This window comes from Aliivibrio salmonicida LFI1238 (assembly GCF_000196495.1).
Taxonomy (GTDB): domain Bacteria; phylum Pseudomonadota; class Gammaproteobacteria; order Enterobacterales; family Vibrionaceae; genus Aliivibrio; species Aliivibrio salmonicida.
The window spans coordinates 692,058-922,743 of sequence record NC_011313.1 but is presented as its reverse complement, the minus strand read 5'-3'; the positions used below and the strand labels follow the sequence as shown (position 1 = coordinate 922,743).

General features: G+C 38.3%; 193 protein-coding genes, 4 tRNA genes, 3 rRNA genes and 4 pseudogenes (2 of these 204 only partly in view). 111 read left to right on the top strand and 93 right to left on the bottom strand.

Annotated features, from left to right (window positions below; genetic code table 11):
* Positions 1-841: the 5' portion of a glycine C-acetyltransferase gene (locus VSAL_RS20385; RefSeq protein WP_012552111.1), read on the bottom strand. Its footprint begins 356 nt before the window's first position; only the first 841 of its 1,197 coding nucleotides appear in the window; its start codon is at positions 839-841; the stop codon falls past the left edge of the window.
* Positions 842-974: 133 nt separating this feature from the next.
* On the opposite strand from VSAL_RS20385, the gene VSAL_RS20380 reads away from it, so the two are divergent.
* From VSAL_RS20380 to VSAL_RS20340, 9 genes are all read left to right on the top strand, one after another.
* A complete protein-coding gene (locus VSAL_RS20380) occupies positions 975-1,874 on the top strand; it encodes a LysR family transcriptional regulator (RefSeq protein ID WP_044583598.1) in 900 nt (299 codons plus the stop codon).
* 2 nt (positions 1,875-1,876) lie between these two features.
* Positions 1,877-2,254 carry an AAA family ATPase gene (locus tag VSAL_RS20375; RefSeq protein ID WP_012552109.1) on the top strand — a complete coding sequence of 126 codons (378 nt, stop codon included), beginning with the start codon at positions 1,877-1,879 and terminating at the stop codon, positions 2,252-2,254.
* 467 nt (positions 2,255-2,721) lie between these two features.
* Positions 2,722-4,266 (top strand): 16S ribosomal RNA (locus VSAL_RS20370).
* 86 nt (positions 4,267-4,352) lie between these two features.
* Positions 4,353-4,428 (top strand) — tRNA-Glu (locus tag VSAL_RS20365).
* Between the two features lie 19 nt (positions 4,429-4,447).
* A tRNA-Lys gene (locus VSAL_RS20360) sits at positions 4,448-4,523 on the top strand.
* A gap of 61 nt (positions 4,524-4,584) precedes the next feature.
* A tRNA-Val gene (locus tag VSAL_RS20355) sits at positions 4,585-4,660 on the top strand.
* Between the two features lie 425 nt (positions 4,661-5,085).
* Positions 5,086-7,976: ribosomal RNA gene (locus VSAL_RS20350) — 23S ribosomal RNA — on the top strand.
* A 124-nt stretch (positions 7,977-8,100) separates the two neighbouring features.
* Positions 8,101-8,216, top strand: a 5S ribosomal RNA gene (gene rrf / locus VSAL_RS20345).
* Together the 16S, 23S and 5S rRNA genes with 4 tRNA genes alongside form the textbook arrangement of a ribosomal RNA operon.
* Positions 8,217-8,278: 62 nt before the next feature.
* Positions 8,279-8,355 (top strand) — tRNA-Trp (locus tag VSAL_RS20340).
* Between the two features lie 138 nt (positions 8,356-8,493).
* On the opposite strand, the gene VSAL_RS20335 is transcribed toward VSAL_RS20340, so the two are convergent.
* The 4 genes from VSAL_RS20335 to VSAL_RS20325 all read right to left on the bottom strand — a co-directional run bounded on the left by VSAL_RS20335 (position 8,494) and on the right by VSAL_RS20325 (position 11,726).
* The gene (locus VSAL_RS20335; RefSeq protein ID WP_012549008.1) at positions 8,494-9,981 is read right to left on the bottom strand and encodes an IS66-like element ISVsa2 family transposase; all 1,488 of its coding nucleotides are present in this window, start codon (positions 9,979-9,981) and stop codon (positions 8,494-8,496) included.
* Positions 9,982-10,052: 71 nt separating this feature from the next.
* Positions 10,053-10,400: an IS66 family insertion sequence element accessory protein TnpB gene (tnpB, locus tag VSAL_RS20330; protein WP_012551497.1), complete on the bottom strand. Its 348-nt coding sequence runs from the start codon at positions 10,398-10,400 to the stop codon at positions 10,053-10,055.
* Between the two features lie 45 nt (positions 10,401-10,445).
* Positions 10,446-10,613, bottom strand: coding sequence for an IS66 family insertion sequence element accessory protein TnpA (gene tnpA / locus VSAL_RS23060; protein ID WP_231850883.1), 168 nt, complete (start codon positions 10,611-10,613; stop codon positions 10,446-10,448).
* A gap of 48 nt (positions 10,614-10,661) precedes the next feature.
* Positions 10,662-11,726, bottom strand: coding sequence for an aldo/keto reductase (locus tag VSAL_RS20325; protein WP_044583597.1), 1,065 nt, complete (start codon positions 11,724-11,726; stop codon positions 10,662-10,664).
* Positions 11,727-11,958: 232 nt separating this feature from the next.
* On the opposite strand from VSAL_RS20325, the gene VSAL_RS20320 reads away from it, so the two are divergent.
* From VSAL_RS20320 to VSAL_RS20305, 4 genes are all read left to right on the top strand, one after another.
* Entirely contained in the window at positions 11,959-12,414 is a 456-nt protein-coding gene (locus VSAL_RS20320; RefSeq protein WP_231850938.1) for an HlyD family secretion protein, read from the top strand.
* Positions 12,415-12,432: 18 nt separating this feature from the next.
* Positions 12,433-13,626, top strand: a complete 1,194-nt coding sequence (locus tag VSAL_RS20315) for an IS91-like element ISVsa9 family transposase (RefSeq protein ID WP_012548955.1) — start codon at positions 12,433-12,435, stop codon at positions 13,624-13,626.
* Between the two features lie 272 nt (positions 13,627-13,898).
* Positions 13,899-14,444, top strand: a complete 546-nt coding sequence (locus VSAL_RS20310) for an HlyD family secretion protein (protein ID WP_231850937.1) — start codon at positions 13,899-13,901, stop codon at positions 14,442-14,444.
* Positions 14,445-14,459: 15 nt separating this feature from the next.
* Complete coding sequence (locus VSAL_RS20305; protein WP_012552108.1) at positions 14,460-15,440, top strand: DUF2955 domain-containing protein; 981 nt, start codon at positions 14,460-14,462, stop codon at positions 15,438-15,440.
* Positions 15,441-15,470: 30 nt separating this feature from the next.
* Here the strand turns inward: VSAL_RS20305 and VSAL_RS20300 are convergent, their stop codons facing one another.
* The 6 genes from VSAL_RS20300 to VSAL_RS20275 all read right to left on the bottom strand — a co-directional run bounded on the left by VSAL_RS20300 (position 15,471) and on the right by VSAL_RS20275 (position 21,324).
* Positions 15,471-16,262: an ABC transporter permease gene (locus tag VSAL_RS20300; RefSeq protein WP_012552107.1), complete on the bottom strand. Its 792-nt coding sequence runs from the start codon at positions 16,260-16,262 to the stop codon at positions 15,471-15,473.
* Between the two features lie 172 nt (positions 16,263-16,434).
* Positions 16,435-16,884 (bottom strand): PTS sugar transporter subunit IIA, encoded by a 450-nt coding sequence (locus VSAL_RS20295; protein WP_012552106.1) that lies wholly within the window; start codon positions 16,882-16,884, stop codon positions 16,435-16,437.
* Positions 16,881-18,137: a PTS ascorbate transporter subunit IIC gene (locus tag VSAL_RS20290; RefSeq protein WP_012552105.1), complete on the bottom strand. Its 1,257-nt coding sequence runs from the start codon at positions 18,135-18,137 to the stop codon at positions 16,881-16,883. Before VSAL_RS20290 ends, VSAL_RS20295 begins: the two co-directional genes overlap by 4 nt.
* Positions 18,138-18,148: 11 nt before the next feature.
* Positions 18,149-18,418 (bottom strand): PTS sugar transporter subunit IIB, encoded by a 270-nt coding sequence (locus VSAL_RS20285; protein ID WP_012552104.1) that lies wholly within the window; start codon positions 18,416-18,418, stop codon positions 18,149-18,151.
* A gap of 286 nt (positions 18,419-18,704) precedes the next feature.
* Positions 18,705-19,187: a hypothetical protein gene (locus tag VSAL_RS20280; RefSeq protein ID WP_044583596.1), complete on the bottom strand. Its 483-nt coding sequence runs from the start codon at positions 19,185-19,187 to the stop codon at positions 18,705-18,707.
* 289 nt (positions 19,188-19,476) lie between these two features.
* Positions 19,477-21,324: an SUMF1/EgtB/PvdO family nonheme iron enzyme gene (locus VSAL_RS20275; RefSeq protein ID WP_044583595.1), complete on the bottom strand. Its 1,848-nt coding sequence runs from the start codon at positions 21,322-21,324 to the stop codon at positions 19,477-19,479.
* Positions 21,325-21,865: 541 nt separating this feature from the next.
* On the opposite strand from VSAL_RS20275, the gene VSAL_RS20270 reads away from it, so the two are divergent.
* The 5 genes from VSAL_RS20270 to VSAL_RS20250 all read left to right on the top strand — a co-directional run bounded on the left by VSAL_RS20270 (position 21,866) and on the right by VSAL_RS20250 (position 28,888).
* Complete coding sequence (locus VSAL_RS20270; RefSeq protein ID WP_012552101.1) at positions 21,866-22,645, top strand: helix-turn-helix transcriptional regulator; 780 nt, start codon at positions 21,866-21,868, stop codon at positions 22,643-22,645.
* Positions 22,646-22,824: 179 nt separating this feature from the next.
* Positions 22,825-25,983: a bifunctional proline dehydrogenase/L-glutamate gamma-semialdehyde dehydrogenase PutA gene (gene putA / locus VSAL_RS20265; RefSeq protein WP_012552100.1), complete on the top strand. Its 3,159-nt coding sequence runs from the start codon at positions 22,825-22,827 to the stop codon at positions 25,981-25,983.
* Between the two features lie 14 nt (positions 25,984-25,997).
* Positions 25,998-26,705: an aldehyde dehydrogenase family protein gene (locus VSAL_RS20260; protein WP_012552099.1), complete on the top strand. Its 708-nt coding sequence runs from the start codon at positions 25,998-26,000 to the stop codon at positions 26,703-26,705.
* A 119-nt stretch (positions 26,706-26,824) separates the two neighbouring features.
* Positions 26,825-28,321, top strand: a complete 1,497-nt coding sequence (putP, locus tag VSAL_RS20255) for a sodium/proline symporter PutP (RefSeq protein ID WP_012552098.1) — start codon at positions 26,825-26,827, stop codon at positions 28,319-28,321.
* 207 nt (positions 28,322-28,528) lie between these two features.
* Positions 28,529-28,888 carry a glutathione S-transferase N-terminal domain-containing protein gene (locus VSAL_RS20250; protein ID WP_012552097.1) on the top strand — a complete coding sequence of 120 codons (360 nt, stop codon included), beginning with the start codon at positions 28,529-28,531 and terminating at the stop codon, positions 28,886-28,888.
* A 584-nt stretch (positions 28,889-29,472) separates the two neighbouring features.
* On the opposite strand, the gene phnX is transcribed toward VSAL_RS20250, so the two are convergent.
* Genes phnX through phnW form a run of 3 tightly spaced genes read right to left on the bottom strand, consistent with a single transcriptional unit; the run spans position 29,473 to position 32,820 of the window.
* Positions 29,473-30,333, bottom strand: coding sequence for a phosphonoacetaldehyde hydrolase (gene phnX / locus VSAL_RS20240; protein ID WP_017021902.1), 861 nt, complete (start codon positions 30,331-30,333; stop codon positions 29,473-29,475).
* Positions 30,326-31,705 carry an aspartate aminotransferase family protein gene (locus tag VSAL_RS20235; protein ID WP_012552094.1) on the bottom strand — a complete coding sequence of 460 codons (1,380 nt, stop codon included), beginning with the start codon at positions 31,703-31,705 and terminating at the stop codon, positions 30,326-30,328. The genes phnX and VSAL_RS20235 overlap by 8 nt, the downstream gene beginning before the upstream one ends.
* Positions 31,702-32,820 carry a 2-aminoethylphosphonate--pyruvate transaminase gene (phnW, locus tag VSAL_RS20230; RefSeq protein WP_044583594.1) on the bottom strand — a complete coding sequence of 373 codons (1,119 nt, stop codon included), beginning with the start codon at positions 32,818-32,820 and terminating at the stop codon, positions 31,702-31,704. Before phnW ends, VSAL_RS20235 begins: the two co-directional genes overlap by 4 nt.
* Positions 32,821-33,053: 233 nt before the next feature.
* Between phnW and VSAL_RS20225 the strand changes: the two genes are divergently transcribed.
* From VSAL_RS20225 to VSAL_RS20215, 3 genes are all read left to right on the top strand, one after another.
* On the top strand, positions 33,054-34,058 hold the full coding sequence (locus VSAL_RS20225) for a putative 2-aminoethylphosphonate ABC transporter substrate-binding protein (protein ID WP_044583593.1): 1,005 nt from the start codon (positions 33,054-33,056) through the stop codon (positions 34,056-34,058).
* 168 nt (positions 34,059-34,226) lie between these two features.
* A complete protein-coding gene (locus tag VSAL_RS20220) occupies positions 34,227-35,339 on the top strand; it encodes a putative 2-aminoethylphosphonate ABC transporter ATP-binding protein (RefSeq protein WP_012552091.1) in 1,113 nt (370 codons plus the stop codon).
* A gap of 166 nt (positions 35,340-35,505) precedes the next feature.
* A complete protein-coding gene (locus VSAL_RS20215) occupies positions 35,506-36,387 on the top strand; it encodes an IS982-like element ISVsa6 family transposase (RefSeq protein WP_012548944.1) in 882 nt (293 codons plus the stop codon).
* Positions 36,388-36,713: 326 nt separating this feature from the next.
* Here VSAL_RS20215 and VSAL_RS23055 read toward each other — a convergent pair.
* A protein-coding gene (locus tag VSAL_RS23055) for an IS630-like element ISVsa8 family transposase (protein WP_085941784.1) occupies positions 36,714-37,720 on the bottom strand; the annotation gives its coding sequence in 2 pieces (ribosomal slippage) (positions 36,714-37,342 and positions 37,342-37,720; 1,008 coding nt in all).
* Positions 37,721-37,859: 139 nt separating this feature from the next.
* Between VSAL_RS23055 and VSAL_RS20200 the strand changes: the two genes are divergently transcribed.
* The 6 genes from VSAL_RS20200 to VSAL_RS20170 all read left to right on the top strand — a co-directional run bounded on the left by VSAL_RS20200 (position 37,860) and on the right by VSAL_RS20170 (position 47,859).
* Complete coding sequence (locus tag VSAL_RS20200) at positions 37,860-41,183, top strand: LamG-like jellyroll fold domain-containing protein (protein ID WP_012552090.1); 3,324 nt, start codon at positions 37,860-37,862, stop codon at positions 41,181-41,183.
* Between the two features lie 42 nt (positions 41,184-41,225).
* Positions 41,226-41,834 (top strand): LamG domain-containing protein, encoded by a 609-nt coding sequence (locus tag VSAL_RS20195; RefSeq protein ID WP_012552089.1) that lies wholly within the window; start codon positions 41,226-41,228, stop codon positions 41,832-41,834.
* A gap of 61 nt (positions 41,835-41,895) precedes the next feature.
* Positions 41,896-42,702, top strand: coding sequence for a tetratricopeptide repeat protein (locus tag VSAL_RS20190; RefSeq protein ID WP_044583592.1), 807 nt, complete (start codon positions 41,896-41,898; stop codon positions 42,700-42,702).
* Between the two features lie 97 nt (positions 42,703-42,799).
* Positions 42,800-43,806, top strand: a protein-coding gene (locus VSAL_RS23050; RefSeq protein WP_085941784.1) for an IS630-like element ISVsa8 family transposase whose coding sequence is annotated in 2 segments (ribosomal slippage) — positions 42,800-43,178 and positions 43,178-43,806 — 1,008 coding nt in all. Because the reading frame shifts where the segments join, the coding sequence is not laid out codon by codon here.
* Positions 43,799-47,488, top strand: coding sequence for an RHS repeat-associated core domain-containing protein (locus tag VSAL_RS20175; RefSeq protein WP_044583591.1), 3,690 nt, complete (start codon positions 43,799-43,801; stop codon positions 47,486-47,488). Before VSAL_RS23050 ends, VSAL_RS20175 begins: the two co-directional genes overlap by 8 nt.
* A complete protein-coding gene (locus VSAL_RS20170) occupies positions 47,479-47,859 on the top strand; it encodes a hypothetical protein (RefSeq protein ID WP_012552088.1) in 381 nt (126 codons plus the stop codon). Before VSAL_RS20175 ends, VSAL_RS20170 begins: the two co-directional genes overlap by 10 nt.
* A 257-nt stretch (positions 47,860-48,116) precedes the next feature.
* On the opposite strand, the gene VSAL_RS20160 is transcribed toward VSAL_RS20170, so the two are convergent.
* From VSAL_RS20160 to VSAL_RS20145, 4 genes are all read right to left on the bottom strand, one after another.
* Complete coding sequence (locus VSAL_RS20160; RefSeq protein WP_012552086.1) at positions 48,117-49,013, bottom strand: DMT family transporter; 897 nt, start codon at positions 49,011-49,013, stop codon at positions 48,117-48,119.
* A 101-nt stretch (positions 49,014-49,114) separates the two neighbouring features.
* The gene (locus VSAL_RS20155; protein ID WP_012552085.1) at positions 49,115-49,561 is read right to left on the bottom strand and encodes a copper chaperone PCu(A)C; all 447 of its coding nucleotides are present in this window, start codon (positions 49,559-49,561) and stop codon (positions 49,115-49,117) included.
* 53 nt (positions 49,562-49,614) lie between these two features.
* Entirely contained in the window at positions 49,615-50,181 is a 567-nt protein-coding gene (locus tag VSAL_RS20150; protein WP_012552084.1) for an SCO family protein, read from the bottom strand.
* The gene (locus VSAL_RS20145) at positions 50,178-50,618 is read right to left on the bottom strand and encodes a hypothetical protein (protein ID WP_012552083.1); all 441 of its coding nucleotides are present in this window, start codon (positions 50,616-50,618) and stop codon (positions 50,178-50,180) included. Before VSAL_RS20145 ends, VSAL_RS20150 begins: the two co-directional genes overlap by 4 nt.
* Positions 50,619-50,738: 120 nt before the next feature.
* Here VSAL_RS20145 and VSAL_RS20140 point away from each other — a divergent pair, with 120 nt between their 5' ends.
* Positions 50,739-51,299 (top strand): DNA-3-methyladenine glycosylase I, encoded by a 561-nt coding sequence (locus VSAL_RS20140; protein ID WP_012552082.1) that lies wholly within the window; start codon positions 50,739-50,741, stop codon positions 51,297-51,299.
* A gap of 95 nt (positions 51,300-51,394) precedes the next feature.
* Entirely contained in the window at positions 51,395-51,580 is a 186-nt protein-coding gene (locus tag VSAL_RS20135) for a hypothetical protein (protein ID WP_012552081.1), read from the top strand.
* 82 nt (positions 51,581-51,662) lie between these two features.
* Here the strand turns inward: VSAL_RS20135 and VSAL_RS20130 are convergent, their stop codons facing one another.
* Entirely contained in the window at positions 51,663-52,550 is an 888-nt protein-coding gene (locus VSAL_RS20130; RefSeq protein ID WP_231850935.1) for an endonuclease/exonuclease/phosphatase family protein, read from the bottom strand.
* Between the two features lie 240 nt (positions 52,551-52,790).
* Between VSAL_RS20130 and nrdD the strand changes: the two genes are divergently transcribed.
* The 4 genes from nrdD to VSAL_RS20110 all read left to right on the top strand — a co-directional run bounded on the left by nrdD (position 52,791) and on the right by VSAL_RS20110 (position 57,398).
* Positions 52,791-54,911 (top strand): anaerobic ribonucleoside-triphosphate reductase, encoded by a 2,121-nt coding sequence (gene nrdD, locus VSAL_RS20125; RefSeq protein ID WP_012552079.1) that lies wholly within the window; start codon positions 52,791-52,793, stop codon positions 54,909-54,911.
* Positions 54,911-55,381 carry an anaerobic ribonucleoside-triphosphate reductase-activating protein gene (nrdG, locus tag VSAL_RS20120; protein ID WP_012552078.1) on the top strand — a complete coding sequence of 157 codons (471 nt, stop codon included), beginning with the start codon at positions 54,911-54,913 and terminating at the stop codon, positions 55,379-55,381. Before nrdD ends, nrdG begins: the two co-directional genes overlap by 1 nt.
* A 90-nt stretch (positions 55,382-55,471) precedes the next feature.
* Positions 55,472-56,659 carry an amino acid aminotransferase gene (locus VSAL_RS20115; RefSeq protein WP_012552077.1) on the top strand — a complete coding sequence of 396 codons (1,188 nt, stop codon included), beginning with the start codon at positions 55,472-55,474 and terminating at the stop codon, positions 56,657-56,659.
* Between the two features lie 70 nt (positions 56,660-56,729).
* Complete coding sequence (locus VSAL_RS20110; RefSeq protein ID WP_012552076.1) at positions 56,730-57,398, top strand: ATP-dependent zinc protease family protein; 669 nt, start codon at positions 56,730-56,732, stop codon at positions 57,396-57,398.
* Between the two features lie 111 nt (positions 57,399-57,509).
* Here the strand turns inward: VSAL_RS20110 and VSAL_RS20105 are convergent, their stop codons facing one another.
* From VSAL_RS20105 to VSAL_RS20090, 4 genes are all read right to left on the bottom strand, one after another.
* Entirely contained in the window at positions 57,510-58,928 is a 1,419-nt protein-coding gene (locus tag VSAL_RS20105; protein WP_012552075.1) for an MltF family protein, read from the bottom strand.
* Between the two features lie 117 nt (positions 58,929-59,045).
* Positions 59,046-60,275, bottom strand: coding sequence for an MltF family protein (locus tag VSAL_RS20100; protein ID WP_331386586.1), 1,230 nt, complete (start codon positions 60,273-60,275; stop codon positions 59,046-59,048).
* 424 nt (positions 60,276-60,699) lie between these two features.
* The gene (locus tag VSAL_RS20095) at positions 60,700-61,239 is read right to left on the bottom strand and encodes a hypothetical protein (protein ID WP_012552073.1); all 540 of its coding nucleotides are present in this window, start codon (positions 61,237-61,239) and stop codon (positions 60,700-60,702) included.
* 82 nt (positions 61,240-61,321) lie between these two features.
* On the bottom strand, positions 61,322-61,699 hold the full coding sequence (locus VSAL_RS20090) for a YgiW/YdeI family stress tolerance OB fold protein (RefSeq protein ID WP_012552072.1): 378 nt from the start codon (positions 61,697-61,699) through the stop codon (positions 61,322-61,324).
* A gap of 235 nt (positions 61,700-61,934) precedes the next feature.
* On the opposite strand from VSAL_RS20090, the gene VSAL_RS20085 reads away from it, so the two are divergent.
* The 5 genes from VSAL_RS20085 to yjjG are packed head-to-tail and all read left to right on the top strand — an operon-like array spanning position 61,935 to position 66,669.
* A complete protein-coding gene (locus tag VSAL_RS20085; RefSeq protein ID WP_012552071.1) occupies positions 61,935-63,422 on the top strand; it encodes a cobyric acid synthase in 1,488 nt (495 codons plus the stop codon).
* 12 nt (positions 63,423-63,434) lie between these two features.
* Positions 63,435-64,169: a molybdate ABC transporter substrate-binding protein gene (gene modA / locus VSAL_RS20080; RefSeq protein WP_012552070.1), complete on the top strand. Its 735-nt coding sequence runs from the start codon at positions 63,435-63,437 to the stop codon at positions 64,167-64,169.
* Positions 64,169-64,858, top strand: coding sequence for a molybdate ABC transporter permease subunit (modB, locus tag VSAL_RS20075; RefSeq protein WP_012552069.1), 690 nt, complete (start codon positions 64,169-64,171; stop codon positions 64,856-64,858). Before modA ends, modB begins: the two co-directional genes overlap by 1 nt.
* A gap of 1 nt (position 64,859) precedes the next feature.
* The gene (gene modC / locus VSAL_RS20070; RefSeq protein WP_012552068.1) at positions 64,860-65,951 is read left to right on the top strand and encodes a molybdenum ABC transporter ATP-binding protein ModC; all 1,092 of its coding nucleotides are present in this window, start codon (positions 64,860-64,862) and stop codon (positions 65,949-65,951) included.
* A gap of 37 nt (positions 65,952-65,988) precedes the next feature.
* Positions 65,989-66,669, top strand: a complete 681-nt coding sequence (gene yjjG / locus VSAL_RS20065) for a pyrimidine 5'-nucleotidase (RefSeq protein ID WP_044583589.1) — start codon at positions 65,989-65,991, stop codon at positions 66,667-66,669.
* A 33-nt stretch (positions 66,670-66,702) separates the two neighbouring features.
* On the opposite strand, the gene VSAL_RS20060 is transcribed toward yjjG, so the two are convergent.
* The 3 genes from VSAL_RS20060 to VSAL_RS20050 all read right to left on the bottom strand — a co-directional run bounded on the left by VSAL_RS20060 (position 66,703) and on the right by VSAL_RS20050 (position 68,453).
* Positions 66,703-67,584: an IS982-like element ISVsa6 family transposase gene (locus VSAL_RS20060; RefSeq protein WP_012548944.1), complete on the bottom strand. Its 882-nt coding sequence runs from the start codon at positions 67,582-67,584 to the stop codon at positions 66,703-66,705.
* A 157-nt stretch (positions 67,585-67,741) separates the two neighbouring features.
* Complete coding sequence (locus VSAL_RS20055) at positions 67,742-67,930, bottom strand: DUF2986 domain-containing protein (RefSeq protein ID WP_012552066.1); 189 nt, start codon at positions 67,928-67,930, stop codon at positions 67,742-67,744.
* A 4-nt stretch (positions 67,931-67,934) separates the two neighbouring features.
* Positions 67,935-68,453 (bottom strand): DUF2058 domain-containing protein, encoded by a 519-nt coding sequence (locus VSAL_RS20050; protein ID WP_012552065.1) that lies wholly within the window; start codon positions 68,451-68,453, stop codon positions 67,935-67,937.
* A 117-nt stretch (positions 68,454-68,570) separates the two neighbouring features.
* Between VSAL_RS20050 and VSAL_RS20045 the strand changes: the two genes are divergently transcribed.
* The 7 genes from VSAL_RS20045 (at position 68,571) to VSAL_RS20015 (ending at position 79,304) form a co-directional block, all read left to right on the top strand.
* Positions 68,571-68,879, top strand: a complete 309-nt coding sequence (locus tag VSAL_RS20045; RefSeq protein WP_012552064.1) for a cysteine-rich CWC family protein — start codon at positions 68,571-68,573, stop codon at positions 68,877-68,879.
* A 331-nt stretch (positions 68,880-69,210) separates the two neighbouring features.
* Positions 69,211-69,387: a trimethylamine N-oxide reductase system protein TorE gene (gene torE / locus VSAL_RS20040; protein ID WP_012552063.1), complete on the top strand. Its 177-nt coding sequence runs from the start codon at positions 69,211-69,213 to the stop codon at positions 69,385-69,387.
* Between the two features lie 63 nt (positions 69,388-69,450).
* On the top strand, positions 69,451-70,629 hold the full coding sequence (gene torC, locus VSAL_RS20035) for a pentaheme c-type cytochrome TorC (protein WP_012552062.1): 1,179 nt from the start codon (positions 69,451-69,453) through the stop codon (positions 70,627-70,629).
* 23 nt (positions 70,630-70,652) lie between these two features.
* Entirely contained in the window at positions 70,653-73,115 is a 2,463-nt protein-coding gene (gene torA / locus VSAL_RS20030; protein ID WP_012552061.1) for a trimethylamine-N-oxide reductase TorA, read from the top strand.
* A 239-nt stretch (positions 73,116-73,354) separates the two neighbouring features.
* A complete protein-coding gene (locus VSAL_RS20025; protein WP_012552060.1) occupies positions 73,355-75,340 on the top strand; it encodes a methyl-accepting chemotaxis protein in 1,986 nt (661 codons plus the stop codon).
* A gap of 274 nt (positions 75,341-75,614) precedes the next feature.
* Positions 75,615-77,351 carry a glycoside hydrolase family 36 protein gene (locus tag VSAL_RS20020; protein ID WP_044583588.1) on the top strand — a complete coding sequence of 579 codons (1,737 nt, stop codon included), beginning with the start codon at positions 75,615-75,617 and terminating at the stop codon, positions 77,349-77,351.
* A gap of 219 nt (positions 77,352-77,570) precedes the next feature.
* Positions 77,571-79,304 carry a methyl-accepting chemotaxis protein gene (locus VSAL_RS20015; protein ID WP_044583662.1) on the top strand — a complete coding sequence of 578 codons (1,734 nt, stop codon included), beginning with the start codon at positions 77,571-77,573 and terminating at the stop codon, positions 79,302-79,304.
* Between the two features lie 12 nt (positions 79,305-79,316).
* Here VSAL_RS20015 and VSAL_RS20010 read toward each other — a convergent pair.
* The 5 genes and pseudogenes from VSAL_RS20010 to gcvH all read right to left on the bottom strand — a co-directional run bounded on the left by VSAL_RS20010 (position 79,317) and on the right by gcvH (position 84,992).
* Positions 79,317-80,804 (bottom strand): annotated as a pseudogene (locus VSAL_RS20010) (IS66-like element ISVsa2 family transposase).
* Positions 80,805-80,875: 71 nt separating this feature from the next.
* Positions 80,876-81,223, bottom strand: a complete 348-nt coding sequence (tnpB, locus tag VSAL_RS20005; protein WP_012548924.1) for an IS66 family insertion sequence element accessory protein TnpB — start codon at positions 81,221-81,223, stop codon at positions 80,876-80,878.
* A complete protein-coding gene (gene tnpA, locus VSAL_RS20000; protein WP_012548925.1) occupies positions 81,220-81,534 on the bottom strand; it encodes an IS66 family insertion sequence element accessory protein TnpA in 315 nt (104 codons plus the stop codon). The genes tnpB (VSAL_RS20005) and tnpA (VSAL_RS20000) overlap by 4 nt, the downstream gene beginning before the upstream one ends.
* 186 nt (positions 81,535-81,720) lie before the next feature.
* Entirely contained in the window at positions 81,721-84,588 is a 2,868-nt protein-coding gene (gene gcvP, locus VSAL_RS19995; protein ID WP_012552059.1) for an aminomethyl-transferring glycine dehydrogenase, read from the bottom strand.
* Positions 84,589-84,611: 23 nt separating this feature from the next.
* Positions 84,612-84,992 carry a glycine cleavage system protein GcvH gene (gene gcvH / locus VSAL_RS19990; RefSeq protein ID WP_012552058.1) on the bottom strand — a complete coding sequence of 127 codons (381 nt, stop codon included), beginning with the start codon at positions 84,990-84,992 and terminating at the stop codon, positions 84,612-84,614.
* 296 nt (positions 84,993-85,288) lie between these two features.
* Here gcvH and VSAL_RS19985 point away from each other — a divergent pair, with 296 nt between their 5' ends.
* Positions 85,289-85,897 carry a helix-turn-helix domain-containing protein gene (locus tag VSAL_RS19985; RefSeq protein ID WP_085941886.1) on the top strand — a complete coding sequence of 203 codons (609 nt, stop codon included), beginning with the start codon at positions 85,289-85,291 and terminating at the stop codon, positions 85,895-85,897.
* A gap of 54 nt (positions 85,898-85,951) precedes the next feature.
* Here VSAL_RS19985 and VSAL_RS19980 read toward each other — a convergent pair whose 3' ends face one another.
* The gene (locus VSAL_RS19980) at positions 85,952-86,833 is read right to left on the bottom strand and encodes an IS982-like element ISVsa6 family transposase (RefSeq protein ID WP_012550319.1); all 882 of its coding nucleotides are present in this window, start codon (positions 86,831-86,833) and stop codon (positions 85,952-85,954) included.
* Positions 86,834-86,962: 129 nt separating this feature from the next.
* Between VSAL_RS19980 and VSAL_RS19975 the strand changes: the two genes are divergently transcribed.
* On the top strand, positions 86,963-88,591 hold the full coding sequence (locus tag VSAL_RS19975; protein WP_129546105.1) for a putative bifunctional diguanylate cyclase/phosphodiesterase: 1,629 nt from the start codon (positions 86,963-86,965) through the stop codon (positions 88,589-88,591).
* A gap of 42 nt (positions 88,592-88,633) precedes the next feature.
* Here the strand turns inward: VSAL_RS19975 and VSAL_RS24305 are convergent, their stop codons facing one another.
* The 5 genes from VSAL_RS24305 to VSAL_RS19955 are packed head-to-tail and all read right to left on the bottom strand — an operon-like array spanning position 88,634 to position 92,456.
* Positions 88,634-88,732, bottom strand: coding sequence for a hypothetical protein (locus VSAL_RS24305; protein WP_407921291.1), 99 nt, complete (start codon positions 88,730-88,732; stop codon positions 88,634-88,636).
* Positions 88,711-89,361 (bottom strand): thioredoxin domain-containing protein, encoded by a 651-nt coding sequence (locus tag VSAL_RS19970; protein ID WP_012552056.1) that lies wholly within the window; start codon positions 89,359-89,361, stop codon positions 88,711-88,713. Before VSAL_RS19970 ends, VSAL_RS24305 begins: the two co-directional genes overlap by 22 nt.
* Before the next feature lie 10 nt (positions 89,362-89,371).
* Positions 89,372-89,908 (bottom strand): protein disulfide oxidoreductase, encoded by a 537-nt coding sequence (locus VSAL_RS19965; protein WP_012552055.1) that lies wholly within the window; start codon positions 89,906-89,908, stop codon positions 89,372-89,374.
* Positions 89,908-92,016 carry a protein-disulfide reductase DsbD family protein gene (locus VSAL_RS19960; protein WP_012552054.1) on the bottom strand — a complete coding sequence of 703 codons (2,109 nt, stop codon included), beginning with the start codon at positions 92,014-92,016 and terminating at the stop codon, positions 89,908-89,910. The genes VSAL_RS19965 and VSAL_RS19960 overlap by 1 nt, the downstream gene beginning before the upstream one ends.
* Before the next feature lie 53 nt (positions 92,017-92,069).
* A complete protein-coding gene (locus tag VSAL_RS19955; RefSeq protein ID WP_012552053.1) occupies positions 92,070-92,456 on the bottom strand; it encodes a hypothetical protein in 387 nt (128 codons plus the stop codon).
* A 231-nt stretch (positions 92,457-92,687) separates the two neighbouring features.
* Between VSAL_RS19955 and VSAL_RS19950 the strand changes: the two genes are divergently transcribed.
* A complete protein-coding gene (locus tag VSAL_RS19950) occupies positions 92,688-94,364 on the top strand; it encodes a methyl-accepting chemotaxis protein (protein ID WP_012552052.1) in 1,677 nt (558 codons plus the stop codon).
* Positions 94,365-94,441: 77 nt separating this feature from the next.
* On the opposite strand, the gene VSAL_RS19945 is transcribed toward VSAL_RS19950, so the two are convergent.
* A complete protein-coding gene (locus VSAL_RS19945; protein WP_012552051.1) occupies positions 94,442-95,140 on the bottom strand; it encodes a metal-dependent hydrolase in 699 nt (232 codons plus the stop codon).
* A gap of 56 nt (positions 95,141-95,196) precedes the next feature.
* Here VSAL_RS19945 and VSAL_RS23685 point away from each other — a divergent pair, with 56 nt between their 5' ends.
* Complete coding sequence (locus tag VSAL_RS23685) at positions 95,197-95,367, top strand: hypothetical protein (RefSeq protein WP_012552050.1); 171 nt, start codon at positions 95,197-95,199, stop codon at positions 95,365-95,367.
* Between the two features lie 144 nt (positions 95,368-95,511).
* Here the strand turns inward: VSAL_RS23685 and VSAL_RS19940 are convergent, their stop codons facing one another.
* The 5 genes from VSAL_RS19940 to tnpA (VSAL_RS19920) form a co-directional block, all read right to left on the bottom strand.
* Positions 95,512-96,180, bottom strand: a complete 669-nt coding sequence (locus VSAL_RS19940) for an OmpA family protein (RefSeq protein ID WP_012552049.1) — start codon at positions 96,178-96,180, stop codon at positions 95,512-95,514.
* Positions 96,181-96,337: 157 nt separating this feature from the next.
* Entirely contained in the window at positions 96,338-96,895 is a 558-nt protein-coding gene (locus tag VSAL_RS19935; RefSeq protein ID WP_012552048.1) for an Lcl C-terminal domain-containing protein, read from the bottom strand.
* 120 nt (positions 96,896-97,015) lie between these two features.
* Positions 97,016-98,503 carry an IS66-like element ISVsa2 family transposase gene (locus tag VSAL_RS19930; protein ID WP_012549008.1) on the bottom strand — a complete coding sequence of 496 codons (1,488 nt, stop codon included), beginning with the start codon at positions 98,501-98,503 and terminating at the stop codon, positions 97,016-97,018.
* 71 nt (positions 98,504-98,574) lie between these two features.
* A complete protein-coding gene (gene tnpB, locus VSAL_RS19925) occupies positions 98,575-98,922 on the bottom strand; it encodes an IS66 family insertion sequence element accessory protein TnpB (RefSeq protein WP_012548924.1) in 348 nt (115 codons plus the stop codon).
* Positions 98,919-99,233 (bottom strand): IS66 family insertion sequence element accessory protein TnpA, encoded by a 315-nt coding sequence (tnpA, locus tag VSAL_RS19920; protein ID WP_012548925.1) that lies wholly within the window; start codon positions 99,231-99,233, stop codon positions 98,919-98,921. Before tnpA (VSAL_RS19920) ends, tnpB (VSAL_RS19925) begins: the two co-directional genes overlap by 4 nt.
* 301 nt (positions 99,234-99,534) lie before the next feature.
* On the opposite strand from tnpA (VSAL_RS19920), the gene VSAL_RS19915 reads away from it, so the two are divergent.
* Entirely contained in the window at positions 99,535-100,323 is a 789-nt protein-coding gene (locus tag VSAL_RS19915) for a DUF262 domain-containing protein (RefSeq protein WP_049940469.1), read from the top strand.
* On the opposite strand, the gene VSAL_RS23045 is transcribed toward VSAL_RS19915, so the two are convergent.
* Positions 100,324-101,330 (bottom strand): IS630-like element ISVsa8 family transposase gene (locus VSAL_RS23045; RefSeq protein ID WP_085941784.1). Its coding sequence is split into 2 segments (ribosomal slippage): positions 100,324-100,952 and positions 100,952-101,330, totalling 1,008 coding nucleotides; the frame shifts between segments, so codons are not numbered across the junction.
* A gap of 118 nt (positions 101,331-101,448) precedes the next feature.
* Here VSAL_RS23045 and VSAL_RS19900 point away from each other — a divergent pair.
* Positions 101,449-102,315, top strand: coding sequence for an HNH endonuclease family protein (locus tag VSAL_RS19900; protein ID WP_049940468.1), 867 nt, complete (start codon positions 101,449-101,451; stop codon positions 102,313-102,315).
* Between the two features lie 91 nt (positions 102,316-102,406).
* Here the strand turns inward: VSAL_RS19900 and VSAL_RS19895 are convergent, their stop codons facing one another.
* Together VSAL_RS19895 and VSAL_RS24195 are read right to left on the bottom strand one after the other, a co-directional pair.
* Positions 102,407-103,423 carry a P2 family phage major capsid protein gene (locus VSAL_RS19895; RefSeq protein ID WP_012552047.1) on the bottom strand — a complete coding sequence of 339 codons (1,017 nt, stop codon included), beginning with the start codon at positions 103,421-103,423 and terminating at the stop codon, positions 102,407-102,409.
* 66 nt (positions 103,424-103,489) lie between these two features.
* Positions 103,490-103,762: an ogr/Delta-like zinc finger family protein gene (locus VSAL_RS24195; RefSeq protein ID WP_012552046.1), complete on the bottom strand. Its 273-nt coding sequence runs from the start codon at positions 103,760-103,762 to the stop codon at positions 103,490-103,492.
* 536 nt (positions 103,763-104,298) lie between these two features.
* On the opposite strand from VSAL_RS24195, the gene VSAL_RS19880 reads away from it, so the two are divergent.
* The gene (locus tag VSAL_RS19880) at positions 104,299-105,543 is read left to right on the top strand and encodes an AAA family ATPase (protein ID WP_012552045.1); all 1,245 of its coding nucleotides are present in this window, start codon (positions 104,299-104,301) and stop codon (positions 105,541-105,543) included.
* Positions 105,544-105,547: 4 nt separating this feature from the next.
* Positions 105,548-106,213, top strand: coding sequence for an HNH endonuclease (locus VSAL_RS19875; RefSeq protein ID WP_012552044.1), 666 nt, complete (start codon positions 105,548-105,550; stop codon positions 106,211-106,213).
* A gap of 119 nt (positions 106,214-106,332) precedes the next feature.
* On the opposite strand, the gene VSAL_RS19870 is transcribed toward VSAL_RS19875, so the two are convergent.
* From VSAL_RS19870 to VSAL_RS23580, 3 genes are read right to left on the bottom strand one after another with little or no spacing between them, the layout of a single operon-like run.
* A complete protein-coding gene (locus VSAL_RS19870; RefSeq protein WP_044583586.1) occupies positions 106,333-106,560 on the bottom strand; it encodes an ogr/Delta-like zinc finger family protein in 228 nt (75 codons plus the stop codon).
* A 48-nt stretch (positions 106,561-106,608) separates the two neighbouring features.
* Positions 106,609-106,896, bottom strand: coding sequence for a hypothetical protein (locus VSAL_RS23585; RefSeq protein WP_012552042.1), 288 nt, complete (start codon positions 106,894-106,896; stop codon positions 106,609-106,611).
* Positions 106,893-107,201, bottom strand: coding sequence for a hypothetical protein (locus VSAL_RS23580; RefSeq protein ID WP_049940467.1), 309 nt, complete (start codon positions 107,199-107,201; stop codon positions 106,893-106,895). The genes VSAL_RS23585 and VSAL_RS23580 overlap by 4 nt, the downstream gene beginning before the upstream one ends.
* A 424-nt stretch (positions 107,202-107,625) precedes the next feature.
* On the opposite strand from VSAL_RS23580, the gene VSAL_RS19860 reads away from it, so the two are divergent.
* The gene (locus VSAL_RS19860; protein ID WP_012552040.1) at positions 107,626-108,546 is read left to right on the top strand and encodes a manganese-dependent inorganic pyrophosphatase; all 921 of its coding nucleotides are present in this window, start codon (positions 107,626-107,628) and stop codon (positions 108,544-108,546) included.
* A gap of 62 nt (positions 108,547-108,608) precedes the next feature.
* Here the strand turns inward: VSAL_RS19860 and VSAL_RS23680 are convergent, their stop codons facing one another.
* Both VSAL_RS23680 and VSAL_RS19855 read right to left on the bottom strand, forming a co-directional pair.
* Positions 108,609-108,776: a hypothetical protein gene (locus VSAL_RS23680; protein ID WP_164998988.1), complete on the bottom strand. Its 168-nt coding sequence runs from the start codon at positions 108,774-108,776 to the stop codon at positions 108,609-108,611.
* Positions 108,777-109,048: 272 nt separating this feature from the next.
* The gene (locus VSAL_RS19855; protein WP_012552039.1) at positions 109,049-109,573 is read right to left on the bottom strand and encodes a DUF2062 domain-containing protein; all 525 of its coding nucleotides are present in this window, start codon (positions 109,571-109,573) and stop codon (positions 109,049-109,051) included.
* Between the two features lie 6 nt (positions 109,574-109,579).
* On the opposite strand from VSAL_RS19855, the gene VSAL_RS19850 reads away from it, so the two are divergent.
* Genes VSAL_RS19850 through kdsB form a run of 5 tightly spaced genes read left to right on the top strand, consistent with a single transcriptional unit; the run spans position 109,580 to position 115,585 of the window.
* The gene (locus tag VSAL_RS19850) at positions 109,580-111,886 is read left to right on the top strand and encodes a DNA internalization-related competence protein ComEC/Rec2 (protein WP_012552038.1); all 2,307 of its coding nucleotides are present in this window, start codon (positions 109,580-109,582) and stop codon (positions 111,884-111,886) included.
* A gap of 34 nt (positions 111,887-111,920) precedes the next feature.
* Complete coding sequence (msbA, locus tag VSAL_RS19845; protein ID WP_012552037.1) at positions 111,921-113,669, top strand: lipid A ABC transporter ATP-binding protein/permease MsbA; 1,749 nt, start codon at positions 111,921-111,923, stop codon at positions 113,667-113,669.
* The gene (lpxK, locus tag VSAL_RS19840; RefSeq protein WP_012552036.1) at positions 113,669-114,676 is read left to right on the top strand and encodes a tetraacyldisaccharide 4'-kinase; all 1,008 of its coding nucleotides are present in this window, start codon (positions 113,669-113,671) and stop codon (positions 114,674-114,676) included. Before msbA ends, lpxK begins: the two co-directional genes overlap by 1 nt.
* On the top strand, positions 114,657-114,854 hold the full coding sequence (locus tag VSAL_RS19835) for a Trm112 family protein (RefSeq protein WP_017023132.1): 198 nt from the start codon (positions 114,657-114,659) through the stop codon (positions 114,852-114,854). The genes lpxK and VSAL_RS19835 overlap by 20 nt, the downstream gene beginning before the upstream one ends.
* Entirely contained in the window at positions 114,836-115,585 is a 750-nt protein-coding gene (gene kdsB, locus VSAL_RS19830) for a 3-deoxy-manno-octulosonate cytidylyltransferase (RefSeq protein ID WP_012552034.1), read from the top strand. Before VSAL_RS19835 ends, kdsB begins: the two co-directional genes overlap by 19 nt.
* Before the next feature lie 79 nt (positions 115,586-115,664).
* On the opposite strand, the gene elyC is transcribed toward kdsB, so the two are convergent.
* Positions 115,665-116,528 (bottom strand): envelope biogenesis factor ElyC, encoded by an 864-nt coding sequence (gene elyC / locus VSAL_RS19825; RefSeq protein WP_012552033.1) that lies wholly within the window; start codon positions 116,526-116,528, stop codon positions 115,665-115,667.
* Between the two features lie 134 nt (positions 116,529-116,662).
* Between elyC and cmoM the strand changes: the two genes are divergently transcribed.
* From cmoM to VSAL_RS19795, 6 genes are all read left to right on the top strand, one after another.
* Positions 116,663-117,442: a tRNA uridine 5-oxyacetic acid(34) methyltransferase CmoM gene (cmoM, locus tag VSAL_RS19820; RefSeq protein WP_012552032.1), complete on the top strand. Its 780-nt coding sequence runs from the start codon at positions 116,663-116,665 to the stop codon at positions 117,440-117,442.
* A 25-nt stretch (positions 117,443-117,467) separates the two neighbouring features.
* Positions 117,468-118,805: a chromosome partition protein MukF gene (gene mukF, locus VSAL_RS19815; RefSeq protein WP_012552031.1), complete on the top strand. Its 1,338-nt coding sequence runs from the start codon at positions 117,468-117,470 to the stop codon at positions 118,803-118,805.
* On the top strand, positions 118,786-119,529 hold the full coding sequence (gene mukE / locus VSAL_RS19810) for a chromosome partition protein MukE (RefSeq protein ID WP_044583585.1): 744 nt from the start codon (positions 118,786-118,788) through the stop codon (positions 119,527-119,529). Before mukF ends, mukE begins: the two co-directional genes overlap by 20 nt.
* Positions 119,526-123,998 (top strand): chromosome partition protein MukB, encoded by a 4,473-nt coding sequence (gene mukB / locus VSAL_RS19805; protein WP_012552029.1) that lies wholly within the window; start codon positions 119,526-119,528, stop codon positions 123,996-123,998. The genes mukE and mukB overlap by 4 nt, the downstream gene beginning before the upstream one ends.
* A 156-nt stretch (positions 123,999-124,154) precedes the next feature.
* The gene (locus tag VSAL_RS19800) at positions 124,155-124,475 is read left to right on the top strand and encodes a hypothetical protein (protein WP_231850933.1); all 321 of its coding nucleotides are present in this window, start codon (positions 124,155-124,157) and stop codon (positions 124,473-124,475) included.
* 74 nt (positions 124,476-124,549) lie between these two features.
* Positions 124,550-125,167 (top strand): DNA-J related domain-containing protein, encoded by a 618-nt coding sequence (locus VSAL_RS19795; RefSeq protein ID WP_012552027.1) that lies wholly within the window; start codon positions 124,550-124,552, stop codon positions 125,165-125,167.
* Here the strand turns inward: VSAL_RS19795 and VSAL_RS24005 are convergent.
* The 3 genes from VSAL_RS24005 to VSAL_RS19785 are packed head-to-tail and all read right to left on the bottom strand — an operon-like array spanning position 125,164 to position 127,166.
* Entirely contained in the window at positions 125,164-125,685 is a 522-nt protein-coding gene (locus VSAL_RS24005) for a sensor histidine kinase (RefSeq protein ID WP_231850932.1), read from the bottom strand. The genes VSAL_RS19795 and VSAL_RS24005 overlap by 4 nt on opposite strands.
* Before the next feature lie 25 nt (positions 125,686-125,710).
* Positions 125,711-126,508: a sensor histidine kinase gene (locus VSAL_RS24000; RefSeq protein WP_231850931.1), complete on the bottom strand. Its 798-nt coding sequence runs from the start codon at positions 126,506-126,508 to the stop codon at positions 125,711-125,713.
* Positions 126,489-127,166, bottom strand: coding sequence for a response regulator transcription factor (locus VSAL_RS19785; RefSeq protein ID WP_012552026.1), 678 nt, complete (start codon positions 127,164-127,166; stop codon positions 126,489-126,491). The genes VSAL_RS24000 and VSAL_RS19785 overlap by 20 nt, the downstream gene beginning before the upstream one ends.
* 222 nt (positions 127,167-127,388) lie before the next feature.
* Here VSAL_RS19785 and VSAL_RS19780 point away from each other — a divergent pair, with 222 nt between their 5' ends.
* The gene (locus VSAL_RS19780; RefSeq protein WP_012552025.1) at positions 127,389-127,682 is read left to right on the top strand and encodes a hypothetical protein; all 294 of its coding nucleotides are present in this window, start codon (positions 127,389-127,391) and stop codon (positions 127,680-127,682) included.
* 117 nt (positions 127,683-127,799) lie between these two features.
* Here the strand turns inward: VSAL_RS19780 and nagE are convergent, their stop codons facing one another.
* Both nagE and VSAL_RS19770 read right to left on the bottom strand, forming a co-directional pair.
* Positions 127,800-129,260, bottom strand: coding sequence for an N-acetylglucosamine-specific PTS transporter subunit IIBC (nagE, locus tag VSAL_RS19775; protein ID WP_012552024.1), 1,461 nt, complete (start codon positions 129,258-129,260; stop codon positions 127,800-127,802).
* Between the two features lie 155 nt (positions 129,261-129,415).
* Positions 129,416-130,597 carry an NnrS family protein gene (locus tag VSAL_RS19770; RefSeq protein ID WP_012552023.1) on the bottom strand — a complete coding sequence of 394 codons (1,182 nt, stop codon included), beginning with the start codon at positions 130,595-130,597 and terminating at the stop codon, positions 129,416-129,418.
* Positions 130,598-130,808: 211 nt separating this feature from the next.
* On the opposite strand from VSAL_RS19770, the gene VSAL_RS19765 reads away from it, so the two are divergent.
* On the top strand, positions 130,809-131,660 hold the full coding sequence (locus VSAL_RS19765; protein ID WP_012552022.1) for an alpha/beta fold hydrolase: 852 nt from the start codon (positions 130,809-130,811) through the stop codon (positions 131,658-131,660).
* Positions 131,661-131,709: 49 nt separating this feature from the next.
* Here the strand turns inward: VSAL_RS19765 and VSAL_RS19760 are convergent, their stop codons facing one another.
* The gene (locus VSAL_RS19760) at positions 131,710-132,735 is read right to left on the bottom strand and encodes an acyltransferase family protein (protein ID WP_012552021.1); all 1,026 of its coding nucleotides are present in this window, start codon (positions 132,733-132,735) and stop codon (positions 131,710-131,712) included.
* A gap of 261 nt (positions 132,736-132,996) precedes the next feature.
* On the opposite strand from VSAL_RS19760, the gene VSAL_RS19755 reads away from it, so the two are divergent.
* The 5 genes from VSAL_RS19755 to copI all read left to right on the top strand — a co-directional run bounded on the left by VSAL_RS19755 (position 132,997) and on the right by copI (position 140,134).
* Complete coding sequence (locus VSAL_RS19755; RefSeq protein ID WP_012552020.1) at positions 132,997-133,419, top strand: hypothetical protein; 423 nt, start codon at positions 132,997-132,999, stop codon at positions 133,417-133,419.
* Positions 133,420-133,523: 104 nt separating this feature from the next.
* Positions 133,524-134,858, top strand: coding sequence for a TolC family protein (locus tag VSAL_RS19750; RefSeq protein ID WP_012552019.1), 1,335 nt, complete (start codon positions 133,524-133,526; stop codon positions 134,856-134,858).
* Between the two features lie 10 nt (positions 134,859-134,868).
* The gene (locus VSAL_RS19745; RefSeq protein WP_012552018.1) at positions 134,869-136,338 is read left to right on the top strand and encodes an efflux RND transporter periplasmic adaptor subunit; all 1,470 of its coding nucleotides are present in this window, start codon (positions 134,869-134,871) and stop codon (positions 136,336-136,338) included.
* Complete coding sequence (locus VSAL_RS19740; protein ID WP_012552017.1) at positions 136,335-139,460, top strand: efflux RND transporter permease subunit; 3,126 nt, start codon at positions 136,335-136,337, stop codon at positions 139,458-139,460. Before VSAL_RS19745 ends, VSAL_RS19740 begins: the two co-directional genes overlap by 4 nt.
* Positions 139,461-139,567: 107 nt before the next feature.
* Entirely contained in the window at positions 139,568-140,134 is a 567-nt protein-coding gene (gene copI, locus VSAL_RS19735; protein ID WP_023603993.1) for a copper-resistant cuproprotein CopI, read from the top strand.
* A gap of 69 nt (positions 140,135-140,203) precedes the next feature.
* Here copI and VSAL_RS19730 read toward each other — a convergent pair whose 3' ends face one another.
* Entirely contained in the window at positions 140,204-141,844 is a 1,641-nt protein-coding gene (locus VSAL_RS19730; protein WP_012552015.1) for a methyl-accepting chemotaxis protein, read from the bottom strand.
* A 757-nt stretch (positions 141,845-142,601) separates the two neighbouring features.
* Here VSAL_RS19730 and VSAL_RS19725 point away from each other — a divergent pair.
* A complete protein-coding gene (locus VSAL_RS19725; protein WP_012552014.1) occupies positions 142,602-143,633 on the top strand; it encodes a hypothetical protein in 1,032 nt (343 codons plus the stop codon).
* 105 nt (positions 143,634-143,738) lie between these two features.
* Here the strand turns inward: VSAL_RS19725 and VSAL_RS19720 are convergent, their stop codons facing one another.
* The 7 genes and pseudogenes from VSAL_RS19720 to hutC all read right to left on the bottom strand — a co-directional run bounded on the left by VSAL_RS19720 (position 143,739) and on the right by hutC (position 151,968).
* Positions 143,739-143,990, bottom strand: a complete 252-nt coding sequence (locus tag VSAL_RS19720) for a DUF2164 domain-containing protein (protein WP_012552013.1) — start codon at positions 143,988-143,990, stop codon at positions 143,739-143,741.
* A gap of 16 nt (positions 143,991-144,006) precedes the next feature.
* Positions 144,007-145,325, bottom strand: a pseudogene (locus VSAL_RS19715) (MATE family efflux transporter).
* Between the two features lie 149 nt (positions 145,326-145,474).
* Positions 145,475-147,007 (bottom strand): histidine ammonia-lyase, encoded by a 1,533-nt coding sequence (gene hutH, locus VSAL_RS19710; RefSeq protein WP_012552012.1) that lies wholly within the window; start codon positions 147,005-147,007, stop codon positions 145,475-145,477.
* Between the two features lie 89 nt (positions 147,008-147,096).
* Positions 147,097-148,791 carry a urocanate hydratase gene (gene hutU / locus VSAL_RS19705; protein WP_012552011.1) on the bottom strand — a complete coding sequence of 565 codons (1,695 nt, stop codon included), beginning with the start codon at positions 148,789-148,791 and terminating at the stop codon, positions 147,097-147,099.
* Between the two features lie 33 nt (positions 148,792-148,824).
* Positions 148,825-149,859 (bottom strand): formimidoylglutamase, encoded by a 1,035-nt coding sequence (hutG, locus tag VSAL_RS19700; RefSeq protein ID WP_012552010.1) that lies wholly within the window; start codon positions 149,857-149,859, stop codon positions 148,825-148,827.
* A gap of 8 nt (positions 149,860-149,867) precedes the next feature.
* The gene (gene hutI, locus VSAL_RS19695) at positions 149,868-151,091 is read right to left on the bottom strand and encodes an imidazolonepropionase (protein ID WP_012552009.1); all 1,224 of its coding nucleotides are present in this window, start codon (positions 151,089-151,091) and stop codon (positions 149,868-149,870) included.
* Positions 151,092-151,263: 172 nt separating this feature from the next.
* Positions 151,264-151,968 carry a histidine utilization repressor gene (gene hutC, locus VSAL_RS19690; protein ID WP_012552008.1) on the bottom strand — a complete coding sequence of 235 codons (705 nt, stop codon included), beginning with the start codon at positions 151,966-151,968 and terminating at the stop codon, positions 151,264-151,266.
* A 108-nt stretch (positions 151,969-152,076) separates the two neighbouring features.
* On the opposite strand from hutC, the gene VSAL_RS19685 reads away from it, so the two are divergent.
* Positions 152,077-152,742 (top strand): class I SAM-dependent methyltransferase, encoded by a 666-nt coding sequence (locus tag VSAL_RS19685; protein ID WP_012552007.1) that lies wholly within the window; start codon positions 152,077-152,079, stop codon positions 152,740-152,742.
* A 71-nt stretch (positions 152,743-152,813) separates the two neighbouring features.
* On the opposite strand, the gene VSAL_RS19680 is transcribed toward VSAL_RS19685, so the two are convergent.
* The 8 genes and pseudogenes from VSAL_RS19680 to VSAL_RS19650 form a co-directional block, all read right to left on the bottom strand.
* Entirely contained in the window at positions 152,814-153,287 is a 474-nt protein-coding gene (locus tag VSAL_RS19680; protein ID WP_012552006.1) for an FKBP-type peptidyl-prolyl cis-trans isomerase, read from the bottom strand.
* A 24-nt stretch (positions 153,288-153,311) separates the two neighbouring features.
* A complete protein-coding gene (locus VSAL_RS19675) occupies positions 153,312-153,935 on the bottom strand; it encodes a thiol:disulfide interchange protein DsbA/DsbL (RefSeq protein ID WP_012552005.1) in 624 nt (207 codons plus the stop codon).
* Positions 153,936-153,962: 27 nt separating this feature from the next.
* Positions 153,963-155,448, bottom strand: a pseudogene (locus tag VSAL_RS19670) (IS66-like element ISVsa2 family transposase).
* 71 nt (positions 155,449-155,519) lie between these two features.
* Positions 155,520-155,867, bottom strand: a complete 348-nt coding sequence (gene tnpB, locus VSAL_RS19665; RefSeq protein ID WP_012548924.1) for an IS66 family insertion sequence element accessory protein TnpB — start codon at positions 155,865-155,867, stop codon at positions 155,520-155,522.
* 45 nt (positions 155,868-155,912) lie between these two features.
* Positions 155,913-156,080, bottom strand: a complete 168-nt coding sequence (tnpA, locus tag VSAL_RS23035; RefSeq protein WP_231850883.1) for an IS66 family insertion sequence element accessory protein TnpA — start codon at positions 156,078-156,080, stop codon at positions 155,913-155,915.
* A gap of 195 nt (positions 156,081-156,275) precedes the next feature.
* Complete coding sequence (locus VSAL_RS19660) at positions 156,276-157,166, bottom strand: peptidoglycan binding protein CsiV (protein WP_012552004.1); 891 nt, start codon at positions 157,164-157,166, stop codon at positions 156,276-156,278.
* A gap of 86 nt (positions 157,167-157,252) precedes the next feature.
* Positions 157,253-160,708, bottom strand: a complete 3,456-nt coding sequence (mfd, locus tag VSAL_RS19655) for a transcription-repair coupling factor (RefSeq protein ID WP_012552003.1) — start codon at positions 160,706-160,708, stop codon at positions 157,253-157,255.
* 15 nt (positions 160,709-160,723) lie between these two features.
* Positions 160,724-161,293, bottom strand: coding sequence for a hypothetical protein (locus VSAL_RS19650; protein ID WP_012552002.1), 570 nt, complete (start codon positions 161,291-161,293; stop codon positions 160,724-160,726).
* A gap of 183 nt (positions 161,294-161,476) precedes the next feature.
* Here VSAL_RS19650 and lolC point away from each other — a divergent pair, with 183 nt between their 5' ends.
* The 10 genes from lolC to gnd all read left to right on the top strand — a co-directional run bounded on the left by lolC (position 161,477) and on the right by gnd (position 173,351).
* Complete coding sequence (gene lolC, locus VSAL_RS19645; RefSeq protein WP_012552001.1) at positions 161,477-162,685, top strand: lipoprotein-releasing ABC transporter permease subunit LolC; 1,209 nt, start codon at positions 161,477-161,479, stop codon at positions 162,683-162,685.
* Entirely contained in the window at positions 162,678-163,394 is a 717-nt protein-coding gene (lolD, locus tag VSAL_RS19640) for a lipoprotein-releasing ABC transporter ATP-binding protein LolD (RefSeq protein WP_012552000.1), read from the top strand. Before lolC ends, lolD begins: the two co-directional genes overlap by 8 nt.
* Complete coding sequence (gene lolE / locus VSAL_RS19635) at positions 163,394-164,638, top strand: lipoprotein-releasing ABC transporter permease subunit LolE (protein ID WP_012551999.1); 1,245 nt, start codon at positions 163,394-163,396, stop codon at positions 164,636-164,638. The genes lolD and lolE overlap by 1 nt, the downstream gene beginning before the upstream one ends.
* Positions 164,639-164,771: 133 nt before the next feature.
* Positions 164,772-166,130 carry a TackOD1 domain-containing metal-binding protein gene (locus tag VSAL_RS19630; RefSeq protein WP_012551998.1) on the top strand — a complete coding sequence of 453 codons (1,359 nt, stop codon included), beginning with the start codon at positions 164,772-164,774 and terminating at the stop codon, positions 166,128-166,130.
* The gene (locus tag VSAL_RS19625) at positions 166,123-167,436 is read left to right on the top strand and encodes a glycosyltransferase family 2 protein (protein WP_012551997.1); all 1,314 of its coding nucleotides are present in this window, start codon (positions 166,123-166,125) and stop codon (positions 167,434-167,436) included. Before VSAL_RS19630 ends, VSAL_RS19625 begins: the two co-directional genes overlap by 8 nt.
* 97 nt (positions 167,437-167,533) lie before the next feature.
* The gene (locus VSAL_RS19620) at positions 167,534-168,415 is read left to right on the top strand and encodes an IS982-like element ISVsa6 family transposase (RefSeq protein WP_012548944.1); all 882 of its coding nucleotides are present in this window, start codon (positions 167,534-167,536) and stop codon (positions 168,413-168,415) included.
* Positions 168,416-168,448: 33 nt separating this feature from the next.
* The gene (locus tag VSAL_RS19615) at positions 168,449-169,495 is read left to right on the top strand and encodes an HlyD family secretion protein (protein WP_012551996.1); all 1,047 of its coding nucleotides are present in this window, start codon (positions 168,449-168,451) and stop codon (positions 169,493-169,495) included.
* Positions 169,496-169,645: 150 nt separating this feature from the next.
* On the top strand, positions 169,646-171,148 hold the full coding sequence (gene zwf, locus VSAL_RS19610) for a glucose-6-phosphate dehydrogenase (protein ID WP_012551995.1): 1,503 nt from the start codon (positions 169,646-169,648) through the stop codon (positions 171,146-171,148).
* Entirely contained in the window at positions 171,145-171,867 is a 723-nt protein-coding gene (pgl, locus tag VSAL_RS19605) for a 6-phosphogluconolactonase (protein WP_012551994.1), read from the top strand. The genes zwf and pgl overlap by 4 nt, the downstream gene beginning before the upstream one ends.
* 35 nt (positions 171,868-171,902) lie before the next feature.
* Positions 171,903-173,351, top strand: coding sequence for a decarboxylating NADP(+)-dependent phosphogluconate dehydrogenase (gnd, locus tag VSAL_RS19600; RefSeq protein ID WP_012551993.1), 1,449 nt, complete (start codon positions 171,903-171,905; stop codon positions 173,349-173,351).
* A 57-nt stretch (positions 173,352-173,408) separates the two neighbouring features.
* Here the strand turns inward: gnd and VSAL_RS19595 are convergent, their stop codons facing one another.
* Together VSAL_RS19595 and VSAL_RS23030 are read right to left on the bottom strand one after the other, a co-directional pair.
* Complete coding sequence (locus VSAL_RS19595) at positions 173,409-174,071, bottom strand: DedA family protein (protein ID WP_044583584.1); 663 nt, start codon at positions 174,069-174,071, stop codon at positions 173,409-173,411.
* Between the two features lie 501 nt (positions 174,072-174,572).
* Positions 174,573-175,579 (bottom strand): IS630-like element ISVsa8 family transposase gene (locus VSAL_RS23030; RefSeq protein WP_085941784.1). Its coding sequence is split into 2 segments (ribosomal slippage): positions 174,573-175,201 and positions 175,201-175,579, totalling 1,008 coding nucleotides; the frame shifts between segments, so codons are not numbered across the junction.
* Between the two features lie 174 nt (positions 175,580-175,753).
* On the opposite strand from VSAL_RS23030, the gene VSAL_RS19580 reads away from it, so the two are divergent.
* The 7 genes from VSAL_RS19580 to VSAL_RS19550 all read left to right on the top strand — a co-directional run bounded on the left by VSAL_RS19580 (position 175,754) and on the right by VSAL_RS19550 (position 182,573).
* Positions 175,754-175,978 (top strand): hypothetical protein, encoded by a 225-nt coding sequence (locus VSAL_RS19580; RefSeq protein ID WP_012551991.1) that lies wholly within the window; start codon positions 175,754-175,756, stop codon positions 175,976-175,978.
* Positions 175,979-176,124: 146 nt separating this feature from the next.
* Positions 176,125-176,415, top strand: coding sequence for a DUF413 domain-containing protein (locus VSAL_RS19575; protein WP_012551990.1), 291 nt, complete (start codon positions 176,125-176,127; stop codon positions 176,413-176,415).
* A 351-nt stretch (positions 176,416-176,766) separates the two neighbouring features.
* Positions 176,767-177,003, top strand: coding sequence for a hypothetical protein (locus VSAL_RS24135; RefSeq protein ID WP_269447623.1), 237 nt, complete (start codon positions 176,767-176,769; stop codon positions 177,001-177,003).
* 477 nt (positions 177,004-177,480) lie between these two features.
* A complete protein-coding gene (locus VSAL_RS19565) occupies positions 177,481-177,810 on the top strand; it encodes a TcpH protein (RefSeq protein ID WP_269447622.1) in 330 nt (109 codons plus the stop codon).
* Positions 177,811-178,048: 238 nt separating this feature from the next.
* Positions 178,049-179,275: a glycosyltransferase family 2 protein gene (locus tag VSAL_RS19560; RefSeq protein ID WP_231850930.1), complete on the top strand. Its 1,227-nt coding sequence runs from the start codon at positions 178,049-178,051 to the stop codon at positions 179,273-179,275.
* Positions 179,276-179,280: 5 nt separating this feature from the next.
* The gene (locus VSAL_RS19555) at positions 179,281-180,324 is read left to right on the top strand and encodes an HlyD family secretion protein (RefSeq protein WP_012551987.1); all 1,044 of its coding nucleotides are present in this window, start codon (positions 179,281-179,283) and stop codon (positions 180,322-180,324) included.
* A 620-nt stretch (positions 180,325-180,944) separates the two neighbouring features.
* A complete protein-coding gene (locus VSAL_RS19550) occupies positions 180,945-182,573 on the top strand; it encodes a methyl-accepting chemotaxis protein (RefSeq protein ID WP_012551986.1) in 1,629 nt (542 codons plus the stop codon).
* Positions 182,574-182,650: 77 nt separating this feature from the next.
* Here the strand turns inward: VSAL_RS19550 and gltS (VSAL_RS19545) are convergent, their stop codons facing one another.
* The 4 genes from gltS (VSAL_RS19545) to VSAL_RS19530 form a co-directional block, all read right to left on the bottom strand.
* Positions 182,651-183,874 (bottom strand): sodium/glutamate symporter, encoded by a 1,224-nt coding sequence (gltS, locus tag VSAL_RS19545; protein ID WP_012551985.1) that lies wholly within the window; start codon positions 183,872-183,874, stop codon positions 182,651-182,653.
* 269 nt (positions 183,875-184,143) lie between these two features.
* Positions 184,144-185,367: a sodium/glutamate symporter gene (gene gltS / locus VSAL_RS19540; protein WP_012551984.1), complete on the bottom strand. Its 1,224-nt coding sequence runs from the start codon at positions 185,365-185,367 to the stop codon at positions 184,144-184,146.
* Between the two features lie 219 nt (positions 185,368-185,586).
* A complete protein-coding gene (locus tag VSAL_RS19535) occupies positions 185,587-186,498 on the bottom strand; it encodes a Solitary outer membrane autotransporter beta-barrel domain (protein WP_012551983.1) in 912 nt (303 codons plus the stop codon).
* Between the two features lie 252 nt (positions 186,499-186,750).
* On the bottom strand, positions 186,751-188,574 hold the full coding sequence (locus VSAL_RS19530; protein ID WP_012551982.1) for an ABC transporter ATP-binding protein: 1,824 nt from the start codon (positions 188,572-188,574) through the stop codon (positions 186,751-186,753).
* A 225-nt stretch (positions 188,575-188,799) separates the two neighbouring features.
* On the opposite strand from VSAL_RS19530, the gene VSAL_RS19525 reads away from it, so the two are divergent.
* Positions 188,800-189,777 (top strand): CobW family GTP-binding protein, encoded by a 978-nt coding sequence (locus tag VSAL_RS19525; RefSeq protein ID WP_044583656.1) that lies wholly within the window; start codon positions 188,800-188,802, stop codon positions 189,775-189,777.
* 76 nt (positions 189,778-189,853) lie between these two features.
* On the opposite strand, the gene ylqF is transcribed toward VSAL_RS19525, so the two are convergent.
* Positions 189,854-190,789 (bottom strand): ribosome biogenesis GTPase YlqF, encoded by a 936-nt coding sequence (gene ylqF / locus VSAL_RS19520; protein ID WP_012551980.1) that lies wholly within the window; start codon positions 190,787-190,789, stop codon positions 189,854-189,856.
* A 276-nt stretch (positions 190,790-191,065) separates the two neighbouring features.
* On the opposite strand from ylqF, the gene VSAL_RS19515 reads away from it, so the two are divergent.
* Positions 191,066-192,079 (top strand): LacI family DNA-binding transcriptional regulator, encoded by a 1,014-nt coding sequence (locus VSAL_RS19515; RefSeq protein WP_012551979.1) that lies wholly within the window; start codon positions 191,066-191,068, stop codon positions 192,077-192,079.
* Between the two features lie 94 nt (positions 192,080-192,173).
* Here the strand turns inward: VSAL_RS19515 and edd are convergent, their stop codons facing one another.
* Both edd and VSAL_RS19505 read right to left on the bottom strand, forming a co-directional pair.
* The gene (gene edd, locus VSAL_RS19510; protein ID WP_012551978.1) at positions 192,174-193,973 is read right to left on the bottom strand and encodes a phosphogluconate dehydratase; all 1,800 of its coding nucleotides are present in this window, start codon (positions 193,971-193,973) and stop codon (positions 192,174-192,176) included.
* A gap of 10 nt (positions 193,974-193,983) precedes the next feature.
* Complete coding sequence (locus tag VSAL_RS19505; protein WP_012551977.1) at positions 193,984-194,508, bottom strand: gluconokinase; 525 nt, start codon at positions 194,506-194,508, stop codon at positions 193,984-193,986.
* Between the two features lie 159 nt (positions 194,509-194,667).
* Here VSAL_RS19505 and VSAL_RS19500 point away from each other — a divergent pair, with 159 nt between their 5' ends.
* The 3 genes from VSAL_RS19500 to VSAL_RS19490 all read left to right on the top strand — a co-directional run bounded on the left by VSAL_RS19500 (position 194,668) and on the right by VSAL_RS19490 (position 197,695).
* Complete coding sequence (locus VSAL_RS19500; RefSeq protein ID WP_012551976.1) at positions 194,668-196,044, top strand: GntP family permease; 1,377 nt, start codon at positions 194,668-194,670, stop codon at positions 196,042-196,044.
* Between the two features lie 9 nt (positions 196,045-196,053).
* Positions 196,054-196,662, top strand: a complete 609-nt coding sequence (locus VSAL_RS19495) for a bifunctional 4-hydroxy-2-oxoglutarate aldolase/2-dehydro-3-deoxy-phosphogluconate aldolase (RefSeq protein WP_012551975.1) — start codon at positions 196,054-196,056, stop codon at positions 196,660-196,662.
* Positions 196,663-196,828: 166 nt separating this feature from the next.
* On the top strand, positions 196,829-197,695 hold the full coding sequence (locus VSAL_RS19490) for a DMT family transporter (RefSeq protein ID WP_012551974.1): 867 nt from the start codon (positions 196,829-196,831) through the stop codon (positions 197,693-197,695).
* Between the two features lie 2 nt (positions 197,696-197,697).
* Here the strand turns inward: VSAL_RS19490 and VSAL_RS19485 are convergent, their stop codons facing one another.
* Positions 197,698-198,498, bottom strand: coding sequence for an EAL domain-containing protein (locus VSAL_RS19485; RefSeq protein WP_012551973.1), 801 nt, complete (start codon positions 198,496-198,498; stop codon positions 197,698-197,700).
* A gap of 329 nt (positions 198,499-198,827) precedes the next feature.
* On the opposite strand from VSAL_RS19485, the gene VSAL_RS19480 reads away from it, so the two are divergent.
* The 3 genes from VSAL_RS19480 to VSAL_RS19470 are packed head-to-tail and all read left to right on the top strand — an operon-like array spanning position 198,828 to position 213,376.
* On the top strand, positions 198,828-208,892 hold the full coding sequence (locus tag VSAL_RS19480) for a DUF11 domain-containing protein (protein WP_044583582.1): 10,065 nt from the start codon (positions 198,828-198,830) through the stop codon (positions 208,890-208,892).
* Positions 208,893-208,934: 42 nt separating this feature from the next.
* Positions 208,935-212,450 (top strand): hypothetical protein, encoded by a 3,516-nt coding sequence (locus VSAL_RS19475; protein WP_012551971.1) that lies wholly within the window; start codon positions 208,935-208,937, stop codon positions 212,448-212,450.
* A gap of 5 nt (positions 212,451-212,455) precedes the next feature.
* Positions 212,456-213,376, top strand: a complete 921-nt coding sequence (locus tag VSAL_RS19470) for an OmpA family protein (RefSeq protein ID WP_173362152.1) — start codon at positions 212,456-212,458, stop codon at positions 213,374-213,376.
* A gap of 61 nt (positions 213,377-213,437) precedes the next feature.
* On the opposite strand, the gene VSAL_RS19465 is transcribed toward VSAL_RS19470, so the two are convergent.
* The gene (locus VSAL_RS19465) at positions 213,438-214,265 is read right to left on the bottom strand and encodes a DUF2797 domain-containing protein (protein WP_012551969.1); all 828 of its coding nucleotides are present in this window, start codon (positions 214,263-214,265) and stop codon (positions 213,438-213,440) included.
* Between the two features lie 177 nt (positions 214,266-214,442).
* Here VSAL_RS19465 and VSAL_RS19460 point away from each other — a divergent pair, with 177 nt between their 5' ends.
* On the top strand, positions 214,443-215,780 hold the full coding sequence (locus VSAL_RS19460; protein WP_085941881.1) for a DEAD/DEAH box helicase: 1,338 nt from the start codon (positions 214,443-214,445) through the stop codon (positions 215,778-215,780).
* A 106-nt stretch (positions 215,781-215,886) separates the two neighbouring features.
* Here VSAL_RS19460 and ppnP read toward each other — a convergent pair whose 3' ends face one another.
* From ppnP to VSAL_RS19445, 4 genes are all read right to left on the bottom strand, one after another.
* A complete protein-coding gene (gene ppnP / locus VSAL_RS19455; protein ID WP_012551967.1) occupies positions 215,887-216,168 on the bottom strand; it encodes a pyrimidine/purine nucleoside phosphorylase in 282 nt (93 codons plus the stop codon).
* A 70-nt stretch (positions 216,169-216,238) separates the two neighbouring features.
* Positions 216,239-216,508 carry a substrate-binding domain-containing protein gene (locus tag VSAL_RS23995; RefSeq protein ID WP_231850929.1) on the bottom strand — a complete coding sequence of 90 codons (270 nt, stop codon included), beginning with the start codon at positions 216,506-216,508 and terminating at the stop codon, positions 216,239-216,241.
* Positions 216,502-217,056, bottom strand: coding sequence for a substrate-binding domain-containing protein (locus tag VSAL_RS19450; protein ID WP_231850928.1), 555 nt, complete (start codon positions 217,054-217,056; stop codon positions 216,502-216,504). The genes VSAL_RS23995 and VSAL_RS19450 overlap by 7 nt, the downstream gene beginning before the upstream one ends.
* A 67-nt stretch (positions 217,057-217,123) precedes the next feature.
* On the bottom strand, positions 217,124-217,921 hold the full coding sequence (locus VSAL_RS19445; RefSeq protein ID WP_012551966.1) for a helix-turn-helix domain-containing protein: 798 nt from the start codon (positions 217,919-217,921) through the stop codon (positions 217,124-217,126).
* Positions 217,922-218,050: 129 nt separating this feature from the next.
* Here VSAL_RS19445 and VSAL_RS19440 point away from each other — a divergent pair, with 129 nt between their 5' ends.
* A complete protein-coding gene (locus VSAL_RS19440; RefSeq protein WP_012551965.1) occupies positions 218,051-219,760 on the top strand; it encodes an SgrR family transcriptional regulator in 1,710 nt (569 codons plus the stop codon).
* Between the two features lie 52 nt (positions 219,761-219,812).
* Here VSAL_RS19440 and VSAL_RS19435 read toward each other — a convergent pair whose 3' ends face one another.
* A complete protein-coding gene (locus tag VSAL_RS19435; protein ID WP_231850927.1) occupies positions 219,813-220,784 on the bottom strand; it encodes a coproporphyrinogen III oxidase in 972 nt (323 codons plus the stop codon).
* Between the two features lie 118 nt (positions 220,785-220,902).
* Between VSAL_RS19435 and VSAL_RS19430 the strand changes: the two genes are divergently transcribed.
* The 7 genes and pseudogenes from VSAL_RS19430 (at position 220,903) to mog (ending at position 226,405) form a co-directional block, all read left to right on the top strand.
* A complete protein-coding gene (locus tag VSAL_RS19430) occupies positions 220,903-221,154 on the top strand; it encodes a hypothetical protein (protein ID WP_044583581.1) in 252 nt (83 codons plus the stop codon).
* Between the two features lie 100 nt (positions 221,155-221,254).
* The gene (gene vxrA / locus VSAL_RS19425) at positions 221,255-222,718 is read left to right on the top strand and encodes a sensor histidine kinase VxrA (protein ID WP_407921301.1); all 1,464 of its coding nucleotides are present in this window, start codon (positions 221,255-221,257) and stop codon (positions 222,716-222,718) included.
* Positions 222,693-223,352 carry a response regulator transcription factor gene (locus tag VSAL_RS19420; RefSeq protein ID WP_017023207.1) on the top strand — a complete coding sequence of 220 codons (660 nt, stop codon included), beginning with the start codon at positions 222,693-222,695 and terminating at the stop codon, positions 223,350-223,352. The genes vxrA and VSAL_RS19420 overlap by 26 nt, the downstream gene beginning before the upstream one ends.
* Before the next feature lies 1 nt (position 223,353).
* Complete coding sequence (locus tag VSAL_RS19415) at positions 223,354-224,256, top strand: DUF2861 family protein (RefSeq protein WP_012551961.1); 903 nt, start codon at positions 223,354-223,356, stop codon at positions 224,254-224,256.
* Positions 224,253-224,408 carry a YoaH family protein gene (locus tag VSAL_RS23020; RefSeq protein ID WP_173362151.1) on the top strand — a complete coding sequence of 52 codons (156 nt, stop codon included), beginning with the start codon at positions 224,253-224,255 and terminating at the stop codon, positions 224,406-224,408. Before VSAL_RS19415 ends, VSAL_RS23020 begins: the two co-directional genes overlap by 4 nt.
* A 161-nt stretch (positions 224,409-224,569) precedes the next feature.
* A pseudogene (locus VSAL_RS19410) lies at positions 224,570-225,800 on the top strand (conjugal transfer protein TraF).
* Positions 225,801-225,871: 71 nt separating this feature from the next.
* A complete protein-coding gene (gene mog, locus VSAL_RS19405; protein ID WP_044583654.1) occupies positions 225,872-226,405 on the top strand; it encodes a molybdopterin adenylyltransferase in 534 nt (177 codons plus the stop codon).
* A 29-nt stretch (positions 226,406-226,434) separates the two neighbouring features.
* On the opposite strand, the gene VSAL_RS19400 is transcribed toward mog, so the two are convergent.
* On the bottom strand, positions 226,435-226,662 hold the full coding sequence (locus VSAL_RS19400; protein WP_012551958.1) for a hypothetical protein: 228 nt from the start codon (positions 226,660-226,662) through the stop codon (positions 226,435-226,437).
* Positions 226,663-227,154: 492 nt separating this feature from the next.
* On the opposite strand from VSAL_RS19400, the gene VSAL_RS19395 reads away from it, so the two are divergent.
* The 3 genes from VSAL_RS19395 (at position 227,155) to VSAL_RS19385 (ending at position 230,114) form a co-directional block, all read left to right on the top strand.
* Positions 227,155-227,589, top strand: a complete 435-nt coding sequence (locus VSAL_RS19395) for a CHASE sensor domain-containing protein (protein WP_044583580.1) — start codon at positions 227,155-227,157, stop codon at positions 227,587-227,589.
* Positions 227,590-227,666: 77 nt separating this feature from the next.
* On the top strand, positions 227,667-228,548 hold the full coding sequence (locus tag VSAL_RS19390; protein WP_012548944.1) for an IS982-like element ISVsa6 family transposase: 882 nt from the start codon (positions 227,667-227,669) through the stop codon (positions 228,546-228,548).
* A 3-nt stretch (positions 228,549-228,551) separates the two neighbouring features.
* The gene (locus VSAL_RS19385) at positions 228,552-230,114 is read left to right on the top strand and encodes a diguanylate cyclase domain-containing protein (protein ID WP_044583579.1); all 1,563 of its coding nucleotides are present in this window, start codon (positions 228,552-228,554) and stop codon (positions 230,112-230,114) included.
* Between the two features lie 256 nt (positions 230,115-230,370).
* Here VSAL_RS19385 and VSAL_RS19380 read toward each other — a convergent pair whose 3' ends face one another.
* Positions 230,371-230,686 carry the 3' end of a bifunctional acetate--CoA ligase family protein/GNAT family N-acetyltransferase gene (locus VSAL_RS19380; RefSeq protein WP_012551956.1) on the bottom strand. The gene runs 2,369 nt beyond the window's last position, so 316 of the gene's 2,685 nt are visible here — the last part of the coding sequence; the start codon falls outside the window, past its right edge; its stop codon occupies positions 230,371-230,373.

Genomic DNA, 230,686 nt, shown 5'->3' with positions numbered 1-230,686 from the left:
TGGCAGGCGCAACTGAGTTTGAGAATAGGTACGGACGAGAGCGTTGACGTAACCAATCGATCACTTCTTTTTTGCCCGAAGTGTAGCCGCCTGATGCGCCACCCATTGCTTTACCTAGTGTACCTGTGATGATATCAATACGGTCGATAACATTGTGGTGTTCGTGAGTACCTGCGCCATTTTCGCCCATGAAACCAACAGCGTGAGAATCATCAACCATAACAAGTGCATTGTATTTATCGGCTAAATCACAAATAGCAGGAAGGTTAGCAACTACGCCATCCATTGAGAATACGCCGTCTGTAACGATAAGCATATGACGAGCACCCGCTTCTTTCGCGGCAATCAGTTGTTCTTCTAATTCAGTCATGTTGTTATTTGCATAGCGGAAACGCATTGCTTTACAAAGACGAACACCATCAATGATTGATGCGTGATTTAGGGCATCAGAGATGATTGCATCTTCTCTGCCTAAAATAGTTTCGAATAAACCTGCATTTGCATCAAAACATGAGGTGTAAAGAATGGTGTCTTCTTTACCTAAGAAAGTAGAAAGCTTTTCTTCTAGTACTTTATGTGAGTCTTGAGTACCACAAATAAAACGAACAGATGCCATGCCAAAGCCGTGCTCATCCATGCCGTCTTTAGCTGCTTGGATAAGTGCAGGGTGGTTAGCTAATCCTAAGTAGTTGTTTGCACAAAAGTTTAGTACTTCTTGGCCTGTAGAAATAGAAACAGACGCTTTTTGAGCTGAAGTAATGATGCGCTCAGATTTGTATAAACCTTCGCTCTTTACTTCTTCAATTTGATTTTGGATCTGAGTGTAGAATGCAGAAGACATTGTGTTCCCTTCTTTTAGTTATAATTGTTGTACATAAAAAGTGTAATCAAAATCCGATAAATAGATTCTAATTCAAATCAATTACGACTATTATCCCTAAAAATGGAAAAGCATTAGTGAATCATGGTCACAAATAAACTTATTACCCGATCTTGCTACGTATATTGTAGTCGTTAATGAAGGAAGCTTTACGGCTGCAGCTAAAAAACTTGGGGTAACGCCATCTGCGTTGAGTAAGCTAATTACTCGATTAGAAAGTGCGCTATCTGTAAAGTTATTTGAGCGAACAACACGTAGCTTGCTTATTACTGAGTCGGGTAAAAAAATATATCAGCAATCCGTCATTATGGTTGAGGCGGCTCAGCAGGCGATTGATATTTCTAGTTCAGAGCATATTGTGCCGTCTGGAAGCTTAACGGTGGCTGCGCCAAAAGCATTTTTAACCATAGTATTGCAAGCGTTAGTCACGCCTTTTTTAATTAAATATCCTAAGATCCAACTTAAGCTAAGAGCCTCCGATGGTGATATAAATATGATAGCTCAAGGTATTGATGTGGTCTTTCGGTTAACGGATAAACCGACGGAAGGATTAATTATGAAGGAGATAGGGAAGGTTAATTTAAGTTTGTGTGCAAGCCCCTCTTATATAGAAGAGAGAGGGTTGCCTCTTCACCCAAAAGAATTACCTAATCATGATTGTTTGTATTTAGGAGAAACAACAGACCATATATGGGAATTTGTTAAAGGAGAAGAGAGCCACGTAATTGCAGTAACGGGGCGATATGCTGTTAATCACTCTCAAATGAGATTAAACGGAGTGAGAGATGGATTTGGTATTGGGATATTTCCTGATTTTGTAATTAAAGAAGCGTTAGCGAATAACGATGTTGTTCCTGTTCTTTCTGATTGGCAGATAAAAGGAAATTATCATGGTGTTATTGCGATGCAGTATGCACAAAATAAATACATGCCATCAAGAATAAAAGTATTTACTGAGTTTGTAAGACAGAATTTAATGAAAGAGCAGAGCTAGTTATGAATAAATTAGAATTGCGATTATTGAGAGGCTTACCTGGTAGTGGAAAATCAACATTGGCAAAAACATTGGATTTGGTACATATAGAGGCGGATCAGTTTTTTGTGAATGATGATAATGAGTATTGCTTTGAAGGATCATTATTAAGCTCGGCTCATCAATGGTGCCAATCTCAATGTGAATTTAATCTTTATCATGGTAGAAGTGTGGTGGTGGCGAATACGTTTGTTAAGCAGTGGGAAATCGATGCTTATCGGAAAATTGCCCAACAATACGGAGCAGTACTGAATATTGAAGTGTGCAAAGGCCAATTTAAAAGTACGCACAACGTCCCTGAACTAGTAATGAAGAGAATGAAAAAGGATTGGCAAGCTTAGTCGTTGTAAATTATGGCTGTTTTCATATCGATCTGTTTGTTTTTTGAGCGATCGTTTTCTTTGTTTTAAAAAGTACTTGCAACTGCTTTCTAAATCTCTATACTTCGCATCCGTTGTTACAGCAAACCTTTCTTAGCAAGGGTTTACGGTTTCGATGTGAAGTGAAACATTAACGCGAACGGAGTTTTCAAAAGTTGCTTGCAACTTACTTTTAGTAATTGAAATGACACTTCAAACAAAACGAAAGTGAAAGCTTAGTTTTGAGCTCTTTAATAATTAGACCTTAGCAATCTGTGTGGACACTTATAGGTTGATAGTCAAAATAGCTTAACTTATTTATAAGTGAGCAACTATCAATGAACTGAGTGACTACACAAATATATTTATGTAAGAAATCAGTATAAATCATTGAGCCGGTTTTGTTTCTGCCCTCTTTTAATTAAGAAGACAGAGCAACCAAAAAACTTTAATTGAAGAGTTTGATCATGGCTCAGATTGAACGCTGGCGGCAGGCCTAACACATGCAAGTCGAGCGGTAACAGAAAGTAGCTTGCTACTTTGCTGACGAGCGGCGGACGGGTGAGTAATGCCTGGGAATATGCCTTGATGTGGGGGATAACTATTGGAAACGATAGCTAATACCGCATAATGTCTTCGGACCAAAGAGGGGGATCTTCGGATCTCTCGCGTCAAGATTAGCCCAGGTGAGATTAGCTAGTTGGTGAGGTAAGAGCTCACCAAGGCGGCGATCTCTAGCTGGTCTGAGAGGATGATCAGCCACACTGGAACTGAGACACGGTCCAGACTCCTACGGGAGGCAGCAGTGGGGAATATTGCACAATGGGCGAAAGCCTGATGCAGCCATGCCGCGTGTATGAAGAAGGCCTTCGGGTTGTAAAGTACTTTCAGTCGTGAGGAAGGGTGTGCAGTTAATAGCTGTACATCTTGACGTTAGCGACAGAAGAAGCACCGGCTAACTCCGTGCCAGCAGCCGCGGTAATACGGAGGGTGCGAGCGTTAATCGGAATTACTGGGCGTAAAGCGCATGCAGGTGGTTCATTAAGTCAGATGTGAAAGCCCGGGGCTCAACCTCGGAACCGCATTTGAAACTGGTGAACTAGAGTGCTGTAGAGGGGGGTAGAATTTCAGGTGTAGCGGTGAAATGCGTAGAGATCTGAAGGAATACCAGTGGCGAAGGCGGCCCCCTGGACAGACACTGACACTCAGATGCGAAAGCGTGGGGAGCAAACAGGATTAGATACCCTGGTAGTCCACGCCGTAAACGATGTCTACTTGGAGGTTGTGGCCTTGAGCCGTGGCTTTCGGAGCTAACGCGTTAAGTAGACCGCCTGGGGAGTACGGTCGCAAGATTAAAACTCAAATGAATTGACGGGGGCCCGCACAAGCGGTGGAGCATGTGGTTTAATTCGATGCAACGCGAAGAACCTTACCTACTCTTGACATCTACAGAATTCGCTAGAGATAGCTTAGTGCCTTCGGGAACTGTAAGACAGGTGCTGCATGGCTGTCGTCAGCTCGTGTTGTGAAATGTTGGGTTAAGTCCCGCAACGAGCGCAACCCTTATCCTTGTTTGCCAGCACGTAATGGTGGGAACTCCAGGGAGACTGCCGGTGATAAACCGGAGGAAGGTGGGGACGACGTCAAGTCATCATGGCCCTTACGAGTAGGGCTACACACGTGCTACAATGGCGCATACAGAGGGCTGCAAGCTAGCGATAGTGAGCGAATCCCAAAAAGTGCGTCGTAGTCCGGATCGGAGTCTGCAACTCGACTCCGTGAAGTCGGAATCGCTAGTAATCGTGAATCAGAATGTCACGGTGAATACGTTCTCGGGCCTTGTACACACCGCCCGTCACACCATGGGAGTGGGCTGCAAAAGAAGTGGGTAGTTTAACCTTTCGGGGAGGACGCTCACCACTTTGTGGTTCATGACTGGGGTGAAGTCGTAACAAGGTAGCCCTAGGGGAACCTGGGGCTGGATCACCTCCTTAACGATAGATTACGATTTATGAGTGTTCACACAGATTGCCAAGGTTGAAAATTAAAGAGAAAAGAAGGTGTTTAACACCTTCGCCGTGTCCCGTTCGTCTAGAGGCCTAGGACACCGCCCTTTCACGGCGGTAACAGGGGTTCGACTCCCCTACGGGATACCACTTCTTTATGAAGTACAAAGGGTCGTTAGCTCAGTTGGTAGAGCAGTTGACTTTTAATCAATTGGTCGCAGGTTCGAATCCTGCACGACCCACCATTCTTTCCACTGAGAATGGGTTTATTTCTGATAGAGTTAGGAATGAATTGAAATACTATGTGGGCGATTAGCTCAGTTGGGAGAGCACCTCCCTTACAAGGAGGGGGTCACTGGTTCGAGCCCGGTATCGCCCACCATTTCATATGGATATACTCTTTAAAGATTTTTGGAAGGATTCCAAACCAGTTCAAGACATTGACTTAGGTTCGGATTTTTTTGTCTGAGAATGCTTAAAAAGTATTTTGTCATTTATAAATTAAATGGCGTTATATTGCTCTTTAACAATTTGGAAAGCTGACTGATTTAGCTTAATTTATTTTTACTTTTTAAAAGTAAAACAAAACAGCTCAGGCTGTAATTAAGTTAAATCAAAATTTAAAAGTTCTTAATATCTTTTGTTTATCTTTAGATAAACAAATTAAAAACACATTCAAGTGTTCTTGTATTTTGAATCCGGCGAAAAACCAGAACTCTCAATGAAGAGTTCAACCTTGGTTGCTGTTTTGTCTTCATTTTTGAAAAGTGAAAGCAAACGTCCATACGAAACCTCTTGGGGTTGTATGGTTAAGTGACTAAGCGTACACGGTGGATGCCTTGGCAGTCAGAGGCGATGAAAGACGTATTAACTTGCGATAAGCCCAGATTAGGTAGTAAAAACCTTTTGAGTCTGGGATTTCTGAATGGGGAAACCCACTAGCATAAGCTAGTATCGCTGCGTGAATACATAGCGCAGCGAAGCAAACCGGGAGAACTGAAACATCTAAGTACCCCGAGGAAGAGAAATCAACCGAGATCCCGAAAGTAGCGGCGAGCGAAATTGGGTTAGCCCTTAAGTTGTTAATGAGACAGGTGAAGCCTCTGGAAAGTGGCGCGATACAAGGTGATAGCCCTGTAACCGACATCTCATCATCAGTGAAAACGAGTAAGGCGGGACACGTGATATCCTGTCTGAATATGGGGGGACCATCCTCCAAGGCTAAATACTACTGACTGACCGATAGTGAACCAGTACCGTGAGGGAAAGGCGAAAAGAACCCCTGTGAGGGGAGTGAAATAGAACCTGAAACCGTGTACGTACAAGCAGTAGGAGCATACTTGTTATGTGACTGCGTACCTTTTGTATAATGGGTCAGCGACTTATATTCAGTGGCAAGGTTAACCGTTTAGGGGAGCCGTAGGGAAACCGAGTCTTAACTGGGCGTTCAGTCTCTGGATATAGACCCGAAACCAAGTGATCTAGCCATGGGCAGGTTGAAGGTTGAGTAACATCAACTGGAGGACCGAACCGACTAATGTTGAAAAATTAGCGGATGACTTGTGGCTAGGGGTGAAAGGCCAATCAAACTTGGAGATAGCTGGTTCTCCCCGAAATCTATTTAGGTAGAGCCTCGGACGAATACTACTGGGGGTAGAGCACTGTTAAGGCTAGGGGGTCATCCCGACTTACCAACCCTTTGCAAACTCCGAATACCAGTAAGTAATATCCGGGAGACACACGGCGGGTGCTAACGTCCGTCGTGAAGAGGGAAACAACCCAGACCGCCAGCTAAGGTCCCAAAGTTATAGCTAAGTGGGAAACGATGTGGGAAGGCTCAGACAGCCAGGATGTTGGCTTAGAAGCAGCCATCATTTAAAGAAAGCGTAATAGCTCACTGGTCGAGTCGGCCTGCGCGGAAGATGTAACGGGGCTAAGCTATACACCGAAGCTGCGGCAGTGCAATTTATTGTGCTGGGTAGGGGAGCGTTCTGTAAGCCGTTGAAGGTGTGCTGTAAGGCATGCTGGAGGTATCAGAAGTGCGAATGCTGACATGAGTAACGATAAAGGGGGTGAAAAACCCCCTCGCCGGAAGACCAAGGGTTCCTGTCCAACGTTAATCGGGGCAGGGTAAGTCGACCCCTAAGGCGAGGCCGAAAGGCGTAGTCGATGGGAAACGGGTTAATATTCCCGTACTTCTTATAATTGCGATGGGGGGACGGAGAAGGCTAGGTAGGCTTGGCGACGGTCGTCCAAGTTCAAGTGCGTAGGCTAAGAGTTTAGGTAAATCCGGACTCTTGTTAGGCTGAGACACGATGTCGAGCACCTACGGGTGTGAAGCTATTGATGCCATGCTTCCAGGAAAAGCCTCTAAGCTTCAGGTTATAAGAAATCGTACCCCAAACCGACACAGGTGGTCGAGTAGAGAATACTAAGGCGCTTGAGAGAACTCGGGTGAAGGAACTAGGCAAAATGGTACCGTAACTTCGGGAGAAGGTACGCTCCTAGCGGTGATGAGACTTGCTCTCTAAGCTGCCGGGAGTCGCAGATACCAGGTGGCTGCAACTGTTTATTAAAAACATAGCACTGTGCTAAATCGTAAGATGACGTATACGGTGTGACGCCTGCCCGGTGCTTGAAGGTTAATTGATGGGGTTAGACTTCGGTCGAAGCTCTTGATCGAAGCCCAAGTAAACGGCGGCCGTAACTATAACGGTCCTAAGGTAGCGAAATTCCTTGTCGGGTAAGTTCCGACCTGCACGAATGGCGTAATGATGGCCACGCTGTCTCCACCCGAGACTCAGTGAAATTGAAATCGCTGTGAAGATGCAGTGTACCCGCGGCTAGACGGAAAGACCCCGTGAACCTTTACTACAGCTTGGCACTGAACATTGACCCTACATGTGTAGGATAGGTGGGAGCCTTTGAAGCAAGTACGCTAGTATTTGTGGAGGCAATCTTGAAATACCACCCTTGTATGCTTGATGTTCTAACGTTGGCCCCTTATCGGGGTTGCGGACAGTGCCTGGTGGGTAGTTTGACTGGGGCGGTCTCCTCCCAAAGAGTAACGGAGGAGCACGAAGGTGGGCTAAACACGGTTGGACATCGTGTGGTTAGTGCAATGGCATAAGCCCGCTTGACTGCGAGAATGACAATTCGAGCAGGTACGAAAGTAGGTCATAGTGATCCGGTGGTTCTGAATGGAAGGGCCATCGCTCAACGGATAAAAGGTACTCCGGGGATAACAGGCTGATACCGCCCAAGAGTTCATATCGACGGCGGTGTTTGGCACCTCGATGTCGGCTCATCACATCCTGGGGCTGAAGTCGGTCCCAAGGGTATGGCTGTTCGCCATTTAAAGTGGTACGCGAGCTGGGTTTAGAACGTCGTGAGACAGTTCGGTCCCTATCTGCCGTGGGCGTTGGATGATTGAAAGGGGCTGCTCCTAGTACGAGAGGACCGGAGTGGACGAACCTCTGGTGTTCGGGTTGTTACGCCAGTAGCATTGCCCGGTAGCTAAGTTCGGGATCGATAAACGCTGAAAGCATCTAAGCGTGAAGCGAGCCTTGAGATGAGTCATCCCTGATACTTTAAGTATCCTAAAGGGTTGTTGAAGACTACGACGTTGATAGGCAGGGTGTGTAAGTGCTGCGAGGCATTGAGCTAACCTGTACTAATTGCCCGTGAGGCTTAACCATACAACACCCAAGGGGTTTTGAACGGATTTAAGATAGCAAGAAACAGATTGAATGTGATTAAGAACGCATAGACAGCTTTCCAGATTATTATTTATCTCTTATTGAGGTAGATAGAAAGAATTTGCTTGGCGACCATAGCGTTATGGACCCACCTGATCCCATGCCGAACTCAGAAGTGAAACATAATAGCGCCGATGGTAGTGTGGGGTCTCCCCATGTGAGAGTAGGACATCGCCAGGCTTGAATTTATTTACTTTTAATAAAAAGTAAATTAGACAGAATTAAGTCTTTAAAATAATTTTAGGGGTGTAGCTCCAACTGGCAGAGCAGCGGATTCCAAATCCGCGTGTTGGGAGTTCGAATCTCTCCACCCCTGCCATATTTAGGCGAAAGCCAAACGAAAAAGCCCATACCGAAAGGTATGGGCTTTTTTGTGCGTGTTTGTTAGGTGCCTGGCATTATTTGGAGATTGAAATACCTAAGGATATGGACTTTTCGGTTGTAAGCGTGCGGGGAACTACACCTTGTCTTTTACATTCCAAGGTAAAAGTGAATCGATATCTGGCGATCCAACACATAAACGATCTAGACAATACCTAATATAATCGTAAGGGATTAATCCGTTTGCCTTTGCTGTTTCTACAATGCTGTAAAGCATTGCACTTGAATCTGCACCAGCCGTTGAACCCGAAAATAACCAGTTTTTCCGGCCGATAACAAACGGTTTAACCGCTCGCTCTGCTCGATTGTTATCAATAGATAACAATCCATCATCAATATAACGAACTAATTTATCCCATTGATTTAATGTATAGCTAATCGCCTCACCTAATTTTGTTTTAGGTGATACTCGACTAACTGCGCTATCAAGCCAATCACGGAGCTCTTTAAGTAAATCGCGGGCTTCTGTCTGCCTAGCAACATACTTGGCTTCAGGGGAAGCCTCTTTTAATAACGATTCGATCCGGTATAGCTTTTGGATTTTACTCAATACCCAATCTGCACTCCCTGTTTTCCCTTTTACTTGAACACGTTGAGCCTCAATAAATCGTCGACGTGCGTGTGCCCAACAGCCAACTAAAATCGCTTCAGTTTGTTCATAACCTTGGTAACCATCGGTATGTAAATACCCGTTATAACCTTTTAAAAAGTTAACTGGATGGTAGCCATGCCTGCTAGATTGATAATCATAAAGTACAATTCCAGGCAAAACACCAGAGCCTGGAGAATCATAGCCAGAGCAGTAGACCCACATATAACATTTTGCTTTTTCAACATCCAACACATTTACCGTTGTTTCATCACAATGCAGAGTGGGTTGTTCAAGCAAAATACGATGTAACTCGTTATTAAGAGGGGTAAATAGTACCGAGCATTTTATTAACCAATCCGCCATCGTTCGCCGTCCAATAATGATACCCCATTGCTGAAATAACGTTTCTTGACGATAAAGTGGAAGACTGTATTGAAATTTAGCCGTAATAATTTGAGCAAGTAAACTTGCGGTCGCAATCCCTTTAGGGATTGGTGACGCTGGCATTGGGGCTTGTTTAATGTCTACTGAAGTATTGTTTTTTTCACAATTTCGGCAAGCATATTTAGGACGAACATGTTGAATAACTTCCACTTTAGCTGGTACAAATTCCAACTTTTCACTGATGTCTTTACCCATCGCATGCATCTCTAGACCGCAACACTTACAAGTTTTATCTTTTATGTCGTGGATAATAACAGTACGCGGTAAGTCTTCAGGTAAGCGTTGGCGTTTTGGCTTTTGACGAGTGTAGGTAATCGTTTGTGTGTCATCATTTTCAATGATGATTTCTTCTTCTGTTTCATTGAATAAATCAAATTGAGTCGAGTCAGATTCACTGCTTTTACCAAAGCGCTGATGTTGAGCCAGTCGAAATTGCTCTAGAAGACGGTTATATTTATTTTCAAGCTGAAGCACAAGTGCTTTCAGCTCGTCAATGGTATCAGGAAGTGGTTTTATTTTATCAGTCATGTAGATGACTATATAACGATAATACAGGTAATCAATCGGTTGCCTCCTATTCTTGACTGAGAATCAACTATTTAAAGGGTTGTTTGATAATGTACCAGTTGATGTCCTAAGATATCAAAACCTTGTAATAGCAGTGTCAGTTGCTGCTCTGATAATGCTAACGTATCGTTATTTATATTTCGTGGCCATTTGAAGCGGTCTTCATCTAATCGCTTGTACCATAAAGCGAATCCTGTTTTATCCCAATACAATATTTTGAGTTTATCACGAGGCTTATTGCAAAATATAAATAGAGCATCACTAAACGGTGATAGTTGCATTTCTTGCTCAACAATCACGACAAGGCCATTAATGGCCTTGCGAAAATCGACAAAATCACGATGAAGATAAATGGTGGAAACATCAGTAAATACATTCATGATTGATACCCTTTTAATAAGAGTCCTATCCAGTGAGGTTCAGTATTAGCTGGCAATGTTAATCTTTTGTTTCCATCGTGCTTTACGTGCACTAAATGTCTTTGGCAGAATATTATGGTTACGACAAAATTCAGCGGCACTAAGCTTGCTAGATTGCTGAGATTCAAATAGAGCGTGCCATTGCTCTGGTGTTCTCTTTTTATCTTTTTGCATAATTACGTTCTCGTTAAATGAAAGATCGTAAGATACGCATAATGAATTTTATTTGTTAGGTGTAGTTCCCCGCACGCTTACTCTAAAAATGGCATTAACGTCGGTTAATACATCCTTATTTAATGGCTTAGAAAAAGCGTCAATGTCTTCTTTTAATTGCGCTAGAGAAGTCGCACCAATAATGGTTGATGTCACGCCATCAATTTGGTCACACCATGCTAATGCAAGCTGACAAGGTGTGTAACCGTGTTTTTCTGCAACTTCCATATAGGCGTTGAGCGCTTCGTTTGCTGCTGGAGTATCACGGAATATTCCGTTACGTTGTGAATACGTCCAACGGCTTCCTTCTGGCATTTTACCATCCAGATATTTACCACTTAACATGCCGCCGGCTAATGGGGACCAAGGCAGATAAGCGACGTCTTCGTGAAGACAATTCTCAATCAGATAAGGCCAATCTTTTGCGTGCAATAAGCTGAATTCGTTTTGAATAGATACCATGCGTGGTAAATCGTATTTAGCACTCAGTTTAAGGTAAGTATTAATACCCCAAGGTGTATCGTCTGATAGCCCGATATGACGGATCTTACCTGCTTTGATACAGGTATTTAATGCTTGTAAGATCTCAAGCATATCGGCTTCTTCTTTCTTCGCATCAAAATCGCTAAATCTGAAGTGATTAGGAAAGTGCTTACCAAAATGGGGAGAGGTACGGTTAGGCCAATGCAGTTGGTATAGATCAATATAATCGGTTTGTAAACGCGCAAGTGACGCATCGACAGCGGCAATAATAGCTTCACCCGTAATTGGAGCTGCGTTGCGAACCCAAGGTAAACCCGGCCCGGCTATTTTGGTTGCAAGTACAATGTCTTTACGGCGCTCTGGATTGGCAGCAAACCAATTACCAATGATGGTTTCTGTTTTTCCGTACGTATCTGGGGAAGGCGGAACCGCATACATTTCAGCGGTGTCGATGAAGTTAATTCCTTGGCTAAGCGCGTATTCGATCTGTTGATTCGCGTCTTCTTGAGAATTTTGTTGTCCCCAAGTCATGCTACCAAGGCAGATGCGAGAAACAGACACATTGCTGCTACCGAGTGTTGTATATTCCATTGAGCGGGTTCCTTAATCTATTTTATTATTATCTTATCGTACTTAGATCGTTTTTTGTGTTTTTGTTTTTGGGCGTGACAGAAAATAAATCTCATAATTATGGTTATTTAATGAGATTTACTTAAAACGATTCCATAAATGGAAGTGTTAATTGCAGTTCTTGTTATTGTTCTTAGCACCATCATTGATAATATCAGCGCATAAAATAAGATGACAAAAGAGATAAAAAACAATGAAAGGCAATGTGTACAAATACGCGATTAATTCAGTGCTAGCGATAACGGTAGGCTTTTCTGCATTCTTAATCTTATCGGATAATGTGTCCCCTTTTACGACACAAGCCACGGTTCATAAGCCTATTGCGAATATTGCACCGGAAGTATCAGGAACAATTGCGGCGGTATACATTACGAATGGAGATCATATTCGCGCAGGCTCACTCTTATTTTCGATTGATAAAACAAAATATCAACTAGCCGTTGAAAAAGCAGAATCTCAATTACAACAAGCCATTGAATCGAATCATTCAAAAGAGCAATTATTAGCGTCATCTAAGCTGACTCTTGTGCAAAGACAGTTAGAATTGATTGATGCGAAAAAAGATTACCACCGTTATCTTACGCTAGAGAACAATAGGCGCCTACGGCGCAAATCAAAAGGACTCAACCTCTTCCATTGTTGCCAATAAATCGTTTATCCTATCGCCATGCACGCATATAAACCCCTGAAACAATTATTTAATAGTCAAAATAACTGGCTTAAATTTCTTCATAATAACAAAGCTAACCTAAGAGCGGTCGTGATTGAAAATGTCACAAAGATGCTGTCCTGTGGGACAGCGGCTTTTGGCTCTCGCGAATATCATTGTTGCAACCCTGACTGTACCCATATCAAATATATTCACCAAACCTGTAAATCTCGAGCGTGCAGTAGCTGTGGCATGAAAGCCACAGAGCGATGGATACAAAAGCAACAACATGTCTTCCCTGAATGCGAATATCAACACATCACCTTTACCCTTCCAAACACGCTATGGCCTATCTTTCGTCATAACCGTTGGCTGTTAAATAAATTATTCAAATGTGCTGCAAACATTCTGCTGGGATGGGCAAAAGATAAAGGAATAGATGTCGGTATCTTTTGTGCTCTTCATACTTACGGTCGAAAACTGAATTGGAATACGCACTTACATTTATCGGTCACTCGTGGGGGAATTTGTGAACGTACCGGTTTATGGAAACCCATTTACTTCCAAATGAAAACGACAGAGCCTTGTTGGAGAGCGGCTATCGTCAGTTTATTGGGTAAGGCTTATTATGAGCTTGATTTATCAAGCGAAGAATGCCCCTATATCCGTAATAAAACGGATTGGTCACGCTTTTTAAGCAGTCAATATAATCGTCGTTGGAAGCTTCATTTTGCTAAAAAGACAAATAATGTAAAACCGACGATGAACTATCTTGGTCGGTATTTAAAACGGCCCCCAATTTCAGCGTCACGTTTAAGTCATTACGCCAAAGGCGGAATGATAACGTTTAATTATTTAGACCATCGAACAGGAACAACAGACAGCCTAACATTATCACCAGAAGAGATGATAAGACGGATAGTAGAGCACTATCCTGATAAACATTTCAAGATGATCCGATACTACGGTTTTTTATCAATGCGTCGTCGTGGAGAAGCTCTGCCTAGAGTTTATGCAGCTTTAGGTATGACAATAGAAGCTGAGCCGAAAATGCCAGGGTATGCCGCAATGTTAAAAGGATATGTAAAAGTAGATCCGTACGAATGTATTTTATGTGAAAGTCGTCTGGTGTTTACGAATTTCCGAGTCGGAAATTCGGTCAATGATTTAGTCACCCATGCGATAGTTCAGTCAGAATTGAGGGCAGCATAATAAGGTTTGTAGGATAAGTGTATCTAAAACTCATGAAATAGGGCTAAAACAGTTATAAAATCCCCGATAATTATATTTTCGATACCTTTTAAAAAAACAGCGATGGTGAAATTGGCTTTTTTAGACGGGCCAATGCTAACTCAGCAACATTCAAATTCCTTACCTTTAAAAAAGGGTTAACCAATAAGAAAGCCATTGATGATGCCAAAGTCGCGCTTGATTTAGCGATTAATAATATTGAGATAGCTAAGAGCAATATTGAGCAGATTAACGTGGAGCTTAATCATGGCGATAATGCAGCGATGAAGATTGCTCTTGATAACGTGGCTTCTGCGCGTTTAGATCTTAGCAATACTGACATTCAATCAACCATTGATGGCGTAGTGACGAATCTACAATTGCAAAAAGGCAGTTATATTAATATGGGTACACCATCATTATTTGTTGTGAATGACAAAGCGGAGTGGATAAGTGCGGATTTTAATGAAAAAGGCGTCAGTCATTTAAAAACCGGTAACACAACCTATGTTGTTTTTGATGCATTACCCGGTCATGTTTTCGACGGAAAAATCATAAGTAAAGACAGTGCGATTTTTGATGTATACAACCCAACAAATCAGTTAGCAAGCGTAGAAAATGACGATCGTTGGATCCGAAACCAACAAAAAATAAGAACTCGAATTGCAGTCGATAAGATGAATAACGATCTGATCAGTGGGTCAAGAGCAACAGTAATGGTTGCTAATGGAAATCCTATCATTGATGCGGTAGGAATAGCGTGGATGCATTTTGTTTCATTGTTCCGATACGTTTACTAATAGGCGGGTTGTGTAATGAATGACAGCAAACTCAATGAAACACTGCGAATCACGTTAACTGTTACGATTTGTATGCTGGCCGGTAAGTTGATGGGGTTAAATTCGCCTGTTTATTTGGCGTTATACCCTGTTATCGTCATGACAAAAGGGAAGGATTATTCATTTAAAGGACTGGTAAAGATGTTTGCTCCGGTTCTGTGTGCAGCCTCGTTAGCATTAGTGGTTTGCGAGGTTTTTTCGAGTCACCCATTTATCATTTGGACGATCAGTTTATTGTTCTTTGATTACATGAGAAAAAGAGCAAACACGCCACCCAAGTTAGGGGCGATGTTAATGCCTACTTTCAACTGGATATTGGTAGTTATCTTTTCAATGCACACTGATGCCTCAATGCCGACACGAATTCATGAAATCTTTATTTCTATGGTGATCACGATAATTGTCGCAAAGACAATGGTGTCTTTATTTCCTATCGTTAGCAGTGGCAAACCACCTGTTTTTGAACCGCATGAGGTCACTTACCAACATCGATTTGTATCAACGGCGCTCATTGGCAGTGGGGTTGGTTTTTTAATGATCGTTGATCTTATCTCGGCAACGTTTTGTTTAGTGCCGGTTATTGCCGCGGCCTCTCAATTTACGCGTGAGAAATTTTTAGCGACGGTAAAACGGCGGTTTATAACGCAAGTAGGAGGCTGTGCTTTAGCGGCGATATTCACGATAGTCTTAGTTGAACATCAATCCGTTATTGGTTTTTATGGTCTTGTTTTAGCGATGGTTATCTATGTGATTGCCAAAGCGATGGTCAATGAAGTTGGCATCAAACGTGACATTCATGGCGACGCATTACTCGCGACGATGCTGCCTATCCAACTCTATATCACGAGCATAAACGATGGATTAGAAAGAACGTTTTTGCGTGGTTGGGAGCTTACCGTTACGTTGTTTATTTTGTTTACGTTATACCAATTAACAGAGAGGGTTCAACGCAAATGAGCGTAGAACCCAATAATTAAGAGAAAACGATTAATCAGTCGGTAGTGATACCAACACTTTCCCTTCTTTTGTAATGCTATTTTTAATGGTGAGTTGCAGAGTGATGGTGACAGAAATAGTCAGCATGACAAAAATGGCGATTAAAATCAGTAATTGATATTTGATGGCAACCATTGGGTTTACACCGCCTAAAATTTGGCCTGTCATCATGCCCGGTAGCGTAACTAATCCTGTGGTGGCCATTGATGCCATGATAGGAGCAAACGCTTTTTGCATCGCAGCACGAACAAATGGAATTGACGCATATTGAGGGGATGCCCCTAGCGCAATCGCTGCGTGATATTCACTTTCTCGCTCTTTAAACGAAGTGAAGAGATTTTGCAGTGCCACGATATTGCCACTCAAACTGTTGCCCAATAGCATGCCTGCAAGAGGGATCAGATATTGAGCGCTGTAAAATGGGGTAGGCTGAATAATTAACCCGCTCAATAGCAGCAGCAAAGGTGATAAACCGATAAGAAGCCCTATAAGTACAGGGAAGAAAATGTGACGTTTTGGAAGCTTGGCTTTAGACACAATAGAGCTAGAGCCAATGCTGATCATCGCGATGATCCAAACCACATTTAATAGGGGATTATCCAGTTGAAACACAAATTCTAAATATAAACCAATGAATACAAGTTGAGCCACCATTCGAAGCACACTGACGGTGATATCTTTAGCGAGATTTAACTGATAGAAACGATTGATAGAGAATGGGATAAGGAGAGTCAGGCTGAATAAACCCATGAGTGACCAACTAATGTCTAAGGCTGATTGCATTGGTGTTGTACTCGTAAAATTGAGGGTTTAATTATTATCTCAAGAATGCGTAAGTTTCTAAACATAATAATTGGTTTTGTGGCCTTTAGTGTAAAAGAAATGAAATAGAAGGGGGGAATAAAAAAGCCGCTGAGCGATAATTCGATCAACGGCGTTTAACGTAGTTAGAGCATTAGTATTGCTTCATGATCTCAGCAATCTCTTCGATTGAATCAGAGTTAATGATTTTTTCAATATCGTCGTCATTTTGGAAGAGTTCAGATAACGCCATAATTGTATGAATATGACTGTCTGAATCCATTGCCGCTAACGTGATAGAAATGAACACATCCCCGTTATCTTCAGATTCTAAATTGACGCCATTCTTAAACACAGTGACTTGCAGTGCCGCTTCATTTACGCCGTCTTCAGGACGAGCATGTGGCATGGCAATTTTAGGAGCCAAAACATAATACGCGCCAATCTCTTTGTGTTTTTGTTTAATTGCCTCTAAATAACTTTGTTTTATTTTCCCTTTTGCTAATAAAGCAGAGCAGGTTAAATCAAGTGCCGCATCAACCGTTAGGTTTTCAGCTGAGGTAATAACGATGCCGTCGTTACCAATTAAATCAAATAAACTCATGATACAGCCCATCCAAGAAGTAGCCCAACAACACCAAAGTCAAAATCAGAGAACGTTGTTGCTTCTAATCCTAAACCACCAAGCACTGGCAATAACAACATTGGTAAGATAGAGATACAGATACCTTGAGTAAATGCACCTAATATAGCGCCACGTAACCCCCCCGTCGCATTACCATAAACACCCGATGCACCACCCACGAAGAAGTGAGGGACAACGCCGGCAACAATAATGGTCCAACCCATCATGCCTTGCACACCCATCATTAATAGGCCGGCAGAGAATGAAGATAAGAAACCAATCAATACGGCATTTGGAGCAACAGGGAATACCATTGGGCAATCCAGTGCAGGTTTAGCACCAGGAACTAATGTGTCTGAAATACCTTTAAAAGCAGGAACGATTTCAGCGATTAGCATTTTCACACCTTGCAGAACAATGTACACACCACCAGCAAAGGTAAGTGACTGCATAAAGGTAAATACGACCCAGTTTTGGCCATCAGAAACGGTTTCAACAAATTCACCACCAGCAATAATTGATGCGAACATGAAGAACACAAACATGGTTGTTGCGACGGCTACCGGTGTATCGCGTAAGAACATTAGACTTTTTGGTACGTTAATGTCTTCTGTCGATTTTGATGTGTCACCAAATTTACTGCCAATGTAAGCTGAAACAATGTAAGACAAAGTAGAAAAGTGACCTATAGCAAGTTGGTCCGTGCCCATGACTTTCTCTGTGTACTTTTGGCCTAACGCCGGCATGATAACCATCAATGAGCCAACAATTAATGAACCAATTGCGACTAACAACGTTCCTTGAATCCCTGCTGTTGATAAAATTACCGCAACAAGCATCGACATGAACATTGTGTGGTGACCCGTCAGAAATATATATTTCAAAGGAGTGATACGAGCCAATACAATATTAACGATAAAAGCGAAAAACATGATTAATGCCATTTCATAACCAAAGGCTTCTTGCGCTAATGCCACAATCGCTTCGTTATTTGGAATAACACCACTTACGCCAAACGCTTCAGTGAATACCGTCGAGAAGTTATTCAATGCACCAATAAGAGCGCCAGCACCAAAGCCGAGGATTAAGAATCCCATTACGGTTTTAATGGTGCCTTTTAAAATAGTAGAAAGATCCGATTTTTGTGCAACGAGGCCAATAAACGCAATAAGACCTACCATGATTGCTGGCTCTTTTAACAAGCCGAGCATGAATTCAAAAAAGTTTGTCATAATAATAGACCTTACATGAATGCTTTTAATTGTTCTTCGATTGATGCTTTATCAAAAATATTTTTCAAGCGAATAATATTTTGTTTTCCAGCGTCTTCTAATTGAACGGCGATGTCAGTTGCTGCAACCCAGATGTCTGCGTTGCTTGACGCTGCTGATGATAAGTCTTCATGATCAATCTCGGCTTCAAACCCGATTTTTTTTGCGACTTCTTTTACGGCCATTTCCATCATTAATGAAGTACCTAAACCGTTGCCACATACCACTAAAATCTTTTTCATAATATTAATTCTCAGTTGGATAAATCAAAATGCAAAATTGCATCGCTTGAAGTTTGTGTGAGAATCATAATGGAATAAAAGCGTTATAAATAAGATCTCAATCACAAACCAAGAATGAGATTGTGACGCAGGTCTATTATTCTTGAGCTTATTGATATGAATAACGTTAATAATTTTGATGAAATAACTTTTATTAAAAATAGGAGGGTGAGAAAGGATAACGTGAGTGAATTATATTAATGGTGATAAATCCTATCAACACCATTAATATAAGAAGGCAGTAGAACTAATATTTTGCGTAGTCTTTGAGTATTTTGTTAAACATATTATTAATCTCTTTTGTCTCTTTTGTCTTTTTATTTCTTTTGGTGAGATCACTTAATGATGCAGGTGATTTTTTTGTATTTCTTGCTGCGTTAAGTTGTTCTAATTTATCTTTCATTTTTTGAACTGCAGGTAACAGCATGCGAAGCTCTTCACCATCGGCGGTCGTTAAAACGACGATGTTATCGGACTCTACGTGTGTAATTGTCAGTAATCCGTGTTTGGCTGACTCGAATTGTTCTCCGACCATCATCGATTCTGGAGGAACGGAGCGATCAGTGACAAGGCCACTTCGTAGCTTTGCCGCACTGATGGATCTCACATTGCCTGTGTTATCAAAGGCAATAATAATAGTATGGCAGTTGTAATAATCAACCACCGTGACATAGCCGTGTTTGTTTGTTTTAAATTTTGCTCCATTACCCATATCAAGCGGAGCGTTCATTTTTTTCACTAAGAATCCTCTCTAAAAAATCCATAAACACATCGTTAAATAAGGCGATTTTATTGTGTTTTTTTACTGCATGATGGAGAGCAATAACCTTTTTTTATTTTGAAAAAGTTACTTATTAAGATAATGCTAACTGATTATAAGTAAATAAATCCACTTTTTATTGATAATCTACAAGGATAACAATCTTTATTATAGTGGAGAAATGGGCTCTACCTCTGTTTATTAGAATGAAAAAAGCCGCTGGTATCAGCGGCTTTTGTTTTAAATGTGAGCGTATTTTTTACAAAGAACGAACCACGCGGAAACCCGTGTAGTTAGCGCTTGTTGATGGATTTAGCTCTAGTGATTCATACACTTTTGCTTTATTTGGTGCAAAGCTCCATGCGCCACCGCGAACAATACCAGAGTCAGAACTTGTCCATTCCCACACATTACCAGCGGTATCGTAAATACCGTATGGGTTAGCGGCAAAGCTTGCTACTGGAGACGTTGATTTGTTTGCCCAAGAAGATCCACCCCAACCAGTATTTGCGTTACCTGAACCGATGTCAGTTCCCCACCAGTAAGCAGACTTACTGCCAGCACGAGCTGCAATTTCCCACTGTGCATCAGTAGGAAGCGCGTACGTAAAGCCTGTTTGTTTTGTTAGCCAATTCGCGTAAGTTTCTGCGTCTGTTTTAGAAATACAGACGGCAGGTGCGTTATCTGATTGCTCAAAGCCCGGCTTGCGCCAGTTTTGGTTTTGGTGACGTTTTGTTTCGCCGCCATTAATCGCATTACACCCTGCGCCTTTTTCAGCTTCAGTAAGGTAACCACTGCTTGCAACAAAGGCGTTAAATTGTTTTACAGTTACAGGAGTTGCGCCAATAGAATAAGCTTTTGACATAGAAACTGTGTGATTCGCTTCTTTGCCTACGTGGTATTCACCAGAACCAATAACCACCATTTGTGGTGCTAATTGATTGTTGGTTAGACGGTCTGCAAATTTCTTACCTGGCTTAGGTCGGTTTTTTTGATCTTTTAAATCGGCCCATAATGTCATGTCTTTTACTAATGACATTTGACGACTGTATGGTTCAAACCCTGATTTCTCAACGGTCACTTGATGTTGACCAGCAGGAAGCATTAGATCAACAGGGGTGCTGCCGTAATTAACGCCATTTACTGTTACGTTGTCTTCATGACGGTTTGAACGAATCGTAATGCCGACCCATTTTTTTTCTTTTTTGATTTTGTCTTTTGATGTTTGAGAAGTGCCTTGTTCAATACAGTAACGGTTCTCAAGACCTAGCATTTGACAAGCGGCTGTTGTGTTTGGACGAGCACGTAAAGACGCTTGAAGCTTTGTTGTGTAACGGTTATTACCGTTAAAACCGCTATCAATGATGGCACTGTCTAATACATGGATATTCATCGACACACTGTCAACATGCTGTTTAACAACATCAGATTCAGTGAAACCACTGATCAATTGTTGTTGAAAGCTATTGACGGCTTTTTGCATGCTTAAGGTTTTACCTTGGTTTGCACAAGCCGCTAAAGTCATGGTTGTTTTACATGTGATGGTATGAACAACATCAAGTGTATCTTGAGTTGATAGTTCTTCTTGAAGACGAAGTACACGAGCTTCTTGGCGAGATTCACCTAAGATTTCAAGTTCATCAAGCGCACGTTGTTTCTTTGTACTGTTTGCTTTAAGTACACGAGTTTGCTCTTGAATGTCTTGTTGGCTTGCTAGCTTAGCAACTTGGTTTTCTTTTACTTCTTTCCACGAATCTTGGTATTGCTTTTGAAACGGCGTGATATCCAAGTCTGGATCGTTAATCATGCGATTGTATTGTTCATCAAGATTACGTTGAGCCAGTTTACGTTTTGAATCCAACTGCTCAGCTTTATTATCTAAAGCTGAATCTTGGTTACGTAAATCACGTAAGCGACTTTGGTCTTCAATAACCGTTGCTTCCAGTTGTTTTACTTCACTACGTTTGTTTGTAAGTTTGTTGTCAATCGAAGCAACAGAGTCAGCCGATGCTGTTGTTGGTTGAGATTCTGTGTTTGCAAGCGCTATTGGTGTAAATAGGGCCGGCGATAACAGTAATGCTAGAGCGGGTAATCCTTTACGATTCATAATTCTTCTGCTTTGGTTGTTTGACATAAATAATCTTGAGTAATTTGTGTACATAATAATTAACCCGTATCGACACCTTGATTGGTGCTTAAGCATAAATAATGCTCTAAGAGGCTAATCGACGGTTGATACTGATCTACCTATTTCACTCGTGATCATTAAGTAATCTAGGCAGATAAGTATCCACTATTCATAGTTTTGACAGTAATTTATGAAGCAATATTCGTACCAATTTTGTAGGAATAAAAAGAGAAATTAAGCAATGATTGTCATGATCATCGTTTCGGTGAGTAGAAAGCATGATCAAGTTAAGATATGAGAACATGAAATCTCAATTACTAGATGTAATTCTAATTACTTGTAAATAAAGAGGTTAATTTGTGGTTTTAAAAATAAATGAGGCGAGTTTAAATTGAAATCACATTGACTGTATTTTGTTGAAACATGATCATGCTTTCGTATTTTTATCGGTAATAGATTGTTTTTATGATCTTAGTTACACTGAGAAAAGAAAATACAGCAGACACTAGGTGGAAGTAAAATGACGTTGAATTGGATTTCTCCTGCTCAAATCATCATGTTGCCGGAAGAAAGAGACCTCCATGCCCACGAACATCATCAATTGGTGATAGGGTTAAAAGGGCAGTCAGAGTTTGAAATAAACGGGGAGAGCAGCGTTATTTCCGTAGGAAAAGTGGGAGTGATCCCTTCGCATCATCAGCATGCATTTTCAAGTCTGTATCAATCTGAAATCTTAGTACTTAATTTTCCTAAATATTTTGAAGATCTAGAACTTGCCTCGCGGGTGAACTCATTATTTGCACATTCTGGTTACTATCGACTAGATACTCAAATTCAAAACTTAATTCAGCTATTAGTGTGTGAGATTCAAGCGAATCTTAATGATCATCTGTTAAGTCGCGCTTGCAGTGATACGATCATCGCGCTATTACACCGTCATTTAATTGATGAAAATTCTGACAAAAGACAAAAACGCCTGAATTCCGATGTGATCGACAATTTTATAACGCAACATATCGGAACTAAGATCACAGTTTCTCAGTTGGCTAGTACGGTTTTTATCGGCGAGAGTCAATTTTATGCCATTTTTAAGCAAGAATTTAGAAAAACGCCACATCAATATATTATTACGAAACGTATTGATTATGCCAAAGTCTTGTTAACGGAAAGTAACCTCAGTATTGGAGAGATTGCTCAACAAACGGGGTTTGCTAACCAAAGTGCATTTAGTCATGCATTTGTGAAACACAAAGGAAGTTCTCCCACCAAATATCGCCATTCTCACTTTATTCGTAACTAAAAATTACTGCGTTTGTTCTCATTTTGTAACCGTATGGACGATTTAGCAATTTAATCATAGTTTTTGACAAGTATTTTATCTAAATAGAAAATAGACTCTTTCGCAATTAGCCTTAATAACAAATCGATCAACTATAAATAATATTAACTAATCGATTAGACAGATAAGAGGAAACAGGTATGTTTCAAGCGAAAGATGTATTGTTGTCATCCATTATTGACCAGCCTTTATCGGTGCTATGGTCTGCAATATCCCCTCTTTATATGGTTGATGAAGCAAAGTGGATTCAAGAGCTCATTCCATTAGCACAACCTACTGCTGATGAAGCCGTCCTAATGTCAGAGCAAGCAGGCGATCTTATCCAACGAGTGCGTGATGATAAGCAAGCGGTGCAGATGATAGATGCGTTGCTACTTGAATACAGCTTAGATACCAAAGAGGGTATTTTACTGATGTGCTTAGCAGAAGCGTTAATGCGAATCCCAGATGCGGCGACTGCTGATGCTCTTATTCGTGACAAATTAAGCACGGCAGATTGGAAATCTCATCTTAAAAATTCAGATTCTACGTTTGTAAATGCGTCGACTTGGGGACTATTACTGACGGGTAAAGTCGTCAGCATGGACGTGAAATCGGACGGTTCACCTTCTAATGCGATCAGCCGTTTGGTCAATAAATTCTCTGAGCCTGTTATTCGTCAAGCCATGAATCAAGCAATGAAGATCATGGGCCATCAATTTGTACTTGGTAGAACCATTGAAGAAGCGCAGAAGAAAGGCAAATCGATGCGCGAAAAGGGATATACCTATTCTTTTGATATGTTAGGTGAGGCGGCATTAACTCAGTCTGATGCGCATAAATACTTTAAAGATTACATCATGGCAATTGAGAGTGTAGGGCGAGGGGCAAGCATTGCTAACTCCGCAGATCCTACCGTATCAATTAAGCTTTCAGCGCTTCACCCTCGTTATGAAATGGCGAATAAAGAGCGTGTCATGGGGGAGATGTGTGATTCTGTATTGCAACTTCTTGAACGCGCACGTGAGTTGGATGTTGGTATTACGATTGATGCAGAAGAGGCCGATCGTTTAGAGCTTTCTTTGGCTTTATTTGAAAAACTGTATCGTCATGACATCGTTAAAGGTTGGGGAAAATTTGGTATCGTTGTTCAAGCGTATTCTAAGCGTGCATTGCCCGTTTTAGTGTGGCTAACTGCGCTAGCAAAAGAGCAAGGCGATATGATCCCACTTCGCTTGGTGAAAGGCGCATACTGGGATACCGAACTTAAAATATCACAACAATTTGGTTTTGCTCGCTACCCTGTATTTACCCGTAAAGAGTCAACCGATGTGTCTTATCTTGCTTGTGCTCGTTACTTATTAAGTGATCACGTTAAAGGTAATATCTTCCCACAATTCGCAAGTCACAATGCACACACGGTTGCGGCGATTGCTTCAATGGCGACGCACGATGAGTTTGAATATCAACGTTTGCATGGTATGGGCGATGCGTTATATGAACATGCAATGGCAATGTTTCAACGCAGTGTTCGTATTTATGCTCCTGTTGGTAGCCACAAAGATTTGTTGCCGTATTTGGTTCGTCGTTTATTAGAAAATGGCGCAAACAGCTCGTTTGTTCATCGTTTGGTTGATGCAAGTTGCCCTATCGAAAGTTTAACAGAACACCCAGTTGATACTCTATTGGCTTGCCCATCGTTTGAAAATCAGCTGATCCCATTACCGCCGCATATTTTTTCAGATCGTAAAAATTCATACAGCATTAACTTTGATGTTGAGAGTGAAGCAGAACCGTTTGAAGCGTTAGTAAAAGAGAAAATGGACAACTATTGGAAAGGGGGGCCGATTGTTAATAATTCGTGTAATTACGAAAGCATGATCAAGGAAAGTGTGTCTGATTTGCATGTTATCACTTCTCCTTATGATCGCAGTAATGAAGTGGGTTCATTAGTATGGAGTTCTCAAGAGTCGGTTTCAAACGCACTAGAAATGGCTCATGACTATTTCCCAACATGGCAAGCGACGTCAGTGACTGAACGTGCGGACTATTTGGATCGCTTAGCAGATAAACTTGAAGAAAATATGCCTGAGCTTGTGGCGCTGTGCCATAAAGAAGCAGGAAAAACGATTCACGACAGCATTGATGAAGTACGTGAGGCGGTTGATTTTTGTCGTTACTATGCCGTTCAAGCCAAATTAAATTTCAGCAATCCAGAAACGATTGTTGGCTTTGATGATATTTCTCACCAGATAGCTCGCCAAGGTCGTGGTGTGTTTGTGTGTATAAGCCCATGGAATTTCCCACTCGCTATTTTCTTAGGCCAAGTAACCGCCGCATTGGTGGCTGGTAATACGGTTGTTGCAAAACCGGCGGAGCAAACGTCATTGATTGCCGTTCGTGCCATTGAGCTTTTATTGGAAACGGGTATTGCGCCACAAGCGATTCACTTATTACCGGGTGACGGTAAAACAGTCGGCGCGCCATTAACGTCAGATCACCGAGTGGCAGGCGTTGCGTTTACTGGCTCAACAGAAACCGCACAATTAATTAACCGCACATTATCAAATCGTACGTTTGAAGGAAAAGGTGTTGCTCCGGTGCCATTTATTGCTGAAACGGGTGGTCAAAATGCAATGATAGTAGACAGTACAGCATTGCCAGAACAGGTAGTTCGAGATGTTGTTCGTTCCGCTTTTTCTTCTGCTGGTCAACGTTGTTCAGCACTTCGAGTATTGTTTGTTCAAGAAGACATAGCAGAACGTATTCTGAATTTGATTAAAGGCACAATGGCCGAATTGAGTGTTGGTTTACCTGAATTGCACAGCACGGATGTCGGTCCGGTGATTGATACCAAGGCAAAAGAAAAGCTGCTTGCACACATTGAGAGAATGACAAAAGAAGGCAAATTACTTGCTCAAGCGACATTACCTGAATGGGCTGAGAAAGGGGATTTTGTTCCACCAAGTGCGTTTGAAATTGATTCGATTAGTCAGCTAGAAAATGAGCAGTTTGGTCCAATTCTTCATATTGTTCGTTTCAAAGCCAGCGAATTAGACACCATGGTCGATGACATTAATGCCACTGGGTTTGGATTAACGATGGGAATACACAGTCGTAATGAAGTCACTTATACCCGTATTGAGAAAAACATCAAAGTAGGTAACTGCTACATCAACCGTGATCAAGTTGGTGCGGTGGTGGGAGTTCAAGCCTTTGGTGGTCAAGGACTGTCAGGGACGGGACCGAAAGCGGGTGGACCTCGTTATTTATTCCGTTATACCCAAGCAATCGCTTCAAATTCTGTATCAACTAAGTGAGAAAGGAGAGACTCATGACATCTATTACACAACTTATTGATTCTGCTCTTTCTCAACCAGAGAAATCATGGGCGCAATTGTCAGTATCGACACGTTCAGAGAAGTTAATTGAATGGTCACACGCATTAGCTGAACACCCTAAATTTGGTGTGCTTGCTGAAAAAATGGTGCGTTTTCAATGCCAAAGAGCGCAACAGTTAATTTCAGAAACTCAATTAATGCCAGGGCCAACAGGAGAAAGTAACGAACTCTACACCGCACCTAGAGGTGTTTTTTACATCACTTCGGATGAAAAACCATCAGTTGTTGCATTGATGGGTCAAATAACTGCAGCATTAATTGCAGGAAACGCTATTATTGTCGGCCTTCCGAGTGGGGAGTCTGATATCGCCTCGTTAATTGTGGATGGTTTACATAATGTAAATGTACCGACCACGATTGTCCAACAGGTGAATTTTTCAGAAAAAGACATAAATGATGTCCGATTAGCGGGCGTTTGCTTTGTGGGAAGTGAGCAGAGAGAAATCGAGCTTAACCAACAATTAGCAAAGAGAGATGGATTATTAGCGCAATTGATCGCAGAAACGGATCAAGAACGCCTGACAAATACTACCGATCCTCATTTTGTTCTACGCTTTATTACAGAGCGCACTCGAACAATAAATGTAACGGCAGTGGGCGGTAACGCTACATTGTTGGAACTTGGAGGTGGTAATCATTAACGAACACATGATGTGATCGTGAGTCATTGCTTTTTTTGCACTATAAAAATATTACAGCAAAGAAGTAACGTAAGAGGGCTATTGGCCCTCATTACTGCCAATAATATAAAGGAAATAGAATGATAGAAAATAACTTTGCCATTACAGGCACGTTTTTAACTTACCTTGTTGTGATGCTCGCTATTGGTATTTATGCTTATAAACGTACCAACAATTCATCAGATTACTTTTTAGGTGGACGTACATTAGGGCCTTGGCCTGCTGCATTATCTGCCGGTGCTTCAGACATGAGTGGTTGGTTGCTGCTTGGTTTACCAGGTTATGCTTACGCTGCCGGTCTTGAGTCATTATGGCTTGCGGGTGGTCTACTACTTGGTACTTGGTTAAATTGGTTGATCTGTGCTAAACGTCTAAGAACGTACAGTATTACTACGGATGATGCCTTAACTCTGCCGGAGTATTTATCTCGCCGATTTAATGATAATTCAAAATTGATTCAGACAATTTCTGCTTTGTTTATCCTTCTGTTCTTCCTTTTCTACACCAGTTCAGGCTTGGTTGCTGGCGGTAAATTATTTGAAACTGTATTCGGTCTTGATTATAAAGTTGCCGTTGTTATAGGCACGCTGTGTGTTGTTTCATATACTTTATTTGGTGGTTTCCTTGCGGTTGCTTGGACGGATTTGGTTCAAGGTTTATTAATGTCAGCGGCATTGATGATCGTACCAATTGCAGCAATGCAGGGTGGATTCAGCCAACTTAATACTGATCTTGTGGCGATTAACCCTGAGTTACTGACGTTATGGACAGGTATGGACGGTAACCCACTAAGTGCGGTGGCTATCATCTCATTAGCGGCGTGGGGCTTAGGTTACTTTGGTCAACCTCATATCCTTGCTCGTTTCCTTGCTTCTCGTTCAAATAAAGATTTAACGACCGCTCGTCGTATTGCGGTTATTTGGACTGCGCTTTCAATGGCAGGTGCAGTATTAGTTGGTCTTGTTGGTTTGCTTTATGTTAATGGTGAAATGGCAGGTCAAGTGATTGATGGTGAAAAAGTCTTCATGTTATTAGTGAATGCGATTTTCCATCCTGCGATTGCGGGTATCCTACTTGCCGCTATTCTTGCTGCAATCATGAGTACTGCAGATTCTCAGTTACTGGTTTCTTCATCTGCGCTTGCGGAAGATTTATATAAGCAACTTGTGAATAAAGACGCAACGAGCAAAGACATTGTTAATGTTGGCCGTTTTGCCGTTATTGCATTGTCTATTATTGCGTTAGCACTAGCCATGAACCCAGATAGCTCAGTGCTTGGTTTGGTGTCTTATGCATGGGCTGGTTTTGGTGCTGCGTTTGGTCCTGCGATCATCCTAAGCTTGTACTGGAAAGGCATGAATCGTAATGGTGCGCTTGCTGGTATCGTTATTGGTGGTTTAACGATTGTTGTCTGGAAACAGTTAACGGGTGGCTTGTTTGATATCTACGAAATCGTTCCTGGGATTATCTTTGCAACGACAGCAATTATTGTTGTTAGCAAACTAACGGGTGAACCTGAAGAAAAAGTTCGTAAACAACACGAACAATTTGAACGTAACCTTGTTGAGTTTGACTAACCTTAGTTAATCAATAAGTAAATAAAGCCCCAAATAGAGTGCTCTCTTTTGGGGCTTTTTTTTGTGTTGAATATAAAGAAGCAGATTGATTCTTTGCTTATTATTATGAGTTACATCATCTAATTAATGGCATTGATATAAGGCTCTGTTACAATCGCGTTAGTTAAATGCAACAGATAATAATTATTATTTACTAGGAGTGTAAAAATGAAGTTAATCCGCTTGGTGCTTGGCAAAGTTATTTTGGGATTAGATTGTGTGTTTACGCCTTCAGGGGTCAAACGTGATCCAGCTAAACAAACAGAAATTGACGCAGAAACGGCGAACTATTCGTTATATCAATTTGAAGCTTGTCCGTTTTGTGTGAAAGTTCGTCGTACAATTAAGCGCCAATCACTGAAAATTGAATTGCGTGACGCAAAAAATAATGAAGAGCATAAAGCCGCATTATTAGCGGGTGGTGGACGAGTAAAAGTGCCATGCCTGCGTATTGATGAGAATGGCGAAACAACGTGGATGTATGAATCTTCAGATATTATGGCTTTCTTAGAAAAAAAATACCCTTAATATTCATAATGTTAAATTAACTCTAAAGTGGTAGTTGATGTGGCGTGCTTATTTAAGTACGCTTTTTTTATGTATATATTATGTATATATTATGTAAAATATCAATGGTTTGCATATATTAAATTGATTGTTAATACTTCTATTATTAGACTTTGTAGCTACTTTATGAGACTCAAGTCACAAAAAGTCTTGATTTAAGTTACCGTTCAGTTAAACTGCTTTTTGTGACTTGATCACAATAAAATAAAAACACATTAGGCTAGTTATTATGGATAAAATGAGTACAACTCATAAATGGTCAATTAAAAATTGTCCCAAGGATATAGAGAGCCAAGTTTTATCTGTTATTGGATTAATCGATAAGAAAGGTTCAGCATCAGACATGGATCTCTGCAAGATCTTTGGTGAAGTATTATGGAGTGATGGGAAATATTTCAATTCTCACGCATTTCGCTTCCTATTTGATCATGAGACTCTTTCATGTGAAGTAACGAAGAGACACTTACACTAAAGTAAACAAGCTATGTATTTTTAAGGCCATTATTATTCCCCAATAATGGCCTTTTTTAATGTGTATTATATGACTAAGGCCTTTCACCTGCGAGTAATCGCGTTTCAATATCGGCAATCACTTCTGGTAAATCTGCAATAGTATCAATCAAGTAATGAGGGGTGGATTTTTGCAGCTTTAAGCGTGCTTTTTCTCTGGCAACACTCAGTGTCTCTGCATCTGCGGCTTGATATTCTTCATACGTTAATCCTGCTTCATTGCCTGATAATAGTAATCCAACCGTCCACATACCGGCATTATGGCCTTCATCAATGCCGGGTGCAGCATCATCGACTTTAATGCAGGTACTTACGTTAGTCACGCCTAATTCAATGGCATTTTTTAGAGCCATGAACGCAGCAGGACGGCCACCTTGAGGTAAGTCATCCGTAGCGACAACATAATCAGGGTGATAGCCATATTTTGCCGCTGCAGGGATTAAAATATCCATGACCTCACGCGGATAGCCAGAACATGACCCAATTTTTATCCCTTTGTCTTTCAGATCATTGACGACGTCAATGGCGTTTAAAATCGGCTCGGCATGATCCGCCACTTTGGCTTTTTGTAGTGGCATAAACGTTGCGTAAATATGATCGATTTCTTCGCTTGTCATTGCGTGCCCAAATTGTTGGTGCCATCTTTGATTCACTGATGGAAGTTTACCAACCGCTTCAATGTGTTGCCATTTTCCTAACCCCATTGGTTCTCGTGCTTCAGCAAGATTAATGTCGAAATTAAAACCACTTTTAAAGGCCTCAACAAAAATACTGGTGGGTGCAAAAGAACCAAAATCGACAATGGTGCCAGCCCAATCAAAGATAACCGCTTGAACAGGGCTGTCTTGTAAAAGAGGGGTGTGTGCTGGAAATGGGTTAAACGCTAAATTAGACATAGTTGAAATCCTTACATACTTTGGCAATTGCTTGTTCAAAAATAATCAGAGCTTGCGTTAGCTCTTCACGAGAAATAATGAGTGGTGGACTGAGTTGAATGACGTTGCCTTGCGATACTTTAAAGCTCAGGCCATCATTTAAACATTGATACAACACGGCTTCGGCTTCATCAAAGGCGCGTGTTTTTGTTATAGGGCTGGTTACTAACTCAACCCCCCAAAGCAACCCAATACCGCGAACATCGCCGATAACTTGATACTTTGCTTTCATTGTGTTGAGATAATGATGGATGAATTGACCGTCGTGGCGAACTTTTTCAAGCAAGTTGTTTTGTTCAATTGTTTCCATTACCGCGAGTGCCGCAGCGCAACCCACAGGGCTTTTCTCATGAGTGTAATGACCCAAAGAGACGTTCGCCGCGGTATTGTATTTGTCTTTTGTGATCATGGCGGCAATAGGGATTAATCCTCCGCCTAATCCTTTACCGATACATAAAATGTCAGGTTCAATGTCGTAGGCTTGGTGCGTAAACCATTCACCACTCCGACCCATACCATTTGGAATATCGTCGATAATTAATAGCACATTGTGTTTATCGCAAATTTCTCGAATACGCTTCCAATACGCTTTACTCGGCACTTGCACATCGGTATTTCGAACGGCTTCAGCAATAAACACGCCGATGCCGCCTTCTTTTTCGATGACATATTCTAAATAATCAGCGTAATGAACATCGCTGCCATCTGAAGATGGAAAGGCACCACGATAAGTGACCGCCGGAGGGATACGTTCTACGCCTGCTAATAATGGCCCCATTCCTTCACGAAAACAGGCTTCACCGCCCACAGAAATTGCGTCTAAAGAAGCTCCGTGAAAGGAATCCCACAATGAAACAACTTTAAAGTTGCCCGTAATGTGACGAGCCAGTTTTAAGGCCATGCCAATGATGGAAGTACCACCGGGTGCAAATAAGACTCTATTAAGCTCACCGCCACAGATCTCGGTGAGTTTTTCGGCACACTCAATCGCTATTGAGTTAGTAAAGCGTCTTGGTGAAAAAGGCAATTTTGCGATTTGCTCGGTCACTTTTTTTATGACATGAGGATGACCATAGCCAAGCTGATGAACGTTGTTACCGTGAAAATCGAGGTATTTTTTCCCTCTCGTGTCTTGTAAATAAACCCCTTCCGCCCCTTGTAGAGAATCTAAACAGGGGGTCGACATGGCTTGATGTAAAAACACGTTCGAATCGCGAGTTAATAAGGATTGGGTTGATTCATCTTGCAGTGATTCATTCCACAGACTGCGAGCTAGAGTCGTATTTACATCCCCTTCACTACGAAAATGGGGGGTGATCAGTAATTCGCTCATGCTGAAACCGTTTCCCAATACATGGCATTTTCAACGGCTGAGATTAATCGTTGGATGTCTTTAGGGTAAACGTCGCCAATATTACCAATACGGAAGCAATCCGCATTAGAAACTTTACCGGGGTAGATAACAAAGCCTTGTACTTTTAAACGAGCATAAAACTCCTTGAATTGGTAATCGTCGTGCGCTGGGGAGTAAAAGGAAGTAATGATTGGTGAGTGCAACTCGTCACTTAATAACGGTTCAAAGCCTAAGCCTCGCATGCCTGACACCAAGGTAGTTTGGTTGGTTTGATAACGTGTGTGTCTGGCGGTAATGCCCCCTTCGATTTCTAATTCAAGTAAGGCTTGGTAGAAAGCTCTTACGGTATGAGTAGGGGAAGTGAAACGCCATTTCCCTTGGTTTTTCTCCATGCAATCCCACTGGTCATAAAGATCCAAAGTGAGAGAGCGAGCACGGCCTTTACATTGTTCAAGTTCCGATTGTTTAGCGATAACAAAACCAAAACCGGGAACGCCTTGAATGCATTTATTAGCCGAACTGATCATGTAATCAATACCAAGATCGGCAATATCCATTGGGATACCACCAAAGCTAGACATCGCATCTAGAATAACAATTTTATTGTGTTGTTTCGCTAAGGCGGCAATGGGTTCGATAGGGTTAAGCATGCCCGTCGTGGTTTCACAATGAACAATAGCAACATGGGTAATGCTTGGATCGGTGATGAGTGCATTTTCAACCTCACTGAGTGTTGGCTGTGCGGTTTCACCCGGTGAAATAACATGGCACGGAATAGATAAATACTGAGCTATTTGTGCAATACGTGCCCCATAAGCCCCATAAGCCCCATTATCAACCACCAGTAGTTTGCCATTCTTATCAATCACGCTGCCAATCGTTGCTTCAACAGAAGCAGTACCACTGCCTTGCATTAATACACTGGTATACCCTAATTTCTCGGTAGCCAAAGCAACCAGTTTGTCACGAATAACCTCAACGACATCAATATTGTATTCGTCGTCCCAAGTACACCAGTCTTTTAGCATGGCGTTGCGAACTGTCGGTGTGGTAGACAGTGGACCCGGAGTTAAAAGCAGATATTCATTTTTCATGTTAAATTCCATTTTGGTATATATCAGTTTGTATTTTTACTCTATCAACATAATTTCAGCCTGATAATAGGCAAATGGCAAGATTCACAAAAGGTTCATATCTCGGCGTGTTATCGGCTTTATTCCGCTAATTATCATTAAATTGCCATCATTCGTTCATATTTTCGTCATAATTCGTTTTTATGGTGGTAGGTAATTTAATGGTACATACCAATTTAAGGATGGAGAGGATAATGAAAAACCGTTTTATGAAAGGATCACTGACAGCACTTATATCATTGTTAGCAACGAATGCGTTTGCAGCACAAGAAGTCACGGTTTATACCGCTTTTGAAACGGATCTACTTGCCAAATATAAATCGGCATTTGAGACCGATAATCCAGACATTGAAATTAAATGGGTTCGTGATTCAACGGGGATAATGACGGCGAAATTATTGGCAGAAAAAAACAACCCACAAGCCGAAGTGGTTTGGGGCTTGGCTGGGTCATCATTGGCATTATTAAAAAATGAAGGTGTAGTAAAGCCTTACATGCCAGCAAATGAAGATGAATTAAAGGACGCATTAGTTGATCCTCAAGCCAATAAAGCGTGGTATGGAAATTACGCTTTTTTCAATGCCATTTGTTTTAATGAAATCGTAGCAAAACAATATAACTTACCGAAACCGACATCATGGGAAGAGTTAACAAAGCCTATTTATAAGGGGCATATCGCGATGCCTAACCCTGCATCATCGGGAACGGGTTACATGCAAGTTTCTGCTTGGATCCAAAATATGGGGGATGATAAAGCATGGAACTACATGAAAAGATTGGATAATAATATTGCTCATTATACGCACTCAGGGTCTAAGCCTTGTGTTCAGGCAGGAATGGGAGAAGTGGCCATTGGTATTTCTATGGCAACAAGAGGCGCGAAATTAAAAACACAGGGTGCGCCATTAGATGTGATCATACCTGAAGGTATTGGGTGGGAAGCGGATGCGGTTGGTTTAGTCAAACCGTCAGAGGCGGCGAAACGTGTAGTCGATTGGTCAATTTCAAAAACAGCAAACGAATTGTATATTCAATCTTATCCTGTGGTGGCTCATAAAGACGTGACAAGTGATGTGAAGAATTACCCTAACGTTCAAGAATCAATGGCTAAAATGGATTTCTCTCGTATGGGAGACGAAAGGCAAAGCGTCTTAAAAACATGGTCTGATAAATTTGATTCAAAGTCTGAATCAAAATAATCTGACGGAAATTCATGATAGAAAAGGGAGGCTCCGGTCTTCCTTTTTGTGTTTTTAATGGCCTGTCTTCTGAAGGAAACAAAACTGCAATCTTTCTTATATAAAATTGTCATTGTATTGAAATAATCAAATTCTATTATTTGGAGTATACCAAATGGAGAGTTTGAAATGATGGAAAATAAAGCGTACTTAACAATCAATAACGTAATGAAAAAATTCGGCCAATTTACGGCCTTAGAACAGATTTCTTTATCTATTGAAAAAGGAGAGTTTGTTTGTTTCTTAGGTCCTTCAGGCTGCGGTAAAACCACCTTGTTGCGATCCATTGCTGGGTTGGACTTACCAACGTCGGGCTCTATTTTTCAACACGGAAAAGAAACCACCTTTCTACCACCAGAAAAGCGAGATTTTGGAATTGTATTTCAATCTTACGCTTTATTTCCTAACCTAACGATTGAAGAAAACATAGCCATAGGCCTAAAAAATCAAGGCTATTCAAAATCGGACAGTGCCGAGAAAGTGCAATATTGGCTTGATATGATTGGCCTTCCAACGTCGGGTTCGAAATTTCCTAATCAATTATCGGGTGGACAGCAGCAGCGTGTCGCTCTTGCTAGAGCGTTGGCGTTGTCACCCGGATTATTGCTGCTTGATGAACCGCTCTCAGCTCTCGATGCAAAAGTAAGGACTCACTTACGTGATGAAATTTGTCAGCTACAGAAGAAGTTAGGTATTACGACGGTGATGGTAACGCACGATCAAGAAGAAGCGCTTTCAATGGCTGACCGTATTGTTGTTATGAATCATGGGGTGATAGAACAAGTCGGTACGCCAGAAGAAATTTATCAGCAACCTGCGACACGCTTTGTGGCTGATTTTGTCGGGTGTACTAACTTTATTCCCGCGATGGTATTGAATGAATCGATGATGCGAATTGGAGATACGGTATTGCCTTTACCATCACTTTCAAATTTAAAGCCGAATAACGGAGAGCGATTTGAATTAGCCGTGAGACCAGAGAATTTAACGTTCTTTTCTGAAAGTACGAATACCATTCCTGTGAGAATTGAAAGTTTAGAATTTCAAGGTTCGTATGTTCGAGTTGAATGTCAATTACATCGTCATGTGGACAGTGACTCTATTTACATTGATGTTGCAGCAAAAGACGCTTATGACAGTAACTTTGAACTAGGGGAAATCAGATATGTGTCGTTCTCTGAAGATAGCCTCCAAGCTTATGCGATTCCTGCTGAGTTAGCCATTTCATCAAAAGCAGCATAAAGATTTATTATGACTATGATTGTGCAACCCAAAGCAAACAAACCCTCATTGTTTACGTATTCACATTACTTAACCTGAATTCTGGATAAGGCTGAACTAATTGCCCACCTAACGATCAGATCTTTCGACCAAGAATTATTTGAACGTATTTTAAAAGGTGGGCAAGATGAATAAATTAGTTGATATATTTTGTGATGTCGATGATTTTTGTTATCAATTCTTATCTCAATGGGAAAAATACCTTGTTGAGGCTAGTGAGAGAAAAAGAAAACGTCAGTCAGTAATGTCTACTAGTGAATGTATGACTATTGTCATCGCTTTTCATCAATCAAATCATAGAGATTTCAAGAACTTCTATATCGGGTTAGTTCATCAATATTGGAAAGGATACTTTCCAAATTTACTTAGCTACACTCGATTTGTGAGCAAAATGCCTAGCCTAATCGCCCCAATGTGTGCCTATTTTCAATCTATCAAAGGTAAGCCGACTGGCATTGCTTTTGTTGACTCCACGAGTCTTAAAGTATGCCATAACATTCGAATTCCTCGCCATAAAGTCTTTGATGGTGTTGCGAAAAGAGGAAAAGGTACCATGGGATGGTTTTTCGGCTTCAAACTTCATTTATTGATTAACCATCTTGGAGAAATTATTTCGCTGAAAATCACAGCTGGCAATGTAAATGATAGGACTCCTGTACCTGATTTATGCAAAGAACTCTCGGGGAAATTGTACGCTGATAAAGGGTACATAGGTAAAAAGTTGAGTGAGAGCTTAAAGAACTCTGATGTCGATTTAGTGACTACCTCGCGAAAAAACATGAAAGCAAAAGAGATAAGTGCTTTTGATAAGGCTATGTTATCAAAGAGATACATTATCGAAACGATAAATGACCAATTGAAGAATATCTCTCAAATTGAACATAGCCGTCATCGTAGCGTGACTGGTTTCATGCTAAATGTAATTTCAGGCGTTGTGGCTTATTGTTTAAAAAAACAAAAGCCACGAATTAAGCTATCAGAATGTGAATTTGAACTAATCCTCGCTTAAAGCATGTTTTATCCAGAATTCAGGTTAATTAATTAAAAATTAAGGTTATAAATAGTCATTTACTGTAGTTGAAATGAACTCATTAATATTAGCTTTAATTTCTTCGCTACGATGACCGTTTTGAATATTATTCTTTTGGTAAAATAATAAAAGTATTCTTATTTTTAAAGGTTTTTAATGTATCGTATATTGGTTGTTTTTTTTGTATTTATTTCTTTTAGGGTCTTTTCAATAAGCTTTGATTATGATGATCTTGGAAGACTTTCATACTCTAAAGATGACTATTATGTATATGATGCAAATAATAATTTATTAACAATAAGTAGTCACGCAAAAGTTATTGTGAATTTTTCGCCGTAATAATTTAATATGTTTTTGATGTTAATACTGAGGTCTTCAAACGTTTTGAACGCTTCACATGGTAACCATTCATATTTTACTTTCTTCCACAATATCTCAATGATATTGAGCTCTGGAGAGTACGGTGGTAGATAACAAACTAATACATCATTCATCAACCACTCATGCAATTTTTGTTTAAATTTTGCTGACCTATGAAAAGAGGCATTATCTAAGATAATAAAGCATGGCTTATCGTTTTTTCGTGCGTTGATAAAGTGCTCAAATGCATCAATTACTGTATCGGTAGTTACTCTTCCTTCCGTTGTTTGAAAACTCAATTTACCTTGTCTACTTAAGAAGCCAAGAACATTGAGCCGTTTGCTGTGTGAATGAGCAGGCCTTAGCGATTGAACACCGATAGGTCCCCAACAATAAGGAAGATTAGATTTCTGACTAAAGCCTGACTCATCAAAATAAAAGAGTTCACATTTATTCGTACGTTCCATTTCAATCAATGAATTCAATATATTACTGAAATTATTGAATTTCATATCGTCACGCTTTAACTTTAATGAGTGTCGGGCTCTTTTGTAACTGTAATCACTTTTTTTATATTTCGTTTAATAGTGTCTAAGCTGGATTTTTTACCTGTTTCTTCTTCAAGTATTGCTTGTGCTCGTTTAAGTTGATGTGGCTCTTCATCAACCAATGACTTCAAACGATATACTTCTGCTTCTGTGTAAATAGGTTTTCTACCTATACGAACAGCGTCATACAATCCGAGCATTCCACAGGCTTCCCAATGGTCTATCCATGACGATATGGTCTCAAATTTAGCGTCTAAAATATCAGTTAACGCTAAAATAGAGTAGCCTTTATCACTGAGAATAATCGCATGTGCTCGTATTCTTACTCTATTTTTTGGATGATTAGCGATCGCTTCTTTTAGGGTTATTTTTTCATTGTCTGTTAAAGGATTAACTGCTTTCATTATGATATAGACACTGACGTTAAAATACTCATTTTAATACCATATGGATATATGGTAAAGGCGAAATCTTCATTCTCGAAAACTTATCATTAACTACTTAGGAAAAGATATATCAGGAAATTTTGATGATATATCTTTTGTGGAATTGTATCCAATTAATGGTTCTTATAAAAATTATTTAAGTATTACATTTAAGTGGGAAAATGAAGAATTAAATAATAGTTTTATTTATGACCTTTATATAAGTGAGGATGAAAATCCAACTCTGTATAAATCAAATAATGAATTATCTTATTTAACGGCTTCATTTGAGGATGAAGTAAAGCCTCTTTATTGGCGTGTTGTTGCTAGAAATATACAAGGAAGTAGTAAATCGAGTCAAATATTCAAAATATTTCCTTTGGATGAAGATATGGATGAAATTCCTGACCATATTGAAGCTTCGATGTGTACAAGTTCAAATAAGTCGGATACAGACGGAGATAACCTATCAGATAATAATGAAATACAACTAGGTACTAATCCTTGTAATAGTGATACAGATAGTGATGGCATTCCTGATGGTATCGAATATCAAATAGGGAGTGATCCGCTTCATCAAGATTCTGGAACAATAGTAGATAATTTTAATGAAAGTTACTGGGAAAGCTACGTTATTGATGTAGAAAAGCAGGCTAATCTTCAAGGAATAAAAGAAGAATCAGGTTCTGCATTATTAGATGTTAGTGATAATGATGGATATGCTATTAGCGGTATTGTGCCTGAAAGTGATGATTTTACTATGATGTACTGGGTTAAGAGCGATTTGCTTAAAAGTCAGCTTTCAGGAAGTAGTGACAGTTCATTATATAGACGTAGCTATTTAGGTATAAATAAATATGGTAGAGAATATGCTCGTTATGGAAGTCATAGTTCGAGTTCAGCAACTAAGCCTAATTTAATAAATATAGATGAATGGTCTCATTTAGCTTTGAGTAGTGATAACAAAGGTGTTCGGGTATATATAAATAGTGAATTGGTGTATTCGTATAGCGGTAAAAATAGCTATAAACAATCAGAGTTTGCATTGTGGTTTGGAGCTTTAAATTCAGAAGGTTTTGCTTTGCATCAATTATCTGGACAGTTGACTGATATTCAGATCTGGCGTCGGGGTTTGAGTCAGAAAGAAGTGCGTAAATATATGATTGAAATGCCAAATGGAACTGAACTCGATTTGCAAGCAGCCTATGATTTCAATCGCTGGCGTGGTGATTGGGTATATAACAACGTATCGGGTCGATATGATCTTAAGCTAGTTCACGGGGCTCATCTAACTGAGAAGGTTGGAAGCTTAGATAGTGATAGTGATGGTTTATTCGACGAAGTTGAACAATCTTTATGTACTGATCCGAATAACTCGGACAGCGACAGCGACGGCTTATTTGATGGTGAAGAGTATCAATCTGGTACAGATCCATGTCATTCAGATACAGATAACGATGGCATTGAAGATGATGCTGAATATCAAATTGGTAGCGATCCTCTAGTCCCCGATCCCAATGAGATAAATATTAATTTAGATGAAAGTTATTGGTCAAGTTATGTGAGTTATGCTGCAGTTCAAGCAGACCTTGAAGGTATCAAGGAAGAGTCAGGCTCGGGGCTATTGGATGTTAGTGATAATGATGGCTATGCCATCAGTGGCATCGCCCCTGAAGGCTCAGAATTCAGCATGATGTACTGGGTTAAAACTGATGCGATTACCCTTCAATTATCAGGAAGCAGTGATAGTTCAACTTATGGGCGCAGTTATTTAGGCGTTAGTAGGTATGGCCGAGAATATATGCATTACGGAGGAGGCTATTCCAAAAGCAGCTCAGAGCCTAAGCCAATAAAAGCAGGCGAATGGAGTCATCTTGGGATGACGCATAATGCCGAGGGCTCCCAAGTTTATATTAATGGAGAATTGATGTTTTCTCGAAATTATGACAATAAGTATAAACGCTCAGGATTGGCATTATGGATAGGGGCGCTGAATAAACAATACCTAGCAACCGATTTATTCTCAGGGCAAATAACTGATGTGCAAGTGTGGAATAGAGGGTTAACTCAAAAAGAAGTTCGTCAGTATATGGCAGAAATGCCCAAAGGTACTGAAGAAAACTTACAAGCTGCGTACGACTTTAATCGCTGGCGTGGTGATTGGGTATACAACAAAGTATCAGGTCAATATGATTTGAAATTAATGAATGGTGCTCACCTTACAGAGCAAATTAAAAAAGTGGACAGTGATGGCGATGGGATTTCTGATGGTATTGAATCTGGTTTATGTACAAACGTAAATGATCCCGACACTGATAAGGATGGTTTATCTGATGGTGATGAGCTTAATTTAGGTACAGATCCTTGCTTGTCAGATACTGATGGTGATGGAATTGAGGATGGTTTTGAGCAGCAGATAGGCAGTGACCCGCTTAATCAAGATTCTGGTGATACTAATGAGGTATTGGATGAAAGTTATTGGGAAACCTATGTGCATGATGAAACAGAGCAAGCAATAGAGCAAGGAATCCCAGAGGAAGTGGGTTCAGCGTTGTTGGACGTAACTGATAATACAGGGTATGCCATTAGTGGAATTGTGCCAAAAAGCCATGATTTTACTATGATGTATTGGGTTAAAGCGACAGAGATTAAGACTCAGATATCAGGTAGCCGTGGGGTTACATCATCTCAACAAAGTTATTTAGGAATAAATAGCAGGGGGAGAGAATATGTACGTTTTGGTAAACGGGGTTCTAATACAAGCAGCAAACCATCCCTAATTAAAGAGAATCAATGGGTGCATTTAGCGTTGAGTGTGGATGATAAAGGTATTCGTGTGTATATCAATGCAGAGTTGATGTATTTGTACAGCGGCGATAGTGGTTATGTACCTTCAAAATTTGCATTGTTGTTTGGGGCTTTAAATTCAAAAGGGGTTGTAGAAAGTTTATTACGTGGCCAGTTAACGGATGTTCAGATTTGGCATCGAGGACTAAACCAAAAAGAAATCCGTCAATATATGGTTGAAATGCCAAATGGAACTGAACTCGATTTGCAAGCAGCCTATGATTTCAATCGCTGGCGCGGTGATTGGGTATATAACAACGTATCGGGTCGATATGATCTTAAGCTAGTTCACGGGGCTCATCTAACTGAGAAGGTTGGAAGCTTAGATAGTGATAGTGATGGTTTATTCGACGAAGTTGAACGAGCTTTATGTACTGATCCAAATAACTCGGACAGCGACAGCGACGGCTTATTTGATGGTGAAGAGTATAAATTTGGTACAGATCCATGTCATTCAGATACAGATAACGATGGCATTGAAGATGACGCTGAATATCAAATTGGTAGCGATCCTCTAGTCCCCGATCCCAATGAGATAAATATTAATTTAGATGAAAGTTATTGGTCAAGTTATGTGAATTATGCTGCAGTTTAAGCAGACCTTGAAGGTATCAAGGAAGAGTCAGGCTGGGGGCTATTGGATGTTAGTGATAATGATGGCTATGCCATCAGTGGCATCGCCCCTGAAGGCTCAGAGTTCAGCATGATGTACTGGGTTAAAACTGATGCGATTACCCTTCAATTATCAGGCAGCAGTGATAGTTCAACTTATGGGCGCAGTTATTTAGGCGTTAGTAGGTATGGCCGAGAATATATGCATTACGGAGGAGGCTATTCCAAAAGCAGCTCAGAGCCTAAGCCAATAAAAGTAGGCGAATGGAGTCATCTTGGGATGACGCATAATGCCGAGGGCTCCCAAGTTTATATTAATGGAGAATTGATGTTTTCTCGAAATTATGACAATAAGTATAAACGCTCAGGATTGGCATTATGGATAGGGGCGCTGAATAAACAATACCTAGCAACCGATTTATTCTCAGGGCAAATAACTGATGTGCAAGTGTGGAATAGAGGGTTAACTCAAAAAGAAGTTCGTCAGTATATGGCAGAAATGCCAAATGGAACTGAACTTGATTTGCAAGCCGCGTATGACTTTAATCGCTGGCGTGGTGATTGGGTATACAACAAAGTATCAGGCCAATATGATTTGAAATTAGTGAATGGTGCCTATTTGAAGAAAAGATAAAGTAATTGAGAAATAAGAAAATAACCTAAGCGGTGAAATTATTATAATAAGAGAGTTTTAAATGAGAAAGTATGGAATTGTTTTTTGGTTAGTTATAGTTGCAGTACTTCTAACTGGCTGTCGTTCTGAAAAGAAATTATTAAATATAAAGCAGGTTAGTCCAACGCTTATTGAAATGGATTTAAATGAAACACCAACTCATGAACAATTGAGTGCCGCAGGTCAACTAGGTGGTGTTCTTGTACCCACAAAACCAGTTATGGATAAAGTTAGACCAAGTTCATTTGATGTATTTAGTCATTTCTCTGATGATGAAAAGGAACGAAAACTATTTGGACAAGCAATACAAAACTGGAATAAACACTCTTACTCTGATGCTGTAAATAAATTTGATAATTTTAGACAAAAATTTCCACATAGTGCTTGGACCTCTGAAGCGACATTGCATATGGCATGTAACGCTAGGTTTACTGGGCAATATACAACAGCAAACATACTTTTTAATGAAATTATTGAACAAAATAAAGACTCTGATTATATCGGGGCTCGTTTAATGACTGCTAAAGCAAAAAGTCGACTAGCAGTATTGAGGTTAATGGAAAATAATTCAGAACAAGCTAAGAATCTTTTTAGCCAAGTATATTCAGACTCGCCTGATTGGAGGTTAAAAGTATATGCATCAAATTGGTTAAGGAAACTATCTGTTCGTAAAGATAGTGCAGGAAGCTTACTTGATTGTGGAACTAGAGCCCTATCATATTTACTAGAAAAAGATGGATTTTATGAAGATGCAGAGAGTGTTTTGGGATATATACCAGATAACGAAAATGGTTTTAGTATTTCTGAATTGATTCTATTAAGTAGTTAATGATAAGTTTTCGAGAATGAAGATTTCGCCTTTACCATATATCCATATATCCATATGGTATTAAAATGAGTATTTTAACGTCAGTGTCTATATCATAATGAAAGCAGTTAATCCTTTAACAGACAATGAAAAAATAACCCTAAAAGAAGCGATCGCTAATCATCCAAAAAATAGAGTAAGAATACGAGCACATGCGATTATTCTCAGTGATAAAGGCTACTCTATTTTAGCGTTAACTGATATTTTAGACGCTAAATTTGAGACCATATCGTCATGGATAGACCATTGGGAAGCCTGTGGAATGCTCGGATTGTATGACGCTGTTCGTATAGGTAGAAAACCTATTTACACAGAAGCAGAAGTATATCGTTTGAAGTCATTGGTTGATGAAGAGCCACATCAACTTAAACGAGCACAAGCAATACTTGAAGAAGAAACAGGTAAAAAATCCAGCTTAGACACTATTAAACGAAATATAAAAAAAGTGATTACAGTTACAAAAGAGCCCGACACTCATTAAAGTTAAAGCGTGACGATATGAAATTCAATAATTTCAGTAATATATTGAATTCATTGATTGAAATGGAACGTACGAATAAATGTGAACTCTTTTATTTTGATGAGTCAGGCTTTAGTCAGAAATCTAATCTTCCTTATTGTTGGGGACCTATCGGTGTTCAATCGCTAAGGCCTGCTCATTCACACAGCAAACGGCTCAATGTTCTTGGCTTCTTAAGTAGACAAGGTAAATTGAGTTTTCAAACAACGGAAGGAAGAGTAACTACCGATACAGTAATTGATGCATTTGAGCACTTTATCAACGCACGAAAAAACGATAAGCCATGCTTTATTATCTTAGATAATGCCTCTTTTCATAGGTCAGCAAAATTTAAACAAAAATTGCATGAGTGGTTGATGAATGATGTATTAGTTTGTTATCTACCACCGTACTCTCCAGAGCTCAATATCATTGAGATATTGTGGAAGAAAGTAAAATATGAATGGTTACCATGTGAAGCGTTCAAAACGTTTGAAGACCTCAGTATTAACATCAAAAACATATTAAATTATTACGGCGAAAAATTCACAATAACTTTTGCGTGACTACTTAGCAAATGAATACAAATATAAAGCTCATGCCATAAAAGCTACAGTTAATGAATTAATGAAGTTACAAGAACCTGCTATTTTGCAAATAAGCAGAAGTTCAACGGGAGGAAAAGGACATTATTGGGTATTAGAAAATATAGAAAATGGACAATTTAATATTTTTGATCCTCAAATGAACAGGCGGTTTCAATTCAATGCTGAACAGATAAAAAAAGAGTGGGGAGGAAATGTAATATTACTATCTAAAACAGGAAGTAATGCTATTGGCGAATTAATGTCTGAAGAGGAAATGACATCAACTTATGGAGGGTGCTGTGGTATTCAAAGGCCTCAAGGTGATACAGGTTTTCCGGAAAGTATCCCTGATAGTCCAGAAAGTGATTGTTCAAAAGGTGCGCCTATTTGGACGGTAAATATGGTTAATATGAACCTATTTATGACAGATATCCCACTCTGGTATAACAATGAAATCGGTCCAAATGTGGAAATTAAATTAAGTTATAACTCACAGAGTGTTTTGGCTCAAAATGAACCATTTGGTAATAAATGGATGTTCAACTATGGTACTTATCTTGTTGTTGATCCTGGAGAGGCGGTGACTATATTTGGTTCTGATGGGCGTGAAGATGTATTTATAAAAGATGCTCAAGGAAAATACCAATCAGATAGTTATTATAGAACAAAGTTGGTTCAAGAAAATCAGGATACATATAGCCTAATATATGCAGACGGTTCTAAGAAGATATATGGGGTACCAAAGAATACAAAAGCTCTTCAATATTTTTTATTAGAAAAAATAGATGCTTATGGGAATAAATTGATTTTCCATTATAACAATGAAGCAAAAATGGTATCTATTGAAGATTCACATAATAGAATGACACACCTTAATTATGATGCAGTAGGCTTAATTTCATCTGTAGATGACCCATTCGGACGAAAAGCAACTTTTTTATATGATGAGAATCGGAACTTAATATCATTAGTTGATATGGAGGGGTATACTGCATCATTGACATATGATGATAATCGTTTTGTAACTTCGTTAGGTGATGCTAAGGGGACAACAAAGTTTTATATAGAGCCTGCTGACGGTATTCGAAATGGTGCCGTTGCATATAATTCTCCAGGCTCTGATATGTGGGAAAATTATCGTATAACAGTAACATTACCCAATAAAAAGAAAGAAGAATATTATTTTAACGGATTTAATAAATCGTCTTGGTATGTAAATGCTGATAATTATCGTGATTTTTACTCTGAGAACAATAATTATAGCTCTAAAATTAAAAAAACAGTCTATAAATTTGTCGTACCAAATGGACGCATAGGTAAGATCTCTGAGGTTAAACACCCTGATGGGAGCAGCAATAAAATTGAGTATTATAAGAATAATAAGATAAAATCAATTAAAGACCAATTTGGTAAAAATCAAGAATTTAAATGGAATGAGAATGGATTGTTAATAGAAAGAATTGATAAGTTAGGTAATACCATAATCTATGATTATGCTGATAATAATATCGATTTGATTTCTATATCAACAGTTAATGGTGTCATAAAAATAGAATATGATGATTATCATAAAGTAGTTAGTATTTCTGATTATAATGGAGATATATCAAAAGTTATTTATAATGAGAATGGTAATGAAATAAGAAAAATCAATGAAGAAGGCATTGTGACTAACTTTATTAGAAATGAATTTGATTTTATTAAAGAAATTATTCATTCTGGAAAGACGATTAAAAAATATACTTATGATTCTATGGGGCGGATTGAAAAATATAAAGATATAAATAATTATACATATCTTTATGAATATAATAATATTGATACTTTACTAAAAGTGACTTATCCATCAGGAAGAGTCATTAAAAAAGTCTATGGTACTTGTCCTCGTATGTTGACAAAGAAAATACGCCAAAAAGATAGAGTGTATGAATACAGGTATAATGATTCTAAACAATTAACAAAAATAATAAATCCAATATTAGGCAGGGTTGAACTTACTCGTTCATCATCGGGTTTAATAACCTCTATTTTAGACGAGAATAGTAATCGAACTAAATTCGATTATACCTACATAGGTAAATTAAATAAAAAAACTTATTCAGATGGAACAAACGTAAATATTGAATATGATAAAGATGGTTTGCTGACTAAAAAAGTTAATGCAAGAGAGATAATAAAAGAATTCATTTATAATGATAAACAACAAATCACAAGAGTTGATTACAGTGATGATACCCCAAGTGTTAACTATCAATACGATGAACAAGGACGAGTAATTTTAATTACTGATCAATTTGGTAATACAAAATTCGAATATTATCCTAATGGACAATTGAAGACTAAAGATGGACCTTTAGACAATGATTTAATATATATTACTTATAATAAAGTAAAGAAAATATCATCTGTAACTATCAACAATACGATAAACTCTAGTTATGAATACGATGATTTAGGAAGATTGTTAACGATTAACGCTTTTTCAAAAGATTTTAATTACAGCTATAGCAATGCTTCTTTATCTCCATCAATAATGCTTGACTATCCGAGTGGGGTTCAACAAAGCTGGCAATGGGATAAACAGTCTGATTTAGCTCAATTAAGGTATACAAAAAAAGATACCTCTATTGCCGAGTATAACTATAAATTTGATGAATCGGGACAGCTTTCCGAGCAAATCGGTACAAGTACATGGAGAATGGATGTTCCTAAATTTACCGCCAGCTATAATGATTTAAATCAAATTATAGAATGGAATGGGGACAAGAATATTTTCGAGTATGATAAAGATGGTAACCCGACAAAAGGTATTTTAGGTGATGGAACCTCCTTTGCTGCGATATATGATGCAGAGAATAGGTTAGTTGAGCTGAGTTTTATACGTGAAGATATTAAGTATAAAGAAACATTTGGTTACGCATACAATAATATGCTTTCAGAGTATAAGCTTTATCAAAATGAAGTTTTAGCTAAAACAAAACATTATGTTCGCCTTGGATTAGTTGAGTTACAAGAACAAGATGGAAAAGGAAAAGTCGAACAAGAATATGCATGGAATTTATATGCCAAAGGCGGTATTGGTAATTTATTAATAACAAAAACTGCGGATAAGTTTTATCAGTACATTTATAGTCATACTGGTAACGTGCAAAAAGTGATTGATGGTAGCGGTAATATTGTTGCTAATTATCAATATACACCATACGGACAGGCATCAGGTGATGCTTTTACATTACAACCATTCGGTTATTCGACCAAACGAAGTGATTTTGAAAGTGGGTTAGTTTATTTTGGTTATCGATTTTATGCTCCGCATTTAGGTCGCTGGTTAAATCGAGATCCTCTTCAAGAAGAAGGAGGTATTAATTTATACGCATATGTAAATGGTGATCCTCTAGGATATGTTGATCCAGATGGTAGAGAACCATGGGACAGCTTGCCTGTTGAAGCATATATGCCGGATAATACTAAATTATACGTAGAGCAATCAATTAAGAAAGCTGAACATGAAGCCAAATGTGAAATGAAAGAACAAATATATAAATTTAATAATTCAGCTAGTATTTTAGCTAAATTTACATCAATAAAACATGGAGAAGCTGTATGCTCTGCTATTTCTATGGGACTTGATATTTTTTCAGAGGTAGAACAATGCGATTAATTATGTATTTTTGTCTATTTTCAATTTTAATGTTTTTAGTTATGATTGTTAATCATGAAGTTGACGAAGAGTTAACTATTGGTAAAATAAAAAGAATAGATATTTATAAAAAGGTTCCTGTATATAAAAACGCTCTTTTAAATGAACCTATGAGTAAAATTATAGTTGATGTAAATGGTAAGGAATTTAATGCTAGTGGTAATTGTCCTGAATATACTATTGGTTGGAATGTTTTAGTAAAAATTAGAAATGATTATAATATGATTAATTGTAAACCATATATAGAACTAACTATGAAGTATCGAACTAATACAATTATAGAAAAAAATAAACTTTTCTATGATAAAATAAATTATAAATATGTTAAATAAAACGCGGGTAAGCAAGATAAGTATAAAAATGATTAAAACATTATGTTTATTTACTGTTTATTTAAAGGCATACATAATGAAAAAGAAATATCAGGGTTAGTCATACGACGTTGTGAACAATCGTCTAAGGATACTCTTTTTCAAGTAGAGCCTTATTTTTATGGTGACGAAAAATATATTTTAGAGTGTAACGGATTTTACAAAAAAGCTGACTTATCATAGTCGGCTTTTTTATGGTATTTACTGCGGTGACCTTGCTAGACTTTAAGGAGCACTTCTGCTTCTTTTTTGGCTTTCTTAGTTTTTATCTGAGCCAAAATAACCCCAGAAATCACCATTAATCCACCCATTAAGTGATAACTTTCAATTTTCTCACCTAATAAAACAGCCGCAAGAGAAACGGCTACAACCGGCATTAAATTCATGAACATCGCGCTAGATTCGGCACCAATGACATCAATGGCTTTAACCCACATCCAAGGGGCAGCAATAGAAGCCGCAATAGAGGCGTACATAATCAGTGGGATAGACTCTTTTGTTGGTAATAAGTTGTCACTGGTTAGCCATAATGGCATTAGCATAGCGACAGCAAACATGCCTTGCATATAAATCATCTGCCAGTTAGTGATTGGCATTTTCCAACGTTTCAATAATACGCAATAGGCTGCATAAGTGAATGCTGCTATTACCATTAAACCATCGCCTTGAGTGATCGGTTGATGCAAAAAGAAAGTCACATCGCCATGACCGAGCATAAACGTTAAGCCAGCTAACGAAATTACGGCACCAACAATACTTAATGCGGATATGCGTTTTCCTAGCAACGGTACGCTAAGAAAAACACTGATGAGTGGCACTAAAGAAATGATTAATGACATATTCGATGCTGTAGTGGTTAATCCAGCGTAGTAGCCTAATGATTGGTTGATGACCATGCCAAGTAAGGCTAAAAAAGCCAGCTTAGAGAGGTAAGGGCGTATCACATGGCGAGATTTAATAATCGAAGGCAAGCAAAATGGCGTTAACAGAAGCATTGCAAAAGCCCAACGATAAAAACTCATGGCACTTGGCTCAATAGCTGATGCTGCCATTTTATTAATGATGGAATTTCCGCCCCAAATGATGACGGTAAGTAGCGGTAATAAGTAATACATGTGAGCTGCATCTCATCAGAAGGTAATGAGATGCAGTGTGACAGGTCGAATTGTTTATATATATCTCTAATCGGACACCTTGATTTACTAATAAGACACGATTACATTTTGTGCTTCATTCCTGCCATTACTTTCTTTACTGGTGCTTTAAATACTTCTTTATCGCCATCAGAAAAGTTAAGTGTCACATCAATAAAGTCACTTTCTTTTAGAGGCTGAGCCAAATCAAATAGCATAATATGCAGGCCACCTGGTTTTAGCATGACTTCTTGATCTTTAGGGATCTCAATCGTATCTACTTCTCGCATTTTCATCATGCCGTCGGTTTTAATCACGGTGTGTAATTCTACTTTCTTTGCTGCTGATGTGGTTGCTGATACTAAGGTTCTCGTCGCATCACCTGTATTTTTAATGGTCATGAAAATGGCGCTGTTTGTTGCGTTTGGTGGTGTTGCTCGTGCGTATGGGTTTTCGATAATTAATTGGCTTTGAGCAAAAGCGCCAGTGCTAAGAAGTAGTGCACTAAGAGCAAAGAGTGATTTTTTCATGATGTTATTCCTTTAAAGTATGATTTTTATTATTTTGTCATTAAGTGTGTTGCTTAGTTTGCTGGCAATGAAAGAGATTGAATCGCTTCCACTATGGGATCTGGCGATATAGTGTGAGGCACTTTACGTATTAATGAACCATCTGGTTTTAGAAAGTAGAAATATGAGGAGTGATCAATCGTATATTTTAATGCTGAGTCTTTTAATTCGGTCTTATGAAAGGTGACACTGTAGCGTCTTGCTAATTCATTGATTGCATCGACTGATCCTGAAACGCCCTCAATCGAAGAATGAAAATAGTGTGCGTATTCTGCTGAGTGTTCAGGACTGTCTCTTTCTGGATCAAGAGTCACAAAGACAGGTCTTAACGTTTTTAATGTTCCTGGATCGATTTGATTTAATGCGCCAGAGAGCATCGCTAATGAGGTAGGGCAGACATCAGGGCAGCGAGTGAAACCAAAATAGACGATACGAATACGGGGATCGTTGAGATCAAAAAGATCAACGGGTTTATTTTCTATTCCGTACAGTACGTTATCGTTAGTTGAATACGCCAAATAAGCTTGTTTTGCTCCGAAACCAACGAATATGATTACGATTATTAATAGAATTTTTTTCATTGGACGGCCTTTAATGAAATAGAGACTGAGGTGGTTCCATCACTGATGGTGCCTACCCATGTCATGCTGTTTTGGGTGCAAATTGGAAGTAAAATAGTGCCATTAAATTGGTGGTTTTCATTTTTTGATAATTTAAAAATAGGATTGCCCATTTCCATTTCATGCCCCTTCAAAGAAACGATGAGGTTGTCTGTATTTAAGTTCGGCCAATTCACAGTAATAGAGCTCGGTTCTAAAGGCGTAAGTACGTCTTTTTCTAATTCGATGTCGATGCCATTTTTTGTACAAGGCAAGCTTGAGAGCTTACACGTCTCTTCAATTTGAACGGTTTGTGCCGAATAAGAAATAAGAGCGTCTTTTATCTCGGTGAAAAAAAATCCAACACCAAATAAAAGTAACACGGCAATGACTTTCATTGCTGAAGAGGCTATGTTCATATACAAATAAATTTATCAAATAAAAGTATGATAATAGTAGCATAGCAACAATACAGGGCAGTGTACTGGTTGTTGGAGTGTGATCATCGTTAAAATTTAGTAAAAAAGGATAAGTAGGCTATGGATAAAAAACGTTGCCAGTGGGCTGAAGTTTCTGATTTAGATAGAGAATATCATGATAATGAATGGGGGGTTCCTGTTCACTCTGATCAACAATTGTTTGAATCTTTAATTTTAGAAGGTGCGCAAGCGGGATTAAGTTGGTCTACTATTTTAAAAAAACGGGAAGGCTACCGTTTGCTGTTTGATGGTTTTGATGTTCAAAAAATCGTTAAATATGATCAAGATAAAGTCGACGCGTTAATGCTAGACGCTCGTATTGTTCGTCATCGCTTAAAAATTAATTCGGTGATCACCAATGCTCAGGCCTTTATTAAGATACAGCAAGAGTTTGGCAGTTTTTCTGACTATTTGTGGTCTTATGTTGATGGCAAACCAATGATAAATAAGTGGGAAACAATGGCTGATGTGCCAGTCACCACTGAGTTATCTGATAAATTAAGTAAAGATCTAAAGAAACGTGGTTTTAAATTTATTGGTTCGACCATCTGTTACGCTTTTTTACAGGCGACGGGCGTAATCGATGATCATCTTGTCAGTTGCCCTTGCTACAAAGGTTAATTTTAAGTTACTGTTAAGTTAACTAGTGGTTGATCGATACCGTATTTAGAATAAGCATAAAGTAAGTGCACTGCGTAGGTAATCAAGGAGAGATTATGACGAATAAGATGATAGAAGACACGGATGCAAATATTATCGAAACCGTGGATATTAATGGCACGTATCAAGAAGAGCGACGAGAAAAGGAGGAAAGAAGAAATTACCCAACAAAATCTGTTCTTTTTGAGCGTCGAATAACAAAAGATAAACGCATTAAGAAGAGTATCGACATTAAAATTTAATCTCTTTCTCATGATTACCATGAATAAACTGTGTATTTGATATTAAAAAGGAGCGTAATTTACGCTCCTTTTTTTGTGCCTGCTAATCTTTTATTTTAAATATAATGGGGCAGTGATCGGTGAGTTGGAATTTTTTAACGTCATTTTGGTCATACAGTAATTGCTCTACTTCGACTTTTTTAAGAGAAAGGTTACTAATGCCGTGATCAATCAAACGGGTAAATGTGGTGTATTTTGGCCAGTTACGTTTCCATTGTTTAACGGTGCAATTACCTTTGGTGTCTTCTGTCAGTAGGTACGGGTCTTGTGGTGTGCCTTTTTGAATTTCTTTCCACACCCAACTTCTTGGATGCGCTAAGGTGTGGTTAAAGTCCCCAAGAATTAAGTAATCTTGTTTCTTTTCGTTTCGCTCATTTATCCAATCAATCACTTCTTCTGTTTGTTGTTCAAGAGTGGAACAGGCGTAGTTTTTCTTCTTCTGACCAAAACACCCTGATTTCAAATGAACAGAAAGTAAATGCAAAGGCTTTTCGTTTACGGTTGCAATGATATAAGCCGCATAACGTAATTTACTGGTTTTCTTGTCGGGTAACAGAGAAAAATCATCAGGGTCAGTCACGCTAATTGAGTTATGAACGGCAAAACCCGTGTATTGGTTTATGTCATTAAACTGTTTTTTTGGGTTAGATGAACGATCGGATAAGTAGATTTTATACTCGTTCCCCACGACTTTTTGAATCGCCTCAGCGGAATCGACTTCTTGGAAGGCCAATATTTGGCTATTTGATTTAATAAAATAATTATTTAAGGATCTAAAATCGTATTCATTTCTTTCTGATGGTTTAAATTTTTCAGATGGATTGAGTGTTAACCATTCCATATTCCATGTCGATAGTGTGACAGCATAGCTTGAAAATGAGCTAAAAATAAGCATGTAAAAACTGAGTAAGCGAGTAATTCGTTGATTCATAAGTCCTCCAGAAATCGCAAGCAGTTTAATCAAAAACTTACTGCATAGCACACAAAAAAATGTTTCATTTTCATACATTGCAACGAATTTGAGAACAAGATTAAAGCAGTGGTGAAAGTAGAATCACCCTCAGATTTCTCTTGATCTAGATCAAGGTATTTTATTCGTAGATCGAGCTTAATACACCACATCTTGTGTTAGCGAGTCTAATGCACCCACTATTTAGTATTTGGAGCCACTGTGAACATAACTGTAATCAAACGAGATGGAAGTCGTGCAGCCTATGAGAATTCTCGTATTATTGACGCTGTAAAAGGCGCTTCAGAGCAGGTTACGCCTGAAATTGAGAGTTATGCTCAGCTAGTGGCTCATGCCGTTGAAGTGGCTCTACAGGGACAAAAAGAAGTGGGTATTCGTCAGATCCAAGATCTGGTTGAAAACGAATTAATGCAAGGGCCACACAAAGTGTTAGCGCGTGCTTATATTGAGTATCGCCATGACCGTGACATTGCTCGTGAAAAAATCAGTGTGTTAAATAAAGAAATTAGCGGCCTGATTGAACAAAGTAATGCTGAGTTATTGAACGAAAATGCCAATAAAGACGGCAAAGTTATCCCAACACAGCGTGATTTACTGGCGGGCATTGTGGCTAAACACTATGCGACACGTCATATTTTACCGCGTGATATCGTTCAAGCGCATGAACGTGGCGAGATCCATTACCACGATTTAGATTACGCCCCGTTCTTCCCAATGTTTAACTGTATGCTGATTGACTTAAAAGGCATGTTAACCGGTGGCTTTAAAATGGGTAATGCGGAAATCGATACACCAAAATCGATTGCCACAGCGACAGCAGTAACCGCGCAAATCATTGCTCAAGTTGCAAGTCATATCTACGGCGGAACTACGATTAACCGTATTGATGAAATTCTTGCGCCTTATGTAACGGTTAGTTACGAAAAAGCGAAGAAATTGGCTGAGAAATGGAATATTGCGGATGCTGAAGCGTTTGCTCAAGCACAAACAGAAAAAGAATGTTATGACGCATTCCAATCTCTTGAGTATGAAGTAAACACATTACATACCGCGAATGGGCAAACGCCTTTTGTTACGTTTGGTTTTGGTTTAGGCACAAGCTGGGAATCAAAATTAATTCAACGTTCTATTTTAGCGAACCGTATTGCTGGTTTAGGTAAAAACCGTAAAACAGCGGTATTCCCAAAATTAGTCTTCGCTATTCGTGATGGTTTGAATCATAAAAAATCGGATCCTCATTACGACATTAAAGAACTTGCGCTTGAATGTGCTACAAAACGTATGTACCCAGACATTCTTAACTACGACAAAGTGGTTGAAGTGACGGGGTCATTCAAAACGCCAATGGGATGTCGCAGCTTCTTAGACGTTTATGAAGAAAATGGCGAACAAATTCATGATGGCCGTAATAACATTGGTGTTATCAGCTTAAACCTTCCTCGTGTTGCGATTGAAGCGAAAGGTGATGTGACTGCATTCTACAAATTGCTTGATGAGCGTCTACTTCTTTGTCGTCGCGCATTAGAAACGCGTATCTCTCGTCTTGAAGGCGTGAAGGCTCGTGTGGCTCCTATCCTTTATATGGAAGGGGCGTGTGGTGTTCGTCTGAAACCAGATGATGACATCATTAATATCTTTAAAAATGGCCGTGCTTCAGTATCGCTGGGTTACATTGGTGTGCATGAAACGATTGAAGCATTGTTCGGTAGTGATGATCACTTATATGACAACGCAGAGCTTCAAGTAAAAGCATTAGACATTATTCAATACCTAAAAGATGCTGTAGAAGTATGGACAAAAGAAACCGGTTTTGGCTTTAGCCTTTATGGCACACCAAGTGAAAACTTATGTTCTCGTTTCTGTAAATTAGATAACACACAGTTTGGTGTTATCGATAAAGTGACAGACAAAGGGTACTACACCAACAGTTTCCACCTTGATGTTCAAAAAGTAGTGAACCCATACGATAAGATTGATTTTGAAATGCCATACCCTGAGATCTCAAGCGGTGGTTTCATTTGTTATGGTGAATTCCCTAACATGCAACGCAATATTGAAGCGTTAGAAAATGTATGGGATTACAGCTACAGCCGTGTGCCTTATTACGGAACAAACACCCCCATTGATGAATGCTATGAATGTGGTTTTACGGGTGAGTTTGAATGTACAAGTAAAGGTTTCACATGTCCTAAATGTGGCAATCATGGCTCAACCAAAGTGTCAGTAACACGTCGAGTATGTGGTTATTTAGGCAGCCCTGATGCACGTCCATTTAACTTTGGTAAGCAAGAAGAAGTTCAACGTCGAGTGAAACATTTATAATGAATTATCACGTATATCATTCAATTGATGTGATTAACGGACCGGGTACACGCTGTACCCTGTTTGTTTCTGGTTGTGAGCACAACTGTAAAGGGTGCTATAACAAGTCCACATTAAATCCAAACTCAGGTCATGTATTTTGTCAGGAATTGGAAGATAAGATCATTGCCGATTTGAATGATACGCGTATTCATCGTCGAGGGTTGTCGCTGTCAGGTGGCGATCCTCTTCATCCAGCCAATTGTGAGGCAGTGCTTAAGTTAGTTAAACGAGTTAACTCTGAATGTGAGAATAAAGACATTTGGATGTGGACAGGTTATACGTTAAGCGAGCTTAACCCAACGCAGCAAGAGATTGTGAATTTGGTTGATACGTTAATCGATGGCCGATTTGAGCAAGAGAAAGCGGATCCATCATTAGATTGGCGTGGAAGCAGTAATCAAATCATTCATTATTTTAATGAGTTGTAAAATTAGAGTAAAAAATTAAGCAATAAACCGTGATATTTTCCTGTCTGAATGGTAATTTAAATGTATTACAGATCATGAGGATATGAAAATATGCTGCAAAATATAGCGACTCCTGCTAAAGATCCCATTCTTTCTCTCTCTATTGAATACCGTGCTGATGATCGCGACAACAAAGTCGATCTCGGCATTGGTGTTTATCGTAACGACCAAGGTCATACTCCAATCATGAAAGCGGTGAGTGATTCAGCGAAAGCTATCGCTGCTGAGCAAACCACAAAAGCGTACGTTGGCCTTGCTGGTTGTGAAGTCTTTAACCAAAGCATGGTTGATCTGTTATTACGTGATACGTCTGCTTATGAGCGTGTTTCTGCCATTCAAACGCCTGGTGCCAGTGGCGCATTGCGCATGATTGCCGATTTAATTAAATCAACAGAACCAGGCGCGACAGTTTGGATAAGTAATCCAAGTTACATTAATCATCAACCGGTAATGGAAGCGGCAGGCTTAAAGGTTAAGCATTACTCTTATTTTAATCCTGTAACGAAACATGTTGATAGTGAAGCGATGATGGCTGATTTAGCCAAGGCTGGACCTAAAGACATCATCTTGCTGCACGGTTGTTGTCATAACCCAACAGGGGCTGATATACGTCTGTCTGATTGGATAGCAATTACTGAATTGGCGTTGAAAAACGGCTTTATTCCTTTTGTTGATATTGCCTACCAAGGTTTTGGTGATGGCTTAGAATCTGATGCAGCAGGGTTACGCTTTATGGCGGAGCGTGTGCCTCAAATGTTTATTGCGACGTCATGTTCTAAAAACTTTGGTTTGTACCGTGAACGCACTGGTGCAGCAATGGTTATTGCAGCCAATATTGAGATTGCGATGAACGCCAAAGCGAAATTATTGCAAATGGCACGAGCGACTTACACCATGCCACCTGATCACGGTGCGGCCATTGTGGGGCGAATCTTAAACGATGCGGCATTAACATTATCATGGCGTACTGAGTTAGATGAGATGCAAAAACGTTTACTTGGTTTACGTTCGAATCTGTGTGCGGCGCTGCGTGATGAAACGCAATCGACTCAGTTTGATTTTATTGAACAACATAAAGGCATGTTTTCTGTGATTGGCTTCAATGGCGATCAAATGGCACAGTTAAAATCTGACCATGGAATTTATGCGGTAGGGGACGGTCGTATTAATATTGCAGGAATGCAAGAGCAGCATATTGATTATGTTGCAAAATCCGTTGCCTCTGTTGCAAATAAGTAACAGAAATTTTTGAGATAGTTACTATACTAATAGAATGAATCATTACAGATAATACAGTAAAGGAAAACGCATGAAGATAACAAAAAAATGGTCAACGTTACTTTTACCTATTTTACTTGCTGGTTGTATGTCGACAACAGCAACGACAACACCAGAAACAGGTACGACTGATAAGCCGGTTGTTGAGCAACCAGTAACACCAGAGACTAAGCCAGCAGTAAAACCAGAAACAAAGCCAGCAGTTAGGCCTGAACAAAAACCACAGATCGATCCTAAGCCACCCGTTGCGACAAATCTGAAAACAGCAGATGGCAAACTGATTTTAGGTGAAGAAGAGTGGATGTACATCAAAGGGATTAACCATAACGCGAAAGCTCGCATTGACACAGGCGCTACAACGTCTTCAATTTCAGCGGTTGATATTGAAATGTTTGAGCGTGATGGAAAAGATTGGGTTAAATTTAAACTTGCTCATGGTGCTGGTGAGACAAAAGAGTTTGAATCACCAGTGGCTCGTATCGTAACTATTCGTCAATCAAGTACAGAGAAACGAACTGATCGTCCAGTGATTGAAGCATGGGTACAAATTGGCGATTTAGAAACCAAGACAGAGTTTACTCTTAATGACCGTACGCACATGACGTTCCCTGTATTATTAGGTCGAACTTTCTTCCGTGATGTGGCTGTTGTTGACGTAAGTAAAAAGTTCATTCAGCCAAAAGTAAAATTAGCTAAGTAAATCGCTTATCTATCTTACATCGAAGTAATGAATAAAAACGCCCAAATCTAGTATTTGGGCGTTTTTTCATGTTTTAAATATAGAGGTTAAATTAGTAATTATGATCGTGGATTAGAACAACTTATAATTAGATGCATTCTGCTGCTCTCTATGGGCTTGTAGCTTATATATTTGTTTGTAGATAACGTAATAACGGCTGATATTGGCAACATAATGAACAGGCTCTTTGCTAACGTATTTCTGAGCCATGATTTCTACATTATTAAACCAAACATTAGGGTTATACCCGTGTTTAACCGCCATTCTTCGCATTTTTCTTACATTCGCAGGTCCTGCATTGTAAGCCGCTAATGAAAAGTACATTTGATTTTCTTCAGTGATCTCCGGTTTCAAAAAATAGCGTTTATGTACAAAACTCATGTATTTCACACCTGCGTGAATATTATGTTCTAGTTGTCTAAATTTTTTGATATTGATATACGGTTCTTTTGCGGTTTGTGGCAGTACTTGCATAATACCAACGGCACCCATATGAGAAACGAGGCGGTTATTGAACTTGGATTCTTGATACGCTTGAGCTGAGATCATTAACCAATCAAATTCATACTTGTCGGCGTATTGTTCAAACAAGACCGCCAAACTTTTAAATTGCGTTACGGTTTCAGGGTTAAGGGCTTTTTTTAGCCACTTGGTATTATCAAGGTATTTCTTGTAAATGACGTTACCTAAGAAGGAACCTTGACGAATGGTTCTTACGTATTTGTTTACAGCAGATTTTAATTGGGGGCTATTTTGGCGCATTGCCCAGCCAATATTTGCATTTGTTCTGATTGGAAGATCTTCATAGATAGTGATGTTTTTCATTACCTTAGTCCATAATTGTGATTTATGGCTGTCAATCACCGTGATAGGTAATATATCTTGGTTAAGCATCTCCATCAGTTCGTAATCTTGTAGGTTTTCTTCTAGGAATTGAACACTGATAGGTGGAATATCTTGTGCTGAAAGTTGCTTATTGATTCTTTGTAAACTTTCAAAGTAGCTAGAGCTTGGTCTAACCCATACTTCTTTGCCTGAGAGATCTTCAAAAGAGGTAATGGCAGGCGCACTTTTTGAACCGACTAACCATTCTTTACTGTTGCTAATAACAGGATCACTGAAATCAACCGATTTTAAACGTTGAGGTGTGATCGTTAAATTGGCAACGGCAAGATCGCCAAACCCACTTTCTAACGCATTGAATAAATCGTCTCTAGGAATAGGGATCACTTGGACATTCACGTTGATATTATTTTTTCGTAAATGGAGTTCAAAGTGATGGAGGAATTCAGCAATAATGCCTTTAGGTTGTCCCTTTTCTATGTAATAAAATCCAAGATCGGCAGAGACAAGTACCCTAATGGTGCCTTTTTTTTCTAATACTTTTAAATCCCCAACATAAGGAGTTTGAGTCATGGGGGATAACTCAATAGAAAAAGCCAGTTGGGGTATAAATAATAATACCCATATAAATCTACGTAAACTATCCATGTTACGACGCCATTTTTTAACAACATACTAACAAGTTAAAGTGAAAATGAAGATAATTCAAGATTTTTATACGGGTATCACACTCACATTCTCTGGATATTAATGCTGATAAGGAGATTAAAAGAAAGAAGAGGTCGACACATTACGCTGTTTTTTATGTTCTTCTAATTGTGTTATTTGCTTATAAATGACGTAATAACGGCTGATGTTTGACACATAGTGCACGGGCTCTTTACTGATGTATTTTATTGCCATTAATTCAACGTTATTGAACCAAATATTTGGATTATATCCATTTATTCTAGCCATGTTTCTAATGCGCCTTATGTTTGCAGGTCCTGCATTATAAGCCGCAAGAGAAAAATAGAGTTGATTATCAGGGGAAATTTCAGGCTTATCAAAATAGCGTTTATGCACAAAGCTAAGGTATTTTATCCCTGCGTGAATGTTATTTTCTAATAGATTGATATCATTAATGCGAACATTGCGATCTTGTGCCGTTGTTGGCAACACTTGCATAATACCAACCGCACCTTTATGAGAGATGACATTGTTGTTTAATCTTGATTCTTGGTAGGCAAGCGCCGAAGTTAATAACCAGTCGAGATTGTACATGTCTGAATATTGTTTAAATAATCCTGAAAACTGGTTTAGTCTATCGATACTGTCAGATCGTAAGATTTTTGCTAACCATCGGTCATCATTATCATTAAGGTATTTTTTATAAATAAGATTCCCTAAGAATGAGCCTTTTTTGATTTTTGTAATGTATTGATTCACTACTTTTGACAGCTGTGGGCTGTCTTTTCGCATTGCCCATGCAATATTGATGTCTTCTTTTAGGGGAAATTCATCATGGTATTGAATGTTAGGAATGATCTTTTTCCATAACAGTGCTCGATAATTTTCAATAACGGTGGCAGGAAGCAATTTATTTTCTACCATTTCGAGTATTTCATTCTCTCCAAGAGACTCTTCTAAAAAATGAACATCCATTGGAGAATAATGCTCTCTGGCTAATTGGTTATTTAGATTTTGTAGGGTTTCAAAATAACTGGAACTGCCTTTTACCCAGATCTCTCTTCCTGAAAGATCATAAATGGTTTCAATAGGCGCTTCTTCTTTTGAAGTGATAAGCCATTCGGCACTGTCTTTAATGGTGGGAGTACTGAAATCAATATGCTTTAGGCGATTTTTGGTCACCGCTAAGTGCCCAACAGCAATGTCTCCAATACCGGATTCAAGAGAGCGGATCAGATCATCTTGAGCGACTGGGATAATGCGTATGCGCATGTGACGATTTTGTTTTTTTAATGCTTGTTCAAAGTGCGAAAGAAATTCCGAAATAATGCCAATCGGCTTACCATCACTGACTTGGTAAAAACCAACTTCAACAGAGACTAATATCCGAATGACTAATCGGCGCTAGCTCAATAGATTGAACTACGCTTGGTAATAACAACAAAGCAAAAATAAGGGGACGAAATTGATTCATAGCGGAATTCCAAATAACAATATAGGTACACGCCATGTTTCATTACTGTTAATAACAAGAGGTAGGTTTGTTGTTTTTAGGCGGTATTACATTTGAGACTATTAGTTAATCGGTTATTTAGTAAGAGTGTTTAACTTTTGATTTTAATGAAGTTTTTATGAAGAGTTTAGTTATTACTTTGTTTTTATTTATTGGTGTTGTGAATAAGTAAAAAGCCAGTGGCATAAATACAACTGGCTCTTTAGGGAATAAAATCGTAAGTTAATATCGTGTTATTTAGAACGTAAATCGTGCCGTCATCATTATTTGACTGCCGTAGATCCCACCAAATTTAGCTTCAGTACCGACAGAAAGTTGATCTGTTGAATGAAAACGGAAGTGCACGCTACCTACATCTTTTGTTATGTCACTATTAAAAAGTTGACCGTATTGAGCGCCGACTTCAATTTGCTGTACTAACCACATACGAAAACCAATATTTACTTCGGTTAGCATTTCATCACCAAATTTATCACTCGATTTGTCTTTTACATTATGAAGTAATAGTTGACCATAGATGTCTGCGAATTGGTTTATTGGACCGTTGAAACCAATACCACCACTGATGTCCCAATCGCCTTCAAATTCGGTGTCTATTTTTCCGACAAGATGAGCGTTTTCAGTAAATTGCTGATTTATTTGAGCACCGAAAGTACCTGGACTTGTTCCTATACGAGCTTCAAAAAAGCTGTAAGGAAAATTATTTGCTAGCGCAGTTGAAGAAGAAAGTGCTGCAGTTAAAAGCCATATTTTATTGATTGTTTTTATCGGTGTCATAACTTGGTAGCCTAGTTTCCATAAAATTCACTTATAGAAAAGCCTGCAAAATGCAGGCCAAGTTATCGATTTGTTATTTGATTTATAGGGTTTGTAGGCGATCTACTTCAATCTCAGGGGTACTTCCACCTTCATATTCACCAAAAATGCGGACTTTAGTCGTTTCATTAATCGCCGTTGGTAATGAAATGTCGTCATCAATTTCGATTTGAATTTCAGTCGTACCATCTGAGAATACGTATTTGTCTTTACGAATATGGCGAACGATACGTCCATCAATGGTTGCGTCTTGCTCTGCGAACATGCTCGTGTCTTTTAATAACTCAGCAACCGTCGTTGTTGTTACTGGGCCAGTGTAGTTTAATTGAGCGTGTTTATTGTTATGGTCGCCATTGTTAGCCAGAGCGATGGTTGGAGATAAGATTAGAGCGGCTGTAATTGCAATGATTGTCTTTTTCATAATAAACCCTTAATACGATAATGTGATGACTCTGAAATGCAGAGTCTTATGCGTTGTTGTTTCGATAGAGCTATTAAAGCAAAGGTTGCCTGAATCTATAGTGAGGAAGGCATTCATATTCTATTCATCTATTTTATCTTTATTCATATCAGGTGAAACTTCAGTAGAACCTAGCCTCTGTGTTGTTAAAAATGCTAATATCATCAACCTGATATATACGAAATTAGATGGAATTATGAACACTTTTGCTCCGTTAATGGTTCAAGGAACGACTTCTGATGCTGGTAAAACAGTCTTAGTGGCAGGGTTATGCCGAGTACTCTCTAATAAAGGGATTCAAGTTGCCCCTTTTAAACCTCAGAATATGGCACTTAACAGTGCTGTAACGGAAGATGGTGGTGAAATTGGCCGAGCTCAAGCACTGCAAGCGGATGCTGCTAGAGTAAAACCACATGTTCATATGAATCCTATCTTATTGAAGCCGAACACCGACATTGGCGCTCAAGTCATTGTTCAAGGAAAAGCCATTGAAACGATGGATGCGTGGGGGTTTCAAGATTACAAAAAACTTGCCATGCCTTATGTTCTAGAGTCTTTCGCTTACCTGAATGACCATTATCAATGTGTTGTGGTTGAAGGGGCGGGAAGTCCTGCGGAAATAAACCTGCGTGAAAATGACATTGCAAATATGGGGTTTGCAGAAGCCGCTGATGTTCCTGTGATCATCGTTGCTGACATTGACCGTGGTGGTGTGTTCGCCCATCTTTATGGCACATTGGCGTTATTGTCTGAATCTGAACAAGCACGAGTCAAAGGGTTTGTAATTAATCGCTTTCGTGGTGATATTTCTTTGCTTGTTCCCGGCCTTGAATGGCTAGAAGAAAAAACAGGCAAACCTGTACTCGGTGTTATCCCTTATTTACACGGATTAAACTTAGAGGCGGAAGACGCCATTAAGAGTGAGCAACAAGAGAAAGGCCAATTTGTGGTTAAGGTGCCAGTGGTTACTCGTATCAGCAATCACACCGATTTTGATTCATTGCGTTTGCATCCAGATATCGATCTTCAATTTGTAGGTAAAGGACAATCGCTGTCTGGCGCTGACTTTATTATTCTTCCTGGTAGTAAGTCGGTTCAGGCCGATTTGAATTACCTTAGATCTCAAGGGTGGGATAAAGATATTGAAAGACACCTTCGTTTTGGTGGCAAAGTAATGGGAATTTGTGGTGGTTATCAAATGCTAGGAGAGCAGCTTTCTGATCCGCTAGGAATCGAAGGCGAACCCTCATTAATTGATGGATTAGGGCATTTGGCAATATCAACCGAGCTTAAAAAACAAAAGCAGCTAACCTTAGTTGAAGGGGAGTTGCATCTTCCAAATCAATCATCAGCAAAAGTGAAAGGGTATGAAATCCATGCTGGCGTCAGTATACATACTGCCGGAGCTCATCTTCCTGTGATCATTAATAGTGAAAGCATTGTAAGGTATGACGGAGCTTTAAATCATGAAGGGTCTATATTTGGGACTTATTTACACGGTATCTTTGATGAACCAGAAGCCTTTGAAGCTATTATGTCTTGGGCTGGCTTGAAAGAAAGTAAAGCCATTGATATGAAAGAAATTCAAGAAGAGGCGATTGAGCGTATTGCGGCTTCTATTGAAGAAAGTTTGGATTTATCACAACTCTGGCCAAGTTTGTTTGAAAAGAAAGCAGCGTATTAAGAAGGAATTATTATGTCTCGAATTTTTGTATTTTTTGCATTATTGATGAGTTCGTTGTCAGTATCTGCCAATGTGACAGTATATGCAGCATCATCATTAACCAATGTAATGGATGATATCGCGTCTTCTTATCAGAAGGTAACTGGTGAAAAAGTCAGAGTGAGTTACGCAGGGTCGTCTTCGTTAGCACGACAAATAGCGAACGGTGCACCCGCGGATATTTACTTATCAGCCAATACGAAGTGGATGGACTATTTGATCGAACAGGATCAAATTGAAGCTGAAACAAAGGTTGATCTGTTAAAAAATAGCCTAGTATTAATTGCATCGAAAAGCACACCAAAAGAAAACGCTTGGCAGTGGTTTATTGATCAAAAAGATCTGCGCCTTTCAATGGCAGATCCAAGGCATGTACCCGCAGGTATTTATGGTAAGCAAAGTTTAGAGAATCAACATCGTTGGGCTGAGGTAAATAAACGCATAGCATCAGGTAATAATGTGCGTTCGGCTCTTTTATTTGTGGAGCGTGATGAAGCGCCGTTAGGCATTGTGTATAAGACAGATGCATTATTATCAAAAGGCGTAACGATTGTCGAAGAGTTCCCTGCTGATTCTCATGATCCTATCGTGTACCCGATGGCGATAGTAAAAGATAAAAAATCAGATCAAGTAATGAATTTTTATCAATACTTACTTTCTGAAAAAGCCAAAATGACCTTTACAGCTTATGGGTTTACAACAATTTAATGATATTAACGGATTATGAAGTAGAGGCTTTATTACTGAGTTTAAAGATCGCGGGCATTGCGGTCAGCTTTTCTTTGCCTATTGGAATATTACTGGCTTGGTTGCTAGCTCGATGTGAGTTTAAAGGCAAAGCCATATTAGATGGATTAATTCATTTACCGTTAGTGTTGCCACCAGTGGTGATTGGGTATTTGTTACTGATCTCAATGGGGCGACAAGGCATTATAGGCAAATGGTTATATGAACTGTTTGGATTAAGTTTTAGTTTTAATTGGAAAGGGGCTGCATTGGCCTCTGCTATTGTTGCGTTGCCATTGATGGTACGAGCGATTCGATTAGCGTTAGAGTCGGTTGATCAAAAGTTAGAACAGGCAGCCCGTACTTTGGGGGCATCACGCTGCAAAGTATTTACCACCATCACTTTACCCTTAATGTTGCCGGGGATTTTAACTGGTGCCGTGCTAGCCTTTGCGCGCAGTTTAGGTGAATTTGGTGCGACCATCAGTTTTGTTTCAAATATCGAAGGGGAGACAAGAACGCTTCCATTAGCAATGTTCAGTTACATAGAGATCCCCGGGGCAGAAATGGAAGCAGCGCGATTGTGCGTGATCTCTATTGTTGTTGCGTTAATTTCATTATTGCTGTCTGAATGGTTAGCACGAGCCAGTAAAAAAAGGTTGATGGGTTAATATGTTAGTCATTGATATTCAAAAGCAATTGGGTGATTTGGATTTAAACGTTCAATTGTCGCTGCCATCTTCTGGAATAAGTGCGATATTTGGTCGGTCGGGTGCCGGAAAATCATCACTTGCGAATTTAATCAGTGGATTAACGTCCCCAGATTCAGGGCGAATTTCTCTTAATAGTTCTTTACTATTTGATTCAGATAAGAAGATTTCGGTACCGCCAGAACGTCGACATATTGGGTATGTGTTTCAAGATGCACGTTTATTCCCACATTACAAAGTTGAGGGGAATTTACTCTATGGATGTAATGGTAAGAGAACGGCTCGTTTTGATGATGTGGTGAGCTTGCTTGATATTGAGCCTTTGTTAGATCGTCACCCCCATTCCTTGTCGGGGGGAGAAAAGCAACGCGTTGCCATTGGTCGAGCCATTTTATCTGAGCCAGATTTATTAGTCATGGATGAACCGTTAGCGTCATTGGATCTCCCAAGAAAACGTGAAGTGATGCCATATTTAGAACGCTTGGCGAAAGAGATCAAGATCCCTATTATTTATGTCACACACAGTCTTGATGAAATACTTCGTTTAGCGGATCACATGGTGCTGTTAAATGATGGAAAGGTCAGTTTATCAGGAGACATTACCTCAGTGTGGAGCTCACAAGAGATGCGCCCTTGGGTTAGTATGTCCGAGCAATCAACATTGTTAGAAGGTATTGTTGATCATCACCATGAAACGTATTTGATGAGTTTTGTGCAGCTGTCAGATCGACAAGGGATTTGGGTTAAAAAAACAGACGCTTCTGTTGTACTAGATCAGCATATTCGATTACGGATTCGAGCAAATGACGTTTCTTTAATCAAAACTGAACCCTGCAGCAGTTCTATTCGTAATATTCTACCGGTTACCGTTGTCGCGATTGAAAAAGACCGAGAAAATGACAGTGTTGCCGTCAAACTTGATTTGGTGGGGCATGTTTTATGGGCGAATATTACCGCTTGGGCCTGTGATGATTTAGCGTTAGAAATTGGACAGAAATGGTTTGCACAAATTAAAGGTGTGAGTGTGACTCAGTCAGACTTATGCTCTAAGTAACTGCTTTTAAAGTATAAGCTACATTAAGGATATGAATATGAAATACCAATGGATATTATTTGATGCCGATGAAACCTTGTTTTATTTTGATGCCTTTGCAGGTTTACAACGCATGTTTTCAGGTTATGGCGTTGAGTTTGGGAAAGAACAATTTATTGAATATCAATTGGTAAATAAACCGCTGTGGGTACAATATCAAGACAATGAAATTACGGCTTTGCAACTTCAAGAAACACGATTTGAAGAGTGGGCTAAAAAAGTAGGTGTTACGCCAAAAGCAATGAATAGCGCGTTTATGATGGCAATGGCCGAGATCTGTACGCCATTAGATGGTGCTAGAGAGTTGCTTGATTCATTGTTAGCGAGCAATGTGAAAATGGGTATTATTACGAATGGATTTACGGAATTACAGAAGATCCGCTTAGAGAAAACGGAATTTAGCCATTATTTTGAGTTGATCATTATTTCAGAGCAAGTCGGAATCGCAAAACCAGATAAACGCATTTTTGAACATACTTTTTCGATGATGGGGGAGGTGGATTTATCCGCGATACTTATGGTTGGAGATAACCCTGATTCAGACGTGCTTGGTGGCATGAATGCAGGTATTGACACATGTTGGTTAAATGAAGCCGGTAAAACGTGTCCTGAAGGCGTAGAGCCAACCTATACTGTGGGTTCACTGGTAGCATTACAAACTATTTTAGAAAGCGCTTAATTTAGTTAACCTGAATTCTGGATAAAACATGCTTTAAGCGAGGATTAGTTCAAATTCACATTCTGATAGCTTAATTCGTGGCTTTTGTTTTTTTAAACAATAAGCCACAACGCCTGAAATTACATTTAGCATGAAACCAGTCACGCTACGATGACGGCTATGTTCAATTTGAGAGATATTCTTCAATTGGTCATTTATCGTTTCGATAATGTATCTCTTTGATAACATAGCCTTATCAAAAGCACTTATCTCTTTTGCTTTCATGTTTTTTCGCGAGGTAGTCACTAAATCGACATCAGAGTTCTTTAAGCTCTCACTCAACTTTTTACCTATGTACCCTTTATCAGCGTACAATTTCCCCGAGAGTTCTTTGCATAAATCAGGTACAGGAGTCCTATCATTTACATTGCCAGCTGTGATTTTCAGCGAAATAATTTCTCCAAGATGGTTAATCAATAAATGAAGTTTGAAGCCGAAAAACCATCCCATGGTACCTTTTCCTCTTTTCGCAACACCATCAAAGACTTTATGGCGAGGAATTCGAATGTTATGGCATACTTTAAGACTCGTGGAGTCAACAAAAGCAATGCCAGTCGGCTTACCTTTGATAGATTGAAAATAGGCACACATTGGGGCGATTAGGCTAGGCATTTTGCTCACAAATCGAGTGTAGCTAAGTAAATTTGGAAAGTATCCTTTCCAATATTGATGAACTAACCCGATATAGAAGTTCTTGAAATCTCTATGATTTGATTGATGAAAAGCGATGACAATAGTCATACATTCACTAGTAGACATTACTGACTGACGTTTTCTTTTTCTCTCACTAGCCTCAACAAGGTATTTTTCCCATTGAGATAAGAATTGATAACAAAAATCATCGACATCACAAAATATATCAACTAATTTATTCATCTTGCCCACCTTTTAAAATACGTTCAAATAATTCTTGGTCGAAAGATCTGATCGTTAGGTGGGCAATTAGTTCAGCCTTATCCAGAATTCAGGTTAGTTATTAAAAAAGCCTCATCGTTTATCATAAACGATGAGGCTTTTTTGTATCAGGAGGAAATTACTCTTCTGACGGTGTTACTTGTTCTGTGTTTTCTGTTTCTACCGTTGCTTGTTCTGCTTCAAGAGCCATTTTTTCACGATCTGCTTTACAGATGTATTTTGGCTTATTGTGCGCACGGCTATTTTTTGTTTGAGTTCTACGGTGTTTTTTTAATAGCGTTTCTTTAATCTTATTTTTACGGCTCATTGTATTACCACATTAAATCATCAGGAATAACGAACTCAGCGTATGGGTCGTCTTCATCTTGCGCATCTTCCGCTATTACGTTGTTAAGTACAACAACAGATTTATCGCGCAGAGTAATCTTATCGGCAACGCCAGCGGGAACGACTTCGTAATCTTCATTAAAATGAACAATAGCTAAGCGACCAGCAACCAATTGAGTTTGCATTGTTTTATCAACGTACATTTTTTTGACGAGTACGCCATCAGTAAAGTTATAACCGATATCACCGTGTGTGCGATCCAGTTTATTTGCTGAGATAAGTTGTTTGATTTGAGCAAGTAATTCTTTCTGGTCTTTCTCTGCTTTGTGTTGTGCGCTCAATTCTTTGTCTTTTTCAGCTTGAGCAGCTTTGTTTAATTCAACCGCCGCTTTTGCTTCACGATTTTGAACACGAGATTTTTTTGAAGCTTTCTTTGCTTTTGCTACTTTGTTTTGGTTCACTAACCCAGCTTTTAGCATTTGCTCTTGTAAGCTTAGCGCCATAATTGTTCCTAATGATTAATTTGTATAATTCTTATTATTATCCCATGAGTCGTATGGGATTAAAAGATACCGTGTTAAATAAGCACCCTCCTAGTTGATGTAAAGAGAGATAAAGTAATGAAAACACCTTGTATAGCAGCCTGTAAAAATGAAGGCGGTATCTGTATTGGCTGCAAACGCACCATCACTGAAATTATTGAATGGAAATCAATGACCGATGAAAACCGAGATAAAGTGATGGATCGATTGTCGGGTAAATCGTCTTCTCATGAGTGTCCTGAATGCCAAAAACCGGCTCAATGTGACATCAAAATGGGAAAGGAAACGTGTTGGTGTTTTGATCTAGAAACACGAGATGTAGGCATCGTTTCTGAGAATTCTGCTTGTTTATGCCAACATTGTTTAGCAAAGAAGCCTATAGCGTGATATTTACGTGCTACTCTATAAATAGTTGAAGTTTATTGATATGGGTCAATTATCGACGTTGATTATTTGACCTACTCCTTAGTAGTATTTAACAAGTTTAACAATTATTACATAAAATTAATTTGTCACAACTATTAACATTAATTCATATAACTTTTCAATTTAATACATCTCTGGATGAGCGCAAAAAAGTTGTGTTTAAAAGGAGTTATCGTAAAAAATTAATTGAAGCACTAATTTGTGAGGGATTAAAATCTACAGCAAATAAGTTCGACAACTTGTTAACATTTTCTATATTTATAAAGTAGAAAAATAACTAGGAATAAAAATTATGAGCAATGCAGTAAAGCAAAACGATGGAGCTGAACGTTCTTCTGAATGGAAAGCTTTTCTCTTCATCACAGTTGTTCTTTTCCCAATTCTAAGTGTGGGTGTGGTTGGTGCGTACGGTTTCTCTGTGTGGATAGCACAGGCGCTGTTTTTTGGTATGCCAGGTCACGGCGGTTAATTCTCAATTTTTAAGAATGCGGCCGCTACAACGAATTAGAATTATATAAAAAGAGAAGCAATTATGATGTCATTACTTAAAAAAGCTTGGTCGGTTTTCGCTCGACCAAGTGTACATATCGGCTTGGGTGTTCTTACCCTTGGTGGTTTTGTTGCGGGTGTTATTTTCTGGGGTGGTTTTAACGTTGCGTTAGAAGCAACCAACACAGAAGAATTTTGTGTGAGCTGTCACGCTGATAACATCTTACCTGAATACAAAGGAACTATTCACGATAAGAACCGTTCTGGTGTTCGTGCTACCTGTCCTGATTGTCACGTTCCACACGATTGGACTTCTAAAATTGCTCGTAAGATGAAAGCAAGTAAAGAAGTATTCGCTCATTTAGTTGGTACAATTGATACCCCTGAGAAATTTGAAGAGCGTCGTATCGTTTTAGCCCAGCATGAATGGGACCGTTTTAGCGCAAACAAATCTCTTGAATGTCGTAACTGTCATGATTATGACGGTATGGATTTCTCTAAAATGAAACCAACGGCACGTATCCAAATGCAAGGCGCGAAAGAGCGTGACCAAAGTTGTGTCGATTGTCATAAAGGTATTGCACATAACCTTCCTGCAAATATGGACAGTTCTGGTGGCATGGTAAGTGAACTTAGCCAGCTAGCAAGTAATACTAAATATGAAGATGGTCAAACTTACGTTTCTGTTCGTCACCTTCCAATGTATGAAGATGAAAAACTAACGATTGAAGCGGGTCTATTAAACCCTGCCTCTCAAGTAACTGTACTTGAAGAGAAAGGCGATGCAATGAAAGTTGCGATTGATGGTTGGCGTAAAGTTAAAGGCTTCGGTCGTGTTATCCAAGAAGATTTTGGTATGAACATCGCGGTTGGTGCTTTGCTTAAAGGCGCAGCTCAAAACGACAAAATCGTTGAGAAATTTGAAACTAAAGTTGATGACCTAACGGGTCTACCTTGGCAGCGTGTTACTGTTGATGTATGGATGAAGAAAGAAGATTTCTTATCTGATTACACTACGGTTTGGCAAAAAGCGGAAGAGTCATACAAAACAAACTGTTCTGTATGTCACACTCAACCAGCTGAAGGTCACTTTGATTCAAACACATGGCCTGGTATGTTTGACGGTATGATGGCATTCGTTAACTTCGATACAGACAGTAAGTCACTTGTATTGAAATACCTTCAAAAACACTCTTCAGATTTTTCTGACGAAAAACACTAAGAATTAACGGAGTAGATAGCATTATGTCTATTAGCAGAAGAAGTTTTCTAAAAGGTGTTGCAACAACAAGTGCAGTATCTTTAGTAGGTCCTAGCCTACTAATGTCTTCAAAAGTAAGCGCGGCTGAAACGACTGGCACATGGCGTACATCTGGCTCGCATTGGGGTGCATTCCGTGCACACATCTATGCGGGTAAAGTACAAGAAATTAAAGCACTAGAGATGGATAAACATCCAACAGATATGTTGAATGGCATCAAAGGTATTATCTACAGCCCAAGCCGTGTACGTTACCCAATGGTTCGTGTTGATTGGCTGAAGAAACACAAATACTCGGCTGAAACTCGTGGTAATAACCGTTTCATCCGTGTGACTTGGGATGAAGCGCTAGATTTATTCTACCGTGAGCTTGAGCGTGTTCAAAAAGATTACGGTCCATGGGCGTTGCATGCAGGTCAAACTGGTTGGAACCAAACAGGTTCTTTCCATAACTGTACTGCTCAAATGCAACGTGCTGTTGGTATGCATGGTAACTTCATCAAGAAAGTAGGTGACTACTCGACGGGTGCTGGCCAAACAATCATGCCGTATGTTCTAGGTTCAACAGAAGTATACGCACAGGGTACTTCTTGGTCTGAAATCCTAGAGCACAGTGATAACATTATTCTTTGGGCGACCGATCCAGTTAAAAACCTACAAGTAGGTTGGAACTGTGAAACGCACGAAGCATTTGCTTACCTTGATCAGCTAAAAGAAAAAGTAGCTGATGGTAAGATCAATGTGATCTCTGTTGACCCAGTTAAAAACAAAACTCAGCGTTTCTTAGACAATGAGCACATGTACATTAATCCACAATCAGATGTGGCGTTCATGCTTGCTGTTGCTTATACGCTATACACTGAGAATTTATATGATAAGCAATTCATCGATACTTACTGCTTAGGTTTTGATGAGTTCATGCAATACGTGCTTGGTGAAACGAAAGATAAAGTCGTTAAAACACCTGAATGGGCATCTGATATCTGTGGTTTGTCTCCAGAGCGTATTCGTGAATTTGCGAAAATGATGGCGACAGGTCGTACACAAATCTTATTTGGATGGTGTATCCAACGTCAACAACACGGTGAGCAACCATACTGGATGGGTACGGTTCTATCTGCAATGACAGGTCAAATCGGTCTTGCAGGTGGCGGTGTGTCTTACAGTCACCACTATTCAAGTGTTGGTGTTCCTTCTACTGGTTTTGCTGGCCCTGGTGGTTTCCCACGTAACGTGGATCAAGGTAACAAGCCTAAGTGGGATAACAATGACTTTAATGGTTACAGCAATACGATCCCAGTAGCTCGTTGGATTGACTGTCTATTAGAACCAGGTAAAGAAATCCGTTATAACGGTAATAAAGTGATATTACCTGATTTCAAAATGATGGTTATTTCTGGTAACAACCCTTGGCATCACCACCAAGATCGTAACCGTATGAAGAAAGCATTCCAAAAACTTCAAACGGTTGTAACGATTGATTTCACATGGACAGCAACGTGTCGTTTCTCTGACATAGTGCTTCCTGCATGTACGCAATGGGAACGTAACGATATTGACCAATACGGTTCATACTCTGCTCGTGGTCTTGTTGCAATGCATAAATTGGTTGATCCATTATTCCAATCACGATCTGATTTTGAGATCATGACTGAACTAACACGCCGTTTTGGTCGCCATAAAGAATACACTCGTGATATGGATGAGATGGAGTGGGTTCGTTCACTTTACGCTGAGTGCCGTACTGCGAATGAAGGCAAATTTGATATGCCTGAGTTTGATGTATTCTGGGAAAAAGGTGTTCTTGACTTTGGTGAAGGTAAACCATGGGTTCGCCACGCTGATTTCCGTAAAGATCCTGAAGTGAATGCATTAGGCACACCTTCTGGTTTCATTGAAATCACAAGTCGTAAGATTGCTCGTTTTGGCTACGAAGAATGTCAAGGTCACCCAATGTGGTTCGAGAAATCTGAACGCTCACACGGTGGTCCTGGCTCTAAGAAACACCCATTCTGGATGCAGTCTTGTCACCCTGATAAGCGTTTGCACTCACAAATGTGTGATTCTGAAGAATTCCGCGCCACTTACACAGTACAAGGTCGTGAGCCTGTATACCTAAACCCACAAGATGCTAAAGCAAAAGGCATCAAAGATGGTGATTTAGTTCGTGTATTTAATGACCGTGGTCAGCTTCTTGCTGGTGCTGTTCTTACTGATAGCTATCCTAGCGGCGTTATTCGTATTGAAGAAGGTGCATGGTACGGCCCTCTAAATGAAAAAGTTGGCGCTATCTGTACTTACGGCGATCCAAACACCTTAACGCAAGATATCGCATCATCTGAGCTTGCTCAGGCGACATCTGCGAACACATGTTTGGTAGATTACGAGAAGTTTACAGGTAAAGTTCCACCAGTAACCTCGTTCGGTGGTCCAATTATTGTTGAATAAGACAATAAAAGTTAACTAATTAAAAAGCACCTAAATATAGGTGCTTTTTTTATATATGCCATTCATATAACATATTGATTTACAGTTTAAAATTATGATTCTTAGCCTGATTGATAATATAGCGTAATTGAATTTTATTTTTTATAAAACACCGTTAATTTCTCTATGAGAAAGGCAATATATGTATTATGCTCTCGCCGAAAATTCCACACTGGTGGAATGTGTAGGATAGAACCATAATGCTGCAAAAGTTACTAAGTAATCTAAAAACAAAATATCAAATTTTAGTTCCAGTATTAGTGACTATCATTGTCATGATGGTAGCCATTTTTTTAGTTAACGCTAAATTAGAATCAACAAACCATAACGTACAAGTTTCCGAATATAGAAGTACCCAACTAAGCAATATCTCAGTCGCAGAATCACGTTTACTTTTTTTAAGGTTGAGTGTTGCTGCAACTTTTACTGATCTTGAATTATTAAAAACCATTGATTTTGATAATGTGGTTTCTGAATTGCGCTTAAACTTTACAAGCATGGTAGAGCAACAAAGAATATTGCAAGATCTCGGCGCAACCGTTAAGACACCAGAACAACTTCAGAGAGAAGTCGGTGACATACTGTCTCAGCTTGAAGGTTATAAAGAATTAGCAAATAGTATTATTTTTTATAATGACACTAAAGTGAAAGAGTGGGGGAACTCTATTTACTTAACAACGCCAATTCAACAAGCGAATGAATTGATGTTGGCGGCCACACTCAGTGAAGAAGAGCAAGCATATTGGACCAAAGTACTTCTTGAGCTTTACAATAGCGCAGGCAGTATTGAAATACATATGACGTCACTCTTTAATGAAGACTTATTTACTTCAATCAGTAAAATGGCAAGAATTGATATTGTAAATGACCAATTTTCAACACTATTTAAATTGATTGAGCCTTTAAAAAACACAGAAGCAAAAAATATCATGTCTTCTGTATTTAAATCTCAATCAGACATGAATTTGGTGCTGTGGAATGCGACCAACAACATTGAGCAAAGCAAAAAGAGTTTGGTTGATCTTGGTGGCGTAATGTATCGAGAATTAAGTGACGAAAGAGAACGTTTGTCTTTAATGAACCAAAAAATATCATCAACGAATATGAAGTTAATTTCTGAAAGTCAGAATTTATTATTTGTTGCAATGCTAATTACAGTGGTTGTATCGTTAATTATTGGGATGATTATTGCTCATATCGTTACAAAACCAATCTTGATTCTTCAAGAGCAAATGTCAGACATTTCTAATGGTCGATTAGATTCATTAAATCATCAATCAAATAATAATGAGATTGGTGAATTATGTAAGAATACGGATAGCACAGTTATTCGTCTTCAAGAAATGATCAGTAGCTTACGTAATGTTGGGGAAGAAGTCTCTTCGTCATCGACAGAACTTGCCGCTATCATGGTACAAAGTGAAGCGAATGCCTCAGATCAAAAATCACAAGTCGATTTAATCGCTACGGCTATTACTGAACTTGCGGCGTCGGCAAACCAAGTGGATGAATCTGCGAATCAAGCGGACATGAAAGCAAGAGAAGTACTTATCATGAGCCGTGATGGGGCTAAATCAGCGTCAGAAGGGGTAAAGTTAAGCCAAGACCTTGCGAACCAAATGGACGGCACATCAAGCGAAGTGATGATTCTTAAAGATCAAACTGATCGTATTAGTGAAGTGATTACGGTTATTGATTCAATCTCAGAGCAAACGAATTTACTGGCACTGAATGCCGCCATTGAGGCTGCTCGTGCGGGTGAAAGCGGAAGAGGCTTTGCGGTTGTTGCTGATGAGGTTCGAGTGCTTGCCGCTAAAACTCAACAATCAACACAAAACATCCAAAACATTATTAATGACTTACAACAAAAGTCATTAAACGTGGTTGATTCCGTAAATCAGTCAATAGAGATGATTCACCAAACTGCCCAGATGAGTATTGATACGAATAATCAGTTATTAAATATTTCTGATTCTATCGAGATGATATCGCAAACAAACTCTGAGATGGCAACCGCCGCCAATGAGCAAAATAGAGCGATTGAATCCATCAGTGAAAACGTCAATGTGATTACTGAAAGTATTAATCAAAATGTTGAAGGCATTAAAGAGTCAACTCAAGCTAGCCAACATTTATCTGAATTATCTGAAAACCAAAGAGAGCAGTTAACGTTCTTTAAATTATAATTCTCATAAAACAATATAACGATAAAGGCCAGTATTTAATTATTCTGGCCTTTATTATAAATAGAATATGAAAAGATTTTACCTTGTAATGACGAATGCAAAATTGTTGAGTGTATATTCAATCCTTCCTTCAAAACAGGCTCTAAACTGCCCGTATTTCAAGCGTGATACAGTAGTATAATAATTCGCATTACATTAAGATGTAACGCAGATATAAATGAACTGTTTTAATACTAAATTTAATGAAACGGTCAGAAATTTAAAGGGTTTATGTATGAATTCTATGATCTTCTCAAGTACTCAAGAAGCCATTCCTGTTCAAAATGATATCGTGTATGAATTACACGATGACCAAATTACAATGCGCTTTGCCGGCATTCATAACCTCCCAATAAATGACCATTTCTTGGTTCTTCAATTTGCAACTCAGCTTGAGCATGATGCCAAAATTCTTGGTGATGGTTTTCAAATGCTTGCTCAAACTGGCGGCACTGTCAGTGACCCTCAAGACATTGGACGTTGCCCTGATAACAGTGCGAGCTATCGTTTATATCCTGAAAAAGCAAAGAAGCGTTTTTATAATTATCTGGTTATTGAACAATCGGATGGATTTACCTTGTTTGGTTATACGTCTTGTTTTCGTTTTGCTGGTTATTTTGAAATCCATAATTATCAAGGTGAGATGAGTGTTATGGCCTTCCTTGATGGTGAAGATACTCGCCCACAAGATTGGGCAAGCAATCAAATGGAAGCATTGACAGTATTAAAAGCGGACAGTTTGGCTGAAGTCTATGAATTGTATGCCGATAAAGTTCAACAGCAACACCCTATTCGTGCAGGGGTAAAAAAAGACGCACCAGTAGGTTGGTGTTCTTGGTATGCCTATTATGCAGAAGTTACAGAAGAGAATATTCTCGATAATGTTGAAATCATGTGTAATGAGCAAACAGAATTAGAGTGGGTGCTATTAGATGATGGTTATCAAGCATTCATGGGGGATTGGTTAACGCCATCAGATAAGTTTCCTAATGGTATCCAATCGTTATTACAATCCATCAAAGAGAAGGGAAAAAAGCCTGCTATTTGGATGGCTCCCTTCATTGCTCAAGCTGAATCTGATGTTTTTAAAAATAATCCTGATTGGTTTGTTCGTCATGCGAATGGTGACTTATTAAAAGCAGAAGACATTACTTACGGTGGTTGGCGTTGCACACCGTGGTACATTCTTGATACTTCAAAATTAGCGGTTCAATGCCACCTAACCGAAGTTGTCCGCACAATGAAAGAAGAGTGGGGCGTTGAGTTATTTAAGCTGGATGCGAACTACTGGGGCAGTCTGCGTGGCGAGCGAGTACAATCGGGTATTACTGGTGTTGAGGCTTACCGACTAGGTATGCAGGCTATTATAAATGGAGCAGGTGATGCCTTAATTTTAGGGTGTAACGCGCCAATGTGGCCATCGTTAGGGTTAGTCGATGCCATGCGAGTTTCTGATGATGTAGAGCGTCATGCTGAGCGATTTGAACAAATCGCAAAAGAGACATTTTATCGCAGTTGGCAACACCGTAAATTATGGCAAATTGATCCTGATTGCATCACATTAACGTCATTGCCTAATCAAGGTGCAGAGCGTAAATATTATGACTTTCATCGAAATGTGATTCTTGCTTCTGGTGGTTTAAGCTTATCTGGTGATCCATTACCAGAGTTAAATAACTTTGCTAAAAAGACATGGAAGAACTTACTGTCACGCCAGAGATTAACTCAAGAATCGGCTCAGTTTAAATCGCTATCAAATTGTCATGGGACGTTACGATTAAATAATCAACATGAGTTACATTGTTTATTTAATTATGAAGAAGAAGCGATGGAAGTGACTTTAGTTGCTGATCAACCGTCTATTTGGCGTGATTTTTGGACTGGAGAGCAATTAAATGAAGAGCCAAATCAGATGCTATTACTTGCCTTAGAGGCTGGATTAAGTAGCCGGGCTATTCTGGTTTCTAATTAAACGTTCTCATATAATTTGAAATTAAGGATGTTATTTCCAATGTAAGGAATTAGCATCCTTTTTTTATAAAAAGATCTAAAATATCCAAGAATATCGTGATTTAAAGTTATGAAATATAGAGATTAATTTTTATTATCACGTTTTTTGTCATTTGAAATTAATAATACGGGTTCATATACTTCAACGCCATTTCCAATGAGCAGGTTTACAAAGTAGTTTATGAGCAGTATTAATCGTTTTTTATTAAATATCCCCCTAAGATTTCAGATCCTCTTTCCACCGCTATTTGCCGTTATTGTCATGATTGCATCAATGATGATTATTTCGTCTGCAATGAACCAATCGGTAAATAATTCTGAGGTATTGAATGTACGTTTAAAGGAAATGACTTACTTATCTAGTGGTGAGATGAAGATCCTTGAAATATTTAGTGAAGTAAATCGTTCGTTATCTAACCCAGAAGCATTGAAAAATATTGATCAATCCATTTTTAATAAAATGCAGAATATTAATCAAGATTTTACTGATATAGCAACAGAGCACGAGAAAATTAAGAATGAAAAGCATACAACACAGCAATTAATCACTGATTTAAGTTATATCACTGATTTATTAAAACGCATTGCTTTTATTATTAAAGACAACCAAAAAATTTCAGATGAAATGCAAATGTCTTGGTCTAAATTACCCTATTTAAGTGATTCTATTGAGCTGTTAAGTAAACAAGGAAAAGGTTCAAATATTGTTACACATCAGCATGAATGGTTAGAAATAGAAGAGGCTTTATATTCTTCATCAGAAGTGCTTCAAATGAAGTTAAGCTCCCTCTACAACTTTAACAGTACTGAAGGGGATGATGATATTATTCGTGAAGAATTTAAAAAGTTTAATGTAAATATCTCAAAGCTCAATGAAAGTGAATCTAAAACGATCATTAAGAAAAGAATTGGCCATCTATATTCAATATATACTCTTTTTTCAAATTTAAGAGCAAACTTAGATAACAATACAAACGAACTGTATAACCTTGAAAACGATATTAATTTAGTAATAAAAACACAAGTATCTCGAATTAATACAATCAGTCGAAATTTATCAAAAGACAGTATTGAGCTTATCTTCTCGAGTAAAAAACTGATAATGATGTCGATGATTTGCTTTACGTTATTGACGATGTTAATCACTTGGATAACGATAAAAACAATTGTAAATCCAATCAGAGTCTTAAAAAACCAGATTGAGTCACTCTCTCAAGGCGAATTAAATAACCTTAATTCTTTAACTGGAAGTAATGAGATTGCAGACCTATGCCAGAATACTGATAAGACAGTGAATCATTTGCATAAAATCGTTGAAGTATTGAGAGGCGTTGCTTCTGAAGTATCTTCATCATCATCAAACTTAAATGTATTAATGAGCGTTAATGAAAAAAACATCTTAGAAGAAAAATGCCAGATTGATCTTATTGCGGCGGCAATTACGGAGTTATCAGCAGCAGCAACTCAAGTTGATCATGTTGCAATGAATGCGGATGAAAGAGCAAAAGAAGTACTTAATTTAAGCCGATCTGGAGCTGAAACTGCATCTATTAGTAGTCAGTTAAGTCAAGAATTAGTACATCAAATGGGGCTGACTGCAAAAGAAGTTGAATCATTGAAAGTCCAATCAGAGCAGATAAGTGAAGTAATCACTGTTATTGATTCTATTTCGGATCAAACCAATCTACTGGCACTTAATGCTGCAATAGAAGCGGCTAGGGCAGGAGAGAGTGGTAGAGGTTTTGCAGTTGTTGCGGATGAAGTAAGAATGTTGGCTGCAAAAACACAGCAATCGACATTAACGATTCAAGAAGTCATTGATCGTTTACAAAATACGTCTAATGATGTGGTTGAGTCTGTTTCTAAATCAATTGAGATTATTAATGAAACGCAGGAAATGACAGATAAAACGTAAGCGTGCGGGGAACTACACCTTGTCTTTTACATTCCAAGGTAAAAGTGAATCGATATCTGGCGATCCAACACATAAACGATCTAGACAATACCTAATATAATCGTAAGGGATTAATCCGTTTGCCTTTGCTGTTTCTACAATGCTGTAAAGCATTGCACTTGAATCTGCACCAGCCGTTGAACCCGAAAATAACCAGTTTTTCCGGCCGATAACAAACGGTTTAACCGCTCGCTCTGCTCGATTGTTATCAATAGATAACAATCCATCATCAATATAACGAACTAATTTATCCTATTGATTTAATGTATAGCTAATCGCCTCACCTAATTTTGTTTTAGGTGATACTCGACTAACTGCGCTATCAAGCCAATCACGGAGCTCTTTAAGTAAATCGCGGGCTTCTGTCTGCCTAGCAACATACTTGGCTTCAGGGGAAGCCTCTTTTAATAACGATTCGATCCGGTATAGCTTTTGGATTTTACTCAATACCCAATCTGCACTCCCTGTTTTCCCTTTTACTTGAACACGTTGAGCCTCAATAAATCGTCGACGTGCGTGTGCCCAACAGCCAACTAAAATCGCTTCAGTTTGTTCATAACCTTGGTAACCATCGGTATGTAAATACCCGTTATAACCTTTTAAAAAGTTAACTGGATGGTAGCCATGCCTGCTAGATTGATAATCATAAAGTACAATTCCAGGCAAAACACCAGAGCCTGGAGAATCATAGCCAGAGCAGTAGACCCACATATAACATTTTGCTTTTTCAACATCCAACACATTTACCGTTGTTTCATCACAATGCAGAGTGGGTTGTTCAAGCAAAATACGATGTAACTCGTTATTAAGAGGGGTAAATAGTACCGAGCATTTTATTAACCAATCCGCCATCGTTCGCCGTCCAATAATGATACCCCATTGCTGAAATAACGTTTCTTGACGATAAAGTGGAAGACTGTATTGAAATTTAGCCGTAATAATTTGAGCAAGTAAACTTGCGGTCGCAATCCCTTTAGGGATTGGTGACGCTGGCATTGGGGCTTGTTTAATGTCTACTGAAGTATTGTTTTTTTCACAATTTCGGCAAGCATATTTAGGACGAACATGTTGAATAACTTCCACTTTAGCTGGTACAAATTCCAACTTTTCACTGATGTCTTTACCCATCGCATGCATCTCTAGACCGCAACACTTACAAGTTTTATCTTTTATGTCGTGGATAATAACAGTACGCGGTAAGTCTTCAGGTAAGCGTTGGCGTTTTGGCTTTTGACGAGTGTAGGTAATCGTTTGTGTGTCATCATTTTCAATGATGATTTCTTCTTCTGTTTCATTGAATAAATCAAATTGAGTCGAGTCAGATTCACTGCTTTTACCAAAGCGCTGATGTTGAGCCAGCCGAAATTGCTCTAGAAGACGGTTATATTTATTTTCAAGCTGAAGCACAAGTGCTTTCAGCTCGTCAATGGTATCAGGAAGTGGTTTTATTTTATCAGTCATGTAGATGACTATATAACGATAATACAGGTAATCAATCGGTTGCCTCCTATTCTTGACTGAGAATCAACTATTTAAAGGGTTGTTTGATAATGTACCGGTTGATGTCCTAAGATATCAAAACCTTGTAATAGCAGTGTCAGTTGCTGCTCTGATAATGCTAACGTATCGTTATTTATATTTCGTGGCCATTTGAAGCGGTCTTCATCTAATCGCTTGTACCATAAAGCGAATCCTGTTTTATCCCAATACAATATTTTGAGTTTATCACGAGGCTTATTGCAAAATATAAATAGAGCATCACTAAACGGTGATAGTTGCATTTCTTGCTCAACAATCACGACAAGGCCATTAATGGCCTTGCGAAAATCGACAAAATCACGATGAAGATAAATGGTGGAAACATCAGTAAATACATTCATGATTGATACCCTTTTAATAAGAGTCCTATCCAGTGAGGTTCAGTATTAGCTGGCAATGTTAATCGCAATTTTCCGATAGAAAGTTGAATATCTGGTAATTGTGGAGTGGCGATGATAGTTGATGTTAACGCTTCTACTTTCAAGAAAGTAGAAGCGTTAATCTTTTGTTTCCATCGTGCTTTACGTGCACTAAATGTCTTTGGCAGAATATTATGGTTACGACAAAATTCAGCGGCACTAAGCTTGCTAGATTGCTGAGATTCAAATAGAGCGTGCCATTGCTCTGGTGTTCTCTTTTTATCTTTTTGCATAATTACGTTCTCGTTAAATGAAAGATCGTAAGATACGCATAATGAATTTTATTTGTTAGGTGTAGTTCCCCGCACGCTTACGTTTCTCTTACCGATAATTGATTTAAAATGCGTTTTTAATGTAAAAAAAAGGTGAACCTTTAAGGTTCACCTTTACTGTATTGTGTTATTTTTTGCAGTGAAAAATTATTCTTCGTAACTATCAATACTTGGGCAAGAACAAATTAAGTTTCGGTCACCGTACACGTTATCAACGCGATTTACCGTTGGCCAATATTTAGATGCTTTTGCTTGAACTGATGGGAAACAAGCCACTTCACGAGTGTATGGGTGATCCCACTCATTAGACATTAGATCAACTTGAGTATGCGGAGCATTCACTAATGGGTTATTGTCTAATGGCCATTCGCCTTGCTGAACTTTATTCATTTCTTCACGGATTGCGATCATTGCTTCACAGAAGCGATCCAATTCGGCTAAGTCTTCAGATTCTGTAGGCTCAATCATTAACGTCCCCGCCACTGGGAACGACATGGTTGGTGCATGGAAACCAAAGTCCATCAAACGTTTCGCAATGTCTTCTTCACTGATCCCTGTCGCCTCTTTAAGCGGACGGATATCAATAATACATTCGTGAGCAATTCGACCATTCGTACCACGGTATAAAACAGGGTAGTGAGGACGTAAACGGTCCATTACGTAGTTCGCATTCAAAATAGCCACTTTAGTCGCTTCAGTCAGACCCATTTCACCCATCATCGCAATGTATGCCCATGAAATAGGAAGAATAGAGGCACTGCCTAGATCCGCAGCAGAAACCGCATAATCTGAACCTTGAACCCCATTTTCAGAGTGACCCGGAAGGAAGGGGGCTAGGTGAGATTTAACACCGATAGGGCCCATACCGGGACCACCGCCGCCATGCGGAATACAGAAGGTTTTATGCAAGTTTAGGTGAGAAACATCAGAGCCAATAAAGCCCGGACTGGTTAAACCAACCTGTGCATTCATGTTGGCACCATCAAGGTACACTTGGCCGCCAGCGTCATGAACCATGTCACACACTTCGCGCACTTGCTCTTCATACACACCGTGTGTAGAAGGGTAAGTGATCATGATGCTTGATAGGTTTTCTTGATGTTTAGCGATTTTTTCAGCCAAATCGATCATGTCGATGTTGCCGTTGTCATCACATTTAACAACTACCACTTTCATTGACACCATTGATGCGGTCGCAGGGTTAGTACCGTGTGCAGAGCTTGGGATCAAGCACACATTACGGTGACCTTCGTTGCGGCTTTCATGGTAACGCTGAATCGCAATTAATCCTGCGTATTCACCAGATGCGCCTGAGTTCGGTTGCAGAGAAAAGTCATCGTAGCCTGTAATTTCACACAGCATCGATTTTAGTGATGTCGCTAACGTAGTGTAACCTGCCGCTTGGTTAAGTGGTGCGAATGGGTGAATACCACCAAATTCAGGCCACGTGACGGGAAGCATTTCAGCCACGGCGTTTAACTTCATGGTACAAGATCCAAGCGGGATCATGCCGTGAGTTAATGAGAAATCTTTGTTTTCCAGTTTTTTCAAATAACGCAGCATTTGTGTTTCGCTGTGATGCGTATTGAACACTGGATGAGTTAAGAACGATGAAGTACGACGACACGCTTCAGGGATTGCAGCAAACTCATCTTGACCAATATCATTTGATAAGCTGTCGCATTCTGCGTTATCAACACCAAATACAGCGAGTAACGCCACTAAATCAGAAACCGTGGTGGTTTCATCAAAGCTAATGCCAAGTTCAGTATCAAACTTACGTAGGTTGATACTTGCAGCGAGTGCTTTGGTGTAAAGAATGTCAGTTTGTTGTTCTGTCTTAACCGTTAACGTATCAAAGAAGTGTTGATGTGCTAATTCAAACCCTGCTGATTGCAGAGATTTTGCTACGATAGCCGTGAAATGATGCACACGACGAGCGATGGTTTTTAGGCCTTCAGGACCGTGATACACCGCGTAGAAAGAGGCCATATTTGCAAGCAGAGCTTGAGCCGTACAAATATTTGATGTCGCTTTTTCACGACGAATATGCTGCTCACGCGTTTGCATTGCCATGCGAAGCGCTTGGTTGCCTTTTGAATCAATAGACACCCCAATCACACGACCCGGCATAGAACGTTTTAGTTTTTCACGTGTTGCCATGAATGCAGCGTGTGGACCGCCGTATCCCATTGGAACACCAAAGCGTTGTGCGCTACCAATTGCTATATCCGCACCCATTTCACCAACAGGTTTAAGAAGTACTGAAGCAAGCAGGTCGGTAGCTACAACCACTAAGGTTTTCTTAGCATGCGCTTGTTCAATCAATGTTGTTAGATCTTTAACTTCACCCGTGGTTCCCGGGTATTGAAGTAGGGCACCAAACACATCATGTGAATCTAAATTTGAGTCAGTATCAACAACAACGTCAAAACCGATGAATTTCGCTCGAGTTTTGATTACCGCTAAGGTTTGTGGATGAACATCATCTGCCACAAAGAAAGTCGAACTCTTGTTTTTACCACCACGTTTACACAGTGTCATGGCTTCAGCTGCTGCGGTCGCTTCATCAAGAAGAGACGCGTTAGCAATATCAAGGCCTGTTAAATCCATTACCATTTGTTGATAATTAAGTAATGCTTCTAAACGACCTTGAGAAATCTCAGGTTGATATGGCGTGTAAGCGGTGTACCAACCTGGGTTTTCGAATACATTACGTAAAATTACATTAGGTGTGTGCGTATTGTAATAACCTTGGCCGATATAGCTTGTGTTCAATGTGTTTTGTTGAGCGATTTGTTTTAACTCAGCAAGCATGGCATTTTCAGAAAGGCCGTGAGGTAATTGCATTGGCTGAGGCAAACGAATTGAGCTTGGTACGGTTTCTTCGATTAATTTTTCTAGTGTTTCAGCGCCAACCGTATTGAGCATATGTTGATGCTGTGAAGAAGCGGGACCATTGTGGCGACGAATAAACTCGTTATCCGTGCCTAATTGTTGAAGAAGCTGACTCATGATCTTAATCCTTTTTGTTATTTTTATTCTTCTTCGATGCTTTCAAGGTATTGATCGCCAGGAATTAAGTTTTCAAGATCACCGTCGTCTGATAGCTTGATTCGAGCAATCCAACCACCTTCATACGGTTCTTCATTGACTAACTCTGGGCTGTCTTCTAATTCTTCGTTGATTTCTACAATCACACCAGAAATAGGTGCGTAAATGTCAGAAGCGGCTTTAACTGATTCAACCAAAGAGAAGTTTTCTCCTGCTGTTACTTCGTCATCAACGTCAGGTAAGTCTACAAATACAACATCACCCAGTAAGCCTTGAGCGTGGTTTGAGATCCCAACCGTTACCGTACCGTCGCCATTTTCACGTACCCATTCGTGGCTTGCTGTAAATTTAAGATCTTTTTCCATGATTCTTCTCCAGTGTGAGTTGCTATTAGCAAATTAGCATTAAGTGAAATCAGAAGTGAGGGCGGTATTAATTACATCCATCACATTACATCTGGTAAACATACAAGTGTGAAATGCAACATTCAACGTCGAAGTTTCCAATAAGAAACTTTGTTTCCCGTTTTGCTACCTAGCGCACTATTTGAGCATCCTTGTTGCCTTTTCTCTCGCAATTTTCCTCTGTAAAGTGAATATTAAGAGCGCTATTTGGATGCTTAATGAGCAAGGAGAGCAACTTGAGTGAACCAAGAAATATAATGACAGAGGCTAAAATCGTTAAAATAGAGAAAAATAACGAAGAGCAACCGATTGCTCCTCTAGATCTTGGTAAAAGATTAAAAGATATTCGTATTCAGCTTGGATTGACGCTTGAAGAAGCCAGCAAGCGAACGGGTTTGGCTCGTTCAACGTTATCAAAAATAGAAAATGAACAAATATCACCCACATTTCAGGCGTTGCAAAAGCTAGCCAGTGGATTGGATATTGATATCCCGCAAATATTTGAGCCGCCAAAGAAAAAAGGCGCGGTAGGAAGACGAGATATCACATTGGCAGAGCAAGGTAAGCCGCATCCAACGGCCACTTATGAACATGAACTGCTGGCGACGCAATTATCCAATAAAAGAATGATGCCATTTAAAAGCCGCATACGTGCTCGAGATTTTAATGCGTACGCAGAATGGGTTCGTCATGACGGAGAAGAGTTTTTATTGGTTCTAGAAGGAGAAGTCTGTTTTTACAGCGAATTCTATGAACCTGTTAATTTATCGGTAGGGGACAGTGTTTATTATGAAGCGAGTATGGGACACGTGCTTATTTCAATCAGTGAAGAAGACGCTCAAATTCTCTGGGTTACGGCCAAATAATACGTAATCAATAAACGCTTACTTAATTAACCTGAATTCTGGATAAAACATGCTTTAAGCGAGGATTAGTTCAAATTCACATTCTGATAGCTTAATTCGTGGCTTTTGTTTTTTTAAACAATAAGCCACAACGCCTGAAATTACATTTAGCATGAAACCAGTCACGCTACGATGACGGCTATGTTCAATTTGAGAGATATTCTTCAATTGGTCATTTATCGTTTCGATAATGTATCTCTTTGATAACATAGCCTTATCAAAAGCACTTATCTCTTTTGCTTTCATGTTTTTTCGCGAGGTAGTCACTAAATCGACATCAGAGTTCTTTAAGCTCTCACTCAACTTTTTACCTATGTACCCTTTATCAGCGTACAATTTCCCCGAGAGTTCTTTGCATAAATCAGGTACAGGAGTCCTATCATTTACATTGCCAGCTGTGATTTTCAGCGAAATAATTTCTCCAAGATGGTTAATCAATAAATGAAGTTTGAAGCCGAAAAACCATCCCATGGTACCTTTTCCTCTTTTCGCAACACCATCAAAGACTTTATGGCGAGGAATTCGAATGTTATAGCATACTTTAAGACTCGTGGAGTCAACAAAAGCAATGCCAGTCGGCTTACCTTTGATAGATTGAAAATAGGCACACATTGGGGCGATTAGGCTAGGCATTTTGCTCACAAATCGAGTGTAGCTAAGTAAATTTGGAAAGTATCCTTTCCAATATTGATGAACTAACCCGATATAGAAGTTCTTGAAATCTCTATGATTTGATTGATGAAAAGCGATGACAATAGTCATACATTCACTAGTAGACATTACTGACTGACGTTTTCTTTTTCTCTCACTAGCCTCAACAAGGTATTTTTCCCATTGAGATAAGAATTGATAACAAAAATCATCGACATCACAAAATATATCAACTAATTTATTCATCTTGCCCACCTTTTAAAATACGTTCAAATAATTCTTGGTCGAAAGATCTGATCGTTAGGTGGGCAATTAGTTCAGCCTTATCCAGAATTCAGGTTAACCTATGGCGTGATTGAGTGGGGGCCAGACCTTATGATTCGTCGTTGGTCTAAGGCCTGCCAAAATTGGTTTGGATTACACTCTGATGAATTGTTAGATCAAGACATTGCTTTACGTGCGGATATTGTGGGCGCGTATTTTTCTAAAATGACACATGAATTGAATAAAATGCGTGAAGGAAAAACGGAGCATGCCGAGTGTGAAATTCCATTCACTGGTAGCGATGGGCATGCGATTATCCTTATTTGGAAATTTTCAGCAATTTATGAAGGCAATGATCTCATTGGTATTTTAGGATTAGTTGATAACATCACCAAGCAAGTGGCGTATCAACAAGAGATTGAACATCAAGCGCGATTTGATGAACTAACAGGGTTGCCTAATCGTTACGCTCTTGTCAAAAGTATGAACTCTCATTTTTCTATTCATCGTAAATTCACCGTTTTACATATTGATATTAAAGGCTTTAAGTTCATCAATGACCACTATGGTCACCGTTATGCCGATAACTTACTTGTTGAATTATCACTTCGAGTAAAAAAACAAGTTCGTAAAGGAGAGTTTTTTGCTCGATTAGGTGGTAATGAATTCGTGTATTTAATTTCATCCCACGATCGCATTGAACTTACCGCTAGAATTAACGTACTTAAAGGCGTTTTTGGTGAGCCAATAAAAATAGCCGAATCAAGTTTAATCACCCACGTTAATTTAGGTGTAGCGACCTGTGATTCATGTAATGAAAATTCAGAAGAACTGCTCCGTCAAGCAGGGGTTGCCGTTCATTATGCCAAAAGACATTCTTTAAGTGATGTGTATTATTACACTGAAGAGATGGAGAATAAGGAGCGAATTCGATTTGGTTTAGAGAGTGAATTACGAGGTGCATTAGAGAGAGAAGAATTTGAGCTGTATTACCAACCTATCTTAAATCATAGAACCAGTATGTTTGATTCTGCTGAAGCTCTTATTCGGTGGAATAGCCCGACAAAAGGATTGGTTTTTCCTAATGATTTTATCCCTCTAGCAGAAGAAACTGGCTTGATTCATCAGCTTGGCCATTGGGTATTAATTGAAGCAATAAAACAGTTGAAGTATTGGCAAGAGAATCATGTAGGTGTTGATAGAATATCGGTAAACATGTCAGCGATTCAGCTTAATGATGTTGATATTGTCGAGAAAGTGAAAAGTGCGATTGTGGATTACAGCATTCAACCTGAATCGTTAGTGATTGAAGTTACGGAAAGTGCTTTATTAGACAGTTCAGGAGAGGTGCTTAAACGAATTAAAGCAATTCAAGAACTTGGTGTGTTGATTGCTTTGGATGACTTTGGAACGGGATATTCAAGCTTGAGCTACCTGTCTAATTTACCGTTGGATCGTTTAAAAATAGATCGCTCTTTTGTTAATCGAATTGGAAAGAAACGCGATGAGGTGTTGATTAATGCGATTATTTCCATTGCTCATGGAATGGAGTTAGCGGTTGTAGCTGAAGGAATTGAAACCGATGAGCATCTTTCATTTTTAATGGAAAAAGGATGCGAATATGGACAAGGGTATTTGTTTAGTAAACCGATTTGTGCGTCGGATTTTGAGGCATTTATTAATAATAATCGGGATACCGATCTCGCTGAGTCTTCTTCATGTAGCAGAGAGCATTACTAATAAGTAGCCATGTCTTTTTAGCCATGGCTACTTTGATTTATATTACTTTAACTGTGCTTTTATCGTTGCTTCTAATTGGTCTTGTGGAATAAAACCAGGAATAATTTCAGATCCAATGATTAAGCTTGGTGTTCCTCGCAAGCCAAGTTGAGAGAATATTTTTTCATTTTTTTCAACAAGCGTTTTTTCTTTTGGTTAGGCGTTAAGTCTTTCTGAGTATCAGTAAGATCGGCAATTTTCATGATTGATGTGCTGTCATGTCGTGATGGTTTTGCCATCATTAAGCGGTGCACTTCTGCAAATTTTGTTTTGTCATTTTCCCATACATTTAATGCATACCACGCCGTGTTTGTTTTTAGGCCAGGGACCATCCGTTGTTGAAACGGCAATAGCACATTAACGACGCGTATCTCAGGGTATTTCTTAATGATGTTAACTAAACTTGATTCTAAACGCTTGCAATATGGGCAGTTATAATCGGTGAAGTTGATGATCGTCAGTTTTGGATTTTCAGCCCCAAAATAAGGTTGTTCGGGGTTGTTATACAGATAATCATGGTTTTGTTCTAAGACGCTGCTCAATGATTTTTGGCCATCAATGTACTGCGTTAGATTTGAATATAATCCATCAATTATCTCTGGGTTTTTACGTAGTAAATCAGATATTTCAGTCAGTTGTTTTTCTTGAGCAGGATTGATTTTCTCTGCCAGTGCAACCGGTGATAAGACAAGACTTGCAGCGATTGATACGGATAATAATAATGATTTCATGGAGTGATTCCTAAGCGAATAATAAACGTAGCCACAAGCCCATTGGGGTTGTAACGCCAGTTGTAATTGAAGATATTTCACCGTTTTTTACGATGACGATCGATGGGGTAGCCGTAACTCCCCACTCTTTACTAATACTGCCCGTTGAATCATTAATCACGGGAAACTCATAGTCTTTGTAATTCATGAATGTCGTTAACCGAGCATCATCACCGGAGGTTATAGCGACAGAAACAACGTGATGATCACTTGATAACCAGCTCACGCTTGGGCTAACAACATTGCACACTGGACACCATGTGCCCCAAAAATAAAGTAAGACGGGTTCATCTTGACTCATTTTCTTAATGTCTACCCATTCGCCGTCGATTGTGTTGATTGACAGGGAAGGAATAGCTTCTGATGGCATGTCTTGGCTACGCCAAAAATCAACGGCAACAGAAAACAAGGTAATGATGAGCGTGAATTTGACGATCTCTTTTACCCAACGGGTGATCTTTGCTTTCATCGTTTGTGTCTTTTTTGGCATTATGTCTTTCTTTGCCATTAGTTTGTTCTTCCTGCATATTCCAGAGCGTTGATAACGTCATCACTGGTTAATAGCACTGATAGTGGTAATCCCTGAGGCGCATTGGGGCCATAAACGACATTGAGTGGTACCCCAAATCGTTGATGGCTTTTTAAGTAATTGGTAATTTTATCGCTTGGATGCGTCCAATCACCTTTCATGGTAATGACGTTATCTTGCTGTAATGCTGAATACACAGGATCTTGTAAAATCACACCAATCTTATTGGCCTTACAAGTAATACACCAATCAGCCGTTACATCGACAAAAACCGTTTTTCCTTGTTTAACGTATTCATCAATGGCGTGCTCATTTAATGGTTGCCAAGCAAGGTTATCTTCCGTTGGCGTTGACCAATGTTTGGTTGTCATACTTCCAATTAACAGTGCTGCACTGGTTGCAAATACAATGACAGCAATAATCGCAATAACAGTGTTTTTACCTTGGGTTTTACCTATTTGATACAGTAAGTATGTGCTGAGTAATAACCCAATAATGGCAGCTGATAGCCCACCAATAAATGGTGTAAGTAAACTCAGCAGCCACAATGTGGTGATTAACATCATGAGGCCAAAAATGAGTTTGACTTTATTCATCCACATGCCCGGTTTTGGCATAAACGAAACAAGGCGAGGGAATAAAGCAAAAACCAGCCAAGGTAGCGCCATACCTAAACCTAAGAAGGTGAATATCATCAACATTTCAACGGTACTTGCACCTAATCCAAAGGCAACCGCGGTACCCAGAAATGGCGCACTGCATGGGGTTGCGAGTAAGGTTGCAAACATCCCTTGTACAAAATGTCCAAGTGCGGAATCGTTGCCCTTATTTGCAAGAGAGGTAGAAAATCGACTTGGTAATTGAATTTCAAATACACCAAACAAATTAGCCGTGAATAAGGCGGTTATTGTGACCATAAAACCAATGAAAATAGGGTTTTGGAACTGAATTCCCCAACCAATAGCACTGCCTGTGAACTTTAAGATAAGTAACCCTGCCGCTAATAACCAAAATGAGGTTAATATTCCGGCGGCAGAGGAAAAAAACTGCAAGCGAATTGAGCGTTTACTCGCTTGAGAAGACGCCACCATGCTGTTCAGTTTCATGCCTAATACGGGCAATACACACGGCATAATATTAAGAATTAAACCACCAAGCAACGCAAAGCCTATCATTGTTAATAAGCTTGTTGATGTCGTTTGTGCAAAAGGCTTGTCATTGATAACAGCCTTCAGTTCATGGGAGAAAAGGGCATCAGACACGGTAATCGAAATAGGTTTGCCGACTAAGTCTGTTTCGCCTAACCAGTTCGTTACCTTATAAGTCGCGGTTACGTCGTTACCATTAATGTCTATTGATGGTTGGGAAAAATAGTCATCGGTAATTTCGCTGCCATCAATGAGGATCTGTGGTTTATCCCAACCCGCATCTTGGCGTAATTTAACGTGTAATTGTTGTGATACCTTATCAAAAGAGGCGGCCACAATGGTAATGGAATCACTTGCTGTTGGTACGTTTGACAACCCTTGTTGGTACAAATGTTGAGCGTCTGCATCCGTTTCAATGTTTGTGAGATTGATAGGGGGTAATTCCAGATCATACTCAGTTAGGACACAAATATTGGTACAAGTTGGTAGGGTCAACTTACCTAAGAAACTAACGGGTTTGGTAATATCATCAACGGTTAGCTCCATAGGGAAAACAACATCGTGCTTGTAGCCAAGCGTCATTAAGCCTGATTGCTCATAATAAGCAGGGGTAGGCCAATGCCAAGCTAAATTAGAAAGGTTGGTTGATTTACTCCAATCGAGTACAGGTGAAACGCCTGCCTCACCAGGTGAGCGCCAATAGGTTTTCCATTCACCATCAAGTTTTACCTCGAGTAAACCTCGGGCTTGATTGTTCTCTTCATCGACTTCACCTGTCAGCATAAAGCGAACTTGTGCCGGTGGATGATCAGGGTGAGTTAACCAGCCTGTTGTAATGGGTTGTGCAGATACCGAAAATGCCGACAACAAGAGTGTTGACGTTAAAAGAATAGCTAAACGTAATACGCTCACTATTTTAACTGATTGAATTTTAAACACAGTGTTACTCCGAAAATAATTATATAAAAAAGATATAAGTACTTACGGTATGTTTATTCTTGAAAGGTACAAAAAGCCAAATGTCGCCGCACGCCATAAGACGTTGTGGGCTCTGTAAATACATAGGCAGTCCCTGCGTGTTTAAGCATAGACGCAATAATGAGCAGAGCGACGATAAACATTGGGATCGCAAAATCTAAATGAACAGTATGAGCATTAAATAAATGTTCACTATTATGGCATTGAGAAACACCATCATCAGCAGTTTGAGTGGTTGATTGCTGCTGTAATTGCTCAGTAGCGTCTGGATGAGGCGTTAGTGAGCAAAATGAAGAGAGACCTAAATTTTGAGAAAAGCAGACCATTAGCACAATACTCACTAATATTAGTGACCATGAAGCGAGATGTTGACGCTTGTATTGGAGTAATGAGAATTTCAAAAAATCAGCTCAATTTCAAATTATGACAATATTCACATTCTATGGATAAAAATGGAAAGGTCAATATTGTTTTTGTTATTAGAAAGTCATTTTTATTAAATGAATACCTTAGAAATAAATATTTTCTCCATGAATGTTTGGCGCGGAAATTGATAGTAATAAAAGATAATAATTATAGATTTTCCACTATTTTTAAATCAAGATTTAGCTTGAACTTCCAGAGAGATAAATATGAACTTATCAATAAAAGCAAGATTGTATTTACTTGCGATTTTACCTATCGTTTTAACGTCGATATTAATTATGGCGATGACTTATAAAGAAACAAAAGCGCTTAATCAAGCTCAAATGGACATAACTCGTACCCAAATGATGCAAATGAAGCGTACGGAACTTAAATCTTATTTAGATATTGTTTCTTCAGAACTAAAGCATCTTGAAAAACAAGGAAAATCAAAAGAAGAAGTTTTGGAATCATTAAGATTTGTGAAATTTGCAGACACGGGTTATTTATTTGGTTTTGAATCTAATGGGGTACGCATTTTACAAGGAAATACTAATGATATTGGTAGTAATATGTGGAATGTAAAAGATAAGAGAGGTAATTATCTTATTCAAGATATTATTACAGCAGCGAAAAATCGTTCTGGTTATTCGACGTATTATTATCCTAAGTTGAATGAAACGGTTGCCTTACCAAAGCTTGCTTATAGTGTGTATTTTTCTAAATGGGATCTGATTGTTGGTACTGGTTTTTATACCGATGATGTTGATGATGTTGATGTTGATGCTGTGATTAGTGATATGAAAGCTTTAAGTGATGAGCAATTATCGAAAAGCATGAAAGCGATTGTTTTCTTTACTTTTATTATTATTGGCGTTGTTGCCGTACTTAGTTTTTTCATTAATAAAAGTATTATGGCTCCGATTCAAAAATTTGATGAGTCTATTCGTTCATTTGCCTCCGGTGATGCCGATTTAACAGCAAGAATGCCTGATTTTACTGTCCCTGAATTTAATCAGTTAAGTCAGAATTTCAATTTATTTGTAAGTTCGCTTCATCAAATTATTAGTAATGTTTCGTTAGTTAGTAAAGAAGTAGTAGCTGAAACGACAAAGATGTCAGAACGATCTGCGCAAGTTAATGCCGTCGTAGTTAATCAACGTTCAGAAACTGAGCAGATTGCAACAGCAATGACAGAGTTAACTACCTCATCTCATGAGATTTCGTTGAACGCAGAGCAAGCTGCGAATTCGGCTCAAGATGCAGACAATAATGCACAAGTAGCAATGAGAACGGTAAATGAAGCCTCTGATTCTGTTAAAACACTGGCTGCTGAATTGGATGAAGCAAGTAATGTGATTTCTAAATTAGAAGAAGACGTGCAAAATATTGCAAGTACATTATCGGTTATTCAAGGTATTGCGGAACAAACTAATCTATTGGCATTGAATGCGGCGATTGAAGCGGCAAGAGCAGGTGAGCAAGGGCGTGGTTTTGCCGTTGTTGCTGATGAAGTTCGTAAATTGGCAAGTAGTACCCAAGAAAGTACAGCACAAATACATTTACGAATTGAAGCATTGAAATCGGGTTCAGATTCAGCAGTTCAAGTGATGGCTGCCAGTAAAAATTTCAGCACATTAACGGTAAATAAAGCGGTTGCTGCTTCTGAGTCATTAAGTCAGATTTTAGAGTCAGTAAATACAATAATGGAAATGAATTCATTAATTGCTACTGCGACACAAGAGCAGAGTCTTGTTGGACAGGAAATCTCTGAACGAATTGTATCTGTCTCAGATCAAAGCTCAGAGTCAGCAGAATTAGCAAGTCAAAACCGTACCGGTGGCGTATTACTTAATCAAAAAGCGAATGAGCTTTCAGAGCTTGTCGAGCGTTTTACGCTGTAATATGGTTAATTCTATACAATGATGTAAATATAGAGTTAATAAAAAAGCACAAGATTAATAAGATCTTGTGCTTTTTTTTACCAAATTTTAAATGTTTGCCAGTTACTTAACGTGATAATCGTTGATTCTATCGGAGGTGCGAGAAGTGCCAAGATAGCAACCGCAATGAGGAAGACGGTGGTTAAAGATAGATTCGAAAAATCGGTGAGTTTACATGCTGAACCAAACGATCGTTTAATTCGTACATTAGCTAAATCGACACTGTATAGCTCATCCAACAGTAGATGGATTACTCCCCCACAAAAGACAAAGGCCCCTGATAGCCATGAGAATAGATCCGCGTGTTTAAATTGCTCATTAATGATGAATGCCGTGAGATTGGTTGCTAATAAACCACAAAATAATAAGAAGAGAATAGAGTGGCATATACCTCGATGAATGGTCTGCCATTCAAATACATTTCGTATTCCGTATTTGATCACAAGATGAATCACAACGGGTAATCCGATTAATAATATAAACTGTCTTTCATTGATGGCATCACTAGTAAAATAACGAATACTGAGTAAGACAATACAGACCGTAAATAGGTTAAATATGATGTCTAATGAGGTGGAATTATCTGAATCGATATCGGGAAGTAACCCTCCAAGTGTGCCTAAGAACCAGAGCCATAATGCCGTATTAAGCTCGATATGATTTGCTGAAAGCAGTGCTGCAGAGGCAACACCTGACGCCAATGCGGCGACATTTAAATGAGTACTGAAATTTGCCATAGGTTTTATGAGAATTCTTTTGTAATATGAAGACTGAATTATTGAGATAAGTGATTATGTTTAAAATATTTGCATTACTGTTCATCGTGTTAGGTATTTACATTGGAATGAATTACGGCGATGAAGTTCAAAGTGTGATGGATTCAGATACCTTTGAGAAAGTACAAGACACCTTAGTTGATGGTAAAGATCTTGTGCTTGAAAAAATAGAAGATGCGACTCAATAACGCGATTTATTTCATTGAGTTACTGAGAAAATAAAAATCCCCCAAGATGGCTTACATCGAGGGGGATTTTTTGATTCTATAACAATACACCGTTGAAGCCAATAATTAACTGTATATATAAACAGTTAACATTGTCACGAAAGATTATTTAAGCGGTAGGATAGTGATTTCTACACGGCGATTGCATGCACGACCTTGTGATGTTGAGTTATCAAAAACAGGGTAACGTTCACCGTAACCACGAGCATTAACACGACCAGCGGCTACTTTTTGTTTAATCAGGTAAGTACGTACTGATTCAGCGCGTTGCTCAGATAGGGTTTGGTTTTTAGTATCATTGCCAGAGCTATCAGTATGGCCATCAATTTGAAGGGCTGTATCTGGGTACTCAACAAGAATACGAGCAACGCCATTTAATGTGTTGTAAATGCTTGCGTCTAATTGGTAAGAGCTAGATTGGAAGCCAACGCCATTGTCCATGATAAGTTTTAATTCGTTATCACCAACGCGTTCTACTTGTACGCCTGAACTTTTTAACTCGTCACGTAGGGCTTGCTCTTGGCTATCAAAATAGTAACCAACTCCACCACCAACCGCGCCACCTGCTGCTGCACCAATTAATGCATTCTTACGACGTTCTTTTGCGTTATCGCCAGTAGCAAGTCCAACCGCAACACCGGCAAGAATACCGGCAAGCGCGCCTTTTGTTGCTGAATTTGTTTCTGTTTCACCGGTGGTTGCATTTTGACGTTGAGTTGCTTGACAGCCGGTTAAACCGATAAGTAATGCGAGCGCAATTGTGATTTTTTTCATATTTTGTCTCTAGTTATGTACATCTGTGCCGCGCAGTGTACTCCCAGAAGACCAAAATGCAATGCCTTCTGGTGGAAGTTATTGATAAAAATGCCTATAATTGTGTGAAATAGGTCACCTTAATATTCAGTTAAGTATAAGGTGACTTACTTGTCTTTTATTCAGCGATTAAAAGAACGCTGAGCTTATGTTGAGCCGGATTATAAGAGTAAACTTCCCCATTTGGCGTATCAAATGAGTAAACTTCATTACCATTATTTGATGGGGTATTGCTCCAAATATATCCAGCAAGATCACCAACTGCATAGTTAAACGCTTTACCAAAGGCTTTTGTATTAACCGCGGGGCTATAACAAGCGGCTTCTTTTAATGACATGAGTTCTTTGATATTTGGCATTCTCCACTTTTTTATTCCACCAAATTCATGAAGTTGGTGGTTGCCATTTATATCATTAATGGATGCAATCATGGTTAACGCGCTTTGCCAAAAATACGTTTCAGTCGACCCTTCGCATTCTTTGCTGATGTTATTCCATTGCTTTCCAAGCGGACAACGCATCCAAGTTAAGCCCGTTAAATTATCGGCTACCGTACCATTGTCAAAATTGATATAACGGCTGTTGGGGGCAGTGCGAGAGAGATCAGCACTGCATTCTTGTGCAAATGCAGTGATAGAAAAAAAAGAAATAAGTGCAGTAAACATAAATTTGTTCATGATTAATTACCTTGTACTGAAACTAAGCGGGCAGGGAATAAGTAAGAAGGATCATTTTCGTATTCGGCATTAAATTTTAACGGTGTATTTTCTGTAAATATTTCGTAAGCGTGCGGGGAACTACACCTTGTCTTTTACATTCCAAGGTAAAAGTGAATCGATATCTGGCGATCCAACACATAAACGATCTAGACAATACCTAATATAATCGTAAGGGATTAATCCGTTTGCCTTTGCTGTTTCTACAATGCTGTAAAGCATTGCACTTGAATCTGCACCAGCCGTTGAACCCGAAAATAACCAGTTTTTCCGGCCGATAACAAACGGTTTAACCGCTCGCTCTGCTCGATTGTTATCAATAGATAACAATCCATCATCAATATAACGAACTAATTTATCCCATTGATTTAATGTATAGCTAATCGCCTCACCTAATTTTGTTTTAGGTGATACTCGACTAACTGCGCTATCAAGCCAATCACGGAGCTCTTTAAGTAAATCGCGGGCTTCTGTCTGCCTAGCAACATACTTGGCTTCAGGGGAAGCCTCTTTTAATAACGATTCGATCCGGTATAGCTTTTGGATTTTACTCAATACCCAATCTGCACTCCCTGTTTTCCCTTTTACTTGAACACGTTGAGCCTCAATAAATCGTCGACGTGCGTGTGCCCAACAGCCAACTAAAATCGCTTCAGTTTGTTCATAACCTTGGTAACCATCGGTATGTAAATACCCGTTATAACCTTTTAAAAAGTTAACTGGATGGTAGCCATGCCTGCTAGATTGATAATCATAAAGTACAATTCCAGGCAAAACACCAGAGCCTGGAGAATCATAGCCAGAGCAGTAGACCCACATATAACATTTTGCTTTTTCAACATCCAACACATTTACCGTTGTTTCATCACAATGCAGAGTGGGTTGTTCAAGCAAAATACGATGTAACTCGTTATTAAGAGGGGTAAATAGTACCGAGCATTTTATTAACCAATCCGCCATCGTTCGCCGTCCAATAATGATACCCCATTGCTGAAATAACGTTTCTTGACGATAAAGTGGAAGACTGTATTGAAATTTAGCCGTAATAATTTGAGCAAGTAAACTTGCGGTCGCAATCCCTTTAGGGATTGGTGACGCTGGCATTGGGGCTTGTTTAATGTCTACTGAAGTATTGTTTTTTTCACAATTTCGGCAAGCATATTTAGGACGAACATGTTGAATAACTTCCACTTTAGCTGGTACAAATTCCAACTTTTCACTGATGTCTTTACCCATCGCATGCATCTCTAGACCGCAACACTTACAAGTTTTATCTTTTATGTCGTGGATAATAACAGTACGCGGTAAGTCTTCAGGTAAGCGTTGGCGTTTTGGCTTTTGACGAGTGTAGGTAATCGTTTGTGTGTCATCATTTTCAATGATGATTTCTTCTTCTGTTTCATTGAATAAATCAAATTGAGTCGAGTCAGATTCACTGCTTTTACCAAAGCGCTGATGTTGAGCCAGCCGAAATTGCTCTAGAAGACGGTTATATTTATTTTCAAGCTGAAGCACAAGTGCTTTCAGCTCGTCAATGGTATCAGGAAGTGGTTTTATTTTATCAGTCATGTAGATGACTATATAACGATAATACAGGTAATCAATCGGTTGCCTCCTATTCTTGACTGAGAATCAACTATTTAAAGGGTTGTTTGATAATGTACCGGTTGATGTCCTAAGATATCAAAACCTTGTAATAGCAGTGTCAGTTGCTGCTCTGATAATGCTAACGTATCGTTATTTATATTTCGTGGCCATTTGAAGCGGTCTTCATCTAATCGCTTGTACCATAAAGCGAATCCTGTTTTATCCCAATACAATATTTTGAGTTTATCACGAGGCTTATTGCAAAATATAAATAGAGCATCACTAAACGGTGATAGTTGCATTTCTTGCTCAACAATCACGACAAGGCCATTAATGGCCTTGCGAAAATCGACAAAATCACGATGAAGATAAATGGTGGAAACATCAGTAAATACATTCATGATTGATACCCTTTTAATAAGAGTCCTATCCAGTGAGGTTCAGTATTAGCTGGCAATGTTAATCGCAATTTTCCGATAGAAAGTTGAATATCTGGTAATTGTGGAGTGGCGATGATAGTTGATGTTAACGCTTCTACTTTCAAGAAAGTAGAAGCGTTAATCTTTTGTTTCCATCGTGCTTTACGTGCACTAAATGTCTTTGGCAGAATATTATGGTTACGACAAAATTCAGCGGCACTAAGCTTGCTAGATTGCTGAGATTCAAATAGAGCGTGCCATTGCTCTGGTGTTCTCTTTTTATCTTTTTGCATAATTACGTTCTCGTTAAATGAAAGATCGTAAGATACGCATAATGAATTTTATTTGTTAGGTGTAGTTCCCCGCACGCTTACTTTCGGTTAACAATATTAACTTTTACAACTCAAATGAGAAAGAAACTAAACCGAAAAAACAAGCCAAATAATGTACTAACACGATTTACTACACTCGGTATCTCATGTTGTCGGGTGTTTCTCGTTTTAAGGCGTCAATATTAAGTATAATCGCATAATAGTAGACGTGTTATGTAGGCGGTTAGATGCTAACAATGAATTTAATATATAGAGAGTTGGAATGAAAATTGAAGCTAAAGTAAAGAGCTTAAAAAAAATTTTCGTGGATGATGATAAGTTTTATCAAATTCCTGATTATCAGAGACCTTATTCATGGGATAAGGATAATTTAGCAGATTTAATCGATGATCTTGTTTCTGCTTATGTTGAAAATAATGATGAAACATATTTTTGTGGGTCATTAGTTTTAGTTGATAATAAATCTGATTCAAGATTTGACATTATTGATGGTCAGCAAAGAACAACTACCTTTACGATAATCTCGTGTGTAATTAGAGACGTTTACCTTTCAAAACTGGGACGAAAATCGCAAGATTATATAAATGATTCAATACAAGATAAATATGAACATACTAAAAGAAAATTAAAGTTTCTAACAAACGAACAATATCAAATTGATTTTGAAGAAACTGTTTTACAGAAAGTGAAATTTATTGAGTCTAAGCATTTTGAAAAAGATATTTTAAATAATAAATATTTAAAAAATGCACATTATATTCGAGAGTTTCTCAATGAAAAAATAATAGAGAATGGAATAGATATAGATAAATTTGTAATTTGGTTATTCGAGAATGTAGTTTTAACTGTTATCACTTGCCCTTCTCAAGATAGTGCAATTCAAATATTTAACGTATTAAATGACAGAGGTATGCCTTTAAGTTCTATTGACATTCTAAAATCCACACTAATGCAGAAATTAGATGGAAAAGAAGATAGAAATGCATTTAAGGTAAAGTGGGAGAATATAAATTCAAATTTAAGATTTGCAAAGTTTGACTTAGATAAGTAGTCACGCAAAAGTTATTGTGAATTTTTCGCCGTAATAATTTAATATGTTTTTGATGTTAATACTGAGGTCTTCAAACGTTTTGAACGCTTCACATGGTAACCATTCATATTTTACTTTCTTCCACAATATCTCAATGATATTGAGCTCTGGAGAGTACGGTGGTAGATAACAAACTAATACATCATTCATCAACCACTCATGCAATTTTTGTTTAAATTTTGCTGACCTATGAAAAGAGGCATTATCTAAGATAATAAAGCATGGCTTATCGTTTTTTCGTGCGTTGATAAAGTGCTCAAATGCATCAATTACTGTATCGGTAGTTACTCTTCCTTCCGTTGTTTGAAAACTCAATTTACCTTGTCTACTTAAGAAGCCAAGAACATTGAGCCGTTTGCTGTGTGAATGAGCAGGCCTTAGCGATTGAACACCGATAGGTCCCCAACAATAAGGAAGATTAGATTTCTGACTAAAGCCTGACTCATCAAAATAAAAGAGTTCACATTTATTCGTACGTTCCATTTCAATCAATGAATTCAATATATTACTGAAATTATTGAATTTCATATCGTCACGCTTTAACTTTAATGAGTGTCGGGCTCTTTTGTAACTGTAATCACTTTTTTTATATTTCGTTTAATAGTGTCTAAGCTGGATTTTTTACCTGTTTCTTCTTCAAGTATTGCTTGTGCTCGTTTAAGTTGATGTGGCTCTTCATCAACCAATGACTTCAAACGATATACTTCTGCTTCTGTGTAAATAGGTTTTCTACCTATACGAACAGCGTCATACAATCCGAGCATTCCACAGGCTTCCCAATGGTCTATCCATGACGATATGGTCTCAAATTTAGCGTCTAAAATATCAGTTAACGCTAAAATAGAGTAGCCTTTATCACTGAGAATAATCGCATGTGCTCGTATTCTTACTCTATTTTTTGGATGATTAGCGATCGCTTCTTTTAGGGTTATTTTTTCATTGTCTGTTAAAGGATTAACTGCTTTCATTATGATATAGACACTGACGTTAAAATACTCATTTTAATACCATATGGATATATGGATATATGGATATATGGTAAAGGCGAAATCTTCATTCTCGAAAACTTATCATTAACTACTTAGTATGTTAAATACATATTTATATTACAAGTTAGCGACAAACCCTAAGAGTAGATTAGATAAAGAATTACTGAGTATTTTTAACAAAGAAGGAACTGGTTCTCTTCAAATTTTAAAAGAAATAAGTGATTTTTCTGAGTCTTATATAAACATTCTTACAGAGGATAATAAATGCATTTATTGTTTAAGTTATCTTAAGCATAGAATATATTGGGTTAGTATCCTTTCTACTGCATCATTTGTAGATTATAGGGATATAAATAAACTGAAAGAATTACTTGTATCATTTTATTACCAAAATTGGATAGCTGGTGCCACAGTAGCTAGAATTAAACAAACCAGTTTTAATATTATTAAATTGGTAAAGTTAGGGAATCCAATTTCAGATATCTATGCAGAAATGCAAAATGGGTTAGTGAAATACTCAACAACTAAAACATTTAAAGAAGAAATTAATAGCGAATTTGTTTATGGGCGAAAATGGGATCGTGCAGTATTATTGTTAATTGAATATTTTTCTAGCGAAGATTGTAAGCAAAATTATATTAATATAGATAGTAAATTACATTTAGAGCATATTTTACCACAGAAGCCTAGTCATGATTGGAATGAGGTATTTAATGATGTGGAACGCGCATATTGGACTAATTCACTAGCTAATTTAACATTACTATCAATGAGAAAGAACATACAGGCTAAGAACTATTCATTTACTAAAAAAGTCGAAGCTTATAAAAATAAAGATAACGTTATCTCTCCATTCCTGATAACTCAAGATGTAATTAAGTGTTCAAAATGGGATGTTGAAGAATTAAATATTAGGAAAGATCGTTTGTTATCTAAAATAATGAATAAATTAGATGTGTTTTAGTAAATATTTAACAAACCACTATGGCATCTACATTATTTTCAATTAATAAAGCCCACAATAGTGGGCTTTATTTCGTTTATTTCAGAAAGACCTATTCCCAAACATCTGAGCCTGATTTTTTGAGCTTAACATTATCAAACTCAACCGTAGCCGCTTTACCTAATTGCTCAACAAGGTAAGCCATGCTCATACATTCAAAGTTTTCAATACGATCCTTTTTATCGTTTTTGACGCCTACTGATTTTCGGATTGAGTTATTTAATATATAAATCGATAGATTATCAAAGCTAGTCACCATGATGCCGCGCGGTGGGAAATTAGAGACTGTATAGGTAGGTAAGCCGCCATAAGTAGAAATGACTTGTCTCATTTCAATCTTTGCTTTTTCACTTGGGGTGTTACCGTTCTGTGCATAAAGTCTTGCTTGGTCACTGGCAACTAATTCATTACCTACAATAGCGATTAAATCATTTGTGGAAGAAAATACATGATCTAATAAATTCTTTATCGTAAGAACCGCAAGGTCGAGATTAACGAAATCACCACCTTCACCAATTCGAATTTCATTTGAATCAAGTACAACCTCAGATAATACATTTTCAGGTTTATGTTTTCGTAATGCTTCAATCCAACCTTCATTTACATCTTCGCCGTTTGGGTTGGCTTCAATGTCAGTATTTTTAGCAACCGATGTGCCATAGAAACCCACTCGAATTTTATTATTTACTCGCTCTTCAAAATTCTTTAAATGAGCAAAAGCATCAAGCTGATTGTAAGTAATATGAGTATCAAAGTTTGTTTGCGTACATTCATACGGCATTGGCGTTAAATCATAGACTGAGCGTGTTTTTCGCTCATTGCCTCCCGATGTGTCAGTTCGTGATGCAATCATGCGACCAACGCCTAAACCGATGGCCTCACCAATTAAATTATCTACTGTGACAATATTAATATGCGTTAAAAAGTCGTCCGTCTCTTTTACATCATCAATTAATGTTTGACTGGCAGCTGGCGAGACATTAAAGGTTTCGCTCGCGTCCGATACACCATAGAGAGTTTGAACTGATTCTTTAAAGGCGCTGAGTTTTGTTTGTGATTCTGTCTTCATTCGTGTTCCCGTTTTATTCGATTAGATTTCCATTGATACGTTGAGACTATGCTCATGCAAGTAGGGCTATACAAACCTCATAGCAGACTGTTTTGGGTCTTTTGTTTTAGGCGAAAGCAATTGAAGCATGCAGTCTCTTCGCCTTGCGATATCAGGTTGTAATTGTTTATTTGGTGGTTGGCTTTCCGAGTTTTTTACAATAAAGCTTTCTAGTGCGGTGTATTGTAGGAATCGAATATCACAGACCTTGCATTGGCAATAATATTCTCTCACCTCATTAGAGATAGGACAGGAGGTCATAATACGATACGACGAACCACAGTCAGGACAAGCAATCATGCTGCCACCTTATCACCAGAGGTAATCCCTTTATTAATCATGCTAAGAGATAGGTGAAAGGACGAAGAGCAGTTTAAATTGCTGCATTGGCAAGTTAATACGCTTTTGATTGGCGTCTCTTCTTTTTGCTCAATAGTACGAGCCTTACAATGACAAATGGGACAAGTAACATACATATACTTTCTCCTATATCGCTAAACAACTGGAATAGAATTAAAGTAACAGTGATTCTTTTTGATGAGTATAGAACCCGTTTCTATATCGAGATTCTAGAAAATGGCAGAGGTCAGAGTTAGGTAATCGAAGAGTGCGCAAAAGCCTTGTTCGGACTCACCCTCCCCTCCGCACCGAAATTCAGCACGTTAAAAAACGAAAATCTAGACATATAGAGAAACAGCCCTAAAACCTTGCTAGATAAGGGGTTTTGCGGAAAAATAAAAACAGACAGGATCGCAAACGTGCGTTTTTATATTAGAAAACTAGTAATGTAATTAATATGAAGTAAAATCTTTTCTTTTCTTTTATACGGAATCCTCATGGACAAATATATCAATCGTATTAGCGGCTTACTGCCAAACACAGAAAAACCAATTTCAATTGAAGCTAATGGAAGAAATATAATCGTTACTGGAATGAACGGATGTGGCAAAACTCTCTTTCTAAATGCATTATTTGATGCAATAAAAAGAAATGTTGAACCTAGTAACATACAACAAAAAAATAATCTACAGACAAATATTGAGCATTATAAAGTGTTATTAAAAAGGGACGGTATCGATAAAGTTCAACGAGAACAATATAAAGACACATTAGCTCAATGGGAAACTCAATTAGACAATATGTTCAATGTAAATACCATTGAACTTGAATGGGATAATCATGATAATGCATTGGATAAATCGTTACAAAAATCATTAGTTGTTAATTTCTTTGAGGCTACTAGACAATACTCAAATAATCGGCCACATCAACAACAACAGCAAAATACTTTATCTAAAATAAGAAGTTATGGAAAATCTCAACAACTAAGTCAAGATTTTTCAACCACTTTTGAAGCTTATCTTGTAGCTTTATTAGAGGCTGGTTATTTAGCCTATGCATTACGAAATGACTCTGAACAAAAAGAAAAAGTAGATTTATGGCTTGGAACAATTACGAATGATTTACAGTTCTTATTTGAAGATGAATCATTACAACTTATTTATAACGAAAAAGAAAAAGTTTTTTACATAAATCAAAATGATAAAAAACCATACCTACTTTCAAATCTATCCTCTGGCTATTCATCTATTTTAAAAATCTATATTGATTTGTTAATGAAAGTTGAGTTACAAGAGATTCAACCTAAAGAGCTATCTGGTATAGTTATTATTGATGAAATAGATGCCCACCTACACGTATCTCTTCAAAAGAAAATATTATCATTTCTTGATAATTCTTACCCAAATGTACAGTTCATAATATCAACTCATTCACCTTTTGTTCTTCAATCAGTTAATAACGCAGTTATTTATGATCTAAGTAAATTTGAGCAATTAGAGGATTTATCGTTATATTCTTATGAAGCTATAATTAAAGGTTTATTAGGAGTAACAACTAACTCAAATAACTTAATAGATATTGTTAATGAATTAGCATCTCTAACACCGAACATTAAATTAAATAAAGACCGCGTTAATGAACTCATTGGCAAACTGACACTAATTGAGGATAAATTAGACTCAAAGTCTAAAGTCGTATATCTCATGGCACAACAAGCTATAGACGATTTAGGAGTATAATAAATTGTTTAATGTTACTAGATTGGCGGAAGTGCCAGAATGCTTATCACGCGGTAATCAATATAATCATCAACAAGTTGTTAGCTCCTTAAAAACAATGTTTTTTGAAAAATGTTACTTATGTGAACGAAACGATATTCAAGATGTTGAAGTAGAACATTTTAACCCTCAGCAAGCAGGTGGTGGACGAACAGATTGGAATAATCTTTATTACTCATGCAGTCGTTGTAATAGCTTAAAAAGTAATACTCATACCAAATTATTAGATTGCACAGATGCAAATATTGATATATTTCGTAAAATTCGATTAGTGATGACAGTAGCTCCAGACGATGATGTGCTAGTTGAAGCGACCGATAAAAACCCTTGTGAACAAACACAAAATACGGTGCGGCTCCTAAATGAATGTTATAACAGTACAAATACTGCTTTACGTGGTGTTAGTCGAGAGGCATTAATTGAGCAAATATACGAATATATGATTGCATTTATGAATGCGCGGAATTTGTTAAAAAAACCGTCTACGGGTAGGACAATTAAACAAGGAGCAATGGAAACAATCGAAGCAATGTTAAATGTTACGCATCCATTTAGTGCATTCTGGCGTTGGCAATATTTGCATGACAGTTTTCTAACAGAACATTATTCAAACCTTGAAAATGGTTTTTAATTAAGAACTCTGCAATAAAATACTCTAGATAATTTAATAGTTAGGGCGGGGTATAGATTTGATTAATTATCGTAAATAAATCACTAGGGAATGTAACCAAAATTCGTATTATCTATTTATTATTCGAACATATTAATTTTTTCTGACTTACACAACTCTGGTTGCAAATCAGGGTTTGGTTTTTGACCTGTAGGCTCAATAATACGGCACACGGATGTGTACGTGACAAAGATAACACCACAGTTTAAATTCAAACACTGACAATAAGCCTCGCGCGTTTCTTTGGTTATAGCCTTTGAGGTCGCTATGCGCGCCTTGCTTTCGCATTTAGGGCAGGTGATTAGCATTATCACTCCTTACTTCTTATATTGGTGCAGTGCTTGTTTTGGGGCGTTTTAAGATACCGTTAACTGGTTATTTCTAAGGCTAACGGTCATAAACTTATCGATGGGGACTTTCGCCCCTTTCTGCAATGGCTTAATCAAGCACTGAACGCCTTTAATACTCCAACCTGTCATGTCCATGAGGGCTTTTTCTAACGTTGAAATGGGGCTTTCTTGAGGCGAGTTACAGTTATTTTCAGTGCTCCAAGGAGCGAAGCTCCGCTTCTTTTTAAGATCAAGAACAAGGCGCGGAACGTCTTTCGTTTTCACGATGCTATAAACTGCGCTTTTGGTTTTCACAAAGATATTGCGCCATAAAAACCAATAGGGCTATACGTCTTTTGTCCATATTTATTAATGCCTTCTTCATATTCTGTTTTGGCCTCATGCGCTAATTGACAAAAACGTTTCCACTTTGATGTATCAGCCGCTTGACGTAACTCTTCTAAATCCACATCAAAAGCCGTGTCTTTCTCATCAATTTTACGTAAGGAACGCCATAGGCCAACCGATGGATTACCGAACCCTTGAAACTGTTTAATGCGATGCGTAGAAGCCCAAGCGCGAGCAAGGTATGCGCCTTTTTCTGCTTCGGTTTCTGGCATGTGTTTACCATTAATATTTTTAGAAATGTACTTGGCTATGTAGGCGGTTGTTCCGCCTTGATTTGGAGCGGTATACTTTGTCTTGTCCTGAAATATGTTTACACATTTAGGACTTTTATATGACAAATCATATCTAATAATAAGGTTTATGAGATAAAAAAAACGCACCTTAGGTAGGTGCGTGTAGGAATGTTTATCTACAAGGATGAATGTTACAAGCTTATTCTACATTAAGCATGGGTCATACTAATTGGCACTTAATAATTCATTGTAATTAATATGCCTATTTTGGTATTTTTAAAGTGGTGATTAACGTATATATTCATTATTGGCATCATAGATAGTTTCAGTTCTATTGATACTTTCTGTGTTCAAATGCCCCTAATTTGGTAGAATAACGGCATATTTAAAGGAGGGTAATACAATGTCAATGTATGTAGTGGGTCATAAAATTCCAGATTCAGATTCAATTTGTGGTGCAATCGCACTTGCTTATTTAAAAAATCAAATTGGCGAAGCAGCTATTCCTGCTCGCTTAGGTGAACTTTCTCCTGAAACAGCATTCATCCTTGATAAGTTTGGTTTAGAGTCTCCAGAGTTTAAAACTAGCTATGCTGGTGAAGAAGTTTATATTGTCGATCATTCAGAATTAACTCAAGCACCTGATGATATTGCAGAAGCAACCATTGTAGGTATTGTTGATCATCATAAATTAGGAGATTTAACAACATCTACACCTTTAGAGTGTTGGATTCGTCCTGTTGGTTGTAGTAATACAATTATCAAGATGATGTATGATTTTTATCAAGTTGAGATCCCTCAGAATATTGCTGGCATTATGTTGTGTGCAATCTTGAGTGATACTGTTATTTTTAAATCACCAACATGCACAACCGCTGATATTAAATGTGTTGAAGCATTAGCTGAAATCGCTGGTATTGAAGATTTTAAAGCATTAGGCATGGAAATGTTTAAGGTGAAATCGGCAGTTGAAGGTACACCTGTACGTGATCTTGTTATGCGAGACTTTAAAGATTTCAATATGAATGGTGAGCTTGTTGGTATTGGTCAACTTGAAGTTATCGATCTTTCAGTATTTGATGATATTAAAGAAGAACTAGAAGCGGATATTGCAGTGATGAAAGTTGAGGGTAATCGTCATACGATGATTCTACTTTTGACTGATATCATGAAAGAAGGTTCTGAATTATTAGTAATCAGTGATAATGAAGAACTAACAGCAAAAGCTTACGGTAAAGTTACTGAAAATGGACGAGTATGGCTTGATGGTGTTCTTAGCCGTAAGAAGCAAATCGTTCCTCAATTGCAAGAAGTTTTCGCATAATAACTATAAACATGGTTAATAAGTAAAAAAGCCCATACATATTATATGTATGGGCTTTTTTGTTAAGAAGCTTCTAATATTTCTATTTCTTGTGGCGAGTTATTCGATATTCCTATTTCAATTCCTTCTTTTTTTATAACTCCGCACTCTGAACAAATGATGGTTTGAGCATTGTCAGAAATGAGTAACTCGTGAGAGTAACATTTTGGGCATTCGTCAATATGATCCATTTCTTTATCCTATTTCAAGCAAATAAGGCTGTATTTCTATTTTTATAATGATTGTTCTATAAGGTTATTCTTACTTATAGAACATATTCCTTTAATGGGATAGTACTTGAAATCATTATTTTAAATATGATCCATTTGTGAGATTGAGTTCAAATTTACTGTTACAAAAAGTAAGTCGATCGCTTGAGGATTTATAAAATAAAAATATGTGAACTGACAGCAAATATTTGCTGTCAGTATTAGGAGGTTAGAAAGGAAAAGAGATAAATTGTCTAACGATTAATATTTAAGCGTCGAGTACGTTTGTTCCAGCTACGAACGACAGAATAACGCCACAGACCACGAATACCAAAGTAGCCGATTAACGAAGATAATATGGCACACACAGCACAACCTAATAGGAATGGAGGGCCTATTGTTGACATTTGTGACCCAATAAACTCCCAAGACAGTTCGAAATGAAAGTTTTGTGGAGGAGTAGATAGTAACCATGCGCCAATTTTATACGCGCCATAGAATAATACTGGCATGGTCACTGGATTACTTACCCAAACTAATGCGATCGAGAGTGGTAAATTTACACTGCATATAATAGCGAGTCCTGCTGCCATAATCATTTGACTAGGAAGAGGAACAAAGGCCATAAATAGTCCAACAGCAAAAGCGCCAGCAGCAGAGCGACGATTTAAACACCATAAATTGGGGTTATATAAAACATTACCAAATATTTTTAATGCTTTTTGGCGCTTAATGGTTTCATGGTTTGGTAAAAAACGTTTGATAAATTTTCTTGGCATAAGTTTATGCTTCTATTAAATGACGTACGTCTAAAAGGCGTTGTCGTGATTCTTATTCTTTTGTCGTCAGCCTATTGGCCGACAAACATGCCCTTTACTTTAGTTGTTATATGTTACTTTGGCTATATAGTTACTTTTCGCATGTCTAAAATGAGAATCATTCAAGGTGTACTGCTCGGTCTTGTAATATCGGCATTACATATAGAGCGTTACAAAAGTGCAAATAAGGAAATATATAGCCTAGGGCATGATATTACCATCAAAGGTGAAATTCAAAGTCTAATTGCGTTTAAAGAACCAACTTCTTCTATTTTAGTTCAAGTGAAAGAAATTAACGGTAAATCTCTATCTAATATGAGGACTCATTTACTTCGCTTATCAATCCGCGATTATAAAAAGAAGATGCTTAATAGAGATGAAGCGGTTTTATTTCAACAAGGAGATGTGTGGCTTTTTGATATTAGACTTCGACCTCCAATAGGGCGTCATAACGAAACGGGATATAAACTAGAAAATTACGCGTTATCGAAAGGGATCCACGCTTACGGAAAAATCAAGAATGCCACTTTATTCGAAGAAAATAAAAGTTACCGCTCTCAATGGTTTTTGCAAGTATATGAACAAACAATCGAAGCACCGTTTCAACCGTTGTTACTTGCTTTGTCCTTTGGATATAAAGGTAATATATCCGCTGATGATTGGACAGTGTTACGTAATTCTGGATTAGCTCATTTACTTGCTATATCTGGTTTACATATTGGTTTTGTTTACGGGTTAGGTTGGTGGTTAGGAAAACTGGGACGGTACATTCTTCAACGACGTTTAACGCAATGGCTACCTCTTTTTAGTGGTTGTGCGTTAGCCATTTTTTATGGTTGGTTAGCCGGCTTTTCTTTACCTACGGTTAGAGCTCTGATTGCGTGTTTATTTGTTTCGAGCTTATTAATGACTCGAACGGTATGGCCAAAGCATCAAATTTTATTGTGGTGCGTGTTACTTTGTTTAGTTATAAACCCTTTTTCCACACTCTCTATGAGTTTCTGGCTTTCTTTTACTGCTGTATTAACGGTACTTACGACACTGCATATTTATCAAATATACATAAAAAATACGGAATCACCTCGCTTAACTAAAATATTACAGATACTTGCCGTGCAATTTGGTTTGTTTGTTTTTTTACTTCCGGTGCAAAGTTATTTTTTTGGAGGGGTAAGTCTTTTGTCTCCATTAATCAACTTGATTGCCGTTCCTTGGGTCAGTATGGTCACTGTACCTATAACTTTGTTTGCTGTTGTTGTCAGCTTTGCTGATAGTGAGTGGCTTAAAGGATTGTGGCAACTAAGTGATCTCTCTCTTTTGCCGGTATGGCATTTAGCTGAATCAGTTGAAGGGTCATGGATATCATTATCAAGTGACATAAGTTTATTTATTATTGGTCTTATTATTTTCCTAGGATTAATGGCCTTTTTCTCTTTTAAAATTATATTGCCAATATTTGCTCTATTGATGCTCTTAATGGCAGTAACTAAATCAAAACCTGAATGGCAAGTTGATTTTTTAGATGTTGGGCATGGATTAGCTATTCTTATAGAATCAAAGGGTAAGGCCATACTCTATGATACGGGAATGAAGTGGAATAATGGAAGTATCGCAGAGAGTGTAATTGAACCAATTTTACACAAAAGAGGGATTTCAACCTTAGATGGTTTGATCTTAAGTCATTCTGATGGTGATCACTCTGGAGGGAAAGATTACCTTGTAACTCATTTTTCACCTAGGTGGGTAAGGCGCAGTGAAGTTGATTCAAAGGCTTTACCCTGCATAAAGGGAAGTAGGTGGAAAGAGGGTATGATGGAATTTGAAGTATTGTGGCCGCCAACATTAACTAAAAGGGCTTACAATCCTCATTCTTGTGTTGTTAAACTTACCGTTGATAAATGGGTGTTTTTATTTACTGGCGATATTGATGCAATTTCAGAAATGTTGATCTTAAATCAAAATGAATTTAATGAGGTAGATGTTTTTCTTGTTCCTCACCACGGTTCTAATTCATCGTCGACTGAGCGCTGGGTAAAAGAGATGGGTGGAAAGATTGCAGTGGTCTCTAGTGGCTTGTTTACTCCTTGGGATCTGCCGAGTAAAAAGATTAAAGAAAGACATGAAGTAAAGAATATTGATTGGTTAGATACTGCACAACTAGGACAGATACGAATAACGGCTTCTGATGAAAAACTACTCATTAAAGGTTATTCAACCGTTAATAGCCACGTTTGGTACAGAAAGCTATTTGGCGATAACTTAAATACAGAGTAGAATAAAGGTAATTGTATATGAAGAATAAGTACTTATGACTATTGAAAAAGACGAATCTACATGGGCAACGTTTAAACGATTATGGCCTCATATCTCACTGTATAAAGCGGGGCTAGGGGTTGCAGTTTTTGCCCTTGTCATTAATGCATTAAGTGATACTTATATGATCTCATTACTAAAACCACTTTTAGATGAAGGTTTTGGTAACGCGGATTCAGATTTCTTGAAAAAAATGCCATTTATCATCTTAGCTATGATGTTTATTCGTGGTTTCAGTGGCTTTGTTTCTGGTTATTGTATGAGTTGGGTTGCGAGTAATGTTGTAATGCGAATTCGCCGTGATATTTTTAATCATTTTATGCATATGCCAGTAAGTTATTTTGATCAAGAATCTACAGGTCGATTATTATCTCGTATTACCTATGATTCAGAACAGGTGGCTTCTGCAACCAGTAAAGCTTTGGTTAATATTGTGCGAGAATCGGCAAGCATACTTGGTTTACTTGGCTTGATGTTTTGGAACAGTTGGCAGTTGTCTTTAGTACTTGTTGTTGTTGCACCTGTTGTTGCGTTCGCTATTGGTAATGTCTCAAAACGTTTTAGAAAAATCAGTAAGAACATGCAAACAGCCATGGGTTCATTGACTGCGACTTCAGAGCAAATGCTTAAAGGTCATAAAGTGGTATTAAGCTATGGTGGTCAAAAAGTTGAATCTGAACGTTTTGATACGATCAGTAACCATATGCGTCAACAAAATATGAAAATGGTTGTTGCTCAAGGTTTAGCGAATCCTATTATTCAAATGATTGCTTCTTTTGCTTTAGTTACGGTTTTATATCTAGCAAGTGTTGATTCAATTAAAGAAACGCTAACTCCTGGTACCTTTACGGTTGTGTTCTCTGCGATGTTCGGTTTATTACGTCCACTAAAAGGACTAACAAGCGTAACGTCTGATTTCCAACGAGGTATGGCGGCATGTCAAACGTTGTTTGAACTGATGGATATGGATAAAGAGAAAGATGACGGTGTGATTGTTAAAGATAAAGTCAATGGTGATATTAAAGTTGAAGATGTCACGTTTACTTATCCTACGTCTGAAGGGCCAGCATTACGTAGTGTTAGCTTTGATTTACCAGCTGGAAAAACAGTTGCATTAGTTGGACGTTCTGGTTCAGGTAAAAGTACGATTGCTAATTTATTTACACGTTTTTATGATGTAGATTCGGGTACTATTTCGTTAGATGGTGATGGACTTGAAGATTATAAATTAACGAATCTTCGTAAGCATTTTGCGTTAGTTTCTCAAAATGTGCATTTATTTAATGACAGTGTTGCGAATAATATTGCGTATGCGTCCGAAGGTAGATTTACTCGAGCTGAGATAGAGAAAGCGGCAGAGCTTGCTTATGCGTCTGACTTCATCAACAAGATGGAAGATGGTTTTGATACGATGATTGGTGAAAATGGCGCGAGTCTATCCGGTGGACAACGTCAACGTATCGCCATTGCTCGAGCTCTATTACAAAATGCATCCGTACTAATTCTTGATGAAGCGACATCTGCATTGGATACCGAATCAGAAAAAGCGATTCAATCTGCGTTAGACGAGCTTCAAAAGGACAAAACAGTTCTTGTGATTGCGCACCGTTTATCGACGATTGAAAGTGCAGATCAGATCCTTGTTATTGATGAAGGTGAAGTTGTTGAGCGTGGTACTCATGCAGAATTGATTGCTCACGACGGTGCTTATGCCCAATTGCATCGAATTCAATTTGGTGATTAATGATTGAGAAAATTTGGTTTGATAACCATATTTTAGGTAAATTGATGTGGCCGCTATTGTGGCCACTGAGTTGTTTATTTAAATATGTAGCAAACAAGAAAAAACTGGATTATTTTACTGGAAAAAAAACGGCTTATAAATCGTCAGTTCCTGTTGTTGTTGTTGGTAATATAACGGCTGGTGGTAATGGTAAGACGCCTGTTGTCGTTTGGTTAGTTGAACAGCTTCAATTACAAGGAATGAAGGTTGGTGTTGCTTCTCGTGGTTATGGTGGGAAAGCACCGCATTATCCTTACCTATTATCAAATACGACAACCCCCGATATTTCTGGCGATGAACCAGTATTAATAAAACAACGGACTAAAGCCCATGTTGCTGTCGCTCCAGTTCGGAGTGAAGCAGTTAAAATGCTGGAAGAGCAGGGGGTGGATATCGTTATTACTGATGATGGTTTACAACATTATGCGTTACAACGTGATGTCGAGTTTATTGTTATAGATGGAAAGCGTCGATTTGGAAATCAAGCATTTATTCCTTTAGGTCCACTCAGAGAAGGTCTCGATCGATTAGCTAGTGTCGATTTCTTGATTTGTAACGGCGAACAACCAAAGACAAATGAAATAGCGATGACATTAGAGCCAAGTAAAGCGGTTAATTTAGTTACTGGTGAAAAAAAATCAGTGTCAAATTTAGGTGAGCTTGTTGCTTTTGCTGGAATAGGTCATCCGCCCCGTTTTTTTGATACGTTAGCATCCCTTAATGCTGATGTTGTACATACGCAAGGCTTTGTGGATCATAAAGCGTTCGAACCAGAAGAAATTAAAAATTTAATGCAATATGGTGAGCAATTGATAATGACGGAAAAAGATGCCGTTAAGTGTCAATCTTTTGCAGAATCATCGTGGTGGTATTTACCTGTTGATGCCTCGTTTCCAGAAGAAAAAGCACAACAGATATTAAATAAAATTATAGAGGTAAAAGAACAATATGGATTATCGTCTTCTTGAAATCGTAGCTTGTCCTGTGTGTAAAGGTAAATTGAATTACGATAAAGATAAGCAAGAGCTTATTTGTAAAATTGACCGTCTTGCTTATCCGATTAAAGAAGGCATTCCAGTGATGATCGAGCCAGAAGCTCGTCGTATGACAATGGAAGAGGTTGAGTCATGTCGTTCACAGTCATAATCCCTGCTCGTTATCAATCGACTCGTTTACCAGGTAAACCTCTTGCTGATATTTGTGGCAAGCCAATGATTCAATGGGTATATGAACAAGCATCGAAAGCTGGTGCTGATCGTGTGATTATCGCAACAGATGATTCTCGTATTGAAGCGGTAGTGAAAGGGTTTGGTGGTGATGTATGCATGACGTCTCCGAATCATGAATCAGGTACTGAGCGTCTAGCTGAAGTCATTGATAAATGTGGTATAGCCTCTAATGAAATCGTGGTGAATGTACAAGGGGATGAACCGCTTATTCCACCAAGTATCATTCGACAAGTAGCTAAAAATTTAGCTGACTCAATTGCACCAATGGCAACATTAGCCGTGACAATTGATGAAGAAGAGGATGTATTTAACCCTAATGCTGTGAAAGTGGTTACCGATGCAGAAGGGTATGCGTTGTACTTTAGTCGTGCTGCAATCCCTTGGGACCGTGATGCTTTTGCAAAAGGAGAGGCATTAACGGCGAATCCATTGTTGCGTCATATCGGCATTTATGCGTACCGTGCAGGATTTATTAATACTTACATTAATTGGCAGCCAAGTGTACTTGAAAAAATAGAATGCTTAGAGCAATTACGTGTACTTTGGTACGGTGAAAAAATTCATGTCGCGGTGGCAAAAGAAGCGCCAGCGGCAGGTGTTGATACACAAGAAGATCTAGATAAAGTCCGAGCTATTTTAGCGTTATAGTGATCTATCTTTAGAGATAAAAAAAGCACGAACCTTTTTAAATAAAGGGCGTGCTTTTTTATTATCTAATGGAGGTTATTTATCGTTTGATAGATAAGGGCAATGAATTTTTAATGTCATCGACTTTATTTATAACATCTTCAAGTCCAATTTTATCAGAGGCTTGTGCTTGTTCTTCTTGTGCAATCAAAAGGTTCTTAAGATCCATAAACCAACGACCCATTTGTTCATACCAGAAACGCTCGGATTGCTCTAGGTATTTGGCTTTAGGGGCGTATTTTTCCCAAGGTTGTTTTATTTCTGAATGTGCTAAATAGTTCGTTGGAGCAGGTGTCGGCTTTAGGCCTAAATTATGGAACTCTTCCATTGCTCGTGGCATATGGCTTGCTGAGGTAACAAGAACAAGATTACTGTTCCCTACCGAATTAAGTGTTTGAATGGCTTCCTCATGAGTATCTCGAGCATTTTCTAATAGAAGAATATCAGATTTGTTCACTCCTAATGAGAGTGCAACACGAGCCATCATACGAGCATGGCTGACGGTCGTTCCGCCACTGTAGCCGGAAAGAATTAATTTTGCGCCAGGATACATACGATAGATGTGGATCCCTTCAGTTAATCGCATGACTGCAGCACGAGATAGTTCAGAGATAGGCGATATTTCATCATCTACAACATGGCCATTACCAAGAACAAGAACATATTCAACAGGCACATCCGGTGCGATGAAAGAGGGATACATACGTTCCGTTGATTTTAATAATGGCGTTGTGATTGGCTGAAAAGACAGCAAAAAGATCCCAACGAGAGACAGAGTCAGTAAAAAAGAGGCAAATCCTTTCCTTTTTGAAAACCATAAAATGAATAAGCCGATGAACCCAATTAGGAGAAGTCCAGGTAGGGGCATAAGCATTGATGATACAAACTTCTTTAACTCAAACATATTTTTGACTATTACCGCTTATATAGAATGAAAAATCACCACTTGAGAGCAAAAAACCGCGTCATGCTGTTACTTCCATGAGCTCTTATGCGACAATGCTTGTTTCCAATAGATAGTACCATAACTTAACCACTGTGAATAAAGACCGTAATTTCGATGATATCGCCCATAAATTTGCAAAGAACATTTATGGTTCTGACAAAGGCGAGATCCGTCAAACTATTGTATGGCAAGATATGGAAACCATCTTAGCTGAAACTAAAGCAAATTCTAAGCCACTTATTGTTTTAGATGCTGGTGGAGGAATAGGCCAAATATCGCAATTAATAGCGAAGCAGGGTCATACAGTGACTTTGTGTGATATATCTTCAGAAATGCTAACATTAGCGAAAGAGGCGGTCGAAGATAATGGTTTATCGTCTCAGTATCAATTTATTCATTCGGCAGTACAAGAAATTGAACAGCATAAAGTTGGTAAGGTTGATATTCTACTTTTCCATGCAGTGATGGAATGGCTAGATGATCCGAAAACAGCATTGGATATTTTATTGAAACAAGTTAAATCTGGTGGGTATGCTTCTATTATGTTTTATAATCACCATGGTTTAGTATTGAAAAATGTGATTTGTGGCAATATTCCTCATGTTTTAGATGGCATGCCACATCGAAAACGGTTTAAGTTACAACCACAAAAAGGGTTGATGCCACATGATGTTTATCAGTGGATTGAAGATTCTGGGTATGAAATAAAGGGAAAATCGGGTATTCGCTCTTTTCATGATTACATCGGTAACATGGAATACATGGGGAATTACCAAATCGAAGACGTGCTGAAGCTAGAAAAACAGTTATGCCGTCAAGAACCTTATCTGTCTCTTGGTCGTTATATTCACGTATGGGCGAAGAGAAAATAATAATGATGTACACAAAGGATACACAATGAGTGAGTTTTCTAATGCTGTTACAGACCAAACCGTTGATGAACTGGTTGGCTGGGTAAAACAGCACGATTTCTCATTGAACTTGCCGACCGAGCGTCTGGCATTTTTGTTGGCCATTGCTGTTCTCAGTAATGAAAGATTTGATGATGAGCTGGGTGAAGGTGAACTTCACGATGCGTTTGGCATCATCAGTGGTTTATTTGGTCAATCCAATGACACCATTGCTTTTCGTGCGAACAATGCAATCAATGAATTAGTAAAACAACGTTTAATTAGCCGCTTTAGTGGTGAAAGTACCGATGGAATGAACATCTATCGTCTAACACCATTAGCGATTGGCATTACCGATTATTACGTGCGCCACCGTCAATTCTCTAAATTGAAGCTTTCTATTCAGTTGACGATGGTTGCAGAAGAGATCCAGAAAGCATCGCAAGCGGCTGAAAAAGGTGGTGATGCGAAGCACTGGCGTAAAAACGTATTCGGTGTTTTGAAATACTCTGTTGGGGAGATTTTTGATCGTATCGATCTAAACCAACGCGTAATGGATGAACAACAACAATCAGTTAAAGAAGAAATTGCTGAGCTGCTAAACCAAAACTGGCGTGAAGCGATTTCGAGCTGTGAAAAGTTGCTTGATGAAACCTCGGGCAACTTGCGTGAATTACAAGATTCATTGCAAGCAGCAGGCGATCAACTTCAAACGGAATTACTGAATATTCAAGAAATTGTTTATGGTAATGACGAGTTAGAGTTTATTGACGCCATGCTGTATTCATTGCAAATGAAGCTTGACCGTATTGTGAGTTGGGGACAACAAGCGATTGATTTATGGATTGGCTACGACAGACACGTACATAAATTTATTCGTACCGCAATTGATATGGATAAAAACCGTGCCTTTAGTCAGCGTCTGCGTGATTCTGTAAAAGGGTATTTTGATGCGCCATGGTTATTAACGTACGCAGATACAGAGCGTTTACGTGATATGCGTGATGAAACGCTCATGCTGCGTGATGATGAAGTAACCGGTATTGTCCCTGAAGAAATGGAATTTGAAGAGCTGACCGTTATTGCGGATCTATTAGCAGAACAGATAAGTGAAATGCTACAACATCATAAAGACACTGGTGAGGCGATTGAGTTGGGTACTGTACTTAAAAAGTATCTAGCGATTCATCCTCATTCTCAGCACTTTGATCTGGCCCGCTTAGTGGTAGATCAAGCCGTGCGTCTCGGTTATTCAGAAGCCGATTTCCAAGCCGTTCAACCTGATTGGCAGTCTATTAATGAATTCGGTGCGAAGGTACAAGCAAATGTCATTGACAAATATTGAAGAATTTATGCCTGAGAAGTTAGCAAAAGCGATTGCTAATCCATTATTCCCAGCATTAGATAGTTTATTGCGTTCTGGCCGCCATATTGCCAGTGAAGATTTAGATAATCATGCGTTATTGTGTGAATTTGAACATGAGTTAGGTATGTTCTATCAACGCTATCATGCTGAATTAGTAAAAGCTCCGGAAGGTTTCTTTTACTTGCGCCCACGTTCAACGTCTTTAATTGCTCGTAGCGTATTGGCCGAAGTTGATATGCTTGTTGGTAAAGTATTGTGTTTCTTATACCTAAGTCCTGAGCGTTTGGCTCATGAAGGTATCTTTACTAACCAAGAGCTGTTTGATGAGCTATTAGTGTTAGCTGATGAACAAAAGCTAATGAAATTAGTAACAAACCGCGCATCAGGCTCAGATTTAGATAAAGAAAAGTTATTTGATAAGGTTCGTACTTCACTGCGTCGTTTAAAACGTCTTGGTATGATCATTCAAGTTGGTGAGCAAGGTAAATTCCGTATCAGTGAAGCGGTATTCCGTTTTGGTGCAGATGTTCGCTCTAATGATGATATGAAAGAAGCACAACTACGCTTGATCCGTGATGGTGAAGCGGTTGTCGTTCACAATGAAGAATCGAGCCAATCTAGCTTCGATCTTGATGAAAATGAAAAATTAAGTGACATATCTGCAGAAGAGCAGCATGAATTAGAATTGGAAGGTGATGCATGAGCATGATTGAACGTGGTAAATATCAATCACTCACCATGGTTAACTGGAACGGCTTTTTTGCTCGTACCTTTGATATTGATAATCTAGTAACGACGCTTTCTGGTGGTAACGGTGCAGGTAAATCGACCACAATGGCCGCGTTTATTACTACTCTAATTCCAGATCAATCATTACTTCATTTCCGTAATACAACCGAAGCGGGTAGCTCACAAGCGTCTCGTGATAAAGGTTTACACGGTAAATTAAAGCCGGGTGCCTGTTATGCCGCACTAGATGTTGTAAACTCACGTAATCAACGTGTTCTTTTTGCTGTTAAATTACAGCAGGTTGCTGGCCGTGATAAGAAGGTAGACATCAAACCGTTCATTATTGTTGGTTTGCCAAGTCATGTGAAACCAACCGATTTAATGATCGAGGCTGTCTCTGATAATCAAGCTCGTGTTCGTCAAATCAATGAAGTAAAAGACATTGTAGCTGGTTATGAAGGTGTTCAGTTCAAAGCGTTTAATTCGGTGACGGATTACCACGCGCAAATGTTTGATTATGGTGTTTTACCTAAAAAACTTCGTAATACAAGTGATCGTTCTAAATTCTATCGTCTACTTGAAGCGTCTTTATATGGCGGTATATCAAGTGCAATCACACGTTCTTTGCGTGATTATCTACTGCCTCAAAATGGGGGTGTGAAAAAAGCATTCCAAGACATGGAAGCGGCACTGCGTGAAAACCGCATGACGTTAGAAGCGATTAAAACCACGCAGACTGATCGTGATTTATTCAAGCACTTAATTACGGAATCAACCAACTATGTTGCGTCTGATTACATGCGTCATGCAAATGATCGCCGTAAGAAAGTAGAGCAAACATTAACGCACCGTGTTGAGTTAATGAATGCACAAAACAGCTTGGTGGGTTTATCTTCTGTATTGAATAATATGCAGGGTGAATTAGGCTTATTAACGGGTTCTGAATCAGGCTTAGAGCAAGATTATCAAGCCGCTTCTGATCATCTTCAATTAGTGCAGACAGCCGTTCGTCAACAAGAGAAGATTGAGCGTTATTCTGAAGATCTAGAAGAGCTGACAGAGCGTTTAGAAGAGCAAGTAATGGTGGTGGAAGAAGCCGCTGAACAACTTGCAATGTCAGAAGAGCAAGCGCAATTAACAGAAGAAGAAGTTGATAGTTTAAAAACACAACTTGCCGATTATCAACAAGCGTTGGATATGCAGCAGACTCGTGCGCTTCAATATCAACAAGCGGTTAAAGCACTTGAAAAAGCACAACAACTAACAGCGAATGATGAACTAACGCAAAACAATGCAATTGATCTTCAATCTGAATTAAAAGCAAAAGAAGATCGTCAAACGACTGCATTACTGGCGATTAAACATAAGTTAGATTTGTCTTCTGCGGCGGTTCAACAATTTGAACGTGGCTTAGCATTAGTTACCTCAATTGCAGGTCATGTTGAGCGCAGCGAAGCGTCAGATAAAGCAAAAGCCTTAATTGAGCAAGCTCGCCAGTTCAGCAATATTGCAGAGCGTGCTGAGCAACTTAAAGCACAGTACAAAGATTTAGAGCGTGCGGTTCGTTTGCAACGCCAAGCTCAAGAATTAGCGGCTGAATATGCAAAACGTTTTAATATCACTGTGGATTCTGAAATCGTACTTGAAGAAGAACAAGCTCGTCATGAAGAGATGCTTGAGACGGTTCAAGAACAACAAGAAAATATCATTGATAAGCGCTCAGAGCTAAAACGTCAAGAACAGCAACTTCGTTCTGAAACTCAGCGTTTAGAATCGATTGCACCCAAGTGGATTGCAGCGAACGATGCATTAAACAAACTTAATGATCAATGTGGTGTTGAGTTAGAAGATAGCCACATGGTTATCAGCCAAATGCAAGAAACGTTAGAAAATGAACGTGTGCTTTCAACTAATAAAGATCGTCTTGCTGCTCGTAAAGAAGAGTTAGATGGTGAAATTGAACGCTTAGCTGCCCCTGGTGGTAGTGGTGATGCTCGTCTTAAAGGTCTTGCTGATACATTAGGTGGCGTACTGCTTTCTGAAATTTATGACGATATCACACTAAGTGATGCGCCGTATTTCAGCTCGCTTTATGGCCCAGCTCGTCATGCTATCGTTGTATCTGATTTATCGGGTATTAAAGAGAAATTAGTTGATCTTGATGATTGCCCAGATGATCTTTATATCATTGAAGGCGATATTGACGCGTTTGATGACAGCGTATTTGATGCCGATGAAATGGAGAATGCCGTTTGTGTTCATCTAAATGATCGCCAAATGCGTTACTCTCGTTTCCCTGAACTTCCATTGTTTGGTCGCGCCGCTCGTGAGCAACGTTTAGACACATTACGTGAAGAGCGTGAAATTGCCGTTGAAGAGCACGCGAAAGCCGCGTTTGATTCACAAAAACTTCAACGTCTATACCAAAGCTTTAATGGTTTTGTATCGACACACCTTACTGTAGCGTTTGATGCCGATCCAGAAGTTGAATTGAAAAAAGCACGTGAGCAATTATCACAAGCAAGTCGTCAGTTAAACGAACTTGTTGCGACAGATCAACAACATAAATCGCAAATGGTAGCGTCTAAAGAAGCACTGTCTCAATTAGCGAAAATAGCACCACACATTAACGTACTTGAAGATGAAACCATCACTGAACGTTTTGAAGAGATCAGTGTGCAAGTTGAACGAGTATCAGAAGCCGAAAGTTTCTTACGTCAAAATGGCAAAGCGATTGCAGAATTAGAAAACCTGCAACGTGCATTAGAAGTGGATCCTGAGCAATTTGATGCATTAAAAGCTGAACATGAGCAAATTGATGCACAATTGCAACGCATTAAAGCTCAATTGTTTGCTATTTCTGATTTAGTAGAGCGTCGTCATCACTTCGGTTATGAAGATGCAGTGGCATTGCTTAATAAGAGCAGTGAACTAAATGAACAACTTAAAGCGAAATTAGTACAAGCAGAACAAGCGCGAACTAAAGCGAAAGGGCAACAAAAACAATCACAAGCTCAAGCAAACCAATACAACCAAGTAATGGCGTCGCTTAAGAGCTCACATCAAGCGAAACAAGAAACGGTTCAAGAATTTAAACGTGAACTGCAAGAGTTTGGTGTTCATGCAGACCAAAGCGCGCTAGAGCGTGCTGAAGTTCGTAAGGGCGAATTAAACGAGCGTCTACACAGTTCTCGTGGTCGTAAGAGTGAGCTTGAAAAAGGCATCACATCAAACGAACTTGAGATTAAAGGCTTAGTTAAACAATCTCGTAAAGTTGAAAAACTGTACCGAGATTTACGTACCTTTGTGGTTAATGCAAAAGCGGGTTGGTGTTCAGTTCTACGTTTAGCTCGTGAAAATGATGTTGAGCGTCGTCTACATAAACGTGAATTGGCGTATTTAAGTGCGGAAGAACTGCGTTCAATGTCGGATAAATCATTGGGTGCGCTTCGTCTAGCTGTCGCTGATAATGAAGACTTACGTGATTCATTACGAGCGTCTGAAGACACAAGTAAGCCAGAGCGTAAAGTTCTGTTCTACATTGCTGTTTATCAACATCTTCGTGAGCGTATTCGCCAAGATATCATTCATACGGATGATCCAGTTGAAGCAATTGAAGAGATGGAAACAGAGCTTGGTCGTTTAACTGAAGAACTGACGTCTCGTGAAAACCGCTTAGCATTAAGCTCTGAAAGTGTTGCTAGTATTATTCGTAAAACGATTCAACGTGAGCAAAATCGTATTCGTATGCTAAACCAAGGTCTATCTCAAATTGGTTTTGGTCAAGTTAAGGGTGTTCGTCTAAACGTAGGTATCCGTGAAACACACGCGACGTTACTTGCAGGTTTGTCTGAGCATCAAGCACAGCACCAAGACTTGTTTGGTAACCCTCGCTTTACGTTCTCTGAAGCGATTGCGAAATTGTTCCAACGTATCAACCCACACATCGATGTTGGTCAACGTTCACCGCAAACATTGGGTGAAGAGTTACTGGATTACCGTAACTACTTAGAACTAAACATTGAAGTAAATCGCGGTACTGATGGTTGGTTACAAGCAGAGTCGGGTGCATTATCAACAGGTGAAGCGATTGGTACAGGTCAAGCGATCTTACTGATGGTTATCCAAAGTTGGGAAGATGAATCTCGTCGTCTTCGTAGTAAAGACATTATGCCTTGTCGTCTATTGTTCTTGGATGAAGCGGCGCGTCTAGATGGTAAATCTATCGCGACCCTATTCGAGTTATGTGAGCGCCTAGATATGCAATTATTAATCGCGGCACCAGAAAACATCAGTCCAGAGAAGGGTACGACTTATAAACTGGTTCGTAAGATCTTTAAAGATCGTGAACACGTTCATGTAGTGGGCCTAAAAGGTTTTGGACAAGATACAGCAGCAAGCCGAACTCAACAAACACTGGAAGAAGCAGAGATTGCTGAGTAACAGTGAGTTAAGTTTGTAAATAAAATGGCAGTCAGAAATGGCTGCCATTTTTTATGACTAATTCCTAAGCAGGTATGAGCTCGAAAAGGTATAATCCGAACTCGTATTTTAGTAAACAAACCAAGAAATAGAGGATTATCATCAATGTGGCGAACAATGATTGTATTTTTAGCGTATTGGATAATGGCTGCTCACTTTCTACGAGAAGGGAATGTGATTGTGGTTTCTGTGCTTTTTTTACTTCCTTTTACTCTGTTTTTTAATAAAGAATTTGTATTTAGAATGCTACAAGCAGGCCTTGTTATTGGGGTCTTTGCGGTGTGGCTTCCTACTATTTATCACATAGCAGACTATCGTTTAGCGACTGAGCAACCTTGGATCAGAATGGCGCTGATCATGAGTGGCGTTATTATATTTACTCTATATTGCGTTTGGATCATGAATCACTCAATTAAACAGATAAAACATAACAAATAATGGTGTTTATCTAAGTAAATAATCAATGTTGATATTGATTAAGCGTCTGATAATTAGATTAAAGGGGATATAAAATGACAGACAATAAAAGCGTAGAACAAAATGAAGGTCAGTTTGAAAATCCCCTTGTATGGCCTTTATTTGAGGTTTTACAAGAATTGAATCAGGAGTGGAAGGTACACACACTTTCTGCTTATCTAATCGAGAAAGGTTTATTAAAACAACTGGATGAGAGTGTAGATAAAGATTTGTTTAAGCGTAATTTCTTAATCATGAATGCGCTTTATCAGTTACAAACAGAGTTATATCCAGAGCAATGGCTACAAGTTGAGGCGATGAACATTCAATTGTTTTCTGAGCTGGAAACCAAAAACAACGAACAGACGATTGATATGGCACACCCCTTACGTGAATACTATTTAGATTGGATTAATTATCAAGTCGAAGAGGGAGAAGTACAGCGCTTATTAAATGAATTTTGGAATAATTATCGCCGGTATTTGGGTGGGACGAATGCATCATCAATGGATCGTATTCAAGCATTAAAGCGGTTTGGATTATCAGAAAGTGCAACTGAAAAAGAAATCCGTAAACAATGGCGAAAATTAGCCATGCAGCATCACCCAGATAGAGCGTCGGGCAATGCTGAACAGTTTAGGGTGATGTGCGAAGCATGGAATGTGCTGCGTTAATTATCTGATGCCTGTTTATTTAATGTTTCATCAAATAATAAACGAGCGCGTAAACCAGGGTAATTATCACTTAAACTGATTTTGCCATTGTGTATTTTCATGACCGTTTTAACCAAGGCTAATCCTAAACCAAACCCATGCTCAGTTCGACTTGGATCTAAACGAACTAATTGGTCTAATGCTCTTTCTCTGTCTTCTGGCTTTATGCCCACACCGTTATCAGCCACTACCACACCAAAGCAATCGACAATCACCTCAATGACCCCACCTTCATGAGTGTATTTAATTGCGTTATCAATGATATTAAATATGGCTCTAAAAAGTAGACTAGGGTTTACATATAATGGGCAGGGCATCTCTACCGTTAAATACAGCTTTTGTTGTTTATCATGTGCCATTGGTTCTGCAAATTCCATCGCATCACGAACAATTTTACTTAAGTCACAAGATTGTTTCTTTATCGGGGTACCGACGTGTTCTAAATGATAAAGCTCCATCATTCCATTGAACGTATCCAAGAGTAATGACAAATCAGATTGAATGTTATCTAGCTGTATTTGATAGGTTTTTATCGTTTAATAGGTCTTCAATTCTTAGCTTTATACGACTCATTGGGGTTCTAAGATCGTGAGCAATATCGACGGTTAATGATTTTAATTTGGATTCACTGCTTTCCATTTGTTCTAACATATTATTTAAATGCAGAGCCAGTAAATCAAATTCATTCATATCAGACCCAACTTTTAAACGAACATTTCGTTCGCCTAACATGACTCGATTCATGGTTTGGTTAACAAGGTTTAATCGTTTAAGAATGTAAACGGCAATAAGAATCGCGATCAAGCATAACGCAATAAAAGGAAAAAATGTCCCCCAGATCACGGATGAATCTAATTGGTTTTTAAAATGTAAATATCGTTCTTGATCAATACCTATGGTTAATTCAGAACCGTCAGAAAGCTCAATTTTTGTTGCTCTCATTTCTGGTAGGTTATTTTGAGCTTGATACTGCTTTATTTGGGCAATGATAGGGTAAGTGGTCGCCGAAGTGTCTGTCGGTGCGGGATACGCATGATTAACCAGTTGGTAAATATATCTGCTGTTATTAACATTGCTAATACTTTGATGAAGCGCTTCTATGCCTTCGGTTTTTGCAATCGTTTGAAGTTGCGATGTTTCTGCTTGTAGCCATTCATCTAGATTTTTATTATATAAATGAACAGAGGTTGAATACAGTTGATACAGTAATAGTGCCATCATTGAAAATAGGCCGATAGCGAACCAGATCAACAGTTTTAGAATAGAAGAACGATAAAGTTCATCACGCTTGTCTAATAACATAACCCGCTCCACGAACGGTTTCGATTAAATTGATCGCTCCGCCTTGCTCTAGTTTCTTACGTAATTTAGCAATATGCACATCAATAACGTTAGTTTTAGGATCAAAGTGATAATCCCATGCGGCTTCAAATAAACGCATGCGAGAGACAACTTCGTTCACGTGCTCTGCTAAGTAACGTAATAAGATAAACTCTTTATTTTGTAGAGAGATGGCGTTGTTATTTATGGTGACTTTTTGAGACCGCAAATTAATGAGGAGATTGTTGATTTTTATCTCATTAGAGAAACTTTCGATTGGTCGATTGCGACGGAGAATGATATTAATTCGGGCTAATAATTCCGCTAAGGCAAAAGGCTTAGTTAGATAATCATCACTGCCTGCAATTAAGCCTTCAACTCGTTGGTCTACGCTGTCTAACGCGCTAAGTATCAGTACTGGGGTATTATTTCCTGTTGCTCGGATCGCAGAGAGGATTTTTAAACCATCAATATTGGGTAACATACGATCCAATACTATTAATTGGTATTCACAGCTGATGGCCATCATTAAGCCTTCTTTTCCATCTCCTGAGTTATCAACGATAAACCCTTCTTGTTCAAGCGCTTTTGCGATAAATTCGCGAGTGGTTTGATCGTCCTCTATAACCAGTATTTTCATTTGTTTATCTCTATGTTAAGTCGGCTTATTGTAACAATAAATAAGTTTGAATTCATAAAAGTTAAAACGTACATGAAAGAGAGCTTGTGTGCCTTAAAATCAAATTAACGTGTTTTTCTGAATTCTGTGGAAAGAAGGGCAAAGTTTACATTTGGTATCTAGTGAAATGGCAACTATTTTAATATAACTACATCACTGAATTTTACTGGTGGATTAAATATAGTGAGTCGTTATTTTGATGATTACCCTAAAGAGAACCCAAATAATGGGGTAGGAAAGCAATTCAATTTTGAATTAACCCAATATTTTAGGGAGCAACAAGAACAAAAAGCACTTAAACGTGAATTTTTAGAGAAAGTCGTAGATTGCCCTGAATGTGGGAACAAAGAGTTAAATTGCTACCATTTTACTGCTGAGATATACCAATGTGAATGTCAGCATTGTGGCGCTTATGGCTCTGGAACGAATGAGCAAGAAGCCTACTCTGCAATCGAGTGTGTATCAGATAAAGAATAGATAACTAAAATGAGTAACAATGCTTCGTGTATAAATACATCATAAAGAGCCTTAAAGAGGGAATAATTAAGACTCTTGAGTTGCACTTACATAATATCTGGTACGAACATTATGAAGTTAGGCTTTTAAAATCACTTTCATTTCTGCAGCGACTCTATCCACTTTTCCTAAGCCTATAATAACTTGCAGACCACCTTTACCCATTGGAACCACTGCAATGGCACCAAGAGATTTAAGTTTGTCGCTATCAGCAAGGCTTGAATCTTTCACGGTTAAACGTAGACGTGTAATACAGTTATCTACTTCTAGGATATTTTCTGAACCACCAATTGCTTCGATATACGCAGTGGCAACATCAGTAATGTTTTCTTCTACAGAATCATCTTTATTCATGTCTTCACCACGACCCGGAGTTAGGAAGTTGAACTTCTTAATCGCAAATCTAAATATAGTGTAGTAAAGAACAAAGAATACAAGACCTTGTGGAATAAGCATGTACCACTTAACCGCCAATGGATTCTGGGTTGATAAAGCGAAATCAACAAGACCTGCTGAAAAACCAAAACCTGCCATCCAATGCATACTTGCAGCGATGTATAAAGAAATACCCGTTAAGATTGCATGAATTAAATACAACCATGGAGCAAGGAACATAAAGCTGAATTCTAGAGGTTCTGTAATACCAGTAAAGAATGACGCCATTGCTGCTGCAAGCATGATAGAGAAAACAGCGGCTTTATTGCGTTCTTCTGCACAATGGTAAATAGCCAGAGCTGCGCCTGGCAGACCAAACATCATGATAGGGAAGAAACCCGCTTGGTACATACCCGTTTGACCGATAACCGCAGTGCCATCAGCAATAGATTGTGCACCACCTAAGAAATTTGGAATGTCGTTAATACCAACAACATCAAACCAAAATACAGGGTAAAGGGCATGGTGCATACCAACTGTAAGCATTAAACGGTTAAAGAAACCGAACAGACCAGCACCAACCGCACCCATTGATTGAAGTTGAGTACCGAAAGAGATTAGGGCGTCAAAAATGGCAGGCCATACGTATAAAAGAACGAATGATAATGCCATACCCGCAATTGATGTCAGGATAGGAACAAGACGTTTACCACTAAAGAAAGCTAATGCTTTTGGTAGTTCAACCGTTGAGTATTTGTTGTAAATTTCAGCAGAAATAATACCGACAATAATACCAACAAATTGGTTGTTGATTTTTGCGAATGCAGAAGGAACTTGATCCAATGGAATGCTTTCAAGTTGAGCAACAACCGCTGGAGATAAAAGGGTAGTAACAACAGTAAAGCAAATAAAACCGGCAAGTGCCGCTGAACCATTTTTGTCTTTACTTAAACCAAACGCAACACCAATCGCAAATAGCATTGGCATTACATCGATAATAGCGCCACCTGATTTAATTAGAAATGCAGCAAGTACGCTATTTGCGCCCCAGCCTGTTGGATCCATCCAGTAACCAACACCCATTAAGATTGCAGCAGCAGGTAGCGTAGCGACGGGAACCATCAGCGCCTTACCTACTTTCTGCATATAACCAAGTACATTCATAGTGTATTCCTCAAAGTAAAATTTCGTATTTTTTAATTTAAGGTAAGAATACAGAGGGCAAGATTAAGGAAAGGTTGTGTCAACATTAACTATTGTTAATGTTGACAATAAGTTCTGCAATGTGTGAGTTAGATCTTGTTTATTTGCGCTGTAAATTAACCGGGGTGACCATCAACTCGTTTTTTACATAGCATCGGGGCAAAGTGCCAAACAAAGAGACCAAATGCAAAGGCCCATAATACGGCTGCAATATTGATCATATTTATCATATATTCAGGGAAAACAATTACACCAACAGATCGAATAACAGCAGCAAGGACAATAGCTGAGAAGGCCGGCCACATAACAGGACCTTTATATATTTCACGGCCAGTATGACCCATTGTCACACGTGCGATCATCGCTAAAATAACGCCTCCTAGTGCCCCAATAGCAAATAAATGAATGGCGGTATGAGAAATAAACCCATCATCTGCGAACCCACGGATCAGTAGGCTTACGGGAATGCATAAATACCCCGCATGAAGTGACCATACTAATGGCTCACTTAATGTTTTGTGACTCTTCCAACGACCCATTCTAATTAATTGTGCAAAACCGGCTACAATCATTAAATAAGGACTGATCTCTTCCGCTGTTAATGGAAAAAAACTAAGGATAAATAGCATTGCAAGCGGGATATTACATAATGCTTCTAACCATAAAATAGGTTGTGCTTTTTCAAACTGAAAGCGACGCGCAGTAAAGAAAGGGATAACACGTGCCCCCATTACCGAAATCAGTAAGGTAAACCACCACAACATAGATTCCCAAACGGCCGCAGAAGTAAACGGCGGTAATCCTTTAATCGTGGCATAGCTAGCAAAATTGGCAGCAATAGCGACAATAAATAAAGGAATAAAGAAGAAATTACGAACGCCTTTTGTTTTAATAACACGGAATCTAACTTCATACGCGATAGCAGCAAGGAATAAAGCTTCAATACTAGAAATGATCCAAAGTGGTGTTGGTGTCCAAAAAAGAATTCTTGGTAATAACCATAACAACACAATAAAACCGAGTCGTTTATCAGAGGTTCCTTTAACACCAGTCCAGTTTTGAACTGCGCTCAACACGAACCCTGCAACAATTGCCATTGAAAACCCAAATAGCATTTCATGGACATGCCACCATAAAGCAGGAACGGTTAGCTGGCTCGGTTGACCCGTCTGAAATGCCCATACCCATACAGATACCGCAATAATCGCGTAAATGCTACCCAATAAAAAGAAAGGGCGAAAGCCTAAACGTAAGAATGGTGGGATTTTTTCTTCAACGGCTTTATCAGTAATATTCATGATTAATGATTCCAAAATTAGGGATACAGAAGAAGTATAACGCAAAGGGTATTTAATAACATGTATTTTTTATGCATGTTATGTTTTTAGTGACCGTCTATCTGGGATTACCTTCTTGTTTGTGACTTAATTGTTAAAAAATAGAACCTTTACTCGACAATTTAACCATCTTAGTTAAGATAACGACATAAAATGATAAATTGGATAAAATATGAGTCAGGAAATTTATTTTGGAACAGAGAAAAAGTTCAGCTTTAAACGCAGTGCTTTGAATGCTGTTACGCGCTTACATCATATGCTTATTCCAGATCATGCAAAGAAAATGGGACGAAAATTACTATTAACACCAGTAAGAACAAAACCTAAAAATACAGAACCTTCGGGGCTAATAAAAAGTAAGTTGAACTCACCGGAAGGAGAGCTTAGCTTGTATCAGTTGGGGTCAGGTCCTGTATGGGTGTTAGCTCATGGTTGGTCTGGTAATTCAAGTCAATATTACCCATTGATGGAGTACATTGCCTCTAAAGGTTTTACTGCCGTAGCTTTTGACCACTCTGCTCATGGCCAAAGTGAAGGCAAACATGCGCATTTACCAGCCTTTATTGAAGGACTAAATGCGGTACTCGATGAGCAAGATGAAGTCGCGGGTGTTATCTCTCACAGTATGGGCACCGCTGCTGTTTTAGAGTGTCACCATATTAAATTAGATGACACACCCTTGCTTTTGATCGCTCCAGTATTGAATTACACCGAAAACTTATTCAACAGTATTGAACGTTCGGGCTACTCAATTAAGTTATTTAAAGCGATTGTTGGTGATATTGAACATCAATATCAACGAACTATCGACAGTTTTAATCCATACCAGCGATTACAACAACGCACAAGCCAGACTATTATTGTGCATGATAAAGAAGCTCGATTTACGAGCTTTGATTTATCAAAATCTGCTTCTGAGCACATTGAAAATGTCACATTATACCCAACAGAAAATCAAGGGCATGGACGAGTGATGGCAAGTGATGCTGTTATGAAAGCGTTCGATGTTTTAAATCGTATTTAATTAATACATTAAAGGCGATGCATAGAAAGTACCGTGCATCGCCGTATTTTTATCTAAATAACCATCTTTTAAGAAAAGTTCTATCTACAATAAGAACGAATGAAGTAGATAGGACAACCGTCCCAAACACGATCAAAAAATCTTTTGCTGCTAATGTTATACCCATCATCCCTGTAATATTCAACATCACTACAACGAACAATAAATGACAAATATAAATGCTAAGTACATGTCTACTTAATTTAAACGTCAGCGGGTGGTTCCCTACATTAGGTCTAGATAACAACAATAAAAATAGACCGATACCTATTAATGGTGTGCCTGTTAAGAAATCATGTTGATTAAAAGGAACATGATAAGTGGTTAGCCAATACGCCTCACTAAAATGAACAACTATACCTGCCAGCAAGAGTAGTAAGGATTTTGTTGAAGATAACGTTACCTTGCGTTTTCTCAGTTCAAAACCAATCACTACCATCAATGTACTAAAGAAAGGACCATTACGAGTAAAGAAGGGCGTCCATACTTCAGTTAATGTTTGATAACTTCCGCCCATAACACCATAAGCATACAAGATAACCGCAACAGGAATAAGCAAAGACGATTTATTAAAATGAATAAATAATGCGATAATCGCAACCGCGATAACCAATGCAGGGATAAACCACAAATGCACCATACCGCCTTCCATTAAAGCATTTAGAGGGTTTTGAGTTAACCAATTCCAATAGCCTGTACGCTCAGCCAAGTACCCATCCGTTGCTACCCGTTGCCAATTAAATGGCATTGCTAGACATAATAGGCTCCAAACTAGCCAGATTTTGATTAATGGTGATGAGTATTTCTTAAGTGTATTGAACGGTGATGTTGATAACTTAGGTTGGATTAAGTAACCAGACAGAATAAAAAAGAAGGGAACAGCAAAACGGGTCAGTTGATTAAAAGCATAACCAAAAACGGGAACATCATCGACTAATAAATAGGTCATGAAGATTTGAGAATGCAAAGCAATAATCGCAAACAGAGCGAACAGTCGCCCTAGCTCTAAACTCGCGATTTTATGAGGGTTTTTCATTAAAGGCCATCCTTGAATTTTTCGCTAATCTACCAAAAGTTCCCTTGTAAAAATATGCGTTACGTTAATTCATTGACGTTTCGTAAGCGGTTGATTTCAAATTTGAGACGTTTTTCACATATGCGCTCGACGTTGTGTATCAAATTTGTACAATTGTTATTACCTTCTAGATTTGATTATTAAATATGATCAAAAAATATTGACCTTACCCTAAGTGGAAGGCTTATTATCGTTACATTCTGTATATTTGGATTTTTTATCGTGTTTACTTCTTTTTCTAAATGGTTAGTAACAAGTATTACGCTGGTGGCATTAGTGCTATCAAGTGTTGCTTACAGCTATCCAATGAAAATGGAAGGAATGGTGATGAACATGTCAATGGAAACTGCACAAAATACAGAGAATGTAACTGACTGCATGTCAGATTGTCACTCTTCAAAAAGCAATGACACCAGTTATATGCAGTGTGATATGTCATTAATAATGCTGATGAATAACAGTCATCATTGTTCTGATAAAGGTGATAGCTGTTGTAAAACCATTTGTGTTGTGTCTGTTTATGCTTTACCTATCGGGCTTATGGCCCATACTAATGCAACGGCATCCGTGATTGTATATGCTCAATATAATGAGCAAACACGCTCATTTACTTCTTCTTCGCTTTACCGCCCTCCAATAGCGTAATTCCAATTAAATCAATTCTCTAAATAAGATATTTAATGCTTATTTATCGGTTTAATCATGGCAGTGATCCGTCTTTATGATCACGTCATTATTGGAATAATTCCATGAAAAACACATTACGTACACGCTCTAAAAAAGTGTGGTTAGCTTCAATGATCTCGCTATTACTTTCAGGTCAAGCTTTGGCAGAAAGTCAATTGACGCAGCTTATCGAACAAGCGTTGTCTTCAGATGCAAGTCGGGAGCAAATATACGCGCAATCACAAGCACTACGCTCCACTGGTATTGCAAGTTCAACGCTTGCTGATCCTACTCTTAAAGTCGGATTTGGTGGGCTACCAGTAGACAGTTTTAAGTTTGATGACGATCCAATGACCAATATTTCTGTCGGATTAATGCAGAAGTTTGGGCGAGGCTCAAGTTTAGATTTACAACAAAAGCAAACTGGGCAGCAAGCGGATGTATTGGCGATGCAAATTCAAGTTCGTGAACTCGATGTCGCAAATACAATCACCCAACTGTGGATAGAGCTAGGCTTCTTACAAAAAGCAGAGGCGATTTTGCATGAAAACCGTCAGCTATTGTCTGAAATGGAAAGATACATTAATACCAATTACGCCATTGGTAAAAGCGAAAGTCAGGATCTTCTTCAAGCACAGCTTCAGCTAACTCGACTCGATGAGAAGTTGCAAACAAATCGTCAATTACAAGGACGAATTTATGCGCAGCTTAGCGAATGGCTACCTAACTTAGCGGATCAAAAATCAAAAGAAATAACACCACTAGAGTGGTCTACCTTAGAGCGACTATTAGCGAGAAAATTACCTCAAGAAACTGAATTTTATGACTTATTAAATTCAAACCCAACCGTAAAAATGAGTGAACTCACGATCACAGCAACAAAAACAAGAGTAGATATTGCCAATGAATCTTACTCTCCTCAATTTGGTGTCGAGGTCATGTACGGTTACCGTCAAGCGAATGGAATGGGGGGACAACCCGCCTCTGATTTAGTCAGCGCTTATTTAACGATGGACATCCCTCTGTTTACCGATAAACGTCAAGATCAAAATTATGCGGCTGCACAATATCAAGTGGGTTCTGCGAAATCACAACGTGATGTGCTATTACGACAATTGAACGCCAAAGTGAATTCATTGTTGGTGGATAAAGTGAATTTTGAACAACGTCTTTCTCGTTACAACAATACGTTATTACCTCAAGCAAAAGAAAGAACCAAAGCGGTAGAACGAGATTATGAAAATAATACGGCACAATTTAATGATGTGATTTCCGCAGCCAATGATGAGCTGAGTATTGAGTTAGAGAAACAGCGTTTATTCAGTGATTTAAGTAAAACATACAGTAACTTAGCTTTTTATTTAAATGGCTTTGATTATGCCGTATCTGCACCACAAATAACCCCGTCTGAGCATTAAGGAAGAGAATATGAAACCAGTTAAAATAGCATTACTTTCAGTTGTTATTGGCGGTGTTGTTGGTGCAGCGAGCATGAATTTATACTCGGGACATACAATGAGCGCAATGGCGATGACGGCTCAAGAAAATAGCGCATCATCAAGCAGTGATCCTTTGTATTGGGTTGCTCCAATGGATGCCAATTATCGTAGAGATCAGCCGGGTAAATCACCAATGGGTATGGATTTAGTGCCTGTTTATGCCAACGATGCAAAAGGTGAGAAGTCACCAGCGGGTACCGTAACAATAGATCCAAGCGTGGTGAACAATTTAGGCGTAAAAAGTGCTTTTGTTGAGAAAACGATCCTGTCTCCAAATATAGATACCGTGGGTTATATCGCGTTTGATGAAAGTAAGTTGTGGCAAGTAAACGTACGTGTAGCGGGCTGGGTTGAAAAGCTAAATATCAATGCCATAGGTGAAAAGGTAAATAAGGGCGATGTGTTATTTACTCTTTACTCTCCTGAATTGGTGAAAGCACAAGAAGAACTACTAAACGCGTATCGAACAGGTCGAAAAGGACTGGTCAAAGGCGCAAGAGAACGGTTGCAGTCATTGGGTGTGGATAAAACTCAAGTTAATTCTATTGTTAGAAACGGTAAATCAAATAAAAACATAGAGATAAAAGCCATTTCAAGCGGTGTCATTGCGAGTTTAAATATTCGAGAAGGTGGCTATTTATCACCCTCTCAAATCATTATTAGTGCTGGACCTTTAGAAAATGTGTGGGTAGATGCTGAAGTTTTTGAACGTCAGGCTCACTGGTTATCTTCTGGTAATAAAGCGGTGATGACGTTAGATGCGGTCCCTGGGAAACGATGGGAAGGTGAAGTGGATTACGTTTATCCGATTTTGGATCCAAAAACACGAACCATGCGCATGCGTTTAAAATTTGATAACCAAGACGGTGCATTGAAACCAAATATGTTAGCGAACATCACCATTCACCCTAAAACAAAAGAAGAAGTATTAACAATACCTCGCCAAGCGGTCATTCGTTCAAATGGCATGGCGCGGGTGGTATTGGATGAAGGTAATGGGAAATATCGCTCAGCTCGAGTTATCGCTGGTCGCGAAGCAGGCAATAAAGTAGAAATAGTTAAGGGATTGAAAGAAAACGATAAAGTAGTCACGTCAGCTCAATTCTTATTGGATTCTGAATCAAGTAAGACGGCAGAATTAAGTCGAATTAATGGTCCTGAAAACAGTGTTTGGATTTCGGGCAATATTACTATGTTAATGGCTGATTTTGGCATGGTTACCTTTGATCATAAAGCCGTCTCACAATGGGATTGGAAAGCGGGTGAAATGAATTTTTCGGTTGAGAAAGAGATTGATTTGGCTTCTTTTCGTGAAGGTGAAGCAGTTCAGTTTTTAGTTCAAAAAGTGAATGATGAATATCAATTGATTGAGATTGAAAAAGAAGGGGCGTTATTATGATCCCCGCCATTATTCGTTGGTCGATTAAAAATCGATTTTTAGTTCTGGTTGCGACTTTTGCTTTAGTTGTTGCAGGAATTTACAGTGTAAAGAATACACCAGTCGATGCTTTGCCGGATCTTTCAGATGTTCAAGTGATCATTAAAACCAGCTACCCAGGTCAAGCCCCTCAAGTGGTGGAAGATCAGGTGACTTACCCGTTAACTACCGCCATGCTTGCGGTTCCGGGAGCGGAAACGGTTCGTGGTTTTTCATTCTTTGGTGATTCCTATGTTTATATCATTTTTAATGATGATACTGACATGTACTGGGCGCGTTCGAGGGTGTTAGAGTATTTAAGCCAAGTTGCGCCTAGATTACCCGCAGAGGCAAAGCCCACATTAGGGCCCGATGCGACAGGGGTGGGCTGGGTATACAGTTATGTATTACAAGATAAAACCGGTAAACACGATTTAGCCGAATTACGCAGCTTGCAAGATTGGTTCTTAAAATACGAACTGCAAACGGTCGATGGCGTATCAGAAGTTGCGACCGTCGGCGGGATGGTGAAGCAATATCAGGTGGAAATTGATCCTGATAAACTACGAGCTTATAACCTAACGCTACAACAAATTAATAAAGCCATTAAAGAGGGGAATCAAGAGGCGGGCGCTTCGGTTATCGAAGTCGCGGAAGCTGAACACATGGTTCGTACATCGGGTTACTTAAGCAGTATTGAAGACATAAAATCATTGCCGCTAAAAGTAACCGATAAGGGAACGCCTTTATTGCTTGGTGATATCGCTGATATTAATCTTGGACCACAAATGCGCCGTGGTATCTCTGAATTTAATGGAGAAGGCGAAGCCGTTGGTGGTGTGATTGTCATGCGCTTTGGTGAAAATGCCAGTAACGTCATTTCAAATGTAAAAGAGAAATTGGCTCAATTACAAAAAGGCTTACCGGAAGGGGTAGAAATTAAAGCGACTTATGATCGCTCTAAACTTATTGACCATGCAGTAACAAATTTATGGGAGAAATTGGCTGAAGAGTTTATCGTTGTTGCCATTGTTTGTGCTTTATTCTTATTTCACATTCGTTCTTCGTTGGTTATCGCATTAAGTCTGCCTGTTGGGATCCTTTGTGCGTTCATTGTTATGCATTGGCAAGGTATTAATGCCAACATCATGTCATTAGGCGGTATCGCAATTGCCATTGGTGCAATGGTTGATGGTGCTATCGTAATGATAGAAAACGTCCATAAACACATAGAAAAAACACCATTAACGGACGAAAATCGTTGGCAGGTAATAGGGAAAGCGGCAGAAGAAGTTGGACCTCCACTCTTTTTCTCATTGCTTATCATTACCTTAAGCTTTGTTCCTGTATTTGCATTAGAAGGCCAAGAAGGGAAGATGTTCTCTCCATTAGCCTTCACTAAAACCTTTGCAATGGCGGCTTCTGCTGGCCTAGCAATTACCTTAGTACCTGTATTAATGGGCTATTTCGTTCGAGGTAAAATATTGCCTGAGAACAAAAACCCAATAAACAAAACGCTAGTGGCACTTTACAGACCATTACTGAATTTGAGTTTACGCTTTCCAAAAACGATACTTTTGGTTGCCGTTATCTTAATGGGATCGTCATATTATCCAATCTCTAAAATGGGCAGTGAGTTTATCCCACCATTGGATGAGGGCGATTTAATGTACATGCCAACGACATATCCAGGGATCTCTATTGGTAAAGCGCGTGAACTATTACAGCAAACCAATAAATTAATTAAAACCGTTCCAGAAGTCGATACCGTGTGGGGAAAAGTGGGGCGAGCAGAAACAGCAACCGATCCGGCACCATTAACCATGATAGAGACGGTTATTCAGTTCAAGCCTAAAAATGAATGGCGTGACGGTGTAACTACTGAGTCAATTAAAAAAGAGCTAGACCAATTGATTCAATTTCCTGGAATAACAAATGCGTGGGTGATGCCAATCAAAACGCGCATCGATATGCTAGCAACAGGAATTAAAACCCCAATAGGGATAAAGATAGCGGGACCCGATCTTAACGTAATAGAAAAGATCGGCGCAGAGTTAGAACCTATTTTAAATAACGTTAAAGGAACCACCTCGGTTTATGCAGAGCGAGTCGCTGGTGGGCGTTATATAAATATCGATATAAAACGTCGTCAAGCCGCTCGATATGGTTTGAATATTAAAGACATTCAACAAGTGATATCAACCGCAGTGGGTGGTATGAATGTAGGTGAAACCATTGAAGGATTAGAGCGTTACCCAATTAATGTTCGTTATCCACAATCGTATCGTGATTCTGTTGTTAAGTTGCAGAACTTGCCATTGATAACGGCGAACGGTGCTCGAATTGCCTTAGCTGATGTCGCGGATATTCGTTATGAAGATGGTCCTCCGATGATAAAAACAGAAAACGCACGACCTAATGGTTGGGTGTTTGTCGATATTGACGGTCGAGATCTAGGTTCTTATGTGCATGAGGCTCAACAAGCAGTGCATGATCAATTGGATTTACCCGCGGGCTATTCCCTTGGTTGGTCTGGCCAATACGAATACATGGAACGAGCAAAAGAGAAATTAACGACGGTTATTCCTGTAACCATCGCGATTATTATGCTGCTTTTGTATTTAAGTTTTAAACGAGTTGGTGAAGTGTTAATTATCATGGGGACATTGCCGTTAGCTATGGTTGGCGGTCTGTGGCTAATGCACATCTTAAACTTTAATTTTTCGATTGCCGTTGGTGTAGGGTTTATTGCTTTATCCGGTGTTGCGGTTGAGATTGGTGTGATCATGTTGGTGTATTTGAACCAAGCATGGGATGAAAAACAAGCGACAGCAAAAGAAAACAGTAACTCGGTAACACAACAAGATTTAACGTTAGCCATTGGTGAGGGCGCAGGATTACGTGTTCGTCCTGTCATGATGACGGTACTGACAGTGATCATCGGTTTAATTCCAATTATGTATGGCTCCGGTACCGGATCAGAAGTAATGCAGCGTATTGCAGCCCCAATGATAGGCGGGATGGCGTCGGCATTATTATTGACCTTAGTCGTTATCCCTGCGGTATTCAAATTATGGAAACAGCGTTTGTGTAAAGATTTTTAAGAATAAAATTTACATATAAATACGTTAAATAAATAAGAATATTAGTGACTTATACCTGTAATGGAATAAGTCACATAATAAATAATTAAACAAAAAAGGAAATGAAAATGAAAAAAACAGTATTAGCAATAGCACTATCATTGGTAGCGAGTTCTGCAATGGCAGAAATGGACCACAGTAAAATGGATCACGGTTCAATGGATATGAAAGGAATGGACATGAGTAAGATGGATCATTCCAAAATGAATATGAAAGACATGGATATGAGCAAGATGGAAGGCATGTCTATGGACGATATGAATGCGGTAGGGATGCCAGCAACTGGCATGAAAGCAAATAAAGTCGTTCATGTCATTTTATCTGACGATATGAAAATTACCTTTAAAAAAGAAGTCGATATTGAACCTAATGATATCGTTCAATTTGTGATTATGAATACAGGTAAAATCGATCATGAGTTCTCAATTGGTAATGAAACCGAGCAATTAGAACACCGTGAAATGATGAAGAAAATGACATCAGGTCATGCACATGACAGTGGTAGCACAGTCACAGTTCAACCAGGTAAGGCGAAGCAAATTACGTGGCATTTCCATGGTGATAATCACGTAGAGTTTGCGTGTAATATTCCAGGGCATGCAGAAGCAGGGATGGTAAAGAAAATAACGTTATAAACGACTGTTTTTAAGATAACAAAGCGGTAAGGTGGGTGGCCTTACCGCTTTTTTTATTGTGCCATCAAATTATAATTTGAAGAATGACAATTGTTGTTTTTGTTCTTCTGCTAATCTTGATAACTCAGAGCTTGCACTTGCACTTTGGCTAATGCCCGTGACGTTTTGATTCACAAGCTCAGACATATTAACGACATTGCGGTTAATATCTTGAGTTACTTGAGATTGCTCTTCAGCCGCAGTTGCAACTTGAGTATTCATATCATTAATCGCATTGATAGATTCGGTAATACCAACCAGAGCATCACCTGCTTTTGCTGTTAGCTCTTTATTTAGCTCTAACATATCAAGGCTTGATTGCATGCTGTCGTTAGCTAAACCTGATTGCTCTTGAAGCGCTTCAATGATCGTTTGAATTTCTTGAGTTGATGATTGAGTACGAGCAGCAAGTAAACGAACTTCATCAGCAACGACGGCAAAGCCACGACCAGATTCACCCGCACGAGCCGCTTCGATAGCCGCTTCGATAGCCGCATTGAGTGCAAGTAAGTTAGTTTGGTCTGAAACCCCACGAATCACTTCAACGACATTATTGATTTGTTCTGATTGCTCTTTTAGGCGATTAACAACAACAGCAGCATCAGTCAATGCTGAAGCCATTTTCTCGCTTGCTTCAGTACTTTGAGCAAAGATATCTAAACCTGCATGCGCCAATTCATTGGTTTCACGAGCTGTTTTATCAGCGGCAAGCGCATTATCACTTACGTTATCAGCAGTGCTTGATAGTTCATTGACTGCTGAAGCAACTTGTTCTATTTCGCTTAATTCTTTTTGCGAGTTTGATTCCGCTTCACTCATCACAGCGGCAAGCTCAGTAGACGCTGAAGCGACGCTTTCATTAATGTTACTTAACTCTTCAATGGTTGCTTGAAGCTGACGAGCCGTTGTATTGATGTCGTTACTCAGTTGAGCAATTTCATTATCACCATCGGCATCAGCTTGAACGGTTAAATCGCCTTCAGCTAAACGACGGATCAGTGATTGCAGCTTTTGGATAGGGTTTACGATTAACCCAGATAACCACCAAGCAGTAAGCAGTGAAATAATAAATACTGAGATGATAGTAATTGCTGCCGTATTTTTTACTTGAATGTTTCTTTCGTAGCTTTCATTCATTAGAACGTCAGAAAACTTATTTACCTGCTGAGATAGGTCATTAATGGTCTCGACCATATGGTTGCCTATCTTGCGGTATTGAGCAATCATCGAGTCTTGAGTTGTGTTGTTTGAAAGACCTTGTTCTTTACGAGTGGTGAAATCTATCATTTTTTTCGTGAAATCAACGTAGGCAGAAACGCTAGCACGTACTTTTTCTGCATCACTACGAAATGTTTTTTTATCTTCGATTTCATTAAGTAATTTATCAATCGACTTTACTTCATTTTGCATTTGTACATAGAAGTTTTCTCTACGTGCCGAGTCATAAATCGCATATACCGCCCTAATGCGTAATGGATACACTTGGTCATCAATTTTTGCTAGTTGATCTTTATAGAAAACAAATGAGGTTGTGTTGTCAGCAATTGTGTCTTGTTCTTTTTCTAGAGTCGCCGCCGTGTACCATAAAGAAGCAAAAAGAGCTAAAGCAGTAAACAGAACAGGGAGTAATATTTGTATACGAATAGATGTATTTTTAAGCGAAAATTGCATTTTCAACCTCTGGGATTTTGAGAAAAGTATAGTTAAGAACAGCATCTCAATTAATATTTTGTCGAAATATAGACCTTTGTTACACTTCTGTCTAGGTCTGGTGCCTTTTTATTAAGAAATGTCAACTTTGTGGTTGATAAATGTACGATTTTGATTAATTTATCCTTGGTGGTCTTATTGTTGAAACAAATTTCTTGGTTTTCGGTGTAAAGTTGGAAAGTTTTTATTCATATGTAGGAAAGAAAGTGAAATCCAATAATTTTTTTGTATGAGCAGGGTAAATACATTGGAAGTGAATATCATAAATCGTGAAATAAATGCTTTTCTAGCGAGTTATCGACTATTGAAAACCTTATTATTTGGATGAGAGGTTTACATGAAAATACGGCAGGATTATGAAGACGTTTTTCTTATGATAGTAGTTATTGAATGACTTACTGTAAAGGAAATTAAACAGGCTGAGCTTTTCATTCGTTTGAGGTGAGAAAGAAGAAATTACCCCTAAACCAGTATAAATACGTAATGAGGGAGAATGTACCGTTCATTGTTATAAGCGTTTAAAAGGACAAGAGATTGGCTGAAGTGTCTTTACTTTTTGTAATCATGACGACGTTCAGTTCTTAACGAAGGGATTTGTACGGTTGTTTAACTTGTGTACAGAAATGATTCCAATGTAAATAATCCGTCTTAGAACCGCATTTTTGTTCGGCCGCCATCTTTGATACAATCACGCGCTTGTTTTTAGAAGGAGGGTTAAATGAAATTATTGTATTGGTTAGACGAGTGGTTAACTCACTCACGTTCAGAGCAACAAGCGCAACTACCGATGTCTGGGGGCGACTTACTTGATGATGTTTTTGTTAAGTATGAGTTTGTTGATTTGGATAAGCCATTACTGTTCACCTTTTCTCCTGCAGGGACCAATGTTCAGGAACAAGATATCAATGCTGATTTTGCCCCTTGGGGTTACCATTTAGCGCAAAAACAGCAGGTTAACATCATATCTTTCCAGCACTTGGGAAAAAGTAATTGGTTCCGCAACCGCAATTTAATCTTCTTTCTCGAACAATTAACCACTTTACTTGACCCCTTTACGTATCGTTTAGGATACGGATTGAGTCGTGGTGGTTTTGCTGTTGGTGCTTTTGCAAACTTACTAGAACTTGATCAAGTGTTGTTTTTCCATCCTGTTAGTACTAAAAATCAAGAGATTGCGCCTTGGGATGACAGATCAAGTACTGAGTTAGCACAGAAGTTTGATTGGTTAGGGGATTATCACGATCTTAATTTGGGTAAAGCAAAAGGCTACATTATTTATGACCCAACAAATAGAATCGATCGCTTACACGCCAAACGTTATCCTGAACTGACTCATCTAAGGGTCTTTGGCATGGGTCATGGTACCCACAGTACGTATTTGAATAAGTTTGGTTTTTACAAACAAGTTGCCGTGGATTTCATTCGTCACCAGAAAATTGATATTGCCCAATTTCGCCAACAAACGAAGACATTACGTTTTAAAGAAGATTATTATCAAAGGCTTAATAAGGCGAACTCTAGCTCTGAGCATCGTTTGGGATTGTTGAGTAAGGCACATAATATTCTTATCGATGAGAAGGAAGCACATGTGCAGGAACATCAGGCACAATTGGATGTCCAGCCTCTTATCGATATTGCGCTTAAACATCAGGATGAACATCCACAGGATGCAATTCAACTGTTAGAAATGGCTTTGAAATTGGTTCCAGATGATCCTTTGGTAGAGCGTAAACTTAAGCAGCTGATCTAGGTTTCCACTGCGATTTCAATAATGATGGGTACCATTGTATTTGGTGGTGCCCTTATAGTTTTATGACTCAAGACTCAATCTTTACTGCTTCTGTTTTATTCTGAATTAATTTAACTCTTCTGCCATCTCTATTTCGTATATTTCATCAGCAATATCTTGTGTTTTACGCTCGATAATTGTTTGAGCATCCGCTAAGCCTTGATTATAAAACACAGGGCCAGTTTGTTTGATAATAAAATCTAACAAAAACTCACCATCAAACTGACCTAATTCCATATCGAGTTCTTGTTCAAAATAGCCTTGAAATTTGTGAATTAATTCATCTCGTTTATTTTTTGGTATCGTAATGGTGGTCATTCTCTGTCCTTAGCGGTTATGTTTTCTTTTGAAGGTTATGAACGGCTTTATTGTACATTATCCACGCCATTATTCCTGCCATCGTATTACCCACTAATGCACCCATGAATACACCATGCAAACCAAACAAGGTTGAACCTAGCCATATCATCGGTAAGAAACAGGCAAAAAGTCGCAGTATAGAAATGGTTAACGCTCTCATTGAAACCCCAAGCGCATTACAAACAGACACCATCAACATACAGATACCTAAAGAGCTGAGGCTGATCGGAACCCACATAAGATAGGCCTGAATAACGCTGATGACATTACTGTCGGTGCTTAATAGGTTTGCTAACGGCTTGGCTACTATGAATAACAAGATAGCAAGGCCGATCTGCCACGTTAATACAAACTTAGCGGCAATACGGATCAGCTTTTGAATATCATCGAACTGTTTAGCGCCTAGCATCTTTCCGACCATTGGTGGAATCGACATGGTTAACGCAAGTACAACAACAATAGCAAAAAATTCGATACGAGAAGCCATTGCCCAACCAGCAACCGCCGCTGCGCCAAATCCTGCAATGATTTTAGTCGCCATCAGTGAAGAGAGTGGTGGCAATAATTGGCTCATCATCGCGGGTGACATAACAGCATTCAATTCTTTAATCGATTGAGCGATTGAGCGATTGGCAGATCATGCCAAGAAAAAGAAATCCAATGACGTTTGAAAATAGAAGGAAGAATAATACAAAAGCCAATACTGAAAGAAAGGATCGTTGCCCACGCCGCGCCGTTTAACCCAAGATCAAAATGAAAAATAAAAATAGGGTCTAAAATCATGTTTAATATACTGGTAATTACCATCATTAAACCGGGTAACTTGGTGTCTCCATTTGCTCTACACACACTGTAAGCAAAGTAAATCATGGCGCCTGTCCAACAGCTTGCTAACCAAACCGGCCAGTAGCTATCAATAACGGGGAAAACATCGGCTTGTGCTCCAAGCAACGAGAGAATAGGCCCACGAGAAAACCAAATAACCAAGCACATAGTGAATACCATTACGGCACCCAGAATTATGACTAATCCACCTAATTGTTTTGCTTTTTGAGGTTGTTGGGCGCCAAGAACTCGGGCAATAACGGCTGTCGTTGCTATGCCTAACCCAACTTGCAGACCAATAATCACCATTTGTAATGGCATGGTAAACCCTTGAGCAGCAAGAGGAAGAATACCTAGTTGTCCAATGAAGGCACTGTCGACTAATTGAAAACTCATTAAGGAAAGTACACCAAACATCATTGGCCATGTCATTTGAAAAAGCTGTTTTGAAAGAGAAGGGGTTGGCATGGTTATGAGGTGCTCAGTAAGTATTGATTGGTCATTGTACTGATTATAGAGCAAGACACAAATTCAAAAATAAGATAGTAGAAAAAAGCCCTTATTAGCGAATCGACTTCGGTTTAAATAAGGGCTAAGTTTATCTGTTATTTATAAAATCAAATACTTGGCAATAATGATTCAGGCATTAGTTGATTGTATGTCGCCTCTAGCAATAGGGCGTTTGCTTTGGCAATGTCTGGTGCGAAATAACGGTCTTTGTCATAAAAATCGACACGTTCACGCAGCATAGCTTTTGCTTGTTCTATTTTTTCTGAGCTTTTGTTTGGAGCTCTGAAATCTAACCCTTGAGCCGAAGCGAGCAGTTCGACGGCTAATATCCCGCGTGTATTTTCGGCCATATCCCCTAAACGACGGGCTGCAAAGGTTGCCATTGATACGTGATCTTCTTGGTTTGCAGACGTTGGTAAACTATCAACAGAAGCAGGGTGAGCAAGACTTTTGTTTTCACTGGCTAATGCCGCTGCGGTGACTTGCGCGATCATAAAACCTGAGTTTACTCCGCCGTTATCCACTAAAAATGGCGGTAATTTACTTAATCCACTGTCAATAAGCAGTGCCATTCGACGTTCAGACAAACTGCCAATTTCTGCAATGGCTAACGCTAGATTATCCGCAGCCATTGCGATAGGCTCTGCATGAAAGTTACCGCCAGAGATAATATCGCCATCTTCTGCGAATACTAAAGGATTGTCCGATACGGAGTTTGATTCTATCTCTAATGTATCGGCAGAGTTTCTGATCTGTTGTAAACACGCGCCCATCACTTGAGGCTGACAACGCAGTGAATAGGGATCTTGTACTCGTTCACAGCATTGGTGTGATAAGCCTATTTCACTGTTTTGTGCTAATAAATGACGATAGCCTAATGCGGCGTCCATTTGACTACGATGCCCACGAACACGATGAATTCTTGAGTCAAACGGTTTACGGCTGCCTAATGCGGCTTCAACCGTCATTGCACCACAGACCGTTGCGGCAGCATATAAATCTTCGGCAGCGAATAAACCTTCTAGAGCAAATGCAGTAGAGGCTTGAGTTCCGTTCAGTAGCGCTAATCCTTCTTTTGGTGCGAGTGTTATTGGATCTAACTTTGCGATTTCTAAGGCTCTTTGACCTGAAATCACTTCGCCTTTATAACGGGCTTCACCTTCGCCCAATAAAACGGTACTCATGTGAGCTAAAGGAGCAAGATCGCCAGAGGCACCAACAGACCCCTTTTTAGGAATGCAGGGATACACCTCAGAGTTAACTAATTGAATTAATGCGTTTACTACCAGTGGACGAATGCCTGAGTATCCGCGAGAAAGGCTGTTTACTTTTAGGACAATCATTAACCGAACGGTTGCGTCGTCCATGAATTGACCAATACCCGCAGCATGCGACAGAACAATACTGCGTTGCAGTGTTTCTAGATCTTCTTCTGCAATACAGGTATTGGCGAGCAACCCAAACCCGGTATTAATGCCATAAACGGTTTTACCGTCTCGGATCACTTGAGCCACCACCTCGGCACTGGTGATCATATCGGGTAAAGCGTCTGGATGAAGTGAAAGTTGAGTAGGGTGACGGCTAACTTCACGTAACTGTTTTAGAGATAACTTGCCTGGAATAATTTCTAATGAATACATAGTTCGTTTCTCGTTATGGTTGTGATACCAACTCGTGCAGCTAGGTTGGTATTCTTTATAATTATTTTTAATGTAGGGTTTATTGCTACTTATTTTGGTTCAGATAGCATTGGTAAATCTAAGTTTTGTTCTTTAGCACAATTGATTGCGATGTCATAACCCGCATCCGCATGGCGCATAACCCCTGTTGCTGGGTCATTATGTAGGACTCGGCCAACTCGTTCTGCTGCGTCATCGGTACCATCACAAACAATAACCATGCCTGAATGTTGAGAGAATCCCATGCCAACGCCACCACCATGATGAAGCGATACCCAAGTCGCACCCGATGCGGTGTTAAGTAGGGCGTTTAGCAGTGGCCAATCGGATACGGCATCAGAGCCATCCATCATACCTTCTGTTTCACGGTTTGGACTGGCAACAGAACCTGAGTCAAGATGATCTCGACCAATGACAATCGGTGCTTTTAATTCTCCATTTTTTACCATTTCGTTGAAAGCTTTACCGAGACGAGCACGATCTTTTAAGCCAACCCAACAAATACGAGCCGGTAATCCTTGGAACTGGATACGTTCACGCGCCATATCAAGCCAATTGTGCAAATGCGGATTGTCAGGAATAAGTTCTTTTACTTTTTGATCGGTTTTGTAGATGTCTTCTGGATCGCCAGAAAGTGCCGCCCAACGGAAAGGCCCGATGCCTTCACAAAAAAGCGGACGAATATAAGCAGGCACAAATCCTGGGAAATCAAACGCATTAGCCACGCCTTCTTCTAATGCCATTTGACGAATGTTGTTACCATAATCTACCGTTGCTGATCCTGATTTCTGTAAATCAAGCATAGCTTGGACTTGAATCGCCATGGACTTTTTAGCTGCGATAACGACTGCAGGTTCGTCTTTTAAGCGCATTTCTGCCGCCTGTTCCATTGACCAACCTTGCGGTAAGTAGCCATTGAGGGGATCATGAGCGGACGTTTGGTCGGTGGTAATATCCGGCACAATACCGCGTTGAACGATATCGGCATACACATCGGCGGCATTACCTAATAAGCCAACAGACACGGGTGTACCAGACTGTTTTGATTCTTCTATTATTGCCAATGCTTCGTCTAATGTGGTGGCTTTGCGATCCACATAACCTGTGCGTAAGCGATAATCGATACGTGATTCATCACACTCAACAGCAAGCATTGAAAACCCAGCCATGGTTGCTGCGAGAGGTTGCGCGCCACCCATACCACCAAGGCCGCCAGTTAATACCCATCGACCTGCGGCTTTACCATCAAAGTGCTGACGAGCCATAGCAACAAACGTTTCGTAAGTGCCTTGAACAATGCCTTGAGATCCAATGTAGATCCAACTGCCAGCCGTCATTTGGCCATACATCATCAAGCCTTGTTTATCGAGCTCGTTAAAATGCTCCCAATTTGCCCAGTGAGGCACAATATTTGAATTTGCAATGAGGACACGCGGCGCATTGGTGTGGGTTTTAAATACACCGACAGGTTTTCCTGATTGCACTAGCAAGGTTTCATCGTCTTCAAGGCGGGTTAGCACTTCTACAATCTTGTCGTAACATTGCCAATTTCGTGCTGCACGACCAATACCACCATATACCACTAACGCATGAGGGTGTTCAGCGACGTCTGGATGTAAGTTATTCATTAACATACGAAGTGGGGCTTCGGTTAACCAAGATTTCGCCGTTAATGCAGTGCCTGTTGGCGCGATAATAGTCCGAGATTCATCTAGTCGAGGATTAGACGATGAGGTGTGTGTCATTATTGCTCTCCTTGCTGTGATAGGCCGAGGCCATTATTTGTTGGTTTTCATGCCACGGGCGATAGTCCAAGCTAACCTTGCGGCTAAGCGTGCGGTTTGATTATCAATGTCAAAGTTTGGGTTGTATTCGGCGAGTTCAGCCAAACGTAATTTAGATCGACCTTTATGAGTTGAAGCCGATAAAATATCGACAATAAGCGATTCTATAATCTCGAATGGCAAACCTCTCACCGCCGGCGCACTAACCCCTGGGGCGATTGAGGCAGGAAAAACATCAATGTCGATAGTGAGGTAGAGGTAATCGTTGTTCGCGATAAAGTCAGTTAACACCTGCTTAACATGAGATAAATTAGAATGGGTTAATTCGGTATCATCAAAATAAAGCACACCAAGCTCGTCTGCTTTTTGATAAAGGGCTTGTGTATTACTGCCACGATTTAGCCCTAAACAGGCATAATTAAATGGCCAATCGTTAGCGTCACAATATTGAGCGATTTGATGAAAGGGAGTACCAGAGCTACCAATACGTTGATGCGATAATTGATCTGACTTGTCATTCGATGCTGGCGGATTTCTTAGATCAAAATGGGCATCAAAATTAATGATCCCAATGCGCGGTGGTTTATCCTCTTCAGGCGTTCTCTTTTGTTTTAAATAACGCGCAAGCCCTTGGAATGATCCCCATGCCACTTCATGACCACCACCAAAAACAATGACTTGCTGTTGATTGGACAGGGCGTGTTCAACCGAGTCACCAAGTTGTTGCTGCGCTAACTCAAGATTGTCGTCATCACAATATACGTCACCGCCATCAAAAACAGAGTCTTGATGGTGCCAAGCGAGATTCGCTAATGCACGGCGGATCGCTTGCGGTGCAAAATAAGCACCAACACGACCTTTGTTGCGAGAAACACCTTCGTCACACGCAAAGCCAATAAGAGTGATCCCATTGTGAGATGAGTGAGTTAAAGGGGTTATTTTTTGATGCCAACGTAAACCGAGTTCGCCATCTTCGGAATCAACTCTGCCGTGCCAAACGGACATATCAATCGTATGATTATCTTTCATGACTTCCCTTAATTATAAAAAACATCACCATCAACCACTCTGGCAATAAGATCAGGAACGCCTAAGCGATAAGAGAGCTCGGCGGGTGAATCCAATTGCCACAATGCAAAGTCAGCCTCCATGCCGACAGAGATTTGTCCACGAGAGCTTTGTAAGCCAAGGGCTTGAGCTGCATTGCAGGTAACACCGCGCAGAGCTTCTTCTGGGGTTAATCTGAACAAGGTGCAAGCCATGTTCATCATCATCCGTAAAGAGGCGATTGGAGACGTGCCGGGGTTAAAGTCTGTCGAAATCGCCATTGGCACATGGTGTTTACGTAATAAGTCGATGGGTGGCAGTTGTGTTTCTCGCAAAAAGTAAAATGCACCGGGAAGAAGCGTGGCAACGGTATTATGTTTAGCTAAAGACTTAACCCCATCTTCATCAAGGTATTCAATATGATCAACCGAGTCTGCGCCCATTGAGGCGGCTAAGGCGCTGCCACCTAGGTTTGATAACTGTTCAGTGTGTCCTTTTATGCCTAATTCATGTGTTAACGCAGCATCGAAAACACGTTGGCATTGTTCTACAGAAAATCCAATCCCTTCACAAAATACATCAACGTGATCCGCTAACTTTTGTTCGGCTACCGTAGGAATGATTGAGTCACAAATTAAGGTGATGTAATCGTCAGGCTTGTCTTTGTATTCAGGAGGAAGAGCGTGCGCTGCCAATAAGGTAGAGGAGACTTTCATATCTGGTAATTTAGCAATACGTTTGGCGACTCGGAGCATTTTTAGCTCATCATAAAGTGTTAAGCCATAACCCGATTTAATTTCGACAGTAGTGACGCCGTCACGTTTAAGTCCTTCTAAGCGTTGAACGGCCAAATGGTACAATTCATCTTCACTGGCCTGTCGAGTCGCGTTGACGGTGGATAAAATACCGCCACCTTGCCGTGCGATGTCTTGGTAAGGAACACCTTGTAAGCGTTGTTCAAATTCATTCGCTCGATTACCGGCAAAGATAAGGTGAGTGTGGCAATCAATGAAACCCGGAGTGACTAAAGCATTACCACAATCAATAACATCAGGATGACCGTGAAATATCTCGGGGCAGGAGTGTCCAACGTATTCAACTTTTCCATTCGTCACGCCTATCATTGCATCTTGGATAATTTGATAGCCATCATTTGGCGTAGACAGATCTGTCTTCATTGTGACTAGGTTAAGATTCGTAAAAATTCTATCCATGAGTATCTGCCTATGTAAATTAACGGATAAGTTAATATGTATATACAAATAAATAGACGTTTTTAATCGATAAGGCAAGATGGGTTGTAATGGAATTGTGATCAAAAGAGCAATTATTGACCATTTTAGATCTAAATTTGAGAAGATACTCCGGTCAGTATCTTCGAGTTTTTTATACTTTAGTACGAGAGGTTAACTTGTATCTGTCTCCGGGATGGTACAAAAGAGCGACGCTAATAAGGTTATGTTCGCTCCACGTTCTGCGGTTAAGTAATAAACAAGGGGTATAAGCATCCATGTCTAGTAACTCAACAATATGAGGAGAAGCAATGATAGCTTCAACAGAATGCTCAATGTCGCTTAAAGGGCAAGTTTGGACTAAATACTCGTTAGGTGTTTGTTTAGTAAAGTCTTGTTCTATATAGCTTGGTGCAAAGTTTGGATTCACCCAACGCTCTTCAATTTGAATTGGTCGATTATTCTCGTAATGAACGATTTGGGTAAAGTAAACAATGGTATTGTTTCTAACACCAATTTGAAGCGCGATGTCACCATTGGCTTCAATTGATTGCTGAACAATGATTTTATTGGTGTAATGATGACCTCGATTACGGATTTCTGTCGCTATATTACGGATCTCCATTAACGGTGATTCGGCTTTTTTATGGCAAACAAATGTGCCTAAACGAGGAGTACGTTGTAATAAGCCCTCTGTAACTAATTCTTTTATCGCTTTATTTGCTGTCATACGACTGACTGAAAATTCATCGGCCAATTCGATCTCTGTCGGTATTTTAAAACCGACAGGCCAGTCTCTGGTTTGAATTTTTTCATTCAAGTATTGTTTGATCTGTTGGTACCGAGGAAGTTGGTTCATCAGGTTCACTTATTAAATTGACTATACAAATAAAAGCAGGTTTTGAAACGACTTACAAGAAAATAATCATTCATTCTTAATTTATACGGTGTAGGTAACGTTAAGCGGGTGAAAAGCAAAGCCGGGAAGAGTACACTCTCTGAAAATAAAGACAGAGCAGGTAACAACGTGCATTTATTAGATAGACTGACGATTCGCTTTTTTCATGATGAAAGACAAAAGCAATTTTCAGGTGATCATGCGAGGAGTTTAGGTTGGAATTCAACTGAGTCTCAGTTTTTGCGTTTTAAAACGATAGCGAATGCATTGAGCTTTGAGAATAAGCGCGTACTCGATTTAGGTTGTGGCTATGGTGATCTTAAAACCTTTTTAGACATGAGTTGCTGTGTTAAGTCGTATGTTGGGGTTGATCAACAATCAAGTTTTATTAAACAAGCTAAGAAACAGTTTGAGCAACAAGATAATTGTGAATTTATTAAAGGGGATTTTTCTTCTAAAAAATTACCGGTAGCCGATATTGTTGTGGCGAGTGGTTCGTTAAATTATCGTGCGAGAAACAAAACCTATCACGCTAAAGTTATACGCGATATGTATGAAAAAGCGGAAGAGGCTGCCATTTTTAACTTGTTAGATAGCAAATACTTTAAAAAAAGTCGGTTATTAGAAGCTCATGATCCTAAGCAAGTGTTTAATTACTGTTTAAGTTTATGCCCAAACAGTCAGTTAATTACGGGTTATGCCGATGAGGACTTCACGATAGTCATGCGTAAGTAAATTTAGATGGCTTAGATATAAAAATGGCTAATCAAAGGATTAGCCATTGTATAATTTCAGCTTAGAAATGATTATTTAAAATCTAATAATTCCACTTCAAAAATCAGAACTGACCCCGGCTGGATAGAGCCTGCAGAGCGATTACCATAAGCTAAGTTACTTGGGATAAAGAAGCGCATCTTTTGGCCAACAACCATCAATTGAACACCTTCCGTCCAACCTTTGATTACTTGTCCTAAGCCAAATTCAATTGGCTCACCACGCTCTACTGAGCTATCAAATACATTACCGTCAATTGTTGTACCGTGGTAATGCACTTTTACTTTGCTTTTTGCTGTAGGGTGCTCAGTGCCCGTACCTTCTTCAAGTACTAGGTATTGAAGTCCAGATTCTGTCGTCTTCACGCCCTCTTTAGTGGCATTTTCAGCTAAAAACGCTTCACCAATTTTGATGTTTTCTTGGGCAAGTTTTGGGTTGCTTGCAAAACGTTGAAACAGCATATAACCAAGTACGATAAGCGCAATAGTGATGATGATTTTAGACACGTTATTTCCTTATGTTTAAATAAATTACTTTTCTAGTAGGTAACGGATAGTTTCAGCGATTTTCTTAGGATCGTCATGACCACCAATTAACACGTTGTATTTGCCGTTAACCACAAAAGTTGGAACTGAACTGATACCTGATTGTTCAGACAGCATTTTTGCATTATCTACTTTTTGGATAAGAATATCACGTTGCTCGTCATTAAAATCGTAAGGACTTGTTAGGCCACGAGAGGTGAATGCTTTCGAGTACGCTTCTTGTTGTTGAGTTAGCGTTGTACCTTCACCCATTTGCGTTGCTGCAAATAAGTCTTCCATGAATGCGTGATCTGGTGTGCCTTCAACTTGCATGTCTGCCGCGTAGTAGAACATTGCTGCTACATGCGCTGATTGGTTAAAGGTAATGTGCATTTTATCAATGTCAGTACCGGCTTCTTGGCTAATTACTGGCAAGAAATTTTCCATGTTACGGCAGTGGCCACAAGATAATGCGAAAACTTCCGTTACTGGAGCCATATTTGCACCCGCTAATTCAGCAGGAAGCACTTCGTATTGAACGCCTTCTTTTGGTTCATTACTGTCGCTACAAGCGGTTAAAAAAAGTGCAGAAGAAAGGATAAGTAGCAGTGGTTTAATGATAGATTTCATGTGAATTCTCAGTAAGCGTGCGGGGAACTACACCTTGTCTTTTACATTCCAAGGTAAAAGTGAATCGATATCTGGCGATCCAACACATAAACGATCTAGACAATACCTAATATAATCGTAAGGGATTAATCCGTTTGCCTTTGCTGTTTCTACAATGCTGTAAAGCATTGCACTTGAATCTGCACCAGCCGTTGAACCCGAAAATAACCAGTTTTTCCGGCCGATAACAAACGGTTTAACCGCTCGCTCTGCTCGATTGTTATCAATAGATAACAATCCATCATCAATATAACGAACTAATTTATCCCATTGATTTAATGTATAGCTAATCGCCTCACCTAATTTTGTTTTAGGTGATACTCGACTAACTGCGCTATCAAGCCAATCACGGAGCTCTTTAAGTAAATCGCGGGCTTCTGTCTGCCTAGCAACATACTTGGCTTCAGGGGAAGCCTCTTTTAATAACGATTCGATCCGGTATAGCTTTTGGATTTTACTCAATACCCAATCTGCACTCCCTGTTTTCCCTTTTACTTGAACACGTTGAGCCTCAATAAATCGTCGACGTGCGTGTGCCCAACAGCCAACTAAAATCGCTTCAGTTTGTTCATAACCTTGGTAACCATCGGTATGTAAATACCCGTTATAACCTTTTAAAAAGTTAACTGGATGGTAGCCATGCCTGCTAGATTGATAATCATAAAGTACAATTCCAGGCAAAACACCAGAGCCTGGAGAATCATAGCCAGAGCAGTAGACCCACATATAACATTTTGCTTTTTCAACATCCAACACATTTACCGTTGTTTCATCACAATGCAGAGTGGGTTGTTCAAGCAAAATACGATGTAACTCGTTATAAAGAGGGGTAAATAGTACCGAGCATTTTATTAACCAATCCGCCATCGTTCGCCGTCCAATAATGATACCCCCATTGCTGAAATAACGTTTCTTGACGATAAAGTGGAAGACTGTATTGAAATTTAGCCGTAATAATTTGAGCAAGTAAACTTGCGGTCGCAATCCCTTTAGGGATTGGTGACGCTGGCATTGGGGCTGTTTAATGTCTACTGAAGTATGTTTTTTCACAATTTCGGCAAGCATATTTAGGACGAACATGTTGAATAACTTCCACTTTAGCTGGTACAAATTCCAACTTTTCACTGATGTCTTTACCCATCGCATGCATCTCTAGACCGCAACACTTACAAGTTTTATCTTTTATGTCGTGGATAATAACAGTACGCGGTAAGTCTTCAGGTAAGCGTTGGCGTTTTGGCTTTTGACGAGTGTAGGTAATCGTTTGTGTGTCATCATTTTCAATGATGATTTCTTCTTCTGTTTCATTGAATAAATCAAATTGAGTCGAGTCAGATTCACTGCTTTTACCAAAGCGCTGATGTTGAGCCAGCCGAAATTGCTCTAGAAGACGGTTATATTTATTTTCAAGCTGAAGCACAAGTGCTTTCAGCTCGTCAATGGTATCAGGAAGTGGTTTTATTTTATCAGTCATGTAGATGACTATATAACGATAATACAGGTAATCAATCGGTTGCCTCCTATTCTTGACTGAGAATCAACTATTTAAAGGGTTGTTTGATAATGTACCGGTTGATGTCCTAAGATATCAAAACCTTGTAATAGCAGTGTCAGTTGCTGCTCTGATAATGCTAACGTATCGTTATTTATATTTCGTGGCCATTTGAAGCGGTCTTCATCTAATCGCTTGTACCATAAAGCGAATCCTGTTTTATCCCAATACAATATTTTGAGTTTATCACGAGGCTTATTGCAAAATATAAATAGAGCATCACTAAACGGTGATAGTTGCATTTCTTGCTCAACAATCACGACAAGGCCATTAATGGCCTTGCGAAAATCGACAAAATCACGATGAAGATAAATGGTGGAAACATCAGTAAATACATTCATGATTGATACCCTTTTAATAAGAGTCCTATCCAGTGAGGTTCAGTATTAGCTGGCAATGTTAATCTTTTGTTTCCATCGTGCTTTACGTGCACTAAATGTCTTTGGCAGAATATTATGGTTACGACAAAATTCAGCGGCACTAAGCTTGCTAGATTGCTGAGATTCAAATAGAGCGTGCCATTGCTCTGGTGTTCTCTTTTTATCTTTTTGCATAATTACGTTCTCGTTAAATGAAAGATCGTAAGATACGCATAATGAATTTTATTTGTTAGGTGTAGTTCCCCGCACGCTTACAATTCTCATAGGTAATTATTTCGAATGAAAATAGCATGAATTGAGATAAGTAGAAATAAAATAGGACAACAAATGTCGTCCTATTGAGTAAATTATTGTAAAGGTTTTACCGAGTTACACTTTACGTACCTGAATGATCATTCCCATTAGAGGGTGGTCAATATAGTGTGTTTCGCCACTGCGCATTTGACGCTTTTCTTTCATGCGGTATGACTTTAAAAATTCTTTTACTTCAGTTTCTGGGGTAACACTCTCTAAATGACCCAGTTGAACATCTGCGTTTGGATCTTCTTTAATCGCTAGTGATGAGTTTTCATCGATAATGTTTGTGTCTTCGTTTACTTCAACGTCAGTGATTTCTTTTTCTTCGATTGGCGTGTTAACGATAAATTCATGCTGACCAGGGACTTTTAAGTCTAACGTTGTTTTTACATACAAGTAATGTTGAACATAAACTTGCATTGTGCCATCTAACTCAAGAAGTGAGCCTGACGTGTCCGCTACTGGCTCTGTGACTTCAGTTTCAGTAATAGCCGTCTCTGAGGTGTCGACTTTCTTTTCAATAGCAACGGGTGCGTTTAAAGGGGTTAACGCTAAATCCGCCTTAGCATCTGCAATCGTACGTCCATCCGCCACAAAACGGTCTGAGAAATCTTGACCAGCTTGAATATGGAAAATAGGAGAGCGAGATGAACCACGGTCACCTTGTCGCCATGCCACATGGACCAGAGGTTTAAAACCTGCGTGGTTTTGCAGTTTGGTGTAAACATTATTTAACTTATATTGAGATAAAGACAATAGACGAGCCCCATTTTGGCTCATCATAGCACTATCGCGGTATGAGAATGCGCGCTCTAAGTTGATTGGGTCTAAAACATCAGGCCATGATTCTTGATAAGACGATGGCTCTACATTTCGCTTGAAAATGATGACTTCAACATCAAATTGGCGAGCAAATGAAGGCCAGCTTGCCAGTAAAATCAACGCGTAAATTATTTTTTTCATTCATACTCCAGTGAAGAATGCTTTTTGTACGCCATGCGATCCGTGATCGCCATGGCTTGATTATTCTTATTTTATGTAACTATTTACTAGATTCTATTTTCGTTAAACAAATTGAGCAAGTCCATTACGTATTTAATTCGCACTTGTCTCTCTGTTAAGTCTTTTATAAATTTAATTTTAGTCGGTCCATCTAAAGCAAACCCGGTTGGGTCTTTTTGCAGTAATCCAACTAAGAACATTGGATTAATGTCTGCCGTTGGTTCAAATTCGATGTAACCGCCATTGCCGTGAGCTTCCAATTTCTTCACTTTTATCGATGCAGCAAGCATTTTAACTTCTGCGCTGATTAATAATGTTTGTGCCGCTTCAGGTAAAGAGCCAAAACGGTCAATGATTTCAACTTTAAGCTCATCTAATTCGCCATTGCTTGAAACACTAGCAATACGCTTATAGAGAGACAGTCGAGTATTGACATCTGGGATATACTCTTCTGGAATTAACGCGGGTAAGCGTAATTCGACCTCGGTTTGTTCTCGTAATAAATCATCTAAAGAGGGCTCTTTGCCTTCTTTTAATGCTTCAACGGCTTGTTCTAGCATTTCCATGTAAAGCGTAAAACCAACGGATTGGATTTGCCCACTTTGTCCATCACCCAGTAATTCACCCGCACCACGGATTTCTAAATCGTGTGTTGCTAGAGTAAAACCGGCTCCTAAGTCTTCAAGAGACGCGATAGCATCTAAACGCTTAACGGCATCTTTGCTTAGTGCTTTTGGATGAGGCGTTAGTAAATACGCATACGCTTGGTGGTGAGAACGACCAACACGCCCACGCAGTTGGTGTAATTGCGCTAGACCCAGTTTATCGGCACGCTCCATAATAATGGTATTGGCCGTTGGAACATCGATACCGGTTTCTATAATGGTCGTACAGACTAAAACATTAAAACGTTGATGATAAAAATCACCCATGATGCGCTCTAATTCACGCTCACGCATTTGACCGTGAGCCAAAGTAACTCGCGCTTCAGGGATCAGGTTTTCAATGTCTTTCGCCGCGCTTTCAATGGTCTCTACATTATTATGTAAGACATAGACTTGGCCACCACGTTTGATTTCACGAAGAATCGCTTCTTTAATGACATCATCGGCTTTTTCACGCACGAAGGTTTTGATCGCTAAACGACGAGCTGGAGGCGTTGCGATGATAGATAAATCACGCATGCCACTCATTGCCATGTTTAATGTTCTTGGAATGGGGGTCGCGGTTAGGGTCAGAATATCAACATCCGAACGCATTGCTTTTACTTTTTCTTTTTGACGAACCCCAAAGCGGTGTTCTTCATCCACAACCAATAAACCAAGATCATCAAATTTAATACTGTCTTGTAATAATTTGTGCGTACCGATCAGAATATCAACTTTACCTTCTGCAGTTGCCGCTAAAATTTCTTTTTGTTCTTTGGCTGATTTGAATCGAGATAATACTTCCACACGAATAGGGAAGTTAGCGAAACGGTCTCGGAAATTTTCAAAATGCTGTTGAGCAAGTAGGGTCGTAGGAACTAATACGGCCACTTGTTTTTCATTGTTTGTTGCTAAGAACGCGGCACGCATTGCGACTTCTGTTTTACCAAAGCCAACATCACCACAAACTAGACGATCCATTGCTTTTGCTTGGCACATATCAGATAAAACGTCGTTAATCGCAATTTCTTGGTCGTGCGTTTCTTCAAACGGAAAGCTTGATCTGAAATCAGCGTAAGCTTCTTTATCTTGTTTAAAGGCAAATCCAAGTTTAATGGCGCGCTTGGCGTAAACATCCAATAGCTCTGCGGCTACATCGCGGACTTTCTCTGCGGCTTTACGACGAGCTTTGCCCCATGCATCACTGCCTAGCTTACTGATTGGTGCAGAATCATCTGCGCCGGCTGAGTAACGGCTAATGAGATTAAGTGAAGACACGGGAACATACAGTTTCGTTTCGTTTAGGTACTCTAACATCATGTATTCTGCTGGCATATCACCAACATCTAATGTTTGAAGCCCCATATAACGACCAATACCGTGATCTAAGTGAACGACAGGTTGACCGACTTTTAGTTCAGCAAGGTTACGAATGATGGTATTGCTATTAACGGCTTTGTTGTCACCACGTCGACGACGCTGTATTACGCGCTCACCCAGTAGGTCACTTTCACAAATAAAGGCAACGCATGGGTTTTGAAGAATGAAACCACGCTCAGCAGAACCGATCACTAACGTCGCTTTGTTCTTATGCGCTACGGCGTCTTTTAAGGAATCACAAATAGAAGGTTTTAGCTTAATACGTGCTAATAATTCTAATAATGCTTCTCGGCGACCTTCTGATTCAACAGAGAAGATGACTTGGCCACTGAATTTTTCGTAGAACTGACGGAATTGAGCAAACGGTTCTTTATTCTGATGTTGAATAGCAATTTCAGGCAATTCTAATAAATCAGGATTAAAACGACCGGCTTTTTCAATCTCAGGTTCTTTCGCTAATTTGATTCGTGGATAGTGTTTGAAGAAGCCAAACATATCGGTCGTTCTTAACCACAATTCATTCACAGGAAGAAGAGGGCGAAGAGGATCAACACGACGTTGCTCGTAACGATATTCAGCATCCGCTAAGAAATCATCTGCGGCTTTTTCAATATCACCAATCGTCACTAATAACGTGTTGTCTGGTAGATAATCAAATAGGGTTTCTGTTTCATCAAAAAACAGAGGTTGCCAGTATTCGATACCAGCAGGCCAAGCCCCTTTACTGATTTGTTGATAAACGGATTCTGGTTCACGGCGCGCATCAAAACGCTGACGCCAACGAATACGGAAATCTTCAATCGCTACATCATCCGTTGGGAATTCGTGAGCAGGGAGTAGATTGATTGATTTTACTTCTTCAATCGTGCGTTGATTATCAGGGTCAAACTGACGGATGGTATCAATTTCATCATCAAAAAAGTCGATACGATAAGGCAGAGAATTCCCCATTGGGAATAAATCTAATATGGACCCTCGGCTTGCGTATTCACCATGACTCATGACTTGATCAACGTGCAAGTAGCCTGATTTTTCTAATTGCAGCTTGAGTTTATCAAACGACAGATGATCACCTACTTTTACTACTAAGGCGTGCTTGTGCAGAAAAGATTGTGGTGATTGTCGCTGCAATAAGGTACTTACCGGAACGATTAGCGTGCCATTCTTCTGCTTAGGCAAATGATATAAGCGCGATAAGCGATCTGAAATAATGTCCTGATGCGGTGAGAAACTGTCATAAGGAAGTGTTTCCCAATCAGGAAAAACCTCGACAGACTGTTGGCTAAATTGGTTAATTTCATTTTGTAAACGAAACGCCAATTGTGGCTCGGTAACCGCAACCACGATAGGACCAGTGTGTTGTTGCTCTATCTCTGCAATAGCAAGTGCAAGAGATGAGCCCGTTAGATTACCAACAGAGCGGGTATCATTGGCTTTTGTTGGTAATGATAATGACAGTAAATTAGTAATAGGCATCAGGATATTCAATAATTAAGTTAAGTTGCGTTCTTGAGCGCGAAGTTTTAGGATTTTTTGTTGTTGAAAGAGCGCCGCTTTTATTAGCAAATCTTGATCAATATCGCGTAGGCGATCGTAGCTCATTTCAATCATAAATCCAGAGTCTGTTTCTTGGCATAGTGTCACACTTGCATAGCAATAAATTGCCGCTGGTGGGTGCTCTAAAAACAATTTCACACGTGTATGTTGGCCTTGAATTAGTGGTGTTTTACTTTCAAAAGTAAACTTACTTGCGCCAAACGTGGTGGTTTTATAACGATAATCTTTGTTGTCTTGTTGAATTAACAAGTAAGACAGAAGAAGGTTTAGTTTTTTGTCTTGGTTGTTCAGGTAGCTAGCAAGGCGCTTTCCATCATCTTGTTTTAAGAAAGAAAGTTCGCGTTCTGAAACATCATCAAGTGCACTGCATTCTTGTGCGACTCGAAAGGGCGCAGGGATTTCACGTTCAAACGTGTCCATGTTTGGTAATGAATCATCTACAGCAAGAGGTTCTACATTGATCGTTAGATCATAGTGAACCGAAAAGTATTCATTGTGTGACATAAACGACCCTCTATTTATTATTCTCTGATTATGGCGAAGTCAATGCGCATCAGCAAGTGTTTAATCTTAGGTAAGATAGTAAAAAAAGGAATAAATACCAGTATTTTACGTGATAGACTGTGCCCCTAAGTTGCTTGGGTATACCCATTATTATCACTATTCTAAGTGTGATTGAGAGAATTTATGTTTCATCCAGTATCAGTATTTATAGGATTACGATATTTAAGAGGGCGTTCTGGCGATAGGTTCAGTCGTTTTATCTCTTATATGTCAACCGCAGGTATCACGATTGGCGTGTTATCTTTGGTGACCGTATTGTCGGTTATGAATGGGTTTGAAGGACAACTTAAAGATCGTATTTTAGGGGTGTTACCTCAAGCGGTTATTTCAAGTGAAAGCGATCAAATTATCCCATCGGATGATGACCGAAATTACGTGGCAAGTTTGCCCCATGTGACTCAAGTTACGCCAGTCGTTCGAGGGGAAGCGATTATTCAGAGTGCGAAAGGCTTAAGCGCTGGCATGCTTGTTGGTATTGACCCAGATGAATATGATCCTATTGCCTATGAATTAATTTCTGGCAATATCCGTCAATTGGCTGCAGGAGAATACGGTATATTTCTTGGCTCGAAGCTGGCTCGTGAATTAAATGTTCGTTACGGTGATACGGTGCGAATAATGGTAACTAACGCCAGTCAATATACACCTTTAGGTCGAATTCCTAGCCAGCGCAATTTTAAAGTGGTGGGTGTATTTAATACGGGTTCGGATGTTGATGGTCAGTTAATGGTCGCAAATATTCAAGACACTGCGCGTTTAATGAAGCTTAAAAAAGGCAATATTACTGGATGGCGTTTATTTTTCGATGACCCCTTCCAAGTCACTGAATTGGCTAAATTGCCTCTAAAAAACGAGATGACATGGAGTGATTGGCGTGATCAACGCGGTGAATTATTTCAAGCGGTAAAAATGGAAAAAAATATGATGGGCTTAATGCTTGGTCTAATTGTTGCCATTGCCGCGTTTAATATCATCTCAGCTCTTATTATGGTGGTGATGGAGAAACAAGCGGAAGTCGCGATTTTAAAAACCCAAGGAATGACAAGTAACCAAGTGCTGTCTATTTTTATGGTGCAAGGCGCAAGTAGTGGTGTGATTGGATCGATTGTTGGTGGTGCACTAGGTGCATTATTTGCCAGTAACATAAATGTTATCCTTTCTACATTTGGGTTATCTTTATTTACTGTTGGTGGTTCTTTACCAGCAGAGGTTGAACCATTACAAGTGTGTGTAGTCATTATTCTAGCCATTTTATTAAGTTTATTAGCGACCGTATTCCCATCTTATCGAGCGGCAGTCGTACAACCAGCAGAGGCATTAAGATATGAGTAACCCATTATTAGTTTGTCAGGGCATTCGTAAGGTTTACCAAGAAGGCACGATGGAAACAAAAGTGCTTAAAGGCGTTGATTTTCAAATTAATGAAAGCGAATTAGTTGCGATTGTTGGTTCGTCAGGTTCCGGTAAAAGTACATTACTTCACATTCTTGGTGCGCTTGATGATCCTACTGCGGGTACGGTGTATTTCCAAGGCAATGAATTAACGAAATTGAGTGCAAATAAGCAAGCAAAAATCCGTAACCAACATATTGGGTTTGTGTATCAATTTCATCACCTTCTTTCTGATTTCAGTGCACTAGAGAATGTAGCGATGCCGTTATTAATCGGTGGTATTAATAAGAAAGAAGCAACGAAAAGAGCGACAAAATTGCTTGAAAAAGTGGGTCTTGCTCATCGTATTGAGCACCGTCCATCTGAACTTTCTGGTGGCGAACGCCAACGTGTTGCGATTGCACGTGCCTTAGTGAATAAACCTGCTCTGGTATTAGCTGATGAACCTACCGGTAACTTGGACCATCAAACGGCATTGGATATTTATAATCTCATGCGTGAGTTGAATCAAGAGTCAGGCACTGCATTTTTAGTGGTTACTCATGATACGGCTTTGGCTGCTAAATTGGATAAGCAATTAAGTATGCAAGATGGCCGTTTTATTACTGAAACGGTTCGCTCTAATCTAGTTCAAGACCAGGAGTCGTAATGTTCTCTCCGCTTTCTCTCTTTATTGGAGGTCGTTTTGCTCGAGCAAAGCAACGCAATAAAATGGTGTCGTTCATTTCAATCTCTTCAACGCTAGGCATTGCGATTGGCGTGGCGGTGATCATTATTGGTCTTTCTGCCATGAATGGATTTGAACGAGAGTTGCAGAATCGAGTGTTGTCGGTTATTCCTCATGCTGAGCTTGAAGGGGTAAAAAACCCGATCACAGATTGGCAAACTATGATGCAGCAAGCCAAGCAGCACCCTAAAGTGACAGGGGCCGCACCTTATGTTCGTTTTACTGCGTTATTAGAAAGAGGCAGTAAATTAAAAGCGGTTGAAGTGAGAGGGGTTGATCCTGTCTTGGAAACTTCAGTATCTAAGTTACCTGAATACATTAATAAAGGGGCTTGGGAGTCGTTTTCCGCCCATAAGCAAAGTGTGATTTTAGGGAAAGGCGTTGCGGATACCTTAAACGTTAATGTTGGAGATTGGATCACGGCGTTGATCCCTGACGAGAACAGCGATAAGCAATTGCGTTCACCAAAGCGTCAACGTTTGCAAGTTGTGGGATTATTGTCACTTGGTGGGCAAGTTGATCACGGTTTAGCGATTATTCCTCTGCAAGATGCACAACAATACATTAATTTAGGTAAAGCCGTTTCTGGTGTTTCTTTGCAGGTGAGTGATGTATTAGAAGCACAAGACATAGTAAGAGAAGTGGGCGGAACACTAACCGAATATGTGTATTTACGTAGCTGGATTCAAAAATATGGTTATCTATACCGAGATATTCAACTTGTACGCTCAATCATGTACCTTGTGATGGTTTTAGTTATTGGGGTGGCTTGTTTTAATATCGTCTCGACGTTAATGATGGCAGTAAAAGATCGCTCTGGCGACATCGCTATTTTAAGAACAATGGGAGCAACCGATGGGTTAATTAAACGCATCTTTGTCTGCCAAGGTATTTTCTCTGGTGTGACGGGGAGTATCGCAGGCTCCTTGTTGGGATCATTAGTTGCATTGAATTTAACGCCAATGATTAAAGGGCTTGAATCTTTAGTTGGTCATCAATTCTTATCGGGTGATATCTATTTTGTTGATTTCTTACCTTCACAATTAGTGTGGAGCGATGTGGCTATTGTAACTTGTACCGCGATTCTATTAAGTTCAATTGCGACATGGTATCCAGCCAGAAAAGCAAGTCAATTGCACCCAGCAGCGGTACTCAGCGCAAAGTAAGGCCGTTTGATTTATACAAAGGCTCCTAATTATTAGGGGCCTTTTTTATGTAAAAAGAGAAAGTGTAGCTATAATTAAACGATGAACGGTAAAGGGATTACCTACATATTGTCTTATTTTATGAGGTAATAGTATGAATTCAAAAGTTAATAATGAAGTACTTATTTATGTTGTCGGTAACGATATTCCGATCAATAAAAGTGAGATTAACTTTGTTTATGTTAATAGCATTGAAGAATTGGCACTAGAAACCCCTGCGATTTGCATCCTATCGTTATCTCCTAAAGATCAAAATAACGCCTTACTGTATTTACATACTCATTTACCGATTTGGAATGGACTTTTGTATGTATTGCAAGAGAGTTTATTGAGTCCATATTTATCTGATGGTATTTGGAATCCGTTTAATTACCAAGATCGTTGGGTATTACATCAAGAGAAGCTCGCCTTAATTCAAAAGGAACCTGCGGATAAATTACTTGCGTGGTTGTGGTTAGCTCCTCATCGCCGTTTATCTCCAATATGCCAAAGTGATCAACAAGCGATTTATAACTATCCTTTATTTAATTGTTATTCAAAAGTAGAGGACAGTCCTTATCATTATTTTCAATTAGCAGACAAAATGGGGTATGTAGAGAAAGAAAAAACACTCGATAAAATTAGATTATGTCCGTCATGCAATAGTGGGCATTTGAATTACATTGAGACTTGTCCCGCATGCAAAAGCATAAATATTGATGAAATCATTTCTCTGCATTGTTTTACATGTGGTCATATCGATAAAGAAGAAAGTTTCACCAAAAAAGAGAAACTAGAATGTTCTAATTGTTTCACTAAATTACGTCATATTGGTGTGGATTACGATAGACCATTAGAGCGCTATCATTGTGGTGATTGTCATTTATCTTTCTCTGAATCTGTCGTGAGAGTTCGTTGTTTATCTTGCTTTGTTGTCAATGAAGTTAATGACTTAGTGGTTCGTCCAATTCACGAATTTAAAGTAGGAGAGCAAGTGAGTAATTTAATGGTGTATGGAAGACGAGCCGTAGAACAAGAGTTAACGCTCAATGGTTTGATCGATAAAACATCATTTCATAACTTACTTGTTTGGATTAATAAATTAGCGCTTAGGCATGAACAAAGTCATGTTTTACTCGGCGTGAAAGTGTCAGGGATAGAAAACTATACTCATCAATTTGGTGAAATTAAACGGTTGCAATTGATTGATACAATATCAAATAATTTTAATGGGATTTTAAGAGATACCGACATTTGTTGCCAGTATGACAATGAGATATTGTTACTTCTCATGCCAATGACACCGACAGATTCCAGTCCGATTATTGAACATAAAATTAAAGGTATTGCGGATAGCATTGAGTCGGATCTGATTGATCTTAATGTGTATATCTGGTCTTTGCCTGACAAGCAATTACAGAACAATGCTTCAGGATGGTTAGCCACGCATTTTGAGGCCATAGCTCATGGGTGAGTTTCAATATGTGCTTCATACCATTACGGGGACACTTGGCGCGTATTGGGAACTTATTCTTACGTTTATACCCATCATGTTGGTTGTTGAAGTCCCGTTAATGTTGTTTGTTTTTATTGGTGTTTTACGCTGGTCTTGGCGTGATAATCATTCGGTAGCTAATGTGTCACCATCCATAAGCTTTGTGATCACTTGTTATAGAGAAGGTGATGGGATTACCCAAACGATTGATACACTTGCTGAACAAATATACCCAGGTGAAATTGAAATATTAATCGTTGTTGATGGGGCGAAACAGAACCCAAAGACTTATCATGCGGCGTTAAATGGGGTTTACAGACATCAATCGAGAGAAAACAGAACATTAAAAGTATTGCCTAAATGGCAAAGGGGAGGACGAGTCTCAACCTTAAATGCAGGATTAGCGGAAGCAAAAAACGATCTTGTGATTAATGTCGATGGTGATACGTCGTTTGATAATGATGTTGCATTGCGGTTTGCAAAATCGTTTTCAAATCCTAATGTGATTGCGTGTGGTGGCGCATTACGAGTTCGTAATCGTGATGAGAGTTTTTGGACTAAGATGCAAGCATTAGAATACATGATGTCGATGCAAACCAGTAAAACAGGAATGGCGACATGGGGATTACTTAATAATATATCGGGGGCGTTTGGGGCATTTCGTCGCTCTATTATCAAACAAGTTGGAGGGTGGGATACGCATACCGGAGAAGATCTGGATCTGACGATGAGATTAAAACAATATAAAGGTCGTTATCGCAATATTGAATTGGATTTTTCTCCCAAAGCGATTGGTCATACCGATGTTCCGGAAACATTCACAGGATTAATGTCACAACGATTACGTTGGGATGGTGACTTACTCTTTATTTACCTTCGTAAGCATAAACAAGGGCTTACTCCTAAATTACTTGGATGGGGTAGTTTTTTATATACGTTGGTTTATGGGGTGCTTCAAGCTGTTCTTCTGCCTTTATTGATCACATTATTTAATTTTTATCTTTTTCTTTCTTTTCCAAATACCGTTGTATTCGCTGTTTTCAGTTGTTTGTACGTTATCTATTTATTTTTTATCGCGCTCACTTTTCTTGTTTATCTTTGTCTTATTTCTGAAAGAGTAAAAGAAGACAGAGAAATGCTGTTGTGGTTAATTATCTATCCTTTTTATGCATTATTTATGAGATTTGTTACCGCATTTTCAATGGTTAATGAAATTGTTAGACGGAGTCACGAAGAGTCGAGTATGGCTCCGTGGTGGGTACTTAAACGAGGTAAAAGGTTTTAATTAACCTGAATTCTGGATAAGGCTGAACTAATTGCCCACCTAACGATCAGATCTTTCGACCAAGAATTATTTGAACGTATTTTAAAAGGTGGGCAAGATGAATAAATTAGTTGATATATTTTGTGATGTCGATGATTTTTGTTATCAATTCTTATCTCAATGGGAAAAATACCTTGTTGAGGCTAGTGAGAGAAAAAGAAAACGTCAGTCAGTAATGTCTACTAGTGAATGTATGACTATTGTCATCGCTTTTCATCAATCAAATCATAGAGATTTCAAGAACTTCTATATCGGGTTAGTTCATCAATATTGGAAAGGATACTTTCCAAATTTACTTAGCTACACTCGATTTGTGAGCAAAATGCCTAGCCTAATCGCCCCAATGTGTGCCTATTTTCAATCTATCAAAGGTAAGCCGACTGGCATTGCTTTTGTTGACTCCACGAGTCTTAAAGTATGCCATAACATTCGAATTCCTCGCCATAAAGTCTTTGATGGTGTTGCGAAAAGAGGAAAAGGTACCATGGGATGGTTTTTCGGCTTCAAACTTCATTTATTGATTAACCATCTTGGAGAAATTATTTCGCTGAAAATCACAGCTGGCAATGTAAATGATAGGACTCCTGTACCTGATTTATGCAAAGAACTCTCGGGGAAATTGTACGCTGATAAAGGGTACATAGGTAAAAAGTTGAGTGAGAGCTTAAAGAACTCTGATGTCGATTTAGTGACTACCTCGCGAAAAAACATGAAAGCAAAAGAGATAAGTGCTTTTGATAAGGCTATGTTATCAAAGAGATACATTATCGAAACGATAAATGACCAATTGAAGAATATCTCTCAAATTGAACATAGCCGTCATCGTAGCGTGACTGGTTTCATGCTAAATGTAATTTCAGGCGTTGTGGCTTATTGTTTAAAAAAACAAAAGCCACGAATTAAGCTATCAGAATGTGAATTTGAACTAATCCTCGCTTAAAGCATGTTTTATCCAGAATTCAGGTTAATTATCATGAAAGTTAAATTTCACTTAGATAAAAGCAAAAGACCGACCACCGATAATGGCATGAAAGTAATGTATGGCGGAGCAAAGCGTGGTGGCTACCGTATTCGATGGTATTTTATTTTAGCTGTTATCTTAAGTCCAATTTTCATCATGGGGTATACGTTTTTAAAACCGTATTTATTTATCGTCGCTCCAGGGATTATCACAACGGGTCCCGTAACGTTAACCGCAGCTCAAGATGGCATCGTAAAAATGATAGAAGTTGAAGACAGTGAATTTGTACTCTTTGATCAAACGCTTATGCAATTGGATGATCCAATATTAGAAAAAGACATCTTTTTTATAAAAGAAGAGTTGATGCAATTGAATGCCTTTCAAAGTGAGAACACAGAAGAGGACTTATCTCCTTATTTTACGGCAATTAAAGCCGCAAAATATAATCTGAAAAAAATAACGAAGATAAAATTGAATTATGACCAATACGCTAACGAGGGAAAAGTGTCTCAGGTTGATTATGCCGCTATTATTGGTATATATAATGCGTCTCAAACTTCATTAACTAGTGCCTATATTGCTCTAAATCAAGCTAAAATTGCGGATAAGCAAAGACAGTTAGCCGGTGGCGTTGCTCAGGTAACTCGTGCATTAAATCAAAATTTGACCACGAAACTAAATCAATTAGAGACGCTTACCGTAAAAGCACCTTATATGGGATTAGTGATTGATATTAATACGTTGGTAGGGCAAAGAGTGAGCATAGGAGATCCCTTAGTCACGATTTCACCTGATGTCGCCCCATTTGTTATTAGCTATTTAGATCCAAAGCATATTGATAAGGCAAAGCTCGGAACCGAAGTGATGGTGACACTACCTAATGGAAAGAAGGTGAAAGCAAGGGTGTCTTTTTCTATTGGGTTAACCTCAAAAGTTCCGCCTCAATTAGCAAAACCTTTTGAAGGAGCTAAAGCATTATTAAAAGTGAAGATAACCTTTTTAGGCGGATTACTTGAAGGAGAGTGGGTTGAAGGGATGCCCGTTGAAGTGTCTTTTTAGATCAAATTATACTCTTGAGCGAATAAGAATGATGATGATTTGATTTCACATCGGTTTTACCTATTAATAAAATAGTTAGAAATGATTAGCATTCTTAAGATATACTTTTTAATATACTTGCTCACTTGATTTGTATCGGATAGTAAAATAATGGCAATCTCAGACTACAATACAATCGTAATTTTTGGTGCTTCTGGTGATCTTACTTATCGTAAGCTTATTCCTGCCTTGTATCACCTGTATGCTAGCAATCAATTACCAGCGTCGTTTTCTATTCTTGGTGTAAGTCGTACTCAGTATGATGACGATTCATATCGAGAGAAGTTGAAACAATCATTGCAAGAAATGGAAAAAACCGATCCTGCAACGTTAACGGCATTCTGTGAACACCTTCATTACCAAGCAATTAATACTTCTGACAAAGGAGACTATGGTCTGCTGGTAACCAAATTAGATGAAATTGCAGATAAATATCAAATAAAAGAACGAAATACGCTTTTCTATTTAGCAACGCCTCCAAGTTTGTACGGTGTTATCCCTGCATGTTTAGCGGCTCATGGCCTTAACGATGAATCAAATGGTTGGAAACGTCTTATCATTGAAAAGCCGTTTGGTTATGATTTGGAATCTGCGTTACAACTGGGTAAAGAAATTCATAAGTATTTTGAAGAGCATCAAATTTACCGTATTGATCATTACTTAGGTAAAGAAACCGTACAGAACTTATTAGTATTGCGTTTTTCAAACATTATGTTTGAGCCATTATGGAACCGAAATTTCATTGAGTATGTTGAGATCACGGGTGCAGAATCTCTTGGTGTTGAAGAGCGTGGTGGTTATTATGATGGCTCTGGTGCAATGCGTGATATGTTCCAAAACCATTTGCTACAAGTGCTTGCAATGGTTGGTATGGAATCGCCTTCAGCTATTAACGCCGATTCGATGCGTGATGAAATAGCGAAAGTGCTGCAAAGTTTACAACCAATTTCTGAAGATGACTTACGAAACAACCTCGTTTTGGGTCAGTACACTGAATCAGAAGTTCGAGGTAATTTATTACCAAGCTACCGTGATGAACATGGTGTTGATGATAATTCTCGTACTGAAACGTATGTTGGTTTGAAAATGTTTATTAATAATTGGCGTTGGAATGGGGTTCCATTCTATGTCCGTACTGGTAAACGTCTTCCGACTCGTGTGACTGAAGTTGTTATACATTTCAAGAAAACGCCACACCCTGTTTTTTCTAAAGATGCACCTGAAAACAAATTGGTTATTCGTATTCAACCAGATGAAGGCATTCAGATGCGTTTCGGCTTAAAAGAGCCGGGTTCTGGTTTTAAAGTAAAAGATGTTTCGATGGATTTTCATTATCAATCGCTAGCAGAAACAAACATGCTGACAGCGTATGAACGTTTGTTGATGGATGCACTTAATGGTGACGCGACTCTGTTTGCTCGCAGTGACGCCGTTAATGCATGTTGGAAGTTTGTACAGCCAATTCTTGATTTTAAGGAAGACCCTCAATCTTTATTTGGTTACGCTTGTGGTACGTGGGGACCAAAAGAAGCCGATCAGCTGCTAGAGCGCGATGATCGAGCGTGGCGCTTTCCTTGTAAAAATTTAACCGATACGGATTATTGCGAATTATGATAAATCATCAAATTTTAGAGACACCAGAACAAGTGGTTATTAGCCTGGCTGATGAGCTAAAGAGACTGAGTGAACAAGGTAAAACAGTACATGTGTCTCTCTCTGGTGGAAGCACGCCTAAGATGTTGTTTATGTTACTTGCTACTGATAAATATGCACAAAGCATTGAGTGGCAAAATCTGAACTTTTGGTGGGGAGATGAGCGTTGTGTTTCTCCTGATGATGCAGAAAGTAACTATGGTGAAGCGAATGAACTGTTGTTTTCTCACATTGTTATCCCCAGTGAGAATATTCACCGTATCCGTGGTGAAAATACACCAGAAGAAGAAGTGATTCGTTTTTCAAAAGAAATGGCAGAGTGCATCCCAACAGAAAATGGTATTCCAGTCTTTGACTGGATTCTATTAGGTGTTGGTGCTGATGGGCATACAGCTTCTCTTTTTCCACATGTTACTGATTATAATGATTCGAATCTTGCCATTGTTGCTGTTCATCCAGAATCAGGTCAGCGCCGAGTATCTAAAACAGCCAAAGTACTAGAGGCGGCAAAACGCATCAGCTACCTTGTTCTAGGCAAAGGAAAAGCAGAAATCGTACACGAAATTCACACAACACCAGCAAGTCAGCTGCCTTATCCCGCAGCAAATATCCAATCAACGTTGGGTACGACTGAGTGGTTTTTAGATTTGGACGCAGCAGCTCAAATTACTAATAAATAATGAATGCTGGAATAAACAAAGTTTAGGAGAGAAAAATGAAAGGTGATATTGGTGTAATTGGTCTTGCTGTAATGGGACAAAATCTAATTCTTAATATGAATGATCACGGTTTTAAAGTGGTTGCTCATAACCGTACAGCGACAAAAGTAGACGAATTCCTAGAAGGACCAGCAAAAGACACAAATATTGTTGGTGCTTATTCATTGGAAGAACTTGTTGAGAAACTAGAAACACCACGCAAAATTATGTTAATGGTACGTGCTGGTGACGTTGTTGATACATTTATTGATAACCTTGTTCCTTTACTAGATAAAGGCGACATCATTATTGATGGTGGTAACACAAACTTCCCTGATACAAACCGCCGAGTAGCTGCACTTAAAGAAAAAGGCATTTACTTTATTGGTACTGGTGTTTCTGGTGGTGAAGAAGGTGCTCGTTTTGGTCCTTCAATTATGCCTGGAGGCTCACCAGAAGCATGGCCATTTGTTAAGCCAATCTTCCAAGCTATCTCTGCAAAAACAGATGACAATGAACCATGTTGTGATTGGGTTGGTAACGACGGTGCTGGTCACTTTGTTAAAATGGTACACAATGGCATCGAATACGGTGACATGCAGCTAATCACCGAAGCATACCAATTCATGAAAGATGGTTTAGGTATGAATCATGATGAAATGCAATCTGTGTTTACTGATTGGAACGAGACTGAGTTAAATAGCTATTTAGTCGAAATTACAGCGGATATTCTTGGTTATAAAGACGAAGATGGTGAGCCGTTAGTTGAAAAAATCCTTGATACAGCCGGCCAAAAAGGTACGGGTAAATGGACGGGTATCAATGCACTTGATATGGGTATTCCACTGACGCTGATCACTGAATCTGTCTTCGCTCGTTGCCTATCTGCACTAAAAGATCAACGTGTTGAAGCAGAGCAATTGTTTGCTAAAACAACCGTTGCAGTTGAAGGCGATAAGCAAGTATGGATTGATGCGTTACGCCAAGCGTTACTTGCATCTAAGATTATTTCTTATGCTCAAGGTTTCATGTTAATGCGTGAAGCGTCAAATGAAAATGGTTGGGATCTAAATTACGGTAATGTGGCGCTAATGTGGCGTGGCGGTTGTATTATCCGTTCTGCTTTCTTAGGCAATATTCGTGATGCATATGATACGGATGCTGAACTGTCGTTCTTAGGTTCAGATGTTTACTTTAAGACTATTTTAGAAAACAGCTTAACTGCATGGCGTAAAGTTGCTTCTAAATCAATGGAAGTGGGAATTCCAATGCCTTGTATGACATCGGCATTAACGTTCTTAGATGGTTATACAACAGCCCGCTTACCCGCTAACTTACTGCAAGCACAGCGTGATTATTTTGGTGCTCATACTTATGAACGCTTAGATAAACCAAGAGGCGAGTTCTTCCATACTAATTGGACTGGTAAAGGTGGCGATGTTTCGTCAACAACTTATAACTCTTAGTCTGTATTATGTATAAATGAAAAAGCCCTTAACTTGTAATGAATTAAGGGCTTTTTTTTAATAGAGGCGTTTTCGGTATTTTTTAATAAAATAGCTACTTAAAAAACTGCCGATAGCAAGAGCGAGAGTAATTACTGGTGCGGCCATTAATACCATTGTTACGATTTTTGAAATGCGCTCAGGTAAGAAAGATAACGAATACCCAAAGCCTGTGAGCAGTAAAATCCAAATGATGGCACTAATCCACGCAAAATAATGAAAGCGTCGTACTTGCTTCATTCGTAAGCCCATCATTAATGGAAGAAGAGGGCGAACAACCGGAATAAAGCGCGCAACAAATAATGCTAATAATCCGTGTTTTGATAATAAATTATCAACGGTTTGTAGTCGGTTTTTTGGCACTGCGTTTATCCATGTTTGAATCATTGGAAACTTATGCAACCAACGACCTTGAATAAAAGCCAATTGACTGCCAATGGCTGCTGCCATGATAAGTCCAGTGACGATGACAGGGTAGCTAATTACATTTGCTGCAGCAAGAGATCCAGCAAGGATGACGACACTATCACAAGGGAGTGGGGCTGTAGGGATAAATGCGCTTTCTAGCCAAATGAATAAAATAAGGCAGAAGTAAATCATTGCAGCACTACTTGGATTTTGTAGTATTGCAAAATCTTGTTGCCAAAGGGCGGTTAAAATAGAAAGAAATGAATCAAACATCGCCATTCTCCAGACGAAATTCAAGTAGTTAGCTTGTTGGGTAAGAAAGATCGAGAGTAAGGTAAGTGGTTGATAAAGTCACTATAAATTTTCACTGTCATAAAAAGTTCACATAAATATGTGATTTATGTTTGTTATCTCAAAAAAATAAAATCTCGATACGATATTTTGGCTAGATTTGGTTATCAATAGGTTTAATTTTTTCTATGTGAGTGTTAAAAATGCCATGATCTTAAAAATGTACTTATAGACGAAATTTAAATACAAAGTGGTATTAATAATCAATGTAATTATTTTATTTGAAAATAAATATATATATGACAGTTTGCAATCAAATAAATACTTGTTTTTTGTTCGTAATCTTGGGGCTGAGTATTATAAATATAATTTACATTGTAATTTATGTAATAAACTATTGATTTAACTATAATTTGATTGGTGTTTTAATTAAGGTATATTTATAAACAAAGACGGTTCGATATTCAAGAGCCAGTTAAGTAGTCACGCAAAAGTTATTGTGAATTTTTCGCCGTAATAATTTAATATGTTTTTGATGTTAATACTGAGGTCTTCAAACGTTTTGAACGCTTCACATGGTAACCATTCATATTTTACTTTCTTCCACAATATCTCAATGATATTGAGCTCTGGAGAGTACGGTGGTAGATAACAAACTAATACATCATTCATCAACCACTCATGCAATTTTTGTTTAAATTTTGCTGACCTATGAAAAGAGGCATTATCTAAGATAATAAAGCATGGCTTATCGTTTTTTCGTGCGTTGATAAAGTGCTCAAATGCATCAATTACTGTATCGGTAGTTACTCTTCCTTCCGTTGTTTGAAAACTCAATTTACCTTGTCTACTTAAGAAGCCAAGAACATTGAGCCGTTTGCTGTGTGAATGAGCAGGCCTTAGCGATTGAACACCGATAGGTCCCCAACAATAAGGAAGATTAGATTTCTGACTAAAGCCTGACTCATCAAAATAAAAGAGTTCACATTTATTCGTACGTTCCATTTCAATCAATGAATTCAATATATTACTGAAATTATTGAATTTCATATCGTCACGCTTTAACTTTAATGAGTGTCGGGCTCTTTTGTAACTGTAATCACTTTTTTTATATTTCGTTTAATAGTGTCTAAGCTGGATTTTTTACCTGTTTCTTCTTCAAGTATTGCTTGTGCTCGTTTAAGTTGATGTGGCTCTTCATCAACCAATGACTTCAAACGATATACTTCTGCTTCTGTGTAAATAGGTTTTCTACCTATACGAACAGCGTCATACAATCCGAGCATTCCACAGGCTTCCCAATGGTCTATCCATGACGATATGGTCTCAAATTTAGCGTCTAAAATATCAGTTAACGCTAAAATAGAGTAGCCTTTATCACTGAGAATAATCGCATGTGCTCGTATTCTTACTCTATTTTTTGGATGATTAGCGATCGCTTCTTTTAGGGTTATTTTTTCATTGTCTGTTAAAGGATTAACTGCTTTCATTATGATATAGACACTGACGTTAAAATACTCATTTTAATACCATATGGATATATGGTAAAGGCGAAATCTTCATTCTCGAAAACTTATCATTAACTACTTAAGTACAAATAAAAGCACCGTAAATAGTAATGAATAAATAACAACCATTATAATGTTATTCTTAGGGCCGTATTTATGAATAAAGTACATGTGACAGCGTTGCTGATCAGTATTTTTCTCCCTGCATCATCAGCCAAAATAACACATTATATTGATAGCATGGGCTATTTCCAAGAATCAGAGAAACTTGCGTGGAACCTTAACTCTGCAACTTCATGTTACTTCACGACATCTTTCTCTACTGAGAGGGTATCTGGTGATGATCTTACCTCATTAACTTATTCATTAAGCAGTGATTAATTATCTGATCGTGCGGGTGTTAGCTTTGTGAGTGCGATGTATATTGATCTTGGTTATTTATTTTAAGTTGCTTAATGTGTTGTGATTTATCAGTTACAACCTTTTGTATAATGTCAGTCGTTTAAATAATTAAATTATGGTTATGTATGAGAAAAAACAGTAGATTCTATGACGATATTCATTTCCCTAAAGGGTTTAATAGAAAAGGATTTACAGTTAAAGAAGCTGAAGTCCTAAACTATCATGGAGTCACGATGAAAGGGCTTTTAAATGGCTCTTTAATACCGAATAGTAGTATAGAAAAACAATTTATTGATGATGTTAAAGATGGGAATAAAGAGGCATCCCTGCTTGCAAAATGCTGGTTGAAATACATAAACTTAAGTACAACGAAAACCAAGCTACATACATTATGTGGTAACCCATACGAGAATTAGGTTGGTTCCATTCTTAATTCGTTTATTGTTTATATATTGTTATAAATCAAGTTAAATAGAGTGGTATTTAATAAAGTAAGACATAAAGATATTATGTAATATATATTTCCACACAAAACTGTTACAGTGTAACTTTGGTCTGAATTATTGCAGTAGTGTTACTAAATGTCGTTCTTTTTAAGGCAAGGTACTTAACGATTTTTATTTTAATTTCATTGAATGGTTAATATAATTAAATATGTTTTAATTTATTCTATTATCCTTATTTTTTATTAGTAAGTTATTGACATTAAACATAAATAGGTTTATTTATGTTGAGTATATATTAGGTGATTATTAAGTGAGTAATATATGATTGTTAAACTTAATGAAATCTATTGGAATCCGATATCAAAAAAATTATACGATTCTTTAGATGATGCTGTTAGTTGTAAAAATGAATACGGTTCAACGACACCTTTAGTTTCGTCAATTTTGAATTTATTGATTCAAGAATACCCTTTAGTTTGTAAAAATGAAAATATAAAAAACATTTTATGGGGTACACAATGGATATCAAATGAAAGTATCCCTCAATTAATTAAATGAACTAGAGTTGCGATTAAAGATATAGATAGAGATGTTATAGAGAATATTAAAGGAAATGGATACAAAATAAATAAAGTAGAGAAAATTTCGCTACAGGTAGATATTCAAGAAGATGATATAGATGTATTAGTAGAAGAAGAGCCTAAAAAATTAATAGAACCATTAAGAATAACTAGAAATATTAATGAAAGAAAAAGCATCATCATACTTGGTTTTTTAATACTTATGTTCTCATTATCTAGTATTTCTTTAATTTATTGTATTGAGAAGCATGTCTTTTTTGATTTAGTACCATTAAGTGAAATCACAAAGATGAAGGATTTTAGCTTTACCCCATTATCGGAAGATAAATTCATACTAAAATCAAAGAAACAAGAGTGTGAACTTGATATAACGAATAAAATAGCTCGGTGTACGATATAAACTATGAAAATAAGAATTTCAAAAATATTACTATTAATTAGTATTATTAATCTATTGATAATCGTTGTATGGCATCAATTCTATAAAGTAGAACTTATTGGTACTATTGCGATTAATGAAAACAACGTTAAATACGTTAAATATCTAGATTCTGTTGATATTTTAAATACTCATTATAGTGATGATGCTTCTGTGTCATCGATTAGTGATGTCAGTAAATTTATTGTTGACTATGATTTATCTCAGGGGCAACTTTATGCATATGACGGCACGAATTACTATATATTTAATATATACTCATTAGGTGATTCTTGCTTTGTTACCCTACCAACGGCGAGTAAAAACCTGAAGAAAATAGGTTTTTTTTGTACATATAACAATTAATTTCACCATAACTTATTCATTTTATTAATGTTATGGTCTTATAATTAATTACAAGCGATTGTAATTAATTATAATTTGATTTTTACCTTAATTCCTGTAAATTCCGGCTTATTGGTGATGAGCTAAATATAACTTTAGTATCATCTCGTAAGAGTCTTTTTATCTAAGGTATTTACTTGATTTCTAATTGTTCCTTTTTATATCAGCCAAAAATCCAGAGTGGATTGTCTTTTTTCCAATGATGATCATGATTGAATTGCCGTTATTTATTTTGGTTGCTTCTGGTGTCTTTCGTTGGTCATGGAGTGCAGATAACAGTGAACCAACAGTCTTTCCCTCAATAAGTTTTATCATTACTTGTTATGGTGAAGGTGATGCGATTAGGCAAACGATTGATACGCTAGTTGAGCAAATATACCCCAACAATATTGAAATATTAGTTGTGGTCGATGGAGCAAAACAGAATCAAGATACATACCAAGCCGCTTTAGAGGGAGAAAATCGACATCATTCTCATAAAATGAGGTTGGTAAGGGTTGTGCCAAAATGGCAAAGAGGCGGGCGGGTTTCTACCTTAAATGCGGGTTTGTCTGAAGCTAAAAACGAATTAGTTATTAACGTTGATGGCGATACTTCGTTTGATAATGATATGGCATGGAAAATGGCCAAGCAATTTTCAGATCCAAATGTACTCGCATCTGGTGGGGCACTCCGTGTACGAAACTGGGATGCTAATTTTTTGACTCGAATGCAATCTCTTGAATACATGATGTCAATGCAGGCCGGTAAAACTGGAATGAGTAATTGGGGGGTATTAAATAATATCTCAGGTGCTTTTGGTGCATTTCGAATTAATGTAATTAAACAAGTGGGAGGCTGGGATACTCACACCGCTGAAGATCTTGATTTGACTATGCGCTTAAAGCAATACAAAGGGCGCCACCCAAGTAGTCGTTTAGCATTTACGCCTCACGCTGTTGGACATACTGATGCTCCTGATACCTTGAAAATATTAATAATGCAGCGTTTACGTTGGGATGGAGATCTACTTTTTTTATTTTTGAGAAAGCATAAGCAAGGATTAAATCCAAGATTATTAGGGTGGGGAAATTTTATTTATACGTTGGTGTATGGGATATTACAAAATGTAGTATTACCGTTATTAATGGTTATCTTTAGCCTATATATGGTAATCACTTATCCTATGACCGTAGTATTATCAATGTTAATGTGTATATATCTAGTTTATATAACATTCATTATTTTTATGATTTATATTTGTTTAGTATCAGAGCGATCTAAAGAAGATATTAAGTTGTCTATTTGGTTACCAATATATCCGTTGTATGCGTTATTTATGAGAATGATTACTGCATTTTCAATGATTAATGAGATAACGAGAAGAAGTCATGAAGAATCAAGTATGGCCCCATGGTGGGTTCTTAAACGTGGAAAACGGTTTTAGACATTATGAAAGTTAAATTTCACTTAGAAAAAAATAAACAGCCAACGACCGATAATGGAATGAAGGTATTGTATGGTAATGCAAAAAGAAGTGGTTACCGTATACGTTGGTATGCCATTTTAGCATTGGTATTAAGCCCAATATTTGCGATGTTATATTACTTTTTTCAACAATACGTATTAACGATTGCACCCGGTATCATCACGACAGAACCTGTGATATTAACTGCATCTCAAGATGCAGTTGTTGAATCTATTAATATAAAAGAAGGTGACGAGGTTTCAAGTAATCAATTTTTAATGGAGCTAAAAGATTCTGCTTTAGATAATGACATCATTTTTTTAAGACATGAATTGAAAAAAATAAAGGTTAATAACAAAATTAAAAAAGATAACTTAACATATTATACTCTAGCAATAGATAATGCTAAGTCTAGTTTTATTAATATAAATAGAATAAAAATAAATTATGATAAATATATAAAAGAAGGAAAAGTATCTCAGGTTGATTACGCTGCTATTCTTGGGATGTATAGTAATGCTCAGAATTTAGTAACAAATGCTAATATAATGTATTCGAAAGCTAAAATTGATGATAATCAAAGGGATATTGCAGGTGCTATCGCTGGAGTGATTCGAAATTTAAATAAAGAATTAGTGACTAAATTAAGTCAATATGATTCTCTTTTTATACGTTCACCTTACATTGGTAATATTGTTGAAATTAATGCGGTCATAGGGCAAAGAGTTAAAGAGGGGGATTATTTAGCAACAGTTTCATCAAAGTTACCCCCATTTGTCATTGCGTATTTAAACCCAAAATACATCGATAAAGCGAAAGAGGGCTCATTAGTCACCATTATTTTACCAAGTGGAGTTCGCCTAAAAGGAGAAGTATCTCTGGCGATTAAAACGGCATCGAAATTACCAACTCAGTTAGCCAAACCTTTTGAGGGCACCAAGGCTCTACTTAAAGTAAAGGTTGATATTATCAATGAGTTGAATGGAGTTTCTTGGGTGGAGGGTATGCCAGTTAATGTCTCGTTTTAGTTAATTACAATAATATAATTAAGCGATAACCCTCTGTAATTAATTATAATTGGTAATGTAAAGCATTGATCATTAACATTACTATTGTTGATTAACACGCTTGTGTATTTTTATGCTCTACCTAGAGTAAGCTTATGCCATTAAAATAATAATTATTATGGAATAATAAAGTAATGAAAATAGATTATGATTTTCTAATAAATAAAATATAAAATATAAAATATAAAATATAAAATATAAAATATAAAATATAAAATATAAAATATAAAATATAAAATATAAAATATAAAATATAAAATATAAAATATAAAATATAAAATATCAGATTCATGTGAAGTATTAGAGTTTGCGGTTAAAAAAGATCCTTTACTTATGATAAAGAATGAAAGTTCAATCATTAAATTAAATTAACTGAATTGAATGAGTGGTTAATCAATGAATTGACTCATTCTAAATTTAGTAATAAAAATTATGAAAAAATAGTCAACCAATGTATTAAGTTTAAAAAGATACTTAATAACTTGAAGGTTAATTAAATATATAAATAGTATAATGGTTTAATTTACGGATTTTACGTAGTATGACCAATTTAATTTAAGTAAGGTAAAAAGGTTTAGTAAATGAAAAATATTTCATTAAGAAGTAAAATATTATTCTTAGTCGGATTTAATGCAATAGGTCTATTTGTTGCATTAAATATTATTTATATTAATTATGTTGATAATGATAAGACCGAACAGTTTTTATTTAGACAAGTGATTGAATCATCAGAAATGTTTGACTCATTTGAAAAGAAACTAATTTCGTTAAGAAGAGCCGATTTAGCGCTTATATCCATTAGATTTGAAAATGATAATGATATCAAAGAGCGTGACCAATTAATTTATGATATGAGCTCTCTTTTAGACTCATATCGAACTTTTGATTTGGACGTAATAAAAAAAGAAAAAACAAGATTAGATACGTTAAATAATGAAATTAACACTTATATTAAATACATTAACGAAATAAAAAGTAATAGAATATCTGAACCAAGAAATAAATTAGTGAGTGATAGCCTTGTCGTTTTTAGTGAAATAAATAATAATATTAATGAATTATCTACTAAGATTGATGTTTTCTTAGAAGACTATAGACAAAATTCAAAACAAGAACGTTTAGATACATTATATTTTGCTATGTTTATCATTATCACAATAATATTCATTTCTATCGTGAGTGGGTTCTATATATCGAGAGACCTAAATCGTCGTATTGCTCTCATTAATACTTCGTTGGAACGATTTATTACTTTAGACCTTCGTAACGGAAAAGTGTGTGATTTTATTGATAGTAAAGATTTTGTGAATGATGAAATCGGTAGCATCATGATATCTATACGATCTTTCCGATTAAAAATAGTTACTGTGATTAATGCTGTTAAAGAGAGTATTGAGGTAAGTAATGACGCTTTTGAGTTAATGAACAAACAATCAATAGATAATGAAAAGGCAATTACACAGCAGCTTAATTCTGTTGATATGTTAGCGACAGCTATTAACGAAATGCAGTGTGCATCAAATGAGATTGCTAATAATATTAGTAATTCTGCTAACTTTACAACAGATGCATCTAAAGAATGTAACCAAACTAAGCAAATAGTTTCAGATACTTCTGAATTTATCAGTGTCGCATCGACCGAAATTGATGAATGTAATGTGCTGATTTCTGAGTTACGTAATGACAGTAATAAAATCACTAGTGTGTTAGATATGATCAGTAACATTGCAGATCAAACAAACTTGCTCGCATTAAATGCGGCTATCGAAGCAGCAAGAGCTGGTGAGCAGGGAAGAGGCTTTGCAGTCGTTGCTGATGAAGTAAGGGTGTTAGCTCAAAAGACACAACATTCTACGATTGAAATTAATCAAATTATTTCTAACTTACAATCTAAAACACTCGATGTAAGTGAAAAAATGGAATTAAGTCAGAATACAATTAAAGAATGTGTTGATAAGTCTGTTGTATCGAGAAGAAATATTGAAATTGTAGATAATAACTTAAATTCTATTTCAGATATGAGTCATCAGATTTCAACAGCAAGTGAAGAACAAACTTGTGTTATTGAAGAAATTAACGGAAATGCGGTAAACGTAAGAGATATGTCTCAAGTTTGTATGGAGATTTCAAATGTGATTTCTGAGCAAGTTGAAAGCATGAACGAGAGTATTTCTTCGTTATCAAAAAACATAGACCAGTTTACTTTGTAGATTAACCAGTAAGAGCTTAGAGTGAATCTAAGCTCTTACTCATTTATTATGATGAACTGTCAATAATTAACCGTCATTTATCCAATAAAGCTAATGTACGCTTGTAGAATGATTAAGTTAGTTATATCAATGAAGAAGGCTCCGACAATTGGAACCACCATAAAGGCTTGAGGGGAAGGGCCAAATCGAGACACTAATGACCCCATATTCATAACCGCTGTTGGTGTTGCTCCTAATCCAAATCCACAATGACCACCTACCATTACCGCTGCATCATAGTTTGATCCCATCACCCTGAAGGTTACAAAGTAAGAGAAAAGCGCTAAGACTACCGTTTGAACGGATAAGATAATCAAGAAAGGAATGGCAAGGTCAAAAATATTCCACAATTTTAAGCTCATTAATGCCATTGCTAAGAAAAGTGATAAACAAACCGTACCCAAAATATCTACGGTTATCGTATCAATTTTGTGGATTTTAGTCACTTCCGTTAGGTTCGTGATGAAAACACCAATAAATAAAGCGTAAACAAAATCAGGAATTTTAAGCCAAGAAATACCAAAACTATCCACAAAATTACTGAGGTGCTCAGAGCCGACAACACAAAGGAGTAATATGAATAACGTCTCGATGACTTTTTTAGAGGTTACTTTATCTTCTTCTCTTTCATTATAAGTGACTAATTCAGGAAAACGAGCATGAGTATCTGTACCTACGGCGTACTCAGACTCTAATTTGTGTTTATGAATTAATTTTTGTGCGATTGGACTCCCGATCAACCCCCCCATAATCAAACCAAAAGTCGCTGATGCCATAGCAAGCTCTAAAGTGTTTAAATTGTACGTGTCAGCAAAGGTCTGAGACCAAGCTGCACCCGTTCCATGGCCGCCTGATAATGTGATTGAACCTGCAATAAGTCCCATCAGAGGATCCAATCCCATTGCGGTTGCTAAACTAACACCAACGGCATTTTGAATTAAAATATAGAAAGACGCGACGGCTAAGAATAGGAAGACTTTAGATCCCCCCTTAAGCAGTTGTGTGTAATTGGCTGCCAATCCTACGGTACTAAAAAACATAAGCATGAATATGTTTTGCAATGGTAATGAGAACTCAAGACTTATCCCTTGAAAATGCAAAAGGGTAATAGCAAAAGCAACAATTAATCCACCGACGATAGGTTCTGGTATGTTGTATTTCTTAAATAAGTTAATTTTTGAATTAATGAAATGACCAAGAAAAAGCACAGCGATAGCAATCAAGAACGATTCTAAAGCGCCAATAGATAAAGTGTTTGTCATAGTGTCTCGAGGTATGGTTATTAACCAATAGGTGTTGGGTATGAACGATCGAGATTATGATAAGTTATTGATAAAGTCACTATAAATATTCACTGTCATAAAAAGTTCATATATCTAATTTAAGCCATGATTAAGAGGGGTATTTATTCTGCTCGATATAAAAGTAAAGAGGGTGGGTGCTGAGTAATAAATAAAAAGGCTGAATGAGAAAATCATTCAGCCTTTCTTGTAAGCGCATTATAGTGCGAATATTTTAATTACGTTGTAACTTAACCAATAAAGCTAATGTAAGTTTGTAGAATAATTAAGTTCACTATATCAATAAAGAAAGCACCAACAATTGGAACTACCATAAAGGCTTGTGGCGATGGACCAAAGCGAGACACTAAAGAGCCCATATTCATTACTGCTGTTGGTGTTGCTCCTAATCCAAAGCCACAATGGCCACCAGCCATAACAGCGGCGTCATAGTTTGACCCCATTACTCTGAAAGTGACAAAGTAAGAGAAGAAAGCAAGAACAACGGTTTGAACCGATAAAATAATAAGAAGTGGAATCGCAAGATCAAAGATGTTCCACAATTTTAAACTCATTAATGCCATTGCTAAGAACAGAGCCAACGAAACGGTTCCTAAGATATCAACAGTTTCAGTATCAATCTTATGGATTTTTGTTACCTCAGTAATATTAGTGATGAAAACACCAATAAATAAAGCGTAAACAAAATCAGGAATTTTAAGCCAAGCAATATCAAAGCTGCCTACAAAATCACTTAAATGGCCAGCGCCTACAACACAAATGAGTAGAATGAATAAGGTTTCGGTCACTTTTTTTGCCGTCACTTTTTCTTCTTCTCGTTCATTGTAAGTGACGAGTTCAGGAAAGCGGGTATGGGTATCCACACCGGTGCCATATTCTGATTCTAATTTATGTTTATGAATCAATTTTTGTGCAATCGGGCTACCGATTAAGCCACCCATAACCAAACCAAAGGTCGCAGATGCCATTGCTAGCTCTAGCGTGTTTAGATGATAAGTTTCAGCAAACGTTTGGGACCAAGCAGCACCCGTACCATGACCACCAGATAAAGTGATCGAACCAGCAATAAGACCCATTAATGGATTTAAGCCCATAGCACTTGCTAAACTAACACCAACTGCATTTTGAATAATGATATAGAAAGAGGCAACAGCAAGGAATAAGAATACCTTTGTTCCGCCTTTTATCAGTTGTGTATAGTTCGCTGCTAAACCGACAGTACTGAAGAACATCAACATGAATGTACTTTGTAGCGGCAATGAAAACTCAAGATTAATCCCTTGAAAATGCAAAGCGGTAATAGCAAAAGCGACGATTAATCCGCCAACAATGGGTTCTGGAATATTGTATTTCTTAAAAAACACAACTTTAGAGTTGATTAGGTGGCCTAGAAAAAGTACGGCGATGGCAATTAAAAAAGATTCTAGTGCGCCGATAGATAGAGTGTTTGTCATAGTACCTCGAAGTTCAAATATCAAACCAATAGGCTGTCCTAGTAATACGAAAGTACGAGAATAAATTAAAAATTTATGTATTTAAATTCACTTACTGGATTGATATTGTTTAATTTCAGGAGCGGATAGTAGCACTTTTTTGCTGCGGTTTGGGTTGCCTTAATGTAAAAAATATAATAATACTGTTAATGGCTGATGAAATTAGGTGTATATACTTGATTATTCATCATAAAAAAGAACAATACTGCCACCACGAAGAGCACTCCCGACATTAAAAGTAAACCCAATGCCTACATTATCTACTAAATCGATCCATTTACGCGTATCGATTAACCATGCAATATTGAACTCATAATAATAATCGGTTCCGAGTGGCTTATTTACATCGCCGCCAAGATCAACACGTTTGGCTTTTAGGTACAATACTTGAGCAAACTGGTTCCATCGGGTCATGTTGTAACGTAATTGTACGCTATTTACAAAACGCCACACCTCAGGATGAACCTCTGAGCTGTAGTCTGATGAACCACCAAAACCTTGTCCGTTAGCATAATGATAACTGTTGTTAAAACGCCACTCTCCCCATGGCGCGACTTTTTTATATTCGAAGCTCATTTTAGGTTCAATCATAAATACATTCGTGGATACGTTATAAAAGACACCATCTAAAGCGGGAGAAAACTTTTGGCTGTACACACTATTGTAGCTGTGTGAATTACGGTAATGCATCAAGTGTAGTGCAGTACCAAATGAGATGGTCCAATTTTCTGCAAAAATATAATTTTGAGCGTATTCGGAATACAGCCCGAACACTTCATCAACATCTGAATCAGGGATCGCTTTATTTTGAAACTTGACATCAATGTCGGTATTGACGTAAGAGGCTCTTACCGTTATCTCATGAGACCATAAAGAATCTGCATCATCATTTAATGTGAAGGTGTATGGCAACGAATAAACCGTCATTTGATTTCGTAATTGAACGGAGTCTGAACTTCCTAATCCGTTATCTGGATTTTCATCTTTAGAAATGTATCTATTGGGATTAAAATCTGCAATCCCGAAGGTGATCATGTTGCTGTCGGAGAGAACAAGAGCCGTCTTCAAACTGTTGTGCAGGCGTGAATTCACGAGCTGAGGCTTTATTTATTGTGTGAATAAACAGAAAAGCAATAAGTAAAGAAAATAGGCCTCGCGTCATTCGTGTACCCTTTAAAAAATCATCTCTATAATTTAGTCTAAAATAATGGTTTATTCCACTAAAAATCAGAGTGTTATTACCTATTTTCCTAAAACTGATAAGACAATGTATAAATAAAAAAGCACGCCATTACATTTGCGTAAAGTAGCGTGCTTTAAGGTAACGTATTTATAACCTATTGCTTATTTTATAAAGCCACCAGTTTGATGGGTCCATAATTGGGCATAAATACCGCCGAACTCAACGAGTTCTTTATGGGTTCCTTGCTCAACAACTTGGCCTTGGTCCATGACAATTAAGCGATCCATTGCGGCAATCGTTGATAGACGATGAGCAATAGCAATAACGGTTTTTCCTTCCATTAATTCATCTAGGCTGTCTTGAATAGCGGATTCTACTTCAGAATCAAGTGCAGAGGTTGCCTCATCTAAAATCAATAGAGGGGCATCTTTTAACAACACGCGAGATATAGCAACTCGTTGGCGTTGACCACCAGAGAGTTTCACTCCTCTTTCACCAACTTGTGCATCATAGCCAGTACTGCCATAAGAATCCGTTAAGGTTTCTATAAACTCATGAGCTTGTGCTTGTCTGGTTGCTGCAAACAACTCTTCATCAGACGCATCAGGACGACCATATTTGATATTGTCACGAATAGAGCGATGAAGTAGGGAAGTATCTTGGCTCACCATGCCTATCTGACTACGTAGTGAATCTTGAGAAACATCGCGAATATCATGGCCATCAATAGATATAGACCCTGATTCAATATCATGGAAACGAAGTAACAAGTTCACTAATGTTGATTTACCAGCACCAGAACGTCCCACCAACCCTATTTTTTCTCCCGGTTTGATATCAAGGTTTAGATTATTAATAACTCCTTTGTTCTCGCCATAATGGAAGTTAACATTCTTAAATTGAATATTTCCATGCTTAACAGAAAGCTCTGTAGCGTCAGGTTTATCATTGATGGTAATTGGTTTGGATAAGGTATTCATTCCATCCGTCACCGTGCCTAGGTTTTCAAATAGGGAGCTTATTTCCCACATGATCCAATGAGACATACCATTGATACGTAACGCTAAACTGATCGCAATCGCAATAGCCCCAACAGATAACTCATTATCAATCCACAGCATGATAGAAACCGCGGTAATTGAGAAGACTAATAAGTAGTTAATGATCTCTACAGAGATATTAATGCCAGTAGCTAAACGCATTTGTTTATGAACCGTCACTAAAAAATCGTCCATGCCTTCTTTCGCGTATTCAGTTTCGCGCTTACTGTGGCTGAACAATTTGATCGTATTGATGTTGGTGTAACTGTCGACAATGCGTCCTGTCATTGTAGAACGAGCATCGGCCTGCTTCTCTGAAACGGCTTTCATTCTAGGGACGAAGTAAAATTGAATTGCAATGTATGCCGCAAGCCAAATAAGCATAGGTAACATGAGACGCCAATCTGCCTTTCCTACCATCACAATCATGGAGGTAAAATAAACAGAAATATAGATAAGCACATCAAGTAGCTTCATTACGGTTTCACGGACCGATAATGAGGTTTGCATTACTTTTGTTGCAATACGACCAGCAAAATCATCTGAATAAAAAGAAACACTTTGTTTTAAAAGGTATCGATGCGCTTGCCAGCGAATAGCCATTGGATAATTACCCAATAACGTTTGGTGTGTAATTAATGAATGCATCAAGATTAAAATTGGCATTCCAATAACAACAAGAATACCTAACCACATTAAGGTTTGTCCTTCCTGTGCTAAAAAGGTGTCTCTGTTATGAGTGGATAGCCAATCAACTAATTGCCCCATAAACCCAAAAAGAGACACTTCAACCATGGCGATGATAGCACTAAGTACTGACATGCCGATTAAAGGAACTCCGAACCCTTTGGTGTAATGGCGACAAAAAGCATACAACCCTTTTGGTGGTTGTTCTGGTTCTTGTTCAGGGAAAGCGGTAGTGATCCGCTCAAAGAATTTAAACATACTTTAAGCCTATAATTATAAAGAAATTGTTTGTTTAATCTAATGAATGATTAAACAAGGAATACGTGTGCAGATTTTGCTTTCTACATGCCGTTAACATAACCTAAATAGCGTATTTATGTAATCAATTTTGTAAATTAAATCAACGCGTTTAGATAAATAAGTGGTCGCAAGGGACATGAAAGAGGTATGATAAAAGAAATACAAATTATGATGGTTAAACCAATGAAAAAGATCCCAACAAATATTATTACCGGTTTCTTAGGGGTAGGGAAAACAACCACTATCTTGCAGTTATTGAAGAACAAACCTGAAGGCGAATCTTGGGCTGTTTTAGTCAATGAATTTGGTGAGGTGGGTATTGATGGTGCTTTCTTATCTGAAGCAGGGGCATTAATAAAAGAAGTGCCTGGTGGTTGTATGTGTTGTACTGCTGGTTTACCTATGTCAGTTGGGATTAATGCGCTATTGCGTCAAAAACCAGATCGTTTAATCATTGAGCCAACAGGCTTAGGGCATCCTAAAAAGATCATTGCGATTCTCCAATCTGAAAACTATGAAAAATACATTGATTTAAAATCAACCATCGGGCTTGTAGATCCTCGAAATTTGTCGGATGAGAAGTACACCAGCAATCAAAATTTTAATGACCAACTCGGTATTTCTGATGTGATCGTGGCAACGAAAATGGACATGGCTTCAGACTACGATAAATGTTTATTTTCTTCATGGGCAAAATCGTTACCTCATCAACCAAAGACTGCAACGATCAATCATGGTGAACTGCCTTTACATTGGTTAGATGAAGACAGAACGGTTGAATTGACGATAGAAGAGCATCATCACCATCATGCAGAGCAAGATATTGTGGAAATGATACTGGAACCTGGACAAAAATTTCTTCGTAAAGAAAATAAGGGTCAAGGCTATGTTAGCTGTGGTTGGTTCTTTGGTGCGGAATCGGTATTTGATTTTGATGAGCTGTTTTCGATGTTGTCGGATTTGAATGCTGAGCGAATTAAAGCGGTAATGAACACGAACAAAGGCTTTTATGCTTTTAATGTGGCAAATCGTGTGGTGTCAGTCAATCAGTTAAGTCTTGATGGCATGGAATCAAAACTAGAAGTGATTGATACTCAATTATTGCCTTGGGACACGTTAGAAGAAGTATTACTGAGTTTATTGATTAACGATAAAGAGTAAGAATGTTGTTTTTATTAATATAAATGCATAAAAAAGAGACCTATGATTGGTCTCTTTTTTATTGGAGCTAAAAGAATTAACGTTTATTTTTTAAGTAACGCTTACGACGTTCTTCTTTTTTCTTAATCTGTAATTCAATTTTTAACGCAGCATCACGCTCAACTTGTTCTAATTCAGCTGAAATCATTTCAGGTCGTTCTAGAGTCAATTGACCTAATGTACCAGAGCGAAGTTCATGAAGTAGAATTTCAGACGCTTTGTAGATATTGATTCGTCCACCAGATTGTAAACAACCACGACTGCGACCAATGGCTTCCATTAATTCTAAATCGTTATCTGGCAAATCTTCTAAATTGTAACGCTCTTTTAAACGTTCTGGATATTGCTGTGCTAGATACTCAACGGTATAGAAAGCAACTTCATCGTATTCCATTGCCGTATCTTTTACCGCACCAGTTGCAGCAAGACGGAAACCACTGTGTGGGTTCTCTACTTTTGGCCACAAAATCCCTGGGGTATCAGAAAGAACCACACCATTTTGAAGATTAATTCGTTGTTGGCGACGTGTTACTGCTGGTTGGTTACCCGTGATTGCAATCATTCGGCCAGCAAGTGTATTAATGATGGTTGATTTCCCTACGTTTGGGATACCCATGATCATAGTACGTACATTTTTACCCATCGCTTCACGGTGTGGAACTAATTTACGGCATCTTTCCATAATTTTATGGATTTCATCTGGGTTGTTAGTTGTCACTGCCATTGCTGTGACACCTTGCTCTTTCTCAAGATGCTCAATCCAAAGTTGAGTCACTTCTGGATCAGCTAAATCACGCTTGTTCAATACTTTAATACAAGGCTTATCTTGACGTAGAGAGGCGATCATTGGATTCTCACTACTGAAAGGGATACGAGCATCAAGTACTTCAATGATCACATCCATTTTAGGGATCACTTCTGCGATCTCTTTTTGAGCTTTGTGCATGTGGCCCGGGTACCATTGAATGGACATAGCGTGAATCCTTTAAAAATCAAAAACGCTATTTTAACGGCAAAGTAGCAAGAGTAAAGGGAAGTTACGCTGTGTGGTGGTTTTGTTGTAATGACGCTAATTTGATTAAGTAATAACCTTGAAAGTCAAAAATGGTAAAAATAAGGTGGTTGGTTAATCAAACGTTACTTATATTTTTGTAAGTGTCGCAATTAATGACTTAAATTATTAGTAAGTTATTGAAATGATGACATACAACTGGTTTACTTGTTACAAGTAACATTGATTGAGAGTTTTATGAGTAATTTACATACACAGCGTAAAACGCGACCGACATTACAAGACATCGCTGACCGGGTTGGCGTGACAAAAATGACGGTTTCTAGGTTTATTCGTGATCCGAATTCGGTCGCAGAAAAAACGCGCGAAAAAATATCCGCGATGATTAATGAGCTTGGCTATATTCAAAACCGCGCTCCAGCAATGTTATCTAAATCTTCCAGTAAAGCGATTGGCATTCTTCTCCCATCTTTATCTAATCAAGTTTTTGCCAATTTAGTTCAAGGTATTGAGCAAGTCACGAAAGAACGTGGTTATCAAACACTGATTGCGCATTGTAATTATGATGAATTAGAAGAAGAGGAACAAATTTCATTTCTACTTTCATATCAAGTGGATGGTTTGATCTTAACAGAAACGAAACATACTGATAGAACTCGTCAAATGCTTAAGTCCGCGGGCGTTCCTGTTGTTGAAACGATGGAATTACCAGAAAACCCAATAGACATGGCGGTAGGGCTGGATCATATGGAGGCTGCATACCATGTAGTGACCCAAATGATAGCCAGTGGCAAACGTCATATTATGTATTTTGGGGCTCGTTTAGATACTCGAACGAAGCTGCGCCGACAAGGGTATGATAAAGCAATGATCGAAGCTGGTTTGCTTGCTCGTCATATTTTGACTGATGAACATTCAAGTTTTACGTTAGGTGGAGCCTTGTTAATTGAAGGGCTTGAGCTTATGCCTGAGCTTGATGGTATCTTTTGTACTAATGATGATATCGCTATTGGTGCAATGATGGAATGTGCGCATAGAGGTATTTCGGTTCCTAATGACATCAGTATTGTAGGTTATAATGCGTTAGATATTGGTCAAGCTATCTCGCCAAGACTGGTTAGTGTTGATACGCCTCGCTTTGACATTGGTAAAAAAAGTGCAGAATTATTATTAGATGCTTTAGCGAATAAAAGACAAGATCAGAAAGTGGTCGATATGGGCTTTTCATTGACTGAAGGCGATAGTCTGTAATCAATGACAACGTAAGATAATCATAGATATAAAAGAGGGCTTATTATGAATAAGCCCTCTTTTATTTATTGGTGTTTTTTATTTAGAGACTCATTTAGCTATACAAGAATGAGGCGCCTTCATCAGCACCAGAGACGTTATCTCTAAATACTTTAAAAATGTCTCTTCCCCATGTTTGCTGGCTTAGTTCTGTATCACAGTGCTCAATTGCTCTAAGGTTCGTATCTGAAAGATTATTAACGGTACCTTGCGTTGCATCTAGGCGGATAATATCACCTTCTTGAATTAAGCTGATTGCACCACCACGAAGAGCTTCTGGAGACATGTGAATTGCTGCTGGGATTTTCCCTGATGCACCAGAAAGGCGACCGTCAGTCACTAAGGCAACTTGGTAACCTGATTTTTGAATGTTACCTAAAATTGGCATCAGTTTGTGAAGCTCTGGCATCCCATTCGCTGCTGGGCCATTGAAACGGACAACTACGATACAATCTTGATTTAGTTCCCCACGTTTATAGGCGGCTTCGACCTCATGCTGGCAATGAAATATTTTCGCTGGCGCTTCAATAATGCGATGTTGTTCAGCAACGGCTGAAACTTTGATAACAGATTTACCAAGGTTTCCTGATAGCATTTTGATGCCACCAGAACGTTGGAATACAGAACCTGATGAGGCGATGACCGCAGGATTGGTTGTTTCTCCACAGTCATGCCATTCTAGCTTATTATCAATTAAGCTTGGACGCTTCATGTAGTCAGAAAAATCACCAAAAGCGGGCAGTGCATCGGTATTTAGTAACCCATTTTCATTCAAACGCTTCATTAGCATTGGTACGCCACCAGCACGTTCAAATTCATTGATATCAGCAGATCCATTTGGATAAACATTAACAAGAAGTGGAACAATATCAGATAAGTCGCTGAAATCTTGCCATGTAAGATGAATGCCCGCCGCGCGAGCCATCGCCACAAGATGAATAGTGTGGTTTGTACTGCCACCAGAGGCGAGTAAAGCAACGACACCATTAACAACGCTTTTTTCTGTAATGACATCACAAAGAGGGCGATAATTTGATGAATCAGCGGTCATTGATGCAATACGTATTGTTGCGTGTTCTGTTAATGCGTCACGTAATTCGGTATGAGGAGCAACAAAAGCGGAGCCGGGAAGCATTAATCCCATCGCTTCAAAAACGAGTTGATTTGTATTTGCTGTACCATAAAACGTACAAGTTCCCGGGGAATGATAAGAACCGCATTCCATTTCTAATAAAGCATCACGTCCGATTTTACCTGCTGCATATTTTTGACGAACATCTACTTTCTCATCATTAGTGACGCCGGTAGACATAGGGCCCGCAGGTATAAAAGCGGTAGGTAAATGAGCATACGTTAATGCGCCCATGACCTGTCCAGGTGCTATTTTGTCACAAATACCGAGTAATAACGTGCCATCAAACATGTTATGGCTTAATGAGAATGCCGTTGCTTGTGCAATTAAATCACGAGAGAAAAGAGACATATCCATGCCTGCTTGTCCTTGTGTTACACCGTCACACATAGCAGGGACACCTCCTGCTATTTGAGCTGTGTGCCCATACTGCGCCAAGATTTGTTTAATTTGGTCAGGGTAAGTTTTGTAAACTTGGTGTGCGCTAAGCATGTCGTTATAAGCGGTAATGATCGCTAAATTCATGCTTGTTAAATTCAGAATGTTTGCTTTTTCAGTAGAACAAGACGCGGCAACGGCGTGAGCTAAATTACCGCAAGAGAGTGACGCTTTTCCTTTCCCACTTAGTTTTTGTTCTTCTGTTTTTTTCATGAAAGCAGCGCGAAGGGTTTGGCTACGCTCTGTAATTCGTTGAGTTACCGAAATAATCGTTTTATGAATCATAGTGCTACCTTTATGCTGTTGTTTTATCTTTTAGATCATTTAGCGCCACAATAGAATGCTTAACGATGGTATCAATGTCAGTGTCTATATCGACAACGGCTACTTGATCTTCATTATCAGGGCGCTCTAATGTATTAAATTGGCTTTCTACCATATTAGATTTCATAAAATGGCCCTTACGTGCGGTCATTCGACTCATGATCAGATCAAAACTGCCATCAAGAAAAAGGAAGGTTACATTTTGGTTTCCATCGCGGATTTGATCTCGGTAACTTTTTTTCAACGCTGAACACACAATAATGCCTTGTTCATTCTTACTTTCTAAACTGAATGCAGCGTCACGGATACGCTCTAACCAAGGCTTACGATCATCGTCATTAAGTGGCTCGCCACGTGACATTTTTTGTATGTTAGCTTTTGGATGTAGGTCATCGCCGTCAATAAATTTTGCGCCAAGGTGCTGTGCTATTTTTTCGCCAATCGTACTTTTACCACTTGCACACACACCCATTACTATAATGCTGTTACCACTCATACTGACTCCTGTTTAGTAATCTGAGCGAGATCTCATTTTTGATAGATACTGATAAATTTAACTTTATATTATTTAAGTTACGGGTAACATGTTACCCGTAACTCTTAGGGCTGTAAACTAAAAATAACCAATAATAAATACAATATTTAGGTGGATAAAATGGAATTGATTAGTCAAAGTAGTGATCCTGTTTACTTGTTATCAATCGCGGTATGTTCAATTATCGCGTTGCTAATATTAATAATGAAGTTAAGAATTCATGCGTTCGCAGCATTGACATTAGTTAGCTTAGGTACCGCTCTGGCAGCGGGTGTTTCTGTTGATAATGTTGTACCAACAATGATGTCTGGTTTTGGTGGCACTCTTGCTTCTGTAGCTCTGCTTGTTGGTCTTGGGGCGATGATTGGTAAAATATTAGAGGTGACTGGCGGGGCGAAAGTGCTGGCAGATACACTGATTAATCGTTTTGGTGAAGATAAAGCGCCACTGGCGTTAGGGGTTGCCTCTTTACTGTTTGGTTTTCCAATTTTCTTTGATGCAGGCTTAATCGTAATGATGCCTATCATCTTTAGTGTTGCCAAACGCTTTGATGATTCACCAATAAAATACGCATTGCCTTCTGCGGGTGCATTCGCGGTTATGCATGCGTTTGTGCCTCCTCATCCTGGTCCTGTTGCTGCATCTGAATTATTGGGCGCGGATCTTGGCTTACTATTAATGGTTGGTATTCTTGTTGCGATTCCAACATGGTATTTTGGGGCGTACTTATTTGGTCTATACGCAGGTAAAAAATTCAATATTCCATTGTCGAAAGGAATATTCGGATCAGACGTTATTATTGATGAAGATAAATTACCTAAATTTACGACAGTACTTGCGATTCTAGTGATGCCAGTATTGCTTATTTTTATGGATACCGGATTAAGCACGCTTGCCGTTGCTGGTGTTATTGATGGTAAAGCGGCATTAGTTGAATTCTTGCGTATGCTAGGTAAAACCCCGGTAGCACTTCTTATTACGCTATTAACTTGTTTGGCTGTATTTGCAAAAGATTACGGTATGAAACAGTTAGAGAAACTGTGCGGCGATTCTTTAGCTCCAATTTGTGCGGTGATTTTGGTCACCGGTGCTGGTGGCATGTTTGGTGGAGTATTGCGTGCTAGTGGTATTGGGGAAGCACTGGCAGGTGTGTTATCGGATACGGGAATGCCAATTATTCTTGCTGCATTTTTAATATCTACTTGTTTACGAGTGGCTCAAGGCTCTGCAACTGTTGCTCTTACGACAACGGCAGCTCTTATTGCACCTATTGTTGCTCAAACGGCGGGCTTAAGTGAATTTGACTTATGTTTCATTGTCATCGCGATTGCTGGTGGTGCAACGGTGTTGTCTCACTTTAATGATTCAGGTTTCTGGTTGGTTTCTCGTTTGCTTGATATGGATGAGAAAACAACACTTAAAACATGGACAGTAATGGAAACATTACTTGGAACGATTGCATTTGCGATTGTGGCTGTCCTAAGCGTTATCTTATAAGGTTAAAAAATGAAAACTATTGAACAACGATTGAAAGAAATAAAAATTGTCCCAGTTATTGCGATTAACAGTGCAGAACAAGCCTTGCCATTAGCTAAAGTGCTTATGGACAATGGATTACCTTGTGCTGAAGTGACGTTTAGAACAGAAGCCGCCGTTGAATCAATTCGTTTAATGCGTGAAGCGTATCCTGATATGTTGATTGGCGCAGGTACCGTATTAACCGCTGCACAAGTTGATCAAGCAATTGAAGCCGGCGTTGATTTTGTTGTGAGCCCTGGGTTCAATCCAACAACGGTAAAATATTGTCAACAACGTAATATGCCGATCATCCCTGGAGTAAATAATCCAAGCTTAGTCGAGCAAGCAATGGAAATGGGACTAAAGACATTAAAATTCTTCCCAGCAGAACCATCTGGTGGCATTCCAATGCTAAAAGCATTGACGGCGGTTTATCCTGTTAACTTTATGCCTACTGGCGGAGTGAGCCCAAGTAATGTAAATGATTATTTGGATATTAAATCGGTTGTTGCTTGCGGTGGTACATGGATGGTACCGACAGATTTAATGGATAAGGGTGATTGGGATAGTATTGCCGAATTAATTAAATCTCTATAAGTAATAATGCTAAAACTCACGATACATTTTATCGTGAGTTTTGTTCCATCTGTCCGCTATCAAATAATGATTAAATATTTATTTGAATGTATATTCATTATTTGATGAGTTGTAATGCACCCATCCTCTATTTCTTTTCTATTGTTCATTAAGTGTTTTTATATTTATGAAATTTCGACCTGAACCGATCTTAATCATCACCACCTTTTTAGCCGCTGCTGGTTGGGTTTTTTCAAAAGAAGCGATTCAAGGATTACCTCCGTTTGGTTTTATTGGTATTCGCTTTATATTCGCTTCATTATGCCTTTTACCTTTTTGCTTTAGTGCACTAAAAAAAGCCGATGGACAAGATTGTTTTCGTTCAATGGGGGTGGGAGTATTACTTGCGGGTTCCATTTTTTGTTGGATCTACGCTATCTCTATCAGCGATACGTTAGGTGAAGGCGCGTTTATAATGAGCCTCTCCATGCTGTTTGTTCCTTTATTGGCGTGGCCATTGTTTGGTTCTAAACCACCACGTGCATTTTGGTATTCATTACCGATTGCATTTATTGGTTTGTTTCTACTGTCATGGAGTGATGGATGGAATATTGCAACGAGTCAACTTTGGTTTATTGCTGCTGCTGTTGGGCTTGCTACGCACTTTAATTTTAACAGTAAATATTCGGCCAGTTTACCGACGATATTACTCACTACATTACAGCTATTTACCGTTGGTTGCTTGGGCGTAGTGTTGTCGTTTTTCTTGGAAACGTGGCCGGAAGGGGTAAGTTTAATTACCTGGAAGTGGGTATTATTAAGTGTCTTACTTGCTACAAGTTTGCGTTACTTAATGCAAACTGTAGGTCAAAAGTTAGTCAACCCAACGAATGCCGCTATATTGATGCTACTTGAACCTATTTGGACAATGATGTTAAGCGTGTGGGTATATGATGAATCGATGCCTCTTAATAAAATCCTCGGATGTGCATTGTTACTGCTGTCTTTATTTTTCTACCGCTTTAGCCAGGTTAGACCAAAATTCCGTCTTTGAGGCTATGCGGCTTTATGCGTTTGCTGCTGTAGTGGCAGAGGCTTGCCCAAATGAAAACCTTGAAAATAATCAATGTTCAAGGTTTTCATCTGTGTGTATTGGGCTAGTGTTTCTACGCCTTCAATCACAATTAATACATTCTCTTTTTTGGCGAGTTGGATAGCAGACAACAAGGGGAATGTATTTCCTTCCTCATATTTTATCAAAAGCGTTCGGTCGATTTTTAAAATACTTGGTTTTAAAAGAGAAACTCGATGCTCGCAAGAAGCTTCTGAACCAAAGTCGTCAATAGCGACATTAAATCCGTGCGATTTTATGTTTTCTATTGCTGAACGTAATTTTTCTTCATCATTATAATGAAACTCGAGTAATTCAAGAGTGACTTGTTGTGGGGAAAGTCCTAAATGTTTAATTCGATATTCAAGTAAAGAAGTGTTCATGTTTGGTATCTTATCAGCGTGAAAATGGATTGCTGATTCGGGCAAGATATTAAGAAAAAGTAAGCTATCGCTTTGGGAGAAGAGGGCAAAATTACGGATATGAATAATACGACTAAGGCGTTCGATGTTTAGTTTTTGCTCGATAGTTTTAGTGGTGTCCTTAAAGAATAAATCAGGTCTTATAGAGAGCATGTTTACATCATAGATACGTAATAAAGCTTCATAACCAATCGCTTGTCGGTTAACATTAAAGATAGGCTGAAATACGCTTTGCAATAAATATTCTTCATATTTTGAATAGAATGAACCATCCTCGCCCAAAAATAAATACCCTTCAAATTGCTCCTGAGTGACTAATAACATGCTTTACTCCATAAAATAGCATCTGTTATTGATATATCAATCACCCTTAGTTATCAAGTTGCGGCTTATTATTTACGATATGAATCACAGAATAAAATATTCTGTAAGTAGCTTATTTCTATGATTAATTAATTATTTTCATACAGCTTAATATCCATATAGAAATGAATTCATTAAACAATGATTTAGCATTTCTATATGTTATTAATTACATACTGCCTACAACTGCTTGATTTTATCGACTAAGCTGAAGAGTGGCTTAGATTTCATGATGTTTCATTGAGAGACATCATGATTATTCATAATATAGAGTGGACAAATTTTTTATAATGAAACGATTTTCTCATTTATCATCTCTGATGTTTAACTTATTTGTATTAGTAGTCAGTATTTTTAGTAGCAGTGATGTTTCTGCTGCTGATATTACTATTGATATTACTTCCGATGAAACGGTCTATGAGAATAATACGAATGTTACGTATCAAATTACGGTAACAAATATTAGCCCGAACACAATTAATGATATATCAGTTCAATCTGATTTTATGTCCGTGACATCAGGAACTGAAAATGCTTTCGAATCAACGTCTATTTTAGGAACGTCTACTTTTCTATCTAACGAAGGTGATTATAATTCTGCTGGGGATTTAAACGTTAGTAATGCGAGATTAAGAAGTGGAGGGGTGTTAACTTACACAATAAAAGCATTAACCTCCAATATAATAACGGGCGATATTTCGGTTATCGCAACAGTGACTACGCCAACAGAAACGGTGTATACCCCTCCAATTACCGTAACGCCTGCACCCTATACGTACACTCTTGAATTATCGGTTAATAAAACAAATTACATTATTAATAATACGTTGGCCTATACATTAAAAGTGGAAAATATTGGTAGTTACAAAGTTCAAAACCTTTCTATTAATCAATTGTTTTCATCTCTGACTGGTGAATCGATAAGTGGAATGGTTATTCCTAATTTTTCTAGTGTTGTTATTAATGCTACGACGAGCGGGGTTGAAACTAATGCTGGTTTATTTTTACCTTCTGGTGATTTAGCGGTAACTGAGGCCACGATAGATATCGGTGGCAATATAACTTATACCATTCAAACCGTTGTTTCAGGCAGTCTTATCAGTGACATTGTCACTTCTGCGGCGGCGCTGACTAAAGACGGAAGTGTAAATAGTAATGAATTAATTACGCCTCCAACTATTGGGGAGTTAGATATCACATTACATGAATTTGAAAGCTCCAATAGTTATCTTGTAAACAATGAAATGAGAATTGAGTTAACCGTTAAAAATACTGGTTCAGGCATTGTTAGCGATTATGTGGTTCAACATAATATTAACGCTCTGATTTCTGATTTAGGCAACGATTTAGATCAAGCTCGATACGATAGCTCAGATGTGAGATCTAATCCTTATATTTCTTGGACGAGCAAAGTTACGTCGATAGGAAATAAATCCATTTCGGCGTTAAATACGAGTGGGGAAGTGGCGAATCAAATCTTTGATGATACGGTTTCTGTATATCCAGACGAAGAGATTAGTTATTTAATTACGGCTAAATTAACCCCTGTTACTATCGGTGAAATAGAAAATTTAACGGCAAGAGTGCTTAAAAATGATGGTTCTTTGGCCGATCCAATTAATACTATTTCTGGAGTAATTGATCCTGAATATGTTTTAAACCTAAACGACCCTGAAATTAAAATATCAAAAACAACAACTCAAAGTGAATATATTCCCGGAGGAGAGGTTGTCTATGACATTACGGTTGATAATACGTCGAACAAATATTTTGCGAACAATCTGATTATTGTTGATAAATTATCTTGTATTCAGACAGAACAGGCAGGAGGTGTTGGTAAAGGTAGCGCCTTTAGTTCGTGGAAATTAGATGTTGTTAATGGATCAGATACAGAAGGCACGGATGCAGGTGACTTCAACTATGGCGCAACTAAAATAGGTGATTTAACCATATCACCTGATATTGCGCCTGCTAAACAAGTACATTATAAATTAACCGCGACAGTTAGTGACACCAGTATTGGACCGATTATTGATAATAACCTGACTTGTAATGATGATATTTCAGAGACGGGAACTGGGGTTCAAATGCCAGATGACAGCTTGTCAGTTACCAAGGATGTCGATGATTACTATTATTCTTCAGGGCAACGATTAACTTATACTATTAAAGTCACTAATAATGGTGACGGTTTCGCGGATCAAATATCGGTAATAGATGATCTAGCATCAATAATGGTAACGGATATTTATGGTCATAGTGTGCCGGCTTATTCCTCTTGGATCATCACGGCCAGCGCGAAACATATTGATGGTACCGCCGCAAGTTCAACAGATACAGGGTTTTCAGGAGTCATTACCTCGCCAACGATTTTAGATGTGAAAGCAACCATTGAACCAAAAACAATAATAACTTACACGATAAGAGCGAGAACGATACCAACAGCTAACGGTGAAATTAATAACCTCGTTACTATTGATGAGAGAATAATGGCTGACAGAGCATCTGTGCCTAAAGATTTTGCAGTTTCAATTGAAAAATTTGTAAAGGTTGACGGTGCTTCTGCGTTTAGTCGTGAGCAAACGTATTACTCTAAACCAGAAAATACGGTGACTTATCAACTCGTGGTTAAAAATGACAAATCTAATGGCTATGCGACTAATGTAAATATTACTGATGAAATATCGAGTATTGAAGCAGATATGTTAGAACCCGATAATACGCCTATGACGGTATTCAGTAGCTGGACGATTGAGCATGAAGTTAATATTATAGATACATCGGATCTTTCTGCTCAAGAGCAAGCAGACTTAATTGCAGCTACCGATACAGAGGTTGCTGTTGATAATCAAAACTTAGATACGACAGCTCAAATTCCGCCTAACGTTGAAATTATTTATACTATTACCGCTAATATTGATCGCTCTGATGAAAACAGAATAGTTTGGGGTCGATTTAATAATATTGCGACAGTAGCAACACCCGATAACGGCCGCTCCAATTCAGAGAATGCTTGGGTTATACCTAAAGATCCTGATGTGTTTGTCACAAAAACAACCAGTAACGATAATTTTGAAATTGGTAAAGAAGTTGTTTTTAATATTTATGTATTTAATAAAGGCGCAGGGTTTGCTAACGATGTAGATGTTTTTGATGATATTGATGGAATGGGAGTATTCAACTCTGGTTGGACAATTGAGGCACTAACAGACTCTCATTTGAAATCGGGAAGCTATGCCGATAATAAATCGACATGGCCAGACGGAGGCAATATTCAATCAAAAGTGGATATTGATCCTAAAGAGTCATCAGGCAGTTTTGATGGCATGGGCTATGTTGCTTACAAAGTTATTGGAATAGTTAAAAATGACTATTCTCCTTCTGAAATATCTAATACCGCTGAAATTCATGATCCTGCAACAGGTACCGACCACTCTTCGACTGCTGAAGTGGGTAAAGATATTGTACTTAGCCGATTTAATGTTTCCATATTGAAAACGTCGGATAAAGTAAAAGTTACCCCAGGGGAAGACATTACTTACAGCATTACGTTATACAACAATAGTAAAACGGTTACGGCTAATAATTTAACCGTAGTTGATTATATGGCGGATATTAAAGCGGTATTAGCGAATGATAAAGATGATCATTTTGAGGATGATAAAGAGCAATCTCCATTTGAATATTGGTCTATTAAATTAGATGGGGAGACTGTGTTTGGTGCACAAAATAATGATAATTTTATTTATCCTCCAAGCGGTTCATCAACGACGCTTAACTTAGCTCCTCAAGCATCAAAAATATTTCACATTAAAGCTAGAGTGAAAGATAACTTTGTAGGTTCTGATAATACCTCAGACTCACTGACGAATTTGTTGCCTAATGATGCTTATGTTTATCGTGATTTTGGCGAAGTGGCCGAAGCTTCACATGTTTCACATCATGAAAATGAGCGAGTGTGGCAAGGCTCTGATACGATTCGAGAGCTTTATGTTAATGGCAACATTGAACAATACTACACCCCGGGTGACACATTAACTTATACGATTAAAGTACTTTCAACGACCGGATATTTAAATGATCATAATGTTGATGAGAATATAAAAGGACTTAGTGTTCAGTTAATGGATGGAACCTATGCCAATCCATTCTCTGATATTTTTAGTGTAAAGGTTGAAAAAGAAGACAGTGATGGTGGTGCAGGAACAACAGACGGCACATTAGACGGTGTAGTTGAAGATGATAAAAATATAGACACAACGATAGATGTTGCTGGTGGTGATTATGTTTTATATACCGTTGAAGGGATTGTTAGGGATGATGCTGTTGGAAATATTATTATTGGCGGAACAACATTAAGACCGAATCAATTCCATTTATCTTTTTCTAAAGAAGTGGATGAAATTAATTATGAGCCAGGTGAAACATTAACCTATCATTTGATAATTACGAATGATGAGAAAGGTAATGCTTATGATATTCCTGTATTAGATGAAATATCAAAAGTAGAAGTTGAATTAATAGATGGTTCTCTTGGATCTGCATTTGAGCCTAATTGGACGATAGTAACTCAAGTGAGTGGTGGTGCGGTTGGAGGTAATGCCCAAATTGGTACAGTCGAAGATGGAAAAGACATAGATACCAATGCATCGATACCAATGGGAGCTACGATTGATTATGTTGTTACCACAACTGTAAACCCTGCTGCTGTCGGAGATATAACTAATATTCTGACAGTTAATGGGGATCATGTAAGTGAATTGTCAAAACCAAATGCTCAGAAATTTGATGATGAAAAAACGATCCTTGCTTATTATGATACTGATGGAACAACGGTATTGCCAAGTGGATTAGATGGTTATAAGCCTGATGGGTTTATCGAGTATCAAATTGAAATTCGTAATGATAATAATGTACATTTGAATGATATTTCTATTGTTGATGAAATCAGCAAGATAAAGACTCAGTGTTACGATTTAAGCAATGGCACAACCGTTAGCTGTAGTGCTTTTGACCGTTGGAGCATAAGTTCAGAATCAGATGGAAGTTCAATTTCTAATCCCGGTATTGTCGAGAATAATAAAGACATAAATACAGAATTTGATTTAGCGTCAACAGGCTCAACATTACTTCAGCCATTTGTACGTTATACAATTAAAGCACATATCAGAAAAGAAGCGGTTGGTAGTTTTTATAATTCAGCTAAGGTCGACAATGAATATAAAATGACATCCGATCGTTCTGTTATGTTACCTGTAAATCTAATTAAAACCCATTTAGGTTATACAGATTCGACGTTATCAACACGAAAAACCATTTACGATCATACTGTTGATGGTGAGACGGTTTCTTATCATCTACGTTTAGAAAATACAGGCAATGGTCTTGAATATGGTAAATCTCTGATTGAGAAGTTTTCTGATTTACAAGTTAAGTTAGCTCAAACGCTAACAAGCCAAGCTGATAATCAGCAGGGACCAGTGTATGAACCGAATGGTTGGAAGGTAACCGCGACAACCTCAAATGAATCAATGACATCAATTGGAAACTTTATTGGAGGGGATAATGTTGATATTGATTTACCATTTATATCTATTGCTCCAGGTGGATGGATTGATTTTGTTATGGAATCTCGAATCCGTGAGGAGACTTTAAATGACTTTAGAGTGGTTCCAACTTATGGTTCGAGTGATCTACAAGCGGTACGTTTTAATGTTGAACCGTCTAATTTAAATGTCAGTAAAGAAATTATTTCAATTGATGGAAAGCCATATAGCAGTGGTGATTATTATAAACCGGGAGGTATTGTTGAATATCAATTTATTGTAGATAACACTGAGTCTGTATGGAATGATAATACGGTGATTAAAGACATACTCTCTAATATAACCGTTGAAGTGATCGGTGGTGGTATTGAGCCGGCTCTAATTAATACCAATATTAGCGATATTGTAAGCCGAGGATTAGATCTAAATATAGATACTAAGCCATTGGATTATGATCCCGGCAGTGACCTTGATATACAAGAATCTGATGGCCTTGATATTGGTCCTGAGGAAATAATAACGTTTACGATAACTGGTGAGATTCGTAAAGATGCGGTTGGTATTATTGACGGAAATACTGCCATTGGTGGAACCGACAGTGTCACCACCAGTACTATTCCACCAGCAGAGCCTATATTGGTCTTTGAAAAAGTCGTTACGAATACAACCGCAGATGGAGGTTCATGTTCATTTCCTTCAAATACAGGCAGTGGGTGTGAGTATAACCCTAATGGTCAGGTTACTTATCAAATAACCGTAATAAATGAAGGGGAAGGCATTGCTAACGATGTTCTGATTAAGGATCTTATTAGCACGATAAATACGTCGGATGGCGTGACTGCATTTTCTTCAAACAGTGTGAATTTGATTGATAGTCCGAGACCCTCTCGTTTTTCTATTAGTGGAAATTACAACGGTAACGGTGATTTAAATGCGACCTTTGATCTCATGCCAACAGATACTGTTGTATTCGAGATTAATGCAGAAGTCACTGGTGCCGCAACCGGTTCAATAACAAATACAGCAACCATTAATAGCGATACGACTAATAGCGTTATATTAAACGCGGGTACTGCAAAAATAATAGCGACAAAACAATCAGATATTGCCACCTATACACCAGGACAAACTATTAACTATACGATAGGAATTCTGAATAATTCGGATACTAACTCTGAAGTTATTATAAAGGATGATATTTCGAGCTTTTTAGTGGAGACCGCAGACGGTTCAATGCAGCCCGCATTAGATTCGTGGTCCATTTCTTCTCGTGTTGTTACTGATGGCGATCATGATTCTGTTCCTAGTTATACCGATATCAGTAGTTTACCGATCTCGGGAAATATTAACTCAACGATCAAAATGGCCGGAGAAAATGTCGACTCAACAAGAACGTTAGTTGAAATTATAATCACTGGTACCATTCGTAAAGACGCTATCGGCCAATTTACAAACGTGGTTTCAATTAATGGGAATAATTATCGCGTTAATGTGGGTTACGTTGTTCCTGAAAAAGGAGAACTGTCGGTAACCAAAAGTACGACGAAAATACCAGCAACCTACATTCCGGGAGAATCCATTGGGTTTGATGTCGCCGTTGAAAATACAGGTTCTGGTTATTTAACAGATGTTAATATCTCTGATTTAGTGAGCAATATTACCACTGATTTTGCGGCTCAATCACGACTAGGTGATGTATTTGAGCAATGGGACATTACCGATATAGTTATAACGGGGGTAGACCCATCATTATCTCAACCTATTCCAGGCACTGAGATTACAGGTACGAACGGATATGCCATTGATTACAATATTGCCCCAATGCAAACGGTCAACTTACATTTAGAAGGTAAGGTTAATGACAAAGCAATGGGTGACATCACCAATGAAGTTGTTGTCACAGACAGTGATGGAAATAAAAAAACAGCACAAGCAACGTATACACCAGAGAAGGCCGCATTAGTCGTAACAAAAGTCGTAGATAAACCAATATATGAGGCTGGCGATACACTGACTTATACGATTGAAATAACAAACACGACGGCAGCTTGGGCAAAAGACGTAAAAGTAACCGACTTCTTATCGACGATAGAAAGTACAACCATTGATGGTTCAGTCGTCACTGCATTTGTTCCTAATTCAATTGATATTATAGGGACGTCTTCAACGGGAAATTCGGTTATACCGATCATTAATAATAATGATATTAATGGCACGATTGAAATTGCGCCTAACGATACCGTGACTATTACCGCAAGCGGTCAATTGTTGGATAATCTTCATGGTGAAGTTAAGAACATGGTTACCGTTGAATTAGATGGCATCGTAAGTACAGCAGAAGCGATAAGTGTTCCTATTATACCAACGGTTACTTTAACAAAAGAAGCACCTATTGAGTTCTATGTCCCAGGAGAAACGTCTGATTATGTTGTTACGGTAACAAATGAAACTAATGGTTTTGCTGATGACATAAAGCTACAAGACATTATTTCTGGCCTTACGGTTGAAACAGTTGATGGAACCATTGAATCTGCCTTTGATTTTTGGACTCTTGATGTTGAAGTGTTGGACCCAAATACCGTTATCACAAGAACGCGTTCGACTTTTAATGAAGACATCGATGTCAATATCGACCTAGCACCGTTAGATACCGTCACATTTACTATTAGCGGTGATGTTAATAAAAACGCAGTTGGAGTTATTAAAAACACCGCAACGATGGCGTTTAATGGTATTTCCGTTGATAAAGAAGCTGAACTTAAACCTGAAGACCAGAAAGTGACTTTTAATAAAACACTTAAAGACGGTTCAAAAGAAGGCCCTTATAAAGCAGGAGAAGAATCAGAGTTTCATATTACGTTAATAAATGATGCTGCGAGCTTTGCACAAAATATTCAAATAACTGACTTAATCACAGATCTACAAGTCGAGACTGTTTTTGGTGTTATAGAGCAAGCCTTTAGCTCATGGAGTATTGATTACCGTATTCGTAATGATAAGTACGATACGACAACGATTAGTTCATTGCCTATTGGGGATGATATCGATGTTATTATCGATTTAGCACCAAGTGCAACGATTGAATTTATTGTTAAGGGGATCGTAAACCCGAAAGCATTGGGGGAGATCAGCAATACGGCCACAATGAATGACGGAATTTCAAGCATCGATTCAACAGCGTTATTGCAACCAGAAAGTGTTGTTTTGGTCGTGAAGAAAATCGCAGATAAAAACGAATACACGAACGATGACAATGAAATTACCTATACGTTGGCGGTGACCAATAGAGGTTCATCAGATGTGTCTGGTGTTCAATTAGTTGATGAAATATCGACGCTTCAAGGGGCGAATGGAAACCCTTTATTTACTGAATGGACAACCACGATTAAAGAAGCCCCTGGTTTATCTGTTGTAGCGACCGAAAGCTCTATTGACCTTAATTCGACTCAAACCTTAAAAGCGTATGAAGGTAACGGATTTATTATCACCGTTGTAGGGAAAATAGGTAAAGGGCTTGATGATGATATTACCAATACCTTTATCGCAACAACGCCTGGTGGAGAAACTGCTCAAGATAGTGTCACTATTCATGTGAAAAAATTTGCAGATAATGAAGGTCAACTAGAGGTAACAAAACAAGCACTTAAAGACTCGATTCAGGTAGGAGATGTCGTTGAGTATGAAGTGGTTATCGAAAATAATAATGAAGCTGAATTTAAAAGTGTCAAATTGGAAGATCGATATCCATCAGGCTTTCAGTATGTAGAGAATTCAACGGAGGTTACAAACAGTGGCCCTGACGGTGTTTTTGATACCGCAGATGACGTGTTTAGTAATCAAGAGCCAGCAGTGACTCAAGTTTTATCATTTTCTATCGGCGATATGCTTGCGTATGGCGCGAGTGGTTCAACCGTGCAAGAAAATGTCAGAGTCCGTTATCTATTACGAGCCACGGTAGGTACTACATTTGGTCAATACGTCAATACCGCTTATGCAATGACCCCTGCGGAAGGAATGACAACAGGACCGTTAGAGATCAAATCGAACATGAGCAGTGCGACTGTTGAAATTACCCCCGATAAAGTATTTGATACGGCATCGATTATAGGCAAAGTTTTTGAAGATAATAATGGGGATGGATATCAAGCTGATGCAACCGCTTTTGATATTAAATTAACCGCTAATATCGCTCACAGTAATTATGTCATGGGTTCTACGACGATAGAAATTGAAGGTGAAGAAGAAAGCCTAAAAGAAAAAGGCATAGTTCCTATTAATCAAAGCATTGTAATTGATCATCTATTTGGGTTATCGAGAAATAGAACGCTACCAGAAGGGAATATAGCGATTGTCCAATTTGCGACAAAAAACAAAGATAAATTCGATTTTACCGTAACAACGGCTGACGGTTCTCATATCTCATTCAGTAAAGACGGTGTGATAAACATAGAGCATTTAGGAAACAAAAAAGATCAGCTTGCTGCAGAAAATCTGAAAATAACCCGTAATCTATACAAGGATAATAACCAGTATTTATGGGAAATTGTCATTGAAAATATGGGGATCTATGAGGACGGTATACCAGGTGTAAGATTGCTTACGGTTGAAGGTATCGTTATTGAAACCGATGAATATGGGCGTTATCACGTGCCAGATCAATGGGTTCTCAATAAGAAGGGAAAACAATTCTTAGTTAAAGTTGACACCGATTCATTACCGACAGGAATGAAAGTAATCAGTGAAAACCCGAGAGTATTAAGAATTTCACCAAATCAATTAACGAAATTTAATTTTAGTGTTCAAAAATAAATAACTCAAAACTATAAAAATAAAGAAGTTATTAGGAGAAGTATGAAGTTATTCAATAAGAGTCATGCAACGTTATATGCACTGTATGTATTCCCATTAATGACGCTAGCAAAAGAAACAGATGACTTACAACAGCTGGATTCCAACGCGATGGATATCACAGTGGATGTTAGTGAGCAAACAGACAGTTCTCGTATTTATTTAGATGAAGGGGCAATCTGGGCGAGTCGTGATATTACCAAGTTTAATCCTGTTTTAGATTTAAGTGCGACGGATGAAGTTGAAGTCGACGACGGGAAACTTATTAACCCATTAAACTTTTCCGTTGACACTAATTACAGTTATTACATTAGCTCTTGGGAGCTTGAAGTATATCGTGGTGCTGATCGCCACCTGTCTCAGCCTTTAGCTGTGATGAAAGGTGAAAAGCTTGCAAACAGTACCGATATTGAATGGGACGGCTCAACAGACGTTAATTACAGATTTAAGCTTGGGCAGCAATTGTTGTTTCGATTAAAAGTGTGGGACAAAGATGGAAATATGGATGTGACAACCATAGGGGTTGTTGATACCGTGCGTCCGGATAAAGAATTGTCTATCGATAAAAACAGTAATGAATCAGAAAATGGTCGTCACTTTGGTCGTTCTACATTAATGCGTCACAATATACCGACGTCTTCCGGTTTAGCTAAGTTTATTGGAACGGGGCTAAACGGGGTAGATAAAGTTATTATTGGAGAAGATGAGTTTGATGTTGTCGAAGGAGGTTTATACGCTGAAATATTCCTTCCAACAGATGCATATCGTTTCCCTACGACCGTTGTTTTTGATTCAGGAGAAGAACGTCGTTTCTCTCTTTATGCTCGTATTCCAGATACTTATTATGCACAAGCGGGTCTAGCGGATTTTTATGTTGGGAGAAACCGTGTTGGAGGCAGTACTGGTGCGCTTGAGGTTAATGATCAATACGTAAAGGATATTTATAACCAAGGTCGAATTGCGTATTTTGGTCAAGGTAAATTTGGCGATAAATTGCGTGTTGTTGCCCATGTCGATACTCAAGAAAATGCAGTAAAGGATATGTTTAAAAACCCTTTCGCGGCAAATGATACCTCAACTGTTTTTGATATCGTCGATGGCGATGATGAAATGATGTATGGGAATTATGGTGATGGGGCTAACATTCAGAAAATTGTTAACACCAAAGGTAAAGTGTATTTAGATGTTCAATACGATAAATCTCAATATTTATGGGGTAATTTCAATACAGGAATAACAGGGACGGATAACGGGGATTACAACCGAAGCTTATATGGTTTTAAAGGCGACTATCGTACACGGGAAACCACGAAATTTGGTGAAGACCGTTTAAATCTCGTAGGCTTCGCTTCTCAATCTGATTCACTTTACTCTCACGATGAATTTTTAGGTACAGGTGGGTCTTTATACTTCCTTCAACACGGTGAAGTTATCCCAGGTAGTGATAAAGTGTTAATCAAAGTGATGAATAAAGACAGTGGGATCGTTGAAAATGAAATCCCATTACAATCTGGTCGAGATTATGAAATTGATGAATATCAAGGCCGTATTATCTTAACAAGGCCGCTGTCTGATAGCTTTGGTTCTGTTATTGATGATTCCCCTCGTGGTGGCTATGAAAACTATCTTGCTGTTGATTATGAATATGTACCTAAAGGTAAAGATGCCCGTGATGCGCTGGTTTATGGTGGACGAGTAAAAGGGTGGTTAAATGATTACATTGGTATTGGTGCCACTTACGCATCAGAAGAAAAAGATACGCAAAATTATGAGCTATATTCAACAGATTTAATCTTGCGAGCGACTGAAGGAACATACTTAAAAACGGAATTTGGTCGAACAAAAGGAACCCAAGTAGATAGTAACTTTGTGTCTTTTGATAGTGGTTTAACTTTTACTCCTATTTCATCTGGCATGGCTGATGATCGTGAAGGCGATAATATCCAAGTTCTTGGGGTCGCAAGTCTTTATGATTTAGCCCCTGATTTTTTCGGTGCCGTTGGTAATGATGTGAAAGCTTGGTACAAATCAAAAGGTGCGGGTTATTCATACGCAAGCCAAAGTGACGGTCTTGAACAAGAATCTTATGGAACAGAAGTTCGCTTACAAGTTAGTGATAGAGTTCAAGTGTCTACCCGATTTACATCAATGGAAGAGACTGAAATTGATGGAACGTTAGAAACCGACACAGAGCAAGTTGAAGTTGAAACACAAATTTTAGTGACTGAAAATATTAAAATTTCGCTTGCTGGGAAACATATAAAAGAATTGAATCAAAACAATGAATCAGGCACTGGTAACCTTGCTGGTGCAAAAGTTGAATATCTTTGGGATAACGAAAACAGCGTTTATATTAAAGGTCAAAAAACAGTTGATGCCACTGAAACTTATGATGATAACGACAGTGTTACAGTTGGTGCAGAAACTCGCGTATTAGATGACTTGAGTCTTGGTGGTGCCTATACCGTCGGGAGCCGAGGAGATGCCGCAGAAGCAACTGTTACTTATGATGTAACTGACGATTACTCAACTTATGTTACTTATGTTGATGATAATTATGAAGACCAAAACAACGTCATTTTAGGTCAACGAGCAACATTGACGGATTCTGTTGATTTCTATCAAGAAAATCAGTTTGTTAATGAAAATAACGGAAAAGGCCGAGTTGATTCTTTTGGCTTTGATAATGAAGTTACCGATGATATTGATATTGGAATTGCTTATCAACAGGGTGAGATTGATTATAGCGATGATCCTGAAAACACCATTACAGGTATCGTGAATCGAAGAGCTGTTAGTTTTAATATTGGTTTGGATCTCGATGACATCGTTCTAAAGCATAAAATTGAGTATCGAGTAGATAAAACTGAAGAGACAAATGAGAAAATTGAACAATGGGTAACTATCAATAGTTATACTCACCATTTAACGGAAGAATATACCTTATTTGGTAAATTTAATTATTCTAAAGCGATGAATGATACGAATAACGAATTACTTGAGCGCTTTATTGAATCAAGCATTGGTCTTGCTTATCGACCTATTTATAATGATAAATTAAACCTATTAGCTCGTTATACCTACTTGGTTGATTTTGATAATTTAAACCGCGATGTCGAATACTCTGATACTGAAAGCCATATTGTGGAAACAGAAGCGATTTACTCATGGGATGCAAATTTAGATTTTGGTGCTAAGTTCGCATATAAAGATAAATTTGAACGGTTTGATAGAGCATCAGGTGTCGGTGTTGATGTAAATAGCCAAATTTACCTTACTGGTCTTAGCGCTTCTTACCGAATAATGAAAAATTGGGATGTAACGGGCGAATATCATTGGAAAGTCGATACTCAAAATGATGAGTTAGAAGAAGGGGCTTTACTCTCTTTTAATAAATACGTCACCGAGAACTTTAAAATCGGGGTAGGTTATAACTTTTCCAATTTTGACGATAATTTAACGAATGATGATGACTATAACGCGAGTGGGGTCTTCATTAACCTCATCGGTAAGATTTAGGGATGATGACGATGACGATGAAATCATTACTGCTAGGGTTTGGTTTTTTTTCTCTCTTTGGGTGCAGTACAGATACTTATGTAAGTAAAGAAAACATAGACAAATACGACGAAAGAGTTCAAAAGTTTTTGATTGCAGAATGCTTAGTCCCTCAACGAGAAATACAAATGGCAGTGGCGGAACACTTTGAATTTGATAAGTCAGAACTAAAAGAAACAGATTATGCCTCTTTAAATCAGTTTGTTAATAGTATTAAACGATTTAAAGGTCGAATTGCTATTGTTGGTCATACGGATTATCAAGGTTCGGTTAGCTACAATGAAGAGTTGTCTCGTCAACGTGCAGAATCGATTAAAGCGTATTTGTCAGAGAAACTCGTTGTAAGTAATTATGAGTGGGAAGTCAAATATTATGGAGAAAAACGCCCTTTTATTAAAGGACGAAGTTTAGAAGCAAATGCTGCCAACAGACGTGCTTATTTAGTTTTTGAACAAACTATTGATAAAGAGTTGAACCCGGCTTGTTTGCCTCCAGAACCTAAAAGAAAAGTATATGTAACAATGGCATCTCATTTTGCTTTTGATAAAGATGAACTACAGAACACAGATAAAGTAGAGTTGGATGAACTAGCATTGAAGCTCACCGGATTAACGGGGCGAATTTTAATTGCAGGGCATACGGATTACCAAGGCTCACAAAGTTATAATGAGCAATTAGCAAAAGAACGTTCAATGGCTGTTCAAAACTATTTGAAGACGAAGGTCGACCCATCTCAATTTATCTGGGAAATAAAATCGTTTGGTGAAGATTCTCCTATTATTGAAGAGCGCTCATTAAAAGCCAATGCCGCTAATCGACGTGCGTTTGTCGTTTTTAAAGAAGGCCCATTACCAAAAGAAAAGATCGAGTCACTAACGGAGAAGTAATTATTAATTAGTTGATAAAAGAGGAAAGGGCGTTCATTAATTATAATAAACGCCGTTTTAGTTACGCTGTCACTGTTACTTCGTAAGAACCAAATTTACGGATATTAATGACACCCGTATCAAACAGAAGATATTGACCTTTAATGCCATTTAAGATACCGGTTACTTCAGGATTCTTATCAAAATTATGACTGATGATTTTGACCGGGAACTCGTTAACAGGAAAGCGAATGTTTAAGATATTTTCATCCAATAACTCCACTGAATCGTCACCATGCTCAGCTTGAATTTTTGCGATGGCTTCTTCAACTTGAGGTAATAGCTCTAATGCGGCTTCTTTTAAAGCAAGGGGGTTATTGTTACCTTTTAATAACGTGCGCCAATTTGTTTTATCGGCAATCAATTTAGCTAATTCAATTTCGACTAAACCTGAAATCAATCGATTCTTTACTTTCGCAATTGGTAACCCTTGTGTTGCACCTTGATCAATCCAACGAGTTGGAATTTGAGTATGACGCGTGATCCCAACTTTTAGACTAGAGGTATTGGATAGATAAACATAATGGTCAACAAAACAGTTTTCTTCGCCCCATTGAGGTTGACGGCAAGTTCCCTCAGCGAAATGACATGTTTCTGGTTTCATAATACACATGTCGCAGCTTGCTAGTTTCTTCATACAAAGAAAACAGTGGCCTTGAGAGTAACTTTTTTTCGTTTTCTTACCGCACGAACAACAAAAAATATTGCCTGTATGTGTGAGAGTTAATGTTTGGCCGATGAAGGCATTAAGCTCTATTTCCTCATTACCAACAGGAAGTCGATATTGAACCGCACCATCAAGTAATGACGCGCGCATTTTTGCTAGTGTTCCAGTGATTTGAATGCTCATAAACTTTCTACTTTCTTCTTATTAGGTTAAAACCATTGTAACAAAGTCATGAGAGACTGTAAGAGCTCAAATGAAGATTTATGTGCAAGGATAAACGACACTTATGCTATAATCCGCCGCATTAGACCAGATTGACTGGTTATTCATCAATAATACTCGAAATTGGAGTGGCAGCTTTTGCAATTTAAAGATTTAGGTTTAGATAATCGCCTATTAAAAAATCTCGCTCATCAAAACATTAAAAAACCAACTGAAATTCAACGTAAAGCCGTACCTGTTGCCATGGCAGGGAAGGATGTTCTTGCGTCGTCTAAAACGGGTTCTGGTAAAACATTAGCATTCGTATTACCGATGCTTCATAAATCACTTAAATCGAAATCATTCTCTAAGAATGACCCTCGTGCTGTGATTTTAGCACCAACACGTGAACTAGCAAAACAAGTGTATATGCACCTGCGTGCAATGTTAGGTGGTTTAACGTACGATGCTGCATTGATCACTGGTGGTGAAAACTTTAACGACCAAGTGAACGCATTACGTAAATTCCCTAAATTTATTGTCGCGACACCAGGACGCTTAGCGGATCATCTTGAGCATCAATCTCTGTTCTTGAATGGTTTAGAAATGCTTATTCTTGACGAAGCTGACCGTATGCTTGATTTAGGTTTTGCTGAGCATTTACAAAAAATTCATGCGGCAGCAAATCACCGTCGACGTCAAACGCTTATGTTCTCTGCAACATTAGACCATGAAGCAGTGACTAAATTTGCAGGCAACATGCTAGATAATCCTAAAGTTGTTTCTGTTGGTTTATCAACGGATCAGCATGCAGATATCACGCAAAGTTTCTACTTGTGTGATCATTTAGATCATAAACAAGCGTTGTTAGATAAAATCATTGAAACGGAAAAATACTTCCAAATCATGATATTCACAGCAACACGTGCAGATACCGATCGCTTAACTGATTTACTTAACGAACGTAAATTAAAAGCGGTAGCATTAAGTGGTGATATGAACCAAACCGCTCGTAATAATATTATGAGTCAGTTTGAACGTCGTGCACATAAAATCCTAGTAACGACTGATGTTGCTTCTCGTGGTTTAGATTTAACCAGTGTAACTCACGTTATCAACTTTGATATGCCAAAGCATATGGAAGAGTATGTTCACCGCGTTGGTCGTACTGGTCGTGCTGGTAAGAAAGGGACAGCAATTTCTCTTGTCGGACCAAAAGATTGGGAAAGCTTTAAGCGTATAGAGACATTTTTACAACAAGACTTGGCGTTCTCTGAATTCGAAGACTTGAAAGGTAAATTCAAAGGTCTTAAGCCAAAACATAAACGTGAATTTGTGAAAAAAGGCGATGATAAGAAAACGACTGCAAAACGTGGTTCTTATACTCCTAAAAAATCGAAAAAACGCGATAACACATTCCACACTAATGTGGCTGTAGGCGAGCAAGTATTTATGCCAAAGAAAAAACCAAAGCAAATTGTTGTTGATGATGAATAATCATTAAATGATTTGATAAAAAAGGCACAAGTAACTAATTACTTGTGCCTTTTTTTATTTCTAAATAAAGCATCGTTGATAAGCACAAGATGCTTTACGTTTTATATTATAAATATTCGCAAAGGTAAGCAGTTTCAATTTCAACATTAACATCGAAAGAAGAGCTTCCTTCAACAGAGAAAAATTCACCCGAAGAAAAGGTAACCCAATCTGCATCAGAGCTACGCTTAATTGTAAGTGACCCTGTCACTACAGTCATTTTCTCTGCGGCATTTGTACCAAACGTATACGAGCCTGGTAACATAACACCAACAGAGATAGCGTTTTTATTTTGCTCAAAACCAATGGATTTTACACTTTCATCAAAATAACTATTAACGGTTAACATGTTACATCCTTGTTATTAAATTCAACCAGACAATATGATATATAAGTGATTTTTTCAACTGTTAGTTTTATTATTTTACGTAACCTAACGCTTGAATTTTTTGACTTGTTCCAATCGTTTGCATGTATTCCATAAAATCATTTGCTTCTTTAGAAATAGTATTTGTTTTATATACAAACAAGAATGGGCGAGATAAAGGGTACTTGTTCTTTATAATTGACTCTGGTGTAGGTAAAACACCATCAATCTTAACGATATTAAGCTGGGCAAGATCGCCAATAGAACCGGCAGAAACATAACCAATGGCATGAGGGTTACGTGATACGATGCTTTTTACCATGCTTGTGCTGTTAACAACAATACATGGTCACTAATATCAGATACCGTAAATGAATTCACTTCTTGTGTTAGGCCTAAATGGTTTTCAAAAGAAAAACGAGAACCAGATGCGATTTCTCTAGTAATCACGGCAATTTTCTTATCCTCACCTCCTAATTCTTTCCAATTAGCAATATCACCATGATAAATTTTCCAAATGTTGTCTGCAGAAAGTGTTGTAATTGGATTATCAGGATGAACGACGATAGCGATAGCATCATAAGCGATTATTTTTGAAGACAGTGTACTTTTCTCTGAACTTGATAACTGTCGAGAACTAATAGCAAGATCTACGGTATTGTTTACTAACATATTAATACCAGCACTAGAACCGATACTTTGAAGATCTATCTCATGAGATGACGTTTGATTGTATTGCTCAATAAAAGGTTCAAGTAAGGTAGAGACAGAAGTAGAACCTGCAATTGTGGTATTCGTATTCGCGGCAAATGAACTTGAGCTAAGAAGTATACCTGCCACAAGTGAAGTGTAAGAGAGCGCTTTCAACATATTTTTATCCATTTAGAAAAAAGAGCATGATAAAACGGCAGTGTTACACCATTGTGACAAAAAAGAGTTAAGCTTGTATTTGTTCTCTGAACTCTTTAGGGGTAGAACCATTAACTGCCTTAAAAGTGGTACTGAAATGAGCGGCGGTTTTAAATCCTGTTTCGTAAGCAATTTCTGTGATCGTTTTCTTTGTCACTCTAAGCTGAGTTGCCGCATAATTAATTCGTTTTACTTTGACTAGATTGGCAAAAGACAATTTATCGGATTGTAGTTTTCTTTTTAATGTTGATGCCGACATACCTAATTTAGGAGCTACAGCATCAATGGTTAAATCTGAAGCGATATTTTGTTCGACATAACGGATTAGCTGTTGAGATATGGTTAAAACAGAAATTCGGTGTATGAAATCTAACAGTTCTTGATGTTGGTTGACCATTTCGCTTAAGACTGCCAACGTCATAAATTCAATTGTTTCAGGAGAGGGTTGCCCTTCGAGTTGTTCTCTTAATAAAGAAAGCAGTTTAACAATAAAGGTATTTTCTTGTGTGAAAACGAAGGACTCACGAGTGGAGCGAAAATGGTCATCAGTATTAATATAACTAATAAATTTTTGGACAACGGACACATCAATAACAAGAGACTCTGCGTGGAAATTCCCCGATGATGTTGAAAGGTCAATTTTGGATATATCATCAGAGCTGTATAGTAAGAAATCCCCACTTTTTAAAATGATAGATTCACCAACTTTATCTTGATAGGTTAGTTCTCCAGATTTAATCATAAAAATGCCATTACGAACAACTGGATAACGATCTGATTTTCGTCTCGTTTGAGAATTGAATTCATGTAATTGAACTGGAACCATCTTGAATTTCCTCTTATATGTTCGATATTTAGTGTAAACTTACTTATTGAAAAATCAAGATTATTAGCCATCAGTATCGATAATTGATTGAATTATCGTGATTAAGTCTACATTAACAATCGGTGTATTATGAGCAGTCCTCGTTTACGGAAACAATTTGATAAATTATACGATCGCTATATTAATAATACGTCTGGTACACAGATTGATGAGATAGCTAATTTGCTTTGCTGTACACGACGTAATACCCGTATGGTATTAAATAAAATGAGTGACGAAGGTTGGATCTCATGGACTCCTGCGGTTGGACGAGGAAAAAGTTCAGCATTAGCATTCTTTTCTTCTCCTGAATCAGTAAATTATGGGCTTGCGAAGAGATACATAAATGAAGGTAAGCTAGATGTTGCTCTTGATATTTTAGAAGGCAATCAAGATGTATTGCTTGAATTGATCCATGGTGCTTTAGGGGTTTCTCATGAAAAAGGAAAGCAAGTTGTTAAGCTTCCTTATTATCGTCAGTTACAAACCTTAATGCCATCTCTTGCAATTCGTCGTTCAGAGCAGCATTTAATGCAGCAACTATTTAATGGATTAACTCAATTAAATAAACGTGGTGATATTGAGGGTGATATTGCCCATCATTGGGATATGTTAACACCAACACATTGGCGATTTTTCTTAAGACCAAGTATTGCTTTTCATGATGGAAAACCATTAACGTTTCAGGATATTAAAGATACATTTTTTGCATTATCGTCTAATTTTGTGTTTAGTCACATACAAGAGGTCACGAATCCAAATCTTAATGTAGTTGATTTCATTCTGACGACTGACGATTATTACTTTGATAGTAAATTGACTCAGTTTAATGCGAAAATAATTCCAAATACGGCTCATGAATCAATCACCTATGCTCGTTCTCCTATTGGAACCGGGCCATACAAGGTCCGTGAAAATTCAGACAAAAAACTCACGTTAATCGCAAATGAACATTACTTTGGTTATAGACCATTGATTGATTCTGTTGAAGTATGGACGTTACCTAATATCGCACCAATTCAATTGAAATTAGGTTTTGAAGTTTCTGAAGGGGATCACTCTGTTAGTTATGGTGAACAAGTAGATGCAGATAGAGGGTGCACTTATCTACTATTAAATCGTCAGTCAGGATTGGCTGTTAATTCGGATTGGAAAGAATACTTATCGCAAACCATTACGCCGTTACTATTATTAAATGAATTACAAAATGCGAATATGAATGGTATTGGATTATTTAACGCTTACGGGTTATTACCTGGGTTACAGCATTGTTTGAATAGAAAGAAAATCGCTTTTTTTCAACCAGAAAAAGGAAGCGTCGTCAGATTAGGGTATGAAACAGAACATCCTCTCTATCCTTTACTTGGGGCTATTATTAAAAGACGTCTTGCATTGGACGGTATCAAACTCGTTATAAAAGAGTTTGATACGATGGAATTATTAGATTCCGAATGTACAGTACACATTGATATTTGGTTACGCGGTATGAGTCTAGGAACAAATAGACCAGAAGCACTATTGTCGTGGTTATTTGCTTTTAATGAAATAGAAAGAGCAATGCCTAAAAATGAATTTGAGCATATTTCACAATTGATATCAGAATGGCAATCAGAACCACATCAATCTTTCCCTGTGAATCAAATTTGTCGATATTTAGTGGAAACAAATCAGATAACGCCTTTATTTCATGGATGGATGGGGATCAGTGAAGATGCAACAAATAGCATTCAAAATGCGTCTTGTAATGGACTTGGTTGGTTTGACTTCGAAAAAGTGTGGATTAAACCGGAAATGAACTAAATAGTCCGTACTCATACATTGAGTACGGACTATTACGTTAAGTACGCGAACGTTACTTCTTAGGTTGGTAAAAGGTACGAATTGCTTGGGCGAGAGCGGCTTTTACTTCAGGAGTAATCGTACAAACAGATGTTGTTGGTAATACGTCAAGCAATTTACCAACTAAGTGATCTAAAGGTGCCGGTGTTTTTGCTTGCCAAGAGGCTAATAAATCACGATTTAGATGAGAAGGAAGTGAACCTAATGTTCCGACATCATTTTGATTATGAACTAATAATCCTGCGGTTGTACCTTTATCAAGAGTTAATACTTGATAGAAGTAAAGCGTATGATAATCAAGTTGTAATTGATGTTCTTTTTCTGTTGTTTCTTTTTTTGATACTAAATGTGATTGGAGAATATGAACGTAAGTATCGATGACTTTAGTTACGAATTGGTTCGCAAATTCACTCCCATCTGCCGATGTTGGATTAAATCCTTCTAAATAGAAGTGACTTACGCCACGGCGTTTTTGTAACGCAGGGATATCGAAATAGGTATTTCCCAATTTTCGTCCAGAGAGATAGTTTTCTTTGGCTGCTACTTTTAATGTTTGGTCAAAATATTCTTTGTCGTCTTTATCTATGATTGACGGATTGAGATCCGCCATAATACGCCAATAGCTTTGACCGTCTTTATGTGTGGTCCAGCTGATATGGATGTGAATAGAAGGTGCAAAGGGAAGTGAAGGGTGAATGATAGTAGAAAGAGCCGTTGCGCTATCATAGTGTTTTGTGTTGTCGTTCTCATAATGGATTTGCGATACATTTATAGACGCGCGATTAAAAATACCATTGGGCAATGCTTCAAAGCGCATACCTCCACCGTGCAGACCTTCATCTCTTAACCATTCCACTTCTTTAAATGTCGTATTGCTATTTATGCTATCACTAACGTTAAGTAATTTAGTTTTGAAATAAGTTTGTACTTTAGTCAGTAGACTTAACACTTCTTGAGCTTTTTCATTAGTTGCATTGCTTCGCATGTGACATCCTGTAGACATAGTTCATAATGGGTAATTAATTTACGCCGTTAGTGTAGAGTATTTTGTTCTTATTTTCTTCTTATGAATTCACTTCACACTATTATTTATAGAGGACTAAATGGCAAAACCAAATAAGAAAGGGCCGTCTAAAACGGTTGAAATTTATTGTATAAAATGTAAAACCAAACTGTATAAATACAGGAAAGGAGGAAAAGGAGCCTTAGTTAAATGCTTTGTAGAGAGGATAGTTGATAATTTTACCCGTGTTGCTGGAGAGTGCCCTCATTGTAATGCAGTTTTTGCTAGAGAAATGTTAATTCGGGGAGTGCCTGCATATAAAATCATCGGTGGAAAAGTGTCAATGAAATAAAAGCCGCAGATGTCTCATTAAAAGAAAAGATTCGTATTCGATTCAATTTATAATATACTGATTCGATTAGCCTTTATATCAATCGTGAATGCTAACAACCATAAGTAGGGGATTTACAGTGTTATATCAACGTCTTTTTATCTTCATACTTATGATGATAAGTTTCTCATCAAACGCCGCTAGCTTAGCAAATAAGATTGATAGCTTTAAAAAAGAATTTAAGAAAAAAGACGCCGTTGAAATTTATGATATACGCTTGATTCAAAAGGAATACCCAACCGTTTTATTGTCTCCAGACACCTTATTACCCCAAACTGCGTCATACCCTTTTAAGTACATAAAACAGTTATATAACAGTGCGAATAAGTGCAGTGGCCCATGGCCGGTTAGCCCATTAGTAGGTGAACCTTTAGTTCTTGTTAGAGCCTTATGCCAAGGGATTAAATTGCCTACAAGTTGGTTTGCACGATCTGGTATGATTCATCCTGGTGGCGGTTCTTATGCTTATCGTTATGCACAAATGTATCCTTCTCGTAAAGATTCATTGGCTAAGTTTATGCACATTAAAGAACGAGTAGTTGCACCAAAAGGCACGTTATTACATCACTTACAAACAATGGATGACAATGCGATTCGAGCGATCATTAGTGGCTCAGATACCATTATTGCTGATGGGCTTCTTTGGATAAGAAAAGGAAGTCGTTATTATCTCTATCCAATGAAGCTAAAAGAACAGAACCTGAATAAATTTGATTTAGAAATGGCCTTATTTCAACAAGATTCAAATTGCTATGTCCGAAATGGTAATGTGTGTTGGACAGAAAAAAGTGATTCTCAAACGTTATCTTATGTTGTGTTATGTTTAGTGTTCATCAATTTATGTTTGGCGATCGGTTGGGGCATCTCTCAGTGGAACAGCAAACGAAGAGACATGAAAAGCCGAATGCTGGTTCTTCAGATATTAACGCACGAACTTCGTACACCTATTGCAAGTTTGGCATTGACTGTTGAAGGATTTAGGCGACAATTTGAATCATTACCAGAGTCTTTATATGATGAGTTTAGGCGTTTATGTGAAGACTCAAGACGACTACGTCAATTAGCAGAGGCAAGTAAAGATTATTTACAATCTGACGATAAAGGGTTTTCTACAGAGTGGATCCCATCGGTAGAGGAGTGGCTAGGTTATCGCTGTGAAGAATACAGAGAAGCTGTCACCTTTAAAATTAACTATGATGCATCAGTAAAGGTAAATATTTATTGGCTAGGTAATTGTATTGATAATTTGATCAGTAATGCGCACAAATATGGTGTGCCACCAGTGATATTAAATGTCACAATGGAGCCAAAGAAATTAAGAATAGAAGTCATTGATAGCGGCTCTTTAACAAAAGCGAATTGGAAAGAACTTAAAACGCCATTTGTGAGCAAAGCTGGCTTAGGTTTAGGCCTAACAATTGTTGAGTCAATGATAAAAAGAATGGGGGGAAGCATGACATTGCAAGGACCCCCAACCACATTTATTTTGGAGATACCGTGTGAAACAAACAATCCTACTTGTTGAAGATGATCGAAATTTAGCTGATGGCCTATTGGTCAGTTTAGAAGAAGCTGGGTATAACTGTATACATTCTGATAATGCAACGGATGTATCAAGTTTTTGGGCAGAGGCCGATATCGTTATTCTTGATCGCCAGTTACCAGAAGGTGATTCTTTAACTTGGTTACCTGAATGGAAACAAATTAAAGACATACCAGTGATTTTACTCACTGCGCTTGTTTCAATAAGAGATAAAGTGACGGGTCTTGATTCAGGTGCAAATGATTACTTAACAAAACCTTTTGCAGAGGCTGAGTTACTTGCTCGTTTACGTGCACATTTACGCTCTCCTGAATCAGAAGCTGAAAATAAAACGCAGTTGGTTGTTGGTGTACTTTCAATCGATACGTCAACGCGCGATGTCATTAATGGTAGTGACGCGGTAACGTTAACACGCACTGAATTTGATCTATTATTATTCTTAGCATCCAACTTAGGTAAAGTGTTTACGCGTGATGAGTTGTTAGACCAAGTGTGGGGCTATAATCATTTCCCTACAACTCGTACGGTTGATACGCATATCCTCCAACTTCGTCAAAAAATTGTAGGGATTGAAATTGAAACCCTGCGTGGTGTTGGTTACAAAATGAAAGCGTAATATGTTGAATAAAAAAGTTGCTTTACTTTTAGGTTTTTTATGTATAGCTCACAGTAATGTGAGTCAATCTGCTGCGTGGTTTAGTGACCAATCAGCACTTTCAAGTGCGCATAAACAATTTTTAGAAGGTAATGCAACCAAAGGTTTTTCTACTGCTATTGAAGTATTGCAAAATACTACGGCTGATAATATTAAGCAGAATATAGATAAATTGTTGAGCGCTTCGATTTCGTCGAATTGTGGACGAGATTTATCGACGATAGTGATCCCTCATTGGCTCACATCGGTAAGTGTTCGACGAATGGTTATTCAAACCCCTGGTCGAGTACACCATAGATTACTTATTCAATTTGATAGTGAAAAAGACATTGCAGTATTGTCTTTTGTTCGATGGCCAGAAGAAGAGTTACTGATCAATCCAACAAAAGCAGTTACCCCGACACAAAATACCGATATTAATCAATATTCATATTTAAGTGAGTCATTGAATAATAGAGTCAAAAATGGCTTATATAAATTGACCATTGTTTCTAATGAGCCTAATGTTCAGTGGGATACTTGGATTGTTCTTAATACACCCAAAACGGAGATGGAAGTCTCTTGGTTAGGTAAGGAAAAATGGAAAACGACTCAAACGGGATTATTAAATAGAAATTGCCCATTACCAGAGATGGCGCTCGGAATTTATGACCACCAAGATAATGAATATATTAAATTGTGGGAAGATCTGTATGAAGAGCGGTTTCCGCAAAGTTTACCTGAAACAAATGTACTACCAGGTAGTTATATTTTAAGCGTTTCTTTTAACCATAAGCGATTTCAAGGTCCGATTTCTATTCAAGAAATTCAAGCAATTACAAAAGTCATCAATTTCGGTGCAGAAGACAGTGTAGAGAGTAACTGATGTCAGATTTACCAACGTTAACCCATGAAGAGCAACAAAGAGCTGCTGAGAAAATTCAAGAAATGATGCGTCAAGGCATCAGTACTGGCGAAGCCATTAAAATTGTAGCGGAACAAATCCGTGCAGAGATAGCTGAAAAACAAAAGAAATAAACAATTAGAATAAAGATAAAGCCGAGACACGATATCTCGGCTTTTTTATGAAATGACCTTTCTAAACATGTCATTTTTTTGATAAAACTTCGTTATTTTTCTTAAAGTAATCATTCAACGTGTCGATAAGATAAGTAGTTAATTATTTTAGGTTTATAAAAATGAAACAGTGGATAAAAATTGGCTTACTTTCGAGTACAGCACTCGCGTCGAGTCAAGTACAAGCAACCAACTTTAATGTTGATGGCCGTATTGATGCGATGGGGGGAGCGGGTACTGCTTCTGCTGATTATTTAACCGGTGTTTTTTATAACCCCGCCCTCGTCGCTATTTATAGCCGTAAAGATGATGCTGGCTTATTGTTACCAAGCATTGGGCTTCAAGTTGTCGATAAAGACAACATGATTGATGATTTAGACAATTTAGTTAAAGCTTACGATAAATTAGATACTGCCGGAGCATCTCAAGCATTGGCCGATTTATCTGGTGACGCAGCACAAATCCAGATGGGTACAGCGATTGCTTTCGCTATTCCTAACCGTTATTTATCTATGAATTTCTTTGCTAAGGCAACATTAGAATCTGTTTCTATTGCTGATGTTGAAAAGCAAAATTACGGTTCAAGCATAGATTCAGCAATGGCGAATGTACTTGATATTAGTTATGCCACGGTTGATGCAGCTGCAATCGGTGTTGCCGAGTTTGGTGTTGCTTTTTCTGGTTACACAAACTTTTTAGGACAAAACTTTACTGTAGGTATTTCACCTAAAATTCAAAAAACGTATACATTTAATTACAGCGCGTCAGCGGTAGATTTTGAATTTAAGGATATGAAAGATAACTATGAATCGGGTGATACTAACTTAAATTTTGATGTTGGTACTGTTTGGTTTAATGGTCCTTGGCGTTTTGCTCTAGCAGGTAAAAATTTAATATCTCAAGAAATACAAACCAAAGAAACGTCTATAACGGTAGGGCTTACTGATGCCGATATTGGTAGACTTAGTGGAGATACGAGTTATACCCGGCGGACCAGGAAAGCAAACACGTCTTAGACAATACACGTATAAGATGGAACCTATTTATACGGCAGGTATTGCTTTTATGACTAATTACTTTGTCTCAACCGCTGACGTGGATCTTAATGAACAAGAACGATTTGTAGAATTAGATGACAACATGCAAATGTTACGAGTTGGTGTTGAGTTTGATTTACTTTATCAAATTCAATTACGCGGCGGTTTTAAGAAAGACCTCGCTGGTACTTATGATGATGCATTAACCGCTGGTGTTGGTTTTTCACCGTTAAATATGTTCCATTTAGATCTTGCGGCTATCTATTCAAAAGACTCTACTTATGGCGTTTCGGTTAATATGGCTTATGAATACTAATCTTTACTAGATAAATAGGTAACCACTTGTAATAATAGGGTTACCTTACTTAAGATAAGAATTGTATTATGATAGCAAAAGCAAAGATAGGCATCGTAACGGTAAGTGACCGTGCTAGCGTTGGTATTTATGACGACATTTCAGGTCCTGCAATTATAGAAACATTAAATGATTATTTAACATCAGAATGGGAACCCGTGTATGTGGTCATTCCTGATGAACAAGATATCATTGAAAAAACGTTAATTGAATTAACGGATAATGAAAACTGTTGTCTAGTCGTGACGACTGGCGGAACAGGTCCATCAAAACGCGATGTAACCCCAGAAGCTACTGAAGCAGTATGCGATCGTATGATGCCTGGTTTTGGTGAGCTTATGCGTGCCGAATCATTAAAGTTTGTTCCGACCGCTATCTTGTCTCGTCAAACAGCAGGTTTACGTAAAGATTCATTAATTGTTAATTTACCAGGAAAGCCTAAATCTATTCGTGAATGTTTAGACGCCGTGTTCCCTGCAATACCATATTGTATTGATTTAATGGAAGGTCCATTTCTTGAATGTAATCAAGACGTAATCAAACCGTTTCGTCCAAAAGCTAAATAAAAAAAAGCCAACTCACTCGAGTTGGCTTTTTAACATCCTTTCTCTTTTCTCAACTTAATTAGTGCTTTTTTCTCTTTTAACTTTTCTTTGTATTCCTTTCCATCACTAAAACTGAGTAATTTATTCACATGTGATAATGAACGGTTTAAGGTTTCACATCCTTTAGGTTGATGATACTTATAGTATTTAGCCATCGATTTTGAATGTATGTTTGGTGAAAACAGCAAAAAAATTAAAATGTAACCAATAATCTTCATATTTATTCCCCTTTAAAGTAATGAATATTACATAGTCTACCCACAATTAGGGAAAGGTGGGCTAATATGTGTAAGTTTTAGAATTACCTCTTTAATTAAAGAGTACTTAAGTAATTAACAATAATATAAGTGTTATGTGGATCACTTTGTAAGCTATTTTTAACTGTCATTATAACCGTATAGAGTATTTCAAGTTATACTTCATTAATTATGAACTGTGTATTATGAATATGAAAAACATAAGCGATTATCAATGGTAGATCTTTATATAAATACAAAATTATTTGGATGCTATGTATCATTGTTATTCACCAGTGTACTGATAAATACGAGTATTATTAAGTGTCATAAAAGAACCCATTTTTACTTTTCTGTTTTTCCCTACGATTCAGGTATATTTTATATAATGCATACGAATACCCCTTGGTTTTCATTAGTTAAAGAAACGGCTCAGCACCAAAGGGAACGCATCATAAAACGGGGGCATAATAAATGAAATGGATAGAGGAAGCCTCGTTAAGGCAGAAATTATCATTTCCAATCATTGCATTTACAATAATTCTATTTGTTGTTTTTCAGGGCTATCATTACGTTAATACCTATAATATACAAAAAGATAACTTAATTAATCGAATTAAAGTATTAGGCAATGGTGTTGGCGTTAATTTACAATCATCCTTATGGCTTAATGATGATATTGCAGCCACAAAAGTTCTTCATGCTTTCAGTGCAGACAGTGAAATTCTACAAGTATTACTACTTAAAAATGACGGAGCGCCATTTGCTGAATATAGAAAAAACAATCAGGTTGCCCAAGCTCCAAATAAAGAGTTACAGCGTCGTATCTCTGTGGATGGCTTTGCTATTGGAGACCATTCAGTTTACCTTTTTATGCCTGTGTTATTAAATAACCTGAATTCTGGATAAGGCTGAACTAATTGCCCACCTAACGATCAGATCTTTCGACCAAGAATTATTTGAACGTATTTTAAAAGGTGGGCAAGATGAATAAATTAGTTGATATATTTTGTGATGTCGATGATTTTTGTTATCAATTCTTATCTCAATGGGAAAAATACCTTGTTGAGGCTAGTGAGAGAAAAAGAAAACGTCAGTCAGTAATGTCTACTAGTGAATGTATGACTATTGTCATCGCTTTTCATCAATCAAATCATAGAGATTTCAAGAACTTCTATATCGGGTTAGTTCATCAATATTGGAAAGGATACTTTCCAAATTTACTTAGCTACACTCGATTTGTGAGCAAAATGCCTAGCCTAATCGCCCCAATGTGTGCCTATTTTCAATCTATCAAAGGTAAGCCGACTGGCATTGCTTTTGTTGACTCCACGAGTCTTAAAGTATGCCATAACATTCGAATTCCTCGCCATAAAGTCTTTGATGGTGTTGCGAAAAGAGGAAAAGGTACCATGGGATGGTTTTTCGGCTTCAAACTTCATTTATTGATTAACCATCTTGGAGAAATTATTTCGCTGAAAATCACAGCTGGCAATGTAAATGATAGGACTCCTGTACCTGATTTATGCAAAGAACTCTCGGGGAAATTGTACGCTGATAAAGGGTACATAGGTAAAAAGTTGAGTGAGAGCTTAAAGAACTCTGATGTCGATTTAGTGACTACCTCGCGAAAAAACATGAAAGCAAAAGAGATAAGTGCTTTTGATAAGGCTATGTTATCAAAGAGATACATTATCGAAACGATAAATGACCAATTGAAGAATATCTCTCAAATTGAACATAGCCGTCATCGTAGCGTGACTGGTTTCATGCTAAATGTAATTTCAGGCGTTGTGGCTTATTGTTTAAAAAAACAAAAGCCACGAATTAAGCTATCAGAATGTGAATTTGAACTAATCCTCGCTTAAAGCATGTTTTATCCAGAATTCAGGTTAAATAATGAAAAAATAGCAAGTATACGATTAATTGCATCCAAAGATGAATTAAATAGGACACGAGATGAAGCCTTAAATATTTCGTTTACTATGTTTGGTTTAATTATTGTTTGTGGGTATCTTTTTATTGTAAAAATTCAACAATGGATAATTACCCCAGTAACGAATTTAAATAAAGCGATGCAAGGGATTATAAATCGTGGAGAGTTTACTTCCAGACCTTCTGTAACTATTCATGATGAAGTCGGTGACCTAACTTTATCATTTAACAAAATGGCGGATAGATTAGAAGAGCGACAAAAACAGCTCAGTTTTGTTTTAAATAAAGTAGAGCAAGAAAGGGATTTTGGAGAGCAAATCATTACCGCTGTGCAACATGGATTGTTTGCCGTGGATAGACAAGGGAAAATACTTTTATCAAATGATGCATCAAAAAGATTATTTTCGACAATGACATATCATCATTTAGTCGATCAGTATTTTTTAGACATTGTTAAGCCGGTAGAAAGTAAAACGCTTCTAACTATTATTGAAAATTGCACCGAAGTAGATGACGTATTAATCCAAACAACGAGTGGAAGTGCATTACAAATAACGACTAGAATATTAGCAAATAAAAACGAATTGTTATTTTCTATCATGGATGTAACAGAAGCAATTAAAAGTCGTACTCAGCAAAAATTAGCGGCGAATGTATTTAAAAACAGCCAAGACGGTATTCTTATTTTTGATGTCAAAGGGAACTTAACGCTGATGAATCCAGCATTTACGGAGATGTTTGGTTATGAGATGAGGGAGTTAAGCGATTTATCCATGAAAGTTCTATTTGATAATTATCTCTTCACGACGTTAACAAATTTGATTATAGAGTCTTTATATAAATTTGGGCAATGGCATGGTGAAGTGTTAGAAACCAATAAATTTGGGGTGAAATTACCTCTTTATATAAAGGCATGCAAGATTCTAGACGACGAACAACATGATCAAGAAAGTTATATTTTCATTTTTACTAATTTATCCGACATAAAAGAAAAAGAACGCTTAGATCATCTAGCACATCATGATTTATTAACAGGACTTCCTAATCGTTCTAAGTTTTATAATGAGGCTAATCAATCACTTATGATTGATGGTGATGTAGGGTTATGTTATCTTGATCTTGATGGTTTTAAACATATCAATGATACTTACGGGCATGATGCTGGTGATGAAGTATTAAGAGTAATCGCAAAAAGATTAGAGAATATGGTCAGAGCTAAAGACATAGCATGTCGACTTGCCGGAGATGAATTTGTCTTGTTCATTAATCCTGTAATCGATAAAAATCAGTTAATTGAATTGGCTGATAGAGTCATCACTTCAATCCAGTTACCTATATATCATCAAGGAACCATTTTATTTGTAGGAGCAAGCATTGGTATTACCATCGCAACTTATCAAGAAAACAGAAATCTGGATAAATTGCTAAAAGAATCTGATCGTGCGATGTATGAAGCAAAGCTTTCAGGAAAAGGGCGTTACGCATTTCATATTATGTGACAAAAACTTAACAAATTTGAGTAAAAGCTATTTAACTTATTATTTAAAATGTTATATTAAGCTGTCATTCACTTTTAAGCTAAATAGGATTATGTAATGGAAATTTTATTATTGGTTGCTTTTGTCATCGCGGGCGCAATTATGGTAAAAAAAGAAAAGTAAGAGCAATCAAAATAATATAGATATCCCTTTAAAACACATTTTTATATCTATTGTAAACCAAGATAAATAGTTAATTTATCTTGGTTTTTTATTTTTATCTCTGCAAATTTAATGTCATATCAACAACACCATCAGCCATCTGAACATCAATCAAGAATCCAAAAGACTGGGCAAGACCGATCATTCCTTGATTAGAAGGCATTGTCATACCCGTCATTATTCTCGTTCCATGCTGTTTACTGTAATTAATAATTTTAGTCATGAGTATCTTGCCCAATCCTAACCCTTTTAAATCTGATCTCACTAAGACTGCAAATTCAGAATTCACATTGTTTGGATCAGAAAGGGCTCTAACGACAGCTAAAATGACTTCTTCACCATCAATCTGTTTTGTGGCAACAAAAGCCATT

What these genes read in the sequence shown, in the direction of transcription:
- VSAL_RS20375 (WP_012552109.1), top strand. Translation starts at nt 1,877, where the DNA reads ATGAATAAATTAGAATTGCGATTATTGAGAGGCTTACCTGGTAGTGGA.
- VSAL_RS20335 (WP_012549008.1), bottom strand. Translation starts at nt 9,981, where the DNA reads ATGACTGATAAAATAAAACCACTTCCTGATACCATTGACGAGCTGAAA.
- tnpB (WP_012551497.1), bottom strand. Translation starts at nt 10,400, where the DNA reads ATGAATGTATTTACTGATGTTTCCACCATTTATCTTCATCGTGATTTT.
- tnpA (WP_231850883.1), bottom strand. Translation starts at nt 10,613, where the DNA reads ATGCAAAAAGATAAAAAGAGAACACCAGAGCAATGGCACGCTCTATTT.
- VSAL_RS20325 (WP_044583597.1), bottom strand. Translation starts at nt 11,726, where the DNA reads ATGGAATATACAACACTCGGTAGCAGCAATGTGTCTGTTTCTCGCATC.
- VSAL_RS20320 (WP_231850938.1), top strand. Translation starts at nt 11,959, where the DNA reads ATGAAAGGCAATGTGTACAAATACGCGATTAATTCAGTGCTAGCGATA.
- VSAL_RS20315 (WP_012548955.1), top strand. Translation starts at nt 12,433, where the DNA reads ATGCACGCATATAAACCCCTGAAACAATTATTTAATAGTCAAAATAAC.
- VSAL_RS20305 (WP_012552108.1), top strand. Translation starts at nt 14,460, where the DNA reads ATGAATGACAGCAAACTCAATGAAACACTGCGAATCACGTTAACTGTT.
- VSAL_RS20300 (WP_012552107.1), bottom strand. Translation starts at nt 16,262, where the DNA reads ATGCAATCAGCCTTAGACATTAGTTGGTCACTCATGGGTTTATTCAGC.
- VSAL_RS20295 (WP_012552106.1), bottom strand. Translation starts at nt 16,884, where the DNA reads ATGAGTTTATTTGATTTAATTGGTAACGACGGCATCGTTATTACCTCA.
- VSAL_RS20290 (WP_012552105.1), bottom strand. Translation starts at nt 18,137, where the DNA reads ATGACAAACTTTTTTGAATTCATGCTCGGCTTGTTAAAAGAGCCAGCA.
- VSAL_RS20285 (WP_012552104.1), bottom strand. Translation starts at nt 18,418, where the DNA reads ATGAAAAAGATTTTAGTGGTATGTGGCAACGGTTTAGGTACTTCATTA.
- VSAL_RS20280 (WP_044583596.1), bottom strand. Translation starts at nt 19,187, where the DNA reads ATGAACGCTCCGCTTGATATGGGTAATGGAGCAAAATTTAAAACAAAC.
- VSAL_RS20275 (WP_044583595.1), bottom strand. Translation starts at nt 21,324, where the DNA reads ATGAATCGTAAAGGATTACCCGCTCTAGCATTACTGTTATCGCCGGCC.
- VSAL_RS20270 (WP_012552101.1), top strand. Translation starts at nt 21,866, where the DNA reads ATGACGTTGAATTGGATTTCTCCTGCTCAAATCATCATGTTGCCGGAA.
- putA (WP_012552100.1), top strand. Translation starts at nt 22,825, where the DNA reads ATGTTTCAAGCGAAAGATGTATTGTTGTCATCCATTATTGACCAGCCT.
- VSAL_RS20260 (WP_012552099.1), top strand. Translation starts at nt 25,998, where the DNA reads ATGACATCTATTACACAACTTATTGATTCTGCTCTTTCTCAACCAGAG.
- putP (WP_012552098.1), top strand. Translation starts at nt 26,825, where the DNA reads ATGATAGAAAATAACTTTGCCATTACAGGCACGTTTTTAACTTACCTT.
- VSAL_RS20250 (WP_012552097.1), top strand. Translation starts at nt 28,529, where the DNA reads ATGAAGTTAATCCGCTTGGTGCTTGGCAAAGTTATTTTGGGATTAGAT.
- phnX (WP_017021902.1), bottom strand. Translation starts at nt 30,333, where the DNA reads ATGTCTAATTTAGCGTTTAACCCATTTCCAGCACACACCCCTCTTTTA.
- VSAL_RS20235 (WP_012552094.1), bottom strand. Translation starts at nt 31,705, where the DNA reads ATGAGCGAATTACTGATCACCCCCCATTTTCGTAGTGAAGGGGATGTA.
- phnW (WP_044583594.1), bottom strand. Translation starts at nt 32,820, where the DNA reads ATGAAAAATGAATATCTGCTTTTAACTCCGGGTCCACTGTCTACCACA.
- VSAL_RS20225 (WP_044583593.1), top strand. Translation starts at nt 33,054, where the DNA reads ATGAAAAACCGTTTTATGAAAGGATCACTGACAGCACTTATATCATTG.
- VSAL_RS20220 (WP_012552091.1), top strand. Translation starts at nt 34,227, where the DNA reads ATGATGGAAAATAAAGCGTACTTAACAATCAATAACGTAATGAAAAAA.
- VSAL_RS20215 (WP_012548944.1), top strand. Translation starts at nt 35,506, where the DNA reads ATGAATAAATTAGTTGATATATTTTGTGATGTCGATGATTTTTGTTAT.
- VSAL_RS20190 (WP_044583592.1), top strand. Translation starts at nt 41,896, where the DNA reads ATGAGAAAGTATGGAATTGTTTTTTGGTTAGTTATAGTTGCAGTACTT.
- VSAL_RS20170 (WP_012552088.1), top strand. Translation starts at nt 47,479, where the DNA reads ATGCGATTAATTATGTATTTTTGTCTATTTTCAATTTTAATGTTTTTA.
- VSAL_RS20160 (WP_012552086.1), bottom strand. Translation starts at nt 49,013, where the DNA reads ATGTATTACTTATTACCGCTACTTACCGTCATCATTTGGGGCGGAAAT.
- VSAL_RS20155 (WP_012552085.1), bottom strand. Translation starts at nt 49,561, where the DNA reads ATGAAAAAATCACTCTTTGCTCTTAGTGCACTACTTCTTAGCACTGGC.
- VSAL_RS20150 (WP_012552084.1), bottom strand. Translation starts at nt 50,181, where the DNA reads ATGAAAAAAATTCTATTAATAATCGTAATCATATTCGTTGGTTTCGGA.
- VSAL_RS20145 (WP_012552083.1), bottom strand. Translation starts at nt 50,618, where the DNA reads ATGAACATAGCCTCTTCAGCAATGAAAGTCATTGCCGTGTTACTTTTA.
- VSAL_RS20140 (WP_012552082.1), top strand. Translation starts at nt 50,739, where the DNA reads ATGGATAAAAAACGTTGCCAGTGGGCTGAAGTTTCTGATTTAGATAGA.
- VSAL_RS20135 (WP_012552081.1), top strand. Translation starts at nt 51,395, where the DNA reads ATGACGAATAAGATGATAGAAGACACGGATGCAAATATTATCGAAACC.
- VSAL_RS20130 (WP_231850935.1), bottom strand. Translation starts at nt 52,550, where the DNA reads ATGAATCAACGAATTACTCGCTTACTCAGTTTTTACATGCTTATTTTT.
- nrdG (WP_012552078.1), top strand. Translation starts at nt 54,911, where the DNA reads ATGAATTATCACGTATATCATTCAATTGATGTGATTAACGGACCGGGT.
- VSAL_RS20115 (WP_012552077.1), top strand. Translation starts at nt 55,472, where the DNA reads ATGCTGCAAAATATAGCGACTCCTGCTAAAGATCCCATTCTTTCTCTC.
- VSAL_RS20110 (WP_012552076.1), top strand. Translation starts at nt 56,730, where the DNA reads ATGAAGATAACAAAAAAATGGTCAACGTTACTTTTACCTATTTTACTT.
- VSAL_RS20105 (WP_012552075.1), bottom strand. Translation starts at nt 58,928, where the DNA reads ATGGATAGTTTACGTAGATTTATATGGGTATTATTATTTATACCCCAA.
- VSAL_RS20095 (WP_012552073.1), bottom strand. Translation starts at nt 61,239, where the DNA reads ATGACACCGATAAAAACAATCAATAAAATATGGCTTTTAACTGCAGCA.
- VSAL_RS20090 (WP_012552072.1), bottom strand. Translation starts at nt 61,699, where the DNA reads ATGAAAAAGACAATCATTGCAATTACAGCCGCTCTAATCTTATCTCCA.
- VSAL_RS20085 (WP_012552071.1), top strand. Translation starts at nt 61,935, where the DNA reads ATGAACACTTTTGCTCCGTTAATGGTTCAAGGAACGACTTCTGATGCT.
- modA (WP_012552070.1), top strand. Translation starts at nt 63,435, where the DNA reads ATGTCTCGAATTTTTGTATTTTTTGCATTATTGATGAGTTCGTTGTCA.
- modB (WP_012552069.1), top strand. Translation starts at nt 64,169, where the DNA reads ATGATATTAACGGATTATGAAGTAGAGGCTTTATTACTGAGTTTAAAG.
- modC (WP_012552068.1), top strand. Translation starts at nt 64,860, where the DNA reads ATGTTAGTCATTGATATTCAAAAGCAATTGGGTGATTTGGATTTAAAC.
- yjjG (WP_044583589.1), top strand. Translation starts at nt 65,989, where the DNA reads ATGAAATACCAATGGATATTATTTGATGCCGATGAAACCTTGTTTTAT.
- VSAL_RS20060 (WP_012548944.1), bottom strand. Translation starts at nt 67,584, where the DNA reads ATGAATAAATTAGTTGATATATTTTGTGATGTCGATGATTTTTGTTAT.
- VSAL_RS20055 (WP_012552066.1), bottom strand. Translation starts at nt 67,930, where the DNA reads ATGAGCCGTAAAAATAAGATTAAAGAAACGCTATTAAAAAAACACCGT.
- VSAL_RS20050 (WP_012552065.1), bottom strand. Translation starts at nt 68,453, where the DNA reads ATGGCGCTAAGCTTACAAGAGCAAATGCTAAAAGCTGGGTTAGTGAAC.
- VSAL_RS20045 (WP_012552064.1), top strand. Translation starts at nt 68,571, where the DNA reads ATGAAAACACCTTGTATAGCAGCCTGTAAAAATGAAGGCGGTATCTGT.
- torE (WP_012552063.1), top strand. Translation starts at nt 69,211, where the DNA reads ATGAGCAATGCAGTAAAGCAAAACGATGGAGCTGAACGTTCTTCTGAA.
- torC (WP_012552062.1), top strand. Translation starts at nt 69,451, where the DNA reads ATGATGTCATTACTTAAAAAAGCTTGGTCGGTTTTCGCTCGACCAAGT.
- torA (WP_012552061.1), top strand. Translation starts at nt 70,653, where the DNA reads ATGTCTATTAGCAGAAGAAGTTTTCTAAAAGGTGTTGCAACAACAAGT.
- VSAL_RS20025 (WP_012552060.1), top strand. Translation starts at nt 73,355, where the DNA reads ATGCTGCAAAAGTTACTAAGTAATCTAAAAACAAAATATCAAATTTTA.
- VSAL_RS20020 (WP_044583588.1), top strand. Translation starts at nt 75,615, where the DNA reads ATGAATTCTATGATCTTCTCAAGTACTCAAGAAGCCATTCCTGTTCAA.
- VSAL_RS20015 (WP_044583662.1), top strand. Translation starts at nt 77,571, where the DNA reads ATGAGCAGTATTAATCGTTTTTTATTAAATATCCCCCTAAGATTTCAG.
- tnpB (WP_012548924.1), bottom strand. Translation starts at nt 81,223, where the DNA reads ATGAATGTATTTACTGATGTTTCCACCATTTATCTTCATCGTGATTTT.
- tnpA (WP_012548925.1), bottom strand. Translation starts at nt 81,534, where the DNA reads ATGCAAAAAGATAAAAAGAGAACACCAGAGCAATGGCACGCTCTATTT.
- gcvP (WP_012552059.1), bottom strand. Translation starts at nt 84,588, where the DNA reads ATGAGTCAGCTTCTTCAACAATTAGGCACGGATAACGAGTTTATTCGT.
- gcvH (WP_012552058.1), bottom strand. Translation starts at nt 84,992, where the DNA reads ATGGAAAAAGATCTTAAATTTACAGCAAGCCACGAATGGGTACGTGAA.
- VSAL_RS19985 (WP_085941886.1), top strand. Translation starts at nt 85,289, where the DNA reads ATGACAGAGGCTAAAATCGTTAAAATAGAGAAAAATAACGAAGAGCAA.
- VSAL_RS19980 (WP_012550319.1), bottom strand. Translation starts at nt 86,833, where the DNA reads ATGAATAAATTAGTTGATATATTTTGTGATGTCGATGATTTTTGTTAT.
- VSAL_RS19975 (WP_129546105.1), top strand. Translation starts at nt 86,963, where the DNA reads ATGATTCGTCGTTGGTCTAAGGCCTGCCAAAATTGGTTTGGATTACAC.
- VSAL_RS19970 (WP_012552056.1), bottom strand. Translation starts at nt 89,361, where the DNA reads ATGAAATCATTATTATTATCCGTATCAATCGCTGCAAGTCTTGTCTTA.
- VSAL_RS19965 (WP_012552055.1), bottom strand. Translation starts at nt 89,908, where the DNA reads ATGGCAAAGAAAGACATAATGCCAAAAAAGACACAAACGATGAAAGCA.
- VSAL_RS19950 (WP_012552052.1), top strand. Translation starts at nt 92,688, where the DNA reads ATGAACTTATCAATAAAAGCAAGATTGTATTTACTTGCGATTTTACCT.
- VSAL_RS19945 (WP_012552051.1), bottom strand. Translation starts at nt 95,140, where the DNA reads ATGGCAAATTTCAGTACTCATTTAAATGTCGCCGCATTGGCGTCAGGT.
- VSAL_RS23685 (WP_012552050.1), top strand. Translation starts at nt 95,197, where the DNA reads ATGTTTAAAATATTTGCATTACTGTTCATCGTGTTAGGTATTTACATT.
- VSAL_RS19940 (WP_012552049.1), bottom strand. Translation starts at nt 96,180, where the DNA reads ATGAAAAAAATCACAATTGCGCTCGCATTACTTATCGGTTTAACCGGC.
- VSAL_RS19935 (WP_012552048.1), bottom strand. Translation starts at nt 96,895, where the DNA reads ATGAACAAATTTATGTTTACTGCACTTATTTCTTTTTTTTCTATCACT.
- VSAL_RS19930 (WP_012549008.1), bottom strand. Translation starts at nt 98,503, where the DNA reads ATGACTGATAAAATAAAACCACTTCCTGATACCATTGACGAGCTGAAA.
- tnpB (WP_012548924.1), bottom strand. Translation starts at nt 98,922, where the DNA reads ATGAATGTATTTACTGATGTTTCCACCATTTATCTTCATCGTGATTTT.
- tnpA (WP_012548925.1), bottom strand. Translation starts at nt 99,233, where the DNA reads ATGCAAAAAGATAAAAAGAGAACACCAGAGCAATGGCACGCTCTATTT.
- VSAL_RS19915 (WP_049940469.1), top strand. Translation starts at nt 99,535, where the DNA reads ATGAAAATTGAAGCTAAAGTAAAGAGCTTAAAAAAAATTTTCGTGGAT.
- VSAL_RS19900 (WP_049940468.1), top strand. Translation starts at nt 101,449, where the DNA reads ATGTTAAATACATATTTATATTACAAGTTAGCGACAAACCCTAAGAGT.
- VSAL_RS19895 (WP_012552047.1), bottom strand. Translation starts at nt 103,423, where the DNA reads ATGAAGACAGAATCACAAACAAAACTCAGCGCCTTTAAAGAATCAGTT.
- VSAL_RS24195 (WP_012552046.1), bottom strand. Translation starts at nt 103,762, where the DNA reads ATGATTGCTTGTCCTGACTGTGGTTCGTCGTATCGTATTATGACCTCC.
- VSAL_RS19880 (WP_012552045.1), top strand. Translation starts at nt 104,299, where the DNA reads ATGGACAAATATATCAATCGTATTAGCGGCTTACTGCCAAACACAGAA.
- VSAL_RS19870 (WP_044583586.1), bottom strand. Translation starts at nt 106,560, where the DNA reads ATGCTAATCACCTGCCCTAAATGCGAAAGCAAGGCGCGCATAGCGACC.
- VSAL_RS23580 (WP_049940467.1), bottom strand. Translation starts at nt 107,201, where the DNA reads ATGCCAGAAACCGAAGCAGAAAAAGGCGCATACCTTGCTCGCGCTTGG.
- VSAL_RS19860 (WP_012552040.1), top strand. Translation starts at nt 107,626, where the DNA reads ATGTCAATGTATGTAGTGGGTCATAAAATTCCAGATTCAGATTCAATT.
- VSAL_RS23680 (WP_164998988.1), bottom strand. Translation starts at nt 108,776, where the DNA reads ATGGATCATATTGACGAATGCCCAAAATGTTACTCTCACGAGTTACTC.
- VSAL_RS19855 (WP_012552039.1), bottom strand. Translation starts at nt 109,573, where the DNA reads ATGCCAAGAAAATTTATCAAACGTTTTTTACCAAACCATGAAACCATT.
- VSAL_RS19850 (WP_012552038.1), top strand. Translation starts at nt 109,580, where the DNA reads ATGCTTCTATTAAATGACGTACGTCTAAAAGGCGTTGTCGTGATTCTT.
- msbA (WP_012552037.1), top strand. Translation starts at nt 111,921, where the DNA reads ATGACTATTGAAAAAGACGAATCTACATGGGCAACGTTTAAACGATTA.
- lpxK (WP_012552036.1), top strand. Translation starts at nt 113,669, where the DNA reads ATGATTGAGAAAATTTGGTTTGATAACCATATTTTAGGTAAATTGATG.
- VSAL_RS19835 (WP_017023132.1), top strand. Translation starts at nt 114,657, where the DNA reads ATGGATTATCGTCTTCTTGAAATCGTAGCTTGTCCTGTGTGTAAAGGT.
- kdsB (WP_012552034.1), top strand. Translation starts at nt 114,836, where the DNA reads ATGTCGTTCACAGTCATAATCCCTGCTCGTTATCAATCGACTCGTTTA.
- elyC (WP_012552033.1), bottom strand. Translation starts at nt 116,528, where the DNA reads ATGTTTGAGTTAAAGAAGTTTGTATCATCAATGCTTATGCCCCTACCT.
- mukF (WP_012552031.1), top strand. Translation starts at nt 117,468, where the DNA reads ATGAGTGAGTTTTCTAATGCTGTTACAGACCAAACCGTTGATGAACTG.
- mukE (WP_044583585.1), top strand. Translation starts at nt 118,786, where the DNA reads ATGTCATTGACAAATATTGAAGAATTTATGCCTGAGAAGTTAGCAAAA.
- mukB (WP_012552029.1), top strand. Translation starts at nt 119,526, where the DNA reads ATGAGCATGATTGAACGTGGTAAATATCAATCACTCACCATGGTTAAC.
- VSAL_RS19800 (WP_231850933.1), top strand. Translation starts at nt 124,155, where the DNA reads ATGATTGTATTTTTAGCGTATTGGATAATGGCTGCTCACTTTCTACGA.
- VSAL_RS19795 (WP_012552027.1), top strand. Translation starts at nt 124,550, where the DNA reads ATGACAGACAATAAAAGCGTAGAACAAAATGAAGGTCAGTTTGAAAAT.
- VSAL_RS24000 (WP_231850931.1), bottom strand. Translation starts at nt 126,508, where the DNA reads ATGTTATTAGACAAGCGTGATGAACTTTATCGTTCTTCTATTCTAAAA.
- VSAL_RS19785 (WP_012552026.1), bottom strand. Translation starts at nt 127,166, where the DNA reads ATGAAAATACTGGTTATAGAGGACGATCAAACCACTCGCGAATTTATC.
- nagE (WP_012552024.1), bottom strand. Translation starts at nt 129,260, where the DNA reads ATGAATGTACTTGGTTATATGCAGAAAGTAGGTAAGGCGCTGATGGTT.
- VSAL_RS19770 (WP_012552023.1), bottom strand. Translation starts at nt 130,597, where the DNA reads ATGAATATTACTGATAAAGCCGTTGAAGAAAAAATCCCACCATTCTTA.
- VSAL_RS19765 (WP_012552022.1), top strand. Translation starts at nt 130,809, where the DNA reads ATGAGTCAGGAAATTTATTTTGGAACAGAGAAAAAGTTCAGCTTTAAA.
- VSAL_RS19760 (WP_012552021.1), bottom strand. Translation starts at nt 132,735, where the DNA reads ATGAAAAACCCTCATAAAATCGCGAGTTTAGAGCTAGGGCGACTGTTC.
- VSAL_RS19750 (WP_012552019.1), top strand. Translation starts at nt 133,524, where the DNA reads ATGAAAAACACATTACGTACACGCTCTAAAAAAGTGTGGTTAGCTTCA.
- VSAL_RS19745 (WP_012552018.1), top strand. Translation starts at nt 134,869, where the DNA reads ATGAAACCAGTTAAAATAGCATTACTTTCAGTTGTTATTGGCGGTGTT.
- VSAL_RS19740 (WP_012552017.1), top strand. Translation starts at nt 136,335, where the DNA reads ATGATCCCCGCCATTATTCGTTGGTCGATTAAAAATCGATTTTTAGTT.
- copI (WP_023603993.1), top strand. Translation starts at nt 139,568, where the DNA reads ATGAAAAAAACAGTATTAGCAATAGCACTATCATTGGTAGCGAGTTCT.
- VSAL_RS19730 (WP_012552015.1), bottom strand. Translation starts at nt 141,844, where the DNA reads ATGCAATTTTCGCTTAAAAATACATCTATTCGTATACAAATATTACTC.
- VSAL_RS19725 (WP_012552014.1), top strand. Translation starts at nt 142,602, where the DNA reads ATGAAATTATTGTATTGGTTAGACGAGTGGTTAACTCACTCACGTTCA.
- VSAL_RS19720 (WP_012552013.1), bottom strand. Translation starts at nt 143,990, where the DNA reads ATGACCACCATTACGATACCAAAAAATAAACGAGATGAATTAATTCAC.
- hutH (WP_012552012.1), bottom strand. Translation starts at nt 147,007, where the DNA reads ATGTATTCATTAGAAATTATTCCAGGCAAGTTATCTCTAAAACAGTTA.
- hutU (WP_012552011.1), bottom strand. Translation starts at nt 148,791, where the DNA reads ATGACACACACCTCATCGTCTAATCCTCGACTAGATGAATCTCGGACT.
- hutG (WP_012552010.1), bottom strand. Translation starts at nt 149,859, where the DNA reads ATGAAAGATAATCATACGATTGATATGTCCGTTTGGCACGGCAGAGTT.
- hutI (WP_012552009.1), bottom strand. Translation starts at nt 151,091, where the DNA reads ATGGATAGAATTTTTACGAATCTTAACCTAGTCACAATGAAGACAGAT.
- hutC (WP_012552008.1), bottom strand. Translation starts at nt 151,968, where the DNA reads ATGAACCAACTTCCTCGGTACCAACAGATCAAACAATACTTGAATGAA.
- VSAL_RS19675 (WP_012552005.1), bottom strand. Translation starts at nt 153,935, where the DNA reads ATGAAATCTATCATTAAACCACTGCTACTTATCCTTTCTTCTGCACTT.
- tnpB (WP_012548924.1), bottom strand. Translation starts at nt 155,867, where the DNA reads ATGAATGTATTTACTGATGTTTCCACCATTTATCTTCATCGTGATTTT.
- tnpA (WP_231850883.1), bottom strand. Translation starts at nt 156,080, where the DNA reads ATGCAAAAAGATAAAAAGAGAACACCAGAGCAATGGCACGCTCTATTT.
- VSAL_RS19660 (WP_012552004.1), bottom strand. Translation starts at nt 157,166, where the DNA reads ATGAAAAAAATAATTTACGCGTTGATTTTACTGGCAAGCTGGCCTTCA.
- mfd (WP_012552003.1), bottom strand. Translation starts at nt 160,708, where the DNA reads ATGCCTATTACTAATTTACTGTCATTATCATTACCAACAAAAGCCAAT.
- VSAL_RS19650 (WP_012552002.1), bottom strand. Translation starts at nt 161,293, where the DNA reads ATGTCACACAATGAATACTTTTCGGTTCACTATGATCTAACGATCAAT.
- lolC (WP_012552001.1), top strand. Translation starts at nt 161,477, where the DNA reads ATGTTTCATCCAGTATCAGTATTTATAGGATTACGATATTTAAGAGGG.
- lolD (WP_012552000.1), top strand. Translation starts at nt 162,678, where the DNA reads ATGAGTAACCCATTATTAGTTTGTCAGGGCATTCGTAAGGTTTACCAA.
- lolE (WP_012551999.1), top strand. Translation starts at nt 163,394, where the DNA reads ATGTTCTCTCCGCTTTCTCTCTTTATTGGAGGTCGTTTTGCTCGAGCA.
- VSAL_RS19630 (WP_012551998.1), top strand. Translation starts at nt 164,772, where the DNA reads ATGAATTCAAAAGTTAATAATGAAGTACTTATTTATGTTGTCGGTAAC.
- VSAL_RS19625 (WP_012551997.1), top strand. Translation starts at nt 166,123, where the DNA reads ATGGGTGAGTTTCAATATGTGCTTCATACCATTACGGGGACACTTGGC.
- VSAL_RS19620 (WP_012548944.1), top strand. Translation starts at nt 167,534, where the DNA reads ATGAATAAATTAGTTGATATATTTTGTGATGTCGATGATTTTTGTTAT.
- VSAL_RS19615 (WP_012551996.1), top strand. Translation starts at nt 168,449, where the DNA reads ATGAAAGTTAAATTTCACTTAGATAAAAGCAAAAGACCGACCACCGAT.
- zwf (WP_012551995.1), top strand. Translation starts at nt 169,646, where the DNA reads ATGGCAATCTCAGACTACAATACAATCGTAATTTTTGGTGCTTCTGGT.
- pgl (WP_012551994.1), top strand. Translation starts at nt 171,145, where the DNA reads ATGATAAATCATCAAATTTTAGAGACACCAGAACAAGTGGTTATTAGC.
- gnd (WP_012551993.1), top strand. Translation starts at nt 171,903, where the DNA reads ATGAAAGGTGATATTGGTGTAATTGGTCTTGCTGTAATGGGACAAAAT.
- VSAL_RS19595 (WP_044583584.1), bottom strand. Translation starts at nt 174,071, where the DNA reads ATGTTTGATTCATTTCTTTCTATTTTAACCGCCCTTTGGCAACAAGAT.
- VSAL_RS19580 (WP_012551991.1), top strand. Translation starts at nt 175,754, where the DNA reads ATGAATAAAGTACATGTGACAGCGTTGCTGATCAGTATTTTTCTCCCT.
- VSAL_RS19575 (WP_012551990.1), top strand. Translation starts at nt 176,125, where the DNA reads ATGAGAAAAAACAGTAGATTCTATGACGATATTCATTTCCCTAAAGGG.
- VSAL_RS24135 (WP_269447623.1), top strand. Translation starts at nt 176,767, where the DNA reads ATGATTGTTAAACTTAATGAAATCTATTGGAATCCGATATCAAAAAAA.
- VSAL_RS19560 (WP_231850930.1), top strand. Translation starts at nt 178,049, where the DNA reads ATGATGATCATGATTGAATTGCCGTTATTTATTTTGGTTGCTTCTGGT.
- VSAL_RS19555 (WP_012551987.1), top strand. Translation starts at nt 179,281, where the DNA reads ATGAAAGTTAAATTTCACTTAGAAAAAAATAAACAGCCAACGACCGAT.
- VSAL_RS19550 (WP_012551986.1), top strand. Translation starts at nt 180,945, where the DNA reads ATGAAAAATATTTCATTAAGAAGTAAAATATTATTCTTAGTCGGATTT.
- gltS (WP_012551985.1), bottom strand. Translation starts at nt 183,874, where the DNA reads ATGACAAACACTTTATCTATTGGCGCTTTAGAATCGTTCTTGATTGCT.
- gltS (WP_012551984.1), bottom strand. Translation starts at nt 185,367, where the DNA reads ATGACAAACACTCTATCTATCGGCGCACTAGAATCTTTTTTAATTGCC.
- VSAL_RS19530 (WP_012551982.1), bottom strand. Translation starts at nt 188,574, where the DNA reads ATGTTTAAATTCTTTGAGCGGATCACTACCGCTTTCCCTGAACAAGAA.
- VSAL_RS19525 (WP_044583656.1), top strand. Translation starts at nt 188,800, where the DNA reads ATGAAAAAGATCCCAACAAATATTATTACCGGTTTCTTAGGGGTAGGG.
- ylqF (WP_012551980.1), bottom strand. Translation starts at nt 190,789, where the DNA reads ATGTCCATTCAATGGTACCCGGGCCACATGCACAAAGCTCAAAAAGAG.
- VSAL_RS19515 (WP_012551979.1), top strand. Translation starts at nt 191,066, where the DNA reads ATGAGTAATTTACATACACAGCGTAAAACGCGACCGACATTACAAGAC.
- edd (WP_012551978.1), bottom strand. Translation starts at nt 193,973, where the DNA reads ATGATTCATAAAACGATTATTTCGGTAACTCAACGAATTACAGAGCGT.
- VSAL_RS19505 (WP_012551977.1), bottom strand. Translation starts at nt 194,508, where the DNA reads ATGAGTGGTAACAGCATTATAGTAATGGGTGTGTGTGCAAGTGGTAAA.
- VSAL_RS19500 (WP_012551976.1), top strand. Translation starts at nt 194,668, where the DNA reads ATGGAATTGATTAGTCAAAGTAGTGATCCTGTTTACTTGTTATCAATC.
- VSAL_RS19495 (WP_012551975.1), top strand. Translation starts at nt 196,054, where the DNA reads ATGAAAACTATTGAACAACGATTGAAAGAAATAAAAATTGTCCCAGTT.
- VSAL_RS19490 (WP_012551974.1), top strand. Translation starts at nt 196,829, where the DNA reads ATGAAATTTCGACCTGAACCGATCTTAATCATCACCACCTTTTTAGCC.
- VSAL_RS19485 (WP_012551973.1), bottom strand. Translation starts at nt 198,498, where the DNA reads ATGTTATTAGTCACTCAGGAGCAATTTGAAGGGTATTTATTTTTGGGC.
- VSAL_RS19480 (WP_044583582.1), top strand. Translation starts at nt 198,828, where the DNA reads ATGAAACGATTTTCTCATTTATCATCTCTGATGTTTAACTTATTTGTA.
- VSAL_RS19475 (WP_012551971.1), top strand. Translation starts at nt 208,935, where the DNA reads ATGAAGTTATTCAATAAGAGTCATGCAACGTTATATGCACTGTATGTA.
- VSAL_RS19470 (WP_173362152.1), top strand. Translation starts at nt 212,456, where the DNA reads ATGACGATGACGATGAAATCATTACTGCTAGGGTTTGGTTTTTTTTCT.
- VSAL_RS19465 (WP_012551969.1), bottom strand. Translation starts at nt 214,265, where the DNA reads ATGAGCATTCAAATCACTGGAACACTAGCAAAAATGCGCGCGTCATTA.
- ppnP (WP_012551967.1), bottom strand. Translation starts at nt 216,168, where the DNA reads ATGTTAACCGTTAATAGTTATTTTGATGAAAGTGTAAAATCCATTGGT.
- VSAL_RS23995 (WP_231850929.1), bottom strand. Translation starts at nt 216,508, where the DNA reads ATGGTAAAAAGCATCGTATCACGTAACCCTCATGCCATTGGTTATGTT.
- VSAL_RS19450 (WP_231850928.1), bottom strand. Translation starts at nt 217,056, where the DNA reads ATGTTGAAAGCGCTCTCTTACACTTCACTTGTGGCAGGTATACTTCTT.
- VSAL_RS19445 (WP_012551966.1), bottom strand. Translation starts at nt 217,921, where the DNA reads ATGGTTCCAGTTCAATTACATGAATTCAATTCTCAAACGAGACGAAAA.
- VSAL_RS19440 (WP_012551965.1), top strand. Translation starts at nt 218,051, where the DNA reads ATGAGCAGTCCTCGTTTACGGAAACAATTTGATAAATTATACGATCGC.
- VSAL_RS19435 (WP_231850927.1), bottom strand. Translation starts at nt 220,784, where the DNA reads ATGCGAAGCAATGCAACTAATGAAAAAGCTCAAGAAGTGTTAAGTCTA.
- VSAL_RS19430 (WP_044583581.1), top strand. Translation starts at nt 220,903, where the DNA reads ATGGCAAAACCAAATAAGAAAGGGCCGTCTAAAACGGTTGAAATTTAT.
- VSAL_RS19415 (WP_012551961.1), top strand. Translation starts at nt 223,354, where the DNA reads ATGTTGAATAAAAAAGTTGCTTTACTTTTAGGTTTTTTATGTATAGCT.
- VSAL_RS19400 (WP_012551958.1), bottom strand. Translation starts at nt 226,662, where the DNA reads ATGAAGATTATTGGTTACATTTTAATTTTTTTGCTGTTTTCACCAAAC.
- VSAL_RS19395 (WP_044583580.1), top strand. Translation starts at nt 227,155, where the DNA reads ATGAAATGGATAGAGGAAGCCTCGTTAAGGCAGAAATTATCATTTCCA.
- VSAL_RS19390 (WP_012548944.1), top strand. Translation starts at nt 227,667, where the DNA reads ATGAATAAATTAGTTGATATATTTTGTGATGTCGATGATTTTTGTTAT.
- VSAL_RS19385 (WP_044583579.1), top strand. Translation starts at nt 228,552, where the DNA reads ATGTTTTATCCAGAATTCAGGTTAAATAATGAAAAAATAGCAAGTATA.